Origin of the sequence: Mesorhizobium opportunistum WSM2075 (assembly GCF_000176035.2) — a bacterium.
Classification (GTDB): domain Bacteria; phylum Pseudomonadota; class Alphaproteobacteria; order Rhizobiales; family Rhizobiaceae; genus Mesorhizobium; species Mesorhizobium opportunistum.
The window spans coordinates 3,606,129-3,829,326 of record NC_015675.1 but is presented as its reverse complement, the minus strand read 5'-3'; the positions used below and the strand labels follow the sequence as shown (position 1 = coordinate 3,829,326).

The 223,198-nt window shown below is 63.7% G+C and carries 218 protein-coding genes, 2 tRNA genes, 2 other RNA genes, 3 pseudogenes and 1 riboswitch (1 of these 226 running past the window's edge); of the genes and pseudogenes, 89 read left to right on the top strand and 136 right to left on the bottom strand.

What is annotated here, in order from left to right; all coding sequences use genetic code 11:
- From MESOP_RS18420 to MESOP_RS33795, 14 genes are all read left to right on the top strand, one after another.
- On the top strand, positions 1-340 hold the 3' portion of the coding sequence (locus tag MESOP_RS18420; RefSeq protein WP_083833264.1) for a helix-turn-helix domain-containing protein. The gene continues 44 nt to the left of window position 1, outside the view; 340 of the gene's 384 nt are visible here — the last part of the coding sequence; the start codon falls outside the window, past its left edge; it ends in the stop codon at positions 338-340.
- Between the two features lie 369 nt (positions 341-709).
- Positions 710-925, top strand: coding sequence for a FitA-like ribbon-helix-helix domain-containing protein (locus tag MESOP_RS18415; protein ID WP_013894845.1), 216 nt, complete (start codon positions 710-712; stop codon positions 923-925).
- A gap of 104 nt (positions 926-1,029) precedes the next feature.
- Complete coding sequence (locus MESOP_RS18410) at positions 1,030-1,770, top strand: hypothetical protein (RefSeq protein WP_013894844.1); 741 nt, start codon at positions 1,030-1,032, stop codon at positions 1,768-1,770.
- The gene (locus tag MESOP_RS33000; protein WP_013894843.1) at positions 1,767-2,441 is read left to right on the top strand and encodes a hypothetical protein; all 675 of its coding nucleotides are present in this window, start codon (positions 1,767-1,769) and stop codon (positions 2,439-2,441) included. The genes MESOP_RS18410 and MESOP_RS33000 overlap by 4 nt, the downstream gene beginning before the upstream one ends.
- Positions 2,441-2,803: a hypothetical protein gene (locus MESOP_RS18400; RefSeq protein ID WP_013894842.1), complete on the top strand. Its 363-nt coding sequence runs from the start codon at positions 2,441-2,443 to the stop codon at positions 2,801-2,803. The genes MESOP_RS33000 and MESOP_RS18400 overlap by 1 nt, the downstream gene beginning before the upstream one ends.
- Positions 2,800-3,954: a DNA polymerase III subunit beta gene (locus MESOP_RS18395; protein ID WP_013894841.1), complete on the top strand. Its 1,155-nt coding sequence runs from the start codon at positions 2,800-2,802 to the stop codon at positions 3,952-3,954. Before MESOP_RS18400 ends, MESOP_RS18395 begins: the two co-directional genes overlap by 4 nt.
- 17 nt (positions 3,955-3,971) lie before the next feature.
- Positions 3,972-4,166, top strand: coding sequence for a hypothetical protein (locus MESOP_RS18390; protein WP_013894840.1), 195 nt, complete (start codon positions 3,972-3,974; stop codon positions 4,164-4,166).
- Between the two features lie 19 nt (positions 4,167-4,185).
- Positions 4,186-4,443, top strand: a complete 258-nt coding sequence (locus tag MESOP_RS18385) for a DUF2312 domain-containing protein (protein ID WP_013894839.1) — start codon at positions 4,186-4,188, stop codon at positions 4,441-4,443.
- Complete coding sequence (locus tag MESOP_RS18380) at positions 4,443-4,688, top strand: hypothetical protein (protein ID WP_013894838.1); 246 nt, start codon at positions 4,443-4,445, stop codon at positions 4,686-4,688. The genes MESOP_RS18385 and MESOP_RS18380 overlap by 1 nt, the downstream gene beginning before the upstream one ends.
- Positions 4,689-4,773: 85 nt before the next feature.
- Positions 4,774-5,295: a single-stranded DNA-binding protein gene (gene ssb / locus MESOP_RS18375; RefSeq protein ID WP_013894837.1), complete on the top strand. Its 522-nt coding sequence runs from the start codon at positions 4,774-4,776 to the stop codon at positions 5,293-5,295.
- Positions 5,295-5,660 carry an HNH endonuclease signature motif containing protein gene (locus MESOP_RS18370; protein WP_013894836.1) on the top strand — a complete coding sequence of 122 codons (366 nt, stop codon included), beginning with the start codon at positions 5,295-5,297 and terminating at the stop codon, positions 5,658-5,660. The genes ssb and MESOP_RS18370 overlap by 1 nt, the downstream gene beginning before the upstream one ends.
- A complete protein-coding gene (locus MESOP_RS18365) occupies positions 5,651-6,040 on the top strand; it encodes a DUF7831 domain-containing protein (RefSeq protein ID WP_013894835.1) in 390 nt (129 codons plus the stop codon). The genes MESOP_RS18370 and MESOP_RS18365 overlap by 10 nt, the downstream gene beginning before the upstream one ends.
- A 1-nt stretch (position 6,041) precedes the next feature.
- Positions 6,042-7,142, top strand: coding sequence for a DUF7666 domain-containing protein (locus MESOP_RS18360; protein WP_013894834.1), 1,101 nt, complete (start codon positions 6,042-6,044; stop codon positions 7,140-7,142).
- A 5-nt stretch (positions 7,143-7,147) separates the two neighbouring features.
- Positions 7,148-7,396 (top strand): hypothetical protein, encoded by a 249-nt coding sequence (locus MESOP_RS33795; RefSeq protein ID WP_013894833.1) that lies wholly within the window; start codon positions 7,148-7,150, stop codon positions 7,394-7,396.
- Here the strand turns inward: MESOP_RS33795 and MESOP_RS18355 are convergent.
- A complete protein-coding gene (locus MESOP_RS18355) occupies positions 7,356-8,717 on the bottom strand; it encodes a tyrosine-type recombinase/integrase (RefSeq protein ID WP_013894832.1) in 1,362 nt (453 codons plus the stop codon). The two genes, MESOP_RS33795 and MESOP_RS18355, sit on opposite strands and share 41 nt — an antisense overlap.
- Before the next feature lie 147 nt (positions 8,718-8,864).
- A tRNA-Leu gene (locus MESOP_RS18350) sits at positions 8,865-8,949 on the bottom strand.
- Positions 8,950-9,183: 234 nt separating this feature from the next.
- Between MESOP_RS18350 and lipB the strand changes: the two genes are divergently transcribed.
- Positions 9,184-9,927 carry a lipoyl(octanoyl) transferase LipB gene (gene lipB, locus MESOP_RS18345; protein WP_041164789.1) on the top strand — a complete coding sequence of 248 codons (744 nt, stop codon included), beginning with the start codon at positions 9,184-9,186 and terminating at the stop codon, positions 9,925-9,927.
- Positions 9,928-9,947: 20 nt separating this feature from the next.
- Here lipB and MESOP_RS18340 read toward each other — a convergent pair whose 3' ends face one another.
- The 6 genes from MESOP_RS18340 to mce all read right to left on the bottom strand — a co-directional run bounded on the left by MESOP_RS18340 (position 9,948) and on the right by mce (position 16,498).
- The gene (locus MESOP_RS18340; RefSeq protein ID WP_013894830.1) at positions 9,948-11,198 is read right to left on the bottom strand and encodes a peptidase M50; all 1,251 of its coding nucleotides are present in this window, start codon (positions 11,196-11,198) and stop codon (positions 9,948-9,950) included.
- Positions 11,199-11,878: 680 nt separating this feature from the next.
- Entirely contained in the window at positions 11,879-12,562 is a 684-nt protein-coding gene (locus tag MESOP_RS18330) for an ABC transporter ATP-binding protein (protein WP_174324799.1), read from the bottom strand.
- Positions 12,559-13,845, bottom strand: a complete 1,287-nt coding sequence (locus tag MESOP_RS18325) for a lipoprotein-releasing ABC transporter permease subunit (RefSeq protein ID WP_013894828.1) — start codon at positions 13,843-13,845, stop codon at positions 12,559-12,561. The genes MESOP_RS18330 and MESOP_RS18325 overlap by 4 nt, the downstream gene beginning before the upstream one ends.
- On the bottom strand, positions 13,842-15,170 hold the full coding sequence (gene proS, locus MESOP_RS18320; protein ID WP_013894827.1) for a proline--tRNA ligase: 1,329 nt from the start codon (positions 15,168-15,170) through the stop codon (positions 13,842-13,844). Before proS ends, MESOP_RS18325 begins: the two co-directional genes overlap by 4 nt.
- 642 nt (positions 15,171-15,812) lie before the next feature.
- A complete protein-coding gene (locus MESOP_RS18315; protein ID WP_010910093.1) occupies positions 15,813-16,097 on the bottom strand; it encodes a DUF1467 family protein in 285 nt (94 codons plus the stop codon).
- Positions 16,094-16,498, bottom strand: coding sequence for a methylmalonyl-CoA epimerase (gene mce, locus MESOP_RS18310; protein WP_013894826.1), 405 nt, complete (start codon positions 16,496-16,498; stop codon positions 16,094-16,096). The genes MESOP_RS18315 and mce overlap by 4 nt, the downstream gene beginning before the upstream one ends.
- Positions 16,499-16,725: 227 nt before the next feature.
- On the opposite strand from mce, the gene MESOP_RS18305 reads away from it, so the two are divergent.
- On the top strand, positions 16,726-17,520 hold the full coding sequence (locus tag MESOP_RS18305; protein ID WP_245264900.1) for an MBL fold metallo-hydrolase: 795 nt from the start codon (positions 16,726-16,728) through the stop codon (positions 17,518-17,520).
- Positions 17,521-17,529: 9 nt separating this feature from the next.
- On the opposite strand, the gene MESOP_RS18300 is transcribed toward MESOP_RS18305, so the two are convergent.
- The 18 genes from MESOP_RS18300 to MESOP_RS18215 form a co-directional block, all read right to left on the bottom strand.
- Positions 17,530-19,200, bottom strand: a complete 1,671-nt coding sequence (locus MESOP_RS18300) for a ribonuclease J (protein WP_013894824.1) — start codon at positions 19,198-19,200, stop codon at positions 17,530-17,532.
- Positions 19,201-19,294: 94 nt separating this feature from the next.
- A complete protein-coding gene (locus tag MESOP_RS18295; RefSeq protein WP_013894823.1) occupies positions 19,295-20,116 on the bottom strand; it encodes a biotin--[acetyl-CoA-carboxylase] ligase in 822 nt (273 codons plus the stop codon).
- A gap of 5 nt (positions 20,117-20,121) precedes the next feature.
- Positions 20,122-21,558, bottom strand: a complete 1,437-nt coding sequence (gene nuoN, locus MESOP_RS18290) for an NADH-quinone oxidoreductase subunit NuoN (protein ID WP_013894822.1) — start codon at positions 21,556-21,558, stop codon at positions 20,122-20,124.
- 18 nt (positions 21,559-21,576) lie between these two features.
- A complete protein-coding gene (locus MESOP_RS18285; RefSeq protein WP_013894821.1) occupies positions 21,577-23,082 on the bottom strand; it encodes an NADH-quinone oxidoreductase subunit M in 1,506 nt (501 codons plus the stop codon).
- Positions 23,082-25,055 (bottom strand): NADH-quinone oxidoreductase subunit L, encoded by a 1,974-nt coding sequence (gene nuoL, locus MESOP_RS18280; protein ID WP_013894820.1) that lies wholly within the window; start codon positions 25,053-25,055, stop codon positions 23,082-23,084. Before nuoL ends, MESOP_RS18285 begins: the two co-directional genes overlap by 1 nt.
- 10 nt (positions 25,056-25,065) lie before the next feature.
- Positions 25,066-25,374 carry an NADH-quinone oxidoreductase subunit NuoK gene (nuoK, locus tag MESOP_RS18275; RefSeq protein WP_013894819.1) on the bottom strand — a complete coding sequence of 103 codons (309 nt, stop codon included), beginning with the start codon at positions 25,372-25,374 and terminating at the stop codon, positions 25,066-25,068.
- A 1-nt stretch (position 25,375) separates the two neighbouring features.
- The gene (locus tag MESOP_RS18270; protein ID WP_013894818.1) at positions 25,376-25,996 is read right to left on the bottom strand and encodes an NADH-quinone oxidoreductase subunit J; all 621 of its coding nucleotides are present in this window, start codon (positions 25,994-25,996) and stop codon (positions 25,376-25,378) included.
- Between the two features lie 234 nt (positions 25,997-26,230).
- The gene (gene nuoI, locus MESOP_RS18265) at positions 26,231-26,722 is read right to left on the bottom strand and encodes an NADH-quinone oxidoreductase subunit NuoI (RefSeq protein ID WP_013894817.1); all 492 of its coding nucleotides are present in this window, start codon (positions 26,720-26,722) and stop codon (positions 26,231-26,233) included.
- Positions 26,710-26,982, bottom strand: a complete 273-nt coding sequence (locus tag MESOP_RS18260; RefSeq protein ID WP_013894816.1) for a hypothetical protein — start codon at positions 26,980-26,982, stop codon at positions 26,710-26,712. Before MESOP_RS18260 ends, nuoI begins: the two co-directional genes overlap by 13 nt.
- Positions 26,982-28,025, bottom strand: coding sequence for an NADH-quinone oxidoreductase subunit NuoH (gene nuoH / locus MESOP_RS18255; protein ID WP_013894815.1), 1,044 nt, complete (start codon positions 28,023-28,025; stop codon positions 26,982-26,984). The genes MESOP_RS18260 and nuoH overlap by 1 nt, the downstream gene beginning before the upstream one ends.
- 2 nt (positions 28,026-28,027) lie before the next feature.
- Positions 28,028-30,109, bottom strand: a complete 2,082-nt coding sequence (gene nuoG / locus MESOP_RS18250) for an NADH-quinone oxidoreductase subunit NuoG (RefSeq protein ID WP_013894814.1) — start codon at positions 30,107-30,109, stop codon at positions 28,028-28,030.
- Between the two features lie 73 nt (positions 30,110-30,182).
- Positions 30,183-30,872 (bottom strand): NADH-quinone oxidoreductase subunit E, encoded by a 690-nt coding sequence (locus MESOP_RS18245; protein WP_013894813.1) that lies wholly within the window; start codon positions 30,870-30,872, stop codon positions 30,183-30,185.
- 77 nt (positions 30,873-30,949) lie between these two features.
- On the bottom strand, positions 30,950-32,254 hold the full coding sequence (gene nuoF / locus MESOP_RS18240) for an NADH-quinone oxidoreductase subunit NuoF (protein ID WP_013894812.1): 1,305 nt from the start codon (positions 32,252-32,254) through the stop codon (positions 30,950-30,952).
- A 10-nt stretch (positions 32,255-32,264) separates the two neighbouring features.
- Entirely contained in the window at positions 32,265-33,545 is a 1,281-nt protein-coding gene (locus MESOP_RS18235) for an NADH-quinone oxidoreductase subunit E (protein WP_013894811.1), read from the bottom strand.
- On the bottom strand, positions 33,546-34,736 hold the full coding sequence (locus MESOP_RS18230) for an NADH-quinone oxidoreductase subunit D (protein WP_013894810.1): 1,191 nt from the start codon (positions 34,734-34,736) through the stop codon (positions 33,546-33,548).
- Positions 34,737-35,339 carry an NADH-quinone oxidoreductase subunit C gene (locus tag MESOP_RS18225; RefSeq protein ID WP_013894809.1) on the bottom strand — a complete coding sequence of 201 codons (603 nt, stop codon included), beginning with the start codon at positions 35,337-35,339 and terminating at the stop codon, positions 34,737-34,739. It abuts the gene before it with no gap.
- Between the two features lie 4 nt (positions 35,340-35,343).
- Complete coding sequence (locus MESOP_RS18220; RefSeq protein ID WP_013894808.1) at positions 35,344-35,925, bottom strand: NuoB/complex I 20 kDa subunit family protein; 582 nt, start codon at positions 35,923-35,925, stop codon at positions 35,344-35,346.
- Positions 35,916-36,281, bottom strand: coding sequence for an NADH-quinone oxidoreductase subunit A (locus MESOP_RS18215; protein WP_010910112.1), 366 nt, complete (start codon positions 36,279-36,281; stop codon positions 35,916-35,918). Before MESOP_RS18215 ends, MESOP_RS18220 begins: the two co-directional genes overlap by 10 nt.
- 333 nt (positions 36,282-36,614) lie before the next feature.
- Between MESOP_RS18215 and MESOP_RS18210 the strand changes: the two genes are divergently transcribed.
- The 8 genes from MESOP_RS18210 (at position 36,615) to MESOP_RS18175 (ending at position 46,872) form a co-directional block, all read left to right on the top strand.
- Positions 36,615-37,814, top strand: coding sequence for a winged helix-turn-helix domain-containing protein (locus MESOP_RS18210; RefSeq protein WP_013894807.1), 1,200 nt, complete (start codon positions 36,615-36,617; stop codon positions 37,812-37,814).
- 29 nt (positions 37,815-37,843) lie between these two features.
- A riboswitch (cobalamin riboswitch) is annotated at positions 37,844-38,048 on the top strand.
- A 38-nt stretch (positions 38,049-38,086) separates the two neighbouring features.
- Positions 38,087-38,515 carry a DUF1636 family protein gene (locus tag MESOP_RS18205; protein ID WP_013894806.1) on the top strand — a complete coding sequence of 143 codons (429 nt, stop codon included), beginning with the start codon at positions 38,087-38,089 and terminating at the stop codon, positions 38,513-38,515.
- Between the two features lie 2 nt (positions 38,516-38,517).
- Positions 38,518-39,570: a cobalamin biosynthesis protein CobW gene (gene cobW, locus MESOP_RS18200; protein ID WP_013894805.1), complete on the top strand. Its 1,053-nt coding sequence runs from the start codon at positions 38,518-38,520 to the stop codon at positions 39,568-39,570.
- Positions 39,571-39,586: 16 nt separating this feature from the next.
- Complete coding sequence (locus tag MESOP_RS18195; RefSeq protein ID WP_013894804.1) at positions 39,587-43,231, top strand: cobaltochelatase subunit CobN; 3,645 nt, start codon at positions 39,587-39,589, stop codon at positions 43,229-43,231.
- On the top strand, positions 43,228-44,721 hold the full coding sequence (cobG, locus tag MESOP_RS18190; protein WP_013894803.1) for a precorrin-3B synthase: 1,494 nt from the start codon (positions 43,228-43,230) through the stop codon (positions 44,719-44,721). The genes MESOP_RS18195 and cobG overlap by 4 nt, the downstream gene beginning before the upstream one ends.
- A gap of 2 nt (positions 44,722-44,723) precedes the next feature.
- Complete coding sequence (locus tag MESOP_RS18185) at positions 44,724-45,356, top strand: precorrin-8X methylmutase (RefSeq protein WP_013894802.1); 633 nt, start codon at positions 44,724-44,726, stop codon at positions 45,354-45,356.
- Positions 45,353-46,111: a precorrin-2 C(20)-methyltransferase gene (locus MESOP_RS18180; protein ID WP_013894801.1), complete on the top strand. Its 759-nt coding sequence runs from the start codon at positions 45,353-45,355 to the stop codon at positions 46,109-46,111. Before MESOP_RS18185 ends, MESOP_RS18180 begins: the two co-directional genes overlap by 4 nt.
- Positions 46,108-46,872, top strand: a complete 765-nt coding sequence (locus tag MESOP_RS18175) for a precorrin-3B C(17)-methyltransferase (protein WP_013894800.1) — start codon at positions 46,108-46,110, stop codon at positions 46,870-46,872. Before MESOP_RS18180 ends, MESOP_RS18175 begins: the two co-directional genes overlap by 4 nt.
- Here MESOP_RS18175 and MESOP_RS18170 read toward each other — a convergent pair.
- Positions 46,836-47,597: a cobalt-precorrin-6A reductase gene (locus tag MESOP_RS18170; RefSeq protein WP_013894799.1), complete on the bottom strand. Its 762-nt coding sequence runs from the start codon at positions 47,595-47,597 to the stop codon at positions 46,836-46,838. The two genes, MESOP_RS18175 and MESOP_RS18170, sit on opposite strands and share 37 nt — an antisense overlap.
- A gap of 1 nt (position 47,598) precedes the next feature.
- On the opposite strand from MESOP_RS18170, the gene MESOP_RS18165 reads away from it, so the two are divergent.
- From MESOP_RS18165 to MESOP_RS18130, 8 genes are all read left to right on the top strand, one after another.
- Positions 47,599-48,840: a bifunctional cobalt-precorrin-7 (C(5))-methyltransferase/cobalt-precorrin-6B (C(15))-methyltransferase gene (locus MESOP_RS18165; RefSeq protein WP_013894798.1), complete on the top strand. Its 1,242-nt coding sequence runs from the start codon at positions 47,599-47,601 to the stop codon at positions 48,838-48,840.
- A complete protein-coding gene (locus MESOP_RS18160) occupies positions 48,837-49,223 on the top strand; it encodes a cobalamin biosynthesis protein (RefSeq protein ID WP_013894797.1) in 387 nt (128 codons plus the stop codon). Before MESOP_RS18165 ends, MESOP_RS18160 begins: the two co-directional genes overlap by 4 nt.
- Positions 49,220-49,984 (top strand): precorrin-4 C(11)-methyltransferase, encoded by a 765-nt coding sequence (cobM, locus tag MESOP_RS18155; protein ID WP_013894796.1) that lies wholly within the window; start codon positions 49,220-49,222, stop codon positions 49,982-49,984. Before MESOP_RS18160 ends, cobM begins: the two co-directional genes overlap by 4 nt.
- On the top strand, positions 49,981-50,799 hold the full coding sequence (gene cobA, locus MESOP_RS18150; protein WP_013894795.1) for a uroporphyrinogen-III C-methyltransferase: 819 nt from the start codon (positions 49,981-49,983) through the stop codon (positions 50,797-50,799). The genes cobM and cobA overlap by 4 nt, the downstream gene beginning before the upstream one ends.
- Positions 50,796-52,109, top strand: coding sequence for a cobyrinic acid a,c-diamide synthase CobB (locus MESOP_RS18145; protein WP_013894794.1), 1,314 nt, complete (start codon positions 50,796-50,798; stop codon positions 52,107-52,109). The genes cobA and MESOP_RS18145 overlap by 4 nt, the downstream gene beginning before the upstream one ends.
- Positions 52,110-52,112: 3 nt before the next feature.
- Positions 52,113-52,889, top strand: coding sequence for an adenosylcobinamide-GDP ribazoletransferase (gene cobS / locus MESOP_RS18140; RefSeq protein ID WP_013894793.1), 777 nt, complete (start codon positions 52,113-52,115; stop codon positions 52,887-52,889).
- 39 nt (positions 52,890-52,928) lie between these two features.
- Positions 52,929-53,939, top strand: a complete 1,011-nt coding sequence (cobT, locus tag MESOP_RS18135; protein ID WP_013894792.1) for a nicotinate-nucleotide--dimethylbenzimidazole phosphoribosyltransferase — start codon at positions 52,929-52,931, stop codon at positions 53,937-53,939.
- Positions 53,940-54,027: 88 nt separating this feature from the next.
- Entirely contained in the window at positions 54,028-54,297 is a 270-nt protein-coding gene (locus MESOP_RS18130; RefSeq protein ID WP_150111210.1) for a hypothetical protein, read from the top strand.
- Positions 54,298-54,373: 76 nt separating this feature from the next.
- Here MESOP_RS18130 and MESOP_RS18125 read toward each other — a convergent pair.
- Both MESOP_RS18125 and MESOP_RS18120 read right to left on the bottom strand, forming a co-directional pair.
- Positions 54,374-54,449: transfer RNA gene (locus MESOP_RS18125), tRNA-Lys, on the bottom strand.
- A 106-nt stretch (positions 54,450-54,555) separates the two neighbouring features.
- Positions 54,556-55,464 (bottom strand): PhzF family phenazine biosynthesis protein, encoded by a 909-nt coding sequence (locus MESOP_RS18120; RefSeq protein ID WP_013894791.1) that lies wholly within the window; start codon positions 55,462-55,464, stop codon positions 54,556-54,558.
- 101 nt (positions 55,465-55,565) lie between these two features.
- Here MESOP_RS18120 and MESOP_RS18115 point away from each other — a divergent pair, with 101 nt between their 5' ends.
- The 4 genes from MESOP_RS18115 to MESOP_RS18100 all read left to right on the top strand — a co-directional run bounded on the left by MESOP_RS18115 (position 55,566) and on the right by MESOP_RS18100 (position 59,159).
- Positions 55,566-56,858: an efflux RND transporter periplasmic adaptor subunit gene (locus tag MESOP_RS18115; protein WP_013894790.1), complete on the top strand. Its 1,293-nt coding sequence runs from the start codon at positions 55,566-55,568 to the stop codon at positions 56,856-56,858.
- Positions 56,859-56,862: 4 nt separating this feature from the next.
- Positions 56,863-57,570, top strand: a complete 708-nt coding sequence (locus MESOP_RS18110; protein ID WP_013894789.1) for an ABC transporter ATP-binding protein — start codon at positions 56,863-56,865, stop codon at positions 57,568-57,570.
- Positions 57,571-58,788, top strand: a complete 1,218-nt coding sequence (locus MESOP_RS18105) for an ABC transporter permease (protein WP_013894788.1) — start codon at positions 57,571-57,573, stop codon at positions 58,786-58,788. It abuts the gene before it with no gap.
- Positions 58,789-58,916: 128 nt separating this feature from the next.
- Positions 58,917-59,159, top strand: coding sequence for a hypothetical protein (locus MESOP_RS18100; protein WP_013894787.1), 243 nt, complete (start codon positions 58,917-58,919; stop codon positions 59,157-59,159).
- Here MESOP_RS18100 and MESOP_RS18095 read toward each other — a convergent pair.
- Together MESOP_RS18095 and MESOP_RS18090 are read right to left on the bottom strand one after the other, a co-directional pair.
- The gene (locus MESOP_RS18095; RefSeq protein ID WP_013894786.1) at positions 59,156-59,872 is read right to left on the bottom strand and encodes an NUDIX hydrolase; all 717 of its coding nucleotides are present in this window, start codon (positions 59,870-59,872) and stop codon (positions 59,156-59,158) included. The two genes, MESOP_RS18100 and MESOP_RS18095, sit on opposite strands and share 4 nt — an antisense overlap.
- A gap of 20 nt (positions 59,873-59,892) precedes the next feature.
- Entirely contained in the window at positions 59,893-61,008 is a 1,116-nt protein-coding gene (locus MESOP_RS18090) for an endonuclease/exonuclease/phosphatase family protein (RefSeq protein WP_013894785.1), read from the bottom strand.
- A 188-nt stretch (positions 61,009-61,196) separates the two neighbouring features.
- On the opposite strand from MESOP_RS18090, the gene MESOP_RS18085 reads away from it, so the two are divergent.
- Complete coding sequence (locus tag MESOP_RS18085) at positions 61,197-61,751, top strand: BA14K family protein (protein WP_013894784.1); 555 nt, start codon at positions 61,197-61,199, stop codon at positions 61,749-61,751.
- An 83-nt stretch (positions 61,752-61,834) separates the two neighbouring features.
- Here the strand turns inward: MESOP_RS18085 and ilvC are convergent, their stop codons facing one another.
- The 3 genes from ilvC to MESOP_RS18070 all read right to left on the bottom strand — a co-directional run bounded on the left by ilvC (position 61,835) and on the right by MESOP_RS18070 (position 64,134).
- Positions 61,835-62,854, bottom strand: a complete 1,020-nt coding sequence (gene ilvC / locus MESOP_RS18080) for a ketol-acid reductoisomerase (RefSeq protein ID WP_013531065.1) — start codon at positions 62,852-62,854, stop codon at positions 61,835-61,837.
- An 18-nt stretch (positions 62,855-62,872) separates the two neighbouring features.
- A complete protein-coding gene (locus tag MESOP_RS18075) occupies positions 62,873-63,538 on the bottom strand; it encodes a TetR/AcrR family transcriptional regulator (RefSeq protein ID WP_425339692.1) in 666 nt (221 codons plus the stop codon).
- A 137-nt stretch (positions 63,539-63,675) separates the two neighbouring features.
- Positions 63,676-64,134 carry a MarR family winged helix-turn-helix transcriptional regulator gene (locus MESOP_RS18070; protein ID WP_013894782.1) on the bottom strand — a complete coding sequence of 153 codons (459 nt, stop codon included), beginning with the start codon at positions 64,132-64,134 and terminating at the stop codon, positions 63,676-63,678.
- 98 nt (positions 64,135-64,232) lie between these two features.
- On the opposite strand from MESOP_RS18070, the gene MESOP_RS18065 reads away from it, so the two are divergent.
- Both MESOP_RS18065 and MESOP_RS18060 read left to right on the top strand, forming a co-directional pair.
- Positions 64,233-64,997, top strand: coding sequence for a glutathione S-transferase family protein (locus MESOP_RS18065; protein WP_013894781.1), 765 nt, complete (start codon positions 64,233-64,235; stop codon positions 64,995-64,997).
- A gap of 226 nt (positions 64,998-65,223) precedes the next feature.
- Complete coding sequence (locus MESOP_RS18060; RefSeq protein ID WP_041164179.1) at positions 65,224-65,823, top strand: hypothetical protein; 600 nt, start codon at positions 65,224-65,226, stop codon at positions 65,821-65,823.
- Here MESOP_RS18060 and MESOP_RS18055 read toward each other — a convergent pair.
- Both MESOP_RS18055 and MESOP_RS18050 read right to left on the bottom strand, forming a co-directional pair.
- Positions 65,820-67,082, bottom strand: coding sequence for an FAD-dependent oxidoreductase (locus tag MESOP_RS18055; protein ID WP_013894779.1), 1,263 nt, complete (start codon positions 67,080-67,082; stop codon positions 65,820-65,822). The two genes, MESOP_RS18060 and MESOP_RS18055, sit on opposite strands and share 4 nt — an antisense overlap.
- A gap of 47 nt (positions 67,083-67,129) precedes the next feature.
- Positions 67,130-67,540 (bottom strand): winged helix-turn-helix transcriptional regulator, encoded by a 411-nt coding sequence (locus tag MESOP_RS18050; protein WP_013894778.1) that lies wholly within the window; start codon positions 67,538-67,540, stop codon positions 67,130-67,132.
- Between the two features lie 134 nt (positions 67,541-67,674).
- Here MESOP_RS18050 and MESOP_RS18045 point away from each other — a divergent pair, with 134 nt between their 5' ends.
- On the top strand, positions 67,675-68,568 hold the full coding sequence (locus tag MESOP_RS18045; protein WP_013894777.1) for an SDR family oxidoreductase: 894 nt from the start codon (positions 67,675-67,677) through the stop codon (positions 68,566-68,568).
- A 34-nt stretch (positions 68,569-68,602) separates the two neighbouring features.
- Here MESOP_RS18045 and MESOP_RS18040 read toward each other — a convergent pair whose 3' ends face one another.
- The 4 genes from MESOP_RS18040 to MESOP_RS18025 form a co-directional block, all read right to left on the bottom strand.
- Positions 68,603-69,643, bottom strand: coding sequence for an SDR family oxidoreductase (locus MESOP_RS18040; RefSeq protein ID WP_013894776.1), 1,041 nt, complete (start codon positions 69,641-69,643; stop codon positions 68,603-68,605).
- 42 nt (positions 69,644-69,685) lie between these two features.
- Complete coding sequence (locus tag MESOP_RS18035; RefSeq protein ID WP_013894775.1) at positions 69,686-71,605, bottom strand: potassium transporter Kup; 1,920 nt, start codon at positions 71,603-71,605, stop codon at positions 69,686-69,688.
- A 189-nt stretch (positions 71,606-71,794) separates the two neighbouring features.
- Positions 71,795-73,708: a potassium transporter Kup gene (locus MESOP_RS18030; RefSeq protein ID WP_013894774.1), complete on the bottom strand. Its 1,914-nt coding sequence runs from the start codon at positions 73,706-73,708 to the stop codon at positions 71,795-71,797.
- A gap of 100 nt (positions 73,709-73,808) precedes the next feature.
- On the bottom strand, positions 73,809-74,549 hold the full coding sequence (locus MESOP_RS18025; protein ID WP_013894773.1) for a pyridoxine 5'-phosphate synthase: 741 nt from the start codon (positions 74,547-74,549) through the stop codon (positions 73,809-73,811).
- Positions 74,550-74,699: 150 nt separating this feature from the next.
- Here MESOP_RS18025 and MESOP_RS18020 point away from each other — a divergent pair, with 150 nt between their 5' ends.
- Entirely contained in the window at positions 74,700-75,119 is a 420-nt protein-coding gene (locus MESOP_RS18020) for a SpoIIAA family protein (protein ID WP_013894772.1), read from the top strand.
- 2 nt (positions 75,120-75,121) lie between these two features.
- On the opposite strand, the gene MESOP_RS18015 is transcribed toward MESOP_RS18020, so the two are convergent.
- The 9 genes from MESOP_RS18015 to MESOP_RS17970 all read right to left on the bottom strand — a co-directional run bounded on the left by MESOP_RS18015 (position 75,122) and on the right by MESOP_RS17970 (position 86,400).
- On the bottom strand, positions 75,122-76,249 hold the full coding sequence (locus MESOP_RS18015; protein WP_013894771.1) for an ATP-dependent DNA helicase: 1,128 nt from the start codon (positions 76,247-76,249) through the stop codon (positions 75,122-75,124).
- A gap of 357 nt (positions 76,250-76,606) precedes the next feature.
- On the bottom strand, positions 76,607-76,966 hold the full coding sequence (locus MESOP_RS18005; protein WP_013894769.1) for a nitrile hydratase accessory protein: 360 nt from the start codon (positions 76,964-76,966) through the stop codon (positions 76,607-76,609).
- A complete protein-coding gene (gene nthB / locus MESOP_RS18000; RefSeq protein ID WP_013894768.1) occupies positions 76,953-77,612 on the bottom strand; it encodes a nitrile hydratase subunit beta in 660 nt (219 codons plus the stop codon). Before nthB ends, MESOP_RS18005 begins: the two co-directional genes overlap by 14 nt.
- A complete protein-coding gene (gene nthA, locus MESOP_RS17995) occupies positions 77,609-78,232 on the bottom strand; it encodes a nitrile hydratase subunit alpha (protein ID WP_041164178.1) in 624 nt (207 codons plus the stop codon). Before nthA ends, nthB begins: the two co-directional genes overlap by 4 nt.
- Positions 78,233-78,310: 78 nt before the next feature.
- A complete protein-coding gene (locus MESOP_RS17990; RefSeq protein ID WP_013894766.1) occupies positions 78,311-81,472 on the bottom strand; it encodes an efflux RND transporter permease subunit in 3,162 nt (1,053 codons plus the stop codon).
- Entirely contained in the window at positions 81,469-82,734 is a 1,266-nt protein-coding gene (locus tag MESOP_RS17985) for an efflux RND transporter periplasmic adaptor subunit (protein ID WP_013894765.1), read from the bottom strand. Before MESOP_RS17985 ends, MESOP_RS17990 begins: the two co-directional genes overlap by 4 nt.
- Positions 82,735-82,949: 215 nt before the next feature.
- The gene (locus tag MESOP_RS17980; RefSeq protein ID WP_013894764.1) at positions 82,950-83,546 is read right to left on the bottom strand and encodes a LysE family translocator; all 597 of its coding nucleotides are present in this window, start codon (positions 83,544-83,546) and stop codon (positions 82,950-82,952) included.
- A 443-nt stretch (positions 83,547-83,989) separates the two neighbouring features.
- The gene (gene ilvN / locus MESOP_RS17975; RefSeq protein WP_013894763.1) at positions 83,990-84,565 is read right to left on the bottom strand and encodes an acetolactate synthase small subunit; all 576 of its coding nucleotides are present in this window, start codon (positions 84,563-84,565) and stop codon (positions 83,990-83,992) included.
- An 83-nt stretch (positions 84,566-84,648) separates the two neighbouring features.
- Positions 84,649-86,400 (bottom strand): acetolactate synthase 3 large subunit, encoded by a 1,752-nt coding sequence (locus MESOP_RS17970; RefSeq protein ID WP_013894762.1) that lies wholly within the window; start codon positions 86,398-86,400, stop codon positions 84,649-84,651.
- Between the two features lie 505 nt (positions 86,401-86,905).
- Between MESOP_RS17970 and MESOP_RS17965 the strand changes: the two genes are divergently transcribed.
- On the top strand, positions 86,906-88,708 hold the full coding sequence (locus MESOP_RS17965) for an NAD(P)/FAD-dependent oxidoreductase (protein ID WP_013894761.1): 1,803 nt from the start codon (positions 86,906-86,908) through the stop codon (positions 88,706-88,708).
- Positions 88,709-88,765: 57 nt separating this feature from the next.
- Here MESOP_RS17965 and MESOP_RS17960 read toward each other — a convergent pair whose 3' ends face one another.
- Genes MESOP_RS17960 through tmpA form a run of 3 tightly spaced genes read right to left on the bottom strand, consistent with a single transcriptional unit; the run spans position 88,766 to position 90,729 of the window.
- Positions 88,766-88,963 (bottom strand): hypothetical protein, encoded by a 198-nt coding sequence (locus MESOP_RS17960; protein ID WP_013894760.1) that lies wholly within the window; start codon positions 88,961-88,963, stop codon positions 88,766-88,768.
- A 33-nt stretch (positions 88,964-88,996) separates the two neighbouring features.
- Positions 88,997-89,581 carry a (R)-1-hydroxy-2-trimethylaminoethylphosphonate oxygenase gene (tmpB, locus tag MESOP_RS17955; RefSeq protein ID WP_013894759.1) on the bottom strand — a complete coding sequence of 195 codons (585 nt, stop codon included), beginning with the start codon at positions 89,579-89,581 and terminating at the stop codon, positions 88,997-88,999.
- The gene (gene tmpA, locus MESOP_RS17950; protein ID WP_013894758.1) at positions 89,578-90,729 is read right to left on the bottom strand and encodes a 2-trimethylaminoethylphosphonate dioxygenase; all 1,152 of its coding nucleotides are present in this window, start codon (positions 90,727-90,729) and stop codon (positions 89,578-89,580) included. The genes tmpB and tmpA overlap by 4 nt, the downstream gene beginning before the upstream one ends.
- Positions 90,730-90,848: 119 nt before the next feature.
- On the opposite strand from tmpA, the gene MESOP_RS17945 reads away from it, so the two are divergent.
- Positions 90,849-91,736: a LysR family transcriptional regulator gene (locus MESOP_RS17945; RefSeq protein ID WP_013894757.1), complete on the top strand. Its 888-nt coding sequence runs from the start codon at positions 90,849-90,851 to the stop codon at positions 91,734-91,736.
- Here the strand turns inward: MESOP_RS17945 and MESOP_RS17940 are convergent, their stop codons facing one another.
- Genes MESOP_RS17940 through MESOP_RS17930 form a run of 3 tightly spaced genes read right to left on the bottom strand, consistent with a single transcriptional unit; the run spans position 91,737 to position 93,199 of the window.
- Positions 91,737-92,270, bottom strand: coding sequence for a GNAT family N-acetyltransferase (locus MESOP_RS17940; protein ID WP_013894756.1), 534 nt, complete (start codon positions 92,268-92,270; stop codon positions 91,737-91,739). It abuts the gene before it with no gap.
- Positions 92,271-92,322: 52 nt separating this feature from the next.
- A complete protein-coding gene (locus MESOP_RS17935) occupies positions 92,323-92,631 on the bottom strand; it encodes a hypothetical protein (protein WP_013894755.1) in 309 nt (102 codons plus the stop codon).
- Between the two features lie 4 nt (positions 92,632-92,635).
- Complete coding sequence (locus tag MESOP_RS17930) at positions 92,636-93,199, bottom strand: XRE family transcriptional regulator (protein ID WP_013894754.1); 564 nt, start codon at positions 93,197-93,199, stop codon at positions 92,636-92,638.
- A 166-nt stretch (positions 93,200-93,365) separates the two neighbouring features.
- Here MESOP_RS17930 and MESOP_RS17925 point away from each other — a divergent pair, with 166 nt between their 5' ends.
- Entirely contained in the window at positions 93,366-95,201 is a 1,836-nt protein-coding gene (locus MESOP_RS17925; RefSeq protein ID WP_013894752.1) for an ATP-binding protein, read from the top strand.
- A gap of 218 nt (positions 95,202-95,419) precedes the next feature.
- Here MESOP_RS17925 and MESOP_RS17920 read toward each other — a convergent pair whose 3' ends face one another.
- On the bottom strand, positions 95,420-96,211 hold the full coding sequence (locus tag MESOP_RS17920) for a GGDEF domain-containing protein (RefSeq protein ID WP_013894751.1): 792 nt from the start codon (positions 96,209-96,211) through the stop codon (positions 95,420-95,422).
- A 105-nt stretch (positions 96,212-96,316) separates the two neighbouring features.
- Positions 96,317-97,282, bottom strand: a complete 966-nt coding sequence (gene miaA, locus MESOP_RS17915; protein WP_041164177.1) for a tRNA (adenosine(37)-N6)-dimethylallyltransferase MiaA — start codon at positions 97,280-97,282, stop codon at positions 96,317-96,319.
- Between miaA and serB the strand changes: the two genes are divergently transcribed.
- Positions 97,272-98,159, top strand: coding sequence for a phosphoserine phosphatase SerB (gene serB, locus MESOP_RS17910; RefSeq protein WP_013894749.1), 888 nt, complete (start codon positions 97,272-97,274; stop codon positions 98,157-98,159). The two genes, miaA and serB, sit on opposite strands and share 11 nt — an antisense overlap.
- Entirely contained in the window at positions 98,156-98,728 is a 573-nt protein-coding gene (locus MESOP_RS17905) for a GNAT family N-acetyltransferase (RefSeq protein ID WP_013894748.1), read from the top strand. The genes serB and MESOP_RS17905 overlap by 4 nt, the downstream gene beginning before the upstream one ends.
- Before the next feature lie 29 nt (positions 98,729-98,757).
- On the opposite strand, the gene MESOP_RS17900 is transcribed toward MESOP_RS17905, so the two are convergent.
- From MESOP_RS17900 to MESOP_RS17875, 6 genes are all read right to left on the bottom strand, one after another.
- A complete protein-coding gene (locus MESOP_RS17900; protein WP_013894747.1) occupies positions 98,758-100,275 on the bottom strand; it encodes a DegQ family serine endoprotease in 1,518 nt (505 codons plus the stop codon).
- A gap of 150 nt (positions 100,276-100,425) precedes the next feature.
- Positions 100,426-100,614, bottom strand: coding sequence for a DUF2065 domain-containing protein (locus MESOP_RS17895; protein ID WP_013894746.1), 189 nt, complete (start codon positions 100,612-100,614; stop codon positions 100,426-100,428).
- Between the two features lie 7 nt (positions 100,615-100,621).
- A complete protein-coding gene (gene hflC / locus MESOP_RS17890) occupies positions 100,622-101,566 on the bottom strand; it encodes a protease modulator HflC (protein ID WP_013894745.1) in 945 nt (314 codons plus the stop codon).
- The gene (gene hflK / locus MESOP_RS17885) at positions 101,566-102,681 is read right to left on the bottom strand and encodes an FtsH protease activity modulator HflK (protein WP_013894744.1); all 1,116 of its coding nucleotides are present in this window, start codon (positions 102,679-102,681) and stop codon (positions 101,566-101,568) included. Before hflK ends, hflC begins: the two co-directional genes overlap by 1 nt.
- 168 nt (positions 102,682-102,849) lie before the next feature.
- On the bottom strand, positions 102,850-103,368 hold the full coding sequence (locus MESOP_RS17880) for a dihydrofolate reductase (protein ID WP_013894743.1): 519 nt from the start codon (positions 103,366-103,368) through the stop codon (positions 102,850-102,852).
- On the bottom strand, positions 103,368-104,384 hold the full coding sequence (locus MESOP_RS17875; RefSeq protein ID WP_013894742.1) for a DUF4424 domain-containing protein: 1,017 nt from the start codon (positions 104,382-104,384) through the stop codon (positions 103,368-103,370). The genes MESOP_RS17880 and MESOP_RS17875 overlap by 1 nt, the downstream gene beginning before the upstream one ends.
- A gap of 131 nt (positions 104,385-104,515) precedes the next feature.
- Here MESOP_RS17875 and cobF point away from each other — a divergent pair, with 131 nt between their 5' ends.
- On the top strand, positions 104,516-105,280 hold the full coding sequence (gene cobF, locus MESOP_RS17870) for a precorrin-6A synthase (deacetylating) (protein ID WP_013894741.1): 765 nt from the start codon (positions 104,516-104,518) through the stop codon (positions 105,278-105,280).
- A gap of 165 nt (positions 105,281-105,445) precedes the next feature.
- On the opposite strand, the gene MESOP_RS17865 is transcribed toward cobF, so the two are convergent.
- From MESOP_RS17865 to modA, 4 genes are all read right to left on the bottom strand, one after another.
- Positions 105,446-105,787, bottom strand: coding sequence for a winged helix-turn-helix domain-containing protein (locus MESOP_RS17865; protein WP_013894740.1), 342 nt, complete (start codon positions 105,785-105,787; stop codon positions 105,446-105,448).
- Between the two features lie 82 nt (positions 105,788-105,869).
- Positions 105,870-106,982, bottom strand: coding sequence for a molybdenum ABC transporter ATP-binding protein (gene modC / locus MESOP_RS17860; protein WP_013894739.1), 1,113 nt, complete (start codon positions 106,980-106,982; stop codon positions 105,870-105,872).
- Positions 106,979-107,683 (bottom strand): molybdate ABC transporter permease subunit, encoded by a 705-nt coding sequence (modB, locus tag MESOP_RS17855; RefSeq protein WP_013894738.1) that lies wholly within the window; start codon positions 107,681-107,683, stop codon positions 106,979-106,981. Before modB ends, modC begins: the two co-directional genes overlap by 4 nt.
- Before the next feature lie 26 nt (positions 107,684-107,709).
- A complete protein-coding gene (modA, locus tag MESOP_RS17850; RefSeq protein WP_013894737.1) occupies positions 107,710-108,504 on the bottom strand; it encodes a molybdate ABC transporter substrate-binding protein in 795 nt (264 codons plus the stop codon).
- Between the two features lie 148 nt (positions 108,505-108,652).
- Here modA and MESOP_RS17845 point away from each other — a divergent pair, with 148 nt between their 5' ends.
- The gene (locus MESOP_RS17845) at positions 108,653-108,862 is read left to right on the top strand and encodes a TOBE domain-containing protein (RefSeq protein WP_013894736.1); all 210 of its coding nucleotides are present in this window, start codon (positions 108,653-108,655) and stop codon (positions 108,860-108,862) included.
- Between the two features lie 9 nt (positions 108,863-108,871).
- Here MESOP_RS17845 and MESOP_RS17840 read toward each other — a convergent pair whose 3' ends face one another.
- Both MESOP_RS17840 and MESOP_RS17835 read right to left on the bottom strand, forming a co-directional pair.
- Positions 108,872-109,666, bottom strand: coding sequence for a thymidylate synthase (locus MESOP_RS17840; protein WP_013894735.1), 795 nt, complete (start codon positions 109,664-109,666; stop codon positions 108,872-108,874).
- Between the two features lie 356 nt (positions 109,667-110,022).
- Positions 110,023-110,334, bottom strand: a complete 312-nt coding sequence (locus tag MESOP_RS17835; protein ID WP_013894734.1) for a DUF2853 family protein — start codon at positions 110,332-110,334, stop codon at positions 110,023-110,025.
- 168 nt (positions 110,335-110,502) lie between these two features.
- On the opposite strand from MESOP_RS17835, the gene ssrA reads away from it, so the two are divergent.
- Both ssrA and MESOP_RS17830 read left to right on the top strand, forming a co-directional pair.
- Positions 110,503-110,863, top strand: a transfer-messenger RNA (tmRNA) gene (gene ssrA / locus MESOP_RS33780).
- A 109-nt stretch (positions 110,864-110,972) separates the two neighbouring features.
- Positions 110,973-111,524 (top strand): AAA family ATPase, encoded by a 552-nt coding sequence (locus tag MESOP_RS17830; RefSeq protein WP_013894733.1) that lies wholly within the window; start codon positions 110,973-110,975, stop codon positions 111,522-111,524.
- Between the two features lie 47 nt (positions 111,525-111,571).
- Here MESOP_RS17830 and MESOP_RS17825 read toward each other — a convergent pair whose 3' ends face one another.
- Positions 111,572-112,777: a multidrug effflux MFS transporter gene (locus MESOP_RS17825; protein ID WP_013894732.1), complete on the bottom strand. Its 1,206-nt coding sequence runs from the start codon at positions 112,775-112,777 to the stop codon at positions 111,572-111,574.
- Positions 112,778-112,966: 189 nt separating this feature from the next.
- Between MESOP_RS17825 and MESOP_RS17820 the strand changes: the two genes are divergently transcribed.
- The 4 genes from MESOP_RS17820 (at position 112,967) to MESOP_RS17805 (ending at position 114,797) form a co-directional block, all read left to right on the top strand.
- On the top strand, positions 112,967-113,656 hold the full coding sequence (locus MESOP_RS17820) for a TetR/AcrR family transcriptional regulator (RefSeq protein WP_013894731.1): 690 nt from the start codon (positions 112,967-112,969) through the stop codon (positions 113,654-113,656).
- Between the two features lie 147 nt (positions 113,657-113,803).
- Positions 113,804-114,343 carry an SspB family protein gene (locus MESOP_RS17815; RefSeq protein ID WP_013894730.1) on the top strand — a complete coding sequence of 180 codons (540 nt, stop codon included), beginning with the start codon at positions 113,804-113,806 and terminating at the stop codon, positions 114,341-114,343.
- Between the two features lie 16 nt (positions 114,344-114,359).
- Positions 114,360-114,554, top strand: a complete 195-nt coding sequence (locus MESOP_RS17810; protein WP_013894729.1) for a DUF4169 family protein — start codon at positions 114,360-114,362, stop codon at positions 114,552-114,554.
- Between the two features lie 24 nt (positions 114,555-114,578).
- The gene (locus MESOP_RS17805) at positions 114,579-114,797 is read left to right on the top strand and encodes a ribbon-helix-helix domain-containing protein (RefSeq protein ID WP_013894728.1); all 219 of its coding nucleotides are present in this window, start codon (positions 114,579-114,581) and stop codon (positions 114,795-114,797) included.
- Here MESOP_RS17805 and MESOP_RS17800 read toward each other — a convergent pair.
- Complete coding sequence (locus MESOP_RS17800) at positions 114,794-116,596, bottom strand: chloride channel protein (RefSeq protein WP_013894727.1); 1,803 nt, start codon at positions 116,594-116,596, stop codon at positions 114,794-114,796. The genes MESOP_RS17805 and MESOP_RS17800 overlap by 4 nt on opposite strands.
- Before the next feature lie 158 nt (positions 116,597-116,754).
- Here MESOP_RS17800 and MESOP_RS17795 point away from each other — a divergent pair, with 158 nt between their 5' ends.
- The 3 genes from MESOP_RS17795 (at position 116,755) to MESOP_RS17785 (ending at position 118,538) form a co-directional block, all read left to right on the top strand.
- Complete coding sequence (locus MESOP_RS17795; RefSeq protein WP_013894726.1) at positions 116,755-117,192, top strand: MarR family winged helix-turn-helix transcriptional regulator; 438 nt, start codon at positions 116,755-116,757, stop codon at positions 117,190-117,192.
- Between the two features lie 125 nt (positions 117,193-117,317).
- Positions 117,318-117,623: a hypothetical protein gene (locus MESOP_RS17790; protein WP_013894725.1), complete on the top strand. Its 306-nt coding sequence runs from the start codon at positions 117,318-117,320 to the stop codon at positions 117,621-117,623.
- Positions 117,624-117,650: 27 nt separating this feature from the next.
- Positions 117,651-118,538 (top strand): sigma-70 family RNA polymerase sigma factor, encoded by an 888-nt coding sequence (locus MESOP_RS17785; protein ID WP_013894724.1) that lies wholly within the window; start codon positions 117,651-117,653, stop codon positions 118,536-118,538.
- A gap of 207 nt (positions 118,539-118,745) precedes the next feature.
- On the opposite strand, the gene MESOP_RS35140 is transcribed toward MESOP_RS17785, so the two are convergent.
- From MESOP_RS35140 to MESOP_RS17765, 4 genes are all read right to left on the bottom strand, one after another.
- Positions 118,746-119,681 carry a hypothetical protein gene (locus MESOP_RS35140; protein ID WP_150111209.1) on the bottom strand — a complete coding sequence of 312 codons (936 nt, stop codon included), beginning with the start codon at positions 119,679-119,681 and terminating at the stop codon, positions 118,746-118,748.
- A gap of 84 nt (positions 119,682-119,765) precedes the next feature.
- Complete coding sequence (locus MESOP_RS35135) at positions 119,766-120,635, bottom strand: hypothetical protein (RefSeq protein ID WP_013894722.1); 870 nt, start codon at positions 120,633-120,635, stop codon at positions 119,766-119,768.
- Positions 120,593-120,721, bottom strand: a complete 129-nt coding sequence (locus MESOP_RS36775) for a DUF6471 domain-containing protein (protein ID WP_425339691.1) — start codon at positions 120,719-120,721, stop codon at positions 120,593-120,595. The genes MESOP_RS35135 and MESOP_RS36775 overlap by 43 nt, the downstream gene beginning before the upstream one ends.
- Before the next feature lie 30 nt (positions 120,722-120,751).
- Positions 120,752-124,732 (bottom strand): AsmA family protein, encoded by a 3,981-nt coding sequence (locus MESOP_RS17765; protein ID WP_013894721.1) that lies wholly within the window; start codon positions 124,730-124,732, stop codon positions 120,752-120,754.
- A gap of 133 nt (positions 124,733-124,865) precedes the next feature.
- Between MESOP_RS17765 and MESOP_RS17760 the strand changes: the two genes are divergently transcribed.
- Positions 124,866-125,852: a Dyp-type peroxidase gene (locus MESOP_RS17760; RefSeq protein ID WP_013894720.1), complete on the top strand. Its 987-nt coding sequence runs from the start codon at positions 124,866-124,868 to the stop codon at positions 125,850-125,852.
- Positions 125,853-125,904: 52 nt separating this feature from the next.
- Here MESOP_RS17760 and MESOP_RS17755 read toward each other — a convergent pair whose 3' ends face one another.
- Positions 125,905-126,273: an avidin/streptavidin family protein gene (locus tag MESOP_RS17755; protein ID WP_013894719.1), complete on the bottom strand. Its 369-nt coding sequence runs from the start codon at positions 126,271-126,273 to the stop codon at positions 125,905-125,907.
- 161 nt (positions 126,274-126,434) lie between these two features.
- Positions 126,435-127,847, bottom strand: coding sequence for an FAD-binding oxidoreductase (locus tag MESOP_RS17750; RefSeq protein WP_013894718.1), 1,413 nt, complete (start codon positions 127,845-127,847; stop codon positions 126,435-126,437).
- 102 nt (positions 127,848-127,949) lie between these two features.
- Between MESOP_RS17750 and MESOP_RS17745 the strand changes: the two genes are divergently transcribed.
- Together MESOP_RS17745 and MESOP_RS17740 are read left to right on the top strand one after the other, a co-directional pair.
- The gene (locus MESOP_RS17745; RefSeq protein ID WP_013894717.1) at positions 127,950-128,429 is read left to right on the top strand and encodes a thioesterase family protein; all 480 of its coding nucleotides are present in this window, start codon (positions 127,950-127,952) and stop codon (positions 128,427-128,429) included.
- Positions 128,430-128,673: 244 nt separating this feature from the next.
- Positions 128,674-128,871: a hypothetical protein gene (locus tag MESOP_RS17740; RefSeq protein ID WP_013894716.1), complete on the top strand. Its 198-nt coding sequence runs from the start codon at positions 128,674-128,676 to the stop codon at positions 128,869-128,871.
- Positions 128,872-129,130: 259 nt separating this feature from the next.
- Here the strand turns inward: MESOP_RS17740 and MESOP_RS17735 are convergent, their stop codons facing one another.
- The gene (locus MESOP_RS17735; RefSeq protein ID WP_041164779.1) at positions 129,131-129,610 is read right to left on the bottom strand and encodes an Lrp/AsnC family transcriptional regulator; all 480 of its coding nucleotides are present in this window, start codon (positions 129,608-129,610) and stop codon (positions 129,131-129,133) included.
- An 89-nt stretch (positions 129,611-129,699) separates the two neighbouring features.
- Between MESOP_RS17735 and MESOP_RS17730 the strand changes: the two genes are divergently transcribed.
- Entirely contained in the window at positions 129,700-130,602 is a 903-nt protein-coding gene (locus MESOP_RS17730; protein WP_041164174.1) for an EamA family transporter, read from the top strand.
- 4 nt (positions 130,603-130,606) lie between these two features.
- Here the strand turns inward: MESOP_RS17730 and MESOP_RS17725 are convergent, their stop codons facing one another.
- Positions 130,607-131,494, bottom strand: a complete 888-nt coding sequence (locus tag MESOP_RS17725) for a dienelactone hydrolase family protein (RefSeq protein ID WP_013894713.1) — start codon at positions 131,492-131,494, stop codon at positions 130,607-130,609.
- A 227-nt stretch (positions 131,495-131,721) separates the two neighbouring features.
- Between MESOP_RS17725 and MESOP_RS35675 the strand changes: the two genes are divergently transcribed.
- Together MESOP_RS35675 and MESOP_RS17720 are read left to right on the top strand one after the other, a co-directional pair.
- Positions 131,722-131,886 carry a hypothetical protein gene (locus MESOP_RS35675; RefSeq protein WP_013894712.1) on the top strand — a complete coding sequence of 55 codons (165 nt, stop codon included), beginning with the start codon at positions 131,722-131,724 and terminating at the stop codon, positions 131,884-131,886.
- 4 nt (positions 131,887-131,890) lie between these two features.
- Positions 131,891-132,328: a hypothetical protein gene (locus MESOP_RS17720; RefSeq protein ID WP_013894711.1), complete on the top strand. Its 438-nt coding sequence runs from the start codon at positions 131,891-131,893 to the stop codon at positions 132,326-132,328.
- A gap of 27 nt (positions 132,329-132,355) precedes the next feature.
- Here MESOP_RS17720 and MESOP_RS17715 read toward each other — a convergent pair whose 3' ends face one another.
- On the bottom strand, positions 132,356-134,674 hold the full coding sequence (locus MESOP_RS17715; RefSeq protein ID WP_013894710.1) for a glucose/quinate/shikimate family membrane-bound PQQ-dependent dehydrogenase: 2,319 nt from the start codon (positions 134,672-134,674) through the stop codon (positions 132,356-132,358).
- 261 nt (positions 134,675-134,935) lie between these two features.
- Here MESOP_RS17715 and MESOP_RS17710 point away from each other — a divergent pair, with 261 nt between their 5' ends.
- A complete protein-coding gene (locus MESOP_RS17710) occupies positions 134,936-137,635 on the top strand; it encodes an ATP-dependent helicase (RefSeq protein WP_013894709.1) in 2,700 nt (899 codons plus the stop codon).
- Between the two features lie 3 nt (positions 137,636-137,638).
- Here MESOP_RS17710 and MESOP_RS17705 read toward each other — a convergent pair whose 3' ends face one another.
- The 6 genes from MESOP_RS17705 to MESOP_RS17680 form a co-directional block, all read right to left on the bottom strand.
- Positions 137,639-138,970 carry a KAP family P-loop NTPase fold protein gene (locus tag MESOP_RS17705; RefSeq protein ID WP_013894708.1) on the bottom strand — a complete coding sequence of 444 codons (1,332 nt, stop codon included), beginning with the start codon at positions 138,968-138,970 and terminating at the stop codon, positions 137,639-137,641.
- 117 nt (positions 138,971-139,087) lie between these two features.
- Complete coding sequence (locus MESOP_RS17700) at positions 139,088-140,137, bottom strand: ABC transporter permease (protein WP_013894707.1); 1,050 nt, start codon at positions 140,135-140,137, stop codon at positions 139,088-139,090.
- Positions 140,134-140,931 (bottom strand): ATP-binding cassette domain-containing protein, encoded by a 798-nt coding sequence (locus tag MESOP_RS17695; RefSeq protein ID WP_013894706.1) that lies wholly within the window; start codon positions 140,929-140,931, stop codon positions 140,134-140,136. The genes MESOP_RS17700 and MESOP_RS17695 overlap by 4 nt, the downstream gene beginning before the upstream one ends.
- 87 nt (positions 140,932-141,018) lie before the next feature.
- On the bottom strand, positions 141,019-142,023 hold the full coding sequence (locus MESOP_RS17690) for a substrate-binding domain-containing protein (protein ID WP_013894705.1): 1,005 nt from the start codon (positions 142,021-142,023) through the stop codon (positions 141,019-141,021).
- A 101-nt stretch (positions 142,024-142,124) separates the two neighbouring features.
- On the bottom strand, positions 142,125-143,030 hold the full coding sequence (locus MESOP_RS17685) for a sugar phosphate isomerase/epimerase family protein (RefSeq protein ID WP_013894704.1): 906 nt from the start codon (positions 143,028-143,030) through the stop codon (positions 142,125-142,127).
- Positions 143,030-144,061: a Gfo/Idh/MocA family protein gene (locus tag MESOP_RS17680; protein ID WP_013894703.1), complete on the bottom strand. Its 1,032-nt coding sequence runs from the start codon at positions 144,059-144,061 to the stop codon at positions 143,030-143,032. The genes MESOP_RS17685 and MESOP_RS17680 overlap by 1 nt, the downstream gene beginning before the upstream one ends.
- A gap of 294 nt (positions 144,062-144,355) precedes the next feature.
- Between MESOP_RS17680 and MESOP_RS17675 the strand changes: the two genes are divergently transcribed.
- Positions 144,356-145,381, top strand: a complete 1,026-nt coding sequence (locus MESOP_RS17675) for a LacI family DNA-binding transcriptional regulator (protein WP_013894702.1) — start codon at positions 144,356-144,358, stop codon at positions 145,379-145,381.
- 18 nt (positions 145,382-145,399) lie between these two features.
- On the opposite strand, the gene MESOP_RS17670 is transcribed toward MESOP_RS17675, so the two are convergent.
- The 3 genes from MESOP_RS17670 to MESOP_RS17660 form a co-directional block, all read right to left on the bottom strand.
- Positions 145,400-145,714, bottom strand: a complete 315-nt coding sequence (locus MESOP_RS17670) for a ferritin family protein (RefSeq protein WP_013894701.1) — start codon at positions 145,712-145,714, stop codon at positions 145,400-145,402.
- Positions 145,715-145,825: 111 nt separating this feature from the next.
- The gene (locus MESOP_RS17665; protein ID WP_013894700.1) at positions 145,826-147,379 is read right to left on the bottom strand and encodes a trimethylamine methyltransferase family protein; all 1,554 of its coding nucleotides are present in this window, start codon (positions 147,377-147,379) and stop codon (positions 145,826-145,828) included.
- 12 nt (positions 147,380-147,391) lie between these two features.
- On the bottom strand, positions 147,392-149,803 hold the full coding sequence (locus tag MESOP_RS17660) for a GcvT family protein (RefSeq protein WP_013894699.1): 2,412 nt from the start codon (positions 149,801-149,803) through the stop codon (positions 147,392-147,394).
- Positions 149,804-150,101: 298 nt separating this feature from the next.
- Between MESOP_RS17660 and MESOP_RS17655 the strand changes: the two genes are divergently transcribed.
- Positions 150,102-151,592 carry an esterase-like activity of phytase family protein gene (locus tag MESOP_RS17655; RefSeq protein ID WP_013894698.1) on the top strand — a complete coding sequence of 497 codons (1,491 nt, stop codon included), beginning with the start codon at positions 150,102-150,104 and terminating at the stop codon, positions 151,590-151,592.
- Between the two features lie 88 nt (positions 151,593-151,680).
- On the opposite strand, the gene MESOP_RS17650 is transcribed toward MESOP_RS17655, so the two are convergent.
- Positions 151,681-152,472 (bottom strand): L,D-transpeptidase, encoded by a 792-nt coding sequence (locus MESOP_RS17650; protein ID WP_013894697.1) that lies wholly within the window; start codon positions 152,470-152,472, stop codon positions 151,681-151,683.
- 204 nt (positions 152,473-152,676) lie between these two features.
- Between MESOP_RS17650 and MESOP_RS17645 the strand changes: the two genes are divergently transcribed.
- Entirely contained in the window at positions 152,677-154,149 is a 1,473-nt protein-coding gene (locus MESOP_RS17645) for an MATE family efflux transporter (protein WP_013894696.1), read from the top strand.
- 18 nt (positions 154,150-154,167) lie between these two features.
- Here the strand turns inward: MESOP_RS17645 and MESOP_RS17640 are convergent, their stop codons facing one another.
- Positions 154,168-155,376: an MFS transporter gene (locus MESOP_RS17640; protein WP_013894695.1), complete on the bottom strand. Its 1,209-nt coding sequence runs from the start codon at positions 155,374-155,376 to the stop codon at positions 154,168-154,170.
- 330 nt (positions 155,377-155,706) lie between these two features.
- Positions 155,707-156,111: an SH3 domain-containing protein gene (locus MESOP_RS17635; protein WP_013894694.1), complete on the bottom strand. Its 405-nt coding sequence runs from the start codon at positions 156,109-156,111 to the stop codon at positions 155,707-155,709.
- 239 nt (positions 156,112-156,350) lie between these two features.
- On the opposite strand from MESOP_RS17635, the gene MESOP_RS17630 reads away from it, so the two are divergent.
- The gene (locus MESOP_RS17630; RefSeq protein WP_013894693.1) at positions 156,351-156,926 is read left to right on the top strand and encodes a TMEM175 family protein; all 576 of its coding nucleotides are present in this window, start codon (positions 156,351-156,353) and stop codon (positions 156,924-156,926) included.
- A gap of 241 nt (positions 156,927-157,167) precedes the next feature.
- On the opposite strand, the gene MESOP_RS17625 is transcribed toward MESOP_RS17630, so the two are convergent.
- On the bottom strand, positions 157,168-157,449 hold the full coding sequence (locus MESOP_RS17625) for a hypothetical protein (protein WP_013894692.1): 282 nt from the start codon (positions 157,447-157,449) through the stop codon (positions 157,168-157,170).
- A gap of 181 nt (positions 157,450-157,630) precedes the next feature.
- On the opposite strand from MESOP_RS17625, the gene MESOP_RS17620 reads away from it, so the two are divergent.
- Positions 157,631-158,497 carry an SDR family NAD(P)-dependent oxidoreductase gene (locus tag MESOP_RS17620; RefSeq protein WP_013894691.1) on the top strand — a complete coding sequence of 289 codons (867 nt, stop codon included), beginning with the start codon at positions 157,631-157,633 and terminating at the stop codon, positions 158,495-158,497.
- 4 nt (positions 158,498-158,501) lie between these two features.
- Here the strand turns inward: MESOP_RS17620 and MESOP_RS17615 are convergent, their stop codons facing one another.
- From MESOP_RS17615 to MESOP_RS17605, 3 genes are all read right to left on the bottom strand, one after another.
- On the bottom strand, positions 158,502-158,927 hold the full coding sequence (locus MESOP_RS17615) for a low affinity iron permease family protein (RefSeq protein ID WP_013894690.1): 426 nt from the start codon (positions 158,925-158,927) through the stop codon (positions 158,502-158,504).
- A 348-nt stretch (positions 158,928-159,275) separates the two neighbouring features.
- Positions 159,276-159,917, bottom strand: a complete 642-nt coding sequence (locus MESOP_RS17610) for a DapH/DapD/GlmU-related protein (RefSeq protein WP_013894689.1) — start codon at positions 159,915-159,917, stop codon at positions 159,276-159,278.
- Between the two features lie 73 nt (positions 159,918-159,990).
- Complete coding sequence (locus tag MESOP_RS17605; protein ID WP_013894688.1) at positions 159,991-160,506, bottom strand: CreA family protein; 516 nt, start codon at positions 160,504-160,506, stop codon at positions 159,991-159,993.
- Between the two features lie 209 nt (positions 160,507-160,715).
- On the opposite strand from MESOP_RS17605, the gene MESOP_RS17600 reads away from it, so the two are divergent.
- The 3 genes from MESOP_RS17600 to MESOP_RS17590 all read left to right on the top strand — a co-directional run bounded on the left by MESOP_RS17600 (position 160,716) and on the right by MESOP_RS17590 (position 164,228).
- On the top strand, positions 160,716-161,294 hold the full coding sequence (locus tag MESOP_RS17600) for an SCO family protein (protein ID WP_013894687.1): 579 nt from the start codon (positions 160,716-160,718) through the stop codon (positions 161,292-161,294).
- 67 nt (positions 161,295-161,361) lie between these two features.
- Complete coding sequence (locus MESOP_RS17595; protein WP_041164776.1) at positions 161,362-162,234, top strand: 50S ribosomal protein L11 methyltransferase; 873 nt, start codon at positions 161,362-161,364, stop codon at positions 162,232-162,234.
- Positions 162,235-162,383: 149 nt separating this feature from the next.
- Positions 162,384-164,228 carry an aminopeptidase P family protein gene (locus MESOP_RS17590; protein WP_013894684.1) on the top strand — a complete coding sequence of 615 codons (1,845 nt, stop codon included), beginning with the start codon at positions 162,384-162,386 and terminating at the stop codon, positions 164,226-164,228.
- A 91-nt stretch (positions 164,229-164,319) separates the two neighbouring features.
- Here the strand turns inward: MESOP_RS17590 and MESOP_RS17585 are convergent, their stop codons facing one another.
- The 23 genes from MESOP_RS17585 to mraZ form a co-directional block, all read right to left on the bottom strand.
- A complete protein-coding gene (locus MESOP_RS17585; protein WP_013894683.1) occupies positions 164,320-164,616 on the bottom strand; it encodes an AzlD family protein in 297 nt (98 codons plus the stop codon).
- The gene (locus tag MESOP_RS17580) at positions 164,613-165,341 is read right to left on the bottom strand and encodes an AzlC family ABC transporter permease (protein WP_013894682.1); all 729 of its coding nucleotides are present in this window, start codon (positions 165,339-165,341) and stop codon (positions 164,613-164,615) included. Before MESOP_RS17580 ends, MESOP_RS17585 begins: the two co-directional genes overlap by 4 nt.
- A 180-nt stretch (positions 165,342-165,521) precedes the next feature.
- Positions 165,522-166,214, bottom strand: a complete 693-nt coding sequence (locus MESOP_RS17575; protein ID WP_013894681.1) for a DUF2461 domain-containing protein — start codon at positions 166,212-166,214, stop codon at positions 165,522-165,524.
- Positions 166,214-168,418: an NAD-dependent DNA ligase LigA gene (gene ligA, locus MESOP_RS17570; RefSeq protein ID WP_013894680.1), complete on the bottom strand. Its 2,205-nt coding sequence runs from the start codon at positions 168,416-168,418 to the stop codon at positions 166,214-166,216. The genes MESOP_RS17575 and ligA overlap by 1 nt, the downstream gene beginning before the upstream one ends.
- 134 nt (positions 168,419-168,552) lie before the next feature.
- Positions 168,553-170,226, bottom strand: coding sequence for a DNA repair protein RecN (gene recN, locus MESOP_RS17565; RefSeq protein WP_013894679.1), 1,674 nt, complete (start codon positions 170,224-170,226; stop codon positions 168,553-168,555).
- 217 nt (positions 170,227-170,443) lie between these two features.
- Positions 170,444-171,313 carry an outer membrane protein assembly factor BamD gene (locus MESOP_RS17560; RefSeq protein ID WP_013894678.1) on the bottom strand — a complete coding sequence of 290 codons (870 nt, stop codon included), beginning with the start codon at positions 171,311-171,313 and terminating at the stop codon, positions 170,444-170,446.
- A gap of 252 nt (positions 171,314-171,565) precedes the next feature.
- Positions 171,566-172,516, bottom strand: coding sequence for a UDP-3-O-acyl-N-acetylglucosamine deacetylase (gene lpxC / locus MESOP_RS17555; RefSeq protein ID WP_013894677.1), 951 nt, complete (start codon positions 172,514-172,516; stop codon positions 171,566-171,568).
- 280 nt (positions 172,517-172,796) lie between these two features.
- Positions 172,797-174,485 (bottom strand): cell division protein FtsZ, encoded by a 1,689-nt coding sequence (gene ftsZ / locus MESOP_RS17550; RefSeq protein WP_013894676.1) that lies wholly within the window; start codon positions 174,483-174,485, stop codon positions 172,797-172,799.
- Between the two features lie 66 nt (positions 174,486-174,551).
- Positions 174,552-175,859: a cell division protein FtsA gene (gene ftsA / locus MESOP_RS17545; RefSeq protein WP_013894675.1), complete on the bottom strand. Its 1,308-nt coding sequence runs from the start codon at positions 175,857-175,859 to the stop codon at positions 174,552-174,554.
- The gene (locus MESOP_RS17540; protein ID WP_013894674.1) at positions 175,856-176,797 is read right to left on the bottom strand and encodes a cell division protein FtsQ/DivIB; all 942 of its coding nucleotides are present in this window, start codon (positions 176,795-176,797) and stop codon (positions 175,856-175,858) included. The genes ftsA and MESOP_RS17540 overlap by 4 nt, the downstream gene beginning before the upstream one ends.
- Positions 176,785-177,711 carry a D-alanine--D-alanine ligase gene (locus MESOP_RS17535; protein ID WP_013894673.1) on the bottom strand — a complete coding sequence of 309 codons (927 nt, stop codon included), beginning with the start codon at positions 177,709-177,711 and terminating at the stop codon, positions 176,785-176,787. The genes MESOP_RS17540 and MESOP_RS17535 overlap by 13 nt, the downstream gene beginning before the upstream one ends.
- Positions 177,712-178,014: 303 nt before the next feature.
- Positions 178,015-178,980, bottom strand: a complete 966-nt coding sequence (gene murB, locus MESOP_RS17530; protein WP_013894672.1) for a UDP-N-acetylmuramate dehydrogenase — start codon at positions 178,978-178,980, stop codon at positions 178,015-178,017.
- A complete protein-coding gene (gene murC / locus MESOP_RS17525; RefSeq protein WP_013894671.1) occupies positions 178,977-180,383 on the bottom strand; it encodes a UDP-N-acetylmuramate--L-alanine ligase in 1,407 nt (468 codons plus the stop codon). The genes murB and murC overlap by 4 nt, the downstream gene beginning before the upstream one ends.
- Entirely contained in the window at positions 180,380-181,507 is a 1,128-nt protein-coding gene (gene murG, locus MESOP_RS17520) for an undecaprenyldiphospho-muramoylpentapeptide beta-N-acetylglucosaminyltransferase (RefSeq protein WP_013894670.1), read from the bottom strand. The genes murC and murG overlap by 4 nt, the downstream gene beginning before the upstream one ends.
- Before the next feature lies 1 nt (position 181,508).
- Positions 181,509-182,660: a putative lipid II flippase FtsW gene (ftsW, locus tag MESOP_RS17515; protein ID WP_013894669.1), complete on the bottom strand. Its 1,152-nt coding sequence runs from the start codon at positions 182,658-182,660 to the stop codon at positions 181,509-181,511.
- Positions 182,660-184,060: a UDP-N-acetylmuramoyl-L-alanine--D-glutamate ligase gene (gene murD, locus MESOP_RS17510; protein ID WP_013894668.1), complete on the bottom strand. Its 1,401-nt coding sequence runs from the start codon at positions 184,058-184,060 to the stop codon at positions 182,660-182,662. The genes ftsW and murD overlap by 1 nt, the downstream gene beginning before the upstream one ends.
- Positions 184,061-184,067: 7 nt before the next feature.
- Entirely contained in the window at positions 184,068-185,150 is a 1,083-nt protein-coding gene (gene mraY / locus MESOP_RS17505; RefSeq protein ID WP_013894667.1) for a phospho-N-acetylmuramoyl-pentapeptide-transferase, read from the bottom strand.
- Positions 185,151-185,173: 23 nt separating this feature from the next.
- Positions 185,174-186,607 (bottom strand): UDP-N-acetylmuramoylalanyl-D-glutamyl-2,6-diaminopimelate--D-alanyl-D-alanine ligase, encoded by a 1,434-nt coding sequence (locus tag MESOP_RS17500; protein WP_013894666.1) that lies wholly within the window; start codon positions 186,605-186,607, stop codon positions 185,174-185,176.
- Complete coding sequence (locus MESOP_RS17495; protein WP_013894665.1) at positions 186,604-188,058, bottom strand: UDP-N-acetylmuramoyl-L-alanyl-D-glutamate--2,6-diaminopimelate ligase; 1,455 nt, start codon at positions 188,056-188,058, stop codon at positions 186,604-186,606. The genes MESOP_RS17500 and MESOP_RS17495 overlap by 4 nt, the downstream gene beginning before the upstream one ends.
- A gap of 54 nt (positions 188,059-188,112) precedes the next feature.
- Positions 188,113-189,822 (bottom strand): peptidoglycan D,D-transpeptidase FtsI family protein, encoded by a 1,710-nt coding sequence (locus tag MESOP_RS17490; protein ID WP_013894664.1) that lies wholly within the window; start codon positions 189,820-189,822, stop codon positions 188,113-188,115.
- Positions 189,819-190,214: a cell division protein FtsL gene (ftsL, locus tag MESOP_RS17485; RefSeq protein ID WP_013894663.1), complete on the bottom strand. Its 396-nt coding sequence runs from the start codon at positions 190,212-190,214 to the stop codon at positions 189,819-189,821. The genes MESOP_RS17490 and ftsL overlap by 4 nt, the downstream gene beginning before the upstream one ends.
- Before the next feature lie 4 nt (positions 190,215-190,218).
- On the bottom strand, positions 190,219-191,235 hold the full coding sequence (gene rsmH, locus MESOP_RS17480; RefSeq protein WP_013894662.1) for a 16S rRNA (cytosine(1402)-N(4))-methyltransferase RsmH: 1,017 nt from the start codon (positions 191,233-191,235) through the stop codon (positions 190,219-190,221).
- Positions 191,232-191,690: a division/cell wall cluster transcriptional repressor MraZ gene (gene mraZ, locus MESOP_RS17475; RefSeq protein WP_013894661.1), complete on the bottom strand. Its 459-nt coding sequence runs from the start codon at positions 191,688-191,690 to the stop codon at positions 191,232-191,234. Before mraZ ends, rsmH begins: the two co-directional genes overlap by 4 nt.
- Positions 191,691-192,100: 410 nt before the next feature.
- Here mraZ and MESOP_RS17470 point away from each other — a divergent pair, with 410 nt between their 5' ends.
- Complete coding sequence (locus MESOP_RS17470) at positions 192,101-193,216, top strand: cystathionine gamma-lyase (protein ID WP_013894660.1); 1,116 nt, start codon at positions 192,101-192,103, stop codon at positions 193,214-193,216.
- 95 nt (positions 193,217-193,311) lie between these two features.
- Here MESOP_RS17470 and MESOP_RS33770 read toward each other — a convergent pair.
- From MESOP_RS33770 to MESOP_RS17445, 7 genes and pseudogenes are all read right to left on the bottom strand, one after another.
- Positions 193,312-193,527: pseudogene (locus MESOP_RS33770) on the bottom strand (type II toxin-antitoxin system RelE/ParE family toxin); the annotation flags it as partial.
- On the bottom strand, positions 193,524-193,799 hold the full coding sequence (locus MESOP_RS17465; RefSeq protein ID WP_013894659.1) for a type II toxin-antitoxin system ParD family antitoxin: 276 nt from the start codon (positions 193,797-193,799) through the stop codon (positions 193,524-193,526). The pseudogene MESOP_RS33770 and the gene MESOP_RS17465, both read right to left, overlap by 4 nt.
- Positions 193,800-193,966: 167 nt before the next feature.
- Positions 193,967-194,366: RNase P RNA component class A (gene rnpB / locus MESOP_RS33145), an RNA gene on the bottom strand.
- A gap of 80 nt (positions 194,367-194,446) precedes the next feature.
- Complete coding sequence (locus MESOP_RS17460) at positions 194,447-195,166, bottom strand: lytic transglycosylase domain-containing protein (RefSeq protein ID WP_013894658.1); 720 nt, start codon at positions 195,164-195,166, stop codon at positions 194,447-194,449.
- A 212-nt stretch (positions 195,167-195,378) separates the two neighbouring features.
- A complete protein-coding gene (locus MESOP_RS17455) occupies positions 195,379-196,134 on the bottom strand; it encodes an N-acetylmuramoyl-L-alanine amidase (RefSeq protein ID WP_013894657.1) in 756 nt (251 codons plus the stop codon).
- Complete coding sequence (locus tag MESOP_RS17450; RefSeq protein ID WP_041164774.1) at positions 196,131-196,850, bottom strand: J domain-containing protein; 720 nt, start codon at positions 196,848-196,850, stop codon at positions 196,131-196,133. The genes MESOP_RS17455 and MESOP_RS17450 overlap by 4 nt, the downstream gene beginning before the upstream one ends.
- A 161-nt stretch (positions 196,851-197,011) precedes the next feature.
- Positions 197,012-197,221 (bottom strand): hypothetical protein, encoded by a 210-nt coding sequence (locus tag MESOP_RS17445; protein WP_013894655.1) that lies wholly within the window; start codon positions 197,219-197,221, stop codon positions 197,012-197,014.
- Positions 197,222-197,401: 180 nt separating this feature from the next.
- Between MESOP_RS17445 and MESOP_RS17440 the strand changes: the two genes are divergently transcribed.
- On the top strand, positions 197,402-201,151 hold the full coding sequence (locus MESOP_RS17440) for a hydantoinase B/oxoprolinase family protein (RefSeq protein WP_013894654.1): 3,750 nt from the start codon (positions 197,402-197,404) through the stop codon (positions 201,149-201,151).
- 44 nt (positions 201,152-201,195) lie between these two features.
- On the opposite strand, the gene MESOP_RS17435 is transcribed toward MESOP_RS17440, so the two are convergent.
- Positions 201,196-202,347 (bottom strand): phosphorylase family protein, encoded by a 1,152-nt coding sequence (locus tag MESOP_RS17435; protein WP_013894653.1) that lies wholly within the window; start codon positions 202,345-202,347, stop codon positions 201,196-201,198.
- 231 nt (positions 202,348-202,578) lie between these two features.
- Between MESOP_RS17435 and MESOP_RS17430 the strand changes: the two genes are divergently transcribed.
- The 5 genes and pseudogenes from MESOP_RS17430 (at position 202,579) to MESOP_RS17410 (ending at position 206,255) form a co-directional block, all read left to right on the top strand.
- Positions 202,579-203,412 carry a C1 family peptidase gene (locus MESOP_RS17430; protein ID WP_013894652.1) on the top strand — a complete coding sequence of 278 codons (834 nt, stop codon included), beginning with the start codon at positions 202,579-202,581 and terminating at the stop codon, positions 203,410-203,412.
- A 135-nt stretch (positions 203,413-203,547) separates the two neighbouring features.
- Positions 203,548-204,846, top strand: coding sequence for a BtaA family protein (locus MESOP_RS17425; RefSeq protein WP_013894651.1), 1,299 nt, complete (start codon positions 203,548-203,550; stop codon positions 204,844-204,846).
- Positions 204,843-205,526, top strand: a complete 684-nt coding sequence (locus MESOP_RS17420) for a class I SAM-dependent methyltransferase (protein ID WP_013894650.1) — start codon at positions 204,843-204,845, stop codon at positions 205,524-205,526. The genes MESOP_RS17425 and MESOP_RS17420 overlap by 4 nt, the downstream gene beginning before the upstream one ends.
- Before the next feature lie 119 nt (positions 205,527-205,645).
- Positions 205,646-205,936, top strand: a pseudogene (locus tag MESOP_RS33765) (type II toxin-antitoxin system RelE/ParE family toxin); the annotation flags it as partial.
- 10 nt (positions 205,937-205,946) lie between these two features.
- A complete protein-coding gene (locus MESOP_RS17410; protein ID WP_013894649.1) occupies positions 205,947-206,255 on the top strand; it encodes a HigA family addiction module antitoxin in 309 nt (102 codons plus the stop codon).
- A 36-nt stretch (positions 206,256-206,291) separates the two neighbouring features.
- Here the strand turns inward: MESOP_RS17410 and MESOP_RS17405 are convergent, their stop codons facing one another.
- A complete protein-coding gene (locus MESOP_RS17405) occupies positions 206,292-207,671 on the bottom strand; it encodes a serine hydrolase domain-containing protein (RefSeq protein WP_013894648.1) in 1,380 nt (459 codons plus the stop codon).
- Positions 207,672-207,929: 258 nt separating this feature from the next.
- Here MESOP_RS17405 and MESOP_RS17400 point away from each other — a divergent pair, with 258 nt between their 5' ends.
- A complete protein-coding gene (locus tag MESOP_RS17400) occupies positions 207,930-208,730 on the top strand; it encodes a glycoside hydrolase family 25 protein (RefSeq protein WP_013894647.1) in 801 nt (266 codons plus the stop codon).
- Positions 208,731-209,029: 299 nt separating this feature from the next.
- Positions 209,030-210,208, top strand: a complete 1,179-nt coding sequence (locus MESOP_RS17395) for a lytic murein transglycosylase (RefSeq protein ID WP_013894646.1) — start codon at positions 209,030-209,032, stop codon at positions 210,206-210,208.
- Between the two features lie 76 nt (positions 210,209-210,284).
- On the opposite strand, the gene MESOP_RS17390 is transcribed toward MESOP_RS17395, so the two are convergent.
- A complete protein-coding gene (locus tag MESOP_RS17390) occupies positions 210,285-211,505 on the bottom strand; it encodes an alanine racemase (RefSeq protein ID WP_013894645.1) in 1,221 nt (406 codons plus the stop codon).
- A gap of 223 nt (positions 211,506-211,728) precedes the next feature.
- Between MESOP_RS17390 and MESOP_RS17385 the strand changes: the two genes are divergently transcribed.
- On the top strand, positions 211,729-212,658 hold the full coding sequence (locus MESOP_RS17385; RefSeq protein WP_013894644.1) for a DMT family transporter: 930 nt from the start codon (positions 211,729-211,731) through the stop codon (positions 212,656-212,658).
- A 369-nt stretch (positions 212,659-213,027) separates the two neighbouring features.
- Here the strand turns inward: MESOP_RS17385 and metF are convergent, their stop codons facing one another.
- Both metF and MESOP_RS17375 read right to left on the bottom strand, forming a co-directional pair.
- Positions 213,028-213,945 carry a methylenetetrahydrofolate reductase [NAD(P)H] gene (gene metF / locus MESOP_RS17380; protein WP_013894643.1) on the bottom strand — a complete coding sequence of 306 codons (918 nt, stop codon included), beginning with the start codon at positions 213,943-213,945 and terminating at the stop codon, positions 213,028-213,030.
- Entirely contained in the window at positions 213,945-214,967 is a 1,023-nt protein-coding gene (locus MESOP_RS17375; protein WP_013894642.1) for an ArsR/SmtB family transcription factor, read from the bottom strand. The genes metF and MESOP_RS17375 overlap by 1 nt, the downstream gene beginning before the upstream one ends.
- 208 nt (positions 214,968-215,175) lie before the next feature.
- Between MESOP_RS17375 and tsaA the strand changes: the two genes are divergently transcribed.
- Positions 215,176-215,697, top strand: coding sequence for a tRNA (N6-threonylcarbamoyladenosine(37)-N6)-methyltransferase TrmO (gene tsaA, locus MESOP_RS17370; protein ID WP_049802463.1), 522 nt, complete (start codon positions 215,176-215,178; stop codon positions 215,695-215,697).
- Entirely contained in the window at positions 215,694-216,008 is a 315-nt protein-coding gene (locus MESOP_RS17365; protein WP_013894640.1) for a DUF2293 domain-containing protein, read from the top strand. Before tsaA ends, MESOP_RS17365 begins: the two co-directional genes overlap by 4 nt.
- Before the next feature lie 6 nt (positions 216,009-216,014).
- On the opposite strand, the gene MESOP_RS17360 is transcribed toward MESOP_RS17365, so the two are convergent.
- Entirely contained in the window at positions 216,015-216,524 is a 510-nt protein-coding gene (locus MESOP_RS17360) for a hypothetical protein (RefSeq protein WP_013894639.1), read from the bottom strand.
- Positions 216,525-216,673: 149 nt separating this feature from the next.
- On the opposite strand from MESOP_RS17360, the gene MESOP_RS17355 reads away from it, so the two are divergent.
- Both MESOP_RS17355 and MESOP_RS17350 read left to right on the top strand, forming a co-directional pair.
- Positions 216,674-217,636, top strand: coding sequence for a D-amino acid aminotransferase (locus MESOP_RS17355; RefSeq protein ID WP_013894638.1), 963 nt, complete (start codon positions 216,674-216,676; stop codon positions 217,634-217,636).
- A gap of 133 nt (positions 217,637-217,769) precedes the next feature.
- Complete coding sequence (locus MESOP_RS17350; protein WP_013894637.1) at positions 217,770-218,612, top strand: SDR family oxidoreductase; 843 nt, start codon at positions 217,770-217,772, stop codon at positions 218,610-218,612.
- Between the two features lie 50 nt (positions 218,613-218,662).
- Here MESOP_RS17350 and MESOP_RS17345 read toward each other — a convergent pair.
- Positions 218,663-219,280 (bottom strand): annotated as a pseudogene (locus MESOP_RS17345) (MOSC domain-containing protein).
- 4 nt (positions 219,281-219,284) lie between these two features.
- Positions 219,285-219,926 carry a TetR/AcrR family transcriptional regulator gene (locus MESOP_RS17340; protein ID WP_013894636.1) on the bottom strand — a complete coding sequence of 214 codons (642 nt, stop codon included), beginning with the start codon at positions 219,924-219,926 and terminating at the stop codon, positions 219,285-219,287.
- 126 nt (positions 219,927-220,052) lie between these two features.
- Here MESOP_RS17340 and MESOP_RS17335 point away from each other — a divergent pair, with 126 nt between their 5' ends.
- From MESOP_RS17335 to MESOP_RS17325, 3 genes are all read left to right on the top strand, one after another.
- Entirely contained in the window at positions 220,053-220,475 is a 423-nt protein-coding gene (locus MESOP_RS17335; RefSeq protein WP_013894635.1) for a hypothetical protein, read from the top strand.
- 18 nt (positions 220,476-220,493) lie between these two features.
- Complete coding sequence (locus tag MESOP_RS17330; RefSeq protein ID WP_013894634.1) at positions 220,494-220,892, top strand: VOC family protein; 399 nt, start codon at positions 220,494-220,496, stop codon at positions 220,890-220,892.
- 105 nt (positions 220,893-220,997) lie between these two features.
- A complete protein-coding gene (locus tag MESOP_RS17325) occupies positions 220,998-221,564 on the top strand; it encodes a methyltransferase family protein (RefSeq protein WP_013894633.1) in 567 nt (188 codons plus the stop codon).
- Positions 221,565-221,585: 21 nt separating this feature from the next.
- Here MESOP_RS17325 and MESOP_RS17320 read toward each other — a convergent pair whose 3' ends face one another.
- Both MESOP_RS17320 and MESOP_RS17315 read right to left on the bottom strand, forming a co-directional pair.
- Entirely contained in the window at positions 221,586-222,707 is a 1,122-nt protein-coding gene (locus tag MESOP_RS17320; RefSeq protein ID WP_013894632.1) for a beta-ketoacyl-ACP synthase III, read from the bottom strand.
- Between the two features lie 131 nt (positions 222,708-222,838).
- On the bottom strand, positions 222,839-223,174 hold the full coding sequence (locus MESOP_RS17315) for a hypothetical protein (RefSeq protein WP_013894631.1): 336 nt from the start codon (positions 223,172-223,174) through the stop codon (positions 222,839-222,841).
- Positions 223,175-223,198: the final 24 nt, after the last annotated feature.

Here is a 223,198-nt window from a genome sequence, read left to right as displayed (position 1 = left end):
CTGGAAGCAGCAGAAGCTCGCCGAGCTGCTGGAGGTCGGCCAGTCGACGGTCAACCGTTGGCTGGCGGGATCGGAACCGCGCGGCGATCGCCGCGACCGCATCAATGCGCTTTACAGCCAGGTCGTGGAAAACGGCCGCACCGACGAGCCGATTCGCGGCGAAGCGGAAATCCTGGCCGTGCTGCGCCGGATCGCCGGGCTCACGGAAACCGACATCAACGTCGCCCTGACCGTCATTTCCAACGCGATCAGGGTTAACACGGCCGGATCAGAACGATCTGATGCTGATGATCGATCTCAAAGCGCCACGCCCCGCCGTGAATCATCCTCATCGCGCTAGCGATCGAGGCGGCATCGCGCTCGATGCGCAGCGCCGGGTCCATGGGTCCACTCGCAATGGCGCGCAGCGCTTCCATCGCGTCCTCGCCGCACGTCTTGTCACGTGGCATGTAGTGGATCATTTCTGAAATCCCGAGCAGACCCGATTAGGAACAATTTCCTTCCCCCCTTGTCAACCGCGCCGATCCTCACTCGGCGTCTCATTTTGGTACAATTGTACGAATAGAACCATTCGCGCGAGCTTAACAGGATATTTCAACCTGTAACAATCTGCCTGTGAATAGCGGGGAGAACATATAGCACGCGTGGGACATTTATAGCACCGGTGGACTGATTTCCGGCGGCCGGCTTTTTGTCCATAAGGTCGGGCATGACGAGCCCTGACCGCATCACCATCCACATCCGTCTGACGGCCTCGCTGGTGAGGCAACTCAAGGTCTCGGCCGCCGAAAGCGGACGCAGCATGAACGCCGAAGTCGCGGCCAGGATCGAGCGCACGTTTTCCGCCGACGACGCCGACCGCAAGCGCGCGCTCGGCCTGCTGGCGGAAGTCATTGCCATACTCGACAAGGGCCAGCTGGACTAACCCGCCCTCTTCACGAAAAGGTTTTATCCGTTTGCGCATTTTTTCAGATTGACACTTATCCGTTTGCGCATATTATCCGCTTCATTCCAACCGATGGAGCGGCTATGCAATCCCCCGGCCCTTTCGATCCGCTGACCCCGCGTCAGGAACTGATCTCCGAACTCGAAGCACTTGGCTACGATTGCAAGCCCGGCGTCACGCAGGATTGGGCAGACTGGCGCGAGCGTCTGTCCGACACACAAATCCGTGACGTCATCGGCAACCTAAAGAAGGCGACCGCCGCGCCGATCCCCGCCAGCCTCGCCGGCAAACCGGGCCAGCGCTTTTCCGACGCCCGCCGCGTCGAGCACCCGGAGGCCGGCAGCGGGGCGAGGAATGCCCGCGCGGTCGAACTTGCCGACGCCATCCGCGAAATCGCCGGCTGCGGCGAATGCGCCACCGAAAAGGATCTGTCGGTGCTCGGCTTCTCGGTCGGCGAGATCATCGCCCATCTGACCGAAGCCAAGCTGATCCTCGCCGAAACCTTCATTCGCGAGATCGCCCCGACCGGCGACCGGCTGCAGCAGATCATCGAGAAGGCGATCGCTTCGGCGGCGCACATCATGCCGAAGACCGGCGGGCTGGACGAAGCCAGCGAGGACGCGGCGGCCGTCGAATGGCGCCGCTTCTGCCAGGCGCGCGCCGCCTTCAAGCTCGATCCCTGGTGGTCGCAATCCGAGCGCTGCCTGGCCGCGCTGAAAACCTTCCTGCGCCGCCTGCCGCTGCTCGAGCGCGAGGCCAACCGCGTCATCTACGCCATCGCCGCCGAACAGAAAGCCACCGTGCATCGGGGTGAGCACGCATGAACGAGACCCGCGACCTCATGAAAATGCCAAGCGCGTTGCGTGACGCAGACGTCTTCAAACAGACCATCACCGGACGCGCCTTTCCGTTGACCGGTTTCACCGCGCTCGACATCGATCTGCATGGCGACGTCGCCGAAGGGCTGGCGCGCATCTGCCGCTTCGGCGGCGCCGTGCCCGGCAACCCCTATTGCGTGGCGCAGCACTGCGTTGTCGGCGCCGACGCCGCGATGGAGGAAACCCGCGATGCCAACATCGCGGCCTATTTCCTGTTGCACGACGCGCATGAATATGTCTTCGGCGACATGACGACGCCGGTGGCCAAGTGGCTGGCCGTCATCGCCGACGAACTCTATGGCGGATCGGCGCACGGCATGGTCGAGACGCTGATCGCCACCGCCAAGGCCCGCCTTGACATGGCGATCTGGCGCGCCGCCGGCATGCCGCCACCGGGAAAAACCTATCGCGCGGCGATCGCCGATTTCGACCTGCGCATGCTGGCGACCGAGCAGCGGCAATTGCTGATACCGGCGCCGAAAAGCTGGGGCGCACGAATAGACGCTGCCAAGCCGATCGCCATGCGCGGCCGGCTGTCCGCATGGCCGGTGGCCAAGGCGGCGGAAGCCTATCGCGAGCGCCTGGCGACGCTCTGCCCCAACGCCAGGAGGGTGTGATGTCTCCCGAGCTTGAAGAGATCTGCGATCTCGTTGTCGAAGGAAGATGCCGCGAAGCCTACGAAAAGGCGCGCGACTATTACCCCGATATGATGTCGTGGGATGCGCGCGCCCGATTGATCGCAGCGCGTAAGGCGCCACAGGCTCGACCCTTCCCAACAGAAGCCGAGATCGATGCTCGCCACGATCGGGAGCGTTTCGGTTTAGAAGAGAACAAAGCCAAGCGCACCTTTGAGACATTGAACAGCATGTATCCCGCCGAAGGCGGCAAGCCCGACCGGGCGTCGCGCGTCGTCGCGCGCCCCGCCGGAGGGCCAGCCGCCGAAACGGCGGCGGTGCGGCCCGTGAGGCAAAACCCATGACAATCAAGTTTTCCGTCGCCGCCTTCGCCGAAGCCGCCAAGGCGATCCGCAACATCCCCGGCGGCTCGCGCAACATCGAGATCCTTGACCATGCCCGGATGGAGGTCGCCAGGAAAAAGCTGACCCTGACCATGTCGGACCTCGACATCGAGGCCTGCGCCACCATCCCCTGCGAAGGCGCATCAATCGTCGCCGCCATTCCACGCGCGGTGCTGGAGTTCTTCATCGCCCGTGACGGCGGCGGCGATGACAGCGGCACGCTCACCTTCGCCGACGACATGAAGACCGTCGTCGCCCGCCACGGCAAGGGCCGGCTGACCATGCCGATCCTGCCCGGCGCCGATTTCTTCCTGATCGGCGCCGGCACGCAGGACTGGAGCATGGCGATCCGCGCCAACGAACTGGTCGAACTTCTGCGCACCTGCGTGAGTGCGATGGACGAAACCCGCCACTTCATCCAGGGCGTGCTGCTGCACGTCGCCGCCGGCGAGGACGGTGCCAGTGCGCTACGCACCGCGGCCACCGACGGCCACCGCGTCCACACGGTCGGCGTCGAGGCGCCGGAACTGACCGGCGGCTTCGCCGAGCGCCAGGAAGGCCACCAGGGCATCACCATTCCCGACCGCACGGTCAAGGAACTGATCCGCATCTTCGACGGCGACGAAAGCGAGGTCACGCTCTCGGGTGCCAAGGGCATCGTCACCGTCGAGGGCGAGGCGATCCGCGTCACCTCGAAGCTGATCGACGCCGCCTTCGCCGACTATGCCAGGCTGTTGCAGGCGCCGGGCGCATTCCGCATATCGGTCGCCGCCAAGGCGCTCGACGCTGCGATCGGCCGGCTCTTGGTGCTGCCGCGCAAGGACGGCAAGGGGAAGGCCGAGACCGCGCGGCCGATCCGCATGACGCCGGTCGACGGCGGCCTCAAGCTGGAGATCAAGGGCAACGACGCCGACGCCGAGGACCTGATCGACTGCGAGGTCGAGGGACAGGGCGAGCCGATCGTCGTCAACTGCCGTTACATCCGCGACGCGCTGGCCGCCGCCGGTGGCACCAAGGTCACCTTCGCGCCGATCGAGGGCAACGCCATCGGCGTGCGGATGCTGCCCGACAACGACCGTTCTTCTTTTCTGCTCATGCAGATGCGTTTTTAACCCGGAAAGGAACTCCCATGACCAATGCTCAGATGGCGACCTGCTTCAACGAATGGATGCGGCGCTTCATTGAAGAACCGGAGCGGTTCGAACGCGAGTTCAAATCGGTCAACGAATTTCTTGCCGATGAAGCCGCAGGCAGAGAACCGACCTACGGCGAAACCTGCACGGTCTACATGCAGCAACTCGCCACGGAAGTACCCACCATTTAACCGACGCGAAGGAAAACAGATGTCCGACGACACCGACACTTCGCAGACCGTTGCCGCCGGCCAGCTGCGCGCTCTGATCGAACGCATCGAGCGGCTTGAGGAAGAGAAGAAGACGATCGGCGAAGACATCGGCGAGGTCTACTCGGAAGGTGGCGGCACCGGTTTCGACGTCAAGGCCATGCGCACCATCGTCGCCATGCGCCGCAAGGACCCGATGAAGCGCCAGGAGGAACAGTCGATCCTCGACCTGTACATGGCCGCGCTGGGGATGGTGTGATGCTGAACCGGGCAGACCTCGCCAGGGCGCAGACAATCCTCACCGACCGCGACGCCAGCCAGCGCGTGCGCGATCTCGTCACCACCAAGGGCATCGAACTGATGGCCGGCGACGTCAAGGACAACTGCATCGTCGTCATCTCGATCGCCTACCAGCGCCGGATCATCGCCGATCTAACAGCGTCGCTGGATCAGGAAATCGACGCCGCCAACGCAGAGCTGACCGCAATGGGAGTGGAACCATGAGCACACGCGACAATCGTGATGACGGCTGGGTTGCCGTCGCCGGCATCGTCATAGGCATCATTGCCGCATGGCTGGCGGTGCACTGATGGCCGGGTCTGTCAACAAGGTCATCCTGGTCGGCAATCTCGGCGCCGATCCCGAGATCCGCCGCAGCCAGGCCGGCGACCCGATCGTCTCGTTTCGCATGGCGACGTCGGAAAGCTGGAAGGACAAGGACAGCGGCGAGCGCAAGGAACGCACCGAATGGCATTCGGTGGTCATCTTCAACACGCAGCTCGCCGAGGTTGCCGAAAAATATCTGAAGAAGGGCATGAAGGTCTATGTCGAGGGCCAGCAGCAGACCCGCAAATGGGCCGGCCAGGACGGCATCGACCGCTACACCACCGAGACGGTGCTGAACCGCTTTCGCGGCGAGATCCAGATGATCGACAAGTTGCCGTCCAACCGCCCGCCCGGTGTCGAGGGCGCCGACGACTATGGCAGCCAGCGTTCGCGCGAGACCGACGATCGCCGCGCCGTCGAGGAACGCACCCGCCAATCTTTTGCGGACAAGACACCGCAGGCCTCGCGTGGCTCGCGCGAACTCGACGACGAGATCCCCTTCTGATGAACGCGCCGCTCTCCCGCCGCGAGGCGATCCGCGCCAGGATCATGGTCTGCGTCGAGATCGTCGACACCGGCTATGTCGACGCCTCTGGCCAGCCGTCGCCGTGCCATATCTGGACAGGGCCGGACAGTGGCAGCGGGCGCGACGGCGGCTATCCCCGCATGTCGCTCGACGGCCAGACGGTCGCCGTCCACATCGTCAACTGGACCAACGAGCACGGTTTCATCCCCGGCAAGAAGCAACTCGACCATCTCTGCCGCACCCGCCGCTGCATCCGCGACGACCACCTCGAAATGGTCACCCACAAACAGAACCAGAAACGCCGCGACCAGGCGCTGAAAACCAGGAGGCAAGCATGCCCGTAAAATACCTGTCGTGGATCACGCGCGACATGCTGCAGGCAGAGCCGCGGGCGCGCTTCGTGTTCGGCGACAACGCTGAGCGCGTCGGGCTTGGCGGCCAGGCCGCTTCCATGCGCGGCGAGCCGAACGCGATCGGCGTCGCCACGCTCTATGCGCCCGGCCACTACTACCGCGCCGATGACCCGCTGGCGCTTGCCACCGTCGTCGGCGATCTCGGCAACGTCGCGGTTGCCCTCAACCGGGGCCTGACCGTCTACGTGCCGACCGATGGGCTGGGCACCGGCCTTGCCCGTCTGCCTGAAAATGCACCCGCTCTGCATCGGTTGATCGTCGCGTTCTTCCGCGCCGCACCTGGCAAGCCCTGCCCCTGGAAGGACATCTGACATGGCTCGCACCAAGAAACCCGACATTGCCAGCACCGCCCCGATCCTCGCCTACAAGGGTTTTAACGAGGATCTCGCCTGCACGCCGCAAGGCAAGTTTTTCCAGTTCGAGAGCGGCAAGACCTACAGGCACGACGGCAAGGTCAAGGCCTGCGAGAGCGGATTTCATGCCATTACCGGTCATCCGTTGGCACTGTTCAAATATTACGCGCCGGCGGGCACGCGCATCTGCCGGGTCGAGATCTCCGGCCAGATGGACAGCGACGATGGCGGCGAAAAGACGGCCGCCGAGATCCTGACGGTCGGCAAGGAGATCGGCCTGACGCAATTGATCCTCGACGCGGCCAAATGGGTCATCGATCGCGCCAAGCCTGTCGACGGCAATTACACGGCCGCCGCCAGCGAACGCGTCGGCACCGACGATACCGGGGGCGCTGCCACCGCATCGGGAACCGGAGGCGCTGCCACCGCATCCGGTTATCAGGGCGCTGCCACATCATCTGGAGAACGGGGCGCTGCCACCGCATCGGGAGATTGGGGCGCTGCCACCGCATCCGGTTATCAGGGCGCTGCCACCGCATCTGGAGAACGGGGCGCTGCCACCGCATCGGGAGATTGGGGCGCTGCCACATCATCTGGAGAACGGGGCGCTGCCACCGCATCGGGTGCGCGGGGCGCTGCCACCGCATCGGGCGAACAGGGCGCTGCCACCGCATCGGGCGAACAGGGCGCTGCCACCGCATCTGGATGGTGGGGCGCTGCCACCGCATCCGGTTGGCAGGGCGCTGCCACCGCATCGGGTGCGCGGGGCGCTGCCACCGCATCGGGTGCGCGGGGCGCTGCCACCGCATCTGGATGGTGGGGCGCTGCCACCGCATCGGGTACGCGGGGCGCTGCCACCGCATCGGGCGAACAGGGCGCTGCCACCGCATCAGGCTTTGAAGGCAAGGTGCGCGGCAAGGACGGCTGCGCGCTGTTCCTGGTTGAGCGCTCGACCTCTGGCGAGATCCTGCACGCATGGGCCGGCATTGCCGGCCGCGATTGTATCAAGCCCGACAAGTTCTATCGCCTCGTCGATGGCAAGCCTGTCGAGGTCGAATAGGAAAAATGTCGACCCGCTCCGACAAACGCAAACCAGTGACGCTGGACGAGATCGAGGCCGGCCTCGATCTCGTGGCCAGGCGGATGGAGAAGCTTGGCTCCAGGGCCGATCTCTACCTGCCGATCTGGCGGGCGCTGGAACGGGAACGCGACAAGCGCGTCGAGAAGCACGTCATTCTCGCCGCGGCACAGGCACGCCTCGCACGATCGCCATCTACACAATCGACTGGTCGAACGGCAGCGCAATCTTCATAAGTTCCCGACGCCGCCAGTCGAGCGAGCCGCCGGAGCCGTATTTGGGGCGATCGACGGTATGGCCCATCAGCAAGCGGCGCAGCTCGTCATCGAGGCCGGCTTCCTTCATCCTGTCCTCGAACGAGTGGCGGAACGAATAGACGGTGTGCGCCTTGGTCGGCAGCAGGCTGTTGGCGCGCAGGAAATGGTTGAGCGTCGCCGACAGTTCGTTCTCTCGGTTGCGGTAGCGCGGGAAGCCGGTCTTGTGGCGTTCCGCCGCGGCAAGCGCGACGCCGACCAGCGGCACCAGGCGACGCGACGATTCGGTCTTGATCTCGCGCGGGTTGGCCGGATCCTCGCGCGGCTCGATCGAAAGATGCGGCACCTTGTTGGACAACCGGATGGCGTGCGGCTCGAGGTTGCAGATCTCGCTCGGCCGCGCCCCGGTCTCGATCAGGATCAACAGGATGCCGCGCGCCTCGTCGTTGAGCGTGGCCAGGTTTCCGGGCTTCATCATCGTGTCGCGGATCCATTCGGTCGGGATCGGCGGCCGCGAGCGCTTCTTCTTCAGCGAGAAGCCGAGGCCTTCGAACGGATTGTCGCGCCGCGCATCGCCCTGGTATTTGAAATAGGCCTCGTAGAGCACCCGCATGTTGCCGAGGTCGCGGTTGCCCGAAGAGGCCCCGGCCGTCGAGGACCCTTCCTTGGGCGCGATGCGGCCCAGCCAGTGCCGGTAGACCTTCTTGGCATGGTCGATGCCGATCTCTTCCATCGCGATGTCGCCGTTGAGCTTGATGAAGTTGTTGATGGCGCGCCGCTTGACCTTCTTCCATTGGTCCTTCTGCACCTGGCTTTTGCCGATCAGCTCGTCGGCGACGATCTCGTTGCAGTAGATGTCGAAAGCATCACTGACCTTGGTGTCCGGCACCTCGACCGCGCCGAGCAGCGGGTCGGCGATCCGGTCTTCCTGGCCGCTCGCCAGCACATGGCGGATGCGGTCCATGAGATCGTTGAAGGCTTCCGGCTCCTCGAAATAGGTAGCGCCATGGAAGGTGAAGTCGAGTGCCTCGACGCGCTTGACGGCGGCCTCGTAGCGCCGGCGGGCAGGATCGGTAACACCCTTGGTGATCAGCGAGGCCCAAAGCGCATCGTCGGCCGCCTCGAGCAGATCGCGCTTGCCGCGCGCCAAGGTACGATCATCGGTCTTGAGCGAGGCGCGCACATGCGGCGCCCGTTCGTCGAGATGGGCGATCGTCACCGGCACGCGGCGCTTGTAGTGGTAGTTTCCCTGACGGATGGTCAGGTACCTGTCGGGATCGGTCCGGGTTCGATTTCGACCCATGTACGCACCTGCAAAAAGCCTGTCGGGGCTTGGTATGTGGCGCGATTAGTGGCACAAAACAGACCATTGATGCAAGGCCGGCAAAATCGAATGCTTGATTTGTGTAATGAAATCAACGCGCTAGGTGCGAAAATCGGCCTGAAATACTGGTGCGGTCGAGAAGACTCGAACTTCCACGGGTTGCCCCACAGCGACCTCAACGCTGCGCGTCTACCAATTCCGCCACGACCGCACGTGGTAGGAGCCGGAACCGACCGGCTCGCGGCGTGTAGCAAATCGTTTCCGGCGAAACAAGTGCGCCGCGAGCAATAATCTCAAGCGATTGGCATAACGGTCCACAGGATTGGAAAACTGGGCCGGAACTGGACGTTTTGCCCGTTTGAGGCCATATGGAAGCAAATGCATGTCGCCCGGAAGTGCAAGGCGGTCTTGGGCTATGGTATGCATGGGCAAAAAGCGACACGCCATGACAGAACGCAGCCAGATCGCCACGTCATTCCTGCCCCTGCCCGGGTCAGCGCCGGTCGAATGGCGCATCGAGCCCAGCCTCACCGCCTATCCCGACGCGCTTGCCTTCATGGAGGCGCGCGCCGAGGCGATCCGCAGTGGTGCCGCCGGCGAGATGGTCTGGCTTGTCGAACACCCGCCGCTCTACACCGCCGGCACCAGTGCCCGCGTCGAGGATCTGATCGAGCCTGACCGCTTTCCGGTCTTTTCGGCAGGACGCGGCGGCGAATACACCTATCATGGGCCGGGCCAGCGGGTTGCCTATGTGATGCTCGACCTGAAGCGGCGCCGCGAGGATGTGCGCGCCTTCGTCGCGGCGCTCGAACAGTGGATCATCGGCACGCTCGCCGCCTTCAATGTGCGCGGCGAACGCCGTGAGGATCGGGTCGGCGTCTGGGTGGTGCGGCCCGATCGCCCCGCACTGCCGGACGGCTCTCCGGCCGAAGACAAGATCGCGGCCATCGGCATCCGGCTGCGGCGCTGGGTGAGCTTTCACGGCATCGCCATCAATGTCGAGCCGGAGCTGGCCCATTTCAGCGGCATCGTGCCGTGCGGTGTCCAGGACCATGGCGTCACCAGCCTCGTCGACCTCGGCCTTCCCGTTGGCATGGCCGACCTCGATCTGGCTCTGAAATCCGCCTTCGAGGACGTGTTTGGTCCGGCCATCGCCTTGCCTGTCGAAGCGGCCCGCAAGGCCGGTTGAGCCTTTCGAGTTCAGGCAGATTAAATTAGCTGCCCCGACGCCCACAACACACCGCAGCCATGGATGACGAATACCGCCAGCAGCGCTCCGGCGATGGCGAAGCGGTCGACGATGCGGATCGGCTCCAGTTCGTGACGCGGCTTTATCCCGCTGCCCACCGTCAGCAGGCTGAGGATCGAAAAGACCGCTCCCGCGACGATCAGGAACCCTGACGAGAAGCCAGCCTGCCGGCCGAGCGCCAGGAAGGCGGACAGCAGGAAGAACGAGGCCAGCGCCAGCACGATCGGCCCCGGGCAGATCTGGCGGAGCACCTGGCCGCCGTCGAACTTCCACACCGGCACCAGATTGGCGATGTTGAACAGGGCGGCACAGCCGGCCAGCGCCGCCAGCAGCGCGGCGGCGGCCTTGTGCCCCTCGCCGCCGGCAAACACGCTGGCGGCAATGACGATAGGCACCAGGAAGGCGGAGAACCCCGCCCCCATCAGCGCCACGAAGGCCACCTCGAAACGGCTGTTGTAGGGCCGGCCGCCAATGGCGATGCCGCCGAGCAGCGGGATGAAGATCATCCGCGCCTTGCGGTGGCCCATCAGGCGGAACGCCGCCATGTGGCCGAGTTCGTGCAAGGCCACGACCGACGTCAGGATCGAGGCCAGCGCCAGCCCGCCGAGGTGCAGCCCGAAGAACGGCCACAGGATCAGTGCCGACAGCACGGCGAAACCGACCTGGCTCAGCGGATGCTCGAACCAGCCGCCCTTGCGATACTGCCCGGTGACCGCCCAGCGCTGCAGCTTGGAAAGTTCGCGGCGCATGGCGAAATAACGGAACACCAGGAAGGCGACGCCACGGTAGCGGTCGGTCCGGCCGAGCGTCACCCGCGTGCCGCCGCCTTCCGAAACGAGATCCGTGGTCTCGCTATAATCCTTCCAGAACGAGCCATCGAGAGCGGTGTCCTCGATGACGCGCATCGTGAAGCTGCTGCCTTCGACGACGTCTTCGAGCTTCGACCTGCGCTCGATCGGCTTGCCGTCGCGGCCTTCCCACGACAGCATGATGCGGGCCTCGCCCTCCCCGTCCAGCGCTTGCGCCGACAGGATCTCGCCGGACCAGCCGGCATCGCTGCCGAGCGGCCACAGCGCCTGCCAGAGGCGCTGCCGGTCCATGGCGACCACGCGGCTGGACCTCACCGTGCGCAAACCGAGCGGCACGGTTATCAGGAGGAAGATCAGCCCGAGATTGCTGACCACCAGAATGGCGGTGATGATGGGCGACACCTGGACGTTGCTCCTGCCTTGGTGGAGAACCCTAACGTCGCGGCGGCAAGAAAGGCTTAACGGCGGGGCGGCCTTGCGCCCGCCGGAACTGCGGCGGCGCAAGCCGCCAAATCACATGGCTCCGATCCAGATCGCCATGGAAACGAGAAACGCACTCATGCAAACCAGCGAGACGACATCCTGAACCAGATCGGTCATAACTCTCTCCTGTTGTTGATATGTTCGCAATTTGTTCTAATTTTGTTTCAAAGTCAACGAGCAGAATCCGCCCGCGGCCGGAATCTTCGAGCGATCAAATCGGCAGGGTTAAGAAAAGGTTGACGGCGCGGCACCTATCAACAGGCACGCCAGCTTGCACTCAATCTCGGTCGAGACAATAGTGGCTAAGCTGTGCGACTACCGAGTGATGGACGTGGGGCAACACAAAGGCGCCAATCAAGCCGATCGCTGGCGAAAGCGCATGAGACAAGGCCGCCGGTGGCGCCTCTCTCGCAACTTTGTAACCTGGCTGCTCATCCTGGCGATGGTCGCGATCTCTTCCACCTTGATCGCACTGAATGCTCACTGGCGGTTCTGAGCCTGGGACTCTCGGAGAGATCGGAATCCCTGGCGACAATCTATATCCGCGGAAACTCTCGCTGGAGGTGTCCAGGTGGACTCGCCCCTGCAGCGAGGTGCCCCTAAAGCGGCACCACCTTGCCGTCGGCCAGCGTGACGCGCCTGTCCATGCGCGATGCCAGCTCGTGATTGTGGGTGGCGATCAGCGCGGCGAGGCCCGACTGCCGGACCAGCGCCTCCAGCGCCTCGAAGACGTAAGAGGCGGTAACCGGATCGAGATTGCCGGTCGGCTCGTCTGCCAACAGCACCAGCGGCGCATTGGCGACCGCGCGCGCGATGGCGACGCGCTGCTGCTCGCCGCCGGACAGCTCGGCCGGCCGGTGCGAGGCGCGCTTGCCGATCTGCATGTAGTCGAGCAGTTGCGCGGCGCGCTCGGACGCTTCCTTGCGGCTCAGCCCCTTGATCAGTTGCGGCATCATGATGTTTTCCAGCGCGGAAAACTCCGGCAGCAGATGATGGAACTGGTAGACGAAGCCGACATCGTTGCGGCGGATCGAGGTGCGTTCGTCGTCGGACAGCCGCCCGCAGGCCCGGCCGGACAGGATGACGTCACCGGCGTCGGGGCGTTCCAGCAGGCCCGCCGTGTGCAGCAGCGTCGACTTGCCGGTGCCCGACGGCGCCACCAGCGCCACCATCTCGCCGCGCCGCAGCGCAAAATCGGCGCCGTTCAGGATGGTGAGCTTGCGCGGCCCCTGGACATAGTGCCGCTCGACGCTCTTCAGCTCGATAATGACCTCGGCCACTATTCGTACCTCAAGGCTTCGACCGGATCGAGGCGAGCCGCCCGCCATGCCGGAAACACGGTCGCCAGGAAGGACAGGCCAAGCGCCATGATGATGACATAGGTCGTCTCGCGCGGGTCCATCTTTGCCGGCAGCTGGCTGAGGAAGTAGAGTTCCGGGTTGAACAGCACCTTGCCGGTCATCCAGGAGAAGAACTGGCGGATCGATTCGATATTGGTGCAGATGACGACGCCGAGCAGAACGCCGGCAAGCGTGCCGGTGACACCGATCGCAGCCCCTGTCATCAGGAAGATGCGCAGGATGGCGCCGCGCGAGGCGCCCATGGTGCGCAGGATGGCGATGTCGTGCCCCTTGTCCTTCACCAGCATGATCAGGCCGGAAATGATGTTGAGGGCCGCCACCAGCACGATCAGCGTCAGGATCATGAACATGACGTTGCGCTCGACCTGCAGGGCGGAAAAGAAGGTCTCGTTGCGCTGGCGCCAGTCGACCATGTCGATCGGCCGCTGCGCCGCCTCTTCCACCTTCGGTTTCAGCGCGTCGACATCGTCGGGATTGTCGACATAGATCTCGATCGTCTGCGCGCGTCCGTCCATGTTGAAATAGAGCTGTGCCTCGGAGAACGGCATGTAGACGATGGAGGTATCATATTCCGACATGCCGACTTCGAAGATCGCCGAAATCTTGTAACCCTTCATGCGCGGCGTCGTGCCGATCGGCGTCACGTCGCCATCGGGCGAGATCAGCGTGATGGTGTCGCCCAGCGTCAGGCCGAGATTCTCGGCCATGCGCTTGCCGATGGCGACGCCCTCGCCGCTGTCGAAATCGGCGAGCGAACCCTGCTTGATGTTGTTGGCGACGATGGCGATCTTGCCGAGATCCTCAGCGCGTATGCCACGCACCAGCGCACCGGTGCCGCCACCGACATTGCCTTGCGCCAGCACCTGGCCGTCGATCAGCGGGATGGCGTATTTGACGCCGGGCACGCCGTTGATGCGGCCGGCGACCTGGGCGTAATCCTCGAGCGGCGAATCGATTGGCTGCACGATCAGATGGCCGTTGACGCCGAGAATCCGCGTCAACAGCTCGGCGCGGAACCCGTTCATCACGGCCATCACCACGATCAGCGTCGCGACGCCCAGCATGATGCCGAGGAAGGAGATCGAGGCGATGACCGAGATCACCGTCTCCTTGCGCCGCGAACGCAGGTAGCGCCATGCGACCGTGCGTTCGAAGATGGAAAAGGGACCGGCGCCCGCCGATCTTGCCGCGGCCGCCTCGCTCATGCGGCGGCACCGAAGCGTTTTTTCGCCTCAGCGATCGGCAGCGTCTCGCGCTCGCCGGTCTTGCGATTCTTGATTTCGACCTCGCCAGCGGCGACGCCACGCGGCCCGACGATCACCTGCCAGGGCAGGCCGATCAGGTCGGCGGTGGCGAACTTGCCGCCCGGCCGCTGGTCGGTGTCGTCGTAGAGCACATCCTTGCCGGCATCGGCAAAGGCGGCATAGAGCTCGTCGCAGACGCGGTCGCAGTCGGCGTCGCCCACCTTCATGTTGATCACGCCGATGTCGAACGGCGCCACGGCTTCCGGCCAGATGATGCCGTTCTCGTCGTGGCTGGCTTCGATGATCGCAGCGACCAGCCGTGACGGGCCGATGCCGTAGGAACCGCCGGAGACGAAATGATCCTTGCCGTCGGGGCCGGTCACCTTGGCGCCCATGGGCTTGGAATATTTGTCGCCGAAATGGAAGATATGGCCGACCTCGATGCCCCGCGCCGAGACACGGTCGGCTTCGCCGAGCTTGTCCCACGCCGCTTGGTCATGCATCTCGTCGGTGGCGGCGTAAGGCGTCGTCCACGTCTTGACGATGTCGGCGATCTCGCCGTCATTGGCAAAGTCGGTGTTTTCGCCGGGCACCTGAAGCGACAGATAATCGCGATCGCAATAGACCTGGCTCTCGCCGGTGTCGGCCAGGATGATGAATTCGTGGCTGAGATCGCCGCCGATCGGCCCGGTATCGGCCCGCATCGGGATAGCTTGCAGGCCCATGCGCGTGAAGGTCCTGAGATAGGACACGAACATCCTGTTGTAAGCCGCTTTGGCGCCCTCGAAATCGAGGTCGAAGGAATAGGCGTCCTTCATCAGGAATTCGCGCGAGCGCATGACGCCGAAGCGCGGCCTCACCTCGTCACGAAACTTCCACTGGATGTGGTAGAGATTGAGCGGCAGGTCCTTGTAGGACTTGACGTAGGCGCGGACGATTTCGGTGACCACTTCCTCATTGGTCGGACCGTAGAGCATGTCGCGGTCCTGCCGGTCCTTGATGCGCAGCATCTCCTTGCCGTAGTCGTCGTAGCGGCCGCTTTCGCGCCACAAATCGGCCGACTGGATGGTCGGCATCAGGATTTCCAGCGCACCGGCGCGATTCTGCTCCTCACGGATGATCTGGCAGACCTTGTCCAGCACCCGCTTGCCGAGCGGCAGCCAGGAAAAACTGCCCTGCCCCTGCTGGCGGATCATGCCGGCACGCAGCATCAGCCGGTGCGAGACGATCTCGGCCTCGCGCGGATTTTCTTTGAGGATAGGCAGGAAATAGCGCGACAAACGCATGGACTGGTCCGTGAATGAGAACGGCCGCACCAGAATCGGCGCGACGCAGGTTTGCTTGCCCCGGCTTCATAGCCATTTCATGGCGGAATGGAAACCCGGCCATAGCCGCACATCAACGCCTTCCGGCCCGGAATCCCTTGGTTCCCGGGTCAGGCCGCGCTGGCAATCGAGCGCGCTGAACCACTTCGGATTTGGCCTCCAATTCTTTGCGCGCGTCAATGCAGAACATGCCGTAAAGGCTCCCTTGGACACTGCTGGTCGTTTCGAAAGCAAAGCATGCCATACTATTGTGCAGTGCAGCACGAGAATGCCTGTTTCGAGGCAAAATTCTTCGTGACATTTTCATTCGGCTTAGGCTAATGTCCCGCGATAACCGAGAGGGCGGAGACAAATCTGCTCTCCTACGCGGTCAAAGTCTTGGGAGGATGCGATCTAGGCGCGGTTACTCGCTGCCGCCGGAAACCGGAAACAGATCGGACGCGTTTAATTGCAAGGCCTCGTGCCTTGCATTTTTTTTGTGCAATCACCTGGTTAGCGCGGCGAGTTGCCAGCTTACATGACCTAGCGTCAGCGCGGGGCGTGGTGGCATTTCAAGCCCATCCGTACCGCTCCGATGTCGGCTAAGCAGCCTTGCCGGGCGATCTACTTCGCTGGGGTCTGGCCGAAATCCGGCACGATGTGCGGGATGTCGTTAAGGCTGTATCCCAGCCCGTGCGTCAGGCCATAGAAAATGCCCATCAGGATCGCCGTGGCGATGGTCGTGCGGATCACGGCGCGCAGCATATGCGGCCCGCGCGGCGCGCTCGGCACGGTGCCCAGCGTCACGTCGTGATCATCGTCCTGCGTCCTCACGCTGAACGGCAGCACAGCGAACAGCACCACCCACCAGGTCGCGAAAAACAGCGCGGTGAACGAAACCCAGCTCATGATTGCTCCAGTTCGATCAGCGCGCCGAAGAAATCCTTCGGGTGCAGGAACAGCACCGGCTTGCCATGCGCACCCAGCTTCGGGTTGCCGTCGCCGAGCACACGGGCGCCGGCGGCCTTGAGCTGGTCACGCGCGGCCAGGATATCGTCGACCTCGTAGCAGAGATGATGCATGCCCCCGGACGGATTCTTCGCCAGGAACGCGGCGATCGGCGAGCCCTCGCCAAGCGGCTCCAGCAATTCGATCTTAGTGTTGCCGACATTGACGAACACCACGGTAACGCCATGCTCCGGCAGCGCCTGCGGCTCGCTCACTGCGGCGCCAAGCGTATTGCGGTAAGCAGCAATTGCCGCCGCCAGATCCGGCACCGCGAGCGCGACATGGTTCAGTCGTCCGAGCATGTGCGAGCGATCACTCCTCTTTCCAGTGACTGCGTCATACGTCAAATCGACCGATATCAATAGCCATTCACGAGGCGCGCACTGTCGCACTTCGATGATCATTCTTCCAAATCACGATCGAGGCTGTTCCGATCGCCAGCCGCAAAGTACAAACGGCAATGTCCGATATCCGCCCTGCCCGCGCCCGCATCTTTCCTTTCGATCTTGGGTCATTCAAAGTTGCCGCCTTGCTCGATGCCGTCGATGTCCGCGACAACCTCGCATCGGCCTTCGCAGCTGGACAACCGCCAGGCGCGGCGCTCGAACTCGCGGCCTCGAACTTCATCGACCAGGACCGATACGAACATTGTTTCATCCCGACGCTCGTCGACACCGGTTTCGAAAAGATCCTTTTCGACACCGGATGCGGAGACGAAGACAGTTCACTCCTCGACTGTTTGCAAGACCTTGGGCTCGGGGCGGATGACATTGATGTGGTGGTCATCACGCACGGCCACCCGGATCATATCGGCGGGCTCGTCAGGAATGGCGAACCCGTTTTCCGTCGAGCACGCTATGTGTTCGGCGCGGCCGAATTCGCTTTCTGGACCGAGGCAACAGCGGTCCGCGAGGCCAGATTGGCCAACCGTGATCTGTTCAGGCAGATTTGCACCGGGCTGGCCGACCAGACAACATTCATAGCACCCGGAGATGAGGTGCTGCCCGGCGTCACTGCAATCGACGCCGCCGGTCACTCCCCCGGCCTCCTGGCATTTCTCGTCGAAAGCGGCGGCCAGCGATTGCTGATCTGGTCGGACGCCTTCCTGCACTATGTCGTGTCTGTCCAGCAGCCGGATTGGCATGCCGATTTCGATGATGACAAGCAACAGGCGGTCGAGACGCGCAAGCGGCTGCTGAAGATGGCCGCGGAGCAGCGCCTGCTGGTCGCTGGCCACCACATGCCATTTCCAGGCCTGGGTTACATCGAATCGGCGAACGGTTCTTTTCGCTGGCTTCCGGTCAGCTATCAGCTCAACGTGTAGCTGCCATTTTCACCTTGTGACGAACACCGTCACCAGCGGCTTCTTGCCCCAGGCCTCGTTGGCGGCGCCGCGCACCGCGCGCCGTACCGCCTCCTGCACCAGGTCGAGGTCCTTTCGGCGCTGGCGGGGGATCGAGTCCACCGCGCCGACGGCCGCATCGATCATCAGGTCTTCCAGCGTCTCGCCACGCGCATCGGCCTCGGCGACGCCGATGGCGACCAGGTCGGGATCGCCGGCCAGTTCATATTTGTCGTCGAGCACGACATTGACCGCGACATGGCCGGCAAAGGACAATTTGCGCCGATCGCGAATGCCCATCGCCTGGTCGGTGCCGATCAAATTGCCGTCCTTGTAGATGCGGCCGAACGGCACCTGGTCGATGATCGTGGCGGGACCGGGAGCGAGCCGCAGCATGTCGCCGTCGCGCACCTGCGCCACCTGGCCGATGCCGGAGGTCGACATCAGCGATCCCTGCGCCACCAGATGCGCGGCCTCGCCATGCACGGGAACGCCGATCTGCGGGCGCACCCATTCATACATCTTGCGCAGTTCGCTGCGGCGGGGATGGCCCGAGACATGCACCAGCGCGTCGCCGTCCTCGATGATCTTGATGCCGAGATCGATGAGGCGGTTCTTGATCTCGAGGATCGCCTTCTCGTTGCCGGGAATGGTGCGCGAGGAAAACACCACCGTGTCGCCCGCCGTTAGCGATACCGATTTCATCTCGTCGCGTGACAGCTTGGCAAGGGCTGCCAGCGGCTCGCCCTGGCTGCCGGTGCAGATGATGACGAGGTTTTCGCGCGGGATGAAGCCGAAATCCTCCTCGGCAATGAACTCCGGCAGGCCGTCCATGTAGCCGAGCTCGCCGGCCACATCGATGACGCGCTTCAGCGAGCGGCCGAGCACCAGGCACTGACGGCCGGCATCGCGTGCTGCCCTGGCGATGGAGACGATGCGCCCGACATTGGAGGAGAACGTGGTGACGGCGACGCGGCCCTTGGCGGCCTGGATGACGCCCTTGAGGCCCTCGCCCACCGCGACTTCCGAAGGCGACTCGCCTTCACGCAGCGCATTGGTCGAATCGCAGATCAGCGCCAGCACGCCCTTGTCGCCATAGGCACGGAAGCGCGCTTCGTCGGTCTTCGGGCCGATCGTCGGTTCCGGGTCGATCTTCCAGTCGCCGGTGTGGATGACGGTGCCGGCCGGCGAGGTGATCGCCAGCGACATCGGCTCGGGAATCGAGTGTGCCACCGGAATGGCCTCGATCTCAAACGGGCCGACGGTGAACTTCTCGCCCGCCCGGTAGATCGTCAGCGGGATCTTCGGTGCACCCTGTTCGCCTTGCCGCTTGGCTTCCAGCAGCCCGGCGCTGAACGGCGTCATCCATACCGGCGCCTTCAGCTTCGGCCAGGTGTCGAGCAGCGCGCCGTAATGGTCCTCATGCGCATGGGTGATGATGATACCGCGCAGGTTGGCGAGGTTCTCCTCGATGAAGCGGGTGTCCGGCAAAATCAGGTCGACGCCCGGATGCGCCGCATCGGGAAAGGTGACGCCGACATCGATGATGATCCATTCGCGCGCGCTCGGCGGGCCATAGCCGTAGAGGGCGAAGTTCATGCCGATCTCGCCAACGCCGCCGAGCGGCACGAAGACGAGTTCGGCGTTTTCCGCTTTCGCCATGATTTTTCCCTTCCTGGCCCTCAGGCCAAGCCGTTGAAGCAATTCCAGGAAAAGTGTGTAACGGCTTTCCCACCGGAATTGCGTAAAAACAAAACTATACCCGCGCGGATGCGACCGCGCCGAAATGCACATCGCCGGCGGCGATCGTCAAAACAGACCCGTCATCGTCGCGGATCACGAAACGGCAGTCCTCGTCAATGGTCTCGAACACGCCACGCACCACATTACCGTCAATTCTGACAGCAACCTCACCGCCAAGGCCCGCCGCGCGTGCCAGCCAGCGCCGCCGGATGGCGGCAAGGCCGCGCCCTTCATCCCAAAGCCGGGCATTCTCGCTCCAGGCATCCGACAGCGCCAGGAACAGCGTTTCGGCATCGCATGCCGCGCCCAATGCGTGAAGCGATGTCGCGGGATACGGCAAATCCTGCGGATGCGCCACAACATTGACGCCGATGCCAACCGCGACCGCGAAACGCCCGCCGTCCAACACAGCGGATTCCAGCAGGATGCCGGCAAGCTTGGCGCCGGAGGCCAGCACATCGTTCGGCCATTTCAGCTCGAAACGGTTTTGGCCCTGGCTGGCGCCGTCGAGGCCGATGGCGATGCGGCCCTTCGGCACCACGGCGTCGAGCGCATCGGCCAGCGCCAGACCGGCGACGAAGCCGAGTGTCGCGGCAAGGCGAAGTTCTCCGCCGGTGAGGACGAGCAATGTCGCGGCCAGATTGCCTTCCGGCGTCGCCCAGACGCGGCCACGCCGTCCGCGACCGCTTTCCTGCTTCTTGGAAACGACCCACAGCCTGCCCGGATCGCCTGCCCGGGCATGATCAAGCGCCAACGCGTTGGTGGAGCCGACGCTGTCATGCGCCTCGAGCCGGAACCCTTCCGACGCCGAGGTTGGAGCCAGCCGAAATGCCATGCCGTCTAGAAGAACGTCTTGGCGGCGGCTTCGGCATAGGTGCCGATCGGCCCGCCGATCAGCACGTAGAACAGCACGAAGGCACCGCAGACGCCGAGCACGACGCGCAATTCCGTGGCCATCGGCACGAAACCGCCGACGGGTTCGTCGAACCACATGATCTTGATGATGCGCAGATAGTAATAGGCGCCCACCACCGAGGCCAGCACGCCGATGATCGCCAGCGCATAGAGGTTGGCGTTGATGGCGGCGAGGAAGACATACCACTTCCCCCAGAAGCCGGCGAGCGGCGGGATGCCGGCCAGCGAGAACATCAGGATGGTCAGGATCGTCGCCATGATCGGATTGGTCGACGACAGGCCGGCCAGGTCGCTGATCTGCTCGACATTGCCTTCCTTGCGCCGCATGGCGAGGATGAAGGCAAAGGTGCCGAGCGTCATCACCAGGTAGATCAGCATGTAGATGGCGACCCCGCGCACGCCGGCCTGGCTGTTGGCGGCAAGGCCGACCAGCGCGTAACCCATATGGCCGATCGAGGAATAGGCCATCAGCCGCTTGATGTTGGTCTGGCCGATGGCGGCAAAGGCGCCGAGCGCCATGGAGGCGATCGAGATGAAGACGATGATCTGCTGCCAGTCGGCGGCGATCGGCTTGAACGCGCCCATGGTGACGCGCACGATCAGCGCCATCGCCGCCATTTTCGGCGCTGCCGCGAGGAAGGCCGTCACCGGCGTCGGCGCACCCTCATAGACGTCCGGCGTCCACATGTGGAACGGCACCGCCGAGATCTTGAAGGCAAGGCCGGCCAGCACGAAGACGAGCCCGACGACGAGGCCGAGCTGGCGCTCGCCGCCGCCGAGTGCGGTCGCGATCTCCTGGAAGCCGGTGTTGCCGGTGTAGCCGTAGACCAGCGAGATGCCATAGAGCAGCATGCCCGACGACAGCGCGCCCAGCACGAAGTACTTCAGGCCGGCCTCGGTCGAACGCAGATTGTCGCGGTTGATCGCCGCCAGCACGTAGATCGCCAGCGACTGCAGTTCGAGGCCGAGATAGAGCCCGATCATGCCGTTGGCCGAGATCATCAGCATCATGCCCAGCGTGCAAAGCAGGATCAGCACCGGATATTCGAACTTGTCGAAACGCTCCGCCTTGGCAAAGCGCATCGACATCACCAGCGTCACAGCCGAGCCGACCAGCGCCAGCACCTTCATGAAGCGGGCGAAGGAATCCTGGACGAAGGCGTTGCCGTAGGCGCTGCCCTGCCCCGTGGAAAAGATCAGCCAGGCGCCGGATATCACCAGCACGGCGACGGCAAGGCCGGTCACCGTGTTGGCGGTGTTGGCGCGCGAATACGCCCCGACCATCAGCAGCGCGAGCGCGCCGATGGCAAGGATCAGCTCGGGCGTCGAGAGCGATAGGCTGGAGAGAAGGTCCGGCGTCATGGTTCGCAAAACCTCTGGTCAGTTCGCCGCCGCGGTCTGCGCGGCGCCGATGGATGCGGTGACATTGGTGACGAGCGACTTGACCGATTGGGCCGTCGCGTCGAAGACGGGAGCGGGATAGACGCCGAAGAAGATGACCAGCACCACCAACGGGTAGATGATGGCCTTCTCGCGCGGCGACAGGTCGAGCAGCCCCTTCAGGCTATCCTTGGTCAGCGCGCCGAAGATCACCCGGCGGTAGAGCCAGAGCGCGTAGGCGGCCGACAGGATGACGCCGGTGGCGGCGAAGAACGCGACCCAGGTGTTGACCCGGAACACGCCCAGCATGGTCAGGAACTCGCCGACGAAGCCTGACGTGCCGGGCAGGCCGACATTGGCCATGGTGAAGACCATGAATACGGTGGCGTATTTCGGCATGTTGTTGACGAGGCCGCCATAGGCATCGATTTCGCGTGTGTGCATGCGGTCGTAGATGACGCCGACGCATAGGAACAGCGCGCCCGAAACGAGGCCGTGGCTGAGCATCTGGAAGATCGCGCCCTGCACGCCTTCCTGGTTCATGGCGAAGATGCCCATGGTGACGAAGCCCATATGGGCGACCGACGAATAGGCGATCAGCTTCTTCATGTCCTCCTGCATCAGCGCCACCAGCGAGGTGTAGATGATGGCGACGACGGAGAGCGTGAACACCAGCGGCGCGAACATCTCGGACGCCAGCGGGAACATCGGCAGCGAGAAGCGCAGGAAACCGTACCCGCCCATCTTCAGGAGGATGGCAGCCAGGATGACCGAGCCGGCCGTCGGCGCCTCGACGTGCGCGTCCGGCAGCCAGGTGTGCACCGGCCACATCGGCATCTTCACCGCGAAGGAGGCGAAGAAGGCGAGCCATAGCCAGATCTGCATGTTGGCCGGGAAGCTGTGCGTCAGAAGGGTCGGAATGTCGGTCGTGCCGGACTGGTAGAACATCGCCATGATGGCGAGCAGCATCAGCACCGAGCCGGCCAGCGTGTAGAGGAAGAACTTGAACGAGGCATAGACGCGCCGCTTGCCGCCCCAGACGCCGATGATGATGAACATCGGGATCAGGCCGGCTTCGAAGAAGACGTAGAACAGCACGATGTCCAGCGCGCAGAACACGCCGATCATCAGCGTCTCGAGCAGCAGGAAGGCGACCATGTAGGCCTTGACGCGCTTCTCGATCGATTCCCAGGACGCCAGGATGCAGAGCGGCATCAGGAACGTCGTCAGGATGACGAACAGCATGGAAATGCCGTCGACGCCCATATGGTAGGAGATGCCGGAGTCGAGCCAGGCGGCCTTCTCGACGAATTGGAAGCCGGCCTGCGAATTGTCGAAGCCGGTCCAGATGAACAGCGAGATGATGAACGTGAACGTCGTCGTCAACAGCGCGATGGCGCGGATGTTGCGACGTGCGTTCTCGCTGTCATCATTGATGAACAGGATTAGCAGCACACCAACCAGCGGCAGGAAGGTGACCAGCGAGAGGATTGGCCAGGCGGTCATCAGAGCATCATCCAGGTGACGAATGCGGCAACGCCGATCAGCATGGCGAAGGCATAGTGATAGAGGTAGCCGGTCTGCAGCTTGACGACGCGGTTGGTGACGTCGACGACGCGCGCCGAAATGCCATCCGGCCCAAGCCCGTCGATGATGGTGCCATCGCCAGTCTTCCACAGGAAGGAACCAAGGCGCTTGGCCGGCCGCACGAACAGGAAGTCGTAGAGCTCGTCGAAGTACCACTTGTTGAGCAGGAAGGCGTAGAGCCCGCGATGCTGGGCGGCCAGATTGACGGGCATTTCCGGCGAGCGAATGTAGAATTTCCAGGCCAGCGCCAGCCCGACCAGCATGGCGATGAAGGGCGACAGCTCGACCCACAGCGGCAGCTCATGGATCTCGTGCAGGATGTGGTTGTCCGGCAGCGTGAACAGCGACGCCTTCCAGAACTCGGCATAGCCTTCGCCGATGAAGGAATTGTGGAAGATGATACCGGCAAACAGCGCGCCGGCGGCCAGGATGAACAGCGGCACCAGCATCACCGGCGGCGATTCATGGACATGGTGCATCACCTCGTGGCTTGCCCGCGGCTTGCCGTGGAAGGTCATGAAGATCAGCCGCCAGGAGTAGAAGGAGGTGAAGCCGGCGGCGATGACCAGCAGCACGAAGGCAAGGCCGGCGACCGAATTGTGGCTGGCAAAGGCGGTCTCGATGATGGCGTCCTTGGAGAAGAAGCCGGCGGTGCCGATGACGGTCACCGGGATGCCGACGCCGGTCAGCGCCAGCGTGCCGATCACCATCATCCAGTAGGTGGCCGGGATCAGCTTTCTCAAGCCACCCATCTTGCGCATGTCCTGCTCGTCGGAGACGGCATGAATGACCGAGCCCGAGCCGAGGAACAGCAGCGCCTTGAAGAAGGCATGCGTGAACAGGTGGAAGATTGCCGCCCCATAGGCCCCGACGCCGAGCGCCACGAACATGTAGCCGAGCTGCGAACAGGTCGAATAGGCGATGACCCGCTTGATGTCGTTCTGGACCAGACCGACGGTCGCCGCGAAGAAGGCGGTGAAGGCGCCGATGAAGGTCACCACCGTCAGCGCCGAATGCGACAGCTCGAACAGCGGCGACAGCCGCGCCAGCATGAACACGCCGGCCGTCACCATGGTGGCGGCATGGATCAGCGCCGAGACCGGAGTCGGGCCTTCCATGGCGTCCGGCAGCCAGGTGTGCAGCGGCACTTGCGCCGACTTGCCCATGGCGCCCATGAACAGGAGCAGGCAGACGACGGTCATCGCCGCCTGCTTGTCGAGCGCATGGCCGAGGAAGGTGAGCACGGCCGCTCCTTGCGGCGCGCCTTCAGCGGGGACGAAGGTCGCCGCATTGGCGAAGATGGTGCCAAGGTTGACCGAGCCGAACAGTACGAACACGCCGAAGATGCCGAGCGCGAAGCCGAAATCGCCGACGCGGTTGACGACGAAGGCCTTGATGGCGGCGGCATTGGCCGACGGCTTCTTGTACCAGAAGCCGATCAGCAGGTAGGACGCCAGACCCACGCCTTCCCAGCCGAAGAACATCTGCACGAGATTGTCGGCGGTCACCAGCATCAGCATGGCGAAGGTGAACAGCGACAGGTAAGCGAAGAAGCGCGGCCTATTCGGATCGTGGTGCATGTAGCCGATCGAATAGATGTGAACCAGCGCCGAGACGGTGTTGACCACCACCAGCATCACCACCGTCAGCGTATCGATGCGCAGCGCCCAGGATACGTCGAGGCCTCCGGACTGGATCCAGTGCAGCACCGGCACGGTGAACACCTCGCCATGGCCGAAGCCGACGCTGAAGAAGGCAACCCACGACAGCAGGGCCGAAATCACCAGGAAGCCGGAGGTGATGTATTCGGACGCCTTGGCGCCGAGCGACGTGCCGAACAGGCCGACGATCAGGAAGCCGAGCAGTGGAAGGAAGACGATGGCCTGATACATGGTGGTTCCGTCAACCCTTCATCATGTTCACGTCTTCGACCGCGATCGAGCCGCGGTTGCGGAAGAAGACGACGAGAATAGCAAGTCCGATGGCGGCTTCCGCCGCTGCGACCGTCAGCACGAACAGCGCGAACACCTGGCCGACCAGATCGCCGAGCGCCGCCGAAAAGGCGACGAAGTTGATGTTGACCGCAAGCAGGATCAGCTCGACCGACATCAGGATGACGATGATGTTGCGGCGGTTCAGGAAGATGCCGAACACGCCGAGCGTGAACAGGATCGCCGATACGGTCAGATAATGTGCGATGCCGACGACCATTTCAGACTCCTTCGCCCGACTTGACCTTGCGGATTTCCATGCCGGTCGCCGGCGTGCGGCCGACCTGGGCTGCGATCGACTGCCGCTTGACCCCTTCCTTGTGGCGCAGCGTCAGCACGATGGCGCCGATCATGGCAACCAGCAGGATGAGGCCCGAAATCTGGAAGTAGTAGAGGTAGTCGGTGTAGAGGATGTCGCCGAGCGCGGCCGTGTTCGAACGCGCCGCGAGATCGGGAATCGGCTTGGCGACCGTCGAGGCGAGTTGCGGCGCGAAGGTGTAGCCGCCCAACACCACGATCAGTTCCGCTGCCAGGATCAGCCCCACCAGCGCGCCGATCGGCGCGTATTGCAAGGCGCCTTCCTTCATCTCGGCGAAGTCGACGTCGAGCATCATGACGACGAACAGGAACAGCACCATCACCGCGCCGACATAGACGACGAGCAGGATCATTGCCAGGAACTCGGCGCCGGTCAGCATGAAGAGGCCGGCGGCGTTGAAGAAGGTCAGGATCAGGAACAGCACCGAATGCACGGGGTTGCGCGACGAAATGACCATGAACGCCGATGCCACCGCGACAAAGGCGAAGAGGTAGAAAAAGGCCGCCTCTAGTCCACTCAGCATTGGGGATCCCCCGGGTTCCTATCCGAAACAGGACAACCGTCCTGTTCGATTTTTGCCGCCGCCTCCGGCCGCAAGTTTCATTGTGTCCTATCGCATGTTCCGATCGGGTTGAAAGGCCCGATCGACAGAAACATGCGACACTCTTTTAATCCGGAGGATGATCTGGTCCGAAAAATCCGCAACTTTTCGGGATCATCCTTTGACGAGGCCCCTCGCCCCGCCCAAGCGTCGATATCAGCGGTAGGGCGAGTCCAGCGAGATGTTGCGCGCCAGTTCGCGCTCCCACCGGTCGCCATTCGCCAACAGCCTGTCCTTGTCGTAGTAGAGTTCCTCGCGCGTCTCCGTCGCGAATTCGAAATTCGGCCCCTCGACGATGGCGTCGACCGGGCAGGCTTCCTGGCAAAAGCCGCAATAGATGCACTTCACCATGTCGATGTCGTAACGCACGGTGCGGCGCGTGCCGTCATTGCGGCGCGGGCCGGCCTCGATGGTGATCGCCTGCGCCGGGCAGATCGCCTCGCACAGCTTGCAGGCGATGCAGCGTTCCTCGCCATTGGGATAGCGGCGCAAGGCATGCTCGCCCCGGAAGCGCGGGCTCACCGGCCCCTTCTCGTGCGGATAGTTGATCGTCTCCTTCGGCGCGAAGAACTGGCGCATCGACAGGAAAAAGGCGCTGACGAAATCCTGCAGCAGCAGCGATTTTGCGGCTTGAGTTAGTGCACCCATTCGCCACTCCCAAAGAAATACAGCGCAAGAAAGGCGCCTAAGAGGCCATACAAAACAACACCTAAATGCGGATAGTCTGCCAAGCTGAGGTTACGCAGCAGAACCTCGCGCATCTGCCTTTCCCCGACGGAAAGAGGCACACCATTCCATTTGGTATGCTTGGAGAAGTTCGGCGAGGATGGCGGGGCCTTGCGTAACCCAAGCCACGCCAGCAGAACACCCAAAGCGGCCCCAACTGCCAGGATCGCGAAATTAGACATCACGCCATCCCCGTGAACTTGAGGAAGGCGGCGACGATCACGACCATCGCGAGCGAAATCGGCAGGAACACCTTCCAGCCCAATCGCATCAGCTGGTCGTAGCGGTAGCGCGGCACGAAGGCCTTGACCATGGAGATGCCGAAGAACACGAAACAGACCTTCAGCACAAACCAGATGACGCCGGGCACCCAGGTGAAGGGCGCGAAGTCGAAGGGCGGCAGCCAGCCGCCGAGGAACAGGATGGTGGCCAGCGCGCACATCAGCACGATCGCGACATATTCGCCGAGGAAGAACAGCAGGAACGGCGTCGACGAATACTCGACCATGTGGCCGGCGACCAACTCCGATTCGGCTTCGACCAGGTCGAAGGGCGGACGGTTCGTCTCGGCCAGCGCCGAGATGAAGAAGATGATGAACATCGGGAACAGCGCCAGCCAGTTCCAGTCGAGGAAGGTGTTGGGCAGGCCAAGCCGGGTGCCAATTCCGCCCTGCTGCGACAGCACGATATCGCTGAGGTTGAGCGAACCGGCGGTGAGCAGCACCGTGACGATGACGAAGCCGATCGAGACTTCGTAGGACACCATCTGCGCCGCCGAACGCAGCGCGCCGAGGAACGGATATTTCGAGTTGGACGCCCAGCCGCCCATGATCACGCCGTAGACCTCGAGCGAGGAGATGGCGAAGACATAGAGGATGCCGACATTGACGTTGGCGATCGCCCAGCCCTGGCTGACGGGAATGACCGCCCAGGCCGAGATCGCCAGCACGGCGGAAACCAGCGGCGCCAGCAGGAACACGCCCTTGTTGGCCCCTGACGGGATGACCGGTTCCTTGAAGACGAACTTCAACAGGTCGGCGAAGGCCTGCAGCGTGCCCCAGGGGCCGACGACGTTCGGCCCGCGACGCAACTGCACCGCTGCCCAGATCTTGCGGTCGGCATAGAGGATGTAGGCGACGAAGATCAGCAGCACGACGATCAGCACCACTGATTTCAGCAGGATCAGCAGCGCCGGCAGCACGTAGAAGGAGAAGAAGGTGTCCATGCTTATTCCGCCGCCTGCTTGAAGCCGCTCTTGGCCAGTGCCGAGCATTCCGCCATCACGGCGGACGCCCGCGCGATCGGGTTGGTCAGGTAGAAATCCTTGACCGGCGAGGTGAAGGTGCCCTTGTTCAGCCGCCCGCCGAGCTTCGCCACCCCGGCGATATCCTCGGCATTGCCGGCCGCGACCTGGTCGATGCGGGCCAGATGCGGGTATTCGCCATAGAGCTTGGCGCGCAGTTGCGGCAGCGAATCGAACGGCAACTTCTTGCCCAGCACGTCCGACAGCGCCCGCAGGATCGCCCAGTCCTCGCGCGCATCGCCCGGCGCGAAGCCGGCGCGGTTGGTCTGCTGCACGCGCCCTTCCGTGTTGACATAGGTGCCCGACTTTTCGGTGTAGGCGGCCGCCGGCAGGATGACATTGGCGCGGTGCGCGCCGGCATCGCCATGCGTGCCGATATAGACGACGAAGGCGCCGCCGGTCTTGCCCATGTCGATCTCGTCGGCGCCGAGCAGGAACAGCACGTCTGTTTCGCCCAGCATGCCGGCGACGTTCTTGCCGCCCTCGCCCGGCACGAAGCCGAGATCCAGGCCGCCAACGCGCCCAGCCGCATTGTGCAGCACGGCAAAGCCGTTCCAGTCCGCCCGTGCGGCGTTCACCGCAGCGGCGAGCTTGGCCGCCTGGCCGAGCACGGCAGCACCGTCCGCGCGTGCCAATGCGCCCTGGCCGATGATGATCAGTGGGTGCGTGGCCTTCTTCAGCGTCTGGAAGAACTTGCCATTGCCGTCGGCCAGATCCTTGAGCGAATCCGGTCCGGCGCCCAACAATTCGTACTCGTAGCGGGTGTCGCCGACATCGCCGATGACGCCGACCGGCAGATTGCCGACCCGCCAGCGCTTGCGTATGCGGGCGTTGAGCACCGAGGCCTCGAAGCGCGGATTGGCGCCGATGATCAGCACCGCGTCGGCCTGCTCGATGCCTTCGATGGTCGGGTTGAAGATGTAGCTGGCGCGGCCGAGCGCCGGGTCGAGCGCGGCGCCATCCTGGCGGCAATCGGTGTTCCTGGAGCCGAGCGAAGCCATCAGCAGCTTCAGCGCGTAGATTTCCTCGACCGCGGCCAGATCGCCCGCGATGGCGCCGATCTTCTCGGGCGTCGTCTTCGACACCGCGTCCTTGATAGCGGCGAACGCGTCGGCCCAGCTTGCCGGAACCAGCTTTCCGTCTTTTCGCACATAGGGCCGGTCGAGACGCTGCGTGCGCAGGCCGTCCCAGATGAAGCGGGTCTTGTCGGAGATCCACTCCTCGTTCACCTGCTCGTTAACGCGCGGCAGGATGCGCATCACCTCGCGGCCACGGCTATCGACGCGGATCGCCGAGCCGACGGCATCCATGACGTCGATGGATTCGGTCTTGGTCAGCTCCCACGGCCGCGCCTGGAAGGCGAACGGCTTGGACGTCAGCGCGCCGACGGGGCAGAGGTCGATGACATTGCCCTGAAGCTCCGAGGTCATCGCGCTTTCGAGATAGGTGGTGATCTCGGCATCCTCGCCACGGCCGATCAGGCCGAGTTCGGAAATGCCGGCGACTTCGGTGGTGAAGCGGACGCAGCGCGTGCAGTGGATGCAGCGGTTCATCACCGTCTTGACCAGCGGGCCGATATATTTGTCTTCGACCGCGCGTTTGTTCTCGTGATAGCGCGAGGAATCGACGCCGAAGGCCATCGCCTGGTCCTGCAGGTCGCATTCGCCGCCCTGGTCGCAGATCGGGCAGTCGAGCGGATGGTTGATCAGCAGGAACTCCATCACGCCTTCCCGGGCCTTCTTGACCATCGGCGTGTTGGTAAAGATCTCCGGCGGCTCGCCATTGGGGCCGGGGCGCAGGTCGCGCACGCCCATGGCGCAGGAGGCCTGCGGCTTGGGCGGCCCGCCCTTGACCTCGATCAGGCACATACGGCAGTTGCCAGCGATCGACAGCCGCTCGTGGAAGCAGAAGCGCGGCACTTCCGCGCCCGCGTCTTCCGCCGCCTGCAGCAGCGTATAGTGGTCGGGTACAGTGATCTCTTTCCCGTCGACCTTGAGCTTTGCCATTCGCCTCAAACCCCTGCGGATTTCCCGCAATCCAATTTCCCGGGCGCGACAGACGCAGCGCCCGACATTTCATTCACTTCTTCGCGGACAGCGCAGTTGCCTGGGCAGTCCAATCGTCACGGCCGATGCGGCCGTTGAACGACAGATAGTCGTCGACCCAGGCGATCTCCTGCGGGGACCAGGCCGCGATCTGGGCATACGTCCAGATGCCGAGCCCGTTCAGAACTTTCTCGAGCTTCGGCCCGATGCCCGGTATCGCTTTCAAGTCCGACGGCTTCGCCGGCTTGTCCATGGCCTTGGGCTGGCGGAAATCCTCGGGCAACAATGCGTCGGGGACGTCGCCCGTTGCCGGGCCGGCACTGGCCACCGGCGCCGTGGTGGCGGCTTCCTTGGCGGCAATGTCGGTGACTTCCTGCGCGAAGGACTGCGCCTCGGCAATCATGGTCTTCGCCGTCGCCCGCGCCTTGGTGGACGAAGAGTTCGCGTCCTCGAATTCTTCGACGCGCGTCTCGAAATCCTCGATCAGCGGCTGCATCAGGCGTTGCGATGCCTCGGCGGCTCCCGAAAGCGCGCCCAGCCAGACGCCGAACGCGTGGTTGGCGAGCCCGAGGCTCAAGGCCGACATCGCAGCGGCACCCGCGACAGGATGCGCGAAAAGGTTGACGGCGCTGGCCATCTCCTTCGGCATCATCCTGGTCAGGTCCTGGTTCATCTTCTCGATCTGGTCCAAATTGGGCATCAATGGGTACGAATACGGCGCCATAGAAAGTTCTCCTGGTCGTTTCTTCGTTCGCCCCGCCCCGTTCGTCTCGTCCCGGGCTTTCGCCCGCGGTCACAAATTTATTCCGCAGCCACCATCACCGGCTCAGCCCGGTGCGCGTTGCGGGAAAACTCGTCGATGCGCCGCTCCACCTCGCCGCGGAAATGCCGCATCAGGCCCTGGATCGGCCATGCCGCCGCGTCGCCCAGTGCGCAGATCGTGTGGCCCTCGACCTGCTTGGTGACGTCGAGCAGCATATCGATCTCGCGCTTCTGCGCCTCGCCGCGCACCAGCCGCTCCATCACCCGCCACATCCAGCCGGTGCCTTCGCGGCACGGCGTGCACTGGCCGCAGCTCTCATGCTTGTAGAAATAGGACAACCGCGCGATCGCCTTCACCACATCGGTCGACTTGTCCATGACGATGACGGCCGCCGTGCCGAGACCGGACTTCAGGTCGCGCAGCGCGTCGAAATCCATCGGCGTGTCGATGATCTGCTCGGCCGGCACCAGCGGCACCGAGGCGCCGCCCGGGATGACCGCCAAGAGATTGTCCCAGCCGCCGCGAATACCGCCGCAATGCGTCTCGATCAGTTCGCGGAACGGGATCGACATCGCCTCTTCGACAGTGCACGGATTGTTGACGTGGCCTGAGATGCAGAACAGCTTGGTGCCGACATTGTTGGGCCGGCCGAAGGACGAGAACCAGGCCGCGCCGCGGCGCAGGATGGTCGGCGCCACCGCGATCGACTCGACATTGTTGACGGTCGTCGGACAACCATAAAGTCCGACATTGGCGGGGAATGGCGGCTTCAGCCTGGGCTGGCCCTTCTTGCCTTCGAGGCTTTCGAGGAGTGCTGTCTCCTCGCCGCATATATAGGCGCCGGCGCCGTGATGCATGTAGATGTCGAAATCGTAACCGGACGTGTTGTTCTTGCCGATCAGCTTGGCCTCATAGGCCTCGTCGATGGCGCGCTGCAGCGCCTCGCGCTCGCGGATGAACTCGCCGCGCACATAGATGTAGGCGGCGACCGCCCCCATGGCGAAGCCGGCGATGAAGGAGCCCTCGACCAGCGTGTGCGGATCGTTGCGCAAGATGTCTCGGTCCTTGCAGGTGCCGGGTTCGGATTCGTCGGCATTGACGACGAGGTAGCTCGGCCGGCCGTCGCTCTGCTTGGGCATGAACGACCATTTCAAGCCGGTCGGGAAGCCGGCGCCGCCACGGCCGCGCAGGCCCGACGCCTTCATCTCGTTGACGATCCACTCGCGCCCCTTGGCGATGATGCCGGGCGTGTTGTCCCAGGCGCCGCGCGCCATCGCGCCGGCCAGCGACTTGTCGAACAGGCCGTAGATGTTGTTGAAGATGCGGTCTTTGTCCTGAAGCATTTTTCGTCCCTCAGACCGGCTTCTTGCCGAAAACGCGGATGTATTCGGCGACACCGCCCTTGGCGAGCGCCTTGGCCTGCTTGACCCAGTCGTCGCGGTCGATGCGACCTTGGAAGGAAAGATAGCCGTCGACCCACTCGCGCTCGGCCTTCTTCCACGACGCGACCTGCGCGAAGGTGAAGATGCCCAGCGTATGCAGGATGCCTTCGATCTTGGGGCCGACGCCGGAGATCAGCTTGAGATCGTCGACCGCGGCCGGCCTGTCGATGCCGGCCGGACGGTTCTTGTCCTCAAGCGATGGTTTTGCCGGTTTTGCCACGGGCACCTTGGCCTCCGGCGCCTTGAAGGCGGAGGCCGGCTCGGCCTTGGCGATCGGCCCGCTGCGCTGCTTGGAAACCTTCTCGACCTCGGGGGCCGCCTTGTTCGCATTGACGGCCGAATGCCGCGGCGCCGAAACGCTCGCCGCCTTCTCCGCCGCCGGCGCCACCTTGGCCTTCGAGGGTGTCTTCAACGCCGGGCTGGTCTCGGGCGCATCGGTCTTCGGCTTGCTGGCATTGGACGGCGCGACAGGGGCGGTGGCGGGTGCCGGAACCGACGCCGCGATGATCGCGTCGGGCGCCGCCTTGGCGGCCTTGGCTGCTTCCCTGGCTTCCCGGTCGCGGGTCGACTTGAGGATCGCCTTTTCGTTCTTCAGCGTGGTGAGGCCGGTGGCCGGTTCCGAGCCGGTGCGGCCGTTCTGCGGCCCCGGCGCCACCGAGGCGCCCTTGCCCGCGTCATAGAGGTCGATGATTTCGGCCAGCCGTTCCGGCGTCAAATCCTCGAACGTGTCTTTGAAGACCATGACCATCGGTGCGTTGACGCAGGCGCCGAGGCACTCGACCTCCTCCCACGACAAGGTGCCCTTGTCGTTGGTGTGGAACTGGTCGTGATGGATTTTCGAGCGGCAGACATCCATCAGCGCTTCCGAGCCGCGCAGCATGCAGGGCGTGGTGCCGCAGACCTGGATGTGCGCGCGCGTGCCAACGGGATTGAGCTGGTATTGCGTGTAGAAGGTCGCGACCTCGAGACCGCGGATACGCGGCATGCCGAGCATGTCCGAAATCGTCTCGATCGCCGCCTTGGTGACCCAGCCTTCCTGCTCCTGCGCTATCATCAGAAGCGGGATGATCGCCGACTGCTCGCGGCCCTTCGGGTATTTCTTGATCCATTGCTTCGCTACGGCCGCATTCGCCCGGTTGAAGGCGAAGGAGGCTGGCTGGACGCTGGCTTCTGCGAGACGGCGGACTGACATTTAGCGATCGACCTCACCAAACACGATGTCGAGGGAGCCAAGAACGGCGGTGACGTCGGCCAGCATGTGGCCGCGGCACAGGAAATCCATGGCCTGCAGATGCGCGAAGCCGGGCGCGCGCAGCTTGCAGCGATAGGGCTTGTTGGTGCCGTCGGAGACCAGGTAGACGCCGAACTCGCCCTTCGGCGCCTCGACGGCCGCATAGACTTCGCCGGCCGGCACGCGATAGCCCTCGGTGTAGAGCTTGAAGTGGTGGATGAGCGCTTCCATCGAGCGCTTCATCGCCTGGCGCTTCGGCGGCACCACCTTGCCGTCGAGGTTCGACACCGGTCCGGTGCTTTCCTTGCCGAGCAGGAGATCGACACACTGGCGCATGATCTTCGCGGACTGCCGCATCTCTTCCATGCGCACCAGGTAACGGTCGAAACAGTCGCCGTTCTTGCCGATCGGAATGTCGAAATCCATTTCCGAATAGCATTCGTAGGGCTGCGACTTGCGCAGGTCCCAAGGCGAGCCCGAGCCGCGCACCATGACGCCCGAAAAACCCCAGGCCCAGGCATCGGCCAGCGAAACAATGCCGATATCGACATTGCGCTGCTTGAAGATGCGGTTGCCGGTCAGCAGCTTGTCGAGATCGTCAAGCGACTTCAGGAACGGGTCGATCCACTTGCCGATATCCTCGACCAGCTGGCGCGGCAGGTCCTGGTGGACGCCGCCGGGACGGAAATAGGCGGCATGCATGCGCGAGCCGGAAGCGCGCTCATAGAACACCATCAGCTTTTCGCGCTCGACGAAGCCCCACAGCGGCGGCGTCAGCGCGCCGACGTCCATGGCCTGCGTCGTCACATTGAGGATATGCGACATGATGCGGCCGATTTCGCAGTAGAGCACGCGGATCAACTGGCCGCGCCTCGGCACTTCGATGCCAAGCAGGCGCTCGGCGGCCAGCGCAAAGGCATGCTCCTGGTTCATCGGCGCGCAATAATCGAGCCGGTCGAGATAAGGCACCGCCTGCAGATAGGTCTTGGCCTCGATCAGCTTTTCCGTGCCGCGATGCAGGAGCCCGATATGCGGATCGACGCGATCGACGACTTCGCCGTCGAGTTCGAGAACAAGGCGCAAAACGCCGTGCGCCGCAGGGTGTTGCGGTCCAAAGTTGATGTTGAAATTGCGGACGGAGGTTTCAGCCATTTACTGCTTTGCCTTCTCGTCACCCGGCAGCACGTAGTCCGTACCTTCCCACGGGGACAAAAAATCGAAATTGCGGAATTCTTGCTTGAGCTCGACCGGCTCGTAGATGACGCGCTTGGCTTCGTCGTCGTAACGCACTTCGACAAAACCGGTCAGCGGGAAATCCTTGCGCAGCGGATGGCCTTCGAAGCCGTAGTCGGTCAACAGGCGGCGCAGATCGGGATGGCCCGAGAACAGCACGCCATAGAGATCGTAGGTCTCGCGCTCGAACCAGTCGGCACCAGGAAAGACGCCGGTGATCGACGGCACCATCGTCTCCTCGTCGGCCTGCACCTTGACGCGGATGCGCACATTCTGCCTCGGCGACAATAGATGATAGACGACGTCGAAGCGCTTGGCCCGCGACGGATAATCGGCACCGCAGACATCGATGATAGAAATGAACTGGCAGCGTGCGTCGTCGCGAAGGAAGGTTACCACCTCGACCAGGTTTTGCGGCTCGACGTGAACGGTAAGCTCGCCATAGGCAAGCACCGCGTCACTGAAGCGGCCAGGCAGCTTCTCGCCGAGATAGGTCGACAGTTCGCTAAGGGATGCGGCCATGGATTTACCGTTCGATCGTGCCGGTGCGGCGGATCTTCTTCTGCAGCAGAAGAATGCCGTAGAGCAGGGCTTCGGCGCTCGGCGGGCAGCCGGGCACATAGATGTCCACCGGCACGACACGGTCGCAGCCGCGCACCACCGAATAGGAATAGTGGTAGTAGCCGCCGCCATTGGCGCACGAGCCCATCGATATGACGTAGCGTGGCTCCGGCATCTGGTCGTAGACCTTGCGCAGCGCCGGCGCCATCTTGTTGGTCAGCGTGCCGGCGACGATCATGATGTCGGACTGGCGCGGCGACGCGCGCGGCGCGACGCCGAACCGCTCCGAGTCATAACGCGGCATCGAGGTATGGATCATCTCGACCGCGCAGCACGCCAGACCGAAGGTCATGAACATCAGCGAGCCGCTGCGCGCCCAGGTGATCAGCGCCTCGGTCGAGGTGACCAGGAAACCCTTGTCGGCAAGCTCGTTGTTGATTTCGAGGAAGAAGGGATCGTCCTGTCCCACCGGCTTGCCGGTGTTGGGATCGATGATACCCTTGGGCTTCGGCGCGACGAGGGTGCCTGAACTGTCGTTCAATCCCATTCCAGCGCTCCTTTTTTCCATTCATAGGCAAAGCCGATGGTCAGCACTGCCAAAAACACCATCATCGACCAGAAACCGAGCATGCCGATCTTCGAGAAGGACACCGCCCAGGGAAACAGGAAGGCCACTTCCAGGTCGAAGATGATGAACAGGATCGACACCAGGTAGAAGCGGATGTCGAATTTCATGCGGGCGTCGTCGAACGAGTTGAAACCGCACTCGTAGGCGGAAAGCTTTTCGGGATCGGGGTTGCGGTACGCCACCAGGAACGGTGCGGCCAGCAGCGCCAGGCCGACGACCAGCGCCACGCCGATGAACAGGACGATGGGCAGGTACGAACTGAGAAGTGCGTTCATGCAGCGGCTTTCCGTTGGCGCCAATCCATTTTGATTACAGCACCGGACCTTAATGCGGAAGCGTGACAGTTTAACCGCTGAACCGTTTTAAGGGGCCTATGCTGCAACGCGGCGAGGGTTAGCGCAGCACTTCCAGCGAAGCAAGTCAAACCTTGTTCAAAAGGCGGTGCTGGACGGCATATACGGAGAAACTGGTCCGATACGCTCCTGTTTGATTTCCTTCGCTTTCTACTCCACTTTTCTCTCCTGACATGGATGCCGCCAAAACCCTGCTAGCATGGGCAGGAATCACCCATCAAACGACGGTCATCGAGTTACAAGAGTCGCATCCGAATGAAGGAAAAGATCTCGCTTGCCACCGCCCGGCGCGTCGCGCTCGCCGCTCAGGGTTTTCTCGACCCCCGCCCCAATGGCACGCCCGACCGCCGTCATTTCGCCCGCGTTCTGTCGCGTACCGGCCTGCTGCAGATCGATTCCGTAAGCGCGGTGGTGCGCGCGCATTACATGCCGCTCTATTCGCGCCTTGGCCCCTACCCGCTCGCTCTGCTCGACAACGCCGCCGTCACCCGCAAGCGCACGGTGTTCGAATACTGGGCGCACGAGGCCTCCTTCCTGCCGGTGGAGACCTGGCCGCTGATGCGCTGGCGCATGCAGCGCGCCGAGCAAGGCAAAGAGATGTATCTGGGGCTGGCCAAATGGGGCCGCGAGCACGCCGCCTATATAGAAGAGATCTACCGCGAGGTCGTCGCGCGCGGCCCGATCGCTGCTTCCGCGCTCGAAGGCCAGAAAGGCTCGGGCGGCTGGTGGGGCTGGAGCCACGCCAAGCATGCCTTCGAATGGCTGTTCTGGGCCGGGCGCATCACGACGGCGCACCGCCGCGGGTTCGAGCGCTTCTATGACCTGCCCGAGCGCGTGCTGCCGCAGGCGGTTCTCGACCTGCCCGTACCGGCCGCCGAGGACGCGCACCGCGAATTGCTGCGCATCTCCGCCCGCGCTCATGGCGTGGCGACATCAGGCGATTTGCGAGACTATTTCCGTTTGTCCCCCGCCGACATGAAGGGCCGCCTGGAGGAATTGGTCGAACTCGGTGAGCTGCTGCCGGTGCGCGTCGAAGGCTGGGATAAGCCCGCTTACCTGCACAAGGATGCCCGTCTGCCCAGGAAAATCGACGCCCGTGCCTTGCTGGCCCCGTTCGATCCTGTGGTCTTCGAACGCTCGCGCTCGGAACGGCTGTTCGATTTTCACTACCGCATCGAGATCTACACGCCGGCCGAAAAGCGCCAATATGGCTACTACGTCCTACCCTTCCTGCTCGGCGACAGGATCGTGGCGCGCGTCGACCTCAAGGCCGATCGGCCGGCGAGTGTGCTACGCGTCCACGCGGCCTATGCCGAGCCCAAGGCGCCAGCGGAAACCGCCGCCCAGCTTTTCGAGGAATTGAAGCAAATGCAGGGCTGGCTCGGGCTTGAGCGCATGGAAGTGACGCCCGCTGGCGACCTCGGACAGTCACTTGCCGACATCGCCATGTCGTAGGCCCGCGTTGACAGTCCTGCCCGCAACAGCCTAAATCCGCTCCAGACGGTCTCTTCTCTTCAATGAGAGGGGCTAAGAGGGAATGCGGTGCGGGATGAAAATCTCAAATCCGCGGCTGTCCCCGCAACTGTAAGCGACGAGCCAAGGCCGAAAGCCACTGGGAGTTCCCGGGAAGGCGGCTAACCAAGGCGATGACCCGCGAGCCAGGAGACCTGCCGTCTGCGACAACATAATCCGATCGCCCGGCGGGTTTCCGGGCAAGGAGCCGGTTTTTGGACCAGAACAGCAGTTTTTCGGCTGGCACAGCGGACAATTCGTCCGTCGACGGCGATGCCTTGGCCGGCGTCACCGTCGTCGTCTGCGCCTCGTGCCGTGACGAAACCGGCTCCGACGCCCATCCCCGCGCCGGCGAACTGCTGGCTGAGGATACGCGCAACGCCGCCTCGGGCGAAGATATCCGCGTCCGCACCGTCGAATGCCTCGGCAATTGCAAGCGCCGCCTCAGCGCCGCGATCCTCCGCGACGGCTGCTGGAGCTATGTCTTCGGCGATCTGACCACGGCTAGCGGCGCCGACCTTGTCACCGGCGCAAAGCTCTTCGCCACTTCCACCGACGGCCTCATCCCATGGCGTGGCCGGCCCGATAGCCTCAAGCGCGGCCTCGTTGCCCGCATCCCTCCTCTCGACATGCTGAAGGACTGACCATGACCGCTCCAGATTCGTCCGCCAACCTTTCCCGCGTTCCCTGCACCGTCGTCACCGGCTTTCTCGGCGCCGGCAAGACGACGCTGGTCCGCCATCTCCTGGAAAACGCCGGCGGCAAACGCATTGCCATCATCGTCAATGAGTTCGGCGACATCGGCATCGACGGCGAGATATTGAAGGGCTGCGGCATCGACACCTGCCCGGAGGAAAACATCGTCGAACTGGCCAATGGCTGCATCTGCTGCACCGTGGCCGACGATTTCGTGCCGGCGCTCGACCAAATCCTGGCGCTGTCGCCGAAGGTCGACCACATCCTGATCGAGACCTCGGGCCTCGCTCTGCCCAAGCCGCTGGTCCAGGCGTTTCAGTGGCCGACGGTGAAAAGCCGCGTCACGGTCGACGGCGTGATCGCCGTGGTCGATGGCCCGGCGCTGGCCGAAGGCCGCGTCGCCAACGACATGGACGCGCTGCAGGCGCAGCGCGCTCAGGATGAGAGCCTCGACCATGACGACCCGGTTGAGGAAGTGTTCGAGGACCAGATCGCCTGCGCCGACCTGATCATCCTGTCGAAGAGCGACCTGATGGACGCCGCAGGCTCAGCCCGCGCCAACGCCATCATCAACGAACACTCCGCCCGCGCCGTGAAGATCGTGCCGACCTCGCACGGCAAGGTCGATCCCTCCGTGCTGCTCGGCCTCGGCCTCGCCGTCGAGGATGACATCGAGAACCGCAAATCCCATCATGACGGCGCGTTCGACCACGAGCATGACGACTTCGACACCTTCATCGTCGACATTCCCTCGATCGCCAATCCCGACGAGCTGGCAAAACGCGTCGCCAACGCCGCCGAGCAGGAAAACGTGCTGCGCGTCAAAGGCTTCGTCGAGGTCGGCGGCAAGCCGATGCGGCTCTTGCTGCAGGCGGTCGGCCCGCGCGTCAATCATTACTATGACCGCGCCTGGACGGCCGAGGACGATCGTCGTTCGCGCCTCGTCGTCATCGGTCTCAAGGGGCTGAACCGCCCGGCCATCGAACGCATACTCGCCGGCTGATCTCGGACAGGCCGCGATGCACATCCTCACCACGACTTCCGCCTCGCTCGACGATCTCGCCGAGCCGGTCGACCTGCGGCAGACGCCGGCGGATATCGTGGCGCTGTCCTTCACCGACAGCGATCTGGCTGGACTGGCAGCGGCGTGGAAGGCCGACGCCGGCCGCTTGCCCTCGATGCGGCTCGCCGCACTGCGCGACCTGCGTCATCCCATGTCCGTCGACCTCTGGGTCGACAGCGTCGCCCGCCATGCCAAGATCATCCTCGTGCGCATCCTCGGCGGCCACGACTGGTGGCGCTACGGCTGCGACCAGCTCGCCGCGACCGCCCGCGCGCACGGCATAAAACTGGCGCTGCTGCCGGGTGAGAGCCACGACGAGGATCTCCGCCTCATCGAAGCCTCAACGCTGCCGCGCGAGGAGTTGGATAGCCTGCTCAGCTATTTCCGCGAGGGCGGCCCGGCCAATATGAGTGCGCTGGTGCGGAGGCTGGCGGGGCTGGCTGGGCAGGATGTGACGACTGTCGAACCGGTCGAAGTTCCAAAAGCCGGCTACTATGAGCCAAGTCGCGGCGTCGTCCCCCTCCCCCACGAGGGGAGGGTCCGGCCGCAGGCCGGGGGTGGGGTCCTCTCCGAAGCGCGCCGACTCAAGGAAACGTCGCCCCCGGTCGTACCGACCCCACCCGGCCCTGCGGGCCACCCTCCGCTCGAGGGGGAGGGAAACGCCACGCCAGTCATTCCCATCCTCTTCTACCGCTCGATGCTGCTAGCCGCCGATGTCGCGCCGATCGATGCCCTTTTCGAAGCACTCACCCAACGCGGCATAACCCCCGTCCCGATCTTCGTCTCCAGCCTCAAGGACCCGGCATCCCTGGCCTTCGTGGAAACCGCGCTTGCCACGCTGAAACCCGCCGCCATCATCACCGCGACCGCCTTTGCCTCCGGCGCCGAACCCGGCGTCGAAACCCTGTTCGACCGCGCCGGCGTGCCCGTCTTCCAAGTCATCGTCGCCACCACCCGCCACGACGTCTGGGAAAACAACCAGCGTGGCCTGGCACCCGCCGACCTCGCCATGCATGTCGTGCTGCCCGAACTCGACGGCCGCATCCTGGCCGGCGCCATTTCCTTCAAGGGCGAGAGCGAGACCGATCCGGCACTTGGTCATCACGCTTTCGCCAATCGGCCGGAACCGGATCGCGTCGCCCAAGTCGCGGACCGCATTGCGGCTTTCATCAAGCTGCAGGAAACGCCCCGCACGATGCGCAAGCTGGCTATCCTCATCCCGGACTACCCAAGCGCCCCCGGCCGCACCGGCTATGCCGTTGGCCTCGACGTGCCGTCCAGCGTGCTGGCCATGCTGCACGACCTGAAGAAGCAGGGTTATGGGGTTGAGGGGATTCCTGAGACGCCGCGCGAGTTGCTGGGTTTGCTGGAGCGGGGCGATAGTGGGTTAGGGTTAGAGGAGTATCTGGACTTCTCGAAGAGCCTGCCAACAGCGGCAATTGCCGCGGTAGAGGCTGCATGGGGAAAACCCGAAGGGAGAGGCTTGCGTGAGGCACCCCCCTCTGTCCTGCCGGACATCTCCCCCTCTAGGGGGGAGATTGCGCTCCCATCTCCGCCTTCGCCAATCTCCGATCTTGTAAAGGGAGAGCCGGCGACTAAACTGCCAATCTCCCCCCTTGCGGGGGAGATGTCCGGCAGGACAGAGGGGGGTGTTCAAGCTCCGACCTCGACCCACTTCCCCTTCCGTGCCGCCACCTTCGGCAACATCACCGTAGCCCTCGCCCCCGATCGCGGTCGCTCCGCCGACCGCCGCGCCGACTATCACGATCCGACGCTCCCGCCCCGCCATGCGCTCCTCGCCTTTGGCCTCTGGCTGCGCAAGTCGCTCGGCGTCCATGCCCTTATCCATGTCGGCGCCCATGGCACGCTGGAATGGCTGCCGGGCAAAACCGTCGCGCTTTCGGAAAACTGCTTTCCCGAGATCGTCACCGGTCCGCTGCCCGTCATCTATCCCTTCATCGTCTCCAACCCCGGCGAGGCAGCGCAGGCCAAGCGGCGCATCGCCGCCGTCACGCTTGGCCATCTGCCGCCGCCGCTGACCGGTGCCGGGCTCGACGAAAACCAGCACAAGCTCGAACGGCTGGTCGACGAATACGCCCAGGCCGATGGCCTCGACCGCCGCCGCCGCGATCGTCTGGCCAAGCTGATCGTCGACACCGCACAGAAAACCGGCCTCGCCTCGGAAGCTGGCGTCGCCAGGACCGATGCGCCCGACGAGGCGCTGCGCCGCATCGACGCCTGGCTTTGCGATCTCAAGGATTTCGCCATCAAGGACGGGTTGCATGTCTATGGCCGTGCGGCCGAGGACGAGCCCGACGCCATGCGCCGCCAAAGTGCGGAGAGTGAGAGGACGGCGCTGCTCGCGGCGCTCGATGGCCGCCACATTAAGGCCGGTCCGGCCGGCGCGCCGGCGCGGGGCCGCTCCGACGTGCTGCCCACCGGCCGCAACCTGTTCACGTCCGACCCGCGCACCATGCCGACGCCGACCGCCTATGATCTGGGCAAGGCGGCGGCGGAAGAAGTGGTGCGCGGCTACATGCAGTCGCATGGCGACTGGCCGCGCTCGCTGGTCATCGACCTCTGGGGCTCGGCCTCGTTGCGCACCGGCGGCGAAGAGATTGCGCAAGGTCTGGCGTTGATGGGCTGCCGCCCGCAATGGGATGCTGCCACCGGCCGCATCACCGGCATCGAAGTGCTGCCGCCGGCCACTCTCGGCAGGCCACGCGTCGACGTCACCTGGCGCATATCGGGCCTGTTCCGCGACATGTTCCCGACCCAGATCGCGCTGATCGACGCCGCCGCCAACGCCGTCGCCGCCCGCGACGAGGAGGATGCGGAAAACCCGCTCGCCGCCAAAACCCGCGCGGACGGCAAGATCAGCCCGCGCATCTTCGGCACCTCGCCCGGCACCTACGGCGCCGGCGTGGAGGATCTGCTGTCGAGCGGCGAGTGGAGCGCGCGCGAGGAGATCGGCCGCGCCTATCTCGACGCCACCTCGCATGCCTATGGCGGCGCCGATGGCGAAGGCGTCTCCGCCCCCGGCGCTTTCGAGGGCCGTATCGCCGAGGCCGACCTTCTCGTCCACACCGGCGACGACCCCGGCCGCGACATCCTCGAAGGTTCGGCCGACGTCGCCTTCATCGGCGGCTTTTCGGCCGCACTCGCGGCGCTCGGCAGGAATGCCGACGTTATCGTGCTCGACACCACGGATCCGCAAAAGCCGAAGCCACGCTCGGTCGGTGAGGCGGTGGCCCGTGTCGTGCGTGCCCGCGCCGTCAATGCGCGTTTCATCGCCGGCCAGATGCGGCACGGCCCGCGCGGCGCCTCCGAATTCGCCGAGACGGTCGACCGGCTGGTCGGCTTTGCCGAGACCACCCATGCCATACCAAGCGCGCTGATCGAGGCCGTGCACGACGCCTATGTCGGCGACGCCGAAGTTCGCGCCTTCATCCTGCGCGAAAACCCGGCCGCCGCGAAAGTCATTGCCGAGCGTTTTCTCTCGGCGCGCCGGCGTGGCCTCTGGCATCCCCTGCGCAACTCCATCGACGACGACCTCGCCGCCCTGATTGCCGAGGCGGAAGCACTCGAGGTGGCGGCATGAACGCCTTCACGCGCCGTGGCGCCTGCCCGGCTCTGTCGGCGCCGATGCTGACCGGCGACGGGCTATTGGTGCGGCTCAACCCGGTTGCCGGAGGCCTGTCGCCGGAGCTGTTGATCGCCCTGGCCGAATCCGCCCTGCGGCACGGCAACGGCATCATGGAGGTGACCGCGCGCGGCAGCCTGCAAATACGCGGGCTAACAGCGGACAGCGCCGCGCTGCTGGCAGCAGAGGTCGATGCGCTGGGCATTGCGGTGCGCACAGGCGTGCCGGTCGAGACGGGACCGCTGGCGGGCATCGACCCGCAGGAGATTGCCGATCCGCGGCCTATGGCTGAGCGGATCAGGGTGGCGGTCGATGAGGCTGGGTTGACGCAACGGCTGGGGCCGAAGGTTTCGGTCATCGTGGACGGCGGCGGGCAGCTGTCGATGGATGCAGTGACAGCTGATGTGCGGCTGAAGGCGGTGCGAGCCGACAACGACATCGTTTGGAGCGTATCGATTGCGGGCGACGGCCGAAACGCGAAGGTATTGGCAAAGGTCGATGCAAATGCTGCGAGAGACATTGCCGTCGCTGCGCTGAGAATGGTCGCCGAGAAAGGCCGTGAGGCTCACACACGGGATTTGTCGGATCGACAGTTGGTGTCTCTGGCAGGTTGGCTATGCTTGACAAGTTTGCGCGAGGCGCCCCCCTCTGTCCTGCCGGACATCTCCCCCTCAAGGGGGGAGATTGGCAGTTCGGGCGCCGGCTTTTCCTTAACAAGACCGGAGATTGGCGAAACCATCGGTGACAGCGTAATCTCCCCCCTTGAGGGGGAGATGTCCGGCAGGACAGAGGGGGGCGCCTCGCGCAAACCTATCGGCCTTTTCCCTTTGGCCGGCGACACTTTCACCCTCGGCATAGCCCTCCCCTACGGCAGCATGCCGGCGGACAAAATCATCGCCCTCGCCCAAAGCGCCCTCGCCCTCGGCACCATCGAAATCCGCCTCGCCCCAGGCCGCGCTTTGCTCTTCCTCGGCCAGCCACCGGCCGCCAACCAGCCCCTTCAAGACACAGCCGCCGCCCTCGGCTTCGTCACCTCCCCCACCGACCCGCGCACGCGCATCGCGGCTTGCGCCGGCACCCCGGCCTGTGCTTCCGGCCGCATCGCCACGCGCGACATAGCCGGGACGATCGCCGCCGAAAACGCCGACATCCTCGACTTCACGCTGCACATTTCCGGCTGCGCCAAGGGCTGCGCGCATCCCGGCCCGGCGGCGCTGACGATCGTCGGCGGCGAAAATGGAGCCGGACTTGTCGTGAACGCGACGGCAAAGGCCCTTCCTGCCGGGTACAGGCCGGGCTATGACGCCGCGCGTGGTTTCAGTCGCGTCGCCGCAGTGATCCGCAGCGCACGATATCCGGGCGAAACAGCCGCCGCTTGCCTGACAAGGCTCGGGCCGGCCGGCATCGCCGAGGCTTACCGACAGGCCCAAACCAAAAAACGGAAATGAACATGGCCGCCTACGACTACATTCACGACGGCACGGCGATCTACGAGCGCTCCTTCGCCATCATTCGCGCCGAGGCCGACCTTTCTCGCTTCTCGGAAGCCGAGGCCGATGTCGCAATCCGCATGATCCATGCTTGCGGCCAGGTCGAGGCATCAAGCCATTTCGTTTTCTCCCCTGATTTCGTTGCCGCCGCCCGCACCGCTTTGGCGGCCGGCGCGCCGATCTACTGCGACGCGGAGATGGTCTCGCATGGCGTCACCCGCGCCCGGCTGCCGGCCGGCAACGAGGTGATCTGCACATTGCGCGACCCGCGGACGCACGACATCGCCAGGGAAATCGGCAACACCCGTTCGGCCGCGGCAATAGACCTGTGGGGCGAGCGCATGGCAGGCTCCGTCGTCGCCATCGGCAACGCGCCGACCGCGCTGTTCTATCTCCTGGAGAAACTGCGCGACGGCGCCCCGAAGCCTGCGGCCATCATCGGCATGCCGGTTGGCTTCGTCGGTGCCGCCGAATCCAAGGATGCGCTGGCCGAGAATTCCTATGGCGTGCCCTACGCCATCGTGCGCGGCCGGCTCGGCGGCAGCGCCATGACCGCCGCCGCGCTCAATTCATTGGCGAGGCCCGGCCTGTGAACGCCATCGCAAAAGGCCGTCTTGTCGGCGTCGGCACAGGTCCCGGCGACCCCGAGCTGTTGACGCTGAAAGCCGCGCGGGCCTTGGCCGAGGCCGATGTGGTGGCCTATTTCGCCAAGCGCGGCAACAACAGCAACGCGCGCGCCATCGTTGAAACGCGCTTCCGTCCGGACATGACGGAACTGCCCCTGCTCTATCCCGTGACCACCGAGATCGACAAGGACCACGACGACTACCGGTCGCAGATCACGACTTTCTACGAAGAGTCCGCCGAGGCGGTCGCCAGGCACCTCGAAGCCGGCAGGATGGTTGCCGTGCTGTCCGAAGGCGACCCGCTGTTCTACGGCTCCTACATGCACCTGCATGTGCGCCTCGCCCATCGCTTCCCGACCGAAGTCATTCCCGGTATCACCGCCATGTCCGGCTGCTGGTCGCAGACCGGTGTTCCGATCGTCCAGGGCGATGACGTGCTGACCGTGCTGCCCGGCACGATGAGCGAATTCGAGCTGAGCCGCCGGCTCGCCGACACCGATGCCGCCGTGATCATGAAGGTCGGCCGCAACCTGCCCAAGATCAGGCGCGCGCTGGAGGCGACCGGCAAGCTGACGCGCGCCGTCTATGTCGAGCGTGGCACCATGGCCGGCAGCGTTTCGATGAGGCTTGCCGACAAACAGGATGACAAGGCGCCCTATTTCGCCATCGTGCTGGTGGCCGGCTGGTCCGGCCGGCCCGGTGCGCTGGGAGCGCAATCATGAGCGGCCGCCTCACCGTCATCGGCCTCGGCCCCGGCAATGCCGACCAGGTCACGCCGGAAGCCAGCCGTGCTGTGGCGCAGGCGAAATTCTTCTATGGCTACAAGCCCTATCTCGACCGATTGGAGCTTCGCCCCGACCAGACCCGCGTCGCCTCCGACAATCGCGAGGAACTCGCCCGCTCCAAGGATGCCCTGATCAAGGCCGCGGAAGGCCATGACGTCGCCGTGGTCTCTGGCGGCGACCCCGGCGTGTTCGCCATGGCGGCCGCCGTCTGCGAGGCGATCGAAGCCGGCCCAGCCGAATGGCGCGCCGTCGATATCGCGGTCGTTCCCGGCATCACCGCGATGCTGGCGGTCGCCGCCCGCATCGGCGCACCACTTGGCCATGATTTCTGCGCCATCTCGCTGTCCGACAATCTGAAGCCATGGGAATTGATCGAGCTGCGCCTATTGGCAGCCGCCGGCGCGGGCTTCGTCATCGCGCTCTACAACCCGATCAGCAAGGCGCGCCCCTGGCAGCTTGGCCGCGCCTTCGAGTGCCTGACCGCCATCCTGCCCGGCACCACGCCGGTCATTTTCGGCCGCGCCGCCGGCCGCCCGGACGAGCGCATCGAGGTCTATCTGCTGGCCGATGTCGAGGCTGAGAAGGCCGACATGGCGACCTGCATCATCATCGGCTCTCAGGAAACCCGGATCATCAAGCGCGGCGACAAGCCGGCGCTGGTCTACACGCCGCGTTCGGCAGCGGGCCCGACAAAATGATCGATCATCGCGGCCAGCACTTCGACGGTTTCCGCCGAGGGAACATCCGGCAGATCAGGCCTTTGGACCATGACCACGTCGACGCCCAGCGCCCGCGCCGCGGCGATCTTGCCGTAGCTGGCCGCGCCGCCGCTGTTCTTGGACACGACAATTTCGATACGATGCGTTTCGAGCAGGGCGCGTTCGTCGTCCTCCCGGAACGGTCCTCGCGCCAGCAGATAGGTCGCATCTGGCACAGCCAGCTTCGGTTCGACCGGATCGACGCTGCGAATGAGATAATGGTGCTGGGGCGCGGCGTCGAAGGCACCGGCCTCTTGCCGGCCCAGCGCCAGGAACACGCGGCGCGGCGCCGCTCCCAGCGCTTGCACGGCATCATCGACCGTATCGACCAGCGTCCAGCGGTCGCCTTCTACCGGTTCCCAGCCTGGGCGGCGCAAGGCGAGGATCGGCACGCCGGCCATGCGCGCCGCCTGCGCGGCGTTAGCGGAGATTCGCGCCGCGTAGGGATGCGTGGCGTCGATCAGCAGATCGGTGCGCGTCTCCCTGAGATAAGCGGCCAGCCCGTCGGCGCCGCCAAATCCTCCGCTTCGCACCGGCACCCCTTGCGCCACCGGGCTTTCGGTGCGGCCGGCCAGCGACAGCGTGACCGAAGCGCGCGCGGCCAGCTTCCCGGCGAGTTGCCGGGCCTCCGTCGTGCCGCCGAGGATCAGAATGCGGTGGGTCATCATGCCTGTTGAGGGTCCGCGCGGCGCCAAGCTCAACGCGAGGTGGCTCACCATCGTCGGCATCGGCGAGGACGGTTTAGCGGGTCTCGGCGACGAGGCCAAGCAGCGGATTGCCGGGGCGGAAATCATCTTCGGCGGCAAGCGGCATCTGGCGCTGGTCGCTTCCTTCGCCAAGGGCGAACCCCGTCCCTGGCCGGTTCCTTTCGATCCGGAGATGCGCGATGTGCTGGCGCTTGCCGGCAGAAACGTCTGCGTGCTCGCCTCCGGCGATCCCTTTTTCCATGGAGTCGGCGCCACCCTCGCCCGCAAGGTCAAAGCGCGTGAGATGCATGTCATCCCCGCTCCGTCAGCCGTTTCGCTGGCAGCCGCGCGCCTTGGCTGGGCGCTGCAGGAGATCGAGACCGTCTCGCTGCATGGCCACTCGATCGACCTGATCCGCCCCATGCTGCAACCCAACGCGCGCATTCTGGCGCTGACATCCGATGGCGACGCACCGGCCGCAATTGCGCACCTGCTCACCGAACTCGATTTTGGCGCCTCGCGGCTGACGGTTTTGGAGGCGCTGGGCGGTCCGAAGGAGACCCAGCGCTCCGCCCGCGCCGATGCCTTCGACATCGAAAACATCAATCCACTCAACGTTTTGGCTATCGAAATTGATTCGAGCCCGCAAGCCCGCGTGCTGCCGCTCACGGTTGGCCTTGCCGATCATTTGTTCGACCATGACGGCCAGATCACCAAGCGCGAAATCCGCGCCATCACCCTGTCGGCGCTGGCGCCAAGGCGCGGCGAACTGCTGTGGGACATCGGCGCCGGTTCGGGCTCCATCGGCATCGAATGGATGCTCGCCCACCCCCTGATGCGCACGATTGCCATCGAAGCCGACCCCATCCGCGCCACTCGCATCGGCAACAACGCCGCTGCCTGCGGCGTTCCCGGCCTCGTCGTGGTGGAAGGCAGCGCGCCCAGGGCGCTTGCCAAACTGGACACGCCCGACGCCATCTTCATCGGTGGCGGCGGCAGCGACTCCGGCGTGTTGGCCGCCGCCATCAAGGCGCTGCGCCCCGGCGGCCGGCTCGTCGCCAATGCGGTGACATTGGAGATGGAGACCCTGCTTCTCGCCCAGCACATAAAACTGGGCGGCGATCTCACGCGCATCGCCATTTCGCGCGCTTCGCCGGTCGGCTCGATGCAGGCCTGGCGGCCGGCCATGCCGGTGACCCAATGGAGCTGGGTAAAACCATGATGGTCGCGGGCATCGGCAGCCGAAAAGGCGTGAACGTTGAAGACGTGCTTGCGGCGATCGAAACCGCTCTCGAAGCGCATGGGCTGGCGACGACGGCGCTTTCCGCACTGGCGACCGCCACGCTCAAACAGGATGAGGATGCGATCGCCGCTGCCGGCCGCGCGCTGAACCTACCGGTCATCATCGTCGATGACACAGCGCTTCAGGCCGTATCGACGGACACGCTCAGCCATTCCGATCTCTCGCAAGAGCTGGCCGGCACGCCATCGGTTTCCGAAGCATCGGCCCTTGCGGTGGCCGGCAAAGGCGCCAGGCTGCTCGGCCCCCGCACGGTGCTTGGCCCCGTCACCTGCGCCATCGCCATCAGCGGAGACGCGCCATGACCGTTCATTTCATCGGCGCCGGTCCGGGCGCCGCCGATCTCATCACGCTGCGCGGTGCCAAACTGTTGGCAAGCTGCCCGGTCTGCCTCCATGCCGGCTCGATCGTCGCGCCCGAATTGCTGCAGCACTGCGCGCCGGGTACAAAGCTGATCGACACCGCGCCGATGTCGCTCGACGAGATCGAAGCCGCCTACCTCGATGCCCACAGAGCCGGCCACGACGTCGCCCGCCTGCATTCCGGCGACCTGTCGGTGTGGAGCGCCGTCGCCGAGCAGATCCGCCGGCTGGAAAAGCACGGCATCCCTTACACGCTGACGCCGGGCGTCCCGTCCTTCGCCGCCGCAGCGGCCGCGCTGCGCCGCGAGCTGACCATTCCCGAGGTCGCGCAGAGCCTGGTGCTGACCCGCATCTCCGGCCGCGCCTCAAGGATGCCATCAGGTGAAACGCTGGCCGGCTTCGGCCGCACCGGCGCCACGCTGGCCATTCATCTGGCCATCCACGCCATCGACCGCGTCGTCGCCGAGCTGACGCCGCACTATGGCGGTGATTGCCCGGTAGCGATCGTCTTCCGCGCCTCATGGCCGGATGAGCGAGTGCTGACGGGAACGCTGGAAACGATCGAGGCACAGCTTGCGGCCGATCCGATGGAGCGCACTGCGATCATCTTCGTTGGCCGCTCGCTTGCAGCGGAAGGGTTTGGCGAGAGTTCTCTTTATGACGCCCATTACCAGCGGCGTTTTCGCGGACGGGACGGATTGTGAGCGGCAACAGCAAAAACAAGGGCGGCAACGCCACGCTCGAACAGGCCTTGTCGCGGCTGAACTTCAAGCCGCGCCCGCTCGATCCGGGCCATGTCTGGCTGGCCGGCGCCGGCCCCGGAGATCCCGGCTGCCTGACCTTGGAAGTGCTGGCGGCACTGGCCGAAGCGGATGCGCTGGTCTACGACGCTCTTGTCTCGCCTGATGTCGTCGCGGTTGCCGAAAATGCCGAGCTGTTCTTTGCCGGCAAGCGCGGCGGAAGACCGTCGATGAAGCAGGACGACATCACCGCGCTGCTGGTGCGGCTGGCCCGCGAAGGCCGTCGCGTCATCAGGCTGAAGGGCGGCGATCCCTATATTTTCGGTCGCGGCGGTGAAGAAGCCCTGGCACTCGCCCGTGAAGGCATTCCCTTCCGCGTCCTGCCCGGCCTGACATCGGGCCTCAGCGCACTAACCGCTACCGGCATCCCGGCCACCATGCGAGGCATCAACAAGGCTGTGATCCTGGCGACCGGCCACGCCGCCGGCACCGATGACGATATCGACTGGGCGGCAATCGCCCGCACCGGCCAGCCTGTCGTCGTCTATATGGGCATGGCCAATCTGCCCCTGATCGCAGCGGCACTGCTCGATGGCGGGCTGGCGCCGTCGACACCGGCGGCGGTGATCGTCGCCGCCACCACGCCGCAGGAGCGAACCGTCGTCGCCACGCTCGCCACCATCGCCGAGCAAGCAGCCGCCGCGGGGCTCGCCTCGCCGGCGCTGATCGTCGTCGGCGGCATCGTCGCCATGCGCGCGGCACTGGCGGGCGGGGCATGACGGCACGGGCCATCATCATCGGTGCGCCGCGCTCCGGCTCCGGCAAGACCAGCGTCACCATCGGCATCCTGCGCGCGCTCACCCGGCGTGGGCTCAAAGTGCGCGGCGCCAAATCCGGCCCTGACTACATCGATCCCGGCTTTCACACCGCCGCCACCGGCCTGTCCGGCGTCAACCTCGACAGCTGGGCGATGCCGCCGTCGCTGCTCAACGCGCTCGCCGCGCAAGCCGCCGACGATGCCGATTTCGTCATCCTCGAAAGCGCCATGGGCCTGTTCGACGGCATTCCGGCCGCGCCGGGCCGCACCGGCTCGGCGGCGGATCTTGCCCGGCTCTACGGCCTGCCGGTGCTGCTGGTGCTCGACGTGTCCGGTCAATCGACCACGGCGGCGGCCGTCGCCAAGGGGTTCGCCACCTACGATCCCGACGTGCGCATGGCCGGCGTCGTGCTCAACCGGCTGGGCAGCGAGCGTCACCGGCGGCTGTCCGGCGACGCCATCGAGGCGATCGGCCTGCCCGTCGTCGGCGCCATCCTGCGCGATCCCACGCTCAATCTACCAGAACGCCATCTCGGCCTCGTCCAGGCCGGTGAGTATGATGACTTGATGGCGCATCTCGACCGACTGGCCGACATGGCGGAGAAATCGCTCGACCTCGACGCCGTGATGAGGCTGGCAACGCCCCTCGCCCCGGCAACCGGCGGCTTTGAAGACGCGCTGCAGCCGCCCGGCCAACGCATCGCGCTGGCGGAAGATGCCGCCTTCACCTTCCTCTATCCGCATGTGGTGGCCTACTGGCGCAAGGCCGGCGCCGAGATCGTCCCGTTCTCGCCGCTTGCCGATGAAGCGCCTGACGAGAGCTGCGATGTCTGTTGGCTGCCCGGCGGCTATCCCGAACTCCATGCCGGTCGCCTGGCAGCAGCGGAGACCTTCAAGACAGGGATAACCCGCTTCGCTGCAACAAAGCCCATCCATGGCGAGTGCGGCGGCTTCATGGTGCTCGGCGAGGCGATCGAGGATGCCTCGGGCCAAACGCATCGCATGCTTGGCCTGCTCGGTCATTCCACCAGCTTCGCCAAACGCAAGATGAACCTCGGCTATCGCGAGGCGCGGCTGCGTGCGGATTGTCCGTTGGGCTCACAGGGAGCGCTGATCCGGGGCCACGAATTCCATTATGCGCAGATGACTGCCACCGGCAATGACGAGCCGCTGGCCGACCTCGCCGATGGCCAGGGCAATCCGATCGGCGCTTCGGGCTATCGGCGCGGCCATGTCAGTGGCAGCTTCTTCCATGCCATTGCGAGGGGTTAGGCCATGAAGCTCCCCAACTTGACCTTCTCGCCCCGGCAAATCCCCGGCGACATCGCGCTCTGCCTGGTCTTCTTCACCAGGCTGCCGCTGCCCGTGTTCGATTTTCGCGGCCGCGGCCTTGCCGCCGCGATCTGGGCGGCGCCCGTCGCCGGCGTCGTCGTCGGCCTGATCGGCGCGATCGTCTTTGCCACGGCGGAACGGTTTGGCCTTGCCATGGGCCCGGCGGCGGCGCTTGCGCTGGTTGCAACCGTGGTCACCACCGGCTGCCTGCATGAAGACGGGCTGTCCGATGTCGCCGACGGTTTTGGCGGCGGCAAGTCGCGCGGCCGCAAACTCGAGATCATGCGCGACAGTCGCATCGGCGCTTACGGCGCCATGGCGCTGGCCCTGTCACTGCTGATCCGCTGGAGCGCACTCTCCGAACTCGTCGACCCGACACAGGCGCTCTTCGCCCTCATTGCCGCGCACACGGCCTCGCGCGGCGTGCTCGGCGCCTTCATGCACATCTTGCCCCCGGCCCGCGACGACGGCCTTTCGGCCGGCGCCGGCACCGTCTCGCGGGAAACGGCAATCGCCGGCGCCGTGCTCGGCGCCATCCCGCTCTTCCTGCTCGGGATCGGCGGCGCCATCGCCGCGCTGATCCTGCTCGGCCTGCTGTTTGCCGCCTTCCACGCCCTTTGCCTCAACCAGATCGATGGCCAGACCGGCGACACCATCGGCGCCCTGCAGCAGGTGAGCGAAATCGCGGTGCTGCTCGTCGCTTCCGTCGCCCTCTCTTGATTTCCCTTGGCTTGATTCCCTTTTGGAGATTTTTCCCCCATGTCCTTCAAATCCCTCGATGAACTGCGCGCGGCCTGCCGCGACCTGCCCGCCGGCAGCGATGCGGCCGCCGATGCGGTCGCCCGCCGCCAGGACACGCTGACCAAGCCCCAGGGCAGCCTCGGCCGGCTCGAAACCATCGCCGCATGGCTGGCGCGCTGGCAGGGCCGCGACATGCCGAGGCTCGACCGGGTGAAAGTCTTCGTTTTCGCTGGCAATCATGGCGTTACCGCGCAGGGTGTGTCGGCCTACCCTTCGGAAGTCACCGTGCAGATGGTGGCGAATTTCGCCGGCGGCGGTGCCGCCATCAACCAGCTTGCCCGCATTGCCGGCGCCGAACTCGATGTCATCCCGCTCGACCTCGACCATCCGACCGGCGATTTCACGCAAGTGCCGGCCCTGGACGAGGAAGCGTTCCTGGCCGCCGTCTCGGCCGGCCATGACGCGGTGACGAAGGATTTGGACCTCATCTGCTTCGGCGAGATGGGGATCGGCAACACCACGCCGGCCGCCGCCATTTCAGCCGCCCTGTTCGGCGGCGGTGCCGAAAAATGGACCGGGCGCGGCACCGGCGTCGACGATGCCGGCCTGAAGCGCAAGGTGGTCGCCATCGAGGCCGGCCTGAAGCGTCACGCCGCCGCCCTTGCCGATCCGCTGAGCGTGGCCGCAACGCTCGGCGGGCGCGAACTCGCAGCCATCTTCGGCGCCACGCTGGCCGCCCGGCATCTCGGCATACCAGTGCTGCTCGACGGCTTCGTCTGCACCGCCGCAGCGGCCCCGCTGGCAAGGCTGCATCCGACAGGCCTCGCCCACACGATCGCCGCCCACGTCTCGGCCGAATCAGGCCATCGTGGTCTGCTCGAAGCGCTCGGCCTGCCGCCGCTGCTCGATCTCGGCATGCGGCTCGGCGAAGGCTCCGGCGCCTGCCTCGCCGTCAACATCGTCCGCTCGGCATTGGAGTGCCATGCCAGGATGGCGAGCTTTGCCGAGGCTGGTGTGTCGGAGAAGTAATCAGGGGATTTCCGGTGGGTGCGGCCGACAGGGCTGCCCCACAGGACGGCAGCTTTCGTTCCAGGCGATTCTCCAATAGAGTTTTAGGATGAAAAAGCTACATCCAGTCGCTGCTGCTGCAACCATCGCTGCAATGTGTGCTGGTGTGCTTTGGCGCAGCGGATACTCCACCTACGGCCCAATCGACACCGGGATTCTTGTTCTTTTCCTGATTTTCTTCTGGTGGCTCATCAGCGATTTTTCAGGAGGAAAGGCCGGCAGTGACGTCGGCGAACATCAAAGCGTGAACGGTGGCATCGCTTTTCGATTCGGCAGGTTTCTGGGCCGCGTTTTTGGGCGCGGCAATAATCGCCTTTGAACGCCGATGGCTCACCTTGGATGAGCCGCATCGGTTTCCCGCTTTCAGGGTCTTTCCACCAAGTCTTCTAGGAATTTGGTGGGTGCGCACAGGATTGAACTGTGGACCCGCTGATTAAGAGTCAGCTGCTCTACCAACTGAGCTACGCACCCACTCGGCCGGCAAAAACCGGCGTTGGCGGGCATATAGCCGCCACCATCCGTCATGTCCAGCCCTGCCGGAGTCATTTCCCGACAAATCGCTTTCAGCCCATCGCAATCAGACGAAAAGCTTGCCTTCCGCCACCTTGACCGCGTTGCCGCCGATGCGCGCGGAGGTCAGTTTTCCGCCTTGCACGGTCAGTTCGAGGCGGATGCGCGACGGCCGGCCCATCTCCAGCCCCTGCTCGATCCACAGCTGCGAGATGCCATCCGTCGGACCGTCGAAATGCATGATGGCGCCGGCGAAGGCGGCCGCAGCCGAGCCGGTCGCCGGATCTTCATAGGAGGGCGTACCGGGCACGATCATGCGCACGTGGAACGCGCTTTCATGGTTCACCGTCTCGCGGCAGTAGACATAGGGGCTGGCGAAGGCCCAGTCGCTCTTGCGCGGCGCCAGTTCCGACCACGCCTGGTTGTCCAGCCGGATGCGGCCCGCCGCTTCGAGATTGGCGACCGGGATGGTCACATAGGGCACGCCCGCCGACCAGAACGCGACGCGGTGATTCTCGAAGCCGATCTCATGCGGCGTCAGGCCAAGGGCGGCACCGATCGCCTCCGGATCGGCCTCGAGTTTCAGCGGCTCAGGCAGTTTCGCGAGGTCGAACTCGGCGAAGGTCTGGCCATCGTGCCTGCTGACGGCGCAGCGCACCGGGCCGATGTTTTCCTCCAGCACGAAGATGCCGGCCCCGCCCTCGCCGGCAAGTTCGGCCAGCGCGATTGCCGACCCCACGGTCGGGTGGCCGGCGAACGGCATTTCATAGTCCGGCGTGAAGATACGGATGCGGTTTTTATGCTTGGGATTGTCCGGCGGCAGCACAAAGACCGATTCGGACAGGTTGAACTCGCGCGCGATGGCCTGCATCGCCGCCGTGTCCAGACCTTTGCAATCCAACACCACGGCCAGCGGATTGCCGGCCAGTCGCTCGGTCGTGAACACATCGTAAAGCAAGTAATTCCGGGTTTGCATTCCTGCCTCAATCCAAACATGGGCGAAATTTAATTTGATATTTGAACCATCAAGCCTGATCTGTACGCAGACAGGGACATTGCGCTTCATAGGGGTCCGGCGTGGACCAGATTGTCAATCTGCCAAAGACGGAATCGGATTCCGCCATCGAGACCGCGCTCGGGCTCGACCGACAAGGTCTGCGCAAGACGCGCCGGCGTGGCTGGCTCTATGCGTTGCTGACCCTGATCGCACTTGCCGCCGGTCTTGGCCTCTACCAATGGTATGCCGGCACGCCGGCCAAGATCGACTACACCACCGTCCCGGCCGCCAAGGCCGACCTCACTGTCCAGGTGTCCGCCACCGGCACGCTGCAGCCGCTCACCCAGGTCGACATTTCCAGCCAGCTCTCCGGCATCATACGCTCGGTTTCGGTCAACGAGAACCAGCAAGTGAAGAAGGGCGACGTGCTTGCGGCTCTCGATACCGCCAAGCTGCAGGTCCAGATCGAACGGGCTGAAGCGGCCGCCAAGGCGGCGGCGGCCAATGTCGAGGACGCCAGGGTAACGCTTGCCGAGAATGAAAGCGCGCTGGTGCGTGCGGCGGCCTTGACCAAGCGCGGCATGGCGACAGACCAGTCGCTCGAGGCGGCGACCGCGACGCGCGACCGCTCCAAGGCGGCGCTCGACAGCGCCGAGGCCAATCTCGCCATCGCCAATGCCGATCTGAAATCGCAGCAGACCGACCTTGCCAACAGCACCATCTACGCGCCGATCGACGGCATCGTGCTGACGCGCTCGGTCGATCCGGGCCAGACGGTCGCCTCCTCGCTGCAGGCGCCGGTGCTGTTCATCATCGCCGCTGATTTGAGGAACATGGAGCTGGTGGCGGCGGTCGACGAAGCCGACATCGGTGCCGTCAAGCCGGGCCAGCATGCGCGCTTCACGGTCGACGCCTTTCCGGACCGGCCGTTCGATGCCGAGATCCGCGACATCTCCTATGCCTCGATCACCACCGACGGCGTCGTCACTTACAATGCGCGGCTCGAGGTCGACAACAACGAGCTTTTGCTGCGCCCCGGCATGACCGCCACGGTTTCGGTCGTCACCCGCCAGGCCAAGGATGTGCTCACCGTGCCCGCCGGCGCCTTCCGCTACCGTCCGACGCAGCAAGCCGCGCGGCCCTGGAGTTTCAGCGACCTGTTCACCGGCCGCATTGGCCGCCCAGGCGGCAATCGCCAGCGCCAGGCAGCGACGGCCCCCACCGATGGCTCGCGCACGCTCTACGTGCTGGAGAACGGCCGGCCGCATCCCGTCAACGTGAAGATCGGCTCGACCGATGGCGAACTGACCGAGATCACCTCCGGCCTGGAGGAAGGCGCGCAGGTCATCACCGCCTCGCAGCAGCGGAGCTGAGGCCGTGGCCGCCGGTGCTGCCCTCATCACCTTCGACAAGGTCTGGAAGAGCTATGGCCAGGGTGAGGCCAAGGTGCATGCGCTGGCCGGTGTCGATCTCGCGATCCGCAGCAGTGAATTCGTCGCCATCATGGGACCGTCCGGTTCGGGCAAGTCGACGGCGATGAACATCATCGGCTGCCTCGACACGCCGACCGCCGGAACCTATTCGTTCATGGGCGTCGACGCCGGCCGGCTCGACCGCAACCGCCGCGCCATGCTGCGCAACCTCTATGTCGGCTTCGTTTTCCAGGGCTACAATCTGCTGGCGCGAACCACCGCGGCCGAAAACGTCGAACTGCCGCTGATCTATCGCGGCGTGGCCGCCCGTGAGCGCCGCGACCTCGCCATGCAGGCGCTGGCCGAGGTCGGCCTCGTCGGCCGCGAGCATCACACGCCGGCCGAACTGTCGGGCGGCCAGCAGCAGCGCGTGGCGATCGCGCGCGCCATCGTCACCAGGCCGACGCTGCTTGTCGCCGACGAGCCGACCGGCAACCTCGACACCGCCCGCACGCACGAAATCATGGAGTTGCTGACGCGGCTGAACAAGGATCTTGGCCTGACCATCGCCATGGTCACCCACGAAGCCGATGTCGCAGAATATGCCGAGCGCACCATCCGCTTCCTCGATGGGCATGTCGCCTCAGACACCATGAATCTGGAGACGGCGTAAATGATCTGGGAAACCGTCCGCCTCTCGCTGCGCTCGATCCGCCGCAATGTGCTGCGCTCGTTCCTGACGCTGCTCGGCATCGTTATCGGCGTCGCCGCCGTCATTGCCATGCTGACCATCGGCTCAGGCACCACGCAGAAGGTCAAGGCTGACATCTCCAAGCTCGGCAGCAATTTGCTGGTCGTTCGCGCCGGGCGGCCCGCCGGTCCCGGCGCCCCCGGCGGGCTCGACCAGGCGGTGCGGCCGCTGGCCGAGAAGGACGTGGCGGCGCTTGTGGCGCATCTCAGCGGCGCTCGCGCCATCTCGCCGGCCTCGCAGAAACAGGTGCGCGTCATCTTCGGCACCGAGAGCCTGACCTCCGGCGTCACCGGGACCGACAGCGCCTATCTCGACGCACGCGACTGGAAGCTGGTGTCAGGCCGGCCGTTCAGCGATTCCGAAACCCGTTCCGGCACCGGCGTCTGCCTGATCGGCGAGACGGTGCGCCAGCAATTCTTCGGCGCCGGCGATCCCGAAGGCGAGATCATCCGCGTCAACCGAACCTCCTGCAAGATCATCGGCCTGCTCGAACCCAAGGGCTATACCGGCTTCGGCCAGGACCAGGACAATGTCGTGCTGATGCCGCTGCATGCCTACCAGCGCCGCATCGCCGGCAACCGCGATATCGACAACATCTACATCGCCGCCGACGACCGCACGCCGACCACGGAATTGCAGCCGCGCGTCGAGGACATTTTGCGCGACGCACGCCGCATCACACCCGACCGCGAGAGCGATTTCGGCATCCGCGACATGACCCAGATCGCCGACGCCATGGCCAGCGCCACCACCACCATGACCGGCATGCTGGGTGCGGTGGCCGGCGTCAGCCTTTTGGTCGGCGGCATCGGCATCATGAACATCATGCTGGTCTCGGTCACCGAACGCACCCGCGAGATCGGCATCAGGCTCGCCATCGGCGCGCATGAAAAGCACATCCTCATCCAGTTCCTGGTCGAGGCGACGGTGCTGTCGCTGCTCGGCGGCATCATCGGCATCCTGATCGGCCTGGCGTTGGCCGGCCTCGCCTCGGCGACGCTGACCATCCCCTTCGCGCCAAGCCCGGCGGTCATCCTGCTCGCCGTCGGCTTTTCGGCGCTGATCGGCATGGTGTTCGGCTTCTTCCCGGCCCTGCGCGGCGCCAGGCTCGACCCGATCGACGCGCTCCGGCACGAATAGGCAATCCCAATCGGAAAACGTGTCCGGCGCTTCGATCTGGTTTTTTTGCACAACCTTCGACGTTTCCCCCTCTCCCGCCAGGCGGCTCGCAATGTTAGGCCATGGCATCCTTGGTTGAGGAATGACGCATGAGCAAGAAGTCACGACTGATCCTGGTGATGGTCATCATCGAAGCCGCCCTGGCCGGCATCTGGTGGTATCTCGCCCGCTACGGCATGGCCAATCCCGATCGCGTCACCTCGGATTTCCAGGCAGTCGTCGGCCAGACCATGGGCATGGCGATGGGCGGCTTGCTGGGTATCGGCTTTATCTTGTTCTTCGTCGCAGCCAAAAACGATCGCAAGGCGGCGCAGGGCAAGACGCGCCCTTAACTTTCGCCGGAAAAATGCCACTCGATCAGCGGCTTCATGTGCGGCGACAGCCCCTCCGGCAGGTCGGCGGCATGTCGGATGATGACCGGCGCCTCGATCTCCGGATCGGTCTCGCTGGCGACGAAGGCTGAGATTCGCCGCGCGATCTCATCGGCCGGTGCCGTCACGTGATAGCGGCGGAAGATCACCGTGCCGCTTGCCGTCGAAAGGGCATGATAACGCACGCCGCGCCTGGCAGCCGACAGGTCGAGACCGGTTTCCTCGCGCACCTCGCGCATCATGTTGAAATCGACGTCGACCAGACCTTCGCGAAAGTCGATCGGCTCGAACGATCCGGCGGCAAAATAGACGCGGCCTGCGCTGACCGTGCGTAAACCCATGCGGATTGCCACCAGCGCATTGTCGCCGGCCACCAGCATGGCATGGGCGTACGCATGCTCCGCGCCGGAATTCTCGCGCTGCTTACGCCAAAGCATGAAGGTGGAGTAGTCGATCGCATGACAGCGGCCGACGAGCCGGTTGTCGCGCCAGGCAAGTTGCGACAAAAGCACGACCGTGCCGTCGAACAGCGCCGGATTGGCCGCGATCTCGCGCTGCCAGTTCTCGGCGATCGCGTCAGCGTTTTCCAACGCGAAAGGGTGCGGGCCGGGATCGAGCCGGACCTCGACGGCATCGACCGGCAGGATGACATTGCGCGGTAGATCGAAACGCATGCGTTCAGGCCCGATCCTGCTCACCGGACAATATCCAGCGTGATCGCCACGGGGCAATGGTCGGATGCCTTCGGCCGGTCCCAGCCGGCGCGCGGGAAACGCTCGACTTCCTGGCCCGCGGGAAAGATCGTGCGCCAGGGCTGGCCGTTGCGGATGATGTCGGGAACGGCGGTGGCATTCTTCGCCGCCAGCCCCTTCGAAAGCAGGATATAGTCAAGCTGGCAGAGATGCCGCTCCTCGGGGCCGCGTGTGTGGTAGAAGGTCCAGCGGTTCATTTCCGGCCGCCGTTCGACGATGTTTTCACTGAAGCCGCCCGCCGTCAGCACGTCGATGCAGGACTGGGCCTCGTCGACCACCTCGAAACGGTAGCCGTCGAATTCATCGCCGGCGATCTTCACGCGCTGGCGGTAATCGTTCATGTCGCCGCAGATCGCCCACCGCTTGTCGGCGGCATGATCCACGCCGAAACGCTGCTCTATGATCCGGCGCACCGCTTGCGCCTCGGCGATCCGCACCGGCATCGTCGCCTCGCGCCCGTCGAGGCCGTTGCGCGGCGAACCCATCGACTTGAAGTGCACGAGATAGAGCGTCAGCGGCACGCCGCCCACGGTGATATCGATTTCCAGGCAGTCACGCCGGAAGACGCGTTCATTGGCCTGATTGCCGAGGGCCGCCAGTTCCGGCGTATACAGCCCGAACTGCTCGTAGGTGACATGGGCATAGCTGGTCATGCGCACGAATTCGATCGGCTGGCCCTGCGCGGTCTCGTTGCGCATCATGATGGCGACATCGATGCCGCGCGAATCATTGCCCGACGTGGTGTATTTCTGGCGGTAGCCCTGCCCCACCATCTTGAACAGATAGCCGTATTCGAAGGCCTTCAGCGCCTCGATGTTGTCGACCTCCTGCATGCAGATCACATCGGCACGGGTGGCGGCGATCGCCAGCGCCGTGAGCTGGCGCATGTCGTCGGACTGGGCGATCGCCCGGGCCTGCTCCAGCATCTTGTATTCGGCCTCGCTCTGGATATCGAACAGCGCCAGCGTCCGGTCCTCGTTGAGCTGATTGCGATAACCGGAAAAATCGAACCTGTTCATCAGGTTCTCGACATTGAAGGTGGCAAGGCGCAGCGACATGCTCCGACCTTTGCCCGCAAGTGCGCCAGAAAACAAGATCGCAGGGACCACAAGCGGAGATCGATTGGTCCTGCGTTGTTCGCGTCATGGTTGACGGAACCTTTCCGTTCATCCGCCGTTCAGATGCAAACATCCACAGTAGGCCCATTCCAGGGTAGGCGTGGGGCCTGTGTCTCTTGGAGAGTGCAATGAATTCGCTCTTTTCTTCCACCATGAAATCCGGGCTGATAGCGCTCGGAATTGTCTCCGGCGTCACGGCGCCGTCCGCTGCCGGTCCGATCCTTCAGCCGAACCTGTCGGTTCCCGCCAGCACGGCAGCACCTGCGGTCACTCCGGTGCGCGACAGCTGGGCAGGCGGCAACAACCGCTCTTTCAACAACGACTGGAGATGGCGCCGGTCGGGCCACTGGAATGGAAACCGGCACTGGAACGGGGGCAATTGGAACGGCGGCGGCAATTGGCGCTGGCGTCACGGCCGCCGCCACTATCACGGCGGCTATTATGACGACGGCGCCGCCGCGGTCCTGGGCCTCGGCTTGGGGCTCGGCCTTGGCAGTATGTACAACAACTACAACAACTACGATTATTATAGGCCGGCGCCGCGCCGCTACTACCGTGCGGGACGGCTTTCGAACGCCCATGTGCAATGGTGTTACAACAGGTACCGGTCGTATCGCGCCTGGGACAATACGTTCCAGCCCTACAACGGCCCCCGCCAGCAATGCTATTCGCCTTATAGCTGAGGTGAGGCTGGAACGATCAGGAAATGAAAACGGCGCCAGGTGGCGCCGTTTTTGGTCCGTTGCTCGTCGAACGTAGATTTCGCTCAGTTCTTGGCTTTGTCGACCAGCTTGTTCTTGGAGATCCACGGCATCATGGCGCGCAGCTTGGCGCCGACTTCCTCGATCTGGTGGCTGTCGTTGTTGCGGCGGATGCCCTTGAAGCGCGACATGCCGGCGCGGTATTCCTGCATCCATTCCGAGGTGAACTTGCCGGTCTGGATGTCCTTCAGCACGCGCTTCATCTCGGCCTTGGTCTCAGCGGTGATGATGCGCGGGCCCGAAACATACTCGCCCCATTCGGCGGTGTTCGAGATCGAGTAGTTCATGTTGGCGATGCCGCCTTCATAGATCAGGTCGACGATCAGCTTGACCTCGTGCAGGCACTCGAAATAGGCCATTTCAGGCGCGTAGCCGGCTTCCACCAGCGTCTCGAAACCGGCGCGGATCAGTTCGACCAGGCCGCCGCACAGCACCACCTGCTCGCCGAACAGATCGGTCTCGCATTCCTCGCGGAAATTGGTCTCGATGATGCCCGAACGGCCGCCGCCGACGCCGCAGGCGTAGGAGAGCGCGAGATCGAGCGCGTTGCCCGAAGCGTCCTGGTTGACGGCGACCAGGCACGGCACGCCGCCGCCCTTCTGGTATTCGCCGCGCACGGTATGGCCGGGGCCCTTCGGCGCGATCATGACGACGTCGACCGTCGACTTCGGCTCGATCAGGCCGAAATGCACGTTGAGGCCATGCGCGAAGGCGATCGCGGCACCGTCGCGGATGTTCGGCGCGATCTCGTTCTTGTAGATGTCGGCCTGCAATTCGTCGGGCGTCGCCATCATCATCAGGTCGGCCCATTTGGCGGCGTCCGCCACGCTCATCACCTTGAGCCCGTCGGCCTCGACCTTCTTGGCGGTCGCCGAGCCGGCCTTGAGGCCGATGGCAATCTCCTTGGCGCCGGAATCCTTGAGGTTGAGCGCATGCGCCCTGCCCTGGCTGCCATAGCCGATGATGGCGACCTTCTTGCCCTTGATCAGGTTGAGATCGGCATCACGATCGTAATAGACGCGCATTTTTACTTCCTTCCCGTTTTATGAATCAGAGGCCTCGCGGCCCGGTTTTGCTCCGAAAAGAGCGAGAAACTGCTGCGTCGCCCGGACGGCATCGCCGCCGATCGTCGCCTCAGTCAATTCCAGCCGGTCGCCGAGCAAGAGACGGATCTGCACGTCACGGGCGACCAGCCCGAAAAAGGTACGAAACGCCGTCTCGGCATCCGCGAAATCCAGAAGCCCTGCCTGGCGGCCTGCCTCCAGCACCGGCTTCAGCCGCTTGGCCAGCGCGAAGCGGCCATTGTCCAGCACGACGGCGCCAAGGTTGTCCTTGCCTGACCCGGCATGGCTGACCGCCACCCGGTTGAGCGCTATCGAGGTATCGCTCGAAATCACTTTCAGCCAGTCGGAAGCGAAACGCTCGAGGCTTGCCGCCAGCGAGGTAAGATCGAGCCCCCTGCCATCGACCGGCGCTACCCGCACCTTGGACGCTTGCCACTGCACGGTCGCCGTCAACAACCCGTCGCGGTCGCCAAACCATTTGTAGAGCGTCTCCTTGGAACAGCTTGCCCGTCTGGCCACGGCGGTCATGGTCAGTTGATCGCCCTCCTCGACCAACAGCCGCAATGCCGCATCCAGAACGGCCTTCTGCCGCTCCGTCAGCGTCTCGCTGGTGTCGATGTCGGCGTTTGCTAGCAACACGATCATTCCCAAACGGCAAGGCTGGTCGCCAATCCGGCAGCCGTACCGTACGTTACGGTTCGGCATATTGCGCAATCCGGTCCTCGGCGCAAGGGGGACAAAGAAAAAACTGCAAGTCCCTGCGATGCCACGCATCGCATATGTTAGTCTCCGGCAGGCGGATGACGCAGCCGTCCAAGCAGTGCCGACAGCGCGTTCAACTCATCCGCGCGGAGTTTGGCGCCAACCAGTTCCGCGATCGACCGGCCATAGACGGCCCACATCCGCCGGCGCATCTCCAGCCCTTTGGCCGTGATGCGGATCGTCTGGCCGCGGCCGTCATCGGCCACGGGCAGTTTCTCGACCAGCCGGTCCGCTTCGAGCCGCGCCAGCAGCCGCGAGATGTTGTATTGCGCAAAAAGGGTGCGCTCGATCAACTGAAACGGCCGCAAGCCACCCTCGCCCGCCTCGGCGAGTTCATGCAGCACATCGTACCAGTCGAGCGATGGCAGCCCGCCTTGCTTCAGCGCGTCTTCGGCACTCTCCACCAGCTGGCGCGAAACGCGCATCAGGCGAGCCCATGCCTTGATGGCTTCCGGCGAAGGCGTGGTGTTCTCGGTCATGACCCACACTAGGCGATAGATGCAGATGCATCAAGCTTGACGATCGATGCACACGCATCTACATAGATGCAATTGCATCAATTCTGAAAGACAAATCCATGAAGCATGACAAACTCATTCTCGTCAGCCACCCTCTCTGTCCTTACGTCCAGCGCGCGGCGATCTCGCTGACCGAAAAAGGCGTGCCGTTCGAGCGCATCGACATCGACCTCGCCGAAAAGCCGCACTGGTTCAACGCGATCTCGCCGCTCGGCAAGGTTCCGTTGCTGCGCGTGCCGCGGAACGGCGAGGAAACGGTAATCTTCGAGTCGGCTGTCATTCTCGAATTCCTCGAAGAGACACAGGCCAATCCCCTTCACCCCACCGACCCCTATGCCCGCGCCCGGCATCGTGCCTGGATCGAATTCGGCTCGGCCATCCTCAACGCCATCGGCCGCTTCTATTCGGCACCCACCGAGGCCGGCTTCCTTGCCGAGACCAGCACGCTGTCGGCCATGTTTGGCCGTCTTGAAGACGAACTGGCGGACGAAGCCCGGCAGGGTGGGCCATGCTTTGCGGGCGACTGTTTCTCGCTCGTCGATGCGGTCCATGGCCCCGTTTTCCGATATCTCGACGCCTTCGACCGGATCGGCGATTTCGGCATCCTGGACGGCAAGCCACGCGTCCAGGCCTGGCGAAAGGCATTGAGCCAACGCCCCTCCATCAGGGACGCCGTTGCACCGGATTATCCGCAGCGTCTGGATGCCTTCCTGCGGGCGAAGGGCTCATTTCTGTCGAGCCTCATGCACCGAAACAATCCGGCAAGCGCTTCGGCCCGTCCGATACGCCTGAACGATCGACCACTGTGCCAGCCACATTTATGAGCGGACTCGTAGCATTTGAAAAACCACGAGACGAAAACATTCATCAATTTCGCTCTATGAAGACGATCATTGACCCAAGCGAAGCTGGAACTCGTCAATGGGACCATCTCCCGATAGGGGCGACGTTATCCTCATTCCGGGGATACCGACGTTTCGAAAATCCGTTGTCCCGCCATTGTCGGTTCGGCTTCCGATCGAAGCCCACTGTAGCCGGAGCAAACACCTGATGGTGGGTGCTTTCTGGGTGCTTTGCGCCTTTGCGATGTTGGCGCTTGCGCTGACATTCTTTGTCGATGACCCGAAAAGCCAACACTCTCTCGTCGTGAAGGCAGTGATGGTCCTCTTTCAGCTGTTTGGGCTCTACTGGGCTCCATTCTTCTCAGCGGCCGCGCTATTGGCTTTCCTTGACGCCCGGCTTGTAAAGCCAGCCTTGATTGTCAGGCCGGACCGGTTGATCGACAACCGGTCCGGCTTATCGGTCGAGTGGGTTGATGTCTTAAGCGCGCGGCCGATAACGACCAGGGCCGGCTACTGGGGAGTGACCCTACGAATGCGTGATTCAGCGTTGTTGCCGAAATCCATTCGACTTGGCTATCCGTTGTTGCGCAGGCGCAGAGGCGAGGTTCACCTGCAATGCAATTTGCTGAGCTTGCCATCACATCAGATCGCCAATGCGATATTTACACTTGCGCAACACGGCGGAGCCCAACTTTTGCCCCCGCGTCCCGCGCTCACCTGGAATTCGCCTCCACCGACAGTGCCACAACAATGGAACAGCGATGAAGCAACGCAACGATCCGGTGCTCAGCTAAAAACAGGCGGCTAGCGCCTGATTTCCGCCCATCGCGCTTCGGTCAGCCCGATCCGCTTGAACGGATCGATCGCCGTGCCGGCCACCATCGACGCCAGGAACTGCGGCGCCGGCGGGATTTTCGCGATGGTCGCCACCAGCCGGTCACGGATGAACGGCAGCGCCACGGAATCCGATTGGTAGAACGGCGTGAACGCCAGCGACAGCGCCTGGAAGACACGCACATGCCAGCGCCGCGCCCTGGCATAGGCTTCGAGGGCTGCCTCGACATTGTCGGTCTGTACCAGCGCATGGCTGAGCGCCGCCGCATCGAGCAGCGCCATGTTGGCCCCTTGTCCGAGCTGCGGGCTGGTCGAATGCGCGGCATCGCCGATGATCGCCAGCCGCCGGCCAACCGGAAGCTTCATCGTGTGGTGGCCGTAGCGGGCCAGCGACAGCTGGTCGAAACCGTCGATCTGGCTGGTGTACGCCCGGCTTTGCGGCCACAGCCGGACCACCCTCTCCTTCCAGGCGTCCAGGCCCTGAGCACGCACCGCGTCGGCATCATCAGGCTTCAGGCTCCAGAAGAAGGCCGCCATCTTTTCAGCACCCGGTTCCGGCCGGCCGATCGGCAGCACGCCGATCATCACGCTTGCCCTGTCGTAGCGCTGCGAAAGCGCGTGCTCGTCGAAGCCCTCGTCGCGCCAGCCGAGCGATGCCCAGAACGCGCCATAGGTGAGCGGCCGCGGCGCGCCTCCACTATCAGCGCATTGCCGCAGTTTCGAGCGCGAGCCGCTGGCGTCGACGATCAGCTCGAACGGCCCTGCCCTTCGTCCGTTGCCACAGACCAGCGTCGCCCGTTCGCCGGCCTCCACGGCCTCGATCTCGACGTCGGTCTCGATAGCGATGGCCTCGCGCCGGGCGGCGCGGAAAAGCACGCCGAACAGGGCAGCCCGGTGCACCGCCAGGCCGAAACGGCTGCCGCGCTGCGCGTCGTAGCGGACATCGAGCACGGTGCGGCCGGTCGAGGCGTCGGCGCCATGCAGCCGGTCGATGCGGGCGCCGAGCGCCAGTATGTCGTCGAGCAGGCCGAGATCGGCCAACACGGTCAACCCGGTCGGCTGCAGGATCAGCCCGGAGCCGACCGGTTTCGGTTCCTCGAAGCGCTCGAAGACGGTGACCCTGTGCCCGGCGCGCTTGAGATAGAGCGCCATGGCGAGCCCCGCCGGGCCGGCGCCTGCAATTGCGATATCGTAGGAAATGCCGGTGCCCCCAAGCCGATCTGGCCGGGACAATCCTTCAGCGGCCGGATGAAATCAAGTCGCGGCGGCTCTTCGGCTGTTCAGCCTTGGGCGGCATCAAAATCAGCACGGGCCTCGCGCACCGCATCATGGTTGCGTTCGGCCCACAGGATCAATTGATGAAAGGCGCCGAACATCGAGCGCCCGAGATCGGTCAGGCTATATTCGACGCTCGGTGGCTTGGTCGGAAACACCTCGCGATGCACATAGCCATCCCGCTGGAGATCGTACAGGGTCTGGGTCAGCATGCGCTGCGAAATGTCGGGCACAAGGCGCCGCAACTCGCCGAAGCGATAGGGTTGTTCAGCCAATGCCATCATCAGCAGCGATCTCCATTTGCCGCTGACGCCCTGGATGACATCACGAACCGGACAATTGGCAATATTGCCGCCGCCGCTGATCGCTTTGTATATCTCCATCTTGGATTTCAGATTGATGACCTTGCCGTCCATGGCTGGTTCCCTGCGCGTGCCTACCTCCCAAAAAACTGCCTTCTTTACGGCACCGGGTCAATTCCTATTTTAGTGCTGGTCTCTTTCTGAGACTACCACTCGACCGCCGTTGCGGCACAATGTCAGGATCTCCCATGACCGAAACCCTCCTCGTTACAGGCGCCTCCGGCCAGCTTGGCCGCGGCGTCATCAACTTTCTCTTGGACACGCACAAAGTTCTGCCGGCAAACATTATCGCCACCACACGCAATCCAGAAAGCGTTGCCGATCTGGCGGCGCGCGGGGTCGTCGTCAGGGCCGCCGACTTCAACGACGCGGCCTCGCTGGAAACCGCGTTCAAGGGCGCCGACAAGGTGCTGATCATTTCGACCGGCGATCTCGATCTCAAAAGCGGCAGGCGCCTGAAGCAGCACGAAAATGCCGTCGCCGCGGCCAAAAACGCCGGCATTTCGCATTTGTTCTACACCTCGATGCCCAATCCGGAGCCGGTATCGCCGGTCCTGTTTGCCGATGACCACTACAGCACCGAGCAGGCGATCAAGGCGAGCGGCATCCCCTACACGATCTTCCGCAACGGCTGGTACCAGGAGAACCTGTTCCTGGCATTGCCGCACGCGATCGCCTCGGGACGCTGGTATACATCCGCCGGCGAAGGCCGCATCGCCCACGGCGCACGCGACGACATGGCGGCGGCGATCGCCGCAGGCCTTGTTTCCAGCACGACCGACAGCAAGACCTACACCTTGACCGGTCCGCATGCCTATACCACGGCCGAGATCGCGGCTCTGGTAAGCGAGGTCACCGGCAAGCCGCTGGAAGTCATTCAGGTTCCGGATGAGGCGCTGGCCGAAGGTGTGAAGGCGGCCGGCGTTCCCGAGGATTTCGCTGACGTCGTCGTGTCCTTCGACGTCAACACCCGCTCCGGCCGCATCGCCATGGTGACCGACGCGATCGAGGCGCTTTCCGGTAGGACGCCGAAGACCTTGAAGCAATTCCTCGAGGCCAACAAAGCCGCGTTGGCTGGCTGAAAGCAGCGCGGCGGCAGGTCTTTCTCCCGCCGCGTTACTTCGAACTCTTAAGCAGGCCGAGCCGGATCAGGCTTTCTCCGGTGGCGGCCAGTGCGTCTTCGCGCGATCGTGGCGCCCAGCCGAGCATGCGCACCGCCTTGGCGCCGGTGGCATTCTTGACCTTGCCCAATTCCGTCACCAGCTGCGCGGCTTCCGGGTTGAACAGGCCGACGATCCGCACCAGCCAATCGGGAAGCCGCCGCGTGGAAACGCGCGACGCTGCGCCGCCGAGCCGCGTTTTCAAGGTCTGCGCGATTTCCCGCACGGTCATGAAATCGCCCGATACCGCCAGGAAGCGCTCGCCGCGCGCGGCGGGATCGATCATCGCGCGCACATGCAGGTCCGCCACGTCACGTGCGTCGACGACGCCGAAGGAGACGCGCGGCAACCCGGGCATCGCACCGTCCATCATGCGCTGGACAAATTCCGTGGAGGTCGAATGGTCAGCCCCGAGCACCGGGCCGAAGATGCCGACCGGATTGACGACCGCCAGCTCCAGTCCGCCACCCTCGGCGGCGATAAAATCCCAGGCGGCGCGCTCGGCAAACGTCTTCGACTTGACATAGGCGCTGACCTTGCCGGTCGGATCGGTCCAGCTCTCCTCCGTGAACGGCCGCCCGTCGGGTGGCATCTTGCCATAGCCGATGGCGGCGAAGGACGAGGTCAGCACGACGCGTTTCACACCAGCGTCCCGTGCCGCCCGCAACACGTGCAGCGCGCCTTCGCGAGCCGGAACGATCAGGTCATCCTCGTGCTTCGGCACGCCGGGCGGGAATGGCGAGGCGACATGAAGCACATAGTCGCAGCCGGCGACCGCTTGCGGCCAGCCCGCATCGATCATGAGGTCGGCGATGGCAAAGGAGAGGCTGCCGCCCGGGTCGGCGCCACCGGCCTTGAGCATGGCCAGGACGTCGGCCTGCCGCTTGGCGGAGCGCACGGTCGTGCGCACGCGGTAGTCCGCCTTCAAGAGTGCGAGGATACAGTGGGCGCCGAGGAAGCCAGACCCGCCGGTGACAAGCACCAATTCGCCGCTCATCCCCAACCTCCCCCATCCATCAGGCCGAGGCGACTGAGCTCGTCAGATCGCCACCTGCGTGCCGATTTCTACCACACGTCCGGTCGGGATCTGGAAATATTCGGTCGCATCGGCCGCCGTGCGTGCCAGGCCGATGAACAGCCGGTCCTGCCACACCGGCATGCCGGAATTGGGCGAGGCCTTGAGCGAACGGCGCGACAGGAAGAACGACGTCGTCATGATGTCGAACTTCCAGCCCTGCTTGCGGCAGATCGCCAGCGCGCGCGGGATGTTGGGCTGCTCCATGTAGCCGAAGGTCAGCGTCACCCGCATGAACAGCTCGTTGACCGTCTCCATCTTGACGCGGTCGCTGTCTGGCACCACCGGCTGCGGCGCGGTCACCACCGAAAGGATGACATTCTGCTCATGCAGCACCTTGTAGTGCTTCAGGCTGTGCATCAGCGCGGTTGGCGCGCTGAGTGGATCGCTGGTCAGGAACACCGCGGTGCCGGACACCAGCTGCGGCTTCTTCTTCAACAAATTGCCGGCGAGGAAATCGAGCGGGATTTCGTTGCGGCGGGTCTTGTCGAACAGATAGCGGCTGCCGCGCACCCATGTCCACATGCCCAGCACGATTGTGAAAGCAACCGCCAGCGAAGCCCAGCCGCCCTCGAACACCTTGACGATGTTGGAGGCGAAGAAGCCGATGTCGATAAAGGCAAACAGCGCCGTCAGGCTGATCGCAACCCAGAGCCGCCATTTCCAGATGCGGGTCATGACGACATAGAGCAGCACCGTCGTCACCAGCATGTTGCCGGTCACCGAGATGCCATAGGCCGAGGCAAGCTTGCTGGATTCGCCGAAGCCGACCACCAGCATCATCACCACCAGCGCCAGCAACAGGTTGACGCGCGGCATGTAGATCTGGCCGGACTGTCTTTCCGATGTATGCAGGATTTCGAGCCGCGGCAGCATGTTGAGCTGCACCGCCTGCCGGGTCAGCGAGAAGGCACCCGAAATCACCGCCTGGCTGGCGATGACCGTCGCCGCTGTCGCCAGCACGACCATGGGAATAAGAGCCCAACCCTCGTTCATCTCGAAGAACGGATGGCCGACGACGCCGTTCTTGGCCAGCACGAAAGCGCCCTGCCCGGCATAGTTGAGCAGCAGGCAGGGAAACACGATCGACAGCCAGGCGAGCACGATCGGCTTGCGGCCGAAATGGCCGAGATCGGCGTAGAGCGCCTCGGCACCGGTGACGGCAAGGAAGATCGCGCCGACGGTAACGAAAGCGACATCGGGCGAATGGATCAGGAACGCAACGATGTAGTGGGGGCTGATCGCCCACAGGATTTCCGGATCGGCGACGATGTGGTTGAGGCCCGAAAGGCCGATCGCCAGGAACCATACCGCCGTCACCGGACCGAAGACCAGTCCGACACCGCCCGTACCGAAACGTTGCACCGCGAACAAAATGGCGAGAATGACCAGTGTCAGCGGCACGACATAGGGTTGGAACGTGGGAGTGACGACATTCATGCCCTCGACCGCCGACAGCACCGAAATCGCCGGCGTGATGACCGCGTCGCCGAAAAACAGCGAGGCGCCGACGATGCCGACGCCCAGGATTACCGCCGAGCGTTTCGGGAAACTGCCGCGCGCCAATGCCATCAGCGACAGCACGCCGCCCTCACCGCGATTGTCGGCACGCAGCACGAACATGATGTATTTGATGGTGACGATGATCGTCAGCGACCAGATGATCAGCGACAGCACACCGAGAATATCGCCGCGTTGGGCAACGCTGCCGTGGGACGATGCCACCAGCGCCTCGCGAAAGGCGTAGATCGGGCTGGTGCCGATATCCCCATAGACCACACCAAGAGCACCCAGCATCAGCACCTTGGTGCTATGCTGTTCGATCTCCGGATGGCTCGACTGTTCGACGGGTTCTGCCTCACTACCAGCATTGGTAAGGGCCATGGGACGACACTCCGATAAGCGCGCGGTGCTCTACGCTTGCTGCAATGCAATATCAAGTGCCGTCACGTGATGGCTCCCATGCCGGCAACGCTAGGCTCCTTGGGAAATGGCCTGTAATCCAATGGGTCGCGGGCTGAATTCGTGGCTTCGGGAGCATGGCGAGCGCCCATAAGACCTGCCGTATCAGCCTTAGATAGCGACTTGCGTGCCGATTTCCACGACGCGTCCGGTCGGGATCTGGAAATATTCGGTCGCATCGGCCGCCGTGCGTGCCAGGCCGATGAACAGCCGGTCCTGCCACACCGGCATGCCGGAGTTGGGCGAGGCCTTGAGCGAGCGCCGCGACAGGAAGAACGACGTCGTCATGATGTCGAACTTCCAGCCCTGCTTGCGGCAGATCGCCAGGGCGCGCGGGATGTTGGGCTGCTCCATGTAGCCGAAGGTCAGCGTCACCCGCATGAAGAGCTCGTTGACCGTCTCCATCTTGACGCGGTCGCTGTCTGGCACCACCGGCTGCGGCGCGGTCACCACCGACAGGATGACGTTCTGCTCATGCAGCACCTTGTAATGCTTCAGGCTGTGCATCAGCGCGGTCGGCGCGCTCAATGGATCGCTGGTCAGGAACACCGCGGTGCCGGACACCAGCTGCGGCTTCTTCTTCAACAAATTGCCGGCGAGGAAATCGAGCGGGATCTCGTTGCGGCGGGTCTTGTCGAACAGATAGCGGCTGCCGCGTATCCAGGTCCACATGATCAGCCCCATCAGGCAGGCAACCGTGATCGATACCCAACCGCCTTCGAATATCTTCACGATGTTTGCCAGGAAGAAGCCGCTGTCGATGACGCCGAACAGCAAGGTCAGCGCCAGGGCGCCTGCCAGCCGCCATTTCCAAAGCTTGCGCATCACCACGAACAGCAGGATCGTTGTCATCAGCATTTCGCCGGTGACCGAGATGCCATAGGCGGAAGCCAGGGAGCTCGAGCTGCCGAAACCGACGACCAGCAGCATCACCCCCAAAGCGATGAGCAGGTTGACGCGCGGCATGTAGATCTGGCCGAGTTGCATTTCGGACGTATGCTGCACCTCGATGCGTGGCAGAAGGTTGAGCTGCACCGCCTGGCGGGTCAGCGAAAAGGCACCCGAGATGACTGCCTGGCTGGCGATGACGGTCGCGGCCGTCGCCAGTCCCACCATCGGCATCAGCGCCCAGTCGGGCAGCATCTGGAAGAATGGATTGGTCGGCCTCCCGTCATTGGCCAGCACAAAGGCGCCCTGCCCGAAATAGTTGAGCAGCAGGCATGGAAAAACCACGGAAAACCAAGCCAACACGATAGGCTTGCGTCCAAAATGGCCGAGATCGACATAGAGCGCCTCGGCCCCGGTCACCGCCAGGAACACAGCGCCGACGGTGACGAAGGCGGCCGTGGGTGTGCTGGCGAGATAGACGACCGCGTAATAGGGATTGATGGCCAGCAGGATCGACGGGTCGTCCGTCAGATGATAGAGCCCCGCGACGCCGATGGCCAGGAACCACAGCGCGGTCACCGGCCCGAACACCGCCGCCACCTTGCCCGTGCCGAAGCGTTGCACCGAGAACAGCACGGCCAGGATGATCAGCGTGATCGGCACGACGTAAGCATCCAGTGTCGGGGTCACCACCCTGAGGCCTTCGACCGCCGACAGCACGGAAATGGCCGGCGTTATGATCGAATCGCCGAAAAACAACGCTGCGCCGCAAAGGCCGATCGCCAGGATGAGCCGCGTGCCCTTGGGATAGGCGCTGCGCGCCAGCGACATCAGCGACAGCGTGCCGCCCTCGCCCTTGTTGTCGGCACGAAGCACGAAGGCGACATATTTTATGGTCACGATGATCGTCAGCGCCCAGACGATCAGCGACAGCACGCCAAGCACGTGAACGCGCGTATCGATACCGGGCGAAGCGTGAAGCGCCTCGCGGAAGGCGTAGATCGGGCTGGTGCCGATATCACCATAGACGACGCCGAGCGCACCCAGCATCAGAACCTTGGTGCTTTGCTTTTCGGCCCCCGAATGGCTCGATTGCTCGACGGTTTCGGCCTCGCTAACGCGACTGGCAAGGTCCATGGACCACTCCCCGACAAGCGCGCGGCGCTTCATGCATGCTGCGATGCGATGTCAATCGCACGCTATGGCTGCCATACCTGCAAAGCGACGCTCTCCACCCCTACCAGCCGCAGGCTCTGAGAAACCGACCCACCGTGCCGGCCATGCCATACTCCAACGCATCGGCTGTCAACCCATGTCCGATCGACACTTCGGCCAATGCCGGAATGCGCCTTGCCAGAGCAGGCAGATTGTCCACTGTCAGATCGTGCCCGGCATTGACCTGAAGCCCGGCAGCGAATGCTGCATCGGCGGTTTTTCCAAGTCTTTCCAGCTCCTTAGCGGCCTTTTCGGAATCGGAATGGTAGCTGCCATAGGGGCCGGTATAGAGTTCGATCCGATCGGCGCCGGTGTCGCGCGCCGCCGTCACACCGGCAGGATCGGCATCGGAAAACAATGATACCCTGAAACCGCTCTTCTTCAGACGCCTGACGACCGGTATCAGGAAAGCCGAGTCGGCGGCAAAGTTCCAGCCATGATCGGAAGTTGCCTGTGCCGGGTCATCGGGAACCAGCGTCACCTGTTCGGGCTGATGTTTTTCCACAAGCGACAGGAAATCCACGCTCGGGTAGCCCTCGATGTTGAACTCGGCTTGCGGAAACTCATCGTCGATCAGCGCCCTGATCTCGGGCAGGTCGGAATGCCTTGTGTGACGTTCGTCGGGACGTGGGTGGACCGTCAGCCCGTGCGCCCCGGCGGCAAGGGCAAGGCGGCCGACACCGATCACGCTTGGCCATGGCAGGTCGCGCCGGTTGCGCAGCATGGCGATGGCGTTGAGGTTGACGGAAAGCTTTGCGGGCATGGGCTGGCGTCCGTGAGATCAGGCGGTTGGCGCGCGCCGTTCAGCCGCGGCGCGCTTGAGACCGGGCATCTATAGCGCCTTTGACGGGAACAGATAGGGGGTTTCCGGTGTTCCAGAAGACCGCTATTTCCGCCAAAGGAGGCTCCGCCCGTGAATTTCCTGCAATCCGTGCCGGCGATCCGTCGCATCGACACCGATCGCGACGACCTGTTCGCAATCGATGTGGTCGGGCATGTCGCGGCGGCCGATGCGGAAAACCTGTTCGGCCTGCTGGAAGCGGCGTACGCGCTCCACCAGCGAATCGACGTGGCCGTGCGCATGGTCGATCACGACGGCGTCGATTGGACCGACATCTCCGACGAAACCCTCAAGCAGGGTGCCGTCCACGCACTGGAGCACATAGGCCGTTGCGCGGCAATCGGCACACCCGACTGGACGGCGGACGCACGACACGCCTTGCCCGCTTCCTCCCCCATCGAATTCAGGCATTTCAAGGCCGAGGACGAAGCCGACGCCTGGGAATGGCTCGGGGTCCAGCGGGTCGGTGCGCGAGAAAAGCCATCGTCGTAACGCTACCTGACGATGGTCAGCCGCTCGGCGGCCCGGGTAATCGCGGTATAAAGCCAGCGCTGGCGCGTTTCCTTGAAGGCCCAGCTTTCATCGAACAGCACGATCTCGTTCCACTGCGAACCCTGCGCCTTGTGCACGGTCAGCGCGTAGCCGTAGTCGAAATCGTCGAAGCGCTTCTTCTGCTGCCAGGGGATTTCGGCATCCGGATCCTCGAATGCCGCCTTGAGCAGCTTGATCTTGGCGACGCCGCGGTCCGGATCGTCCTCTTCGGGCGAAACCAGAAGGTTGATGCCGGGCTTCACCGTCTCGCGCGACGAGGTCATCACCTTCCACAGCGAACCGTTGAGCAGCCCCTTGGCGGGATCGTTGCGCAGGCAGACCAGCTTGTCGCCGGCCTGTGGATAGTCGGCATTGAAGCCCTTGAGCTCGCGCAGGCGCTGGTTGTAGCGGCGGCGCGTGCGGTTGGTGCCGACCAGCACCTGGTCCGCCCTGAGCACCAGCTCCTGGTTGACGTCTTCCTTGCCGATCACCTGCGCGGTGCCGTAGTCGCCGCGCATGAATTCGCGCCCCTCGCGCACGTCGAGCGCCAGCCGCAGGATCGGATTGTCGCGCGCCTGCCGGTGAATTTCGGTGAGCAGGAAATCCGGCTCGTGGTCGGTGAAGAAGCCGCCGCCCGAGATCGGTGGCAACTGGCCGGGGTCGCCCAGCACCAGGATCGGCGTGCCGAAACTCATCAGGTCGCGGCCGAGCTGCTCGTCGACCATCGAGCATTCGTCGATGACGACCAGCTTGGCGCGCGAGATCGGGCTCTGCCGGTTGAGCGAGAAGGTCGGCGACATCGAGGTCTTGCCGGTGACCTCGTCCTCAACCGATTCCTCGCCCTTGGGCCGGTAGATCAGCGAATGGATGGTACGGGCATTGACCGCCCCTTTGGAGCGCAGCACCTGCGCCGCCTTACCGGTGAAGGCGGCGAACTGCACCTGGCCGTCGACATGCTCGGCGAAATAGCGCGCCAGCGTCGTCTTGCCGGTGCCGGCATAGCCGAACAGACGGAACAGCTGCGGCCGGCCCTCTTTGAGCCAGCGGGCAACCGCTTGCAGCGCCTCGTCCTGTTGGGGTGAAAATTCCATCTGATCGTGTGACCGGATTCGCAGGGGAAAGACAAGATAGCCGCCATCGATACACTCGGATGCAAGCTATCAGGCCCCATCCAGAACGTAAAGGGAACAAACATAGACGAGCCGGGCAGTCGGCTTAGATAAGAACAAACCGTCAGCGCTGCCCCTCACCTGCCTGCCGGCATCCTCTCCCCGTATAATGACGGGGAGAAGGACGCTGTCATCGCCTGCTTCGCCAATCGCCAGCGTCGCAGGGAACGCCGGCATTGCGGCTAGCTCCTTCTCCCCGTCACTATACGGGGAGAAGTGCCCGGCAGGGCGATGAGGGGCAGCGCAAACGCCGCAAGGACTTCATCCTTTGTCGAAAGACTAACCGACTTGTCCGGGATCGTTCTCCAGCAGGATCGGCTTGCCGTGTGGGGTGGCATGGGCGGCACGCTCCCAGGCTTGCGCCATCGCGTCGACATCCGCCCTGGCGGCCAACCCCTTCGACGCAAGGAGGCTTTCCAGTGCTGCCAGCCAATGTTCGTAATAATCGTGGCCGTCAGCCGCGGCGTCCGGCTTCTTCACCTGCGCCGACAGGGCATCCGCCCACTCGTTCCACGAGAACAGGCCCTTGTCGTGCAGCGCAACCGTCAAGGCGAAGGCCTCGGCCTGCCAGGGCTCTGCAAACACCGGGGCATCGACCCCCGGCGGCAAATCGGCAGCGGTACCTTCAGGCCGGCTCAAGATAGCTCTCCCAGGCGTCGATCGACACGGTCAGCGTCGGGTCGGCGCCCTCGCCCCAGATCTCCGTGCCATCGAAAACCACCGTGTAGACCCATTGCGGGTTCTCGCCTTGCCCGTGCGCGTTGGTGTCGGGAAAGACGAAGCCGTCGCGCACCGCCTCGATCGTGCCCCGTCTGCCGCGCGCATAGCGCGGCAGCCTGGTATGGCCGGTCGGGTTGAAATTCTTCGTCCGCACGGCGTCGCCGGCCCTGAAGCGCGGCGCCGTCTCGACCGGCCGGTTGCAAGGACTGCCCTTGGCCAGCACCGCCGGAACGTTTTCCGCCTTCAGCACCCGTTTCGGGGTCGCCGCCGCATCGATCGCCTCGCCCGCCTTGAGATCGCGTTCGCTGACGAAACCATGCCGCTTGAGCAAGGTCTCCAGCGCCTTGATCCAGATCTGGTAATAGCTGGAGCCATAATAGTCGGCCGGATGCAGCGATTCCCGCGCGTGCCGGCTTTCGTCGATGTTCCAGGCGCCCATGGCGCCGGCCGTCAGCGTCACGCCGAGCGCGCGCCGCTCCCAGTCGGCATGGAAATAGGGTTCATCTTTTTCAGGGGCCACGGACCCGAACCCCATCTGTCCGCCGAGATCCTGGGGGCCGTTCATGCCGGCTCCCCCGTATGTTCCGGTTCTCTGGCCAGCGCCGTGCCGATCATGGCATCGCGGCTTACCAGATCGGCCAGTTGCTCCTCGCTCCAGCCCTCGGTGCCCTGCGGCCGTTGCGGCACGATGAGATAGCGCAGCTCCGCGGTCGAATCCCAGACGCGGATATTCTTGTCCGCCGGCAGCGTCAGCCCGAATTCCTCGAGCACGCCGCGCGGGTCGATGACGGCGCGTGAACGATAGGGCGGCGCCTTGTACCAGACAGGCGGCAGCCCGAGCACCGACCACGGATAGCAGGAGCACAGCGTGCAGACGACGAGATTGTGCGTGTCATCGGTGTTGAACACCGCCTGCATGTGCTCGCCCTGCCGGCCGGTGTAGCTGAGCGATTCGATGGCCGCCGTCGCGTCGCGCCTCAGCCAGTCGGCATAGGCAGGATCGCTCCAGGCTTTCGCCACCACCCTGGCGCCGTTGCGCGGACCGATCTTGGTCTCGTAGGTATCGACGATGACGTCGATCGCGGCCGGATCGATCAGCCCCTTGCGGGTCAGGATGGTCTCCAGCGCGCGCACCCGGGCGGCAAACGGATCGAGTTCGTTGTCGTGGTCATGATCGTGGGACATTGCCACAAACTATGGCTCCGATCCGCCGGCCGCAAGCATGACGGCTTGGGCCAGCTTTATCCGGACCGCATCAAGCCGTTACTCGGCGGCCGTTTTCTGCGGCTCGCCCTGAATGTCGTCGTTGGTACCGAACAATGACGGCTGATCGCCTTCTTCGACCAGGTGCAACTCCGCCTTGCGCTTCGGCATCAGCCCGACCAGCCAGCCCGAGAAATTCTCCATGTAGACATAGATCACCGGCGTCACGAACAGGGTCAGCGCCTGCGAGGCGAGCAGGCCGCCGACGACCGCAACACCCAGCGGCTGCCGCAGCTCGGCGCTGGCGCCGGTGCCGAGCGCGATCGGGAAGGTGCCCATAAGTGCTGCCAGCGTCGTCATCATGATCGGCCTGAAACGCATCAGGCACGCCTTGTGGATGGAATCGGTGGCCGACATGCCTTCTCGTCGCAGTTCGAGCGCGACATCGACCATCATGATGCCGTTCTTCTTGACGATGCCGATTAGCATCAGGATGCCGATCACCGCGATGACGGACAGATCCATGCCGGCGAAGCGCAGTGCCACGACGGCACCAAGCACCGCCGACGGCAGGCCGGTCAGAATGGTGAGCGGGTGGATGAAGCTCTCATAGAGGATGCCGAGCACGATGTAGATGGTCAGGATCGCGCCGCCGATCAGCAGGCCCTGGTTGGCAAGCGAATCCTGGAAGGTCTTGGCCGTGCCGGCAAAGGACGTCGAGATCGCCGTCGGCATGCCGATCTGCTCCTTCAGCGCGCTGATGCGGGCCGTACTGTCGCCGAGCGCCACGCCTTGCGGCAAATTGTAGGAGATGGTCACCGCCGGAAGCTGGCCGAGCTGGTTGACCGTCAGGGCGCCGGCCGTGCGGTCGACGCGCGCGAAGGCGCCGAGCGGAACCAGGCTGCCGCTCGCCGTCCGCATCTGGATGGCGAGCATCCGCTCGGGTGACCATTCGATCTTGGGATCGAGCTCGGTGATGACCTCATAGCTGTCGGCCGAGCCGAAGATCGTCGACACCTGGTCGGTGCCGAACCCGCCATAGAGAGCGGTGCGCAGCGTGTCGGTGTCGATGCCGAGCTGGGCGGCCTTGTCGCGATCCACCACCAGCGATGCCTGCAGCGCATTGTTCTGCAAATCGCTGGTGACGTCGGTGAAGGTCGCATGATCGGCCGCCATCGCGTCATTGAGTTTCTGTGCCCAGATATCGGTCTGGCCGGTGTCCAGCCCCTGAACCACGAGCTGGTAGGCGCTGGCCGACGAGCGCGAACCCAGTCTCAGGTTCTGCACCGGCTGCATGTAGGTCTCGATGCCCGCCACGCCGGCCAGTTGCTTGCGCAGATCCGAAAGCACCTTCTCGATATCGGGACGCTGGTCCTTGCCCTTGAGCTGGACGAAGAGCTGCCCCTGGTTGAGCGCATTGTTGCCGCTGCCCGCCGACCACGCGACATGGTCGACATAGGGCGAATGCGAGAACACGCTGGCCACCTGCCCCTGCAGCTTGGCCATGGCGTCGAACGAGATGTCCTGGCGCGCGATGGTCGTCACCGAGATCTGGCCGATATCCTCCTGCGGGAAGAAGCCCTTCGGCGATACCTGGATCAGCCACACCGACGCCGCCGCGGTGCCGATGAAGACGAGGAACACCAGGAAGGTGTGCCGCAGGCAGAAGCTGAGGACGCGGTCGTAGCCGCGCGTGATGAAATCGCGCTTGTGGCCCGCACCGTGTGCTTCGCGGTCGGCCTTGGTCACCGACAGCAGCCGCGAGCAAAGCATCGGCGTCAGCGTCAGCGAGACGAACATCGACGCCAGGATGGCGACCGTCACCACGACGGCGAACTCGTTGAAGATGCGCCCGATCACCCCGCCCATCAGAAGCACAGGTATGAACACGGCGACCAGCGAGATCGAGATCGAGATGATGGTGAAGCCGATTTCGCGCGCGCCCTTCAGCGACGCATCGAAGGCAGACAACCCGTCCTCTTCCATATGGCGGAAGATGTTTTCGAGCATCACGATGGCGTCGTCGACGACGAGGCCGACAGCGAGCGTCAGGCCCATCAGCGAGATGTTGTCGATGGAAAAGCCGAACAGGAACATCGCGCCGAGCGTCGCGATTAGCGAGATCGGCACCGCCACGGCCGGAATGATGGTCGCCGTCACCCGGCGCAGGAACACGAAGATCACCATCACCACCAGCGCGATGGTCAAAAGCAGCGTGAACTGCACGTCGTCGACGGCCTGGCGGATCGAGGTCGAGCGGTCGTTGAGCAGCTTGATCTGGGCCGCGGCCGGCATCTGGTCCTGGAAGGACGGCAGCATCGCCTTGACCTTGTCGACGACGTCGACCGTGTTGGCGTCGGGCTGGCGCTGGACGGCCATGATGATCGCGCGGGTACCGTCATACCAACTCGCCGTCGTCGTGGTCTGCACGGAATTGACGACGCGGGTCACCTCGCCCAGCCGCACCGGGTGGCCGTTCTTGGTGGCGATGATGAGGTTGGAGAAGCCGGCGGCGTCGGTCAACTGGGTGTTGGCGGTGATGGTCAGCTGCTGCTTGTTGTTCTGCAGCACGCCGAGCGGCGTGTTGCTGTTGGCGGACGCGACCGCCGCCTGCAGCTGATCGATCGAGATGCCGCGGGCGGCAAGCGCGGTCGGGTCGATCTGGATGCGCACCGCGTATTTCTGCTGGCCGAAGATCGAGACCTGCGCCACCCCGTCGATGGTCGACAGCGACGGCGAGATGACGTTTTCGGCGAAGGCATCGAGGTCGGTCAGCGGAACCGTGTCGCTGACCAGCGACATCAAAAGGATCGGCGCGTCGGCCGGATTGACCTTGCGATAGCTCGGCGGCGACGTCATCTGCGGCGGCAATGATTTCTGCGTGCGCGCGATCGCCGCCTGCACGTCGGCCGCCGCCGCGTCGATATCGCGGTTGAGCACGAACTGGATGGCGATCGAAGTCTGACCAAGCGAGTTCGTGGTCGAAATCGAATCGATGCCGGCGATGGTCGCGAACTGCTTGATCAGCGGCGTCGCCACCGACGTCGCCATGGTTTCCGGCGAGGCGCCGGGCAGCGAGGCCGAGACGTTGACCACCGGGAATTCGGCGCTGGGCAGTGCGGCCACCGGCAGGAATTTGTAGGCGAACAGTCCGCCCAGCACGAGAGCGAACGACATCAGGAGCGTGGCCACGGGCCTGCGAATGCAGAATTCGGAGATCATTGGGCCGCCCCGCCGGCATTGGTCGCCTCGGCCACCTTGGGCGCTGCAGTAGTGGCGCCCTCATGCACGGCGGCGCCGTTCTTCAATCTTGTCTGACCTTCGGTGACCACTTTCTCGCCGGCTTTCACTCCCTGGCTGATGGCGCTGTTCTCGCCTTCGGTCAGCGCCACTTGCACCGGCCGCATCTCGACGGTGTTGTCGGGTTTGACCACATAGACGAACGGCCCCTTCTGGCTCGGCTGCACCGCGACCGTGGGAACCGAGGTCATCCGCGGCATGACGCCGGCGTCGAGGACGACATTCACATATTGGCCCGGCCACAGCGAGAGATCGGCGTTCGGTATGCTGGCTCTCGTGGCGATGGTGCCGGAAGCCGTGTCGACGCTGGAATCGACGAAATCGAGCGTACCCTTGCCGATCGGCGTCGGGTCGCCGTCCTGGGTCAGCGTCACCGCCCCTTGCTGCGGATTGGCCAGCGCCTTGTGCAGCAGCGCAAGGTTGCTTTCCGGCAGGTTGAAGTTCACCTGCAGCGGGTCCATCTGGGTGATGGTCACCAACGGTGTCGCCGTGCTGCTGTTGCCATTGCTGACGGTGACAAGATCGCCGACGGCGACATTGACGGCACCCAGCCTGCCGGCGATCGGCGCCGTGATCGTGGCAAAGCCAAGCTGGACGTTGTCGGCATCGATCGTCGCTTTGTCGGCATCGACGGTCGCCGCCGCGGCCTTCTGCGCGGCAACCGCCTGGTCATAGGTTTGCTGCGTGCCGGCCTGCTTGGCGACGAGATCCTTGGCGCGCTGAAGATCGGAATTCGAGCTGGCGAGCAGGGCCTGGTCCTTGGCGAGCGTCGCCTGGTCCTTGGCGAGCTGCGCCTTCAGCGCACGGTCATCGAGCGATAACAGAAGATCGCCGGCCTTCACCATCTGCCCGTCCTTGACGTCGATGGAGACGATCTGGCTGGACACCCGCGCGTTGATATTGACCACCGCCGGAGAGGAGACGAAGCCGATGGCATAGCGCCGGATCGGGAAGTCGGCCGTCGTCGCCGTCGCCGAGACGATCGAGGCCGAACGCGCACCATTGCCGCCAGCCGCCTGCTTGCCGCCTCCCTGAGTGTCCCGGGCCTGCTTGTCCGATGCAGCCGCGACCTGCTTTGCGCCGATCAACTGTTGAGCCCGGCTCAGTGCGTCGGGAGACAGATAGAGCCAGGCAGCACCCGCGCAGGCGACCGCCAGCAAAGAAAGAATGACTTTTCCACGCATCGACAAAAGGCCCTCTCTGTCCGACACGCCATAGCCAGGTGGTCGTATTCTAGCGCAACTCACGGCTCACTGCCGCGATTTCGCCGAATAGATAGGACACGCCTTTGTCGGAAAAGGGCCAAAACACGGCATTACGAAGATTTAATGTGCACTGCACAATGGATGTGCACCCGGCATGGCCGCTGGCCGAAGCTACGACGAGCCCCGAGGAAGTCCTATTTCAACATCGGCCAAAGCGTCGCCGCCAGCAGCACGCCCATGCCGATGTTGAACCATTTCAGCCGTACCGGATCCGACAGGAAACCGCGCAGCGCCGTGCCGAATCCCGCCCATACCGAGACGCTCGGCAGGTTGACGATGGTGAAGGCCACCGAGATCAGCGCCACCGACAGGAAAGGGTGCTCCGGATTGCTGTAGACGGCCATGGCGGTGATCGCCATCACCCAGGCCTTGGGATTGACCCACTGGAACGCCGCCGCATCGATGAAGCGCATCGGTCGCCCGCTTGCCTCGCCCTTGCCTGCGAACGAGCGCGACATGGCGATCTTCCAGGCGAGGTAGAGCAGATAGGCGGCGCCGGCGATCTTCAACGCCGTATGCAGCGCCGGAAACGCCGTCAGCACGGCACCAAGGCCAAGGCCGACGGCAAGCAGCAGCACCAGGAAACCGATGCTGATGCCAAGCATATGCGGCACGCTCCTGACCAGGCCGAAATTCACACCTGAAGCCAGCAGCATCAGATTGTTCGGCCCCGGCGTGATCGAGGTCACGAAGGCGTAGACCAAAAGTGCGAGGAATGCGTCGAGGGTCATGACGGCTCACAAAGGTCAGTAATGCTGACTAAATCGACCGGGCGCCGGACGCAACTTCATTCGATTGGTCCAATGCCCCCGCCGCGATCCGACGGCTGATTTCCCGGGCACGCCCGACCGGATAAATTCGGGCGATCAGTCTCGACGACGGCTATACTTCAGCCACCAAAGAAACCAACTGAAGACGACGATGCATCCGGCATGGAAGAAGATTCCATCCCAGAATCTCGTTGGATTGTCTGCATGGGCGACCCATTCGTCCGACAGGGACAGTCATCGTCACCCAGGCATGGGCAAGCACCCAAATCGAGAATGCGATCATGGCGTACATCATCACATGTATCGCCAGTTCTTGTCGCGGGGTCACGCGCCACCAATTCTCAAACGTCTTTCGGACTGCCTTGTCCTAACGTGAATGCAGAATCTGAACGTCGTATGAATTCTTACATACCCTGCGGGCCGCGGTTCATCGCCGCCACGCCGGTGCGGCAGATCTCGACGAGGCCGAGCGGCTTCATGATGGCGATGAACTGGTCGAGCTTGGAACCCTTGCCGGTGATCTCGAAGATGAAATGCTCGGTGTTGGCGTCGATGACCGAGGCGCGGAAAGCGTCGGCCAGCCGCAACGCCTCGACGCGGGCCTCGCCGGTGCCGGCGACCTTGACCAGCGCAAGTTCCCGCTCCAGCGGCCGCTCCTGGCCGAACTCGTGCGAACGCACGGTCAAGTCGACGACCCGGTGCACCGGAACGATGCGCTCGAGTTGATGCTTGATCTGCTCCAGCACATGCGGCGTGCCGCGGGTCACGATGGTGATCCGCGACAGGTGCTTTTCATGTTCGGTCTCGGAGACGGTCAGGCTCTCGATGTTGTAGCCGCGCCCGGAAAACAGCCCGATGACCCGGGCAAGCACGCCCGGCTCGTTGTCGACCAGCACGGAAAGCGTGTGGTTTTCCGGCCTTTCCGTCTCCTTGGCGATGAAGTAGGCGGAGCCGGTCGGTTGAAGATGCTGTGCGTTCATGACATGAATCTCGATTTCAAACTCTTGATCTAACTATCTGTTTCCGCACGGCTTCTCGCGACAGCCCTGCCTGGCTTCGCGGTTTAGACCAGTTCCCTGCCCTTGGCGTCGATGGCGTTGGCCACGGCCTCGTCCGTCGCCTCGTCCGGCAGCAGCATCTCGTTGTGCGCCTTGCCCGACGGGATCATCGGGAAGCAGTTGGCGAGCGTCGCCACGCGGCAGTCGAACAGCACCGGCTTCCTGACCGAAATCATCTCCTTGATCGCGTCGTCCAGCTCGTCGGGCTTTTCGCAGCGGATGCCGTGGCCGCCATAGGCTTCCGCCAGCTTGACGAAGTCCGGCATCGCCTCGGTGTAGGAATGCGACAGCCGGTTGCCGTGCAGCAGCTGCTGCCACTGGCGCACCATGCCCATGTACTGGTTGTTGAGGATGAAGATCTTGATCGGAGCATCGTGCTGCACCGCCGCGCTCATCTCCTGCATCGTCATCTGCACCGAGGCGTCGCCGGCGATGTCGACGACCAGCGCATCGGGATGCGCGATCTGCACGCCGAGTGCTGCCGGCAGGCCGTAGCCCATCGTGCCCAGCCCACCCGACGTCATCCAGCGGTTCGGCTTCTCGAAATGATAATGCTGCGCTGCCCACATCTGGTGCTGGCCGACCTCGGTGGTGATGTAGGTGTCCATGTCCTTGGTCAGTTCGTAGAGCCGCTGGATGGCGTATTGCGGCATGATGACCTCATGGTTCATCTTGTAGGCGAGTGAATCGCGACCGCGCCATTTGGCGATCTGCTCCCACCAGGGATAGAGCGCCTTCTTGTCGGCCTTGGCGGTCGCCCGCCACAGCCGCACCATGTCCTCCAGCACCCGGCCGACATCGCCGATGATAGGCACTTCGGTGTGCACGTTCTTGTTGATGGACGACGGGTCGATGTCGATGTGGATCTTGCGCGAGTTCGGCGAGAACGCTGTCAGCCGGCCGGTGATCCGGTCGTCGAAGCGCGCGCCGATGCAGATCATCACGTCGCAGTCATGCATCGCCATGTTGGCTTCGTAGGTGCCGTGCATGCCGAGCATCCCCAGCCAGTTCTTGCCCGACGCCGGATAGGCGCCGAGCCCCATCAGCGTCGAGGTGATCGGGAAGCCGGTGAGATCGACCAGTTCGCGCAAGAGATGGCTCGCCTCCGGGCCGGAATTGATGACGCCGCCGCCCGAGTAGATGATCGGCTTCTTCGCGGTCGCCATCAGCTCGACCGCCGCCTTGATCTTCTCCAGATCGCCCTGGACCTTGGGCTGGTAGCTGGTGCGGGGCGCGATCTGCGGCGGGACATAAAATCCCTTGGCGAACTGCACGTCCTTCGGAATGTCGACGACCACCGGGCCGGGACGGCCGGTCGTGGCGACATGGAAGGCCTCGTGGATGGTCGCCGCGAGTTCGTTGACGTCCTTCACCAGCCAGTTGTGCTTGGTGCAGGGGCGCGTGATGCCGACCGTATCGCATTCCTGGAACGCGTCGGAGCCGATGAGCGACGTCGGCACCTGCCCGGTCAGGCAGACCAGCGGGATCGAATCCATCAAAGCGTCCTGCAGCGGCGTCACCGCATTGGTGGCGCCGGGGCCGGAGGTCACCAGCATGACGCCGGCCTTGCCGGTCGAGCGCGCATAGCCTTCGGCCGCGTGGCCCGCACCCTGCTCGTGCCGCACCAGAATGTGCTCGACCTCGTCCTGCTGGAAGATCTCGTCGTAGATCGGGAGAACCGCGCCGCCGGGATAACCGAAGACATGCTTGACGCCATTGTCCTTCAGCGCCTGCACCACCATTTCGGCGCCCGTCATTTCGGCTCTTGGCATTTCGCGCCGTTCACTTTGTCCGTTGCTCATCGGTTTGGTCCCGTACTGTCGCCCTTTGGGCGTTGCCATCTGGCTGCTGCTGGTCGTTTAGTCGTGTTTTAGGCAATAAAAAAGGCCCCCGAGGGAGCCTGTGTGTTGCGCATGGGAGGTTTTCGCCCGGCGGTTACACCGCCTTGCCCACGCGCCTTCCTACGAGAATGAGTGCCTTTTTCATGATGGCGGACACTAAGGGCGGGCAAGGCAGGCTGTCAACGGCAAAAATCGCTGCGCCGATGAAGCCGCTTCCCAATTTGAAAAATACCCGTCACGATTTCGCGACGGACACGGCGTCAAACCGGCTTGGCAGCATGTTTTCCGGATAAGTCCTTGAAGCCACGCGAAACTATGGTGGGGCGTGACGAAGGCTATTCTCATTGCCAATACTTGATTGTCCGGCTTTGCAAGTCGGGAGGAGCACCCATGACGGCCTGGATTTCACGGAGGAAAACTTATGCTCGACAAGGCCCCAAACAAGAAACTGTCCGACCTGCTCGACCAGTTCGGCGCCGCCCTCGCCGCCAATGACATCGAGAAGGCGGTCGGCTGTTTTCAGGAGGACTGCTACTGGCGCGACCTCGTCACCTTCACCTGGAACATCAAGACCATGGAAGGCAAGGACCAGGTCCGCGACATGCTGAAGAGCCAGTTGTCGAAGACCAAGCCGTCACACTTTGCCATCGCCTGGGGTGAGGACGCGACCGAGAGCGACGGGCTGATCGAAGGCTGGATCAGTTTCGAGACCGAAGCGGCGCGCGGCTTTGGCCATGTCAGGCTGAAGGACGGCAAGATCTGGACGCTGCTGACCACCATGGTCGAATTGAAAGGCCATGAGGAACCGGCGGGCTTTGCGCGGCCGATGGGCGCCAGGCATGGCTCGGGCAAGAACCGCCCGACATGGAAGGAAGAACGCGAGAGAGAGGCGGCCGAACTCGGCTTCAAGACGCAGCCCTACACGGTCATCATCGGGGGCGGCCAGGGCGGCATCGCGCTCGGCGCGCGGCTGCGGCAGCTCGGCGTGCCGGCCATCATCATCGAGAAGAACGAGCGCGCCGGCGACAGTTGGCGCAAGCGCTACAAGTCGCTCTGCCTGCACGATCCGGTCTGGTACGACCATCTGCCCTATATCGATTTCCCGAAGAACTGGCCGGTCTTCTCGCCCAAGGACAAGATCGGCGACTGGCTGGAAATGTACACCAAGGTCATGGAGCTGAACTACTGGTCCTCGACCGAGGCCAAGAGCGCCTCCTATGACGAGGAGAAGAAGGAATGGACCGTCGTCGTCCACCGCGACGGCAAGGACATCACCCTGAAACCCAAGCAGCTGGTGCTGGCCACCGGACAGTCGGGCAAGGCCAATCTGCCGAAATTCAAGGGAATGGAGAATTTCAAGGGCGACCAGCATCACTCCTCGAAGCATCCCGGCCCCGATGCCTATGCCGGCAAGAAGGCCGTTGTCATCGGCTCCAACAATTCCGCCCACGACATCGCCGCCGCGCTTTGGGAAGCCGGCGCCGACGTCACCATGGTTCAGCGATCGAGCACCCATATCTCGAGATCCGACACGCTGATGGAAATCGGCCTGGGCTCCCTCTATTCGGAACAGGCGGTTCAGAATGGCATCACCACGGCCAAGGCCGATCTCATCTTTGCCTCCCTGCCCTACAAGATCCTGCATGAATTCCAGATCCCGGCCTATGCCGAGATGAAGAAACGCGACGCGGCGTTCTACAAGGGGCTGGAAAAGGCCGGTTTCATGCTCGACTGGGGCGACGACGAGTCCGGCCTATTCATGAAATACCTCAGGCGCGGCTCCGGCTATTATATCGACGTCGGCGCCTCCCAGCTGGTCATCGACGGTTCGATCAGGCTGAAGAGCGGCGTCGACGTCGAAGAGATCAAGCAGCATTCGGTTCTGCTCAGCGACGGGTCGGAACTGCCTGCCGACCTTATCGTCTATGCCACCGGCTACGGCTCGATGAACGGCTGGGCCGCCGACCTGATATCGCGCGAAACCGCCGACAAGGTCGGCAAGTGCTGGGGCCTCGGCTCGAACACCACCAAGGATCCTGGCCCTTGGGAAGGCGAGTTGCGCAACATGTGGAAGCCGACGCAACAGGAAGCGCTGTGGTTCCACGGCGGCAATCTGCACCAGTCGCGCCACTATTCGCAGTTCCTGTCGCTGCAGTTGAAAGCCAGGCATGCCGGGCTGCCGACGCCGGTCTACGGACTTCAGCAGGTGCACCACAAAGGCTAACGACACACCAGCCTTCTTGAATCTCCGCGTGGCATGTTCGCCGCGCGGGCCTTCGTTTCAGTCCCGCAGCATCACGCCGCCCGCCTTGGCCCAGCGCTCGATGACCTTGCGCTCGTCGGACAAGGCGTGGCGGGCCGGCCGGGCCGCCCCCGCGATCGATCGGTGATGCGGTGGGGCGCCCGAGCCAGTCAGGCGCTCGCGGCAATTCTCCGGCCGGTATGGGGCCGCCGTATTGTCGCGTCGAAGCAGAAACACATGGGCCGTCTCCTCTCCCGGTGACTGATTTCGTCAGGCGCGGTTGGCGAAGTCGCGAACCACCCGCTGCAGCAACGGCACATAATCGCGAAACGCCCGCGTCTTCATGTCGGCGACCTTGCCGCCCTCGTCCCAGATGCGAACCCGAACGGCGTCCTCATGGAACGGGTTCTTGCGGAACTCGGCCACCTCGTCCGCGTTCATCGGCCCGCCTTGCAGCGAGAGCGTGTGAACCGAAGCCGGCGACAGCTTGGAGAAATAGGTCGGGTCGGTGGCGCAGAGATAGCGCTTGGCCGCGACATGCAGCCTCACGCATTCGACGATGACAGGCGGAAAGAACGGCGCCAGCACCTCGCCGCCGGCTTCGTCATGGTGCTTGTCCTCGACATCCTCGGGCGAGTAGGTGCCGAACTCGCTGGTATAGTGGCCGATGTCGTGCAGCAGTGCGGCCGCCACCAACACCTCGGGCGCACCGTCCTGCTCCGCCAGCCATGCCCCCTGCAGCATGTGCTCGGACATCGTCACCGGCTCGCCCAGATAGGATTCCGCACCCCGGCGCTCGAAAATGTCGGCGATGAATTCGACGATGTTGTCCGCGTTCAAATCCTGGCCGCTCATTCCGCAGCCTCCTTGAAACCTTGTTCGATCGCGGCGAGCGTCGACAACAGGCCATCCTTGTCGGCGTAGCACCCTTGCAGCCAGCGCTTGCCGGTGCCCGAAAACGCCTTGCGGGCATGCATGACGCGGGTGTTGTCGACGATGAAGGCCTGGCCGGGCTCGAGCTTGAAGGTGACTTCGAAGGACGGATCCTCGATCAGCTCGGCGAACCGGCGATAGGCGGCGTAGTAGGCGTCCATGTCGGCGAAGGGCACGTCAACGGTCGGCGCCAAAGAACGGTTGTTGAAGCGGATGCAGATCAGTTCGCCATCGGGACCGAGCTCGATCATCGGACGCTTGGCCTGCAGCCGCACGCCCGATGAGCCGGAATATTCGAAACGCGCCGGGCATGAACTCAACAGGCGGAAGCCTTCCGGGTTCTCGGCCTGCAAGGCAGCCGCGACGGCAAAACCGTCGACAACGCTCGATTCGCCGCCCTCCACCGTATTCTCGATGCAGGACAGGATCTGCAGCGTCGGCACCGGATCGCGATAGGGGTTGTCGGTGTGTGCCTGGAGGCCGAGATTGGTGTAGGCAAGATTGTTCGGATTGACCTCGGCGCGCACCTCGAACCAGCGGCCGTAATTGGTTTCCCTGATGTAGCCGAACAGGTCGGACACTTTGCAGAGGGCTCCGGATTCGGCCGGCAGGCCATCCATCACCGCAAAGCCATAGGTCCTCACCGCCGAAAGCCATTCCCTCAGGACACCGCGGCCGTGACTGGCTGCCGGGTAGCTGGTGCGCGGCAGCGAATTCTGCATCGTCGCTTTCGTCCAGCGCTGGATGATATCGCCCGTCCAGCCCGGCTGGCGAAGCTCATCGCGGTCATAGGCGTTGGCACTCAGCCATTGCACGGGAAAGCTGACCGTTTTTCCTTCCGGCACGAAGCTGACCTCCAGCATGCCAGCCTTGATCGCCGCCGCGCCAATTCTCGTCTCGGCCGGAATGTCGAGGATGGTGATGAGGCGCTGGCCGTTGCCGGCGCTGCGAGTCCTGTCGTCGAGCGCGTTGTCGCGCAGCCAGATGGCGTGAAAGCGGGTGCGTCTCCCGTCCTTCCAGCCAAGTTCGATGGTTCTGCCTTCGTCGCCAACCAGCGCGTGGGTGAGCATGGAAATCGTCCCTGTCCGCTACACCCCACGGCCCGATCCGCAGGGTTTCGATTGCATGTTCGCCCCACGAAAGGCATAATTCAAATTATCATTTTTTGGCCAAAGGCCATAGATAGCTAATGCCTCGAAAAACCATTCCCACCCTGCCGCCGCTCGACTGGCTGCGCAGTTTCGAGGCCGCCGCGCGGCTGTCGAATTTCACGGCGGCGGCCGCCGAACTCGGCCTCACCCAGGCAGCCGTCAGCCAGCACATCCGGTTTCTGGAGGAGCGGCTGAAGACCCGGCTGTTCTCGCGGTTGGCGCGAGGCGTCGCGCTGTCGCCGGAAGGCGCCGCCTACCTGCCCCACATCCAGTCGGCCTTCGCTACCATCTCCAGCAGCACGACGGAGCTGTTCGAGCCGCGCGCCGTCCAGACCGTCTCGATCCGGGTGCCGATCTCCTTCGCCTTGCTGGTGCTGGTTCCGGCACTTCCCGATCTCGCCCAGGCACTGCCGCGCATCCAGCTCGATCTTGTGACGATCCACCGCCCGACCGACTACGATCTGCCGGGGTCGGTGCTGGACATCCGCTTCGGCAACGGCGCCTTTCCCGGGCGCGAGGCCGACAGGCTGACTGCCGAGCGGCTGGTGCCAGTGGCGGCTCCAGCCTTGGCTGCCGATGCCGACTGGACATCCCTGCCGCTGCTTCTGGTCGCCGGCGCACGCGAAATGTGGGCGGAATGGTTCGCGGCGGCCGGATTGGCTGGCCACCTCCTGCGATCGCACCGCTTCGACAGTTTCGTCGCCGCCATGGAAGCGGCGAGCGCCGGTGCCGGCGTGCTTTTGGGGTCGCGCCCTCTGATCGATGCGGCGCTCGACAGCGGCACGCTGGTCAGGCTCTCGGATTTCGAGCTTTCCAGCAGCTCGGGGCATTTCCTGACCAAGGCATCGACCGCACAGCTCACCAGCGCCGAGCAGGATTTCCGCACCTGGCTGCTGGGGCGCCTCTCCGGTGTGGCCTCGGCCTGACTATACCCCTACCCGTGTGCCGATACGCTTCCAGTAGATCAGCGTGCCGGTCAGGCCGCCATGCGGTTTCAGCGCATAGTCCGGGATTTCGCCGGCCAGGGTGAAACCAAGCCTCTCGTAGAGGCCCGAAGCGCCCTCCTCCGTCGCCGTATCCAGAACCAGCAGCGTGCGCCCCTTCTCGACGGCGAGACGCTCCGCGGCCCGCATCAGGCGCGTCCCGACACCCCTGCCCCGGTGTTCGACCGATGTCATCAGCTTGGCGATCTCGGCCCGGTGCGGCTGGTTGGGTGGGCAGTCGAGCAGCAGGGTGACGGTGCCGACCAGGGCCTTGCCGTCCCAGGCGCCAAGCACCGCCCTTTCCCCTTTTGCCGCCGCTGCCAGCGATCTTTCCCAGAATGCGGTTGCCGCTTCCGGTGCCAGCGGATGCATGAAGCTGACCGATCCGCCGGCGGCAACCGTTTCGACCAGCAGGTCGGCCAGCATCGCCAGCGTGTCCGGACGTGCGCCGAGGGCTTCGATTTCGATGGAATTCATGCCTTCGATATCCTTTGGAAGCAGTGAAATGAGTGAAGCAAGCTTGCCCCGGTCAGCCCAGTTGGCGTACACGACGCCGTTTGCGCGCGGCCTTGATGGCGCTGATGCGGTCGGTGTCTTCTTGCCCGAGATGACGCCCGCGCTCCAGGATCTCGAGCGTGTATTCCTCATAGGTCAGGCCCAGCCGCTCGGCCTTGTCCATGCGCATCAACATGACATCACGGCTCGGCGCCTTCCATGCCTTGGCATGGGCGGCCTGCCAGGCGAGGAAGATGTAGGGGTCGCTCTTGCCCCATGGCGGTCCCTTGTAGTCATCGAGAGGCGGCCCCCCATTGTGGGAGCGCTTTGGCCGTCTTGCCATGATCTCAGCCCCTGACCAGCGCGACGAGATAGTCGGCGCCCGGCTCCAGCGCATGGAAGGTGCAGTCCGACGGCGCTCCGAGCGCCAGGCAGTCGCCGGGCTCGAGCCTGTGTGCCACATCGCCCTCGATGAATTCCAGCCGCCCGGAAATCAGCCATATCTGCTGTTTGATGAAGGCGTAGGACGCGGCCGGAAAACTGACCTTGGCGCCCGCCGGCAGATGCACCTTGATCAGTTCGAGCGGCATGTCGCAGGCCGGCGAAAGATGCCGCCTGACATAGCCGGTATCGGGATCGCGCCACACCGGCTGGTCGCCCTCGCGCAGCAGCCCGCCGCCCTGCAATTCCGCCCGCGCGATCAAGGTCGACAGCGTCATGCCGAAAGCCGCGGCGATCCGCACCAGAAGAGCCGCGGTCGGGCTGGTCTTGCCGCGCTCGATCGTGCTCAACATCGCCTTGGAAACCCCGGATCGCTCGGCAAGCTCCGCCAGCGACCAATCGCGCATGATCCTCTCGGCGTGTATGCGCCTGCCGATGGTGGAGGAGATGTTGTTCGCTATATCATCCATTCGTCTAGTATAGCGAAATTCCAAGATTGGAGACAAGATGGGAGAAGAGCCATCCCGCGACAATTTTAGCTGGCTCTTTAATCCTCTCTACACCATCCGACCTCACCCGACCTTAACCCCGTTCCTGTAGGGTCGATGCTCCAGGGAAATGGGGATTGTCCTGTCCATGTTTGTCGAACGCGAAGCTTCCGTCGGAGAACCGACATCGCAGGAGCGCCGCCACGCGGAGCAGAACGACAGGCGCATCCTTGGCAATGTCGTGCAATGCGACGGCGCCCGCGCCACCATCAGCGCCTTTGCCGACGAAGTCGACGGCGCGGTCACCGGCCTGTGGACGGTCGGCAAGATGATCTCGATCAACCTGGGCACGACGCGCACCGTTGGTCTCGTCTATGCGATCGGCAAGTCGGACCGCGCCTGGAACAATGAAGGCCAGAACGCCATCGAGGTCAGCATCGAGTTGATCGGCGAAGTGCGTGACGGCGCCGAGCCCGGCGCCAAGCCGATCTTCGACCGCGGCATCACCACCTATCCGCATATCGGCGCCGTCGCGCACCGCATCCGCAGCCGGGATCTGCAAGCGGTCTACGATCTGGCCGGCCGCCATTCCATCACCATCGGCTCGCTGTCGCAGGACGAGACGATCGCCGCCAACATCGCCATCGACGACACGCTGGCGCGCCATTTCGCCATCGTCGGCACCACCGGCGTCGGCAAATCCACCGCCGTCTCGCTCCTGCTGCGCAAATCGATCGCGGCGCGGCCGGATCTGCGCATCCTGATTCTCGACCCGCACAACGAGTTCGCGGCATCGCTGCCCGAATATTGTGTCAGGGTCGATTCCAAGACGCTCGACCTGCCGTTCTGGATGTTCAAGCTGGAGGAGTTCGCCGAGGTGCTGTTTCGCGGGCGCGAAACGGTGCCGGAGGAGATCGACGCCTTGCGCGACCTCATTCCGCTCGCCAAGAACCTCTACCGCAACCCGAATTCGGGCGCGTACCTCAGGCGCGGTAACGACGCGCTGACCGCCGATACGCCGATACCCTACCGCATCGCGGACCTGCTCAAGCAGATCGACGAGCGCATGGGCATGCTCGAAAGCAAGAACGAGCGCCCGACGCTCAAATCGTTGAAGACCCGCATCGAATCGGCGGCCGCCGATCCGCGCTACCGCTTCATGTTCAGTTCGCGCCTGATCGAGGACACCATCCACGAGACGATCGGCAACATCTTCCGCGTGCCGCATCACGGCCGGCCGGTGACCTGCTTCGAGATGGCCGGCATGCCCTCCGAAGTGGTCAATTCCGTCTGTTCGGTGCTGGCGCGCCTGGCCTTCGACCTTGCTTTGTGGAGCGAAGGCAAGCTGCAGCTCCTGCTGCTGTGCGAAGAGGCGCATCGCTACATGCCGGCTGATGCCCGCCTCGGCTTCGCGCCGACCCGGCACGCGCTGTCGCGTATCGCCAAGGAAGGCCGCAAATACGGCTGCTATCTCGGCGTCGTCACCCAGCGTCCGGGCGAACTCGACCCGACCATCCTGTCGCAGTGCTCGACCTTCTTCGCCATGCGTCTCGCCAACGAGCAGGACCAGGCGATCATCCGTTCGGCAATCGCCGACTCGTCCGCCTCCACACTCGCCTTCCTGTCGTCCATGGGCCAGCGCGAAGCCATCGCCTTCGGCGAAGGCGTGGCGACGACCATGCGGCTGAAGTTCGAAAGACTGCCCGCCGAGTTGCTTCCCGGTGCATCGAAGCGAGAGCAGCAGGAAGCAGCGAAACTAAACGACGACGTCGATCTGGTGGCGATCGTCGAGCGGCTGCGCAACGTGCCGAAGCCGCAGCCGCAGGGCATGCCGTTCGCCGAAGTGGTCGATTCCGGAAGGCAGGCAGGCGATCCCGACTACCGCAAGCCGCCGGCCACCACCCGCGTCCAATCGGACGACGATTTCGACATGCGCTACGGCCTCAAGCCCGCCACCTTCGGCCTGCGCCCGCAGAACGATTGAACCTGGCGTCAAGCCCATCCGCCGATAGCTCGAAGTATCTGCGTCAAACATCCAAGAGCCGTTGACCAGCTTGGGCAAATCCCGTCAGGGAATTCGTCAGGCTGAGTCGATTGATGTCGAATTCGAGAACCGGAGCGGAGCGGACATTGAGTCCGTGAGCACCGGAAGCGCAGAAGTCGGCATCAAACGGCCGGCCTCACGAATTCAGTGATGGGATTTTAGGCGCAGACGCGGTTGCGGCCTTGCCTCTTCGCCTCATAGAGCTGGCGGTCGGCGCGGCGATAGAAATCTTCCGCCGTTTCCTGCCTGTCCCAGACGGCAAGGCCGACGCTGGTCGTGATCTTGAGCCGGACATTGCCTGTCAGCACGGACATGTTGGCGATCGCCTTGCGGATGCGCTCGGCAAACTTGCCCAGAAGCTCCGCATCCATGTTGGGCGTAACCACGGCAAACTCCTCGCCGCCCAGCCGCGCCACCACGTCGTGATAGCGCGTCATGTCCTTCAGGCAACTGGCCACCGCCCTCAGCACCTCGTCGCCGACGTCGTGGCCGTGTGTGTCGTTGACCTGCTTGAAATGATCGAGGTCGAGGATCATCAGCCCGACCGGCTTTTCGATGCGCCTGAACTCTTCGAGATATTCCTTCAGCGCGTCGTCGAAATAACGCCGGTTCTGCATACCGGTCAGGCTGTCGGTCAGGGCCGCGTGCTCGAGCGTTTCGGAGCGCGCGCTGAGCGAAACCGTCATGGCGCGCAGCTTGCCTTCCTCCGTCGCCTGTTTGCGGATCAGCGGGTAGATGAAGAAGATGCCGAAAAACAGTGCGGTCGCAAGCAGCACGCCTGTCGCGAACAAAAGCTTGTTGAGGTAGATGACCTTGTCCAGGCCCGAAGCCGTATGGAGTTCCGTGGCGAAGGATTGCAGTTGTCCATAGGCATGCAGCGTCACCAGGCCCGCGGCCAGGATCACGAAGATAAAGACGAAAAATGCTGATTCCGCCTTATGGAAACGCATCTGCTCCCCGATGGAAAAGTGCCCATCGACTTTATGGCACGGACCGACTTACGGAGCGTTAACTTGGACAACCTCGGCGGGAACTCTTTCCTTGGGGTCAACTTTTCAGGTTGTATTGGCAACAAGTGCTTGGATCGTGGTTTCGAGATCGTCACCAGGGCGCAATCTTTGCCATTCCGGCCCCAGTTGATGCCGGAACCAGGTCGCCTGCCGCTTGGCATATTGCCGCGTCGCGATCTTGGCGCGTTCGATCGCCTCGGGAAAACTGGATTGCCCGGCCATCGCGCCCTGCAGCTCACGAACGCCGATCGCCTTCATCGCCGGCAGGTCCGGATCGAGATGAAGAGCCGCAAGTTGCCTGACTTCCTCCAGCGCGCCCTTGTCCAGCATCTGGTCGAAACGCCTTTCGATGCGATCGACCAGCACAGCCCGGTCCGGCTCGATGACCCGGAAATGCGCCGTCTGCCTGTCGATGAGCGGCCGGCCGCGCTCGGCCTGCCATTCCAGGATCGATCGGCCGGATGCATCGAGCACTTCGAGCGCGCGCACGATGCGTTGGCTGTCGGTGGGCTTCAATTGCATGGCGGTTCTCGAATCCTCGCGCAGCAGGATGCCATGCAGCTTGACCGATCCCTGTTCCTTCAGTTCGTAGCGCCAGCGGTCGCGCACCTGCTGGGGAATGTCGGGCATTTCCGAAATGCCCTCGGCCAGCGCGCGAAAGTAAAGCCCGGTGCCGCCGACGAAGATCGGCCGTCGCGAGAGCGCGCCGTCGTCGATCAGCTTCGTCACGTCGCGCAGCCATGCTCCCGTCGAGTAGGCGGTGCCGGGATGGACGTGCCCATAGAGAAAATGCGGCGCTCGTGCGAGGTCGGCCGCTCCCGGCCTGGCGGTCAGCACGTCGAGAACCGAATAGCCTTGCATGGAATCGGTGTTGACGATGACGCCGCCCGTGCGTTCTGCCAAGTCGAGCGCCAGTGCCGACTTGCCGCTGGCGGTCGGCCCGGCTATCAGGATCGCGTTCTTCACGCGGCCTTCGCCCGCACCCGCGCCGGAATTCTCGATGCCGCTCATTGCCACGCTTGTTTCCCGTCCCGCTGACCGCGCTCTGTCGCCGTCGCTTGCGAATATGGCCTCACGGTCGGTGGGCGCAAGCGCCGTCGTCTGGCTGGCCGAAGGGATTGCCTGCGATCTTGCCCTGCCGCAAGAAGCCGACGCCGCCGAAACCACCGCCGTCCTGCGCGCCGCACTGGCCGCGGAGCCGGTCGATGTGATCGTCCAGCAGGCTGACGCAAGGCGAAAGAAGATCCTCATCGCCGACATGGATTCGACCATGATCGACCAGGAATGCATCGACGAACTGGCCGACGAGATCGGCATCAAGGATCGTGTTGCCGTCATCACGGCGCGGTCGATGAATGGCGAGATCGCTTTCGAACCGGCGCTGCGCGAACGCGTGGCGCTGCTGAAGGGCCTCGAAGCCGCCGTGGTCGACCGCATCGTCACCAACCGGCTGACATTGGCCTCAGGCGGCCGCGCCCTGGTTCAGACCATGCGCGCCAACGGCGCCTGGACGGCGCTCGTGTCTGGCGGCTTCGAAGTCTTCACCACGCGCATCGCGGCCATGCTTGGGTTCCAGGAGAACCGAGCCAACCGCTTGCTTGAACAGGACGGATGCTTCACCGGGCTGGTCGGCGAGCCGATCCTTGGCCGCGCCGCCAAGGCCGATGCGCTGCTCGAAATCACCGCCCGCCTCGGCTTGACACCGGCTGATGCGATCGCCGTCGGCGACGGTGCCAACGATCTCGACATGATCCGCCTGGCCGGCACCGGTGTCGCGCTCCATGCCAAGCCGACCGTGGCGGCCCAGGCCAAGATTCGCATCGACCATGGCGACCTGACCGCATTGCTCTATCTGCAGGGCTATCGCCAGGAAGAATTCGTGCAATGAAACCATTGCGAACCGAGCGCCTGATCCTGCGCAACTGGGAAGACCGCGACCGCGACCTGTTCCACCGCATCAACTCCGACGAACGGGTCATGGAGTTCTTCCCGTTCCGCCGCGACCGCGCCCAGGCGGACGCCAAGATGGATGAATTCCGCGCCTGGATCGCTGAGGATGGTTACGGTTTCGCGGCAGCCGAAATTGTCGCCACGGGCGAGTGCATCGGCTTTGTCGGCCTCCTCGACACCGATCATGTGCCGTCCCTGCCGGCCGGCACCGTCGAGATCGGCTGGCGGCTGGCGCCTGACTTCTGGGGCAAGGGCTACGTCACCGAGGCAGCCGAGGCGTGGCTAGCCTACGGCTTCGAGACGCTTGGCCTCGATGAAATCGTGTCATTCGCCGTCGCGGCCAACCGCCGCTCCACGGCCGTCATGGAACGTCTCGGCATGACAGCCGATCCATCAGCCGACTTCGATCATCCCAACATTCCCGACAGCCACCCCGCACTCAAGCGGCATGTGCTCTACCGGCTTTCGCGCAAGGACTGGCAAGCAAGAAAAAAGGCGGCCGGTTAGCCGCCTTTTTGAATCGCCGGATTGAAATCTCAATCCATCCGGATCGTCACGAAGCGCAACTCGCCGGTCTTCGACGCCAGCATCAGCAGCGCGTTCTTGCGCCCCTGTTCCTTAAGGGCACCGATCCGGTCCATGACGTCCTTGGGCGTGGCAACCGATTCCTGGGCGATCTCGGTGATCACCTCGCCGGGCTGGATGCCGCGCTCCGAAGCGGCCGAATCCTTGGCGACATCGGTGATGACGACGCCCGACACATCGGCCGCGATGCTGAACTTCTTGCGCGTCTCGTCATTGAGTTCGCCGACGGTCATGCCGAGCACGGAGGCCGTCGAGACGGCCGGAGCCTTGTCGCCCTTGTCCTGATCGGTATTGCCGCCTTCTTCGGCGTTGGCGGCCTTCTCGCCATCCTCGAGCCGGCCGAGCGTCACCTTCACGGTCTGCTCGACGCCCTTACGCACGATCAGCACGTCGACCGCCTTGCCGACCGGGCTTTCGGCGACCACGCGCGGCAGGTCGCGCATTTCATGGATATCCTTGCCGTCGAACTTGAGGATGACGTCGCCGGCCTGGATGGTGCCGTTGTCGACAGGACCGCCCTTGATGACGCCGGCGACCAGCGCGCCCTTGGCGGTCGCCATGCCGAGGCTCTCGGCGATATCGTCCGTCACCGGCTGGATGCGCACGCCGAGCCAGCCGCGCCGTGTCTCGCCATACTGGCGCAGCTGTTCGACAACGCCCGAGGCGAGCTGCGAGGGGATTGAGAAGCCGATACCGATCGAGCCGCCGGACGGCGAAATGATCGCCGTGTTGATGCCGATGACCTCGCCGGCGCTGTTGAACAGCGGGCCGCCGGAATTGCCGCGGTTGATCGCGGCGTCGGTCTGGATGAAATCGTCATAGGGGCCGGAATTGATGTCGCGGTTGCGGGCCGAGACGATGCCGACGGTGACGGTGCCGCCGAGGCCGAACGGATTGCCGATCGCCATCACCCAGTCGCCGACGCGCATCTTGGTGGAATCGCCGAACTTCACCGCCGTCAGCTTGTGGCCTTTCGGATCGACCTTCAGCACCGCGACATCCGTCTTGGTGTCGGTGCCGACCAGCGTCGCCTTCAACGTGATGCCGTCGGAGAAATTGACCTCGATGTCGTCGGCATCGGCGATCACATGATTGTTGGTGACGACGATGCCCTGTTCGGCGTCGATAACGAAACCGGACCCCAGCGACTGCACTTTCTGCGCGCCATTGTCCTTGTCGCCGCCCCGGTTCTTGAAGAAATCGTCGAAGAAGTCCTGGAAGGGCGAGCCCTCGGGCAGCTGCGGCATCGGCACCGCGCCCGGACCTTCCGTGCCCTTCACCGTCTGCGAGGTCGAGATGTTGACCACCGCGCCGAGCAGTCCTTGCGCAAGGTCCGCCACCGAGGCCGGCCCGTCGGCGGCCAATGTCGGGGTCACGAAGGACGGGACAGCAACGGCGCCGACGAGAAGCGCCGCCGCGCCAGCGATGAACGTCCGCCGTGCCGCGCGCAAGAGGAGTGTGGATGTCATCGAGAAGCCTCCCGGTATGTCTGAAAAAGAAAGCGCAATGGCGAAGATACCGCGTTGCGCCATCTTGGCAAAAAATACGGCACGTTTGCGGCTATGACTATCGGCAGAGGATAAATCCTCCATTATTCCAGAGACGAAAGCCGGCCGCTCTCATCCGCCGCGCACCAGCCAGACGATGCCGACACCGATGGCGATCGCCACCAGGCCGCCGATCCGCAAGGCATTTTCCGGCATGGACAGCACCTCGCCCGCGAGCTTCCTCGCAAAGCCGGGGAAGCCGCCATAGACCAGGCCCTCTATGACAAGGACCAGGCCTATCGCCGCGAAGAAATCCTGCACCGGCCCGTTACTGGCCGGTACTGGGTTGTGTCGCCGGCGCGGCGGGCGCCGGTGCCGGGTTTGCCGGCCCTTCCTTGCCGTCGGGATTGCGGAAGAAGCGGAAGAACTCGGAGCTCGGCGACAGCACCATCGTCGTCCCGGTGTTGTCCAGCGCGGTGCCATAGGCATTCATCGACCGGTAGAAATCGAAGAAAGCCGGGTCGCGCTGGTAAGCTCCCGCGAAGGTGGCGCTGCGCTGGGCTTCGCCCTCGCCGCGCAGGATCTCGGACTCCTTCTGCGCTTCGGCCACGATCTCGACGACTTCACGATCGGCGCGTGCCGTGATGCGTTGTGCCGCTTCGTTGCCGCGTGCCCGTAGCCTGGCGGCCTCGGCCAGCCGTTCCGCCTTCATGCGATCGTAGGTCTGCTGTGAAACCTCGGCCGTCAGGTCGGTACGGCGGATGCGGACATCCTCGATCTGCAGGCCAAGCGACGTGGCGTCGGGCCGGAGCTGATCGCGCACTTCGCGCATCATCACCGCACGCTGTTCCGAAAGCGCGGCCTCGAAGTCGCGCAGACCGTAGACGCGGCGCAAGGCAGCGTCGAGACGCGTCCTGAGCCGCGCTTCCGCCAGTTCGATCTGGCCGGACACGGCGGCACGGAAGACGCGCGGATCCGAGATGCGATAGGCGATGAAGGCATCGACTTCGTAGAACTTGCCGCCCGACACCTGGACGCGGATGTTGTCCAGGTCGAAGCGCAGCACCCTGTTCTCGATCAGCTGCACCGTGTCGGCGTCGAAGAACGAGAACGGCGCCTTGAAATAGATGCCGGGTTCGCTCTTGACGTCGACGATCTCGCCGAACCTCAACACCAGCGCCTGCTGGCGGGCATTGACCACGAAGACAGAAGAATAGATCAGGAACAGGATGACCGCCGCGATGGCGACGACGATGGGAAGACGGTTGGCCATCACTGGGTCCCTCCCGTGTTCGCGGCAGGCGCGGCCGGTGCCGGCGGCTTGGGCTGCAGTGCGGGCAGCGGCAGATAGGGCACGACACCTTGTCCGTTGCCCTGCTCGACGATGACCTTGCTCGAGTCCTTCAGAACCCTCTCCATGGTTTCCAGATAAAGCCGTTTGCGCGTGACATCGGGCGCTTTGACATATTCGTCGTAGACCGAGATGAAGCGCTGGGCCTCACCTTCGGCTTCCTGCACCACGCGGTTCTTGTAGGCGGCCGCGTCTTCGCGAACCTGTGCCGCTTCGCCGCGCGCCTGCCCAAGCTTCTGGTTGGAATACTGATTGGCCTGCTCGACGAACTTGTCCTCGTCCTGCTCGGCACGCTGCACCTCGTCGAAGGCGTCGGCCACTTCACGTGGCGGTGCCGCATCCTCTATCGAGACGGCGTTGACGTTGAGACCGGCCTTGTAGCCGTCCAGCGTCGTCTGGATGATTTCGCGCACCGACGCCGCTATGCCCTGGCGGTCATCGCGGAAGATGTCCTGTGCCGGCCTGCGGCCCACGGCTTCGCGCATGGCGCTTTCGGCGACCTGCCGCAGCATGCCGTCCGGGTCGGAGACGTCGAACAGATAGGCCCGGGGATCGGACACCTGATAGGCCACCGAAAACTGCACGTTGACGATATTCTGGTCGCCCGAAAGCATCAGGCCGTTGCCGCTGGTGTTGCCGCCGCCAATGTCGACGAGCTGCTCGGAAATCTTTGCAGTCTCGACGGTCTCAAGCGGCCACCAATGGAAATGCAGGCCGGGCTGCGAGAGTTCGGCCTTCGGCTTGCCGAAGCGCAGTTCGACCGCGACTTCGTCCGGTTGCACGGTATAGACCGCCTGGAACGCCCATAGAACGACCAGTACAGCGGCGATCAGCCCGAACACGGCCGGACTGGCGCCGCCACCGCCGGGCAGCGCGCGCCGCAGCCTGTCCTGGCCGCGGCGAATGATGTCTTCGAGGTCGGGAGGCGAACCCTGCGGGCCGCTCGGTCCCTTTGGCCCCTGCCCCCAGGGTCCCTGATTGTTGCCGCCGCCGCCCCACGGGCCGCCGCCTCCGCCACTCTTGTCGTTCCAGGGCATGAATGTCCTTTCGCTTGGAATTCCCTCAAGCGCCGGAGTTACGGCGCAAATCCAGTGTTGTTCTTCTATAGGGTCGCCACGGCACGCTTTCAACGCGATGCGCCGCCGACTTCGTCCGATTTGGACCGGTCGCGACCCTTTGTCGTCTTTCAATGCCCTTTTTGTCTATCAATGTATCTCGCGGCGGCGCTCGTAAACCGAATAGCGCGTCGCGTGGCTGTCCTTCTCCCCGGCGGGAACCTCCTGCGCACTCACCATAAGCCAGGATTTCGGGTCGATCGGTGGAAAATGCGCGTCGCCGTCGACGGCGGCCAGAACATGAGTGACGTGCAGCCGGTCGGCCAGCGGCAGTGCCTGGGCATAGATCTCGCCGCCGCCGATGACGCAGACCTCGTCCACGCCCGTCATGCAGCGTCCGCGCACATTCGCCAGCTGGATCGCGGCCTCCAGCGTATGCGCCACCTCGACGCCCTCGGCGCGCCAGGCCTTGTCGCGCGTGACGACGATGTTGAGCCTGCCCGGCAGCGGCCGGCCGATGCCCTCATAGGTCTTGCGGCCCATGATGATGGGCTTGCCCATCGTGTCGGCCTTGAACCGCTTGAGATCGGTGGAGAGCCGCCAGGGCAGCCCGCCGTCCCGGCCGATCACGCCATTCTCGGCGATGGCAACGTAGATCGCGACATGCATCAGTTCGCGTCCCCGCCGCTGCTGTCCGACGGTTCAAGCAAGAGGATGTCGATGTCGTGCTCGGGATAGAAATCGTCAGCGGTCATCTCGAAGCTCGTCGGCCCAACCTTTTTGACATTGTCGCCGCAGAACGAGACCAGCGCCTTCGGGTTGCCCTTGTCGATGGTCAGCTTGAACTTGCCGATGGTGCCCGCCGCCCAGTTGCCGCCCGTGGTCAGGATATAGGCGATGCGGCTTTCATAATATTTCGGGTAGCCGTCGGGGCTGTCCTTCGCAGCCTTCCGCACCGCTTTTTCGAACGTGTCGTCCATGCAGTAGCGGGTTTTGTAGGCCGCATATGCGCCCTGGAACTGGCCCTCGTTGAAAAAACTGACCGAAGAGGTGCCGCCGACGCTCGGTTTGTAGCGGTGCGCGACATGAACGTCCTTGTTGGCGGGAAAGGTCGAGCGCCACCAATAGGTCGAGCGCAGCTGCCAGAACGGCGCATAGCTGGACTTCATGCCGCTCCCGTCATCGGCGGTATCCTCGATGATGATGCCGCGATTGACCCAGTCGTCGGCCACCGCTTGCGGCAGCTTCGCCAGGGCCGCCTTGGCCGCGTCGCCGAACGGATTGAACGGCACGTTCTGCGCCTTCAAATCGGCGCTGATATCGATGCCGAGCGCGAACACCTTCTGCTCGAGCTGCGGCTTTGCCGCGACACCGTCGATCGTCACCTCGAAGCCAAGGAAGTTGTCGCTCTGGTTCTCGGGAATGGCCGGCATCTCTTCGGGATTGCCGGAAATGTCGGGCATCGGGAAGGCGACGATCGCATCGACATCCTTGTCGGTGTTGTTGTGGAAGACGTAGTCGACCGTCACCTTTTCGGGCGAGATGAACAGATCCTCGCTTTGCATCGCCACGGCGTCGCTGCGCGACAGGATCAGGCCGCCGGTGCCGAGTTCGGCCACTGAATCATTGGCAAAGGCTGGCACGGTCGAGAAGACCAGCACCGCGCTCAGCATATATCGCAACATGAAAGCTCCCTCGGCGAGAATGTCGCGATGACCCTAGCCGTTTCAACGTGGCGTTTCAAAGCCCTTCCATATCCGATGACCGCGCCACGATGTCTGGACTAACAGGCTCCGATCGGGCAGGAGTTCGCTTCATGCGCACGCTTCTCGTCATCGGCATCGGAGCCGGCAATGCAGACCACATGACCGTGCAGGCCATAACCGGCCTGAACCGGGCGGACGTCCTGTTTATTCCCGACAAGGGCGCGAAGAAAAACGACCTTGCCGACCTGCGGCGCGGGATCTGCGACCGCTTCGTCACCAACCCGAAGTCGCGCCGCGTCGAGTTCGACGTGCCGGTGCGCGCCGAGCCGGCGCCATCCTACCGCTCGACCGTCGACGACTGGCACGAAGCCATAGCCGCCATCTACGAGGGCCTGATCCGCGGCGAGATCGCCGAGGACGGCTGCGGCGCCTTCCTGATCTGGGGCGATCCCACGCTCTACGACAGCGCCTTGCGCATCCTCGAGCGCGTGCGGCTGAGGGGCAATGTCGCCTTCGAACTGGAAGTCATCCCCGGCATCACCGCCATCCAGGCGCTGGCGGCCAGCCACAAAATGGCGCTGAACCGCATTGGCGATTCCATCCTGGTCACCACCGGCCGCAGGCTTACCGAAGAGGGCCTGGCCGAAAATGCCGGCAGCACCGTCGTCATGCTCGACGGCAAATGTGCCTTCAACACGCTGGCCGACCAGGATGTCACCATCCATTGGGGCGCCTATCTCGGCACACCCGATGAGATCCTCATTTCAGGCCGCCTGGGTGACGTCGGCGCCAGGATCGAACAAACCCGCGAGGAAGCCCGCCGGCAAAAGGGCTGGATCATGGATACGTATCTGCTGCGCAAGCCGGGCGAATAGGAAGGCAGTAGGGCAGTAGGTGAAGGATTTTTTGTGCTGGAAAACAGCTACGAATTACCTCCCTACTGCCCTACTGCCCTACTGCCCTACTGCCCTACTGCCCTACTGCCCTACTGCCCTACTGCCCTACTGCCCTACTGCCCTACTGCCCTACTGCCCTACTACCTACCCAGCATCGATCTCCGCCTGCAGTGCCTCCATATGCGTCGCTGCCGCCGTGGCCGCCGCGCGCTCGATGGCGCGGAAACGGCTGACCACCGCCAGGCCGACCGCCGTCAGTTGCGCGCCGCCGCCCTTGCGGCCGCCGGTCTGCGCCGAAACCAGCGGCTTGCCGAACACGCGGTTCATGTCCTCGACCAGGTCCCAGGCATGCTTGTAGGACATCTCCATGCCGCGCGCGGCGGCCGAAATCGAGCCGAAGGAGGCGATCTGCTCCAGCAGCTCGATCTTGCCCGGCCCAATTCGCCCGTCCGGATCGAGATTTATCCGCAAGCTCAACGACGGCATCTTTGCTCCTCCGCGATTACCCCAAGCCTTGCCTTGGTGATACCGCTATTCCAAATCAACATAGCGCCGATCGCCGCGCCTGTCAGCCATCGACCTCGAACGGCAAACCGGCGCTGGTGTTGGCCCGATCGAAGCTCACCGTCTTGACCACCGCGAAAACCTTGCCGCCCAGCCGCAGCTTCAGCGCCTGCCGCGACTGCTCGGTGATGCGGGCAAGCACCGTTGCGCCATTGCAGTCGATGCCGACCTCGACCGCCGGCCCCTCGCCCGGGCTGATCGCCACGATCGTTCCGGGCAGGATGTTGAGCGCGCTGAGGCCCTTGGGTTGTTCGGTGGCGATCATGACGTCGCGGGCGCGGATGCGGATGCGCACCGGAGCTCCTGCCGTCACGGCCAGTCGCGGCACGCGGATCTCGCCGGCGGCCGAGCCGAGCACGGTCATGCCGAAAGCCTCGTCATGGCGCAGCACCTTCGTGTCGAGCACGGCGCCGCCCTCGCCGCGCTCTTCCGCGGGCAGCAGGTCGAGCCTTTGCATGACGGCCTCGGTCGGGCCGCTGGCAACGACCTTGCCTTGCGCCAGCGTCACCACATCGCTGGCCAGCCGCGCCACTTCGACGATCGAATGGCTGACATAGACGATTGGAATCTTCGTCTCGTCGCGCAGCCGCTCGATATAGGGCAGGATCTCGGCCTTGCGCGCCTCGTCCAGCGAAGCCAGCGGCTCATCCATGAGCAGCAGCCTGGGGCTGGCCAGCAGCGCCCGGCCGATCGCCACGCGCTGTCTCTCGCCGCCCGACAGCTTTGCCGGCCGCCTGTCCAGAAGCGGAGCGATGCCGAGCAGGTCGACAACCGCTTCCATGTCGGCGTAGCGCTCGCCAGCCGGCGTGAACCAGCGGCCATAGCGCAGATTGCCGGCCACGCTCATATGCGGAAACAGCCGCGCATCCTGGAACACCATGCCGATGCGGCGCCCGTGCCTCGGCACGAAAATGCCGGCATCCGTGTCGACCAGCACGCGGCCGTCGACCTCGATGCGCCCCTTGCCGGGCCGGATCAGGCCGGCGATCATGTTGATCAGCGTCGTCTTGCCCGAACCGGACGGGCCGAACAGCGCCGTCAGCCGCCCGGCGCTCTCGAAGCGGGCGTCGATGGCGAAATCGCCGAGCCGGTGGCCGATGTCGACGAGGACGCTCATTCGATATCCATCCGCCGGCCGACGCGCCGCGCCAGCACTTCCGAGGCGACGAGCGCCGCCATCGAGATAACGATCGAGATCAGCGTCAGCCGCAGCGCTCCCTCATCGCCGCCGGGCACCTGCGTGAAGGTGTAGATCGCTGAAGGCAGCGTCTGTGTCTCGTTGGGGATGTTGGAGACGAAGGTGATCGTCGCGCCGAACTCGCCCATCGCCTTGGCGAAGGAAAGGATCGCGCCGGCGATCAGCCCGGGCAGGATCAGCGGCAGCGTGATGGTGGCGAACACCCACAACGGATTGGCGCCGAGCGTCCCTGCCGCCGCCTCGATTCTGCTGTCCACCGCTTGGATCGACAGACGGATCGCCCGCACCATCAGGGGAAAGCCCATGACGCCGCAAGCAAGAGCCGCACCCGTCCAGCGGAAGGAGAAAACAATGCCGAAATGCTCGGCTAGGAAGGCGCCGGCCGGCCCGCGTTTGCCGAAAGTCAAAAGCAGCAGATAGCCTGTCACCACTGGCGGCAGGATCAGCGGCAGGTGCACCAGCCCGTTGAGCAGCGTCTTGCCCCAGAATTCTCCCCGCGCAAGCACAAGCGCGATCAATATGCCGGGCGGCAGGCTGGCGAGCATCGCCACCGTCGCCACCTTGATCGACAGCCGGACCGCATTCCATTCGTCGGGAGTGAGGTCCAGCAGCCAGTTCATATTGCGATTTCAGGGCCTTTTCAGAGTCAGTTGCTCGGCGTGAGCACGGTGAAGCCCTGCTCCTTGAAAAGCGCGCCGGCTTTGGCGGATTGCAGGCATTTCAGGAAGGCCGTCGTATCCTTGTCCTTCGAATCGGCGGTCTGGGCAACCGGATAGATGATCGGCGGATGCGAATCCTCCGGGAAGGTACCGACCACCTTGACGCCCTTTTCGGCATGCGCGTCGGTGGCATAGACGATGCCGAAAGCCGCTTCGCCCGTCGAAACCAGCTTCAGCGCCGCACGCACATTCTCGGCCTGCGCCACCTTGCCCTCGACCGAAGACCAGACACCGAGCGATTCCAGCGCCGCCTTGCCGTATTTGCCGGCCGGCACCGCCTTGACGTCACCCATGGCGAGCTTGCCGTCGCCAACCAGCCTGGCGAAGCCAAACCCCTTCTCGATCTTGGTTTTAGCAGTCGAATCCTTCGGCGCCACCAGCACGATCTCGTTGCCGAGCAGCTTCAATTCGGTGTCGGGCTTGATCAGCTTCTTGTCGGAGAGATATTTCATCCAGTCGAGGTCGGCCGAGATGAAGACATCGGCCGGCGCCCCGCCCTCGATCTGCTTGGCCAGCGCCGAGCTTGCGGCATAAGAGACGGTCGCGGCCTCGCCGACATCGGCCTCGCAGGCCTTGTTCACCGCGTCGAGCGCGTCCTTGAGGCTGGCGGCCGCAAACACCACGACCTTGTCTTCCGCGTGCGCTATTGGCACCGCCGCCATCAACGCCGCCGCGAAACCGCCAATGGCGATCGCCCGCAACCCCAGACCTTTGCGCTTCATCGAAACTCTCCCTGGTTTGAAATCCGTGCGGCTCAAGGCCTGACAACCGATATATCCGCATGAATATAACAAGGGAAGGCCCGACATCCTTCCCGATATCGATTGTTCTGGTAAAACGGGCAAAGAAAAGACTTGGAAAGGACCTTCGATGAAGATCAGCGCTCGCAATATCCTCAAGGGAACCATCACCGAGATCGCCAAAGGCGCCACCACCTCGCACGTCAGGATCGACATCGGCGGCGGCGCCATCGTCACCGCCTCGATCACCAACGAGGCCGTTACCGACCTGAAGCTCGAAAAAGGCAAGCAGGCCTACGCCGTGGTCAAGGCCTCGGACGTGATGGTCGGAGTAGATTGAAGCCGCGGTTCAGACCGCGATGGGCGCCTTGATCGACGCGTCGGCGACGTAGTTTTCCAGCCGGAAATCCTCGAAGCGGAAGGCGAACAGGTCCTTCACCTCCGGGTTGATCCACATTGTCGGCAGCGCCCTCGGCGTGCGCCGCAACTGCTCGCGCGCCTGCTCGAAATGGTTGGAGTAGAGATGCGCGTCACCCAGCGTGTGGACGAAATCACCCGGCTTCAGCCCGGTCACCTGCGCCACCATCAGCGTCAGCAAGGCATAGGAAGCGATGTTGAAGGGAACACCGAGGAAGATGTCGGCGGAGCGCTGATAGAGTTGGCAGGAAAGCCGGCCCTCGGACACGTAGAACTGGAACATGCAGTGGCACGGCGGCAGCGCCATGGCCTCGACCTCGGCCGGATTCCAGGCTGAGACGATCAGTCGCCGCGATTGAGGATTGCGGCGTATCTCCTTCAAAAGATTCGCGATCTGGTCGATCGAGCCGCCATGGCCGTCCGGCCAGGAGCGCCATTGCTTGCCATAGACCGGACCGAGGTCGCCATTCTCGTCGGCCCATTCGTCCCAGATGGAAACGCCGTTGTCAGTCAGGTATTTGATATTGGTGTCGCCGGCCAGGAACCACAGCAGTTCATGGATGATCGACTTCAGGTGCAGCTTCTTGGTGGTGGTGACCGGGAAGCCGCGCGCCAAATCGAAACGCATCTGGTAGCCGAAGACGGAACGCGTGCCGGTGCCCGTGCGGTCGCCGCGATCGGCGCCGTTTTCCAGCACATGCTGCAAGAGGTCGAGATACTGGCGCATCGGTTCCGGCTCGATTCGAGTGTGCAGGCATTATAGCTGCCGGACAGCCCGTCGAACACAGCAAAACGACGGGCGTCGCTTGCACCACCATTCTTCCCAGCGTTTGTGCCGCCCCTCATTGCCCTGCCGGGCATTTCTCCCCGTATAGTGACGGGGAGAAAGGTGCTGGCCGCAACGCTGGCGCCCTACTTACAACGCTCGAGATTGGCGAAAACGTCAAAGACAGCGCCCTTCTCCCCGTCACTATACGGGGAGAAGATGGCGGCAGCCAGATGAGGGGCGGCGCTGACGCCTGGTGAAGTGAAGGTCAACCTGAACCGACTGCCCAGCCCCGCGTCAGCCAGTTGGTGCGATCGTCAGAGCGAGCCGAGCTTGCCCAGATCCTTGGCCACCAGATAGTAGAAGGTCACGCGGCTCTTGGTGTTGTCCGCGTGCATCGCCGTGCAGGTCTTCTGGATCGCGGCGTCGGCTTTCGCGGCATCGCTGACGCCGAGTTTCTTGGCGACCCAGCTCTCCCGGACGCGTTCGAGTTCCTTCGGGTCCGTGCAGGACACCAGCGAGGAATCGCGGTTTCTCAGCGCGATGCCAAGGTGCTTGACGATCTTTTCGACCGCGGCGGCGTTTGCCGCGGTGTCATACTTCTTCACATCCGCAAGATAGTCGGCCATCAAAATTCCCCTCGTCGGCGCCACCGATCCGATCGATGAGGGCTGTGGCGCGCTTCGCAATCTGTGCGCTTGGTCGATAACTCCTCACCGCGGCAAAGCTTCGGTTGAGACCGTGCCCAAGTCAACCCTCGGGCGTCGCGATTTGACACACCGACAAAGCACCATTGCGCCCTTTCATTTCTGGCGGCAGCCCCCTATATTCGGTTTGTCGGCTTGACCGACTATGGCGATAAATGGGCGATGAAATAAGCCGTTCGGACCCGGGGGCGGTACCCGGCGCCTCCACCAAAAGCCGCTGTTCAGGACAGAGCGGTTTTTGCTGGGGGCGAAATAGGATCGACGAAGGTGTAAAGATCGTACTTTTGCCCGGCATTGTACCACCGTCATCGGGCTAAACTTATAGTTGCCAACGACAACTATGCGGAAGCACGTCTCGCTGCTTAATGCAGTGCGATAGCTTCAAATCAAGCCCTAGGGGTTCGCACTTCTAGGCGGGGTTCGGAGGTACCTGGCAACAGAAACCTCCACTTCTCCCCTCTCGACATACGACACGCGCAACGGCAAGTCCGCGCCGGCCCTTGTACGGCCCGCGTGACCCGAGCCGTGGCGCCAGGTGCCTCTCTCCCATAGGCAAAAAAATGCAAAACGATTCGGATCGATTCTTCGTGCTGACCGGCGGTCCCGGTTCCGGCAAGACCACCCTGATCGAAGCCTTACGTCAGGCAGGCTATGCGACATCCATCGAGGCCGGGCGTGGCATCATCCGCGACCAGTCGGCCATCGGTGGATCCGCCCTGCCCTGGCACGATCGCGCCCTGTTCGCCGAACTGATGCTGTCATGGGAGATGCGCTCGTATCGGCACGCGATCGAACAGAAGGGGCCGGTCTTCTTCGATCGCGGCGTGCCCGACACGCTTGGCTATCTCCGGCTGATCGGCTTGCCGGTGCCAGAGCACGTCAGCGCCGCCACCAAGCACTTCCGCTACAGCCCGCGCGTCTTCGTCGCCCCGCCTTGGCCGGAAATCTTCGCGCAGGATGAAGAGCGCAAGCAGACGCTCGACGAGGCCGAGCGCACCTATCATGCGCTGGTCGGCGTCTACGGGGAATTGGGTTATGAACTGGTTCCGCTGCCCCTGGCGCCAGTCGAAGCGCGGCTGCGCTTCGTATTGACCGAGACAGAATTGGTATGAAAAAAGGCCGGGAAAACCCGGCCTTTTCATGTGCTTGCGAGCAGTGCCTATTCGGCCGGCGCTTCGACCGCCTCACGCGAGCGGCCGAGCGTGATCTTGGCTAGCGTGAAGGAAATCACGGCGCACAGCGTGATGCCGGCGACCATCGGCAGCGGCGTGCCGTCGAAGAACACGCCGGCGACGCCCATGGCCAGCGCGCCGATGGCGAAGTGGAGCGTGCCCATCAGCGCCGACGCCGTGCCGGCGATCTCGCCATGCTCTTCCATGGCCAGCACCGACGTGGTCGGGATGACCAGGCCGAGGAAGCCGTAACCGACGAACAGCAGTGCCGCCATCACGTCGAGCCGGTCGACGCCGGTCGCCATCACCGCGAACAGCACCACCATCGTCGTCGCATAGCCGGTCACCGCGACACGCACCACGCGCCGCAGCCCGAACCGCTCGGCCAGCAATCCCGTCAGCTGCGACATGCCGATGAAGGCCACCGCGTTGATCGAGAAGAACACGCTGTAGACCGAAGGCGACAGCCCGTAATGGTCGATCAGGATGAAGGACGAGCTCGACAGGTAGACGAAGAAGCTCGCAATGCCGAAGCCTGCGATCGCCACCAGGCCAAGGAAGTTGCGGTCACCCATCAGGAAGCGGTAGCCGGCAAGCGCGGTTCCGAAGGAGGAACCGACGCGTTCCTCCGCCGGCCGCGTCTCCTTGAGCGAGGTCGCGAGCAGGATCGTGGCAAGGGCTGCGGCGCCGGTCACCGTCCAGAACACGGCGCGCCAGCCGAAACTCTCGATGATCTGGCTGCCGGTCAGCGGCGCCAGGATCGGCGACACCGAAAACACCAGCATCAACAGCGACATTAGCTTGGCGGCCTCATTGCCCGTATGCAGGTCGCGCACGATGGCGCGCGGCACGGCCATGCCGGCGCTGGCGCCAAGCCCCTGCAGGAAGCGGAAGGCGATCAGCCACTCGATGGTCGGCGCCATGGCCGAGCCGATACCGCCGACCATGAACAGCGCAAGCCCGCCATAGAGCGGCAGCTTGCGGCCGACCATGTCGGAGATCGGCCCGACGACGATCTGGCCGAAGCCCATCGACAGGAAAAAGATCAGCAGGCTCATCTGCACGGCGGCCGTGCTGGCATGCAGATCCTCGCCGATCGACGGCAGGGCCGGAAGATACATGTCGATCGCGAACGGGCCGATGGCGGACAACAGGCCGAGCACGACCGCGATGCGGAGGAATTTGGGACTCATGATATTGGCTTCTTTCGAATCTGGTTGCCGCCGCCAGGCGACGTCTAACCCTAGGACGTTCCATCCCACGGGATTCCGACTCTCCGAGAGCGAATTCCTTTCGCCTCCCAGGAGTGAAATCCCTTTGTATCGTGTCCACAAATTTAGACACTCTTGTCTAAATCGTCAATCACCTCTATATAGGTTTTCATGAGACTGGGCGTTTCTCCTGACACTTTCCCGCCACGCGGCCATGAGGCCAAGCGCATATCGATCGTCGATGCCGCTGCGGGCGTGTTTTGCCGCGAGGGTTTCGCCGGCGCCAATATCGACCTGATCTCCGCCGAGGCCGGCGTATCGCGTCAAACCGTCTACAACCACCATGGCGACAAGGAAAAGCTGTTCATGGCGGTGGTGCGCGACCTCACCGAGCGCTGCAACGCCGGTATTTTTGCCACCATTGCCACCTTTCCCGACCAGCCCGGCGATCTCGAAGCGGACCTGATCGGCTTTGCCGTGCGACTGAACCAGAATTGCATCTGCAACCGCGACGGAAAATTCCTGCGCAAGCTGATCCAGACCGAAGGCGAGCGCTACCCGGAACTTTTCGCCGAGTGGCGCGAACAGGGACCGGGCCGGACATGGCCGGCGATTGCTGCCCGCTTCGCCCGCCTTGCCTATGGCGGATACCTCACGATCGAGGATCCCGACGTGGCGGCGCGCCAGTTCCTTGGCCTTGTCAACGCCGAACTGCAGACAACGTTCATGCTTGGCGGCACGCCGGGCGAAGACGAGGTTGTGCAATCGGCAACGAATGGCGTGCGCACCTTCCTGCGCGCTTTCGGCAAGCGCCCTTCCCCGACCGGCGTCAAGAAGCACGCTGCGCTGGCTAACGCCTGACATTTTGGGATTGCCGCGAAGCCGGCTTGCCGATCAAATCGTTCGCAATAACTCTGGCTTCGGCGCGGCGGCGGTCTATATGCGGTTTACGCCGCGCTCAAGCTTGATTACAGCTATGCGGACGATTCAACGGAACCCGACCACCACATGGCCGACGACCATATCCGCTACGACATTCTGGCCCAGGAGGCGTTGCGCGGCGTCATGCGCAAGGTCCTGGCCGAGGTCGCGCGCACCGGCCTCCCCGGCAACCATCATTTCTTCATCACCTTCCTGACCGGCGCGCCCGGCGTGCGCGTGTCGTCGCGCCTGCGCGAGCGGTATCCCGAGCAGATGACCATCGTCATCCAGTTCCAGTATTGGGACCTGAAGGTGACCGACACTGGTTTCGAGGTTGGCCTGTCCTTCTCCGATGTGCCGGAGAAGCTCGAAATTCCGTTCTCCGCCGTGCGCGGCTTCTACGATCCATCGGTCAACTTCGAGCTCGAATTCGACGTCAAGACCGAAGGTGCGGCGACCGAGGAACTGGAAGACCAGGCCACGCCCGAACCGCTGACCATAGTCTCCGAGAAAAAGACCAAGGCCGAGAAGAAGGCTGCCGCCGAGCCGGAGAAGAAGCCGGCCGCGGGCGACGCCGCCGCCAAAGGCGCCGAAGTGGTTTCGCTCGACGCTTTCCGCAAGAAATAAGCCCACGGTTCGCGCCATGGCCGACATCGTCAACCTACGCCAGGCTCGCAAGCAGAGGGCGCGGGACGAGAAGCTGCGCGTCGCCGAACAGAACCGGGCGCTGCACGGCCGTTCCAAGGCGGACAAGCAGCGCGACCGGCTGATCGCCGACAAGGCCGACAAATTCGTCGCCGGCCATCGCCTCGAGCCGTCCGACAGCGACGACCAATGAGCGTCCGGCCATGAGCGTCCGACCGTGAGCGTCGTCGAAAAGCGCTCCGTGACCATTCGCGGCCATCGCACCAGCTATTCCCTCGAAAAGCCCTTCTATGACGATCTCGTCGCCATCGCCGCGGCCAGGAAGCTGACGCTTGCCGCTCTCGTCGCCGAAGTCGACGAGACGCGGCCGCGCGACACCAACCTGTCCTCGGCGCTGAGGCTGCATGTCCTGGAATGGGCGAAGCGCGGCGCCTAGCCTTCCTCCACAGCGTCCGCCTTTTGCCTGCGCCTGCCGCCGAAGCCAAGCAAGGTCGAACGCTCACGCTCTTCCGCCTGTTTGCGAGACCGCACGCGCATCAGATCCTTCCAGCCGACATAGCCCACCAGTTGCAGGCCTTCGCGGGTGACGACCGGCAGATGCGACACGTTGGCGGTCAGCAGCTTGTCGGAGAGGCCTTCCAGATACTCGTCCGGATAGGCCAGCGTCACCTTGCTCCCGGCCAGCAACGCGCCGAGCGTCGTGGTGCGGTGGGTTCCGGCGCGCCGCCAGCGCAGGATCGCCGGCGGATCGATGAGGCCGAGCACATGCCCGTTCTCGTCGATCACCGGGAAGCTCGGATGCCGCGTTTCCGGTGCGGTCAGGAAGGCCGCAGCGCCATGCAGCGTCATCGTCGCCGGTACGCTCTCGACCTGCGTGGTCATCACCTCGCGCACCCTGGTCAGTGCAAAGGGATCGACGCGATATTCGCGCACCAGATGGTGCCCTCGCCTCGCGATCTTCTCGGTCAGGATCGAACGCTTCATCAGGAGCACGGTGACGGCGTGCGCCGCCGCACAAGCCGCGATCAGCGGCACCAGCACATGGGTGTTGCCGGTCAACTCGACAGCGAAGAAAGTGGCTGTCAGCGGCGCCCGCATCGTGCCGCCCATGGTGGCAGCCATCGCCAGCAGTGCCCAGAAGCCCGGATCCGCCGCCGGCAGGAAACCGGCGAGCACCGCCCCCATCGCCCCGCCCATGATCAACAGCGGCGCCAGCACGCCCCCGGACGTTCCCGAACCGAGCGCCACTGACCAGATGATGGCCTTGACCACCAGCAGGAGGAGTGCGGCGGTGGCAAGCGTGTGGCCGTTCAGCATGTCCGAAATGTTGTCATAGCCGACGCCGAGTGCCCGCGGCTCGATCAACCCGCCGATGCCGACCACCAGGCCGCCGATCATCGGCCACCACATCCAGTGGATGGGCAGTTTCTGGAAGGCGTCCTCGCAGGCATAGACCATCTGCGTCAAAAGCCCCGACAACAGGCCGGCGCAGATGCCGACCAGAACCCAGCCGCCAAGCCCGGTGAACGAGACCGCCATGCCGCCCTCGAACGGGAAGATCGGCCCGGGCAGATGCAGCAGGGTGCGCTCGACCTCGGCGATGATTGCCGCGACTGCGACGGGAATGAAGCTGCGCGGCGTCCATTCGAAAAGCAGCAGTTCGACCGCCAGCATGATGGCGGCGATCGGCGTGCCGAACACGGTCGTCATGCCGGCCGCGGCGCCCGCCACCAGCAGCGTCTTGCGTTCATTGTCGCTGACCGGCAGCATCTGCGCGATCAGCGAGCCGATCGCGCCGCCCGTCATGATGATCGGGCCTTCGGCGCCGAACGGACCGCCGGAGCCGATCGAGATCGCCGACGACAGCGGCTTCAGGATCGCCACCTTGGCGTCGAGTTTCGAGCGCCCGAGCAGGATCGCCTCGATCGCTTCGGGAATGCCGTGGCCGCGGATCTTCTCGCTGCCGTAGCGCGCCATCAGGCCGATGATCAGTGCGCCGACAACCGGAACGAGGACGGCGGCAAGCCCAAGCGGCGTATCCTGCAGCTTCAGGTCGGCAAGCGAGAACTGGCCGAAATAGGCAATGTTGGTGGCAAGCCTGATCAGCTTCAACAGCACGATGCCGGCAAACAGCCCCGCTGTCGCCACCACGACGGCGATGGCGGCAACCAGCAGCACTCTGGCATCGGTCGTAAAATCCCTGAGATGGTCGGGATTGGGTTGATGGGTCTTCATGATGGTTTTGCTTCCTGGCACCGGGCCGTATCTCGCACGCGCGGCACGGTCGAAGCGGCCAGCCGGCTTTGTCGGCTGGCTATGTATCGTAACACGATATAAATATTCAAGCGGGTTCTGCTCGAAATCCGTTTGAGCTTTCGCCGGAAACCGAACAAATGTCCGATATGACGCAGCCTAGGAAATCACGCCCCGCCATCAGACAGTCCGACTACCAGCGGCTGTCCGAGTTTCGCTACCTGATCCGCCGCTTCCTTGAATTCAGCCAGATCCAGGCCGAAGACGCCGGCCTGACGCCGCGCCAGCACCAGGCGCTGCTGGCGATCAAGGGTTTTCCGGGCGGCGGACCGGTGACGGTCGGCGACTTGGCGGAGCGCCTGCGCATCCGCCACCACAGCGCCGTCGAACTGGTCAACCGCCTCGGCGAGGCGGGGCTGGTCGTACGCGACCAGGACAAGGACGACCATCGCCGCGTGCTGCTGCGGCTGACCGAGCGCGCCGACGATCGTCTGGCCGAGCTGTCGGCGGTTCATCTCGACGAACTCTCGCGCATAGAGCCCATGTTGCGGCGCCTGCTCGATCGGGACGGCGAGTGATGCTCGAACGTCTTGCGCGGACGGCGCCTATATTTTCACGACGCCCCGCATCCTTTGGCCTCTCCGCAACGTCTCGGCAGTGAGAGCCCGAAAGGGGCGCGGTACAATCCAGAGGAAGGCCAGAGATGAAACGCCATCTGATACGCTACAAGACGAAACCGGAACGGGCCGACGAGAACGAGCGGTTGGTCAAGGCCGTTTTCCAGGAGTTGCACGACAAATCGCCGAACGGCGTTCGCTATATGACATTGCGCTCCGGCGACGGTACATTCGTCCATCTGGTCGAGACGCAAACCGATGCCCATGCCGACATCATCACCGGACTGGCCGCATTTGAGGCATTTCAAAACGGCATCCGGGATCGTTGCAGCGAACGTCCGCAGCGCGACGAGATGACCGTGGTGGGCAGTTACCGGATGCTGGATGCGTAACCGAGGACGTCGCAGGATGGGAGACGCATGACCATTCCCGTTGCTGACCGGCACAGCGCGCTTTTCGAGCGCCTGTCTGGGGAGCTGCGCCCCAAGCTGCACCGTTACTGCGCCCGCATGACGGGCTCGGTCATCGACGGCGAGGACGTGCTGCAGGAGGCGCTGGCCAAGGCATTCCAGGCCTTGGCCGATGCCGGGCCGATCGCCAACCCGGAAGGGTGGCTGTTTCGCATCGCCCACAACACGGCGCTCGATTTCCTGCGCCGCCGCGCTCGTGAAAAGGTCCATTCCGATGAGGATCCGGACATGATCGTCGACCCGGCAAACCCTACCGTTGACCGTCAGGCCGCTTCTGCCGCGCTGCACACCTTCATGCGCCTTCCCGTGGCGCAGCGAAGCAGCGTCATCATGATGGATGTTCTCGGCTATTCGCTGCAGGAGATCAGCGCCACGCTCGATGCCAGCGTCCCGGCGATCAAGGCCGCGCTGCATCGCGGCCGGGGCCGGTTGCGCGAACTCGCTGACGAACAGGACGACCGCCCTGTTCCGAGATTGAGCGCTGCGGAACGTCTGCTGCTCGATGCCTACATCGATCGCTTCAACGCCCGCGATTTCGACGCGGTGCGCGACATGCTGGCCGATGAAGTCCGGCTCGAACTGGTGGCCAAGACGCGGTTGAACGGCCGCAAGGAAGTCGGCACCTATTTCAGCAACTATTCCCGGGTGCAGGACTGGTGCTTCGTGCCCGGCTTCGTCGAAGACAGGCCGGCAATCCTCGTCCGCGACGCCAACGACCCGGGCGCACGACCCACCTATTTCATCTTGCTGGCCTGGCAGGACGGCAAGCTTGCCGCCATCCGCGACTTCCGCCACGCCCGCTATGCCGCGGACGGCGCCGAACTGCTGGTTCTTTAAACGATTCCGGTGGGAGGATACTGCCCTACTGCCCTACTGCCCTACTGCCCTACTGCCCTACTGCCCTACTGCCCTACTGCCCTACTGCCCTACTGCCCTACTGCCCTACTGCGGTCTTATGTAGCAAACGCACCAAACCCGGACGACGGGAGGAGACCGTGAGCTAGGCGGCGCGCCGTGTGGGCGCGAGCGGCAAGGGCCGCCATCTTAGTCGGCATCGTTGCCGTGTTCATGATAGCGGGCGATGCTCGGATCGATAGACCATTCTCCGGTTATGAATCGGCCGGTGTTGCCAACACTCATGACCGGGCTTTCGGCGCTTTCGCAATTGTAACGATGGCAGAAGCGCGTAGCGCGAGGTTGATTGAAACCATCGTCATAGAACACAGCACCCCAAACATATGCGTACCGACGCGGTTCAATAGTTGCCGCGATTTCCGACGTCGCGATCACTCCGTAGCTCCCCTTGCCGATTTCTCCACTGGGGACGAGTGCGCCCGATGCCTTCGAGGAACTCGAGTCTGTTGCGGGCGTAACCCAGTCGCGATCCTCGCTAATTGTGAGGCGCACAAAGGTACGCACATTCTGTGCGATGGATTGTCCAACGTTCCTTATGAGAATGTGCCCAATCACGTTGCGGCGCTTTTTGAGTGGGTTGATGCCGTTCGGGATCACGTTCAGATAGGCGCGAAGCTCAAGTTTGGAAGTATTCTCGGCTTGGGCGAGCGCTTGGTTGGCGGCGATGGCGCCCGCTTCGGTATGGATGGCGGCGTCTCTGGCAAACTTAGCGGCAGCTACAGCGGCAGCGAACGTGAAGAACCCCAAGACAGCCCCAATAGTGGTCCAGTTAGCCGACTGTTGGGCGGCGTCGGCAGCCTTCCATTGGGCGCACAGATCGGAGCTGCGATTGTCTTGTCCGGGCTCGCAGGGTGGATTGGAATTTCCGGGTTTGTCGGCGTTCTCGACTGGAGGCTGACTTACCGGTGGCGGACTGGGCGCGGTCTGTTGGTGTTGTTCGGGCTTTGTCTGTTCATCCTGCCCGCCCTGCTTTACTGGGTCGGCAGCGACGAGTTGTGGAACTAGCGCCATGAACAGCGCAAAGAAAAGAACCCGCACCGCAATCCCCCCAGAATGCACAAGCATCCATCTTGCGGGAGAACTGGCGACTCCACAACCTGAAGGATTCCTGCGGTGATCGTGCGGGCGGTATGGCCCGCCATCGTAGGTCTAGTCGGCCTCGTTACCCTCCATGTAGTCGTGCATGTTGTCGGTCTTGGTGGAGTCGTATTCGCCATAGAAGAACTTAAGGAACTTCGTCCGCCGCTTCTTCCCGAAGCAATCTCGGTACTCGACGACGCCGTATACATAGATGGCGGCTGTTTTCGTGCGAATTCGTTCCATCTCCCAAGCGTGGATTGGGAGTTCGCGGCGATGTCGAAATGTGGCGTGGAAACCCGGCCCCCTCACACCCTGTCCCTTCGGCAAATCGTCAGGGGCATTGGGGAATTCCACCCTCTTTGGGTAAGCCTCCACCCAGATGTGGATCCAGCTTCTGACATCGAAAGCGGGCGTTTGGCCAAAGTTTTGTATGCGGACATGCGCGGTGGGATCATTGTCAGCGGCAAGCTCCAAGGTGCAGTTAGCCGGCAAGACGTAGGCGCGCAGTTGGCGTTCGGCGGTTTCGCGAGAGATGGAATTGGATTCTCTAGAAACTGCGAGAGTCCAGATAATTGCTCCGGCGCCTACGAGCCCCAGCATTATCGATACCTCAGTCAGAAACACCATGACTTGCGAAGCGTCCGCAGCGCTCTTTTGCGCCCGGCGGTCCTGCTCTTGGTAATATTTGGGATCGTCTGGATTTTCGCGAGCTTCAAGCTTGCGGATGTCGTCGCCAGTTGTCTGCCCAAAAGGCTCGACATAGCCGTGATCTCGCTGACCCTTGTTCAGATTGCCTTGGTGGCGTTCGGGGGGACCATATGGGTTATCAGCAACTAGGTACCCATTCATGAAGGCCAGCGAAGTCATATAGACGAGCGCCAGCCCAAGTCCTGCAATCAGTCCAAGTGCAAGGTGGGAGAACCAATCGCCTTTAGGCATTGAAGCAACAACGCTGCTGAAAACTTGCCCCTCGCAAGTTTGTTGCGAATGTTTACCTCTTTTTCCTCGACTCCAATAGCATCCAATTTTGGGTGGGTTTGCTACATAAGACTGCCCTACTCCAACGACTTCAACAGATTGTCGATCGTGAACGGATTGGCCATTGGTTTCGCTGGCGGATTGTCGTTGGCCTGCGGCTGCGGCGCACGCTCGACCTTGGGCGCAGGTTCCGCGGCTTTCCGTTCGGCCTCCTGCCTTGCCTTTTCCTGCGAGGCGATGCGCTTTGCCTCTTCCGCCTTCTGGCGCTCCTGTTCCGCCTGGGCCTTGGCCGCCTCGTCGGCGGCCTGCTGCTCGGCCGCGGCCTTGGCGTCGGCATCCGCCTTTGCCTTGGCGTCGGCATCCGCCTTGGCTTTCGCTTCGGCGTCGGCTTTCGCCTTCGCATCCGCTTCAGCCTTGGCATCCGCTTCAGCCTGGGCCTTGGCGTCGGCCTCCGCTTTCGCCTTGGCGTCCGCCTCGGCTTTCAGCCGCGCCGCTTCCTCCTGTTGGCGAAGTTCCTCGGCGGCCTTGTCGCGCGCATCCTGGAGTGCAGCGTAGTAGCGCACCTCGCGCCGCAGCCGCTGTTTCTCCAGCAGCGCCGCCTGCATCGCCTCGACGCGCTGCTGCTCCTTTTCCAGCGCCCGCTGGGTCAGGAACTGCGCCAGCGGCTCGCTGTCGAACTGCCGTTTGATGGCGCCGAGCGGGCCTTCGGCGGTGAAATTCATGACCGGCTCGGAACCGACCAGGGCCTCGTCGCCGGGCTTGTAGGTGATCGCGCCCCTGGCCGACACCGTGCTGGCGTTGAGATCGGCCGTGATATCGGCGGACAGGGTCGCCGCCGGATTTTCAAAACTGATCGGCGGCGCCCGCAGCGTGCCGCCGGCAACCGTGAAAGCAATCTCGGCATCCCCGGCGGCAAAGCTGCCGCCGGCGGCGATGTCAGGCGCGAAGCCGGCGGTCTTGGCTGCGTCGATGTCGCGCCCGATCGCATCGGCCTTGGCAAGCAAAGCGCTGAACGCATCGGGGTTGACGCCGGCGATCTGCAACCCCTTGAGCGTCGCCGTGCCGGAACCCGACAAAGCGGCGACCATCGCATCGACCGACTTGCCGCTGGTCGACAGCGCCGCCGAGAAATCGCTTTTGCCGCTGATGCCGGCATCCGGCAGCACGGTCCCCAAATCGGATCCGGCCAGTTTCATCTGGCCGCTGAAAAGCCCGGTGCCGTCATTGTTCTTCAATTCGAACAGGCCGGTCAGCACCCCGCCCAGGAGCTTGGCATTGAGATCGGAAACGCGGATGCCTTCCTGGTCGAGCTTGAGCGAAAAGCCAGCGTCGTAAGCGGTGGCGAACGAGCCGGCGGCGAGTGCCGCTGTCGTCAGGTCGAGGTCGGCGGTGAACGGCAGGCTGGATTTCTGGCTGAAGGGCGCATCCGGCCAGGCGCCGCGCTTGTCGTCGGCCCCGTTCTTGTCAGCCCCGCCCTTGTCAGCAAGAAAGGCGGAATCGCCGAACAGCGCCACCGCCATCGGATCGAGGTCGAGTTCGTCGAGTGCCAGCGCGCCGGCCAGATGCGGCACGCCGTCCTTGACATCGACATTGACGTCGCCGGACACCGCAGCCTCGTTGATGGCGCCGCTGAGATTGTCGAGCACCAGCAGGCCGTTGCCGTAGTCGCCCTGCGCCGCGAGCGATGCCGACATGCCGGCGCCCATGCCCGGCAGGCCGATGCCCGATGTCATCAGCCAGGGTTCGATGTCGGCGGCGTCGAGGCTGAGCTTGCCCTTGGCGGTGGGCCCTTGCGGCGTGTCCGCCACGGTTCCCTCGAAGCCGGCCTTGAAGTCGTTGCCGGTGAGGCTGAAATTTGTCGCCAGGCCGCCACTGAGCGTGCCTTTGGCCTGGATATCGGTGCTGGCCTCGCCCAGCATGCCGAGCGGCAGCGCCGGCAGGCCGTAAAGCGCCAGGAGAGCGGTGGCGTCGGGATTTTTGGCGTTGAAGGTCAGCGTTACCGGCGCGTCGAGAAGATCGTCCATCGCCCCCTTCCCCGACAGCGAGGCCGAAAACGCCGAGCCGCCGGCCCTGCCCTGCCCGCTCACCGCCAGGCCCGTCGTGCCATCGCCATTGTCGGCGGCACTCGCCACGAGGTCGACGCGGGCATCCTGGAACAGGTCGGGATAGGCGGCCGCACGGCTTGCCAGGCCCTTCAGCACTGTACTGTCCGGGTAATGCTGCGCGGCGACGTCGATCAGCGGCTTCAGGTCGACGGCGACCACGGAAGCGTCCAGCTTGCCGGTCGGGCTCGCCGGGAAATCCTTGATCCGGCCCGTGGTGCTGATCGAGGCGCCGGCCAGCCCGCCCACCGACAGCCGGTCGATTTCGAGCAAGCCCTCGCGCAGCCTCAGCGCCGTGTCGACTGTGTCGGCGGTCAGCCCGCCGGCGCTGACCGGCCCGGCCTTGATCTGGAAATCGAGATCGCGGTCGGCGAAGCGGTTGGCGCCCTTGTCGCTGACGAAGATCGAGGCGAACGCCGCCAGCCCGTCGACATCGAGCTCGCCGCCCTGGAGCCGCATCAGCACCGAGGGCCTGGCGTCGTCGGGCTGGCTGGAATCGATGCGTCCGGAAAACTTCGCCTTGCCCAGGATCAGTTCGAGGTCGCTGAAGGATTGATGGTTTCCCGAGAGATCGACCTTGGCCTTGAAGCCGGCGGCCGGCAGGCGGCGGATCGCCTCGTCGACATCCTTCGACAACCAGGCGGCGAAGCCCGAGGGCTGCGCCACCGCAAGCAGCAACGAGCCGGTGAAGCCGAAATGGCTCTGCACGTTGAGCACCAGCATGCCATCGGCTTCCAGCGTGGTGCGGCCCGGCAGTGTCGCGGCAAGCGACTTTATCTTCCAGCCATCTTCGACCGGCTCGGCGGAAAGATGCACATCGCGCACCGTCGTGTCCCCGGCGACCACCGCCGGCAGCTTGACCTCGACGGTGCCGGGAATGGTCGGCTTCGGCAGATCGAGCAGCGCCTGCTCCAGCCCGGCAATGCGCTGATCGAGCGTCAGGCCGGTGCCGGCCTGAGCGCCCACGGCCTCGTCGAACTGCACCTGCGCGCCATTGGCCTCGATGGCGAAGCTCGGCTTCTGGCCGAGGTCGACCGAGGCCTTGCCGTCGGCGGTATAGGGATTGTCCAGCGGCCCCGTCTCGAAACGGAATTCGTCGACGCCGAGCTTCTGATGGTCGAGCGAGAACTTGCCGTTCAGCCGAAAGCCCGGATCGGGCTTGCCGGTCGAGACCTTCACCGTCTCGCCATCGGTGCCGCGCAGCTCGGCGCTGTTCTTGTCGGCACCGGAAATCTTGAACTGGCCTGAGTAGACGGCGGCGCCGTTGACGATGCCAGCATTGCCGTCTGTTTCGATCACCAGCGGATAGGCATCGGGGTCGGCCTTCAGGCGAATGCGCATTTGCCCGGAGGGTTCGGCCTTGCCGGTCGACGCAGCGACCGTGGTGCGCAAGCCGTCCAGCCGCAACGTGCCGTCCAGGCGCCATGGACCGGCCAGCGACTTGGCTGAAATGGTCGAATTGATTTCGGAAAAGATGTGACTGCGCCCGCCGGCAGCATGGCGCAACTCGATCTGCCCTTCGGTCACCGTCAGCTTCTCGATCGAGATCTGGCTGGGGTTGAAGGGCGAGGACGGGCGCATGGCCCAGTCGACCGTGCCATCCCTGGCGATGTCGATGGTCGCCTTCGGCCGCACCAGCCGCATGTCGAAGATCAGCACCTCTCCGCGCAGGAAGGGCGCGAGTTCGGCATCCATCGAAAACGTCTCGACGGTCATGGCGGGCTCGCCGTTGGGACCACCGGCGACGGCGACGTTGGAGAAGGTCACCGAGGGGAACGGCAACAGCCTTGCCGTGGCGTCGCCCTGCACGGTCACCTTGCGGCCGAGGATGGCGCTCGCCTCACGTTCGAAATCGGTGCGGTAGCCGGTCCAGTCGATAAAATACGGCACCACCAGCGCCGCACACAGCACCAGCACGAACAGGCCACCGAAGATCACGAACAGGCGTGCGAGCATCAGCTCCGAACAGGTTGATTGAATTTCCGCCGCACTCTACCCGCATCCGCGTGTCGATAAAGAGGCAATTCTTCGAGTGTTGCGTCCTGTCGGACGATCTGAAACAAATCCTGGAAATAGCGGAGATTTTCGGATGTCAGGCAAGAACTGGGATCGCGTGCCGATCGATGCGCAAAGCGTCGATGCCCCGCTTTCGCAGTCGGCGATTTTTCTGGTCGTCACCGTCGCCGATGAACCGCCGGCTCTCGCCAGGATTTGTTCCGCGCTCGGCGACCTTGACGACCTGGTCAAGAATGTCGGGTTCCGCGACCTCGGCGGCCGCCTGTCCTGCATCGCCGGCATCGGCCGCGCCCTCTGGGATCGCCTCAGCCCCGATCGGCGGCCGCTGGAGCTGAAACCATTCGCGCCGATCAAGGGCGCGGTCCATTCCGCCCCGTCGACACCGGGCGACCTGCTCTTCCACATCCGCGCCGAACGATCAGACATGTGCTTCGAGTTCGAGCGTATCCTGCTCGACAGGCTTGGCCCTGGTGTGACCGTCGTCGACGAAGTCACGGGCTTTCGCTATTTCGACGCCCGCGACCTGCTCGGTTTCGTCGACGGCACGGCCAACCCTACCGGCCTCGACCTGCCCGCCTCGGCACTGGTCGGCGACGAGGATGCCGGCTTTGCCGGCGGCAGCTATGTCGTCGTCCAGAAATACCTGCACGATCTCCAGGCCTGGGCGCGCATTCCAACGCCCGAGCAGGAGGCGATCATCGGCCGCACCAAGATCGACAACATCGAAATCGACGATGACGACGCGCCGCGCAAGTCCCACAAGTCGCTGGCCACCATCGAGGATGCCGACGGCAACGAGTACGATATATTGCGCGACAACATGCCGTTCGGCAGGCCGGGGCAGAACGAGTTCGGCACCTACTTCATCGGCTATTCCCGGTATCTCTGGGTCACCGAAAAGATGCTGCAGCGCATGTATCTCGGCGACCCGCCGGGCGCCTACGACCGGTTGCTCGATGTCTCCACGCCGCACACGGGCACGACCTTCTTCGCCCCGACACGACCCATGCTGCAGGCCCTTGTCCAGGACGCGCAGGAGCAGCCTGCGGCCGCACGCTAGCGCTCCGGATTCGGCGACCAGCGGGGCCAAATGGCTTCCCCTGCCATCGGGACTAGCCTCTTTGGAACGTGTCCGCGCTGGTCGACATCGAACGCCACCAATTCAGTTTTTCGATTTTCGCGGGTTGGCCCTCGCCGTTGGCCTTTATCGCCGCATCCGAGACGACAAACCACAACGTCTCCATCTTTCCCTCCCGAAGAAGGCCGGTATAGGAAACGACCGCATCCCCGACCGCCGTTTTCCCGCCGCCGGCAAAACTGATGCAGTCGCCGCGGTGGACGCCCAAAATCGGAATTTCCTGGCCATGGAATCCGCTATCCGGCAGCGCGGTTCGAAACGATCCCGATATACGATTGTCCGCATCATCGGTGATCTCGACAATGGAACCGTATTGATTCTTCCAGACGCCTTTCCAGTCCATGGGAGGCCGCTCCGCTTTGACGATATCCGTTGGTTGCCGCAACGGGAAAGCCGGGAATCGGTTCCGAAGGTGCGGGCGGTTCCATTGTGCGCCCGATCTCGGCTCGAAGCGTGGTTCGGTCAAAGACAAAGCCGCATGCGAACCTTGCGTCGAAGGACTGGCTAGTCTCGCGGCAATATCTTGCCCGGATTCATGATGTTTTGTGGGTCAAGCGCCTGCTTGATGGTGCGCATGATATCGACGCCGTGGCCGAGTTCGTGGCGCAGGAAGCCGATCTTGCCCTGACCGATGCCATGCTCGCCAGTGCAGGTGCCATCCATGGCGATCGCCCGCATGTTAAGCCGCGAGACGAATTTTTCCGACAGCTCGATCTCCTTGGGGTCGTTGACGTCCATCAGCACCAGCACGTGGAAATTGCCGTCGCCGGCATGGCCGACGATCGGCGCGATCAGCCCCATCTCGGCGATATCGGCTTCCGTTTCGGTGACGCATTCGGCAAAGCGCGAGATCGGCACGCAGACATCTGTCGACAGGCCCTTGGCGCCCGGCCGCAATGTCAGCGACGACCAGTAGGCGTCGTGCCTGGCCTTCCACAATTTGGTCCGCTCCTCGGCGACGCTGGTCCACAGGAACGGTCCGCCGCCATTTTCCTCCGCGATCATGCCGAAGGTCTCGGCCTGCTCGGCGACGCCGGCATCGCTGCCGTGGAATTCGACGAACAGGCATGGGCTCTCGGGATAATCGAGCTTTGAATAAGTCTTCATCGCCCGCATCTGCAGCGCATTGACCAGTTCGATGCGAGCCACCGGGATGCCCATCTGGATCGTCGCGATGACGGCGTTGCAGGCCGACTCGACGCTCGGAAACGGACAGACGCCACCCGAGATCGCCTGCGGAATGCCTTGCAGCCTCAGTGTCAGAGAGGTGATGATGCCGAGCGTGCCTTCCGAGCCGACCAAGAGCCGCGTCAAATCATAGCCGGCAGAACTTTTCTTCGCCCTTTTGCCGGTCGTCACCGTCTCGCCGTCGGCCATGACGGCGGTCAGCGACAGCACGTTCTCGCGCATCGTTCCATAGCGCACGGCGTTGGTGCCGGACGCCCGCGTCGCCGCCATGCCGCCGAGCGAGGCATTGGCGCCCGGATCGATCGGAAAGAACAGGCCGGTGTCGCGCAGATGCCGGTTGAGATCCTCGCGTGTCACCCCGGGCTCGACCGTGCAGTCGAGATCCTGCGGATTGACCGAAAGAATCCGGTTCATGCGCGACGTATCGACCGAGATACCACCGCCCGGTGCATTGGTGTGGCCCTCCAGCGACGAACCGACGCCGAAGGCGATCACCGGCACGCGGTGAGCCGCGCAGGCGCGCACGATCTCCTGCACCTCGGCCGCCGTCTCCGGAAAAGCGACGCCATCGGGCGCCTGCGTCGGGATGTAAGTGGTGGTGTGCGCGTGCTGCGAGCGGATGGCCTCGCCGGTCTGGAAGCGCTCGCCGAGCCGCTGCTTGAGGATGCCGAGCACCGCCGCGATGCCTTCCTCGTTGCGTTCGACGGGATTGAGGTCGCTCAGAGCCATGAATTCCTCCGCGAATGGACCAGTGTCCACGCTTGTTATGCGATTATGGATGCGTAGTCTCCGTAGCCACGCTCTGTCCAGCGCCAGAACAAGGAAGTTTCCATGTCCATCCCCGCCCCGTTCGTCTCCAGGCCCATGGACATCGAAAAAGACTGGATCGACTACAACGGCCATCTCAACATGGCCTACTACAACGTGCTGTTCGACCGCAGCTCGGACGAGGCCTTCGAGGCGATGGGCATGGGGCTGGACTATGTGAAAGAGCGGCGGCTCACCATCTACACCGCCGAAGTCCATGTCTGCTACGTGCAGGAGCTGCATCTGGACCATAAGGTCCAGGTCTCCTTCCAGCTGATCGACCATGACGAGAAGCGGCTGAGAGCCTATCAGGAAATCCGCCATGTCGACGGCTGGCTCGCCGCCACCTCCGAGACCTTGTCACTGCATGTCGACATGTCGGGGCCGAAGGTCGCGCCCTTCCCCGCCGATGTGCTGGCCAAGGTCGAAGCCATGCGTTCAGCCCATTCGGTGCTGCCGATGCCGGAGCGTGCCGGCCGCTCGATCGGGATCAAGCGCAAATAGGGCGAGCTGACACTGTCACCGCGTCCAGCGAATTGGGCATCAAAGCCACACCGGCAGCTCAAAATGGAAGAACCTGCAAATCGGCTGGCGCCGGTTCTTGAAGCAGCCTCGCCACGGCGTTAACCTTACCGAGGTTTTAACGGGAACAAGCCAATTGGGCCGTTGAACGACTCAGCGGAGCGGCAGAAAAGGTCCGCACGGGTTGTTATACGGGCGGCGGGCGGAGCCGGTTCGAGGAACGTGCATGAAAACCGACATCAAGGTCGAGGTAGACAGGCTGGCCGCCGATCCGCGCATCACCGACTATGATTTCTGGCGTTCGCTCAAGAACGTCGACAACGAGATCTTCCATATCGCCAACAACAACGAACCGATCCCGTTCGACATGATCCGCTGGCGCAGCATTCTGAAGCGCGCCCGCCTGAAGCGCGGGCATGCTTAGCACCGATGGGTAGGCATCCCGGCTACCATTTTCGATAGGTCAGTGCTGCCCCTCATCGCCCTGCCGGGCACTTCTCCCCGTATAGTGACGGGGAGAAGGACGCTGTCACCGGCAGCTTCGCCAATCACCAGCATTGCAGAACAAGCGCCGACATTGCGGCCAGCCCCTTCTCCCCGTCACTATACGGGGAGAAGATGCCGGCAGGCAGATGAGGGGCGGCGCAACCCATCAACAAGCATCTCTCGAATTGCGCCCCGGTCTACGCCGATCTTTTGATCGCAGCCAGCGGCGAGCGCGCCACCACCGGCGACGACTGGATGATGGCCGTGTTGGTCATCGCGTAGGGGATGATCCGGTCGATCACCCGTTCCAGCTCCGTTACCGAGCCGACATGCGCGAGCGCAATGAAACAGTCCTCCCCGGTCACCCGGTCGCATTGCGCGATCTCCGGTAGCTCGCGGATGATGTCGGCCACCACGGACAATTGCCCCGGCACCGGCCGGATCCGCAGCCACGCCGACAGCTTCAGGCCAAGGGCGGCGGGATTGATCCTGACGCAATAGGCTTCGATCACGCCGTTCTCCTGCAGCCGCTTGATCCGCTCCGCGACACTCGGTGCCGACAGGCCGACCGCGCGCGCCAGCTCCGCCGTGCTGGCGCGCGCATCCTTTTCCAGCAGGCGCAGGATCTTCATGTCCGCGGCATCGAGATCGATGTTTTCGGTTCGAAGGCGTTTCACGGAAAAATCCTTGCTTCCGGTAAGGAACATGCCAGACAGGCCGGTCGCTCCCCATGTGATTAGGAAAAACCGCCTGCGATACTGATCCGATGAACGATCGAACGCAAGCGCCTGCTGCCAGCCCTGCCCTCGGCGGCCCCATGCTCCTGGCGGCAAAACTGCCGCCGCATGTCTGGTTCGGCGTCAGCGCCGTCTTCCACTATCTGGGCCCGGCTTTCGCGGTGCTGCTTTTCCCGCATGTCGGCGTGCTCGGCATGGCGTGGCTGCGCATCGCCACCGCCGCGCTGATCTTCGCACCGCTGACGCGCCCGTGGCGGACCTTCGCCCGCGCCGATCCCCAAACCCGGCTGCTGTTGCTGGCCTTCGGCGCTTGCTTGGCAGTGATGAACTGCGCGTTCTACCTGGCGCTCGACCGGTTGCCGATCTCGCTGGTGGCAGCGATCGAATTCGTCGGCACAATCGGCGTCGCGCTGGTCGGCCTCAGGAGCGTCCGCAACCTGGCCGCCCTGACGATAGCCGTCACCGGCACCTTGCTGCTGATCGACGTGAAGTGGTCCAGCGATCCGCTCGGGCTGTTCTGGGCCTTCCTCAACGGCGCGCTCTTTGTCGGCTACATCGTGCTCGGCCACCGCGTCGCCCGCGCCGGCGCCGGTGACGGCATAGCGGGCCTGGGAGCAGCCATGGCAGTCGCCTTCTTGGTCGTGCTTCCGATCGGCTTTACCGACGCGCTGCCCGCCTTCTTCTCGCCGCCGCTGCTCATCGCCGCCATCGGCGTCGGCATCTGTTCCTCGGTCATTCCCTACATCTGCGATCAGCTCGCCATGTCGCGGCTGCCGCGTTCGAGCTTTGCGCTGATGCTGTCGCTGCTCCCGGTCACGGCAACGCTGATCGGCGTCATCGTGCTGCGCCAGATACCCGGCTTCAGCGATTGTGTTGGCATCGCGCTGGTGGTCGCCGGCGTCGCCTTCCACAAGCCGGCGAGGACGGATTAGACACCTACGCCAGTTTCTCCTTCAAAAAAGCGATCGTCCGGCCCCAGGCGAGATCGGCCGCCTTCTTGTCGTAGCGCGCCGCTGAGGTGTCGTTGTTGAAGGCATGGTTGGCGCCTTCATAGACATAGACCTTGTATTCGACATGGGCGGCATCCAGTTCCTTCTTGAAAGCGTCGATGCCGGCATTGGTGCGATCGTCGAGCCCGGCATAGTGCAGCAGCAATGCCGCCTTGATCTTCGACACGTCCGCGGCCTTCGGCTGCATGCCGTAATAGGCGACGCTGGCGGCAAGGTCGGGGGCATTGACGGCCAGCATGTTGGCGGTGCCGCCGCCCCAGCAGAAGCCGATGGCGCCGACCTTGCCGTTGCCGTCCTTGTCGGCCTTGAGGAAGGCGACGGTGGCAACGCCGTTGGCGACGGCCTGTGCCGGGTCGAGCGTGGTGAACATGTCGCGCGCCTTGTCCTCGTCGGCGGGCGTGCCGCCGAGCGGCGACAGGAAATCGGGCGCCAGCGCCACGAACCCTTCCAGCGCCACGCGCCGGGCAACGTCGCGGATATGCGGGTTGAGCCCCCTGTTTTCATGGATGACGATGACGGTGCCGACCTTGCCTGTCTGGTTTGCCGGTCTGACCAGATAGCCCTTCATCTCGCCGCCGCTGCCGGGATAGGTGATGTCCTCGCCTTTCACGCGGGCATCGTTTTCGGCAACGATCGCCGCCTGGGCGGAGTTCGCGGCCAAAAGCGGCGCGATCGCGGCCGCCGCCGCACCCGACCCGGCAAGCCTGCTCAGTTGTTCCATGAAGCGGCGGCGGTCGAGCGTCAGATGCGTGTATTCGTCATAGGCGTCGATCATCGCCTGGGTGATCACGGGTGTGGTGGTGACGTCGGTCATGGCGCACTCCTCCGGGCTGGACTGTCCCTGCCGTCCGCAAGATAGGGGCCAGCCTCTCATCGTCCAGTCACGGGACAGTGACATCGGTCCGCCCAGCGATCGGCGCCCAGACGACGGATCTCATCTCTCATCACGTTTTTGTCATCATCGACAATCTTGATGGCGCTGCCACAATAGTAGGGGAAACTGGCTGATCGGCCGCCCGATGGCGCGGCCTGGAGGAAACGATGACCATGCCGATCCTTGCAACCGCCTTCATGATTGCCGCCGCCATACCGGCGATGCGCGCGACAATTGTCGCGGCGAGCCGCGAGTCCATGGTCAAGAAGTCGACGGTCAAGGTTCGCAGCCAGCGCTATCCGGCAAACACGAAAAACCCAAGGTTGAGGTGAAGTCATGGACGTACAGGACATCGTGAACACCGTTTCGCAGAAGGCGGGTCTCGACCAGGCAACGACGGAAAAAGTCGTCGGCACCATTTTCTCGGTGCTCGAGCACGAAGCGGAAGGCACCAGCGCTTCGTCCTTCTTCGCCAAGATCCCGGGCGCCGATGCGCTGGCGCAGAAATATGATGTCATGGCCGCCGCCCCTGCCGGCGGCGGTGGCGGCTTCCTGTCGTCGCTGCAGGGCGCCCTTGGCGGCGTCCTCGGCGAAAAGGCCGGCGCGCTGGTCAACGGCCTCGCCGCGCTCAAGGCATCCGGCCTCGACATGGCGCAAATCCAGAAGGCCGGCGAAACGCTGGTCCAGCAGGCCGAAGCCGCCGCTGGCCCCGATTTGACCAACCAGGTGCTCGGCTCGGTGCCCAGCCTGAAGGGCCATTTGGGGCTCGGCTAGCACCAACGATTTGGTGTTGCCCGCCGCCTACTTCGGCAGCGCGTAGGCCATTACGTAATCCCCGGGCTTGGTGCCGACCGAGCCGTGGCCGCCGGCGACGATGACCACGAACTGGCGCCCGTCCGCCACCGTATAGGTCATCGGCGTCGATTGCCCGCCGGCCGGCAGCCGTGCCTGCCAGAGCTGCTTGCCCGATGTCAAATCATAGGCGCGCAGATAATCGTCGACCGCAGCACCCAGGAAGGCGACGCCGCCGGCGGTGATCATCGGCCCGCCAATGCCGGGCACCCCGACCTTCAGCGGCAGCGGCAGTGGCGTCATGTCGTAGACGGTGCCGTTGCGGTGCTTGTAGGCGATCGCGCCGGTCCTGAGATCGACGCCGGCGACATAGCCCCAGGGCGGCGCCTGGCAGGGAATGCCGAGCGGCGACAGGAACGGTCCCATCACCACCGCATAGGGAGCGCCGTCATTGCGGTTCAGCCCCTGCTCGCTGCCCTTGGTGTCGTCGCCCGGCGCCGGCACGTCCGCGCGCGGAACGAGTCTCGACGTGAAGGCGAGATAGGTCGGCATGCCGAACATCACCTGCCGCACCGGATCGACCGCCACGCCGCCCCAGTTGAAGGTGCCGAAATTACCGGGATAGACCAGCGATCCCTGCAGCGAGGGCGGCGTGTAGCGGCCTTCATAGCGCAATTTGTGGAAAGCGATCCGGCAGGCCAGCTGGTCGAACATGGTGATGCCCCACATGTCGGCATCGGTCAGCGGCTTCGGGTTGAAGGAGAGGTCCGACGCCGGCTGGGTCGGCGATGTGTGGTCGCCTTCGATGGCGCCGCCTGGCGCCGGCACTTCCTTGACCGCGATCACCGGCTCACCGCTGCGCCGGTCGAGCACATAGAGATCGCCCTGCTTGGTCGGCCCGACCAGGGCCGGCACGATCGAGCCGTCGGCCTTGGTGATGTCGATCAGGGTCGGCTGCGCCGGCACGTCCATGTCCCACAGGTCGTGATGTACGGTCTGCCGCACCCATTTCAACTGTCCGGTGTTGAGGTCGAGCGCGGTGATCGAGGAGGAGAACTTCTCGACATTGTCGCTGCGGCCCATGCCGAGTTGGTCCGGCGTCTGGTTGCCGAGCGGCACATAGAGCAGGCCGAGCTTCTCGTCGGCGCTCGGCGTCGACCACATGTTGGGCGAGTTGGCGGTGTAGGTCTGGCCGGGCGCCAGCGGCGTCGTCTGGTCCGGATTGCCGGAATCCCAGTTCCACAGCAATTTGCCGGTGGCGGCATCATAGGCGCGGATGACGCCGGACGGCTCCTGCGTCGAATAATTGTCGTTGACCGCGCCGCCGACGATGATCTTGCCGCCCGCGATCAGCGGCGCCGAAGTCGAGTAATAATAGCCCGACTTCGGGTACGGCATCCCTGTCAGAAGGTTGAGCGTGCCGCCCTCGGCGAAGGCGGGGCAGACCTGCCCGTTGGCGGCGTCGAGCGCGATCAGCCGCGCATCCGAGGTCGGCAGGTAGACGCGCGTGGCGCAGGGTTGCCCGGCAGCGCCTGCGGCATCGGCATAATAGGATACGCCACGGCAGGTCTGGTGCTGGCGATCCTTGTCGAGCTTGATCTTGGGATCGTAGCGCCATTTTTCCTTGCCGGTCGCCGCATCGACCGCGATGGCAAAATTGTGCGGCGTGCAGATGTAGAGCGTGTCGCCGACTTTCAGCGGCGTGACCTGATAGGTGGTCTCGCCAACATCGTCAGGCCCCTTTACGTCGCCGGTCCGGTAGGTCCAGGCTGGCTTCAGGTTGGCGACATTGTCCGGCGTGATCTGGTCGAGCGGGGAATAGCGCTGGCCGAATTGCGTGCGGCCGTAATAGTGCCACTCGCCGGCCGGCACATCGCCGCCAAGATTGGCGTTGGGGGTCACCTTATCGGTGTCGAGCGCGCCGGCGATGTCCTTGGGGTCCGTGGTCATCGAATAGCCGGCCACCGCCAGCGACGCCAGCACCGCCAGGATCAGCGGTGCGCGCCCGTCGGGACCGGCAAGCCCCCGCCTCGCCCACGGCGTCAGCAGCCACAGCGCCACCAGCACGATGATGCCGCCGCGCGGGCCGAGTTCCCACCAGTCGAAGCCGATTTCCCAGACCGCCCAGGCCAGCGTGCCGATCACGATCGCCGCATAGAGCCACAGTGCCGTGGAGCGGCGCCGGTAGAGCAGCCAAGCGGCGATCAGGAAGGCGAGACCGGCGATGATGTAATACCAACTGCCGCCCAGCGAAGCCAACCAGATGCCGCCGGCGCCAAGCGCCAGGCCAAGCAGAAAAAGAACGAGGGAGGTGATGGTGACAGCCAAGATGATACTCCTTCGACTGTTCGCGCTGCGGCGCGGCCATGGGCAACCCGGCATTGCGTTGCCGCCCGGAACACAACTTTCCTCCGCCCGCCCCGCCTGTCAAGCTTGAGCCATGCGGCGTGATAGGGGCTGTCTCCCCTGCTGCAAACGCTGGGCAGGCCGATCGTCCGCTGGCTAGGCGGCCGGATAAGCCACTTTACCGGGAACAAAACGTAGACACTTCTGGTCTTTCCCTCCCGAATCACTACATTCGGGGGGAAGATGTCCGGCTTTTCCGAAGACATGCCCTTTTTCGACGAACCCAATGCGCGGCCCACGGCCCCGTCGGGCATTGCCGCGCGCGCCATGGCCGCCCGCGGCGGCCAGAACAACGCGCCCGACTATCTCAAGGGTTTGAATCCCGAACAGCGGCTGGCGGTGGAAACCACCGAAGGCCCGGTTCTGGTGCTGGCCGGCGCCGGCACCGGCAAGACCCGCGTGCTGACCACCCGCATCGCCCACATCCTCGCCACCGGCAAAGCCTTCCCGTCGCAGATCCTTGCGGTGACCTTCACCAACAAGGCCGCGCGCGAGATGAAGCAGCGCATCGGCATCCTGATCGGCGAAGGCAATGTCGAGGGCATGCCGTGGCTCGGCACCTTCCACTCGATCGGCGTGAAACTGCTGCGCCGCCACGCCGAGCTTGCCGGCCTGAGATCCGACTTCACCATCCTCGACACCGACGACGTCGTGCGGCTGATCAAGCAGCTGATCCAGGCCGAGGGTCTGGACGACAAGCGCTGGCCGGCCAAGCAGTTCGCCCAGATGATCGACGGCTGGAAGAACAAGGGCCAAGGTCCGGCCGACATCGCCGAGGGCGACGCGCGCAGCTTTGCCAACGGCAAGGGCCGTGAGCTCTACAAGGCCTACCAGGAACGCCTGCAGACGCTGAACGCCTGCGATTTCGGCGATCTTCTGTGCCATCCGATCCGCATCTTCCGCGCCAATCCGGACGTGCTGAAGGACTACCACAGGCGCTTCAAATACATCCTCGTCGACGAATACCAGGACACCAACACCGCCCAGTACATGTGGCTGCGGCTCTTGGCGCAGCGGCCGCAATCCTCCCCCCTCGAGGGGGAGGTGCCCGCGAAGCGGGCGGAGGGGGTCGCCCCAGAAGGCACCGCTGCAGCGTCGCGCACTGCCGCGAGGACCCCACCCGACCGGGCTTCGCCCGGCCACCCTCCCCTCAAGGGGGAGGGAAATCCGCGTCCGGCCACCGTCAACATCTGCTGCGTCGGCGACGACGATCAATCGATCTATGGCTGGCGCGGCGCCGAGGTCGACAACATCCTGCGCTTCGACAAGGATTTTCCCGGCGCCACCATCATCAGGCTGGAGCGCAACTACCGCTCCACCGCGCACATCCTGGGCGCTGCCTCCCATCTCATCGCCTACAATGAGGGCCGCTTCGGCAAGACGCTGTTCACCGATCGCAACGATCCCGAGGACGGCAAGGTCAACGTCCACGCCGCCTGGGATTCCGAGGAGGAAGCGCGTGCCATCGGCGAGACCATCGAGGCCTACCAGCGCCAGAAGCACAATCTGAACGACATGGCGATCCTTGTCCGCGCGTCCTTCCAGATGCGCGCTTTCGAGGATCGCTTCATCACGCTCGGCCTCAACTACCGCGTCATCGGCGGTCCGCGTTTCTACGAGCGCATGGAAATCCGCGACGCGCTGGCCTTCTTCCGCGTCGTCGCCAACGGCGGCGACGACCTCGCCTTCGAGCGCATCGTCAACGTGCCCAAGCGCGGGCTGGGTGAAGCCACCATCCGCCAGATCCACGACACGGCGCGGGCGCTGCGCATCCCGATGCTGGAGGCTGCCGCCAACCTCGCCGAAAGCGACGAGCTGAAGCCGAAACCGCGCGCCGCGCTGCGCGAGGTCGCCGCCAATTTCGAACGCTGGCAGAAGGCGCTGGAAACCACGCCGCATACCGAACTCGCCGAGACAATTCTCGAAGAGAGCGGCTACACCGACATGTGGAAGAACGACCGCTCGGCCGAAGCCCCCGGCCGGCTTGAGAACCTCAAGGAACTGGTCCGCTCGATGGAGGAGTACGAGTCGCTGCGCTCCTTCCTCGAACATGTCGCGCTGGTCATGGATGCCGAGCAGAATGCCGGGCTCGACGCCGTCTCGATCATGACGCTGCATTCGGCCAAGGGCCTCGAATTCGAGACCGTCTTCCTGCCCGGCTGGGAGGAAGGCCTGTTCCCGCACCAGCGCGCGCTCGACGAAGGCGGCCGTTCAGGGCTGGAGGAAGAGCGGCGGCTGGCCTATGTCGGGCTGACGCGGGCCAAGAAGAACCTGCATATCTGGTTCGTCTCCAACCGCCTCATCCACGGCCTCTGGCAATCGACCATCCCGTCGCGCTTCCTCGAGGAACTGCCGAACTCCCATGTCGAGGTCGCCGAAGCCGGCAATTCCTATGGCGGCTACGGCAATCCCTATGGCGGCGGCTCGTTCGCATCGGGCCGTGGCGGCGGCCAGGGACCAGGAAGACAGAACCCGTACGGCGCCTCGCGCTTCGACAATGTCGGTGCCAACACCGAAAAATCCGGCGCCTTCTCAAACACCTATTCGACGCCGGGCTGGCAGCGCGCGCAGGCCAACCGCACCGAGGCGACCGACCGCAACTGGGGCACGCGCTCCGGCCATCAGGTCGAGCGCATCGGCTATGGCGAGACCGACAGTGGCTACGGCGCCGGCCGCACCTCGATCAAGGGCCGTACCATCGACGGCGAACTGGTCGCCAAATCCGTCTCCGACACGCCATCCGCCTTCAGCGTCGGCGACCGCGTCTTCCATCAGAAATTCGGCAACGGCAACATTGCGGCCATCGAAGGCAACAAGCTGACCATCGACTTCGACAAGGCCGGCCAGAAACGCGTTCTGGACGGGTTCGTCGCGGCGGTGTGAAGTTCAAGTCGGGAATGCAAATCGTTCTACAATATTATTGGCCAGAAAACGAACTACATCCTCTCTTTCGATATTATAGTAAAACGAACTGTCTCGAAACCCGCTAACATCCATCCCTTTTAATTCTTCAGTGGATGACAAAAAATACCTCCAGTTGAGAGAATACCAATCTAGTTTATTATTCCTTTTATCTAAATCATCTGAAAATCGATAGAAATTCTTTACATCTAGATAGTTCAAGGTCCCCGTTTTTGCCTTAGCAAACAACATCGGAGACGAAAGTTTCAAATCACAAAGTATGTGTATTAATGCCGGATGGCGGATAGTTTTCTTGTTCGTAAAAGCCAGACACAGCCCAAACAGTGTGCAAAGACGCTCGATTCGACGGAGAGAATATTCCCCTCGCTCCCAAACAAGTGAAATAAATTCCGCGAACCCGTCCTTCAAACGGCCGGATTCATCATCATCGGGCATTGCTTTGAGAACATCTAGGACAAATCTCTTTAGAAGCCGATCTTTCTCTCTTTTTTCGAATTGTGGAAATGTGACTCTGAAATGAACAAATTTCTCAAGATACAAACTCGCGTCTATCTCGGATCCATACATTTTTCTGGTCGCTGCCGAGAGCTGATCGAGCTGGCAAACGAGCAAAAAGTGAACGTTCTTGACTGAGAATAAGTGCTTTATCGTCTCCAGAACCGACAAAGCATATGTCGGCCTACATCTATCAAGTTCATCTACAATAAATATAAGAGGCTTGTCGCTGTCACCTGTCGACATTAGAGTCGAAAGGGTCTGACGAAAGACTTCGAATGCTCTTTGCTCCGTTTTTGCACTTTCTAATCGACTATCAATAATTTTGTCGAGTTCAGCCTCGATTTCTTTACCCACTTCATTGGCTACGTCTTCATTTGCGTCTTCGAAATCAGAAGCTCGAACAACACCGGCTGTAAGCCCACGAATAGCACCCTTTATAGCAACCAGTCCAACAATCTTCGCTACGTCTTTTGCTTTTGCCTTAAGTTCCTTTTTCTCTTTTGGCCTTATTCCCGTTTCTTCGATAATCTGCGAAGCAAGCGAAACAAAGACGTCTGGGTCATAGTCGTGTTTAAACGCATCAAAATAGACAACCTTGAATTTCTGATCTCTCGCTCTGCTAGCCAAACGTCTTGCAAAGACTGTTTTTCCTGATCCCCATGGCTCATCGAGCGCGACAACTAGTGGATCATCACTGAGATCGAAAACCTTCAGGAGCCCATCACCAAACAAGTCGCGGCCAAAAATATCCTCACTGGCTGCAACTGCTTGCTCGACATCTGGCGCAAGTATTTTCATCGAACGTTCCCCAAAGCAGGAACGTTCTAGCATATCGAGTGGCTGCTCTAAACTGGCCCGAAGCAATCCACTAGTTCTTTTGCTAACGCCGCAGCGATGTAGGGTCGGCAGCGCCCCTCACCGATACCTTGCCTGGTTCCACTTGTGCCCCAGCAGCGACAGGATGATGATCAGGCCGTTGAAGAACTGCACGTAGAAGCCGCTCAGGCCCGCCGCCACGACGCCGGTCTGGATGAACGACACGGTCACCGCGCCGATGGCTCCACCGGCGACCGTGCCGATGCCGCCCCAGGTCGGGGTGCCGCCGACGAATACCGAGGCCAGCACCGGCAGCAGGTAGCCGTCGCCGGCGGTCGGCCACCAGGTGAAATTGATCATCACCGAAAACGTTCCGGCGATCGCGGCACCTATGCCGACGAAGACGAACACCTTCACCCGCACCCATTTGACGTCGATGCCCATCTGCTTGGCGCTGTCGGGATTGTCGCCGATCACCTTGACCTGCGCGCCGAAGCGGTGGCGGTTGTAGAGCATTGCCGACAGCACGACGAAAGCGATGGCCCAGAAGATCTGCACCGGGATGCCGTAGACCTGGCTGGAGAAGATCTTGTAGGCTGAGGTGTCGGCAAGGCCGGTCAGCGCCATCGACCTGCCCTCGTTGATGATCTGGATCAGGCCGCGCAGCAGGAAGTTCATGCCGAGCGTGGCGATCAGCGACGATAGCCCGCCATAGACGACCAGTGACCCGACGAGGAAGCCGAGCAGCACGCCGGTGACCAATGCCGCCGCAATGCCAAGGAACGGATCGTAGCCGGCCTGCACCACCAGCGCGAACACCCAGGAAGCAAAACCCATCGTCGCCGGAAACGACAGGTCGATCTCACCGCAGGTGACGACGAAGACCAGCGGCACCACCACGAACAGCGCGACGGGGAGCGTCGTGAGCACGGAGCTGTAGAGATACCAGGTGGTGAACACGGTCGGGTTGGCGATCATGAACACCGCCATCATGACGATGAACACGGCGAGCGTGCCGAGCGAAGCACGGTTGTCGATGACGAAGCCGCGCAGCCAGTGATCGGACGGATGCCGCCATTCCTTGCCAACCGTGTCGACGCTTGAACCGCTGAAGGGGCTTTGCAGATCGGGTTCCATGGCCTTGCTCATCGCGCTCTCTGCTCCGTTTCGCCGCCATCGTGCAGTCCGGGCAGTCCGCCCGGATGCGCCACGTCTTCCATGAAATTGATGAGCTCCTCGGCCGACTTGACCTGGCTGCGGTCAGTGGTCAGCGCCACCTTGCCCCGGTCCAGCACCACGAAGCGGTCGGCAATGTCGAAGACATGATGGATGTTGTGGCCGATGAACAGGATCGAGCGGCCGCTCGCCCGCACCTGGCGCACGAAATGGAAGACCTTGGCGGTCTCGGTCAGCGACAGCGCCGTCGTCGGCTCGTCGAGGATGATCAGCTCCGCCTGCTTGTAGATGGCGCGCGCGATCGCCACGCCCTGGCGTTCGCCGCCCGAAAGCTGGCCGACGATCGAATGCGGCGTGAACACCTTCGAGGTGAAGCCGATGTCGCGCATCAGCCGGCTCGCCTCCTCGATCTCCTTGTTAACCCTGAGAAAGCCCATGAAGCCGGTGAGTTCGCGGCCCATGAAGATGTTGCGCACGATGGTCTGCTGCACCGCCAGCGCCCGGTCCTGGAACACCGTCTCGATGCCGGCGTCGCGCGAGCGCGCCGCGCTCCATCCGCTCACCGGCTGGCCGCGCACCAGTATGTCGCCGCTGGTCGGGCTGACGACGCCGGACAGGATCTTGATCAGCGTCGATTTGCCGGCGCCATTGTCGCCGATCAGGCCGACCACCTCGCCGCGGTCGACGCTGAGATCGACCCCGCCCAGCGCATAGACCTGGCCATAGGACTTCTTGATGTCGCGCAGTTCGATGATGCGTTCGGCCATCGGATCCTCGCTTTTCATTGTCGCTTGCCGGCCTCGTCGCCGGCGGTCCTGCCGGCCGGGCTGAGCCCGGCCGGCAGCCTTGGGAGGTCAGCGCAGCGCCTGCTTGGCGAGCTCTGAGACGATCTCGTAGTTCTGCGGCGTGACGAAGCCGGCGCCGGTGTCGACATTCATCGGCGCCAGACCCAGCACCACTTGCTGGCAGAGGCTGAGGATCGGCAGATAGCCCTGCATGAACGGCTGCTGGTCGGCCGTCAGTTGCACCCAGCCGCCCTTGAAGGCCTCGACGATCTGCGGGCTGGTGTCGAAGCCGAAATTGAAGATGTCTCCGGGCTTCCTGCCCGCCGACTGCATATAAGTCGGCACGTTGCCGAGCATCTGTCCGCCGGGATAGCCGACCGCCTTGACGCCGGGATTGTTGAGGAGTGCCGCGGTGATCACCGGGATCGCCAGATTCGGATCGGCTGCCCACTCGGTCGCGGAGTTGATTTGAACGACATCGATGCCGGCCTCTTTCAGAGCGGCGACTGTTCCACGCTCGCGTGCGCCGCGACTCTCATTCTCGAACGGGCCGATCATGATCGCCTTGTCGCCGGCTTTCAGCCCCGCCAGCTTGAACGCCTCGGCGCCGAGCGCGCGTCCCTGCTGTTCCTGCTGGGCGCCGACATAGCCGCCGCCGAACGCCGCCGTCACCGTCGGCACCGGTACGTTCTGGTACATCATCTTGATGCCGTCCTTGTGCGCCTGTTCGGCCAGCGGCATGATCGCCGCGTCACCAGGATGGCCCATCATGGCGATGCCGCCGGGCTTGACCGCGACCGCCTCGCGCAATTGCTGCACCATCTTTTCGACGTCCCAGCCCGAGAAGATGTAATCGACCTTCGGCCCGAGATCGGCCGCCGCTTGCTTGGCGCCGTTGTAGACGATGGTGCCGAAGGCGTCGCCCTCGGCGCCGCCGACGAAGAAGCGGATGTGGACGTCCTTGCACCATTGCGCGTCGAGCGCGTGGGCCGGCAGTGTCGAGATGGCGGCGGCGAGCGCCGTGGCGGCTGCCGCGACGGTCAGGCGAAGTGTCGTTCTTTTGGCGATGCTCATGCAAGTTCCTCCCTTTTTGTCCTCGCAAGCGCGAGGGTTTTCGACATTTGCTTCGGCAATGCGCCGCACTTGGCTGGCCGGCTCCTCCCGCCGGCTTTTCCTCACATCGGGTTCGGCAGGTAGCTGGGCCCTCCCCGGCATTGCTTTAAATACTCCAGCGCCCGCGCCTGCCCGGTGATCTCCAGGTCGCCGCGATAGACCGGGTCGTGCCAGCCCTCGATGTCGATGGCGCCCTTGTATCCGGCGAGCCGCAATTCGCTGATCACGCGCGTCCAGTCGCTGTCGCCGAAGCCTGGCGTGCGCATCTGCACGAAGGGCAGCCGGCCGAACACGCCATGCTCGCGGATGACGTCCCAGCGCACCGTCGCGTCCTTGCCGTGGACATGGAAGATGCGTGGCGCCCATTTGCGGATCTGCGGTATCGGATCGATCAGGTACACAAGCTGGTGGCAGGGTTCCCATTCCAGCCCGAGATTGTCGTCAGGCAATTCGTTGAACATCAGCTCCCAGGCATCCGGATTGTGGGCGATGTTCCAGTCACCGGCGGCCCAGTTGCCGTCCATGGCGCAGTTCTCGAAAGCGATGCGCACGCCCTTGTCGGCGGCACGTTTTGCAAGCGGCCCCCACACCTCGCGGAAGCGCGGCAGGCTGTCGGTCAGCTTCTTGCCCCGAATGCGCCCGGTGAAGCCGCTGACCGTCGAAGCGCCGAACAGATGCGCGTTGTCGATCACCGTTTCCCACGCCTCGAGCACGCCGCGATCGACCTCCCCGCTCTCCAGCGGATTGCCGAACACGCCGAGCGTGGACACGCTGACATCGGCGTCGCCGATCGCCTCGCGGATCTGCCCGGCCAGCCGCGGCAAATCCTTGCCGCCAAGCGTCTGCCAGAAGAAGGGCTGGATGCTCTCGAAGCCGAGCGGCAGGATCTGCCTGATATAGGCAGCCGGATCGTCGAGATTGGCCCGCACCATGGTGCCGATCCGGATGTCGAGAAGCGGGTTGGGCATCACTGTGCTTCCTCTGCGATGGCGACGCGCCGACCAGTCTCGGCGCTTTCGATGGCGCCGAAAACCATGGCCAGGCTCTTGATGTTGTCGGCACCATGCGTCTCCGGCTCGGTGCCGGTCTCGATGGCGTGCATGAAATCCCTGATGATGCCGAGATGGCCGCCGATGCGGTCGGCGGGATCGAGCGGCGGAACCTCGACCGGCTCGGTCTTGTCCAGCAGCCCATCACGGCCCGGGACCACCATTTCAGCCTTCAGCACATCGTGGCCATCCCAGATGAGGCTGCCGCGTTCGGCGACGATGCGCCAGCTGCCCTCCCAGCTGGTGCGGAAACCGGCGGCGCACCAGGAGCCGGCATAGGTGAAGACCTTGCCGCCGCCGAGGTCGAAGACGGCGCTGGCCGACGAGCCCTGCCGGTACCAGGAATTGGCCGGCTCCCATTCCTGGCAATGGACGCCGGCCGGCTCGCCGGCGACCATGTAGCGGGCCGCGTCGAATGTGTGGATCGCCATGTCGAGCAGCAGCACATGCGCCATCTCCTCGCGAAAGCCGCCGAAATGCGGCCCGATGAAGAAGTCGGCATGGATGCTGGTCGGATTGCCGATGGCGCCCGACTGAAGAAACCGCCGGATGCGCCTGACATTGGCGACGTAACGGCGGTTCTGCACGACGGCGTGAACGCGTCCTGCCTGTTTGGCTGCCTCGATGATGGCGCGGGCGTTCTGCGGACTGTCGGCCAGCGGCTTCTCGGTCAAGAGATGGCAATTATGCGCAAAGGCGGCAAAAGCGACATCGCGCCGGGCTGCGGGGACAACGACATCGAACACCGCATCAGGCTTTGTCTGCTCGAGCACCGCGTCGAGGCTGGTGCCGATGACGGCGCTGGTGAGATCGTATTCGCCCGCCCTCGCCTTCGCCCGTTCGGCGTCGAGGTCGACAAGCCCGACAATGGCAAGCCCGTCGATCTGCCTCGCGGCATCGAGCCACTGTCTGCTCATCGCACCACAGCCGACGAGGACGGCTTTCATCATTCGGCATTCCTCCCGTCCGGCCCCTCCAGGCCGAATGTCACGGCGTCCACGGCATCACCGTAAACGTTTTTCCGTAAACGTTTACGAGAACACACCCGATAGCGTAGAATGTCAATCGGCTGCTTCTCAAAAACCATACGGAAGCCTTGGCCTGAACGGCAGCCGGTGCTAGAGCAGTTCAGCCTTTCAACAAACGGCGAACTGCTCTAACTCTTTGTTTTGACGCAATTCCGGGCGGAAAACCGCTTCGCACTTTTCCTGGAATTGCGCCGGCCAAGGCGGGGGAATTGTCCTTTGGCATCCAGCATTCATGACCTTGCCCGTCACCTGAACATTTCGATCGGCACCGTGTCGCGGGCGCTGAACGGCCGTGCCGATGTCAATGCCGACACACGCCAGCGCGTGCTCGAAGCCGCCAAGAAGCTGAATTATTCCCCGAACCAGTCGGGCCGGAGTCTGCGGCAAGGCGCCACCCATTCGATCGCCTTCATGCTGCAGCCGCATCCGGGCGACCAGCAATATGGCGAACCCTTCTTCATCCCGTTCCTGATCGGACTGCAGGCGAAGCTCGCCGAGCATGGCCTCGATCTGATGGTCGTCATGGGTGAGCCCGGCCAATATCAGCAGGAGCGGTTGCGCCGCGTGGTTGAGACGCGCTTGGTCGATGCGGTCGTGTTGGCCAATACACGAAGGGAAGACGATCGGATTGATTATCTCAGCAAGGCAGGCTTTCCCTTCGTCACGCTTGGCCGAAGTCAGTCCGGTGGCGACACCTATCCTTCTCTCGATATTGATTTCGAGAGGGCGGGTGATGAAGCCGTCGACCGCCTGGTGGCGCGTGGACACCGGCGCATTGCCGCCATCCGCCCTTCACTTGATCTCAACTTCGGCTACCTGTTTCTCGACGGCTACCGCAAGGCGCTGAAGCGGCACGGCATCGAGATCGACCCCGACCTGATCGCCGACGGCTTCATCAACGAGGCCGGCGGCTACCAGGTGACGCCGCAAGTCATGCGCTCCAAGGACCCACCGACGGCCATCATCTTCAACAATGACGCGATGGCGCTTGGCGGCTGCAAGGCGCTGGCCGAGATGGGAATCAAGCCGGGCCATGACATGGCCGTGATCGTCATCGTCGACACGCCGCTCTGCCGCTACTTCTCGCCGACGCTGACCGCCTTCCGTCCGGCACTGGAGGCAATGGGCCGGCGGCTGGCGGAAATGCTGCTGGCCTCGCTCCCCGCCTTCGCCGGCCCCGAAGGCCCGCGCATCATCCGTGAGGTCTGGCCGCTGGAGCTGATCGCGCGCGACAGCGATTGATGGAGACGAAGAAGGTGCTCAGTCCACCTTCTTCTCGCCCTTCTCGCCGGCCTCGACGATATCGCCCGTGGTGAACAGGATTTCCTTCAGTTCCGCCCGCCAATCCGTCTTCTGGCGCAGCAGGAATTCCAGGTCCATGCCGAAATGCTTGAACTCCTCGCCTTGCGCGTTCTTCATGATGGCGCGAGCCTGCGGATCTTTCTCCACCGACATGCGCTGTTCGTACCAGGAGATCGCTTCCGCCTCCTCGATCAGCGAGGTGATCATGCGGGCAAAGGTCCGCACCTTCTGCGACAGTTCCTCAGGCGGTTCGTGATACTGATCGAAACCCATGGTGTCGGTCCTCCCCTCAAAATGGCTCGCCGGTGCCGATGGGCACCGGCCGCAAACCATGAATGCGCGGAAGGCACTGCAAGTTCCGGATCACAACCGGGACGATCGGCCTTATGACACGGGCGGCGCCCCGCCTTCTTCGGTGCGCCGGGCGATGAACTCGTCGAGCACGCCGGCCGTGGCGGCGGCCGAAGCCGGCGGCTCGAAATCGGCAAGGATGCGCCGCCAAATGCCGGTGGCGCGTTCGCTCGCGGTCTTCGATCCGCCTTGCGTCCAATTGCCGAAATTCGACCAGTCCGCCACCAGCGGTTCGTAGAAGGCGGTGCGGTAGCGCGCCATCGTGTGGCCGGCCGAGAAGAAATGGCCGCCCGGCTGCACTTCGGCGATCGCCTCGAAGCCGATGGAATCGTCGTCGCCGGGCGTCGCGGCGCAGAGTTCGGCGACCGTCTGCAACGCCTCGACATCGGTGACCAGTTTCTCCAGTGAAACGCTCAAGCCGCCTTCCAGCCAGCCGGCGGCATGGATGCAGACCGTGGCGCCGGCCAGAACCGAGCCCCACAATGCGAATTGCGTCTCATGCGCGGCCTGCGCATCCGAGATGTTGGCCGCGCTGCCGCCGCCGGACCGCCACGGCAGGCCGATGAAGCGCGCCAGTTGACCGGCGCCCAGCGTTGCCTTGACATGTTCGGGCGTGCCGAAGGCCGGCGCTCCGGATTTCATGTCGACGTTGGAGGAGAAGGAGCCATAGACGACCGGCGCGCCGGGCCGCACGATCTGCGCCAGCGTCAGCCCGGCCAGTGCTTCGGCATGCTGTAGCGTCAGCGCGCCGGCAACGGTTATCGGCGCCATGGCGCCCGCCAGGCAGAACGGCGTGATGATAGAGACCTGCCCCGCATTGGCGAAATCGATGATGCCTTGCGCCATCGGTATGTCGAGCTGACGCGGCGAGTTGGTGTTGATGACGGTATAGCACCAGGCGTCCGAACGGAATGCCTCCTCCGAAAGGCCGCGCGCCAGCCGCAGCATCTCGAAACCGTCCTCGACTTGCGGCGTGCCGCGAGCGAACACGAAGGGAAACTTGTCGGACAGCGTCAGCTGTGCACGATTGACGGCATAGTGGCGAAACCGGTTGTCGACATCCTGCGGCTCGACGCAGGGACCGAGCATATGCAGGACATCGAAATGCTGCACCAGCTTGATGAACTCCTCGAAGGCGGCGAGCGTGCCTGGCCGCCGGCCCCGCTCGAGATCGGTGACATTGGGCGCCCCGCTTCCGGCAAGAAACGTCATCGACCCGAGTTCGAGCGTCAGATCGCGGGAAGGATCGCCGCCACGGGCATGGATCGACCTCGGCGCCGAGGCCAGCGCCGCCGCCACCATGTCGCGGCCGATGCGCACCATGTCGGTATCCGGGTCGACCAGGGCGCCGGCGCGGGCGAGAACCTCGCGTGCCTGCGGCAGCAGCACCTTGATGCCGAGTTCTTCCAGCACGCGCAGCGCCGTGTCGTGGATCGAGGCGACCTGGTCGTCCGAAAAGATCGGCTGCGGCAGGAACGGGTTCTTCAGTGACCGGTAATTGGGCCGGCGACTGCTTTCGCTGCCGGCCTCGCCCGTGCGTCCGCGCCTGCGCTCGCGCCTAGCCTCACGTGCCGCCTCATCGATCATCGGAAATCCTCCTCATTGCCGCATTGCCTTGCCTTCAGGGTCGTAAGGCGAAGCCGCGATAACCCGCGCCGGCCGCTCGACGCCGACAATGTGCACCGAAAGCGCCGTCCCCTCCTCGGCAGAATCGTCGTCCACCAACGCCAGCGCGACGCTCTTGCCGATCGTGTAGCCAAATCCGCCCGACGTGACGAAGCCGACGCGCCGACCGTCGCGCCAGACAGGCTCGAAGCCGCTGGCGTCGGCGTCGAGCGCATCGATCTCCAGCGTCACGATCCGTTGAGACGTGCCCGTCTGTCGCTCCCTCAGCGCCGCCTCGCGGCCGATGAAATCGCCCTTGTCGAAGGCGATGAAGCGGTCGAGCCCGGTCTGGCGAGGCGCGTAGCCCTGCGTGAATTCGCGCGACCAGATGCCGAAGCTTTTCTCCAGCCTGAGCGCATTGAGCGCGTAGTAGCCGATCTCCGCCAGGCCGAGACCTTCGCCTGCGGCAAGCAGCGTCTCGCGTAGCGTGGCATGCATGGCCACCGGGCAGCTGATTTCGAAGCCCAGCTCGCCGGCGATGGAAAGGCGGGCAACCCGCGCCCGCACCATGCCGATATCGAATGCCCCGCAGGCCATGAACGGCAGTGCCGCGGCGGACACGTCCTGGTGCGTTGTGCGTTCCAGGATTTTGCGCGCGTTCGGCCCGGTCAGCAGGAACCCGCTCATCGCGTCGGAAAGATCGGTGACCGTGACGCCGTCGGCCGCGTGGCTCTCGAACCAGCGCATGTGGAATTCCCTGAGATAGTAGGAGCCCATCAGCCAATAATCGCCGCCGTCCCAGTTGATCACCGTGAGGTCGCCTTTCAACCGCCCGTCTGGACCCAGCATCGGCGCGAGCCGCGCCTGTCCCGGTTTCGGCAGCTTGCAGGCGAGCAGCCGGTCGAGCCATGCCTGGGCGCCTGGCCCCGACACCGCGTAGCGCGAATAGGCCGAGATATCGACGAGGCCGGCGGCCCGCCGCACCTGCAGCGCTTCATCGCCGACGATGTCGAAGGCGTTGGAGCGCTTGAGCGTGGTGTTCTCGCGAAAACCCATCGGCGCGAAATAGGCCGGGATTTCCAGCCCCCAGGAAGCCGTCCATTCGCAGCCCGCGGCACTCATGCCGTCATAGGCGCCGGGTCGCTTCAAGGGTCTGCCCGCGGGCAGCCGCTCATTGGGGAAGGTCATGACGAAACGGCGCGAATAGAACTGGCGCGTCGTCTGTCTGAGATATTCGCGGTTGGCGGCGAAGGCGCCGTAGCGGGCGATGTCCATGCCGAAAATATCCGCCTGCGGCTCGCCGAAAATCATCCATTCGGCCAGCGACTTGCCGACGCCGCCGCCCTGGCTGAAGCCGGCCATGACGCCGCAGGCGACCCAATAATTCTTGAGACCGCGCACCGGCCCGACGATCGGATTGCCATCCGGCGTGAAGGTGAAGGCGCCATTGACCCATTTGCGGATGCCGGCCGTCGCCAGGCACGGAAAGCGCTCATGCGCCTTGGCGAGTTCCGGGCTGATGCGGTCGATGTCTTCCGGGATGAGCTCGATGCCGTAGTCCCACGGCGCCCCATCCATGTTCCAGTGCTTCGGGTTCTGCTCGTAGACACCGAGCAGCACGCCCTTGCGCTCCTGGCGCAGGTAGGAAAAGCCGTCGAGATCGACGGCGATGCCGATTTCCCGGTCCAGCGCCGCGATCTCCGGAATGTCCTCGGTGACGAAATAGTGATGCTCCATAGGCGTCACCGGCAGGTCGACGCCGGCCATCCGGCCGAGCTGCTTTGCCCACAACCCGCCGGCATTGACAACATGCTCGGCAACGATGGTGCCCTGCTCGGTAACGACGTCCCAGTGGCCGTCGGCGCGCGACATTAGCTCGATGACCCGGTTGCGCAGGATGATTTCGGCACCACGCTTCTTCGCCGCGCCAGCATAGGCATGGGTGGTGCCGTAGGGGTCGAGATGGCCTTCGTTGGAATCATGCAGGCCGCCGAGCACGCCGGAGACATCGACGATCGGGCAGAGTTCTCTGATCTCTTGCGGGCTCACCAGCCGGGCGGTCTCGATGCCGACTGACTGGAACACCGCCCAGGCCGATTTCAGCCACTCCCAGCGCTGGGGATCGCTGACGATGTTGACGCCGCCGGTCATGTGCAGGCCGATGTCCTGGCCGGATTCGGCCTCGATCTCGCGGTAGAGGTTGATGGTGTAGTCCTGCAACGCCGCGACATTGGGATCGGCGTTGAGCGCGTGGAAGCCGGCCGCCGCATGCCAGGTCGAACCGGCGGTCAATTCGGCACGCTCGATCAGCGCCACATCCGACCAGCCGAACCGCGTCAGATGGTAGAGCACCGAGGCGCCGACCACGCCACCTCCGATGACGACTGCGCGGTAGTGCGACTTCAAGGCTTCCCTCCCCTGTTCGAGGCCGGCACCATAGACGCACTAGACATATGTGTCCAGTCCGCGCCATCGACTTGCCGCACTGGGCGAAACTCCGCGTGGCAAAGCGCCATCGATTGGGTCACGCGAATGCGCTTCTTTGCTGGTGCACAAACAAGCCGGCGGACACACACCGCCTGTCACGCAAGCATCATGTTCACGCCGTAGATCGCTTTCGGGGAGACGCTCGCGGCATCATCGAGGTGACGCCTCCTTCAGCTTTCGGCCGCTCCGGCACGCTTCGTCACAAAGAGGATTGTCCATGAAACACCTGCACCGAACCGCGTCGCTTGGCGTCGCGCTGGCCTTGTTCACCGCCTTGACGCCGGCGCTCGCCGACGGCACCGCGACCGTCGGCGGCCTCGTCAACAAGGGCCCCGTCAACAAGGGCCTCGTCGGCGTCGGCCGCATCCCGGCCGCCCAGCGCGACAAGTTCGGCGAAACCTTCGGCTCGGGCTCCGGCATGTCGATCGACACATCGGGCTGGACGCATGACGCTGCCGGCTACAAGGGCTCGCTCTGGCTGCTGCCGGACCGCGGCTACAATGTCGCCGGCACCACCGACTATCGCCCGCGCCTCAATACGATCGGCATCGAGTTTAACCCCGTCGCGCCGGGCGCCGCCCCAGCTACCGGCCAGGAACAGACCGGCGTCAAGGCGACGCTCGCCGACAGCATGCTGCTCACCGACGACAAGGGTGCCGACGCCACCGGCCTCGATCCGCTGTCGGACGTGCGCGCCGCCGCCGGCGACTTGCCGATGCTGCCCGCCGCCACCAACGGCAAGCTCGCCCTCGACAACGAAGCGATCGTGCGACTGCCCGACGGCTCGATGTTCATCTCCGACGAATATGGCCCCAACATCTACCGTTTCTCCGCGCAAGGCCGCCTGATGTCGGCGACCCAGCCGCCGGCTGCCCTGGTGCCGATGCGCAAGGGGACACCGAACTTCTCCTCCGACAATCCCGGCCCCGGTGCCGCCGAGCCCGATCCCAAGGATCCGGAAACCGGCCGCCAGAACAACCAGGGCCTCGAAGGCATGGCGATGACGCCGGACGGCAAGTTCCTGATCGCCGTGCTGCAGTCGGCGACCCGGCAGGATGGCGGCGATTCCGCTTCGACCCGGCAGAACACCCGCGCGCTGATCTATGACGCCTCCGACCTCGCCCATCTGAAACTGGCACATGAGTATGTCGTGCCGCTGCCGGTGTTCAAGGATGCCAAGGGCAAGACCAAGGTCGCCGCGCAAAGCGAGATCGTGGCGTTGTCGGACACATCCTTCCTGATGTTGGCGCGCGACAGCGGCAACGGCCAGGGCCTGAAGGGTGATACCTCGCTCTACCGCGAAATCAGCATCGTCGACGTCTCCGCCGCCACCGACATCGCCGGCGCGGATTTCGACAAGGACAAGCCGGTAGCGCCAAAGGGCGTGCTCGATCCATCGGTGACGCCGGCCAAGCTGACGCCGTTCATCGACATCAACGACAATGCTCAGCTCGGCCGCTTCGGCCTGCACAACGGCGCGCCGAACGATCACGACAACCTCTCGGAAAAATGGGAAGCAATGTCGCTGGCAAGCGTGCTCGATCCGAAGCTGCCGGACGACTATTTCCTGTTCGTCGCCAATGACAACGACTTCCTGGCCCAGGATGGTTTCCAGGTCGGCGCTCCCTACAAGACCGACGACGGCGCCGATGTCGACACCATGTTCCTGGTCTATCAGGTGACGCTGCCCGGCCTCGCCAAGAAGTAGCGACACCCATGCAGGCGGGCGCGCCTGACGCGCCCGCTTGACCTGCCACCATCGAATGATCGAGCCCTGCTACAGACCGTGAAGGCGCCTACTTCAACATCTCCGCATCCTTCGGCACGCCAGCATCGATCGGCTCGGCCGTCCTAGTCGACACGGCCATGATCTTGCCGGCGGCCGACAAATTGGGACGCACGAAGACCTGGGCAGGACCGTTGACGCGGCTGTAGAGGTCGATGATGTCCTGGTTCATGAAGCGCACGCAGCCGGACGACGCGTTCTTGCCGATGGAATCCCACTCCGGCGTGCCGTGCAGCCGGTACATCGTGTCCTTGCCGTCACGGAACAGATAGAGGGCGCGGGCGCCGAGCGGGCTCTTCGGGCCGGGCGGCATGCCGTCCTTGTATTTCGCCAGTTCCGGCCGGCGCTGGATCATTTCCGGCGGCGGCGTCCACACCGGCCACTTCTTCCTCGCCTGGACCACGGCGCTGCCGGTCCAGCCGAAACCCGCCTTGCCGAGGCTGACACCGTAGCGGACGGCCTTGCCGCCATCTTGTACCAGATAGAGGAAGTGCTCTGACGTATCGACGACGATCGTGCCGGGCTTTTCGCCGGTCGGGTCGGCCACGACCTGGCGCACGAACTTCGGGTCGAGCTTGGTGACCGGGATTGCCGGCAGTTGATAGCCCTCGTCGGTGCGCGCCGCGTACATGCTCGCGGCGTCACCGAAAGCCGCATCGGGCGGCGCGGCGGCCACCGGCGGCGGTGGCGCGACATCCGTCGTGGAGCACGCCGAAAGGGCCATCGCGGCCGCGCCCAAAGCGGACGCACTCAGAAAGGCACGCCGGTTCAGGCGCTCGGAAAACAGCGGAATATCGGACATGAACCCCCCAGCTCAACCGCAAGATCCAACAGGAACGCGGCCCCATCAGGATCAGTATCCCATTCCGGAAGCTTTGAGAACACGATTAGATCAAGGCGCGCCAGAAGACCCGATGCCAATCTTTTCCGGCACCGCATCGACCTGTCCCGCTGAATCGGCAATGATGGGGACCGGATCCAAATACCACTTCCCGAGTTGCCAGCCATGGACGAAAAAAAGCCCACGCGCCGGCGCACCGCCGACCTGACCAGCGGCCCGATCCCGCGCACGCTGCTGTTGTTCGCCCTGCCGGTGCTCGGCTCCAACGTTCTGCAGTCGCTCAACGGGTCGATCAACGCCGTCTGGGTCGGCCGTTTCCTGGGTGAATCGGCGCTGACCGCCACCTCCAATGCCAACCTCGTCCTCTTCCTGATCCTCGGCACCGTGTTCGGCATCGGCATGGCGGCGACCATCCTGGTGGCGCAGTCGGTCGGCGCCCGCGACCTGCCGGAGGCGCGCCGCATCGTCGGCACCAGCGCCACCTTCTTTTTCCTCGTCTCGATCATCTTCGCCGTCTGCGGCTGGATCTGGGTCGACGCCATCCTCAACACGCTCGGCACCCCGGCCGACGCCTTGCCGTTGGCGCGTTCCTACCTGCGCATCATCTTCGTCGCCGTGCCGATGATGAACCTTCTGTCCTTCGTCATGACCGTGCTGCGTGGCGCCGGTGACTCGCGCACGCCCTTCATCTTCATGGCGCTCGCGGTCGTCCTCGACATCATCCTCAACCCGCTGCTCATCCGCGGCATCGGGCCGTTTCCCGAACTCGGCATCGCCGGATCGGCCACGTCCACCCTGATCGGCCAAACGGTGAGCGTCATCGCCATCCTCGTCGTGCTCTATGTACGCAAGCATCCGTTGCGGCTGGCCGGCGCCAACCTCGCCCTGCTGCGGCCAGACCCAGCCTTGCTGCGCATCGTCGTCTTCAAGGGCGTGCCGATGGGCCTGCAGATGATCGTCATCTCGGCGGCGGCGCTGACGGTGATGGGCATCGTCAATTCCTACGGTTCGCAGGTTGCCGCCGCCTACGGCATCGCCGCGCAATTGTGGACCTATATCCAGATGCCAGCGCTCGCCATCGGTGCCGCGGTCTCCTCCATGGCGGCGCAGAATGTCGGTGCCGGCCGCTGGGACCGGATCGGCCGCGTCGCTGCCTCCGGCGTCGGCTTCAACCTCGTCCTGACCGGCGCCCTCGTCGCGCTGCTGTGGTTCTTCGACCGCTCGATCCTCAGCCTGTTCCTGAGCAGCGACAGCGCGGCGATCGACATCGCCGCCCACATCAACAGTGTCGCGTCGTGGTCGTTCGTCCTGTTCGGCATCACCATCGTGCTGTTCGCCACGGTGCGAGCCACGGGCGCGGTGATGCCGCCGCTGATCATCCTGGTGATCTCGGTGCTGGTCGTGCGCACCGGCTTCGCCTATTTCATGCGCGGTGTGCTCGGCGAGGAAGCGCTGTGGTGGAGTTTCCCGGCCGGCTCGATCACCTCGTTGGTGCTGGCCGCGGCCTACTACCGCTTCGGTGGCTGGCGCACCTTGCACATGATTGAGAACAGGCCGGCTGCCGGCGAGCCGCCGGACACCGGGCTTGGCGTGCCGCGCGGACGAGCGAACATGGCGCCGGAAACGCCGAACGGTTGAGGCCGACCCGGCCTCGTCTCAACGCCTGGTTTTCAGCCCGAAGCCCAGCGCCACCACCGCGAATAGGATAATCATGGCGGCGAATGCCAGGCTTGCGGCGATCGGACTGGCATAGGTCGACACGATCCCGATTCCGATGACCGGCAAGGCGTTGCCGACGAAGCAGCAGACGAAGAAGCTGGACACAACCTCGGCGCGGCGATCATCCGGCGCGATCTCGTTCACCACCTGCAGGCCGCCGCGATAGCCAAGCGCCGCCACGACGCCGCAGCAGGCGGTGGCCGCGATCATCAGCACCATCGATGCCACCATCTGTGCCGCCACCACCAGCAGGACGCTGGGGACCATCAGGGCAAGCGCGGCCAACATGACCTTGCTGCTCTGCACCTGCTTCAGCACCACGATGCTGACCGCGGCGACGATCGCCAGTTCGAAGAACAGCGCGCCGGCGACGGCGTGGTTGGTTTCCTGCAGCTGCTGCGCCAGAATGCTGGGAGCGAGGGCGGCATAGAAACCGACCAGCGCCATCGCGCCGAAGCCGGTCACCGCCGGCGCAACGAAGCGCGCGCGTATTTCCTGCGGGATGGAAAGTTGCGGCCGCATGGAAATCTGATTGACGCCACCGGGCTTCGCGATCGTTTCAGGGGTGCGCCAGACCAGGATCGTCACCATCACGAGTGCCACCAGAAAGACGATGAAGACCAGCCGCAACGGCCAGGGCTCATATTGTGCCAGCAGTCCCGAAACGAGCGCGCCGAATCCGAGGCCGAGGAAATTGGTGCTGGTGGCAATGACGCTGGCGCGCGACTTGTCGGCATTGGGGAGAAGCTCGGCAATCCACGCGGTCCCTGTCCCTGCGCCAATGCCTATGCCAAGCCCGCTCAGGATGCGCGCTATGTCGAGCGAGAGAACATTTTCGGCGAACAGGAAGACAAGCCCGCTGACGATGGCGACGCCCATCGCCGCCAGGGCCGCTGGCCGGCGCCCGACAACGTCCGATGCGCCGCCGAACACCAGCAAGGCGGCGAGATTGCCGACGACATAGACCGCATAGATCAGCGTCAGCGTGATCTGCGAAAAACCGAATTGCTGCTTGTAGATGATATAAAGCGGTGTCAGTGCCGTGCTGCCGGCAAACAGCACGGCAATCATGGCGGCGACAGTCGGAATGGCAAGAGCATCGCCACGAGCCGCTTCTTGCGTATGCGCCAAATCGCGAAATGTCATGGCCAACCTCCCTTCCAGCCTCGGGATCGCGATCTTAACGCGTCGTCATTCCCGACGTTCCGGCCGGCTGGCAGGCTCCTGACACCACGGTGAACTGAGAGCAATTCCAGGAAAAGTGTGAAGCGGTTTCCCAGGGAAAGCGCATTGGCGCTTCCCTTGGCAATTGCGTCAAAACAAAAACCAGAGCCTCAACGGGAAAGCCGCCGACTGAAGAAGGCTCGGATCGAGGCCGGCGGCCTCGATCCATCACGTATCAGCCGCGGCCATCCTATTTGCAGGAAAGTTGGGGCATTTGCAGGAAAGTTGGGCCTATTTGCAGGAAAGTTGGGCCTATTTGCAGGGGAAGCCGGGCGCGATCTTGCATTTGCCGGGGCGCGGCCTGTGCGGCGGGCGATGATGCGGAGGACGGTGCGGCCGGTGGTTCCAGTGCGGCGGCCGATGCGGCGGGCGCACGATGATGACCGGCGGACGAACGACATGGGCCCGCGAGAGATAGCCGGAACTGGCCCAGCCGCTGACACCGCCGCCATGGATTCTGCACCAGCCAGGCTCGCAGCCGGTGACATTCACCCTGAAGCCGGCCGGCAGGGTTCCGACCCTTGCGTAGCTTGCCCCCGGTCCACTGCGGACGTTGAGGTTGGTGGTGGTGTGGGCGCCATAGGCGAAGGCCGCGGCGGATGTACCGAAGACCGCGGCCAGTACGGTCGCGATCGCAAGCAGAAATCGAAATCTCATCAATCCCTCCATTCGTTCCCCGTCCGGTCGACTGCGTTGGCGCGAGGCGTCACAGGGGAGAGCCAGCGGTGGGAAAAGTCAACAACTGGCCAGCGCCAATCATGGCGATCGGCGGCTCCGGTGCCACGGTTTCCACCGACATAGTTGAGGAATTTCCCAAGCCCCGTTTATGGGCCCGGCAACATAAGCTAACAATTTACTTTCTTTCGACAATTCGTTGCGGCCAAAAGGGTGGAATCATGGGCAAAGGCAGGGTCGAGGCATTCACCGACGGCGTGGTGGCCATCATCATCACCATCATGGTGCTGGAACTGAAAGTGCCGCATGGCGAGGATTTTTCCGCCCTGGCACCGTTGTGGCCGATCTTCTTCTGCTACGTACTGTCGTTCATCAACGTCGGCATCTACTGGAACAATCTGCACAACATGTTCCATACCGTGCAGCGCGTCGATGGCAGCGTGCTGTGGGCCAATCTCAACCTGCTGTTCTGGCTGTCCCTGATGCCGGCAACGACCGCCTTCATGGGCGAGAACCACTTTGCGCCGGTGCCGGTCGCCGTCTATGGCGCCGATCTCGCACTCTGCGCCATTGCCTATACGATCCTGGCCGCAGCGCTGCACCGCCTGCACGGCAACGAGACCGCCTTTGCCAAGGCGCTGGGCCACGATCGCAAGGGAAAGATCTCGCTCGCCGTCTATATCGCGGCCATCGTGCTGACCTTCGTCAGTCAGTGGATCGGCGTAGCGCTCTATGTGCTGGTCGCCTTGGTCTGGCTGGTGCCGGATACGCGTTTCGCGCGGATGATCGAAAAGTAGACCTTCCCGGAATTGCTCTTTGTCTGACGCAATTCCGGACGGAAAACCGCCTCACACTTTTCCTGGAATTGCTCTCTGTCTGACGCAATTCCGGACGGAAAACCGCCTCACACTTTTCCTGGAATTGCTCTTTGTCTGACGCAATTCCGGACGGAAAACCGCCTCACACTTTTCCTGGAATTGCTCTTTGTCTGACGCAATTCCGGACGGAAAACCGCTTCACACTTTTCCTGGAATTGCTCTATCTGCGCATCGCTTTCAGCTTTTCCGCCACCGAAGCGGCCAGATCGGCATAGCGCTCCTCCAGCCGCTCCGCCGCCTTGATGATCGAGAAATCATGGCCGAACTTTTCCAACGCCATGCGCAGTTTCTCGACGAACTCGGCCTGTTTCTCCAGCGCGGAAAACAGCGTCTTCACCTGCGCTTCGCTGATATCGGGATTGGCCAGCATCTGCGGCACCTCGCGTCCCATCTGGTCGCCGGTGGCGGTCTGTTCCTTCAAAATTGCAACCCAATCCGTCAATCGAAAAATCTCCATTTGTCCCGACAAAAGTCTCCTTTTGCTCCGGCAAAAATTCCTTTTTGCCGAGGCAGCATGCGCAGCCTCGACCGGCATGGTCAACCCGAGCACACGCTGACGGAGGCTTGCGCAAGCCCGTTGCGGCGCTAAGTTCGGCGCCATCGAAAGAAGGAACCCATCACCGATGATCCCCGACGCCGAAATCCAGACCGCTCTGCCCGCGCTTGCGCCGGGCAACACCGCCGTCATCACCGGCGCCGCCAGCGGCATTGGTCTGGCAGCGGCAAAGCGGCTTGCGCTGATGGGCATGAAGATCGTGCTTGCCGACATTGGTGGCGCGCGTCTTGACGATGCCTCCCGGGCGGTCTCCGCCATTGCCGGCGACGTCGCCGTGCTGGCCGTTGCCGCCGACGTCTCGAAGGCCGATGAGGTCGATCGTCTCGCCGACCGGGCATTCGGCGCCTTTGGCGATGTTTCGCTGCTGATGAACAACGCCGGCGTCGGCGACAATCCCGGCAAACCCTGGGAGAACCGCGAAGAGTGGAAGCGGCTCCTCGACATCAATTTCTGGGGCGTCGTGCACGGCGTCGAGGCCTTCGCACCGCGCATGCTGGCGTCTGCCAGGCCGGGGCTGATCGTCAACACCGGCTCCAAGCAAGGCATCACGACGCCGCCCGGCAACCTTGCCTACAACGTCTCCAAGGCCGGCGTGAAGACCTTCACCGAGGGCCTGGCGCACGCCTTGCGCAACGAGCCTGGCGCACGCCTGTCGGCGCATCTGCTGATCCCCGGTTTCACCTACACCGGCCTCACCGAAGGCGCGACGGAAAAGCCGGCCGGGGCCTGGACCGGCGAACAAGTCATCGATTTCATGCTGGAATCGCTGGTCAGGGGCGACTTCTACATCCTGTGCCCGGACAATGACGTGGCGCGCCCGCTGGATGAAAAGCGCATGGCCTGGGCGGTCGGTGACATCATCGAAAACCGCCCGGCCCTGTCGCGTTGGCACCCCGACCACAAGGATGCTTTCGCGGCCTTCATAAAAGGCTGACCCGTCAAGCGGCCTGCTTCTTCGTCCCGCGCTTTTGCGCCACGGCCTTCTTCCCGGCCGTGGCGGCAATCTTCTGGTCATGCCGCCGTGCCGCCCGTTCGCATTTGGCGCGAATTTCCTCGACCTCGGACTCCGTCAGGTGCTCGATGCCAATGAAATGATTGTGGGCACGGCTCACCCGGATCAGTTCGTCGAGCTTGGCCTGAATTGCCGCGCCGTCACGGTTCTGGGTGTTCTGGATCAGAAACACCATCAGGAAGGTGATGATGGTCGTGCCTGTGTTGATCACCAATTGCCAGGTGTCCGAGAAACCGAAGTAGGGTCCGGTTACAGCCCAGACGACGACGATCAGGCAGCAGACGGAAAATGTCAGCGGCAGGCCGGTTACATGGGCGACCCAGTTGGCGATCTTGGTGAAATGCTTTTCCATGTGTCGGATCCCTCGATGGCTGCCGCGATGAGAAACATCCGGCGGCCGTTTCGGGTTCCAACCGGGCGACAAATGCGTCAGGCGCAATTGAATACACGCAAAGCGCGCATGTGAGGGAAAACACGCCTTATCGGGTTAAATGTCATGGTGACCGTGCAGGCAAAAGTGCCTGTTCCTTCCGCTTCACGGCGGTTTACCTCCAGCCCCTTCCGCCGCGCCACCCCCGCATGGCGGAAGGGGTTTCAGTCCGGAGAGCGCGGAAATGGCAGCTTGCTTCGCGCCACCTCAGCCTGCGGATTGCCTCGCTCAACGGAGCGCGGAACTTCGAGACAACGGCAGGATGCCGGCCTAAAAGGCCTGGTTTTCCCAGCGATCGAGGAACGCCTCGATCGGCATCGCCTGGATGTCGGGAACCGCCCGGGCGAGTTTCTCGACCGGCCAATCCCACCAGGCAAGAGCCTCGATCCGTGCCGCGACGGCGGCGGAAAAGCGTGCCCTGAGCGGCTTCGCCGGCATGCCGGCAACGATGGTGTAGGACGGCACATCATGGGTCACCACCGCATTGGCGCCGACGACGGCGCCGTTGCCGATGGTGATGCCGGGCATGATCACCGCGCCGTGGCCGATCCAGACATCATGGCCGATGGTCACGGCTTTCGACTGCCGCCGGTCGCGGAAGGCGGCGTCGACGCCCAGCCAGCGGAAATACTCGTTCGGCCGATAGCTGACCTTGTGCTGGGTCAGTCGCTCGATCGGATGCTCCAGCGCGTTGATGCGGCTGTTGGCGGCGATCGAGCAGAATTTGCCGATGGTGGTGTAGATAGCCTCCGAATGGCGCTCGAAATAGGAGAAGTCGCCGACATTGACTTCCCGCAGCACCACCCGTTCGCCGATCGCGGCATAGCGGCCGAGCTTGCACGCCTTCAATTCCGCGGTCGGATGGATGCGCGGCTCGGAGTCCTTCAGCACGAGATCTTGGGAACGGTCCATGAGGGCGGCTTTACGTCAGAGCAACCACGCCCGCAAGCCGCGAACAATTGTCCGTCAGGCCAATCGCGCGAATCTATTTCGGCTTGCCTTTGCTCCACACCACGTTCTGGCCGTAGAGCGGCACTGTCGTGACCGACATCTTGGCCGAGCCGTTCTGCACCTGACGCGAATGCGAGAGATAGATCAACGTATCGTTGGCCTTGTCATAGATGCGGTTCACCACCTGCTTCTTCCAGATCAGGCTGATGCCTTGCTTGAAAACCTCCTCGCCGCCCTCGCCCATGTCGATGTCGCCGATGGTGATCGGTCCGGTCTGGCGGCAGGAGATCGAGGAATCGGAGGGATCCTCGAACCAGTTGCCCTTGTGCAGGCGGTCGATGATGCTGCGGTCGAAATAGGAGACGTGGCAGGTCACGCCCTCTACTTTCGGATCCTTGATCGCCTCGACGATGATGTCGTTGCCGACCCAGTCGACACCAACCTTGCCGACTTCCTCGGCGACGGCAGCGCCGGTGCCAAGCACGACGCACGCGGCCAACGCGCCGATCAGTTTTCGCCCAATCCGTCCGCGCCCAATCAGTTCGAGCAAGTGGAGCCTCCTGCGGTTCGAGTTGCCGGTCTCAGGTGGGGCGAGGACCAATATATTGCAAGGTGCGATCAAAACGCCGGGCGCTGCCACGGCCGGTTGCGTCAACGCGGCATCTTTGCGTGTACCCGGTCGAACCGCTAAGACTGTCGGCCGAACAAGGGAGCGTGGCTTCGGCCGGCACCCGATGAAGTTACAGACGGACTATTCTGATGATGCGTTCTATCCTGGTCGGCATTCTCGTCCTCATGGCGGCCGGCATCGGCTGGCTGACTTTCGACTGGTATCGCGGCCACTATGGCGGCGAACCCTTCGGCGCCCCCTTCACCCTGGTCGACCAGAAGGGCGCGCCGATCACCGAGGCCGCGTTCCGGGGCCAGCCCAGCGTCGTCTTCTTCGGCTTCACCCATTGTCCGGAAGTCTGCCCGACCACGCTGTTCGAACTCGCCGGCTGGCTGAAGACGCTCGGCGACGACGGCAAGAACCTGCATGCCTATTTCGTCTCCGTCGATCCCGAGCGCGACACGCCGGCGGTGATGAATGCCTATGTCAGCAATTTCTCCGACCGCATCATCGGCATCTCCGGCGATCCGGACAAGGTCCACGCCATGGCCAAGTCGTTCGGCATCTACTGGAAGAAGGTCGATACCGGCGACGGCGACTACACGATGGACCACACCGCCTCGGTACTGCTGCTCAACGGCAAGGGCGATTTCGCCGGCACGATCGCCTACGGCGAAAGTGCAAGCACCGCTGTTGAAAAACTGAAGCGCCTCGCGGCTAAGGGCTAGAGCTTGATCCCGAAAAGTGGAAGCCGGTTTTTCGGACAACATCACGCTCAAAGAGAAACTTAACCTGATGACCCAGACACGGCTCCATTTCACCACCGGCAAGGTCGAGGCCGAGCGCATTTTCGCGGCCCTTGAGATGGCCTTCGAGGATGAAGGCCTGCCGATCGCGGTGCTGGAGGTCGACGAAGACAAGGACATCCACGAAGTCTCGCTCTATGCCGACGGTGACGTCGACGCGATTGAGGCGCGGATGAAGGACATTCTCGCCGGCCTCACCCTGTCGAAGCCCGTCGAGCGCGAGGCGCTGCCCGACATCGACTGGGTGGCGCGTTCGCTGGATGGGTTGAAGCCGGTGCGCGCCGGGCGTTTCTTCGTCCATGGCGCGCATGACCGCAGGAAACGCCACAGCGGCGAACTCGCCATCGAGATCGAGGCCGGCCTCGCCTTCGGCACCGGCCACCACGGCACCACCTCGGGCTGCCTCGAAATGCTGGAACGGGTGGTGCGGCGCGAACACCCGCGCAATGCGCTCGACCTCGGCACCGGCAGCGCCGTGCTGGCGATAGCCGTCGCCAAGCTGGCGCATATCCCGGTGCTGGCCACCGACATCGATCCGGTGGCGGTGAAGGTCGCCGCCGCCAATGCGCGGCTCAACCACGTCAAGGCCCTCGTCGAAACGGTGACCGCGCCGGGCTTTCACCACCCGATCTTCGGCAGGCGCGCGCCCTTCGATCTCATCATCGCCAACATATTGGCGCGGCCGCTGATGCGGCTGGCACCGCAAATGGCCGGGCACATCGCGCTTGGCGGCTCGATCGTGCTGTCAGGCATTCTCGAGCGCCAGCGCGACGCGGTCATCTCGGCCTATGTCGGCCAGAATTTTCGCCACGTGCGCACGCTGCACCGCGAAGGCTGGGTGACCATCCACCTCAAGCACTGAGGCACGCTCTTCGCGCGGCCGCTGGACCAAGCCCACTCGGGTTGTCAGCCGGTTGTCAGCCAGGCGAGGCTGTAGCAGTTTGCGGCGCTGGAAATCGATTCCGATTTCCCAAGCCATAAGCTACGCTCGCGCGTGCAAGGAGGCCCATCATGTTCCAGACCTTCGATTCCGCGGGTGACCCGGCAGTCGGCAAGCCGCGCGTGGCGCTGCTGCGCCAATGGCTGAGTGGAAATGGCCTCGACGGCTTCATCGTTCCGCGCGCCGACGAGCATCAGGGCGAATATGTCGCCGATCGCTCGGCGCGGCTGAAATGGCTGACCGGCTTCAGCGGCTCGGCCGGTGTCGCCATCGTCCTGCGCGACCGCGCCTTCATCTTTGTCGACGGGCGCTACACGCTGCAGGTGCGCAGCGAGGTCGATCTCGACATCTTCTCGGTCGAAAGCCTGGTCGACAACCCGCCCCCGGTCTGGCTCAAGGACAATATCGGCAAGGGCGCGCGGCTGGGCTTCGATCCGTGGCTGCACACGGTCGGTGAGGTCAAGGCGCTGCAGGCCGCTGCCGACAAGATCGGCGCCGTGCTGGTGCCGCTGACCAAGAACCCGATCGACATCATCTGGAAGGATCAACCCGCGGCACCGGTGGCACCCGTCGAGTTGCACCCGATCGGCTTTGCCGGCGAACTTGCCAAGGACAAGCTGGCGCGGCTGGCGGCGGCGATCGGCAAGGACGGCGCCACTCATGCAGTGCTGACCGACCCCTCCTCCATCGCCTGGGCCTTCAACATCCGCGGCGGTGACGTGCCGCACACGCCGCTGGCGCTTGGCTTCGCCATCCTCGCTGCCGACGGATCGCACAAGCTGTTCATGGACAAGCGCAAGTTCTCGCGCCAGGTCGCCGCCTATCTGACCCAGCTCGCTGATTTGCACGAGCCCGACGAATTCGAAGCCGCCATCGTGGCGCTTGCCAAGGGCGGCGCCAAGATCGCGCTCGACCCGGTGCTGGCGGCCGAGAGGCTGCGCATGCTGGTCGAGGACAATGGCGGCACCGTGGTTGCCGCGCCCGACCCGGCCCGCATCCCGCGCGCCACCAAGAACCAGGCCGAGATCAACGGGTCGCGCGCCGCGCATCGCCGTGACGGCGCGGCGGTGGCGAAACTGCTGTGCTGGCTGGAGCGCCAGAAACCCGGCTCCCTCGACGAGATCGCGGTCGTCACCCGGCTGGAGGAAACGCGCCGGCAGACCGGCGAGGAAACCCAGATGCCGCTGCGCGACGTCTCCTTCGACACCATTTCCGGCGCCGGGCCGAACGGCGCCATCATGCATTACCGCGTGTCGCGTGCCACCAACCGCAAGCTCAAGGCCGGCGAGCTGTTCCTGCTCGATTCCGGCGCGCAATATCAGGACGGCACCACCGACATCACCCGCACCGTACCCATCGGCCAGCCGACCGAGGAAATGCGAGAACGCTTCACGCTGGTGCTGAAAGGCATGATCGGCATTTCCACGCTGCGCTTCCCCGCCGGCACGCGCGGCTCGGAGATCGACGCCGTCGCCCGTATGGCGCTGTGGAAGCACGGCTGCGACTTCGCCCATGGCACCGGACATGGCGTCGGCTCATATCTCGCCGTGCACGAAGGCCCGCAGCGCATCGCCCGCACCGGCACCGAGAAACTGCTCGAAGGCATGATGCTTTCGAACGAACCCGGCTACTACAAGGAAGGCTCCTACGGCATTCGCATCGAGAACCTGATCCTGGTGACGCCAGCGGCAGAAATCGAGGGCGGCGACATCGCCATGCACGGCTTCGAGACGCTGACGCTGGCGCCGATCGATACCCGTTTGGTGCGCAGCGATCTCCTGACGCGCGATGAATTGCACTGGCTCGACACCTACCATGCCCGCGTGCTGGCCGAGATCGGCCCGATGCTCGACGGCGAAACGCTGGCCTGGCTGGAAAAGGCAACCGCGCCATTGCCGCACGACGCCAAGATTTGAGATGAGCTACTTTCTCCCCGTTTACGGGGAGAAATGCCCGGCAGGACAATGAAGGGCGGCGCGGACGTTTGAAACGTTCGCGCCGGCAAAATCACCCCACAAACTGCCGCGCCAAAATCAGCATCGCCGCCCCCGCCAGAAACATCGCCATCAGCCCGCCGCGCAGCGAAACCACTGCCGTGACCACCAATGCCGCCCATTCCGCCGGTCCGGCGTTCAACAGTTCCGGTGCCACCAGTGTCGTCAGCACCGCCGCGGGCACGGCATTGAGGCCCGCCTCGACGCGCGGATGGATGTTGTCGAAGCGGGAGATGACCAGATGCCCGCCGATGCGCGTCAGATAGGTCGCGATCGCGGCGGCGATGATGATCCAGAACGTCGTGCTCATGGCCTTGTCTCCACGCCGCTATGGTGCGGCGGCAGGATGACGGCGAGCAGCACGCCGGCAATGGCGCCGATGGAGACGTGCCAGGGCGAGCCGACCGTCTTGTAGGCGATGATCGAGGCGGCGGCGCTTGCGATCACCACCGGCAGCCACAGCGGCCGCTTGCGGAAGCCCATCACCAGGCCGAGAAAATAGATCGGCAGCAGGAAATCGATGCCCAGCGCATGCGTATCGGGGATCAGCTTGCCGAACATCGCGCCGAGCGCGCTTTCGATCACCCAGAACACGTAGACGGGCAGGCCCAGTCCCAGATACCAGGCAAAACCAACCGTCTGTCCGGATTGCGCTCTCGCCTCGGCCACCGCGAATTGCGGGTCGGTGAGGATGAAATAGCCAAGCGCCTGCTGGACGACAGGCCAGTGCGCGATGCGCCGGCCGATGCCGGCGGAATAGAGCACGTGGCGGAAATTGACGGCAAAGATCGACAGCACGATCAGCCACGGCGCGACGTGCTGGCCGAACAGCTGGATGCCGACCATCTGGCTGGCGCCACCATAAACCAGTGCGCTCATCAGGAAGGCTTCGAAGACCGAGAAGCCATTGTCGACGGCAAGCGCCCCGAATAGGACAGCGAACGGCGCCGACGCCACCACGACGGGCATGGATAGCCGCACGCCCTGCCAGAAATCGCTTCGATCGCCGTCCTGCGAAATCACGTCCGTCGCCATAAACCACTCCTGATGCATGTCACCCAAAAGTGCGCAGCGGTTTTGGGATTACGACATGCACAACAACCATGCACAACAACAAGGAGTGGCGGTATGTAGGTGGCATGCCCGGCCTTGTCACACGAATTCGCTTGAGCCGAACGATCAGCGGAAATGATCGTGGCGGCGCTCGAGTAACGCTTAATCCTTCACGGTTTTGCCCTCGATAGCCCTGCCCCAATCGAGCAGCGGCTTGGCGCGCAAGGTGAAATCGACGAGCTCCTCGACCAGTTCCGGCCCGTGAATGCCGGCCGGATCGATCACGTGGCGAACGACGAAATGCCGGTTGCGAATGGCTGCGGCAAGGTCTTTGTCGATGACGTGTTCGAAGCCGCGCGGCGTGCGTTTCATGGCGCCTTCGGCATCGAGTTCGAGGCCATTCTTGTTCAACGCCTTCACCATGGCGCGAAACCTCTCGGGCCATGTCTCGATGGAACGGCGTATCGCCAGCAGCAGTGCGGCCTCCGGCTGCCACCAGGCGACGCCGGCGAAGCAACCCTCCAACCCGATATGCACATAGAACACACCTTGTTCCATCTTGGTGCCGTCCGGCGAAAGGATGGCCGACAGGTGGCGGTTGTAGGGTCGCTTATCCTTGGCGAAGCGCACGTCGCGATTGATGCGAAACAGCGACTTCTTGCGGTCGCCGCGCAAACCCAACCCCGCCGCTGCAAAACGCAGCGTCAGCGTGTCGACGAGATCGCCCAGTGGATCGCGCAATTCCGTTTCGAACAGGTCGCGGTTCTCCAAAAACCATTCCCGGCTCTGGTGGAAATCCAGCGCCTTCAGGAACGGAATGGCCTTTTGACCGAACCCTTTGAAGGTGCTTTCCATCAGGACTTGCCGACCCGCTGCAGCCAGGTGTCCTCGTCGATGACCTCGACGCCGAGTTCGCTGGCGAGCTTGAGCTTCGAGCCCGCACCAGGCCCCGCCACCAGCAGGTCGGTCTTCGCCGAAACCGAGCCGGCGACCTTGGCGCCGAGACGCTCGGCCATCGCCTTGGCTTCGGAGCGGGTCATCTTCTCCAGCGTGCCGGTGAACACGATCGTCTTGCCGGCGACCTCGCTGTCGGCCGAGACGGTGACGATGTACGGCTTCGGCTTGACCTGCTCGAGCAGCTTCTCAAGGACGTCGTCATTGCGCTGATTGCCGAAGAAATCGCGCAGCGCATCGATCACCGTGTCGCCGATGCCGTTGATCGACGGGAACACGGTGTGCGGATCTTCCGCCGCGGCCGTCTCCTTGCCGACGCGGATCAATTCCTCGATGGTCGAGAAGGTGCGGGCGAGCAAAGCCGCCGTCGTCTCGCCGATATGGCGGATGCCCAATGCGAAGATGAAGCGGTCGAGTTCCGGTTCGCGGCGCGAATCGATGGCTGCGAAGAGCTTGTCCAGGCCTTCATAGTTGCGGTCCTCGACGCTGCGGACATTCTTGCGCGTCTTGCCGGATGCCGCCTCGCGCTGCCTGGCCTGCTCCTCGCGCCGCTCGGCCAGCGCCTTGGTGACGGCTGGCCGGCGATCCCTGAGCGTGAAGATATCGGCGGCCGTCTTGATCAACCCGGCATTGAAGAAGGTATCGATGTTTTCCGCGCCAAGGCCTTCGATGTCCAAGGCGCCGCGCGAGACGAAATGGCGCAATCGTTCCACGGCTTGCGCGGCACAGATCAGTTCGCCCGTGCAGCGTCGCCGCGAATCCTCCTTGCCGGTCTTCTCGTTGATTTCGCGCGTCGCCGGCGAACCGCAAACCGGGCAGGTGTGCGGGAACTCGTAAGGGGTAGCGTCGGCCGGACGCTTGTCGATGACGACGCTGACGATCTGCGGAATGACGTCCCCGGCGCGCTGGATCACCACCGTGTCGCCGATGCGCACGTCGATGCCGTCGCGGATCGGCTGGCCGTTGCTGTCGAAACCCTTGATGTAATCCTCATTGTGCAGCGTGACGTTCTCGACCACCACGCCGCCGACCGTCACCGGTGCCAGACGCGCCACCGGCGCCAACGTGCCGGTGCGGCCGACCTGGATGTCGATCTTCTGCACGGTCGTCATTGCCTGTTCGGCGGGGAATTTGTGCGCGATAGCCCAGCGCGGTTCGCCGGTGACGAATCCCCACCGGCGCTGCAGTTCCAGCTGGTCGACCTTGTAGACGACGCCGTCGATGTCGTAGCCCAGCGAGGAGCGCTGCTCTTCGATCCGGTGATAGTGCGCGACCAGTTCCTCGACCGACTTCGCCCGCACCATCAAGGGGCTGATCTTGAACCCCCAATCGGCGAATTTCTGCACGGCACCGTACTGGGTCGGTGCCGGATCTTCCGTCGTGTAGCCCCAGGCGTAGGCGAAGAATTTGAGGTTACGGCTGGCGGTGACGGAGGCGTCCTTCTGGCGCAGCGAGCCGGCAGCCGTGTTGCGCGGATTGACGTAGTCCTGGCCGCCGGCCGCCGCCGAGCGTGCCTTCAGCGCCTCGAACTCGGCATAGGTCATGTAGACCTCGCCGCGTATCTCGATGATTTCCGGCCAGCCCGAGCCTTTCAGCTTCGCGGGAATGTCGGCGATGGTCCTCAGATTGGCGGTGATGTCCTCACCTACCGTACCGTTGCCACGCGTGGCGCCTTGCACGAATACGCCTTTCTCGTAGCGCAGCGATGCCGACAGTCCGTCGATCTTCGGCTCGGCGGTGAAGGCGATGTCGAGGTCCTTGTCGCGGTCGAAGAACCGCCGGCCGCGCTCGATGAAATCGGTGACGTCCTCGTCGGTATAGGCCTTGGCCAAGCTGAGCATCGGCACCGCGTGGCGCACCTTAGCGAAGCCTTCCGCCGGCGCGGCCCCGACCCTGAGCGACGGCGAATCCTCGCGTACAAGGCCGGGAAAGCGCTCCTCGATGGCCAGGTTGCGACGCCGCAGCGCGTCATATTCGGCGTCCGTGATCGTTGGTGCGTCTTCCGTGTGATAACGCCGGTCATGCTCGGCGATCTCCTCCGCCAGCCGCTGAAGCTCGGCTTCGGCCTCGCTTTCGCTGAGCGAATCGACAGGTTTTTCGGCCATGTTTTTCGTCCCCGAACGATGCCGCGTCACAATAGAACATGATCCCGAAAAGTGGGAACCGGTTTTCGGAAAAGATCATTCCTGACCAGCAGGATGGAGCCATATCCTGACTCGATCCATCACGCCGGATATTCCTATGCCGCGTTTGTGTTTTCGCGCAACAACCGCTCGGCGGCGGCGCGTGCCTCATCGGTGATCGTGGCGCCGGCCAGCATGCGGGCGATCTCTTCCTGCCGCGCCGTCCTGTCCATCTCGGCAATGCCGGTCGCCACGCGATCGGTGCCTCCCGATTTGGAGATCAGGAAATGCGTCGCCGCGCGCGCCGCCACCTGCGGCGCATGGGTGACCGAGAGCACCTGCACGCGCTTCGACAGCCGCGCCAGCCTTTGGCCGATGGCGTCCGCCACGGCGCCGCCCACGCCGGTGTCGATTTCGTCGAAAACCAGCGTCGGCGCCGAGCCACGGTCAGCCAGCGCCACCTTCAGCGCCAGCAGGAAGCGCGACAGCTCGCCACCGGAAGCCACCTTCATCATCGGGCCGGGCCGCGTGCCGGGGTTGGTGCGCACCCAGAACTCGATCTGGTCGATGCCCTCTTCCATGCGGGTCTCGGCCTCGCTCTTCATCTCGACAATGAAGGCGGCGCGTTCGAGCTTCAGCGCCGGCAGTTCGGCCATGACGGCCATGGTCAGGCCGATCGCCGCCGCGTGGCGCAGCGAGGAAAGCTGTGCGGCGGCGATGTCATAGGCCTCGCATGCGGCAGCGGCCTGCTTTTCCAGCCCGTGCAGGCGTTCCTCGCCGGCATCGAGATCGGCAAGATCGGCAACCATCGTGTCGCGCAACTGCGCCAGGTCGTCGACGGCGACGCTGTGCTTGCGTGACGCGGCACGCAGCGAAAACAGACGCTCCTCCGCCTTTTCCAGCCGCTGCGGGTCATATTCGGTGGCCCGCAATGCGGCCTCGACGCCAGACTGCGCCGCATCGAGCGACAGCATCGCCTCGTCCAGCGACTTGACGACGTCCTCGAGCAGGCCGGGCGCCTCCGTCGCCTTGCGTTGCAGCCGCCTCAGCAGGCTGGCCAGTTGCGGCAAGGGCGATGACGGGCCGGACAGCACGTCCTGCGCGTCATGGATCTCGGATGCGATCTTCTCGGCGCGCATCATGTGGGCGCGCAGTTCGGCAAGTTCCGTTTCCTCGCCGGGCTGGGGATCGAGCTTGGTCAGTTCGGCGACCGCCGCGCGCAGATAGTCGGCCTCGCGCGCCGCCGCCGCCACCTTGGCGCGGTGGCGCGTAAGTTCCTGCTCGCAGGCGCGCCAGTGCCGCCATGCCTCACCGGTCGAGCGGACGGCGCCGAGATGGCCTCCGAAAGCATCGAGCACGTCGCGATGGGCACCGGGATCGACCAGGGCCCGTTCATCGTGCTGGCCGTGGATCTCGACCAGCGCGTGGCCGACATCGCGCATCAATGTCACGCTGGATGGCTGGTCGTTGACGAACACCCGGGTGCGGCCATCCGCCGTCTGCACGCGGCGCAGGATGATGTCGCCGTCATCCTCGATGGCATTTTCGGCAAGCAGCGCACGCACCGGATGGTTGCGCGGCACATCGAACACGGCGATGACCTGGCCTTGCGCCGCGCCATGGCGCACCAGCGAAGCATCGCCGCGCGCGCCGAGCGCCAGCGACAAAGCATCGAGCAGGATGGATTTGCCGGCACCGGTTTCGCCGGTCAGCACGGAAAGACCGGGCTGGAAGTCGATATCCAGCTTCTCGATCAGGACGATATCGCGGATCGACAGTCTGGCAAGCATCAGAACCCGGACCTCAAGCAATTCCAGGAAAAGTGCGTAGCGGTTTTCCCACGGGAATTGCGTAGAACAAAAAGTTAGGACGGCTCAGCGCTTCAATCAAACCACCGAACCGCTGTGGAGCGGCACGCGACCCGGTTGGAGTCGCAGCGCCGCACTATCTTTTTGTTTCAGCGTCGGATCAATCCAAAAACGCGTGCTTCGGTCCGAGGCCTGGCGGTCAGGCGCCGGTGATCAGTTTTCCGGCCTTGGATATCCACGATCCGGCATTCTCGCGCGGTGCAAGCCCGTTGCTCTGCAGCAGCTTGTAGGAATCCTTGTACCATGGGCTGTCGGGATAGTTGGTGCCGAGCACCGCGGCGGCCGTCTGGGCCTCCGAGGTCAACCCCATCGCGTAATAGCTTTCCGTGAGACGAGCGAGTGCTTCCTCGACATGGCGCGTATTGGAATAGTTCTCCACCACGGTGCGGAAGCGCTTGACGGCGGCGATGTATTCGCGGCGCTCCAGATAATAGCGGCCGATCTGCATTTCCTTGCCGGCGAGCTGGTCGTTGGCGAAGCGGATCTTCTCCTTGGCGTCGTCGACATATTCCGAAGTCGGCCAGCGCGTAACCAGATCCTGCATCGTCTGCAAGGTCTGGCGTGCTTCCTTCTGATCCTGCGTCACGTCCTTGATCTGGCGGTAGTAGCTCAGGCCGATGATGTACTGCGCATAGGGCGCGTCATCGGTGGACGGGTAAAGCGCCAGATAGCGCTTGGCCGACGAGATCGCTTCGTCGTAGCTGCCCTTGCGATAGTCGGCGAAGGCGCCCATCACCATCGATTTGCGGGCCCATTCCGAATAAGGATGCTGGCGGTCGACGGCGTCGAATTTCTTGCTCGCCTCGTCCAGGCGGCCGGCATTCAGATTGGCGAGGCCCTGGTTGTAGAGAACGTCGGCCGGCTCGGTCTGGTCGACATAGGTCGACAGGTCGATGTCTTTCTCGGACGACATGCAAGCCGACAGAAAGAGCGATGGAACAACCACCGAAAGCGCCAGGAAAACAGACCGCAGCGGCGCTTTCGATTGACCGACTCGCTTGAAAAACATGATTGGATTGCGCCCTTTCGGCGTTATTTTAATGCCTCTTGCATGCTGTTGTCCCAAAACTGGTCCCCACTTTTGAGCGACATGCACTAATCGACGGCAGCAGCCATAGACCATAACCGCCTTGCCCGGCAACGCTATGTCCAGCCAATCGCACATTTTTGTGGCGGCCGGACCGAGTCGGAGTATCGCTGCGATTTCGCCGGCGGATGGTGCATTCATGCAACACTCACCGTCCCGAAAACGTCGAGGAATTCAGATCATCCAGGGTGCGTAGAGCGGCGCATTGACGGCGTTCATCTCGGCGGCGCGGCCGCGCTCGCGACGCGTCGTCTCGACGATTTCGAAAGCCGTGCGGTCTGACAGCAGCCGCCGCAGCGCCGCGGCGTTCAGCCTGTGGCCGCCGCGATAGGAGCGGAAACAGCCGATGAAGCGGGCGCCGGCCAGCGCCAGGTCGCCCATGGCGTCCAGCGTCTTGTGGCGCACGAATTCGTTGGGGAAGCGCAAGCCGCCCATATTGATGACGCGGTTGTCGTCACCGATCACCAGCGAATTCTCAAGCGAGGATCCCAGCGCATAGCCGGCCGCCCACAGCCGCTCGACATCCTTCATGAAGCCGAAGGTGCGGGCCCGCGCGATGTCACGGCGGAAAATGTCTGCATTGAGGTCGGAAGCGAAGAGTTGGCGTCCGATCGCCGGGCTTTCGAAGTCGATCTCGACCTCGAAACGGGTGCCATCATAAGGCCTGAACTCCGCCCAGGAAGCACCGTTCTCGATGCGGACCGGCTTGACGACCCTGATGTAGCGTCGCTTGACCGGCAAGGTCTCGACGCCCGCCTGGTCGATGGCTTCCACGAACGCCATGGCGCTGCCGTCGAGGATGGGAACCTCGTGACCGTCGATCTCGATGAGGACATTGTCGATGCCGAGGCCTAACAAAGCGGCCATGATGTGCTCGACGGTGGCGATATGCTCGCCTGCCGGATCGCCAAGCATGGTGCACAGGTCGGTGGCGCCGATCTCGGAAAACAGGGCGCGGAACTCACGGCCCTGCCCTTTCTCGCTGACAAGCTGGAACACGATGCCGGTATCGGCATCCGCGGGCAGGAAACTGACGGAAACTTCTTTGCCGCTGTGAACGCCGGTGCCCGTAAGCGACGCGCGCGCCTTCACTGTCGTCTGGTAGTCGTGCAAGACAATCCCCATAAGCCCGTAATGCCTAGGTCCGCTTCTCCAGCCCGAGGGCGCGGCTCTTGTTAGATCGGCTGGCAGGGCGACTTCCCCCGAAATCCCGGCAGACCGACTGTGGTAGGCAGCGAAGATAGTGTCCCGGCAGGGAGACTCCAAATCACGGTTTCTTACTCTTTGTAACCGCGAATAGGAATTCAAATGACGTCATAAGTCGTTGTTTTTGCAACATTTTAAACGTTAACAGGCAAGCAATTTCTTGCTTGCCTGTTAACAATTGTTACAGCCTGTTAACCGCTCAGTTGGCCTGGCGGCGCAGGAACGCCGGAATCTCCAGCTGATCGTCGTCCTGAGTCGCCCGCGTCTGCGGCGTCAGGCGGCCCTGGTCGTCCAGCTGGCCGCGGCGCGGCGCATAGAGCTGGGCGTCCTGGCTGGCGAGACGGCGCACTTCCGGTGCCGCCTGGCGCAGCTTGGGCTCGCGCGGTTGCGCCGGCTGCAGCCGTGCGGGCTCCTCCTCGCGGCGGGTCAGGCCGTTGGTCAGGCGCTTCAACAGGCCCATCGGCCCGCTGTTGTTCTCATGGTCGGCCGGGCGGCTCTTGGCATCCACCTCGGCCTTCACGACCGGCGGAAAATCCTCGACGCGCGGCATGCGCTGCGGCGCCATCGCCACAGGCTGCTGCACCTCACGCAGCATTTCGCGCGGCTGCGGAGCCGGCTGCACCATCTGCTGGACCACCGGCTGTGCCATTGGCTGCGGCTGTGCCGGCGGCGCCTGGAAGATCTTGCTCTGCGGGCGGAAATCGTCCGCATGGGCGACAGGAGCCGGGCGAGCCTGCGCCATGGCCGCGGCGTTTGCCTCGGCGAGCTGGATGGCTTCGGCGACCGGGTCCGCGGCGCGCGGCTCGTATGCGGTCTGCTGGACCGGCGCCGGGCGGCTTTCCACCGCTGCCACCGCCGGACGGGCGGCCGGCTTCTGCGGTGCGGTGCGGATCGCGATCGGCGCGGCGGCGATTTCAGCCGCCGACTTGTCGATGCCGGTGGCGACCACCGAGACACGGATGACGCCTTCGAGTTCTTCGTCGAAGGTGGCGCCCAGGATGATGTTGGCGTCCTGGTCGACTTCCTCGCGGATACGGGTCGCCGCTTCGTCGACCTCGAACAGGGTGAGGTCGCGACCGCCGGTGATCGAGATCAGCAGGCCCTTGGCGCCCCTCATCGACGTCTCGTCGAGCAGCGGGTTGGCGATCGCTGCCTCGGCGGCGGCCATTGCACGGCCCTCGCCCGAAGCTTCGCCGGTGCCCATCATGGCTTTGCCCATTTCGCGCATCACCGAACGCACGTCGGCGAAGTCGAGGTTGATCAGGCCTTCCTTGACCATCAGGTCGGTGATGCAGGCAACACCGGAATAGAGCACCTGGTCGGCCATGGCGAAGGCGTCGGCGAAGGTGGTCTTGTCATTGGCCAGCCGGAACAGGTTCTGGTTGGGGATGACGATCAGGGTGTCGACGCATTTCTGCAGTTCCTCGATGCCGAGGTCGGCCGTCTTCATGCGGCGCTGGCCTTCGAAATGGAACGGCTTGGTGACGACGCCGACGGTGAGGATGCCTCTTTCGCGGGCGGCCCGCGCCACGACCGGAGCAGCACCGGTACCCGTGCCGCCGCCCATGCCCGCGGTAACGAAGCACATATGGGTGTTGGACAGGTGATCGATGATCTCGTCGATGCACTCTTCGGCCGCCGCACGGCCGACTTCAGGCTGCGAGCCGGCGCCGAGACCCTCGGTGACATGCGCGCCAAGCTGGATCAGCCGATCGGCCTTCGACATGGTCAGCGCCTGGGCGTCGGTGTTGGCGACAACGAACTCGACACCGCGCAGACCGGCGGTGATCATGTTGTTGACGGCATTGCCGCCGCCGCCGCCGACGCCGAACACGGTGATGCGGGGCTTAAGCTCGGTGATGTCCGGCTTCTGCAGATTGATGGTCATTGTCTCCGTCCTTTGCCTTTCACGCCGCGTCGCCGCCGCGGCCGCCTATGGGGCTGTCCCCGTCAATTAGAAACTGTCTCTCAACCACTGACTCATGCGATGCAGTTTTCCGCCCGTCCCGGTCATCCTGAGACCGGAAATTCCTTTCGCCGGATGGCTCTCGAAGCTCGCCATCTGCGGATAGATCAAAAGCCCGACGGCGGCCGAGAAGGCTGGCCCCTTCGCCGCCTCGGGCAGGCCCGCCACGCCGAGCGGGCGGCCGATGCGCACATTGCGCCCCAGGATGCGACGCGCCGCTTCCGGCAGGCCGGCGAGCTGGCTGGCGCCGCCGGTCAAGACGACGCGTTTGCCCACCGCATTGCCGTAGCCGGACTTGTTCAGCCGGTCGCGCAGCAGTTCGAGCGTTTCGTCGATGCGGGCGCGCACGATGCGCGTCATCACCGAACGCGGTATCTGCAGCGGCACGTCGCCATCGTCGCCGATCGGCTGGATCGAGACCAGGTCGCGGTCGTCGGCACTGCCCGGCAGCGCCGAGCCGTGCATCACCTTCAGCCGTTCGGCGGCATCGAGCGAGGTCGAGAGCCCCTTGGCCATATCGAGCGTGACATGGTTGCCGCCGATGGCGATGGCGTCGCCATGGACGAACTTGCCTTCCGAAAACACCGAGATTGTCGTCGTGCCGCCGCCCATGTCGATGCAGGCAGCACCCAGCTCCAGCTCGTCGTCGACAAGTGCCGCCAGCCCGCTGGCATAGGGTGTCGCCACCATGCGCTCGACCGACAAATGCGAGCGGTTGATGGAGAGTTCCAGATTGCGCATCGGGGCGGCGTCACCGGTCAGCACATGCATGTCGACGCCAAGCGCGTCGCCGACCATGCCGCGCGGGTCGCGCACGCCGCGCTCGGCGTCCAGTGAGAAGCCGACGGGCAGCGAATGGATCACCTCGCGCTCGGCCTTGAGCGCCTGTTTGGCGCCGGCGCCGAGCACGCGCTTGATGTCGGCTTCGTCGGCCTCGTGGCCGCCAAGATTGATGGTCGCGGCGAAAGCTTCGCTCTTCAGCCGCCCGGCGGTCATGTTGACGATGAGCGAATCGACCGTCAGCCCCGCCATGCGCTCGGCGGCATCGACCGACAGCCGGATGGCATGCTCGGCCCGGTCGAGATCGACGACCACGCCAGACTTCACGCCTTGCGATTTCTGATGGCCGATGCCGATCACCTGGATCCGGTGCGAGCGGCCGCGCAACAGCTTGCCGTCGTCGCACGGCTTCAGCTTCGCCACCATGCAGCAGACCTTGTTCGAGCCGACATCCAGCACCGTCAAGGTGCCGGAACGGCGCGACGAGGCATCGCCATGACCGCCAAGCCAGCTCATATCTTCGTCTCCGGCTTGCGCTTGAGGGTTTTCGGTTTCTCGTTGAGTGCGGCCTCGCGCTGCGTCACCGCCTCGGGCGTCAGCTGCACGACCAGCCGATCGGTCAGGCGCATGTCGACGGCGGCGATGTCGCGTGACAATAGCCCCTTGTCGTGGTCCATCTTGACGAGCTCGGCGAGCGCCTGGTCCTCGTCATCCTCGGGCAACTTGACGGTGATGCCGTTGTCCAGCTTCAGGTCCCAGCGCCGCTCACCGACACGGATGTAGCCTTTCACGCGGGAAGCAAGGTCCGGATATTTTTCGATCTTGGCCAGGAAGTCCGGCGCCTTGGCCGGCGCACCGGTCCCGATCAGCAACGGCAGCAGCACCTGCTTGCCGCCCGAGAACGGCGCGATGACGGCGCCATCCTTCTCGATGACCGACAGAGCATCGCCCTGTTGCCAGAGCGCGAACGCCTCGCGCTCCCCGACGCGCACTTCCAGCGTGTGCGGATAGACCTTGCGCACCGCCGCGACCTCGATCCACGGCAGGCCCGAGATACGCTCGCGCGCGGCCTCCGCGTCGAAGCCGATCAGCGAAGTCCAGCCGTCGAGTTCGAGCCTGTCGAGAATATCGATCTCCGAGGTCTGGCGGTTGCCGACCACCTTGACCTGATCGACGGCAAAGCCGGTACGGGCGGTAATGCTCTGGATAATGCCGTCGGCATGTCCGCCAAGATAGGCGCCATAGGCGCCACTCGAAGCGAGCAGCACGGCGGACATCACCGCGGCTGAGAAACGCGGCGCCTGGAACTCCCCGTCACCCAGGCGCGCCAGGATGCGCACCGGGCGGCGAAGCATGCGCGGCAGGACGAAATGGTCGAACGAAAGCGACAGGCCAAGCAGCGACGGCCCGGCCGCGCCCTTCCCTTTGCCTTGTCCCCATTTCAACGCAGACACGAAGCGTCCTCCACCATCCAACTCAACAGATCGCCAAACGAGTGCCCGGCATGGGCAGCGATTTCAGGCACCAAGGACGTCGGTGTCATGCCCGGTTGGGTATTGACCTCGAGCCATACAACCTCGCCATTTTCGGAGTGACGATCGTCATAACGGAAGTCCGACCGGGAAACGCCCCGACAGCCGATCACTTGGTGAGCCTTGAGCGCCAGTGTTTGTATTTTTTGGTAAATATTCGGTGAAACTTTTGCGGGGCATTCGTGCTTTGATCCGCCAGCGACATATTTTGAATCATAGTCGTAGAAGGAATGGCCGGTCGGGATGATCTCGCAGACCCCGAGCGCGACATCGCCCATCACCGCACAGGTCAGCTCCCGGCCGTGGATGTAGCGCTCGACCATGACGGTATCGCCATATTTCCACTCGGACGAACCGATGACCTGCGGCGGATGCGACTGGCCCTCGCTGACGATGACGACACCGAAGCTCGAGCCCTCGCTGACCGGTTTGACCACATAGGGCGGCTTCATCGGATGCTTGTCCTGGATGGCGAAGCGGCTGGTGACCTTCGATTCGGCGACAGGCGTGCCGACCGATTTGGCAACTCGCTTGGCCTGCTCCTTGTTCATGGCCAACGCCGAGGCGAGCACGCCCGAATGGGTGTAGGGAATGGCGAGATATTCGAGGATGCCCTGGATTGTGCCATCCTCGCCGAACGGACCATGCAGCGCATTGAAAGCGACATCGGGCTTGAGTTCGGCGAGCACCGAGCCGACATCGCGCCCGACATCGACACGCGTGACCTGGTAGCCTTCTTTCTCGAGCTCATCGGCGCAAGCCTTTCCCGAGGACAGGGACACGGGCCGCTCGGACGAGAAACCTCCCAGCAGTACGGCCACATGCTTGCTCTTCATTCCCCGTCATCCCCTCTCACGGCGGACCAAAACCAGGATTTCCGCAACATTGAGTCCGAGTCTCCCGGCAGGTTGCCCCCCCCAGACGGAAAACGCGGGTAACGCGTCGAACGACTCAAATCAGGAAACGCTTTCGAGCAGAGAATCAGAGAGTTGATTCACTGGCAAGTGCTTATGATTCCGAGAGATTCACTTTCTGAGAAAATGGCTGCGAAAACCGTGTCGGTGAGTCCTGGGAGCAACGGTTTTGCGCGTTCCGGGAACGCCGTTGAAGTTCATGCATCACATGAACTTCAACGGCGGCTACAGGAGCTGACCGAGAAACTCCTGCACGGCATGCCCGGAGCGGAAATTGCCGATGCGCTTGATCTCCCAGTGCAGGCGGATGCCCGAATGTTCGAGCACGCGGGCACGCACCGTCTCGCCGAGATATTCGAGATCGTAACCGGTCGCAGTGCCAGTGTTGATCATGAAGTTGCAGTGCATCGGCGACATCTGTGCACCGCCGATCATCAGGCCGCGGCAGCCTGCCTTGTCGATCTCCTTCCAGGCCGACGTGCCTTCCGGATTCTTGAAGGTGGAGCCGCCGGTCTTTTCGCGGATCGGCTGCACGGTCTCGCGGTGGTTCTGGACTGCATCCATCGCCGCCTTGATCACCGCCTTCTCCTCGGCAAAGCCTTCGAACACCGCCGAAGTGAAGATCAGCCCGGACGGGGCTCCGGAATGGCGATAGGCATAGCCCATCTCGGCATTGCTCAACGTCAGGAGATTGCCCTTGCGGTCGAGCGCCCGCACCTCGACAACGCGCTCGCGTGTCTCGACACCATTGGCACCGGCATTCATCCTCAGCGCCCCGCCAATGGCGCCTGGGATGCCGTGGTAGAAATGGAAGCCGCCAATGCCTGCCTCGAGCGCCACCGCGGCCACCCGCTTGTCGGGCGTGGCCGCGCCGGCCTTGATCCTGATCGGCGAAATGACTTCGGCCTCGCCAAAGCCCTTGGCTGAAAGCCGGATGACAAAGCCGGGAATGCCGCCGTCGCGGACCAGCAGGTTCGAACCGACGCCGACGATGGTCATCGGCACCTCTTCGGGAACCGCCTTGAGGAAAGCGGCCAGGTCTTCCTCGTCGGCCGGCTGGAACAGCGCCTCGGCAAGGCCGCCGGCCCGGAACCAGGTGATCTTGTCCATCTCGGCATTCGGCGTGATGCGGCCGCGCAGGCCGGCAAGCCGGTCGCCAAGTCTGTCGATCAAGGCCTGGCCGTGCATCATGAAACAGTCCCGCCGAGCTCCTTGGGCAGCGCATAGGCCCATTGGGTGATGTTGCCGGCGCCGAGGAAGACGACGAAATCGCCAGGTTTGGCCAGATCGCGGATAACCGGCGCGATCGCCGCCGGCCCCTCTATGTAGCGGGCATCGCGATGGCCGCCGGCACGGATGCGAGACACCAGCTCGTCTGACGTGACACCGTCGATCGGCTCTTCGCCGGCAGCGTAGACCGGGGCGACCATCACCGTGTCGGCATCGTTGAAGCAGGCCGAGAACTCGTTGAACAGATCATGCAGCCGGGTGAAGCGGTGCGGCTGGGCAATGGCGATGACGCGGCCCTTGGTCGCGCTGCGCGCCGCCTTCAGCACCGCAGCGATTTCGACGGGATGGTGGCCATAATCGTCGAACACATCGACGCCGTTCCACGAGCCGGTATGGGTGAAGCGCCGCTTGACGCCGGCGAAGGACGACAGGCCCTTCTTGATCGCCTCGGCCGACAGGCCAAGTTCGTGCGCGACCGCGATCGCGGCGGTGGCGTTGGAGACGTTGTGACGGCCGGGCATCGGCAGCCGCAGGTCCGATATCGCTGTCTGGCCGCCGGTCTTGCGGTTGCGGATCACCACGTCGAATTCCGAAATGGCGCCGGCCATGCGGTGGTTGGTGAAGCGCACGTCGGCCTGCGCGTTCTCGCCATAGGTGATGACGCGGCGGTCCTCGATCCTGCTGACCAGAGCCTGTACTTCAGGGTGGTCGGTACACATCACGCCAAAACCGTAGAACGGCACGTTCTCGACGAACTGGCGGAACGCCTCGCGCACCTTGTCGAAGCTGCCATAGTGATCGAGATGCTCGGGGTCGATGTTGGTGACCACGGCGATCTCTGCCGGCAATTTGAGGAAAGTGCCGTCGCTTTCGTCGGCCTCGACCACCATCCACTCGCCGTCACCCATGCGGGCATTGGTGCCATAGGCGTTGATGATGCCGCCATTGATGACGGTCGGGTCGAGCCCGCCGGCTTCAAGCAAGGTCGCGACCATCGAGGTCGTCGTCGTCTTGCCATGCGTGCCGCCGATCGCCACCGCCTGGCGGAAGCGCATCAGTTCGGCCAGCATCTCGGCACGGCGCACGATCGGCAGCAGCTTTTCGCGCGCGGCCTTCAGCTCCGGATTGGATTTCTTGATCGCTGTCGAAACGACCACCACCTCGGCCTCGCCGAGATTCTCGGCCTTGTGGCCGACGAAGCATTCGATGCCCTTGTCGCGCAGCCGTTGCACATTGGCGCTGTCGGCCTGGTCGGACCCTTGCACCTTGTAGCCGAGATTGTGCAGCACTTCGGCGATGCCGCTCATGCCGATGCCGCCAATACCGATGAAATGCACAAGGCCGATGGTCTGCGGCATCTTCATGCGTGCGTCCCCTTCCTGAAATCCGAGACGGTTTTTTCGGACGCAATAGCCTCTGTGAGATCGGCGAGCAACCGTGCCGCGTCCGGTCTGCCGGCCGATTTCGCGCCCGCAGCCATCGCGGCAAGCCGCTCGGGATTGTCCATCAGCCCACCAATCAGCGCCGCGATGCGCTCCGGCGACAGCGAGGATTGCGGGTGCACCTCGCCGCCTCCGGCAGCGGCAAGGGCCGCCGCGTTCGCCGCCTGGTCATGGTCGAGCGCGTAGGGATAAGGCACCAGCAGCGCCGGCCGGCCGATGACGGCGATCTCCGAAACGGTCGATGCGCCGGAGCGCGAGATCACCAGATGCGCCGTCGCCATGCGTGCCGCCATGTCGGTGAAGAAGGGCGAGACCTCGACGGCGACGCCAAGAGCGGCATAGGCCGCCTTCACCCGCGCCACATCGTCCGCGCGAGCCTGCTGTGTGATCACAAGCCGCTTGCGCTGCGCATCCGAAAGCAGCGCGACGGCCCCCGGCATGGCGTCGGAAAAGAACTGCGCACCCTGGCTGCCGCCGAACACCAGGAGGCGGAACGGCTGTTCGCCGGCCGATGCCGCATAAGGCGTCCTGGCCGCTTCCAGCACGGCCGGCCGGACCGGATTGCCTGTCGTCACCGTCTTGGCGCCCACGGCAGTCGTATCCTGCGGCAGGAAGCCGCCGGCGATCGCGTCCACGCGGCCGGCCAGCGCCCGGTTGGCGCGCCCCATCACAGCGTTCTGTTCATGGATCAGCGTCGGCACCTTGCGCCGGGTCGCCGCATAGAGCGGCGGCAAGGTCGGATAGCCGCCGAAGCCGACGACCGCATCCGGCTTGATCCTGGCGATGACAGCGGACGCCTGGCGCACGCCGCGCCAGATTTTCCAGAAGGCGCCGAGCATGGCAATGGGGTTCTTCGAACCCATCGTCGCCGACTGGATGGGATGGATGGCGGCGGCCGGGAAATGGCCGGCAAACCGCTCGGCGCGGTCGTCGGTCGCCAGATGCACCGACCAGCCGCGCTCGTTCAGCTCATGCGCCAGCGCCTCGGCCGGAAACAGGTGTCCGCCGGTTCCGCCCGCCGCAAGAAGGATGACGCCTCTCGCCATGTCACTCCGCCGGCATCGCGCGCTGCGGCAGCGTAAAGCCCATTTGCTTGCGCTTTTCCGGCCGCTTGCGCGTCAGCGCCAGCACCATGCCCATCGAGATGGCGATGGCGATCTGCGAGGAGCCGCCATAGGAGATGAAGGGCAATGTCATGCCCTTGGCCGGCACCAGTTGCAGGTTGACGCACATGTTGATGACCGCCTGCAGGCCGAACACGGTGACCAGGCCGCCGACCGCATAACGGGTGAAATCGTCATGTTCCTTGAGCGCCGTGTTGAGGCCGCGCAGCACGATGAAGGCGAAGATCGACATGATGAAGAAGCACATGATCAGCCCGAATTCCTCGCCCGCGACCGAGAACACGAAGTCGGCATGGCTGTCCGGAATGACCCGCTTGACGGTGCCCTCGCCCGGCCCGACGCCGAACCAGCCGCCGTTGATCAGGGCGTCGCGTCCCATGTCGACCTGGAACGTATCGCCTTCGCCGGTGAGGAACTTGTCGATGCGCAAGGCAACGTGCGGGAACACCGTATAGGCGGCGAAGACGCCGCCTACGCCGGCCGCGCCCAGCACGATGATCCACAGCCATGGCAGCCCCGCCATGAAGAACATGATGCCCCAGGTGCCGGTCGTCAACATGGTCTGGCCGAGATCCGGCTGCGCCACCAGCAGCGACACGACCAGCACTAGGAGCAGCATGGCGAACAGATTGCCGGGAATGTCGGGCTGGCGCTTGTGTTCGGCGAACAGCCAGGCGCACATGATGACGAAGGCCGGCTTGAGGAATTCCGACGGCTGGATCGACAGGCCGGCAATCGACACCCAGCGCCGCGCGCCCTTCACCTCGATGCCGATGTAGAGCACCGCCACCATCAGCACCAGCATCAGGCATAGCATGATCAGTGCCATGCGACGGATCTGCCGGGAATCGAGGAAGGACACGGCCAGCATCACGCCGAGCGCCGGCACGGTGAAGATGATCTGCCTGGTGGCGAAGTGGAAGCTGTCGAGACCGATCCGTTCGGCCACCGCCGGGCTGGCGGCGAAGGACAAGACGATGCCGAGCCCCATCAGCGACAGGAATGCCGCCAGGAACCAGCGATCGATCGTCCACCACCAGGTTGCAACCGGGCTTTTGTCGAGACGGCTCTGCATTATCGTGCCCCTCCGATGGGTTTCACGCCCTCGATAGCATTCGCAGCTTGCCTGAAGGCTTCGCCGCGGACTTCGAAATTCTTGAACTGGTCGAAACTGGCGCAGGCCGGCGACAACAGCACCACCGCCTCGCCGCTGTCGTCCCTGGCCGCATCACGCGCGGCGTGTTCGACGGCTGCGGCCAGCGTGCCCGATATCTCATAGGGCACCGCCTCGCCCAGCGTCGCCGAGAAGGCGGGCGCCGCCTCGCCGATCAGGTAGGCCTTGGCGATGCGCGGAAAGAAGCCGCGCAGCGGCTCGATGCCGCCTTCCTTGGGCAGCCCGCCGGCGATCCAGTAGATGCGGTTGAAGCTCGACAGGGCGGGCGCCGCCGCATCGGCATTGGTCGCCTTGGAATCGTTGATGAACAGCACATGGTCCTTGCGGCCGACCTGCTCCATGCGATGCGCGAGGCCTGGGAAGCTTTCCAGCCCCGACTGGATCTCGCCAAGCTCCAGCCCGACCCGGAGGCACGCGGCGACCGCGGCAAGCGCGTTCTGCGCATTGTGCTGGCCGCGCAGCGAACCGATGCCTTCGAGGAAGGCGACCCGGCTGTAGCGGCCGTGCACGGCTTCCATCAAATTGCTGCCGTCGGCGAAATAGCCGTCGGTCAAAGGCAGCCGCTTGGAGATGCGGATGACCTGCCGCCCTGCCCGTTCCAGCCGTTCGGCGATCTGCGCGCACCAGGAATCGTCGATGCCGATGATCGCCGTCTCGCTGCCCGCCACCAGCCGCTCCTTGATCGAGGCGTAGTGCTGCATGGTGCCGTGGCGGTCGAGATGGTCGGGCGTCAGGTTGAGCAGGATGCCGGCCGTCGGGTTGATCGAGGGTGCAAGGTCGATCTGGTAGGACGAGCATTCCACGACATAGTGGCGATCGGGCTTCGGCGGATCGAGCGTCATCACCGCGCGGCCGATATTGCCGCCCATCTGCGTGTCGCGGCCCGCCGATTTGAGAATATGCGCCGTCAGTGCGGTCGTCGTCGACTTGCCGTTGGTGCCCGTTATCCCGATGAAGGGAGCTGCCGGCGCACTGAGCGTGCGTTCGCGGCAGAACAGTTCGATGTCGCCGATCACCTCGACACCGGCGCCGCGCGCCAGCTCCACCGTCCAATGCGGCTTGGGATGTGTCAGCGGCACGCCCGGCGACAGCACGAAGGCCGAGAATTTCGCCCAGTCGGCGCCGCGCAGATCGGCGGTTTCAATGCCGGTGGCGGCCGCCTTGGCGACACTGTCGGGATTGTCGTCCCAGGCCAGCACCTCCGCGCCACCCTCGATCAATGCCCGCGCGGTCGCGATCCCCGAGCCACCGAGCCCGAAGAGCGAAACGCGCTTGCCTGCGAAAGATGCGGCGGGGATCAAGGGGTTCCTACCTGAGCTTGAGGGTGGAGAGGCCGACCAGCGCCAGGATGACGGCGATGATCCAGAAACGGATCACCACCTGGCTTTCGGTCCAGCCGAGCTTTTCGAAGTGATGGTGGATCGGCGCCATCAGGAACACCCGCTTGCCGGTCATCTTGAAGTAGCCGACCTGGATGATGACCGACAGGATTTCCACGACAAACAGCCCGCCGACGATGACCAGCACGATCTCGTGCTTGGTGGCGACGGCGACGGTGCCGATCAGGCCACCCATGGCCAGCGAGCCGGTATCGCCCATGAAGATCGCCGCCGGCGGCGCGTTGAACCAGAGGAAGCCGAGGCCGGCGCCGATGACGGCGCCAAGCACGACCGCCAGTTCGCCGGTGCCCGGCACGAAATGGATCTGCAGATATTCGGCGAACACCGCGTTGCCGGAGAGATAGGCAATGACGCCGAACGACGCCGCCGCGATCATGATCGGCACGATCGCAAGTCCGTCGAGGCCGTCGGTCAGGTTCACCGCGTTGCCGGCGCCGACGATGACGAAGCAGGAGAACGGAATGAAGAACCAGCCGAGGTTGATGATGAATTCCTTGGCGAAGGGGAACGTCAGCGACGACGAGAACGGCGCCTGGCCGTTGTGCATGATCGCCCAGGCGGCGATGCCGGCGATGACGAATTCAAGCGCCAGCCTTGCCTTGCCGGAAAAGCCGAGATGCGACTGCTTGGTCACCTTCAGATAGTCGTCGTAGAAGCCGATCGAGCCGAAGCCGAGCGTCACCAAAAGCACCACCCAGACATAGATGCTCGACAGGTTCGCCCACAGCAGCGACGAGCCGATGATGCCGGACAGGATCATCAGGCCGCCCATGGTCGGCGTGCCGGCCTTCTTGAAATGCGTCTGCGGCCCGTCGGCGCGGATCGGCTGGCCCTTGCCCTGGCGCAGCCTGAGTGAATTGATGATCGTCGGCCCGAAGATGAAGACGATCAGCGCCGATGTGATCAGCGCGCCGCCGGTACGGAAGGTGATGTAACGGAAGACATTGAAGACCGAGATCTTGTCCGCAAAATCGACGAGCAGTGTGAACATGCGCTTTCGTCCCCCGACTTGGTCTAGGTCTGTTTGCTGGTTGTGGATTCCGCCGGGAATTTGCCCAGCAGCGCATCGACCAGTTTTGCGAAACCGATGCCCTTCGACGATTTGATCATCACCACGTCGCCTGGCTTAAGCGCGGCAAGCAGCACCGGCTTCAGCTCCGCGGCGCCGGCGCGGTATTCCGTCTGGATCTCGGCCGGAAGCGCTTCCGCCAGCGCTTTCATTTCCGGGCCACCGAGAAAGACGGTCTGCGTGCCGGTACCGACGATGAGGTCGGCAAGTGCGGCATGCAGCTTGGCCGAATGGTCACCGAGCTCCAGCATGTCGCCGAGCACGGCAATGCGACGACCCTCGCCCGCCACCGGCGTCGTGTTGAGCAACGCCATCGCGGCGGCCATCGATGCCGGATTGGCATTGTAGCTCTCGTCGATCAGCGTGATCGGGCCACCGGGATGGCGCAGCACGTGGCGCTTGCCGCGCCCGCGCTCGGCGGAGAGATCGGCCAGCGCCAGCACCACTTTGTCGAGGTCAGCGCTGACCAGATGCGCCGCGCCCAGCACGGCCAGCACGTTCTGCACCATATGACGGCCGGGCGCGCCGATACGGGCGATCATATCATGACCGCCGATCCTGGCGGCGATGTCGGAATGGTCGGCGTGGAGTTCGCACTTGGTGAGCTTGAAGGTCGAGCGCGCATTCTCGCCGAAACCGTAGACATGCTCGACACCAGCGGCATGCGCCATCTTGTCCAGAAGCTTGAAGCGCGCGTCGTCGCGGTTGAGGATGGCGGCGCCATCCGGTTCGATGCCTTCGAAAATCTCGGCCTTGGCCTTGGCGATCTCGTCGAGGTTGCGGAAGAAGCCGAGATGCGCCGCCGCGATCATGGTGACGATGGCGACATGCGGCCGCACCATTTTGACCAGCGGCCGGATCTCGTCGGGATGGTTCATGCCGATCTCGAACACGGCGTAATCGCAATCCACGGGCATGCGCGCCAAGGTCAGCGGCACGCCCCAATGGTTGTTGAAGGACTGCGCCGAGGCATGCACCTTGCCCACCGCCGACAGCACGTGGCGCAGCGCCTCCTTGGTGGTGGTCTTGCCGGCCGACCCGGTCACCGCGATGATTTTTGCCTGCGAACGGGCTCGTGCGGCAACACCGAGCTTTTCCAATGCGACCAGCACGTCCTCGACGACGACAATCGGCGCCGTCAGCCGGCCGAGCGACGGCAGCTTGCCTTCCGCCACCACCAATACGCCGGCGCCGGCCTTGATCGCAGCGGTGGCGAAGTCGTGCCCGTCCATTGCCTCGCCCTTGATGGCGAAGAAGGCATCGCCGGGCTGCAGGCTGCGGCTGTCGATCGAAATGCCCGATATGCCTTCCGGCATCGGACCGAGCGGCCGCCCGTCCATGGCGGTAACCAGCGCTTCGGAAGTCCACAAGAGGTTCATGCAGCACGCTCCCGCAGCGCGGCGCGGACTTCCTCATGATCGGAGAAATGCAGCGTCTCGGAGCCGATCGTCTGGCCCTCCTCATGACCCTTGCCGGCCACGATCAGCGTGTCGCCGGCATCAAGCATCGCGACCGCATCGTGGATCGCCTTGCGCCGGTCGCCGATCTCGATGGCTCCAGGCGCCGCAGCCATGATGGCGGCGCGGATCGTCTCGGGCACTTCCGAACGCGGATTGTCGTCGGTGACGATGACGACATCGGCGAGCCGGGTCGCGATCTCGCCCATGATCGGCCTTTTTCCCCGGTCGCGGTCGCCGCCGCAGCCGAACACGACCATGACGCGGCCCGTGGTGAACGGCCGCACCGAGGTCAGCACGTTTTCCAGCGCATCGGGCTTGTGGGCATAATCGACATAAACGGGCGCGCCATTGGCGGTGGTCCCGACGAGGTCGAGCCGGCCCGGCGCGCCCTTCAATTTCTCCAACGACATCAAAGCCTTGGCAGTTGGTATTCCCGTGGAAATGGCAAGCCCCGCGGACACAAGCGCGTTCGAAATCTGGAAATCGCCGGCCAGCGGCAGGTCGATTTCATAAAGCACACCGTTGGCCTCGACCTCGGCGCGCTGGCGATGACGCTCATGCTCGACCCGTTTCAGCCTAAGGAAATCGCCATGGCGGCCGACGGTCAGCACCTCGAGCCCGGCGGCCCGCGCGGCCTGGATTGTCGGCGCCGACCACGGATCGTCGGCAAAGATGACCGCCGGCGCGCCCTTCGGCAGCAGCGTGTCGAACAGGCGCAGTTTGGCGCGGTGATAATCCTCGACCGTTGGATGGTAATCCATGTGGTCGCGGCCAAGATTGGTGAAGCCGCCGGCCGCGAGCTTGACGCCGTCGAGGCGGCGCTGGTCGAGCCCGTGGCTGGAAGCCTCCATCGAGGCGTGGGTAACGCCGGCGTCGGCCAATTCCTTGAGCAACTGGTGCAGGGCGACCGGATCGGGCGTCGTCAGAGAACCATATTCGTTGCGGCCCGGCGCCACCACGCCGGTGGTGCCGATCGAGGCGGCGGCGTAGCCCGCCTGCTCCCAGATCTGCCTCGTGAAGGCGGCGACCGACGTCTTGCCGCTGGTGCCTGTCACCGCGACCATGGTTTGCGGCTGGTTGCCGAAAAAGCGGGCGGCTCCCAGCGCCAGCGCCAGGCGCGGATCGTCGACCGCCAGCACTGGAATCGGATGCCCGCCAACGGTGCTGCCCTTGGCTGTTACGATCGCCACGGCACCGCGCCTGGCGGCATCGGCGGCATAGGCCGAGCCGTCGGCTTTGCTTCCCGCAAGCGCGAAGAAGATGACGCCGGGTTTAACCTGCCGGGAATCCGACGAGATGCCGGTAACCTCCAGATCGGCGGAAGCTGTTCCTTCGACTGGCAGGATACCGTCTAGATCTCTGAGCTTCATCGAGTTCCGTTCACCGCAACAAAATAGCGCGCAGTTACCGGCGCGCCCCAAGAATCACTGATAGGACACCAGCGTTGCACCATTTTCATGGCTGAAATCTGGCTTCACGCCAAGCATGGCCGCTGAACGCCTGATGATATTGCCGGCTATAACCCCAGCATTCGCGGCCGCGACGTCGGTCATCCCGGGCTTTTCGGGGTGCGGGGCGTCGGCAATCGTAAACACCAGGTATTGCGGATCGTCCATCGGGAAGGCGGCGACGAAGGTGTTGAAATTCAAATCCTTAGAATAGCGGCCGTTGATCACCTTCTCGGCCGTTCCGGTCTTGCCGCCGACCCGGTAGCCGGGGACCCTGGCGTTTCTGGCCGAGCCCTTCTCGGCGTTGAGCGTATAGAGGTAGCGCATGCCTTCGACGGTTTTGTCGCTAACCACTTTCTTGGCCGTCGCCATCGCTTCCTGCTCGCTGCGGACCAGGAACGTCGGTTCCATCAAGTAGCCACCATTCATCAGCGCCGCGCAGCCGACAGCCGCTTGCAGCGGTGTCGTCGACACGCCATGGCCAAAGGCGATGGTGAACGAATTGACCTGTTTCCAGACCTTCGGTTCCGTCGGGCGGGCGACTTCCGGCAGTTCGGTCTGCATCTTGTCCAGGATGCCAAGACGATGCAGGAATTCCCGGTGCCCCGCGATACCGACCAGTTCGGCCTCTCGGGCCGACCCGATGTTGGACGAATAGAGGAACACCTCCGGCAACGACAGCACACGGTTCTTGCCGTGGAAATCGTGAATGGCCTGATGCCCGACCCGGATTGGATGCGAAGCGTCGAAGCGGCTCGCCATCGTCGCCTTGCCGGAATCGAGCGCCATGGCCGAGGTGAAGCTCTTGAAGGTCGAGCCCATTTCATAGAGGCCCGCCGACATCCGGTTCAGCCGGTCCTTTTCCTGTGCATTGTAGGGATTATTCGGATCGAAATCCGGCACCGAAGCCATGGCCACCACTTCGCCGGTCTTGACGTTGAGCACGACGGCGCCGGCGCCCAGGGCGCGATAGCGTTCCAGGCCAGCGGCGATCTCGTCGCGCACCACATGCTGGATGCGCAGATCGATCGAAAGCTTGACCGGCTTGAGATCCTTGGCCACCGCCAAGCCCGACGCCTGCAGGTCGCTCAGGCCCTGCTCGTCGATATATTTCTCCATGCCGGAGATGCCCTGGTTGTCGATGTTGGTCAGGCCGACAATGTAGGACGAGGTTTCGCCGCTCGGATAAAAGCGGCGCTTCTCCGTGCGGAAGCCGAAGCCGGGAATGCCGAGCTGCATGATGTCGGCCTGCTGCTTGGGCGTCAGCTGGCGCTGCAGCCAGACGAAGCCGGCGCCGCTCTTGAGCTTGTGGTAGGTCTGCTCATAGTCGATCTCGGGCAGCACGGTCGACAGCTTCTCGATCGCCTCGTCGGCATCGACGATGCGGCGCGGCTCTGCGAACAGCGACGCCGTCTTGATGTCGGTCGCCAGCACTTCGCCATTGCGGTCGACAATGTCGGGCCGCGAGGCGGTGACCCGGCTCTGCGGGCCGCCCGACAGGTCGGGCGTCTGGAAGCCGAGATAGACCAGCCGCCCCGAAATGACCGAGAAGATGCCGAAGAACACCGCCATCGTCATCACAATACGCGCCTTGCCCTTGCCGCCGGTCGCCTTGCGGGCGCCATCGACGACGATGGACCCGTCCTCAACCGTCCTGGCCCGGCGCTTCAGCAGTTTGCCGATCATTGGGCGATGCCTCCGGTCACGACGGGATCCTTGTCGCCAGGGGGCGCCTTGTCGGAATTGTCGGCCATGCCGCCCTGGCGGCCGTTCAGTATGTCCTGGATGTCCAGGGCCTTGGCCGGCAAGTCGCTCAGGCCCACGATCTGGCGCGCGCTGACCGGCTCGAGCGCGAGCTGCGCCTTGTAGAGTTCGGCGAGCTTCTGCAGCCGCGACGGCTGGGTGAGCAGGCTCCAGTCGGCCTTGAGCAGGTCGATCGTCTCCTCCTCGTAGCGTATCTGGGTATGGATTTTCTGCACCGCCGCCAGTTGGTCCTCGGCCTCGCGCTTGATCTTGTAGGTCAGGGCCGCCGCCGAAACCATGACGGCGATCAGGACAATGTCGCTGGTACGGAACACGTGCTTACCTCTCCCCCGGACGATCGACACCGGGAAGCTTTGGAAGGCCGAAAATCGAAAAATCGCCGGGGCGCGCCGGCGCCTCGGTGCGGATCGCGGCGCGCAGCCTCGCCGAGCGGGCGCGCGGATTGGCCGCGATCTCCGCGTCACCAGGCGTCACGCCGCCGCCATCCTTGCGGAAGGTGGCGCTGCGCGCCTGCGCCTCGGGCAAGTGGCGCGAACCGCTCGCGGTATCGGCGCGGTCGGCTATGAAGCGCTTGACGATACGGTCTTCCAGCGAATGGAACGTCACCACGACGAGGCGTCCGCCCGGCTTCAGCGCGCGTTCGGCGGCGAACAGGGCCTTGGCCAGCTCGCCAAGCTCGTCATTGACGAAGATGCGCAGCGCCTGGAAGACGCGGGTGGCCGGATGGATCTTGTCCTTCGGCGCGCGCCCGATATGCGTCTCGATGGCGTCGGCGAGTTCCAGCGTGCGTTCGAATGGCCGCTTTTCGCGGCGCGCCTCGATCATGCGGGCGATACGCCCGGCGTGACGCTCCTCGCCGAGAAAGCCGAAGATGCGGGCAAGGTCGCCCGGCTTGAAGCTGTTGACGACATCGGCGGCGCTGAGGCCCGCCTGCGCCATGCGCATGTCGAGCGGCCCGTCATTGCGGAACGAGAAGCCGCGCTCCGCCTGGTCGAGCTGCATGGAGGACACGCCGATGTCGAGCACGACGCCATCAACGCTTTCGGCATGCTCGTCCAGGGTCGAGAACGGCGCCTGCACCAGCCTCAGCCTGCCGCCCGATTGCGCCTCGAGATCGCGTCCGGCGGCGATCGCGTCCGGGTCGCGATCGATGGCCACCACCGAGGCCCCCGTAGCCAGGATGGCTTTGGTGTAGCCGCCGGCGCCGAACGTGCCGTCGATGATGATGTCGCCTTCCGCCGGCGCCAGTGCCTCGAGCACTTCGCCAAGGAGGACCGGAATGTGGCGGGCCGGTCCGCCAACGGCGTGGATGTCATCGCCGTGGCCCGCCGTCATTCCGGCCGCTCCCCAGGCTTCGTCCCCTGCCGAAGCTGCAAAAGCCGGGCCCGCGCCTGCGCGCCATAGGCAGCAAGCCGTCCCGGCTCCCAGATCTGAAAGAAATTGCCGCGGCCGACAAAAGTCACCTCCGCCGAGATGCCGGTGTGCTCGCGAATGAAATCGGTCATGGTGATGCGGCCATCCTGGTCGAGTTTCAGGAATGCGCCATCGCCATGGCAGAAGAAGGACATGTCGTCCGCCGTCTGCAGGAAGGGATTCTCGAGCGCGATGCGCTGCTCGTACCGATCGAGCAGGTCGAGCCCACCGACATCCATCGCCGGCAGATCCAGGCAACGCAGCGCGTAGAGTTCCGAATAGCCGCGCTTCTGCACGACGGCGCGGAAATGCGCCGGAACGGACACCCGTCCCTTCGCATCGATCCTGCTCACCGTGTTCGACAGAAACCGGTCCATCACGCGTTACAGCCGCTTGCGCCGCCGCACCCCTCTTTATCGTGTCGCACGCGCCGCCGCAGCGCGTTCCCTGCCTCGCACCCACCTCGTTTACGCGGGCAAAAACCGGCAAACGCGCAGCCGCCGCGGCTGCCCGATTGGCGTACGCTTTACCCTGACGCGGAACGAAGGCTTGAGTATCGAAATGGGATATCATGGGGCACTATGGGCGTCAACGGGAATAGGCTTCACAAACACGCGCATCGCGACCGATGAGGGCAGCCGTTCCGGCACGTCTCGTCTTTATGGATCATTAAGCCTAACGAAGCGTTTAGAGCGCTTGGCCCAACCGGAGGCGGCTTGCTGGGGCGCGTTGCCGGGCATAGCGTTTGCTCGCGTCCGACCGGTCACCAGGAGGGTTTTGAGAATCGATGCCTGAATCAGCGAACACACGCGCTGCAGCACTTCCCCATCTGCGCAACAGCGGACTTGCCAAAGGCGACCCGATCCCGCTGCCGCTGACCATGGCCGCGATCTACCATGCGCCTGGCGATGCCACCGGCTACGATCAATATGGCCGCTTCAGCAATCCGACCTGGGACGCGGTCGAACACATGCTGGCGCATCTGGAAGACGCGCCCTGCGTGGCCTTCCCTTCCGGAATGGGCGCGATCTCGGCCGTGTTCTTCGGACTGCTCAAGACTGGCGACCGTATCCTGCTGCCGTCGGACGGCTATCACACGACAAGGGCACTGGCCGATCGTTTCCTGAAGCCTTTCGGCGTCAGCTACGATGTCCGCCCGACCTCGACGTTCCTCGATGGCGGCTTCGATGGCTACCGGCTTGCTTTCGTCGAAACCCCGGCCAATCCGGGACTGGATATCTGCGACATAGCGGCCGTTGCCGCGGCGGTTCACAAAGCAGGTGCGCTGCTGGCGATCGACAACACGACGATGACGCCGTTCGGCCAGCGCCCGCTCGACCACGGCGCCGATATCGTCGTCGCCGCCGACACCAAGGCGCCGAACGGCCATTCCGACGTGCTGTTCGGCCACGTCGCCAGCCGCAACGCCGACATCATCGCCGCCGTGACCGGCTGGCGCGAAATTTCAGGCAGCATTCCCGGACCGTTCGAAGCCTGGCTGGTGCACCGTGGCCTGGAGACACTCGATGTGCGCTTCGACCGCATGTGCACCTCAGCGGAAGTGATCGCGCGGCGACTGCAGGGTCACCGGGCGATCAGCGGCCTGCGCTTTCCCGGACTGGAGAGCGATCCGTCGCATAATCTTGCCCGCGCCCAGATGGAGCGCTTCGGCTTTCTCATCTCGTTCGAGCTCGCTTCGGAGGATAAGGCTGAGGATTTCATCAACAATTGCGACCTGATGCAGGCAGCGACATCCTTCGGCGGCGTCCACACCTCGGCCGAGCGGCGCTTGAAGCGAGGCGATGCGGTTGCGCCTGGCTTCGTACGCCTCTCGGTCGGATGTGAACCGGTGGAAGAACTCTGGAAAGCAATCGAGATGTCGCTGGACGGGATCAGAGGCTGACAGGATCGATCACGACCGAGATCGTCGGCTTCGATGTCGCGATGGCCGTGCAGCACGCGAAGAATTTCGATCGCTTCGCCACCGACGCGATACAGGGTGAGATAATCGCCGACCACCAGATGACGGATGCCGGGCGCAATATCGTCGCGTGGCGCACCTGAGAGGGGAAAGATGGCCAGTTGCTGCCATCGCGCTTCGATGCGATCGAGGAGCCGATCGGCTGCAGCCTCGCTGTCCTGGGCAATATGCAGCCAGATCGCGATCAGATCGTCTTCAACGCGTGCATTCCGGACGATGGACAACAGATTCATGCTGCGTCGTCAGATCGCAACCGTCTCCGCGCCTCGGCTTTGATTTCATCCATCGATGCAAATCGACCAGGCCCGCTATCGGTCCCTTCCTGCACCAGCTTGCGCAGTTCCTCGACCGTATAGCCGAGCAGATCGCGGCGGTCCTTCCATTGCCGCAGCGCATCGCGGATCACTTCGCTCGCCGAAGCATATTCGCCGGCGGCAACCACATCGTCCACCGCTTGGGCCAGTTCCGGCGACAGCGTGATGCTGCGTTTATCGACATGTCCCATGATAGACTCCCGATGCCTTGCGTCGATCCCACGGTACGACTAAATCGTACCAGCTTCAAGCAAATGGCTTGGTGTCGATCCAGCCGGCAAAGCCGCACCAACTTGAATCGGCAGGCGCGCTGGAGGGCGCAACCTGCTGATCTCAAAGGTTTTCTTTTCGAAGGAAAACTGCCAGCCGGCCTGTAAGCCGGGTTTTGTATGGCCCTCGCCCCTTGCGGGACGAGAACGTGGCGGCCATTCATCTTGGGCGCCTGTTGCCATGCGCCTCACGCAACCTACCCGGACGGTGAGCCGGAAACAGCCCTCGAGGGTTTCCCCTCGCACCGCCCCTATTCGGTCTTGCTCCCGGTGGGGTTTACCGTGCCGCTCCTGTTGCCAGTCGCGCGGTGGGCTCTTACCCCACCCTTTCACCCTTACCACGGTGAAACCGTGGCGGTTTGCTTTCTGTGGCACTTTCCCTGGGGTCGCCCCCGCCGGCCATTAACCGGCACCGTGTCTCCATGGAGCCCGGACTTTCCTCACCCGCGGCCTTTCGGCGTTTGCGAGTGCGGCCGCCCGGCCAGCTGGCAAGGCGTATAAAGGGGTTCAGCCCAGAAAACGCAACCGAAAAAGCCGGTTGCGGCCAGCTCTTCTTACGCCAGCTCTTCTCAGGCAGGCGCACCAACAGCAGCCAACTGCACCTTGACCTTGCTGCAATAGGCGGCCGAAACGGGGTTCATCCGTGTCGCGCCATGGCCGGCATTGTATTTCAGGATCGTGCCGCAGGTCGTGCCGCCGCCGAGATCCCGCGCCATGGCGAGATACTTCATGCCGTATTTGATGTTGGTGTCGGGATCGAAGAGGCCCTTGGCCGAACCGTTGTAGCCCATCATCCGCGCCGTCGCCGGCTTGATCTGCATCAGGCCGATCTCGCCGGCACCGCCGACCATGTTCGGCCGGTAATTGCTCTCGATCTTGATGACGGCATTAGCCAGCGACACCGGGACGCCGTAGCTCGCCGCATAGCGGGTGACGATCGCGGAATACTGGCCGCTGCTGGTCACCGCTGCCATCGACGCGGCTGCATTCCCGAGGCCGATCGATGCCGTTGTTGTCATGTCGACGGTCTTGCGGCCGCGCTTGGTGTGCTTTTTGGCGGTGGATTTCTTCGCCTTGGTCCAACTTGCCTTTTCCACTTTAGCGGAAGCCTGCTTCTTCGCCGTCTTCACACTCCTGCTGCTTTTGGCCGAAATGGCCTTGCCTTTGGCGGTTGCCACTACGAGCCCTTGATCGGCCCGTGGGCTTAACGGCGCGGCATTGGCCGCACCAAAGGCAAAAGTCATTACGCCGGCAGCAAGAGCTGCCGTTACAACGGTCAATTTCTGCATGTGATCCTGTTCTGTTTGGACCACGCGAAGATCATCGCGTGGCACGCCTTGATTAATATCGGAACATCCGGGGGGATAGACGCCCGACAAACTGTACGAATTGCCCTTTGAAGTCCGAATTGGCGCCAATGAAGGCGGGGCAAGTCACTTTAAGTGACAGTTTGTAACCTGAAAGGCGCAAAGGATTACTTGGGCAGGGCCTTGACCCTGGGTCAGCGGCTCATGGAGGCAAGCAGTTTTTGCAGCGTACGCATCGTCGAGCCGTCGGCCAGCCCGTCAACCAGGCGTGGTCGGAAATGCCGTTGGAAAGCCTCGACGACAATCCGTGTCTGATGATCGAAAACGCCCGATATCTCGACGCCATAGCCATAAAGCGCCAGCATCGACTGCAGCGCCTCGACATCGGCGCCGCGGGCACCGGGTCCCAATGTGGCCCCTCGCCTCACCGGCGCGGCCGGTACGAGATGGCCGACACCGGCCTCGAACAGCGCGCCCCACGGAAACTTCTCGCCTGGATCGACTTTGCGCCCGGGCGCCACGTCCGAATGCGCCAGCACCCGCGTGGCTGGGATCGCATGCCGCGCGGCAATGCCTTTGCACAGGCCGATCACCGCATCGATCTGGCGCCGGGGAAATCCGCGATAACCCAGCGAATGTCCCGGATTGACGATCTCGATGCCGATCGAACAGGAGTTGATGTCGCTGCGTCCGAACCAGGAACTCTTGCCGGCGTGCCAGGCGCGGTCGCTTTCCCTGACCATCTGCACGATATGGCCATTCTCATGCACGAGATAATGCGACGAGACTTCGCTCTCCGGGTCGCACAGCCACGCCTCCGCCCCGGCACCCGTCGCCATGCCGGTATAGTGCAGCACGATCATGTCGGGTTTCAGCGTGTCGCGCCTTGGCCCGAAATTCGGCGACACCCTGACCTCGGCGCGCGGCTCGTCGGGCAGGAAGCCGCTCATACGTGCCGCAGGCCTCGCTCGATCATCTCATAGGCGGCGTTGATCGCCGCGACCCTGGTCGTCGCGATCTTGATGAATTCCTGCGGCAGGCCGCGCGCGATCAGCCGGTCCGGATGATTGTCGGAAACCAGCTTGCGGTACCGCTTCCTGACCTCCTCGAACGGCTTGCCGCGCTCGATGCCGAGCACGACATAGGGGTCGCCAGCGCCAAGATTGACGTGCCGCGCCAGGATGGCCTCGTAATGTGCCTCGTCGATGCGGAAAATCTCCGCGATCCGATGCAGGAAGGTGCCTTCATGCTCATGCACCAAGCCGTCGGCCTTGGCGATGTGGAACAGGCCGTCGAGTATGTCTTCCAGCATCACGCAGTTGGAATGCCCAGAGCCGCACATCTGCGCCATCCGTTCGGCATAGGTCTCGAATCCGGCCACGTCGCGCTGCGCCAGATCGAACAGCCGCGCCACATTGCGCGTCTCCTTCGGCGGGACTTCGAAGATTTCCTGGAAAGCGCGCACTTCGTCCTGGGTGACGATGCCGTCGGCCTTGGCCATCTTGGCCGAAAGCGCAATCATGGCCACCGAGAAGGCGACGCGGCGGCGCAGGTCCGCGTCGCCGGAGAACACCGTGCGTACTGCCTCGACGACGTCGGCGACGCCCGACGTCGCTGAGGATGAAACCCGTGTTATGAATTCGCCAAGGCGGTCCCAAATCGACATGGCCAGCTTCATAGAGCCAACCGGTCCCCGCTATCAAGCCAATAACGGCCACTGTCCGAGGTCCGTGAAGAGAGGCGCCTCGTCGGTTTCGACGATCGACTCCACGAGAAAAGGCCGGCATGACGCCGGCCTTTTCTCCCAAGACACTTACTGCTTACAAGCTACTGCGCGGGCGCAGGAGCAGGCGTTGCCGGAGCCGGCTCGGCAGGCTTGGTCGAATTATCGGCCGGGGCCGCGGGCTTCATCGGCTCGGAAGCCGGCGGATTGGTGCTCTGCGTGGTGGTGTTGTCTGTGCCTGTGCCGCTGTCGCTGCAGGCCGCGACGCCCAGCAGGGCAAGCGCGGATACGGACGCAAGAATGAGCTTTTTCATAACATCTCTCCTTCAACACACGTTCACGTTGCAGTGAACGGTCGAAGGGAAAATGCATCACATCGCCATGAGTTTCGTAACGTTGCGTTTCCGCGTGTAACATCAACGGGATGCGTTGCCGCCGATGCCATGGCGCATTAACAACAAAGCTGGAAACGAAAAATGCCGGAGACAGCCGCCATGGCCGCGAAATGGGACTTCTGGATCGACCGCGGCGGCACATTCACCGATGTCGTCGGCCGAGATCCGCAAGGGGGGCTGCATCCGCGCAAGCTCCTTTCGGAGAATCCGGAAGCCTATGCCGATGCCGCCATCCAGGGCATCCGTGACCTGCTCGGGCTTGAACCTGGCGCCGCGGTTCCGCCCGGCCGGATCGGCGACATCAAGATGGGCACCACGGTGGCTACCAATGCGCTTCTGGAGCGCAAGGGCGACCGCGTGCTCCTGCTCATCACCAAGGGGTTTCGCGATGCGCTCAGGATCGCCTACCAGGCGCGTCCGGACATCTTCGCCAAGGAAATCATCCTTCCCGAACAGCTTTATGAGCGCGTCATCGAGATCAACGAGCGCGTGCTGGCCGATGGCTGCGTCGAACGGCTGCTCGACATCGCCGCTTGCCGGCCGGCGATCGAACAGGCCAGGGCCGACGGCATCGATGCCGTAGCCATCGTCTTCATGCATGCCTGGAAATATCCCGATCACGAGAAGGCGGTGGCAAAAGTCTGCCGCAAGCTTGGTTTCAGCCAGGTCTCGGTCAGCCACGAGGTTTCGCCGCTGATCAAGCTGGTGGGCCGCGGCGACACAACCGTGGTCGACGCCTATCTGTCGCCCATCCTGTCGAGGTATGTCCAGAAGGTGGCGGGAGAACTGGGTGCGGCGGGAGAGACTGACCAATCCCCCCGCCTGATGTTCATGATGTCTTCTGGCGGTCTCACCGCCGCCAACATGTTCCAGGGCAAGGACGCGCTGCTGTCGGGTCCGGCCGGCGGCGTCGTCGGCATGGTCGAGACAGCGAAATCCGCCGGTTTCGACAAGGTCATCGGCTTCGATATGGGCGGCACATCAACCGATGTCGCCCACTATGATGGCGAGTATGAACGCGCCTTCGACACCGAAGTCGCCGGCGTGCGGGTCCGCGCCCCGATGATGCGCATCCACACCGTCGCCGCCGGCGGCGGTTCGATCCTGCATTACGAGGCCGGCCGCTTTCGTGCCGGCCCGGACTCAGCCGGCGCCAATCCCGGCCCCGCCGCCTACCGGCGTGGCGGGCCGCTCGCCGTCACCGACGCCAACGTCATGCTGGGCAAGCTGCAGCCCGATTTCTTCCCGGCGATCTTCGGCCCCGACCAGGACCAGCCGCTCGACGTCGAGGCCGTGCGCGCGAAATTCAGCGCACTTGCCGCCGAGATCGGTGACGGCCGCTCGCCCGAGGCGGTCGCGGAAGGCTTCATCACCATCGCCGTCGAGAACATGGCCAACGCCATCAAGAAGATCTCGGTGCAGCGCGGCTACGATGTCACCGAATATCTGCTCAACTGCTTTGGCGGCGCAGGCGGCCAGCACGCATGCCTGGTTGCCGACGCGCTCGGCATGGAGGCGGTGCTGATCCACCCCTTCTCCGGCCTGCTTTCGGCCTATGGCATCGGCCTGGCGTCCGTCTTTGCCTCGCGCCAGCAGGCGCTGCTCAAGCCGCTTGCGGAGGAGTCCCGAACCGAGATTGGTAGCCTCATTGCCAATTTGAGAAACACCGTCATTGCCGAACTCGCTGCGCAAGGCATCGCCGAGAACGCGGTTGCCGCCAGGCCGGTGCTGCACATTCGCTACGACGGCACCGACACGACGCTGCCGGTGAATTTCGAAAGTGACTCGATTTTCCAGGCGAAGCGCGACTTCGAGATCGCCCACAAGGCGCAATTCGGTTTCGTCTATGACGACAAGCCGATGATCGTCGAGACAGTCGGCGTCGAGGGCACCGACACCGGCGGCGGAGGCCGCGACGAAAGTGATTCAGAAACCGAGGATCTCGCCTTAAGCCCTTCGCAGAGCCGCGAAATCTTCACCGAGGGAGAATGGCGTCCATCCGGCATTTTCCGCCGCGAGGCGCTGAAGCCGGGCAACAGGATTGCCGGTCCCGCTCTGATCATCGAGCCGAACCAGACCATCGTCATCGAGCCGGGCTGGCAGGCCGAGATCACCGCCAGGAACCATGTGCTGTTGCGCCGCATCGAAAGAAAGCGCCGTCAGGCAGCGCTCGGCACCGAAGCCGACCCGGTCATGCTGGAGGTCTTCAACAACCTCTTCATGTCGATCGCCGAGCAGATGGGGGTCACGCTGCAGAACACCGCCTACTCCGTCAACATCAAGGAAAGGCTGGATTTTTCCTGCGCCGTCTTCGACCACACCGGTGCGCTGGTCGCCAACGCGCCGCACATGCCGGTGCACCTCGGCTCGATGGATCGTTCGGTCGAGACCATCATCCGGCTGAACTCCGGCGACATCCACCCCGGCGACGTCTTTGCCTTGAACGCCCCTTACAATGGCGGCACGCATCTGCCTGACATCACCGTGGTGACGCCGGTATTTTCCCTACCCCTTGAGGGGAGGGTGGCCGCGCAGCGGCCGGGTGGGGTCCTCTCAGAAGGCACCGCAAGAACGTCGAGCACTGCCTCGGCGACCCCCTCCGCCGCCTTCGGCGGCACCTCCCCCTCAAGGGGGGAGGAAATCCTCTTCTACGTTGCCTCGCGCGGCCACCACGCCGATATCGGCGGCACAGCGCCCGGATCGATGACGCCGCTCGCCACCACGGTCGACGAGGAAGGCGTCTTGTTCGACAATTTCCGCATCGTCGACCGCGGAAAGTTCCGCGAGACGGAATTGCAGACGCTGCTCACCGACCACCGCTATCCGGCCCGCAACCCGCACCAGAACATAGCCGACCTCAAGGCGCAGATCGCCGCCAACGAGAAAGGCGTCGCTGAACTGCGCAAGATGGTCGCGCATTTCGGCCTCGATGTCGTCGAGGCCTATATGGGTCATGTCCAGGACAACGCCGCCGAAAGCGTGCGCCGCGTGCTGGAACGGCTGCCCGGCACGTCGCGATACGAATACCCGACCGACACCGGCCAGATCATCAAGGTGAAGATATCGGTCGACCGGCAAAAACGCGAGGCGACAGTCGACTTCACCGGCACGTCACCGGTCATGAAGAACAACTTCAACGCACCCGAGCCTGTCGCCCGCGCGGCGGTGCTTTATGCCTTCCGTGTCATGGTCGAGGACATGATCCCGATGAATGCCGGGTGCCTGCGGCCAATCAACATCATCATTCCCGATGGCTGCATGCTGAAGCCCGCCTACCCCGCCGCCGTCGTCGCCGGCAATGTCGAGACCTCGCAGCATGTCACCAACGCGCTGTTCGGCGCCATGGGCGCGATGGCCAATGCGCAGGGCACGATGAACAATTTGACCTTCGGCAACAAGCAGTACCAGTATTACGAGACGATCTGCTCCGGCTCGCCGGCCGGCCAGATGAACTCCGGCCGCGGCTTTGCCGGCACCTCCGGCGTCCACACCCACATGACCAATTCACGGCTCACCGATCCGGAAGTGCTGGAACTGCGCTTTCCCGTGGTGCTGGAGGATTTCCACATCCGCGAAGGCTCTGGCGGCACGGGCAAATGGAGCGCCGGCGACGGCACCAAACGCACCATCCGCTTCCTCGAGAAGATGGAATGCGCGATCCTGTCCTCGCACCGCAACCGTCCTCCTCAAGGGCTGGACGGCGGCGGCGATGGCGAGGTCGGTTCGACCAAGGTGCGTCGCAAGGACGGTCGCGTCGACACGTTGAAGGCCTGTGATCAGACGGTGCTTGAGGCCGGCGAGGCCGTCATCCTGACGACACCGACGCCGGGTGGGTTTGGCAAGGGCTGAGTCCGTTAATCGGGCCCACCTTTCCCCACCGCTTTCATCGCCGTCTATTCGGCGACGATGCTGGCCCAGCAGGTGACCGCGCTGCAGATCGAACTCCACCGTCCGAAACCTTTGTAGATTTGCGCGGCCATAGTGGCTTGTTGTTTGAGCGTCAAACCGTCCGCCTTGATCTGAGGGTCGGAAACATTCCGGATCGCGAGCCAGCGCGGCGCCGCGGGGCCCATTTCCGAAGCGACCAATCCAAGGATGGCGTCACCCATTTCCGAAACAGCTCCAAGGCCCTGGAGGTGGTAATGATTATCGGAGGTGTCAAAGCCAAAGAAATCGGTCGTGACCACGCACGATCTCAGCGCGCTTGGCGCGGCAACAAAAATCTTGGGCACCCGGGTGTTGTCTTGCGGCAGCTGCGATGCGTTGGTTTTGAACAGCTGCCGTGCCTTGGCGAAGTATTTGGTATCGGCAACAGCGCTTGCATAATGAAGGCCCGCAAACGGCTCCTTCTTGAATTTGGCAAGACAATCGAAGCGAACCAGCGCACTCACCACGACATCACCGACCTCGAATTGCTTACCGATACCGCCCGCAGTTCCGGTCGTGATCACCAGCTTGGGTGCGACTTCTTCGATGATCTGCCGCCAGACTTCGATATTCGGTACCTTCGGACCGTCTTGTGACATATGGGAATCGGACTTAAAAACCACGACGGATTTCCCGCCGATGGTTGTCATCCAATAGGCCCCGAGACGCTTGGCTTGAAGGGCTGGGCACCCAGGCCGCATGTTCTTGGAAATTTCCGCAAATCGATGAGTATAGGAAAGATAGTCGTCGCGGCTGTCCTTGCCCGGGGTAAGTACCCGGCTCAAGGCGTGGCCTTCATCGACGGTCCAGGTCACCACCAGGACATCCGCTTTGGGCAAAGGACCGCCGCTGCTACCGCCTGCGTTGCCGGCTGTCTGCGGAGCCAACCCTTGCGGCCATGGAATGTCCTTGTATCGGGATAGGCCGGTGGATTTTGTAAACGCAAGAAATTGCAGCCCCGACGAAGATTCAGAGTCGAACTCTATGATCTCTCGCTGAAAATCCTCTGTACCCTTCGACTTCGCGATAGATGGAACAGCGAAAGTTGTCGCTGGCGGTGGATCACGGAGTGGATCGAATCCAAGATTTCTCTGAACCCAAGAACGGTCAGCGATCATGACATTTATCCCCTCTTGAAATAAGGATGCATCTATGAAGAAAAATGACAAATCACAAGCAAGTGATCGCCTCTATAGGACCATTAAGGCGCGCCAATATTTTATTGTAAATAATGATTATTTCTATCACATAGCCACATTAACATACCACCGCAGGCAACCCGTTACTATAGAAGTAAATATCGTTTCGATGTAGCGTATTATTTTGAACGGCAGGAGGGGGAGATTTCCATGGCCAAGAACGTCACGTCAACTACGGCTCCGACAGAAAGAAAAATCAGTGGCCTCGGGTGGGTAAGGGATCTTCCAGATCCGAGAGATCAACTATACAGCGCCCCACTCCCTGTATTGAAGGCACTTCCAGCAGCAGTGGACCTCAAGCCAGAGTTTCCGATCTATGATCAGGGCCGCATTGGATCCTGTACAGCCAACGCGCTGGCCGGTGCGGTGCAGTTTGACCGATTGAAGAGCAAGCAGATGCCCGATTTCGTGCCGTCGCGACTCTTTATCTACTACAACGAGCGCAAGATCGAAGGCCATGTCGCAAATGACGCGGGAGCGCAGATCAGGGACGGGATAAGAACCCTGCAAAAACAGGGAGCCTGCCCGGAAGCGGAATGGCCATACGACGACACGCCCGCCGCTTACGACGGCGGCCCTTTTCCCAAGAATTCAAAGCCGGCGACCCAGCCCAAGAAGGCTTGCTATGACGACGCCAGCAAGTATGTCATTACCAGCTATCAACGGCTGACCCCAATCCTCAATCAGCTGAGAGGTTGCCTTGCGGCAGGATATCCGTTTGTCTTCGGATTCACCGTATTTGACAGCTGGTATTCTCAAAATCCCAGGCCGGCGACCATTCCCCTGCCCGGCGCGAACGATAGCGCAATCGGTGGCCATGCCGTGATGTGTGTCGGATACGACAATGCAACCAGCCTTTTCAAAATCAGAAATTCCTGGGGAGCCAATGTCGGCAAGAAGGGCTACTTCTTCATGCCATATGCTTATCTGACCGATGGAAGCATGGCTTCCGATTTCTGGGTAATTAACGCTGTAAAAGCGTAGTTATCCCCCCGACGCTGCCCATAGAGCGCAAAGGGCTTTATCTCAACGAGATAACGGGGCCTGCGCCGCGTCGGCTTCGCCTCTCATCGGATTTGAAGGCCTGAACCCCCGTCAACCGACTGTCACCGGCCTGTCATGACCCTGGGTTACCCGCTTGCGGCAAAGCAAATGGGGAATCACTTGGCCATGACGGACGTCTCCTCGGATCTGGTTTTTCGCCGCGGCAAGGAAGTTGGAAAGGCCGTCTACCAGAACCGCCCGCTTTCGAAAGCCGGCATTTCCGAGCGGCTGTTCGCCTTCCTGTTTTCCGGCCTCGTCTATCCGCAGATCTGGGAAGACCCCGATGTCGACATGGAGGCCATGCAGCTTGGCCAAGGCCACCGCGTCGTCACCATCGCCTCGGGCGGCTGCAACATTCTGGCCTACCTCACCCGCTCGCCGGCAAGGGTCGACGCCGTCGACCTCAACGCTGCCCACATCGCGCTGAACCGCATGAAGCTGGAGGCGGTGCGTCGTCTGCCCTCGCAAGGCGATCTGTTCCGCTTCTTCGGCGCCGCCGACACCCGCCACAATTCGGAAGCCTACGACCGCTTCATCGCGCCGCATCTTGACCCCGTCAGCCGTCACTATTGGGAGCGCCGCAACTGGCGCGGCATCAGGCGCATCGGCGTTTTCGACCGCAACTTCTACCAGACCGGCCTGCTCGGCCTGTTCATCGCCATGGGACACCGCACGGCGAAATTCTTCGGCGTCGACCCAGCGGGCATCATGCAGGCCCGCAACATCGGCGAACAGCGCCGCTTCTTCAACGAGGAACTGGCGCCGGTCTTCGACAGGAAGCTTCTGAAATGGGCGACCTCGCGCAAGGCCTCGCTGTTCGGCCTCGGCATTCCGCCGGCGCAGTACGATTCCCTGATCACCTCCGGCGACGGCACAATGGCCAGCGTGCTGAAGGCCCGGCTGGAAAAACTCGCCTGCGATTTTCCCTTGGAAAACAATTATTTCGCCTGGCAGGCTTTCGCCCGCCGCTATCCCGAGCCCGGCGAAGCCGCCCTGCCCGCCTATCTGGAAAAGCATAACTACGACACCATCCGCGGCAACATCGATCGCGTCGCCATCCACCATGCCAATCTGATCGAGTTCCTGGCCGGCAAGGATGCCGGCACCGTCGACCGCTTCATCCTGCTCGACGCCCAGGACTGGATGACCGACGACCAGCTCAATGCACTGTGGTCGGAAATCACCCGCACCGCCTCCACCGGCGCCCGCGTCATCTTCCGCACCGCCGCCGAGCCCAGCCTGTTGCCGGGCCGCGTCTCCACTTCGTTGCTCGACCAATGGGACTACCAGAACGAGGCATCGCGCGACTTCTCGGCCCGCGACCGCTCGGCCATCTATGGCGGCTTCCACCTCTATGTGAAGCGTCCGGCATGAGCACGACGGAACTGCCGGCCAGCCCCGAATTCAAGGCCAACCATGCCGAACTGATGGACGGCGTCTACCGCTGGCAGCGCCACATCTACGACCTGACCCGCAAATATTACCTGCTCGGCCGCGATCGGCTGATCGCGGGGCTGGATGTTCCAGCAGGCGGCAGCGTGCTGGAACTCGGCTGCGGCACCGGCCGCAACATCATTCTGGCCGCCCGTCGCTATCCCGACGCCCGCTTCTTCGGCCTCGACATCTCATCCGAAATGCTGGAGACGGCCGGCAAGGCGATCGACCGCGAAGGCCTGTCCAACCGCGTCACGCTGGCAAGAGGCGACGCCACCGATTTCGATGCCGGCGCGCTCTTCGAAACCGAACGCTTCGACCGCGTCTTCGTGTCCTATTCGCTGTCGATGATCCCCGGCTGGGAGAAGACGGTGTCGGCGGCACTTGCAGCGCTTGCTCCGACAGGCTCACTGCATATTGTCGACTTCGGCCAGCAGGAAGGCCTGCCCGGCTGGTTCCGGACGTTGCTGCGCGGCTGGCTCAGAAAATTCCACGTCACGCCACGTGAGTCGTTGCGCGAGGTGCTGGAATCGCAATCCCGGCGAACCGATGCAAGCTTCCATTTTCGCACCCTTTATCGCGGCTATGCCTGGCTGGCTGTGATCAAGATCGCCATTTGAAAAATAACAGCCATCGGGATCAATCCCCTCAGTGAGACGATAGCTACCGCGCCCAGCAAGATAGATTGCCTGATGACCCAAGGAGTGGTACATTATCTCCATGCTGCTGGAAGCATGTGATGATCGTCGGCTTTAGGGACGGATGGCTGCGGGCTTTTTTCGTAGAAGATACCCACTCCCGCAATATTCCGTCCGACCTCGAAAGCCGCTTGTTCCGCAAGCTCCAGATGATTGACGACGCGATGGTCGATCAGGATTTGCGTGTGCCACCCAGCAATCATTTCGAGAAGTTGCGCGGCAATCTCGAAGGCTTCCATTCCATCCGCGTCAACAAGCAATGGCGGCTGGTCTTCCGCTGGGATGGCGGCCGCGGTGAGGCGTCGGACATCTATTTCGACGACCACGGTTATGAGGTGAGACATGTTGATGACTGCACGCAAGCCGGCAACGGTTGGCGAAATTCTCTCGGAAGAATTCATGCAGCCGCTTGGCCTGACACAGGCAGCTTTGGCCGACGCGATGGGCGTTCAACGCAAGCATGTGAACGAATTGTGCAACGACCGCCGCAGTGTGACGGCGGCGACTGCGCTCATTTTGGCGCGGGTGTTTGGCAACAGTCCGGACTTCTGGTTGAACGTCCAACGCCGCAGCGATCTTTGGGCGGTTATGAATTCGCCCGACGAGCGCGCGCGTGTCGATCGCGCCAAGCCTTTGGCGACGGCTGCATAGACAGGACTTTGAGGCGACCGGCGGCCCCGCCGCGTTCTAATGCAATGCCTTCACCAGCGCTCCCACCATCGTCCGCGGGCGGTAGCCGAGCTTGGCAGGCGTCAGGCCGAGCCGTACCACCACCAACTGCTCGGACGGGATGATGGTGACGGTCTGCCCGTCATGACCTTGCATCCAGTAAGTGTCCTTGGGCAGGCCCGCTGCGACACCAGCGCCAGGCTTCTCCTCGTCGCCGGGTGCTTCGATCCACAACTGGCCCTTGCCGTAGACATTGGACGCCGGTGCTGGTTCGCGCATCCAGTCGACGAAGCCGGCCGGCAGGATCTGGTTACCGTTCCAGACGCCGCCCTGCAGCAGGAACTGGCCGAAGCGCGCCCAGTCATGCGCGGTGGCGTAGAGATAGGACGAGCCGACGAATGTGCCCTGCTCATCGGTTTCGAGCACCGCACTGTGCATGCCGAGCGGCTCGAACAGCGCGCTGCGCGGCAGTGTCAGCGCCTTGGCCTTGTCGCCGATCGCGTCCTGCCAGAGCCGCGACAGCATCACCGCCGTGCCGCTCGAATAGGAAAACACCTTGCCGACTTCGTCAGTCAGCGGCTTGGATTCGGCAAAGCTTGCCATGTCGGGTTCGAGATAGAGCATGCGCGTGACATCGGCGACGTCGCCGTAATCCTCGTTGAATTCCAGCCCGCTCGACATCGCCATCATGTCGGCAAGGCTGATCGCGGCGCGGCCATCTGTCTTCCACGGCGCGAACAGGCCCTTGTTGTCGATGGTCATCTTGCCGTCCTTGATCAGCGTGCCGATGATGGCGGCATTCACCGTCTTGGTCATCGACCAGCCGAGCAGTGGCGTCTTGGCCGAAAACCCGTCGCCGTAGCGTTCGGCGACGACGCGGCCGTTCTTGACCACCACGATCGCCCGCATGCCGGCGCCGGTCAGCGCCGCATCGTCGAGCAGCTTGCTAAGCACTGGATCCTGTGAAGCGTCGACCCGCTCGCCCTCCGGCCACAGCGTGTCCCGGCTGGTCGCGGCGGGCTCGACATGGACGGCCGTGCGCCGCGCCTTGCCGACATCGCCGTCCGGAACGGAGGCGCAGCCCAGCCCGTCGCGGGCGACGGCGACGCTCTTGCCGAGGAAGCCGAGCAAACCAGCGGAAACGGTACCGCGGTTCTTGTCGACCGAAACCCGCATCAGCCGCAGCAGTGGGTGGCCCGGCGCCTGCACGTCGACGGCAAGCACCTCGTTGGGGTCGCGCCCGGCTATGAAGACATTGGAGCAGACGATCTTGGCCGAATAGCCCGAGCCGACGCGGATCAATTCCGGCGGCGCGATATAAAGCCAGGCAAACAAAGCGGCGACCGCCAGCACGATCAGGCCAAGCAGCCATTTGACGATCTTGACGACGATCCGCATCTTTTCGGTCCCTGCTCTTCAGCTGCCCGGTCACTTCCGGCTCGATTTATGTCATCGATTTGCCGCCATTGCTTCGGCAAAATCGAGGTTCTTGTCGAGCGCCATCAACCTGTTATCAACCATGATCGGCGATCACTGGAGAATCAGGAGATGCTGTGGGGCGATCTCCTGAGGGCTGACACGTGCCGACCAAGGCACTGAGGTCACCCCGCAACAACAACCCATCAGCGACCGGCTGAATCCGGCTTGGAAGTTGTGATGCGCCGTCTTGCGGCTCTTTTCATGCTGACGCTGCTAGGCGCCTGCTCGACCGTGGACGATCTGTCGCCGCTGTCGCCGTCCGCGCCCGGCAGTGCGACGGTCGCCGTACGCGCGCCGCGCTTCGGCGATTCCAAGCCGCATGAATGGGACAGCGGGGCGCCGTGGAATTATGCCGTTCATGGCACCGACGTCTCCAAGTACCAGGCCTCGGTCGACTGGCCGGCAGCCAGGGCGAGCGGCATTTCCTTCGCCTTCATCAAGGCGACCGAGGGCGGCGACCGCTTCGACGAATATTTCAACGAGCATTGGGCGCGCACCAGAGCCGCGGGCATCCCACGCGCGGCCTATCATTTCTTCTACTTCTGCACGCCGGCGGCCGTCCAGGCGCGCTGGTTCATCCAGAATGTCCCCGTCGACCGCTCCTCGATGCCGCCGGTCCTTGACATGGAATGGAACCCGAAATCGCCGACCTGCAGGCTGCGCCCGGACGCGGCCACGGTGCGCGCGGAGATGAGCACCTTCCTCGAAATCGTCGAGCGGCACTACGGCAAGAAGCCGATCATCTACACCTCGGTCGATTTCTTCGACGACAACGAACTGTCGACCTTCCGCGGCTATCCCTACTGGCTGCGCTCCGTCGCCGGCCATCCGCGCGAGAAGTACGGCAGCCACCCCTTCACCTTCTGGCAGTATACCGGCACAGGCATCGTTCCCGGCATGACCGGCAAGTCCGACATCAATGTGTTCAACGGCAGCGAGGCCGCCTGGAACAAGTGGCTGCGGCAGAACACCCGTTGATATCAGGTTCAACGGCAGCAACGCCTTGGATCAAATCACTCCAGTAGAGTTTCCGTTGAACCGGGTTCAACGGCAGCAACGCCTTGGATCAAATCACTCCGGCGGAGTTGCCGTTGAACCGGGTTCAACGGCAACGAACCACCTTCTATAACGGGCTGCGGCAGAAGAACCGTTGACACCGGGCCTGCCGCCTGCTTTTCGACACAGCCAGCGGTAATGAGTGCAACCGCCGGTAATTCAGGGCGTTGGGCTTACCGGCAAGCCACCACATTACCCCTCTTCGTTTCGAAAGGAAGCCGATGCGACTGCGTTCTCAAGCCCTCGCGGCGCTGTTCCTGTGCGCCATGGCCTTGCCGGCGGTGGCGCAGGAATGCGGCGGCGACTTCGAAACCTGGAAGCAGGGCGTCGCGGCCGAGGCCAAGGCGGCAGGCGTCGGCCCTGTCGGCCTAGATGCGCTTGAAGACGCCAACTTCGACGAGAGAGCGCTGGCGCGCGACCGCGCCCAGGGCGTCTTCACCCAGACCTTCGTTCAATTCTCAAACCGCATGATCTCGGCCTACCGGCTGAAGCAAGGTGCGGCGAACATGAAGAAGTACGCCGATATCTTCGCCCGCGCCGACCAGCAGTTCGGCGTCCAGGCGCCGGTCATCACCGCTTTCTGGGCGCTGGAGACCGACTTCGGCGCCGTGCAGGGCGATTTCCACACGTTGAGCGCGCTGGTCACGCTGTCGCATGATTGCCGCCGCCCGCAACTGTTCCGGCAGCAACTCGTGCCGCTGCTGGAGCTGATCGATCGCGGCGTATTGCCGGCCGATGTCACCGGCGCCTGGGCCGGCGAGATCGGCCAGACCCAAATCCTGCCTTCGGACTATCTGGCCCGCGGCGTCGACGGCGATGGCGACGGCAAGATCGACCTGCGCGGCAGCGTGCCCGACGTGATCATGACCACGGCCAACAAGGTGCTGTCGCGCGGCTGGAAGCGCGACGAGCCCTGGATCCAGGAAGTGCGCGTGCCCGACGAGATGCCGTGGGACCAGACCGGGCGCACCAACAAATTGCCGCTGACACAGTGGGCGCAGTGGGGCATCACCAATCCCGACGGCTCGCCGCTCGTCGACAAGGGTCTCAAGGCTGGCCTCGCTTTGCCCATGGGCCGCAAGGGCCCGGCCTTCCTCACCTACGACAATTTCGACGTCTATCTCGAATGGAACCAGTCCTTCACCTATGCGCTGACCGCGGCCAACCTCGCGGCAAGGCTCGACGGCGCACAGCCGCTTGATCCGCGCAGTCCCGAACCAGGCCTCGACAACAACCAGATGAAGGCACTGCAAACCAAGCTCGAAGCCAGGGGCTACGATGTCGGCACGGTCGACGGCATCCTCGGCACCAACACCCGCGAAGCCGTCCGCAAGGAGCAGATGCGGCTGGGATTGCCCGTGGACGGCTGGCCGACACCCGAGCTTTTGGGAAAGTTGTGAATGGCGAGTAGCGAGTAGCGAGTAGCGAGTAGCGAGGAAGATAATGCCCTATTCGCTACTCACTATTCCCTATTCGCTAATCCGCCATCGTCTCCAAACTGGCAAAGCCCTGCGGCGCGTCGCCCTCATCGAACGGCGTCGCCACCTCGACGAAGGTGTCGGGATAGAACCCGTTGAAGCGGGTCCTTAGCGACAGCGAGTACGCGCCGATATGGCCGATCTCGATCCAGTCGCCGGTGTCGACGGTTTCCGGCAGCCAAAACGGCCTGGACAGGATGTCGACGGAATCGCAGGTCGCGCCGCAGACCTTGAACGGCACGATGTTCTTTTCCTCGCCATTGCGCGAACGGATCGCCGGATCGGGAATGAAACGGGCCGGCAGCGTGATCTTGCCGGTCCATGAATCAGACAGCGACGCCCAGATGCCGTCATTGATGTAGAGCCGCTTGCCCTTGCGCAACAGCACCCGCACGATCAGCGACAGGCAGCGCGCCACGATCACCCTGCCCGGCTCGGCCACCAATGGAATCTGGTCGAACTGGTACTCCTTCAGGTCGCCGGAAAGCCGCGACATGATCTGGCCGAGCGACGGCATCTCGATCTGCTTGCGGTTGGGATCGTGGCCGTATTCAGCGGGAAAACCGCCGCCGACATCCAGCCCGGCAATATCGAAGGTCAGCCGGTTGCGCACCCAGTCCGCCGAGGCCAGCGCCCGCTCATAGGTGTCGGGATCCTCGATCTGGCTGCCGACATGGAAGCAAAGCCCAACCTTGTAGCCGGTGCGGTTCAGCCGCTCGGCGAGCTCGACTGCATAAGCCGGTCCAGCGCCGAACTTCTTCGACAGCTCGTAGGCGGCCGATCCTTTCGTCTGGATGCGCACGAACACGCTGATCGCACCCGGATCGATATCGAGCGCCCGCACAACGCGCGTCAGCTTGGTGATCTCGTCCTCGTGGTCGAGCGAGATGACGCGGATGGCGTATTTCTCGAGCGCCAGCTTGATGTCCGACTGCGCCTTGACCGGGTGCATGTAGAGCATCTCGGCATCGGGCGAGACGGCGCGGACGGCGGAAAACTCGCCCGGCGATGCAACGTCGAAAGCAGTGACACCGGCCTCGACCAGGGTCTTCAGCACGATCTGCTCGCCATTGGTCTTGACCGCATAGGCGGTCTTGCCGGGAAACATGCCCATGAACTGCCTGGCGTCGGCCTTGAGCACCTGCGGGCGGAAGCAATAGACCGGATCGTCCGGGCGAAGTGCCAGGGCCGCCTCGCGGGCATTCTCGAATCGCTGCATTGACGAATCCTCGACTTCGGCCTGCGCACAATTAATCCAAGCTAGCGGCCAATGAAAACAATTCTGTGTCTCGTGCGCCCGGCGCAGCGACTCTAGTTTTGGGGCAGCGTTTGCCATCGATCAGGTTTCGGGTGGCCCTTGCCGCCGAACCCGATATGCCATCTGCCTGACCGGTCGGGATTCAGACCGGCATTTCAGCCCGTCTTGGGGGAGGATGATTCACATGGCAATGGCCGCGACAGCACCGCCACGCGGACCGATGACGCTAGCCGACTGGGGGCAATTGCTGCTGCTCGGTGCGATCTGGGGCGGCTCGTTCTTCTTCGCCCGCATAGCGGTGGCGGAACTTCACCCGCTGGTGCTGGTGCTGTTTCGCGTCGCCATCGCCGCGATCGCGCTGCAGCTTTATCTCGGCCTGCGCGGCCCCTCCTTTCGCCTCGCCCTACCCCACGCCGGCCTGTTCTTCCTGCTGGCCTTCACCAACAACGTCGTCCCCTTCTCGCTGATCTTTGCCGGCCAGACGAAACTTGGCGCCGGTGTCGCCTCGGTGCTCAATGCCACCACGCCGTTCTGGACGCTGATCCTCGCCAATGCGCTGACATCGGACGAGAAGCTCTCCTGGAACAAGCTTGCCGGCATTGCGCTTGGCGTCGCCGGCACCGCGGTGATGATCGGACCAGGCCTGCTCGCCGGGCTCGGCGGCCCGGTCTGGGCCAAATTCGCGCTGATCGGGGCTTCGCTGTCCTATGGCGTCGCCCTGATGGTCGCACGCCGCTTCAAGGGCGTGCCTTCACCGGTCATCGCCACCGGACAGATGACCGCCTCGACCATCATCATGATCCCGATCGTGCTCTTCGCCCATGGCCCGGCCGGCCTGTTCTCGGCCTCGCCGCCGGTATGGACAGCCGTCTTTGCGCTGGCGCTGCTGTCCACCGCCTTCGCCTACATCCTCTATTTCAACCTCGTCGCCTCGGCCGGGGCCACCAACGCCTCGCTGGTCACGCTCGTCGTGCCGGCCAGCGCCATGCTGCTCGGTTTCATGTTCCTCGGGGAACGGCTCGAACTGTTCGAGATCGGCGGCGTGGTGTTGATCGGGCTTGGCCTTGTCACCATCGATGGGCGGCTATTTGTCAAAAGGGTAGCGCTGCCATGACACAGCAACGACACGCCGTCGCCACAATTTATTCACAGACCTGCAGCGGGTTTTTGCGCAGGAGTTTCAAAGCCTAACGGCAAACCGGGGTCGCAAATTCCACAATTACGTCGCAATGCAGCACATTTTCCGCTTGCCTGTGGCACAAATGAACCTAGACTCCCACTCATAGCTCTTTAAGAGGAGGCTATGTCATGGGACTTACGAGGCCAATCAACGCATTGATGATCTGTGCTGCGTTTGCTTTCATCGGCGCCCTCATTATGGGCGTCCTTCCCTGAACCCGCCAAACCGGGGAAGACCAGCACCAAATAGTCCAGACAATTCGAAAGGCCGGGTTTTTACCCGGCCTTTTGCTATTCAGCGTGCCTATGCCGCGGCCGACCCCGCCACCTCGGCCTCATGCGAACGGATGCCGATCATGTGGCAGATCGCGAACACCAGGTCGGCCCGGTTCATGGTGTAGAAATGGAAGTCGCCCACCCCGCGCTCGACCAGGTCCAGCACCTGTTCGGCGGCCACGGCTGACGCCACCAGCGCATGCGTCTGCGGGTCGTTCTGCAGGCCGTCGAAGCGCTCGGCCAGCCATGCCGGCACCAGCGCACCGCAGCGCGCCGAAAAATTAGCGACCTGGGTGAAATTGTGCACCGGCAAGATCCCGGGAACGATCGGGATGTAGATGCCGGCGCGGCGCGCGCGCTCGACATAGCGTTCGTAGAGATCGTTGTCGAAGAAGAACTGGGTGATCGCCCGCGTCGCGCCATTGTCGACCTTGCGCTTCAGCATGTCGATGTCGGTGGCAAAGTCAGGGCTTTCCGGATGCTTTTCCGGATAGGCCGAGACCGAGATGTCGAAGTCGCCGGCGCTCTTCAGCGCCCCGACCAGCTCAGCCCCGTTGGCATAGCCGTCCGCATGCGGACGGTAAGCCGTGCCGACGCCCGCGGCCGGATCGCCGCGCAAGGCGACGAAGCGCTTCACGCCCATGTCGGCGAATTCCTGGATGACCGCATCGACCTCATGGCGGGCGGCATCCACGCAGGTCATGTGCGCAGCCGGCGTCAGGCTCGTTTCCTGCAGGATGCGGCTGATGGTGCGCGCGGTCCGCTCACGCGTCGAGCCGCCGGCGCCATAGGTCACCGAGACGAACTTCGGCTTCAGCGGCTCCAGCCGCGTGACCGTGTCCCAGAGCCTTGCCTCCATCTCGTCGGACTTCGGCGGGAAGAATTCGAACGAAACCCGGACCTTGTCGCCAATGTCGGGGCGGCGGGAAAAACGGAACTGGTTCATCAGGCGATTTCCCCTATCGAGGTCACTTTGGTCTGCTGACTGTCATTGGCGGGATCGGCGATCAGCAGGCGCCGGTCGCGGCCAAGCCAGAGTTTTACCGTGAGCCTGGCCTCGTTGCCGCCGCGCGGCTCGAACTCCTGGGCGTCCTCGAGGTCGAGGCCGGCCTCGGCAAACCACTCGCCGATCTGCCGGTCGGAGAAGCCGAGCCGCATGTGGGCATGCTCTTCGCGCAGGAACTCCAGCGTGTGCGGTGCAAAGTCGACGATGACCAGCCGGCCAGCGGGCCGCAACAGCCGCGCCGCCTCGTGGATGGCGCGGGCCGGATCGTCGAGATAATGCAGCACCTGATGGATGGTGACGAGATCGAAGGCGTCGCGCTCGACCGGCGGCGAAAAGATGTCACCCTGCCGCACCTGCGCATTCGAAACGCCGGCCTTGTCGAGATTGGCGCGCGCCACCGTCAGCATCTCGCGCGACATGTCGATGCCGATGCCGCGCCGGTAGAGCGGCGAGAAGATTTCGAGCAGCCGCCCGGTGCCGGTGCCGAGATCGAGCATCGACTGGAACGGCCGCCTGCCGACCAGCTTCAGCATGGCAGCCTCGACTGCGCGGTCCGGCACGTGCAGCGAGCGGATATGGTCCCAGCTCGCCGCGTTCACCGAGAAATACTCGGTGGCGCGATCCTGCCGCTTGCGCTTGACCGAGGCCAGCCGCTCCAGATCGCGCTCGACTTGCGGATCGGCGCCGCGAATGCCCGACACCAGACCCATGACGAAATCACGCGCGGAATCCGCATCCGACAGGCGAAAGAAGGCCCACGAGCCTTCCTGGTAGCGGCCGATCAGCCCTGCCTCCAGCAACAGCTTCAGGTGCCGGGAGACACGCGGCTGCGACTGGCCGAGAATTTCGGTAAGATCGGAAACCGTGAGGTCGCCGCGCGACAACAATGCCAGTATGCGCAGGCGGCTGGATTCGGCCGCCGCCTTCAATGTGTCCACCATGGTGTCGAGTGAAACGTGCATCAGCGTATTCTTTTCAGCTATTCACTTTGAAAAAGATATAAACATATGTTTATGTCGATTTTCAAAACCTTGCAAGCGCTATGTCGCTTCCGGACAAGAAAATGCCGCATGCGTGATTTCCTGGCGCATATCGCCCAAAAGTGCGCAACGGTTTTGGGGCGATTACATGCACCAGCAAGAGATGGGTAGAATGACCGGACCGCGTGAGATGTTCGAGACACGAGAAGGCGAGCGGAGGCTGGACCATGATCCGGCAGCAATGCCGCCCGATGCCGGCGTCGTCTTCATCGGCCGCATCACCTCGCCATGGACGACGCGGGAAAGCTGCCCGAAGAACATGCGCGCTGCGCGTGAGACCGGACAGCCCGCCATGCTCACCATCGATGCGCCTTATCGCGAAGGCCTGCGCGGCCTGGAGCGGGCCAGCCACGTCGTCATCCTGTCCTGGCTGCATCACGCGCCGCGGAATCTGATTGTGCAGAAACCGCGCCATGCGGCTGAAGCCAAAGGCGTATTCGGCCTGCGCTCCCCTGCCCGCCCGAATCCGGTCGGCCTGCATGTGGCGCGGCTCGTGGGACTCGACATCGCCACTGGGCGTATCGATCTCGACGCCATCGATGTGCTCGACGACACGCCGGTCATCGACATCAAGCCTTACTTCGCCTCGACCGATGCCATTGCCGAGGCGACCGTTGAGGGACGCGAGGAACCCAATCGGAGTCAGCGATGACCGCGCCGACAGGCCGCCGCCGCGCCATCGCCAAGGCGCTGACAGCGCTTCTGCCGCTGGCGCCGTACGCCGACATGGAGAAGATCCGCACGGATGCCGGCTCGGTGCATATGAAAACCTTGCCGCCGTCGATCGCGGTGTGGCTGGCCGCGATTGCCCATATCCGCCATATGCACACCGATTACGAAAAACTGCTGACCGACGGCTATGACCGCGACTCGGCGCGTTTTTTCGTCATCGAACAGACCAACGTGGTGCTAACCCGCTGGCGCGCCACCCGCCTGCTCGATGCCGACGACGAGGACGAATGAGACCGGCTATTGGCGCGTCAGCACGGCGACGGCATTGTATGGTCGGCCATCGGCGTGGCCGACCCATGTCCAGGACAGTTTTGCCTTGAAAAACCGGACGGTGATATCGCCGCCGTCGATGCACTTGTCCTGACCGTAGGTGATGCTCTCGTGGAACTCCGCCGAGCCGTCATCCCTGGAGGTTTGAGACAATGATCCGCCGCAGCCGAGCGAGGGATAGTCGATCGACCCGCTGCCATCGCCAATCCTCATGGCGATCGACCAGTCGGCGCCGGCGTCGCCCGCCGGACTCTGGTGGCCGTTGCCGACCCAGGTGCCGGTCAGCGTCGGCGCCGGCATGCTCGCCGCGCAAGGCAGGTTCTGGAAGATCGGCGTCAGTTCGCTGCCCGTCTTCTCACAGCGATAGGTCTGGCCGCCTTGGCAAAGTTCGCCGCCCTCTTTCACGCACTGCGCGCTGGCTTCGCCGGCTGCGGCGAAAATCGACAAAGCCGCGACAACGATCTCGAGCCTGCCCATTTTCCCGCTCCATCTCAGCACCGCGACTATAAGGCAATTCCAGCCTGATGTATCGGCCACGAGGACGAACAGCGTCGGGCGCCTGGCTCTATGCCTTCTGTCCGGGGCCGATAGCCTGCGGATTCCGCCTTGCGCGACAGGAGGCCCCGATGAGCCAGACGACGGCAATAGAGAATTCGAAGCCGCTGCCCGCGGTCAGCGAGCATCACGTTGACCCGCATTCCTATCCCGACGGCATCGCCTTTCTCGACGGCCAATATCTGCCGATGTCGCAAGCCAAGGTATCGGTGCTGGACTGGGGGTTCCTGCATTCCGACGCCACCTACGACACGGTGCATGTATGGGACGGTCGCTTCTTCCGCCTTGACCTGCATCTTGACCGTTTCTTCGGCGGGCTGGAAAAACTGCGCATGACGATACCCTTCGACCGCGACGGCGTAGCCGAGATCCTGCACGATTGCGTGGCCTTGTCGGGCCATCGCGCCGCCTATGTCGAAATGCTGTGCACGCGCGGCGCCTCGCCGAGCTTCAGCCGCGACCCGCGCCAGGCGATCAACCGCTTCATGGCGTTCGCCGTGCCGTTCGGCTCCGTCGCCAATGCCGAGCAGTTGCGGCGCGGCCTGCGCGTCGCCATCAGCGACAAGGTGCGCATTCCGCCGGTCTCGATCGACCCGGCGATCAAGAATTACCACTGGCTCGACCTGGTGCGCGGCCTCTACGATGCCTATGACCGCGGCGCCGAGACCGCATTGGTTCTCGACTTCAACGGCAACGTCGCCGAAGGCCCGGGCTTCAACGTCTTCTGCGTCAAGGAAGGCAAATTGTCGACGCCGGCCATCGGCGTGCTGCCGGGCATCACAAGGCGCACCGTGTTCGATCTCTGTGCCGAGTCAGGCCTTGCCGTGACGGCCGCCGATGTCAGTGTCGCCGCGCTGCGCGAAGCCGACGAGGTCTTCATCACCTCGACCGCAGGCGGCATCATGCCGGTGACGGAGATCGACGGCGCTGTGATCTCCGACGGCAAGGTCGGGCCGGTCACCAGCCGGCTGATGGCGCTCTATTGGCAAAAGCACGACGATCCGGCGTGGTCGAGTGCGGTGAATTATCGCTGACGCCAGACATCTCATTCAAAAAAGTTTCCCCCTCGCCTCTGGAAAATCGCGGGATAGGCCGTATATGCCCGAAAGCGGAGAAGCCTCCGCTTTCACCCGAAAATTGCGCCCGCAGGGGCAAGGATTCCACATCATGACAAACAAGGTTTGGTTCATCACCGGATCGTCGAAGGGCTTTGGCCGCGTCTGGGCCGAGGCCGCGTTGGCGCGTGGCGACCGCGTTGCCGCAACGGCCCGCGATGCCGGCACGCTCGCCGATCTCGTCGAGAAATATGGCGACAACATCGCCGCGATAAAGCTCGATGTCACCGACAAGAAAGCCGTCGATGCCGCGATTGCCGAAGCGCACAGGCGCTTTGGCCGGCTTGACGTCGTCATCAACAACGCCGGCTACGGCCATTTCGGCGCCATCGAGGAAGTCAGCGAGCAGGAAGCCCGCGACCAGATCGAAACCAACGTGTTCGGCGCGCTCTGGGTCACGCAGGCCGCACTGCCGATCATGCGGGCGCAGCGGTCGGGCCACATCATCCAGATCTCGTCGATCGGCGGCGTCAACGCCTTTGCCTCGCTCGGCCTCTACCACGCCTCGAAATGGGCACTGGAAGCCTTCAGCCAGTCGCTGAGCATCGAGGTCGCGGAATTCGGCATCCATGTCACGCTGGTCGAGCCGGGTGGTTTTTCCACCGACTGGGCCGGCCCGTCGGCCAAGGTCTCCCAGGCGATCGAAGCCTATGCGCCTGTCCGCGCCAAGATGGCCGAGCGCCGCGCCAACTCGGTCGCCGGCGATCCCGAGGCGACAGGCCCGGCGATGCTGGCCATCGTCGACGCCGCCGAGCCGCCGCTCAGGGTATTCTTCGGCGACGGCGGCCTGCCGATGATCCGCCAGGAATACGCCAACCGCCTCGCCACCTGGGAAAAGTGGGATGAGGTTTCCATCATGGCGCAAGGCGCCAAGAAGAACCGCAAGGCTGCCTGACAGGGCCTCGGCTGCGCGGCCAAGGGCTGCGCAGCCGCACCGTTCCCGATCTAGGTGGGATAGATCCACTGCTCCGGCACCCGCGCCGAAATCTCTTCGCCGGCCCTGATCGTCCCGGGCTTTTCCACCCAGGCGACCACGCCGCGCAGGCGCTTGGCCGCCTTCGGGAACAACAGCGCACCGGCTTCGATGTCGGCCATCCCGGCATGTTCGGCGATCGACCGGCCGGCGATGCGGCACGGTCCGTTCTGTGCGTCGACCTTGAGGGTCACGCCGCCCTTGAAGAACAGCAGCGTGCCGGCCGGCAGCATCGACAGATGCGGCACGCCTTCGATCACCAGATTGGCGCCGATCTATTCCGGCTTGATCTGGGCCAATCCCATCCGTTCGGCGACGATGGCGAGTTCGTCCACGGCCACGATCGACAGCTGCCGTTCGTTGCGCATTTCGGTGCCGCGTGGATACCAAGGCTCGCGGCCGCCCGAGCGTCGCGTCGCGCCTGCGTGGAAATCACCCGATATGCCGTCGAAGCCCAGCCGCAACTCCTCCACCGGACGCATCTCGAAATGATCTGACGGCGCGACATAGAGAGCGGCCGCGTGTGCGGAGAGCTTCTTTGCCGGGATGATTTCGACCGGCTTTTCGGCCTCGGGGAAGAGATCCAGCATGGCTTCAGTCCTTGGATGACACGCCCTGGTTTTGCCCTTCGGCCGGCAGAGCCGCAAGAGCGGTTTGGGCCAAAATACGCAACTCTTCGACCGACGCGCCATCCCGCGCCTGGATCGACATGCCGTTCATGACACCGGCGAGGTATTTGGCAAAGCCCTCGACCGAGAGAGCTTCAGGAAAGTCGCCCATCGCCCTGCCCTTGGCCAATCGTTCCGCGATCGCCGCTTCGCTCGCCTTGCGATAGGCCTTGAGTTCATCCGCAATGGCTTGCGCCTGCGGCGAGGCCGCCAACGCACCGCTGACGAACAGGCATCCGCCGGGTTTGCCGGGCCTGGAATAGGCCTCCGCCGCGCCGAGCAGCAACCGCCGGATCGCCTCCCGCGTCGGCACCGGCGCGCTCAGCGCATCCAGCGCAAAGCCGATCTCGGTCTGGTGGTAGCGCGTCAGCGCCTTGCGGAACAAGGTCTCCTTGTCGGTGAAGGCGTTGTAAATCTGCGGCGGCGTCAGCCCCATCGCCTCGCGCAGCATGGCCAGCGACGTCGCCTCATAGCCATGCTCCCAGAACAGGTGCATCGCCGCATCCAGTGCCCGATCGGCATTGAACGCACGCGGCCTGCCGCCGCGCGGCTTTTCCAAATTATCCATAGCGATCGATACGAAACCTGTTGACTGGCCTCCGACGCATAGCGTACCAATCGATACGAAACATGGCAAGCCGGGAAGACAATCCGACCGGCAAGGCCGTGCAACCCGAGGACGAGGAGAGCCCGAATGCCAATCACCGTGACCGCTCCCGAAGGCGTACTGACCCCGGCCGGAGAGCGCCAAATCCTGCCACGCCTCAGCGCCGCCCTCATCGAAGCCTCCGGTGCCACCGGCAATTCCTTCTTCACCGCGATCGTCGGCGGCACGGTCCACATTTTGCCGCCTCACCACATCTATGCCGGTGGTGCCAATCGGCCGGTCGTCATGGTCGAGCTGAAATTGCCGAACATCGGCCTTGGCTCGGTCGAAGCCCGCAAGGACTTCATCTCCGCCGCCGCCGCGATTGTCGCCGAGTTCTGCGTGCCGGACCACAGACCTGAAAACACCTGGATCAACATCGTCAACGCGCCCGACGGCGGCTGGGGCATTGGTGACAGGCAATATTCAGGCGACGCGCTCATCGCAGCCGCCACCGCAGCGGCGCATTGACCTGGCAGGAGCGACAAGATGCGGCTCTCCCCTTCGCTGTTCTTCACCACCGGCTGCGAATCGGCATTGGCCTTCTACGAACAATGCGGTCTTGGCCGGGGGACGATCCTGCTGCGCTGGGGCGACAACGACATGCCGGTGCGGACCGAAGCGATGCGCGGAAAAATTCTGCATGCGCGGTTTGAAGGTCCGGGTGTCCTGTTCCATGCCTCCGACAATGACGATGCGGAGCCGATGAAGGGCTCCGCAATGATGCTGGAGTTCGATGATCTGGCCGTCATGCGGGAGCTGTTCGCCCGCATGGCCGTAGGCGGACGGATCACCGTGCCCCTGGCAAGGCAATACTGGGGAACCTTTTTCGGCATGCTGGTCGACGCCTTTGGCGTGCAGTGGATGTTCAGCTGTTCGGGCGAATGAGGCCGAGGATCACGATCTTCTTACTGGAAATGGAACCAGCGCCGCATTGCTGCCGCGCCGAGCCGGCCTCATGGTAACGTCCAGATAAATTGACGGAGGTTCGTGATGCGCCCCGGCACGGCAATCGCGCTGCTTTGGTTGATCTGGGCGGTATCGTGGGCCGCTGCGGCGCTCTGGGCCGCCCCGGCAATGAAGCGCGCCGGCTTTCAGGCGGAGGCGCCGTACCGCGCCGTGCTGATATTCGGCACAATCCTGCTGTTCATTCCGGCGCATAACTATGTCGGCCGTTTTCGCCTGTGGTTTCCCAACCTCGCCATGGCCTGGACCTGCGTCGCGCTGATCGCCATCGGCCTCGCCTTCTCATGGTGGGCGCGGCTGCACCTTGGCCGGCTGTGGTCGGGAACGGTCACCGCCAAGGCTGAGCACCGCGTCATCGACACCGGGCCTTACGGCCTCGTTCGCCACCCGATCTACACCGGACTGCTCCTGGGAATCCTGGCTACCATGGCGACGAAAGGCACCGTCTGGGGCGTCGTCGGCGCCATCCTTTTGACCATCGGCATCGTCATGAAGGCCAAGCTCGAGGAGCGTTTCCTGCGCACAGAACTCGGAACCGCCTATGACGATTACGCCGGGCGAGTGCCGATGCTGGTGCCCTTCGCACCAGCCTGACGCGGCGGAGCGCCCTGGACGTCAGAGCATCCTGATCAGCGCACCGCCGATCGAATAGCCCGCGCCAAACGCGCAGATCAGGCCGAAATCGCCGGGCTTCATGTCGGCATGGTTCTCCGACAGCGCCACGATGGCGCCGGCGCCCGCCGTATTGCCCAGGCGCTCCAGCACCATCGGCGCACGATCGTGATCGACATCGTGGCCGAACGAAAGTTTCAGGATCATCGCGTTCATGCGCGCATTGGCCTGGTGCAGCCAGAAGCGCCTGATCGCCTGCGGCGTCAGCCCGTGCTCGGCCAGGAATTCGACGATGAACTTTTGCCCGGCGACGGTGACTTCCTTGAACACCTTGTTGCCGACCTGCTTGATCAAATTGCCTTCCAGGTTGATCATGTAGGGATCGTCCTGGGCGGTGCGGGTGTGATAGCCCAGATTGGTGCGGATGTTGTTCGACATTTGCGTCCAGATGCGGGTGTCGAGCACCTCGAAGCGTCCCGGCCGCTTCTCGCCTTGGGCAAGCCCCTCCACCACCATCGACACCGAGGCGTCGCCGAAGATGAAGTGCGTCTGCCGGTCGCGGAAATTGAGATGGCCGGTGATGATTTCCGGCGTGGTCACCAGAATGCGCTTGTGCGCGCCCGAGCGCACCAGATTGACGGCCATGTGAAGCGCCGCCGCGGCGGACGAACAGCCAAGCCCCATGTCGAAGCCGGCGCCCTTCGTACCCAGGGCCTCCTGCATTTCGATGGCGATCGCCGGATAGGGCCGCTGGTGATGCGAGGCCGAACAGATGATCAGGTCGATGTCGGATGGCTGCAGCCCGGCATGGTCGAGTGCCTTCCTGGCCGAGGCGATGCCGAACTCGGCCTCCAGCGACAGCGCATCGTCCGGACGTGCCGGAATGCGCGGCGTCATACGGGTCGGATCGAGAATGCCTTCGCGCTCGATCACATGACGGGAGCGCACGCCGGAGGCATGGACGATGAAATCGCTGTCGGACTTCTGCAGCAAGGTCTCGCCGGTGCGCTCGCGCCGCGCGTTCTCCGTGTCGACCCAGCTGTTGAAGCTCTCGACCAGCTCTTCATTCGTGATGACGGCTTCAGGGATTTCAGCGCCGATGCCGCTGATGATGACGCGATGCATATTTCAGTCCGTCCCATCCGCAGGCGTTGCGGCTTCATGTGGGCGCCGAAGCGCTTCGGCGCAACCCTTTTCTCATCAGGCGGGTTTACGCCGGCTTAAACCAAAGGTTTACGCCGGCGTAAACCAGGGTTTCACCAGGCGCAGAGCTTGGTGTTGGTCTGCGGGTTGTTCCAGCACGCACCGTCATCGCGGCTGCGCACATACTGTCCCGGCAACGGCACGTTGCGGCGGCCGAGATTGACATAGCCATAGGCAAAGCCCGGCCCGTCGATCTCCAGCACATAGGTCGGATAGCCCGGCGCCGAGATGCGGAAACTGCCCGCATCGTCGATCGCCCTGTAGCTGCATGGAAAATAGCCGTCATCGCTGGTGAAGCAGCGCGCCCGCTTGGCTTCCGCCGAAACCGAGAACGCCAGCAGCGCCGCCGCGCACACGCCAGCACCGTAAAGCACTTTCATCAACGTCATCATTCACCCCCTGCCACGCGGGCA

Coding starts and splice junctions, on each gene's coding strand:
- MESOP_RS18415 (WP_013894845.1), top strand. CDS start 710: ATGACGAGCCCTGACCGCATCACCATCCACATCCGTCTGACGGCCTCG.
- MESOP_RS18410 (WP_013894844.1), top strand. CDS start 1,030: ATGCAATCCCCCGGCCCTTTCGATCCGCTGACCCCGCGTCAGGAACTG.
- MESOP_RS33000 (WP_013894843.1), top strand. CDS start 1,767: ATGAACGAGACCCGCGACCTCATGAAAATGCCAAGCGCGTTGCGTGAC.
- MESOP_RS18400 (WP_013894842.1), top strand. CDS start 2,441: ATGTCTCCCGAGCTTGAAGAGATCTGCGATCTCGTTGTCGAAGGAAGA.
- MESOP_RS18395 (WP_013894841.1), top strand. CDS start 2,800: ATGACAATCAAGTTTTCCGTCGCCGCCTTCGCCGAAGCCGCCAAGGCG.
- MESOP_RS18390 (WP_013894840.1), top strand. CDS start 3,972: ATGACCAATGCTCAGATGGCGACCTGCTTCAACGAATGGATGCGGCGC.
- MESOP_RS18385 (WP_013894839.1), top strand. CDS start 4,186: ATGTCCGACGACACCGACACTTCGCAGACCGTTGCCGCCGGCCAGCTG.
- MESOP_RS18380 (WP_013894838.1), top strand. CDS start 4,443: ATGCTGAACCGGGCAGACCTCGCCAGGGCGCAGACAATCCTCACCGAC.
- ssb (WP_013894837.1), top strand. CDS start 4,774: ATGGCCGGGTCTGTCAACAAGGTCATCCTGGTCGGCAATCTCGGCGCC.
- MESOP_RS18370 (WP_013894836.1), top strand. CDS start 5,295: ATGAACGCGCCGCTCTCCCGCCGCGAGGCGATCCGCGCCAGGATCATG.
- MESOP_RS18365 (WP_013894835.1), top strand. CDS start 5,651: ATGCCCGTAAAATACCTGTCGTGGATCACGCGCGACATGCTGCAGGCA.
- MESOP_RS18360 (WP_013894834.1), top strand. CDS start 6,042: ATGGCTCGCACCAAGAAACCCGACATTGCCAGCACCGCCCCGATCCTC.
- MESOP_RS33795 (WP_013894833.1), top strand. CDS start 7,148: ATGTCGACCCGCTCCGACAAACGCAAACCAGTGACGCTGGACGAGATC.
- MESOP_RS18355 (WP_013894832.1), bottom strand. CDS start 8,717: ATGGGTCGAAATCGAACCCGGACCGATCCCGACAGGTACCTGACCATC.
- lipB (WP_041164789.1), top strand. CDS start 9,184: ATGACAGAACGCAGCCAGATCGCCACGTCATTCCTGCCCCTGCCCGGG.
- MESOP_RS18325 (WP_013894828.1), bottom strand. CDS start 13,845: ATGAGCGAGGCGGCCGCGGCAAGATCGGCGGGCGCCGGTCCCTTTTCC.
- proS (WP_013894827.1), bottom strand. CDS start 15,170: ATGCGTTTGTCGCGCTATTTCCTGCCTATCCTCAAAGAAAATCCGCGC.
- MESOP_RS18315 (WP_010910093.1), bottom strand. CDS start 16,097: ATGAGCTGGGTTTCGTTCACCGCGCTGTTTTTCGCGACCTGGTGGGTG.
- mce (WP_013894826.1), bottom strand. CDS start 16,498: ATGCTCGGACGACTGAACCATGTCGCGCTCGCGGTGCCGGATCTGGCG.
- MESOP_RS18300 (WP_013894824.1), bottom strand. CDS start 19,200: ATGGCGAAAGCGGAAAACGCCGAACTCGTCTTCGTGCCGCTCGGCGGC.
- MESOP_RS18295 (WP_013894823.1), bottom strand. CDS start 20,116: ATGGCATTTCGGCTGGCTCCAACCTCGGCGTCGGAAGGGTTCCGGCTC.
- nuoN (WP_013894822.1), bottom strand. CDS start 21,558: ATGACGCCGGACCTTCTCTCCAGCCTATCGCTCTCGACGCCCGAGCTG.
- MESOP_RS18285 (WP_013894821.1), bottom strand. CDS start 23,082: ATGACCGCCTGGCCAATCCTCTCGCTGGTCACCTTCCTGCCGCTGGTT.
- nuoL (WP_013894820.1), bottom strand. CDS start 25,055: ATGTATCAGGCCATCGTCTTCCTTCCACTGCTCGGCTTCCTGATCGTC.
- nuoK (WP_013894819.1), bottom strand. CDS start 25,374: ATGGTCGTCGGCATCGCACATTATCTGACCGTATCGGCGATCCTGTTC.
- MESOP_RS18270 (WP_013894818.1), bottom strand. CDS start 25,996: ATGCTGAGTGGACTAGAGGCGGCCTTTTTCTACCTCTTCGCCTTTGTC.
- nuoI (WP_013894817.1), bottom strand. CDS start 26,722: ATGGGTGCACTAACTCAAGCCGCAAAATCGCTGCTGCTGCAGGATTTC.
- MESOP_RS18260 (WP_013894816.1), bottom strand. CDS start 26,982: ATGTCTAATTTCGCGATCCTGGCAGTTGGGGCCGCTTTGGGTGTTCTG.
- nuoH (WP_013894815.1), bottom strand. CDS start 28,025: ATGGACACCTTCTTCTCCTTCTACGTGCTGCCGGCGCTGCTGATCCTG.
- nuoG (WP_013894814.1), bottom strand. CDS start 30,109: ATGGCAAAGCTCAAGGTCGACGGGAAAGAGATCACTGTACCCGACCAC.
- MESOP_RS18245 (WP_013894813.1), bottom strand. CDS start 30,872: ATGGCGCCGTATTCGTACCCATTGATGCCCAATTTGGACCAGATCGAG.
- nuoF (WP_013894812.1), bottom strand. CDS start 32,254: ATGCTTCAGGACAAAGACCGCATCTTCAACAACATCTACGGCCTGTTC.
- MESOP_RS18235 (WP_013894811.1), bottom strand. CDS start 33,545: ATGTCAGTCCGCCGTCTCGCAGAAGCCAGCGTCCAGCCAGCCTCCTTC.
- MESOP_RS18230 (WP_013894810.1), bottom strand. CDS start 34,736: ATGGCTGAAACCTCCGTCCGCAATTTCAACATCAACTTTGGACCGCAA.
- MESOP_RS18225 (WP_013894809.1), bottom strand. CDS start 35,339: ATGGCCGCATCCCTTAGCGAACTGTCGACCTATCTCGGCGAGAAGCTG.
- MESOP_RS18220 (WP_013894808.1), bottom strand. CDS start 35,925: ATGGGATTGAACGACAGTTCAGGCACCCTCGTCGCGCCGAAGCCCAAG.
- MESOP_RS18215 (WP_010910112.1), bottom strand. CDS start 36,281: ATGAACGCACTTCTCAGTTCGTACCTGCCCATCGTCCTGTTCATCGGC.
- MESOP_RS18210 (WP_013894807.1), top strand. CDS start 36,615: ATGAAGGAAAAGATCTCGCTTGCCACCGCCCGGCGCGTCGCGCTCGCC.
- cobW (WP_013894805.1), top strand. CDS start 38,518: ATGACCGCTCCAGATTCGTCCGCCAACCTTTCCCGCGTTCCCTGCACC.
- MESOP_RS18195 (WP_013894804.1), top strand. CDS start 39,587: ATGCACATCCTCACCACGACTTCCGCCTCGCTCGACGATCTCGCCGAG.
- cobG (WP_013894803.1), top strand. CDS start 43,228: ATGAACGCCTTCACGCGCCGTGGCGCCTGCCCGGCTCTGTCGGCGCCG.
- MESOP_RS18185 (WP_013894802.1), top strand. CDS start 44,724: ATGGCCGCCTACGACTACATTCACGACGGCACGGCGATCTACGAGCGC.
- MESOP_RS18175 (WP_013894800.1), top strand. CDS start 46,108: ATGAGCGGCCGCCTCACCGTCATCGGCCTCGGCCCCGGCAATGCCGAC.
- MESOP_RS18170 (WP_013894799.1), bottom strand. CDS start 47,597: ATGACCCACCGCATTCTGATCCTCGGCGGCACGACGGAGGCCCGGCAA.
- MESOP_RS18165 (WP_013894798.1), top strand. CDS start 47,599: ATGCCTGTTGAGGGTCCGCGCGGCGCCAAGCTCAACGCGAGGTGGCTC.
- MESOP_RS18160 (WP_013894797.1), top strand. CDS start 48,837: ATGATGGTCGCGGGCATCGGCAGCCGAAAAGGCGTGAACGTTGAAGAC.
- cobM (WP_013894796.1), top strand. CDS start 49,220: ATGACCGTTCATTTCATCGGCGCCGGTCCGGGCGCCGCCGATCTCATC.
- MESOP_RS18145 (WP_013894794.1), top strand. CDS start 50,796: ATGACGGCACGGGCCATCATCATCGGTGCGCCGCGCTCCGGCTCCGGC.
- cobS (WP_013894793.1), top strand. CDS start 52,113: ATGAAGCTCCCCAACTTGACCTTCTCGCCCCGGCAAATCCCCGGCGAC.
- cobT (WP_013894792.1), top strand. CDS start 52,929: ATGTCCTTCAAATCCCTCGATGAACTGCGCGCGGCCTGCCGCGACCTG.
- MESOP_RS18130 (WP_150111210.1), top strand. CDS start 54,028: ATGAAAAAGCTACATCCAGTCGCTGCTGCTGCAACCATCGCTGCAATG.
- MESOP_RS18120 (WP_013894791.1), bottom strand. CDS start 55,464: ATGCAAACCCGGAATTACTTGCTTTACGATGTGTTCACGACCGAGCGA.
- MESOP_RS18105 (WP_013894788.1), top strand. CDS start 57,571: ATGATCTGGGAAACCGTCCGCCTCTCGCTGCGCTCGATCCGCCGCAAT.
- MESOP_RS18100 (WP_013894787.1), top strand. CDS start 58,917: ATGAGCAAGAAGTCACGACTGATCCTGGTGATGGTCATCATCGAAGCC.
- MESOP_RS18095 (WP_013894786.1), bottom strand. CDS start 59,872: ATGCGTTTCGATCTACCGCGCAATGTCATCCTGCCGGTCGATGCCGTC.
- MESOP_RS18090 (WP_013894785.1), bottom strand. CDS start 61,008: ATGTCGCTGCGCCTTGCCACCTTCAATGTCGAGAACCTGATGAACAGG.
- MESOP_RS18085 (WP_013894784.1), top strand. CDS start 61,197: ATGAATTCGCTCTTTTCTTCCACCATGAAATCCGGGCTGATAGCGCTC.
- ilvC (WP_013531065.1), bottom strand. CDS start 62,854: ATGCGCGTCTATTACGATCGTGATGCCGATCTCAACCTGATCAAGGGC.
- MESOP_RS18075 (WP_425339692.1), bottom strand. CDS start 63,538: ATGATCGTGTTGCTAGCAAACGCCGACATCGACACCAGCGAGACGCTG.
- MESOP_RS18070 (WP_013894782.1), bottom strand. CDS start 64,134: ATGACCGAGAACACCACGCCTTCGCCGGAAGCCATCAAGGCATGGGCT.
- MESOP_RS18065 (WP_013894781.1), top strand. CDS start 64,233: ATGAAGCATGACAAACTCATTCTCGTCAGCCACCCTCTCTGTCCTTAC.
- MESOP_RS18060 (WP_041164179.1), top strand. CDS start 65,224: ATGGTGGGTGCTTTCTGGGTGCTTTGCGCCTTTGCGATGTTGGCGCTT.
- MESOP_RS18050 (WP_013894778.1), bottom strand. CDS start 67,540: ATGGACGGCAAGGTCATCAATCTGAAATCCAAGATGGAGATATACAAA.
- MESOP_RS18045 (WP_013894777.1), top strand. CDS start 67,675: ATGACCGAAACCCTCCTCGTTACAGGCGCCTCCGGCCAGCTTGGCCGC.
- MESOP_RS18040 (WP_013894776.1), bottom strand. CDS start 69,643: ATGAGCGGCGAATTGGTGCTTGTCACCGGCGGGTCTGGCTTCCTCGGC.
- MESOP_RS18035 (WP_013894775.1), bottom strand. CDS start 71,605: ATGGCCCTTACCAATGCTGGTAGTGAGGCAGAACCCGTCGAACAGTCG.
- MESOP_RS18030 (WP_013894774.1), bottom strand. CDS start 73,708: ATGGACCTTGCCAGTCGCGTTAGCGAGGCCGAAACCGTCGAGCAATCG.
- MESOP_RS18025 (WP_013894773.1), bottom strand. CDS start 74,549: ATGCCCGCAAAGCTTTCCGTCAACCTCAACGCCATCGCCATGCTGCGC.
- MESOP_RS18015 (WP_013894771.1), bottom strand. CDS start 76,249: ATGGAATTTTCACCCCAACAGGACGAGGCGCTGCAAGCGGTTGCCCGC.
- nthB (WP_013894768.1), bottom strand. CDS start 77,612: ATGAACGGCCCCCAGGATCTCGGCGGACAGATGGGGTTCGGGTCCGTG.
- nthA (WP_041164178.1), bottom strand. CDS start 78,232: ATGTCCCACGATCATGACCACGACAACGAACTCGATCCGTTTGCCGCC.
- MESOP_RS17990 (WP_013894766.1), bottom strand. CDS start 81,472: ATGATCTCCGAATTCTGCATTCGCAGGCCCGTGGCCACGCTCCTGATG.
- MESOP_RS17985 (WP_013894765.1), bottom strand. CDS start 82,734: ATGCGTGGAAAAGTCATTCTTTCTTTGCTGGCGGTCGCCTGCGCGGGT.
- MESOP_RS17980 (WP_013894764.1), bottom strand. CDS start 83,546: ATGACCCTCGACGCATTCCTCGCACTTTTGGTCTACGCCTTCGTGACC.
- ilvN (WP_013894763.1), bottom strand. CDS start 84,565: ATGAACGCACAGCATCTTCAACCGACCGGCTCCGCCTACTTCATCGCC.
- MESOP_RS17970 (WP_013894762.1), bottom strand. CDS start 86,400: ATGACGGGCGCCGAAATGGTGGTGCAGGCGCTGAAGGACAATGGCGTC.
- MESOP_RS17965 (WP_013894761.1), top strand. CDS start 86,906: ATGCTCGACAAGGCCCCAAACAAGAAACTGTCCGACCTGCTCGACCAG.
- tmpB (WP_013894759.1), bottom strand. CDS start 89,581: ATGAGCGGCCAGGATTTGAACGCGGACAACATCGTCGAATTCATCGCC.
- tmpA (WP_013894758.1), bottom strand. CDS start 90,729: ATGCTCACCCACGCGCTGGTTGGCGACGAAGGCAGAACCATCGAACTT.
- MESOP_RS17945 (WP_013894757.1), top strand. CDS start 90,849: ATGCCTCGAAAAACCATTCCCACCCTGCCGCCGCTCGACTGGCTGCGC.
- MESOP_RS17940 (WP_013894756.1), bottom strand. CDS start 92,270: ATGAATTCCATCGAAATCGAAGCCCTCGGCGCACGTCCGGACACGCTG.
- MESOP_RS17935 (WP_013894755.1), bottom strand. CDS start 92,631: ATGGCAAGACGGCCAAAGCGCTCCCACAATGGGGGGCCGCCTCTCGAT.
- MESOP_RS17930 (WP_013894754.1), bottom strand. CDS start 93,199: ATGGATGATATAGCGAACAACATCTCCTCCACCATCGGCAGGCGCATA.
- MESOP_RS17925 (WP_013894752.1), top strand. CDS start 93,366: ATGTTTGTCGAACGCGAAGCTTCCGTCGGAGAACCGACATCGCAGGAG.
- MESOP_RS17920 (WP_013894751.1), bottom strand. CDS start 96,211: ATGCGTTTCCATAAGGCGGAATCAGCATTTTTCGTCTTTATCTTCGTG.
- serB (WP_013894749.1), top strand. CDS start 97,272: ATGCCGCTCATTGCCACGCTTGTTTCCCGTCCCGCTGACCGCGCTCTG.
- miaA (WP_041164177.1), bottom strand. CDS start 97,282: ATGAGCGGCATCGAGAATTCCGGCGCGGGTGCGGGCGAAGGCCGCGTG.
- MESOP_RS17905 (WP_013894748.1), top strand. CDS start 98,156: ATGAAACCATTGCGAACCGAGCGCCTGATCCTGCGCAACTGGGAAGAC.
- MESOP_RS17900 (WP_013894747.1), bottom strand. CDS start 100,275: ATGACATCCACACTCCTCTTGCGCGCGGCACGGCGGACGTTCATCGCT.
- hflC (WP_013894745.1), bottom strand. CDS start 101,566: ATGGCCAACCGTCTTCCCATCGTCGTCGCCATCGCGGCGGTCATCCTG.
- hflK (WP_013894744.1), bottom strand. CDS start 102,681: ATGCCCTGGAACGACAAGAGTGGCGGAGGCGGCGGCCCGTGGGGCGGC.
- MESOP_RS17880 (WP_013894743.1), bottom strand. CDS start 103,368: ATGCATGTCGCGATCTACGTTGCCATCGCCGAGAATGGCGTGATCGGC.
- MESOP_RS17875 (WP_013894742.1), bottom strand. CDS start 104,384: ATGTTGCGATATATGCTGAGCGCGGTGCTGGTCTTCTCGACCGTGCCA.
- cobF (WP_013894741.1), top strand. CDS start 104,516: ATGCGCACGCTTCTCGTCATCGGCATCGGAGCCGGCAATGCAGACCAC.
- MESOP_RS17865 (WP_013894740.1), bottom strand. CDS start 105,787: ATGCCGTCGTTGAGCTTGCGGATAAATCTCGATCCGGACGGGCGAATT.
- modC (WP_013894739.1), bottom strand. CDS start 106,982: ATGAGCGTCCTCGTCGACATCGGCCACCGGCTCGGCGATTTCGCCATC.
- modB (WP_013894738.1), bottom strand. CDS start 107,683: ATGAACTGGCTGCTGGACCTCACTCCCGACGAATGGAATGCGGTCCGG.
- modA (WP_013894737.1), bottom strand. CDS start 108,504: ATGAAGCGCAAAGGTCTGGGGTTGCGGGCGATCGCCATTGGCGGTTTC.
- MESOP_RS17845 (WP_013894736.1), top strand. CDS start 108,653: ATGAAGATCAGCGCTCGCAATATCCTCAAGGGAACCATCACCGAGATC.
- MESOP_RS17840 (WP_013894735.1), bottom strand. CDS start 109,666: ATGCGCCAGTATCTCGACCTCTTGCAGCATGTGCTGGAAAACGGCGCC.
- MESOP_RS17835 (WP_013894734.1), bottom strand. CDS start 110,334: ATGGCCGACTATCTTGCGGATGTGAAGAAGTATGACACCGCGGCAAAC.
- MESOP_RS17830 (WP_013894733.1), top strand. CDS start 110,973: ATGCAAAACGATTCGGATCGATTCTTCGTGCTGACCGGCGGTCCCGGT.
- MESOP_RS17825 (WP_013894732.1), bottom strand. CDS start 112,777: ATGAGTCCCAAATTCCTCCGCATCGCGGTCGTGCTCGGCCTGTTGTCC.
- MESOP_RS17820 (WP_013894731.1), top strand. CDS start 112,967: ATGAGACTGGGCGTTTCTCCTGACACTTTCCCGCCACGCGGCCATGAG.
- MESOP_RS17815 (WP_013894730.1), top strand. CDS start 113,804: ATGGCCGACGACCATATCCGCTACGACATTCTGGCCCAGGAGGCGTTG.
- MESOP_RS17810 (WP_013894729.1), top strand. CDS start 114,360: ATGGCCGACATCGTCAACCTACGCCAGGCTCGCAAGCAGAGGGCGCGG.
- MESOP_RS17800 (WP_013894727.1), bottom strand. CDS start 116,596: ATGAAGACCCATCAACCCAATCCCGACCATCTCAGGGATTTTACGACC.
- MESOP_RS17795 (WP_013894726.1), top strand. CDS start 116,755: ATGTCCGATATGACGCAGCCTAGGAAATCACGCCCCGCCATCAGACAG.
- MESOP_RS17790 (WP_013894725.1), top strand. CDS start 117,318: ATGAAACGCCATCTGATACGCTACAAGACGAAACCGGAACGGGCCGAC.
- MESOP_RS17785 (WP_013894724.1), top strand. CDS start 117,651: ATGACCATTCCCGTTGCTGACCGGCACAGCGCGCTTTTCGAGCGCCTG.
- MESOP_RS35140 (WP_150111209.1), bottom strand. CDS start 119,681: ATGCTTGTGCATTCTGGGGGGATTGCGGTGCGGGTTCTTTTCTTTGCG.
- MESOP_RS35135 (WP_013894722.1), bottom strand. CDS start 120,635: ATGCCTAAAGGCGATTGGTTCTCCCACCTTGCACTTGGACTGATTGCA.
- MESOP_RS17765 (WP_013894721.1), bottom strand. CDS start 124,732: ATGCTCGCACGCCTGTTCGTGATCTTCGGTGGCCTGTTCGTGCTGGTG.
- MESOP_RS17760 (WP_013894720.1), top strand. CDS start 124,866: ATGTCAGGCAAGAACTGGGATCGCGTGCCGATCGATGCGCAAAGCGTC.
- MESOP_RS17755 (WP_013894719.1), bottom strand. CDS start 126,273: ATGGACTGGAAAGGCGTCTGGAAGAATCAATACGGTTCCATTGTCGAG.
- MESOP_RS17750 (WP_013894718.1), bottom strand. CDS start 127,847: ATGGCTCTGAGCGACCTCAATCCCGTCGAACGCAACGAGGAAGGCATC.
- MESOP_RS17745 (WP_013894717.1), top strand. CDS start 127,950: ATGTCCATCCCCGCCCCGTTCGTCTCCAGGCCCATGGACATCGAAAAA.
- MESOP_RS17740 (WP_013894716.1), top strand. CDS start 128,674: ATGAAAACCGACATCAAGGTCGAGGTAGACAGGCTGGCCGCCGATCCG.
- MESOP_RS17730 (WP_041164174.1), top strand. CDS start 129,700: ATGAACGATCGAACGCAAGCGCCTGCTGCCAGCCCTGCCCTCGGCGGC.
- MESOP_RS17725 (WP_013894713.1), bottom strand. CDS start 131,494: ATGACCGACGTCACCACCACACCCGTGATCACCCAGGCGATGATCGAC.
- MESOP_RS35675 (WP_013894712.1), top strand. CDS start 131,722: ATGACCATGCCGATCCTTGCAACCGCCTTCATGATTGCCGCCGCCATA.
- MESOP_RS17720 (WP_013894711.1), top strand. CDS start 131,891: ATGGACGTACAGGACATCGTGAACACCGTTTCGCAGAAGGCGGGTCTC.
- MESOP_RS17710 (WP_013894709.1), top strand. CDS start 134,936: ATGTCCGGCTTTTCCGAAGACATGCCCTTTTTCGACGAACCCAATGCG.
- MESOP_RS17705 (WP_013894708.1), bottom strand. CDS start 138,970: ATGAAAATACTTGCGCCAGATGTCGAGCAAGCAGTTGCAGCCAGTGAG.
- MESOP_RS17700 (WP_013894707.1), bottom strand. CDS start 140,137: ATGAGCAAGGCCATGGAACCCGATCTGCAAAGCCCCTTCAGCGGTTCA.
- MESOP_RS17695 (WP_013894706.1), bottom strand. CDS start 140,931: ATGGCCGAACGCATCATCGAACTGCGCGACATCAAGAAGTCCTATGGC.
- MESOP_RS17690 (WP_013894705.1), bottom strand. CDS start 142,023: ATGAGCATCGCCAAAAGAACGACACTTCGCCTGACCGTCGCGGCAGCC.
- MESOP_RS17685 (WP_013894704.1), bottom strand. CDS start 143,030: ATGCCCAACCCGCTTCTCGACATCCGGATCGGCACCATGGTGCGGGCC.
- MESOP_RS17680 (WP_013894703.1), bottom strand. CDS start 144,061: ATGATGAAAGCCGTCCTCGTCGGCTGTGGTGCGATGAGCAGACAGTGG.
- MESOP_RS17670 (WP_013894701.1), bottom strand. CDS start 145,714: ATGGGTTTCGATCAGTATCACGAACCGCCTGAGGAACTGTCGCAGAAG.
- MESOP_RS17665 (WP_013894700.1), bottom strand. CDS start 147,379: ATGATCGATGAGGCGGCACGTGAGGCTAGGCGCGAGCGCAGGCGCGGA.
- MESOP_RS17655 (WP_013894698.1), top strand. CDS start 150,102: ATGAAACACCTGCACCGAACCGCGTCGCTTGGCGTCGCGCTGGCCTTG.
- MESOP_RS17650 (WP_013894697.1), bottom strand. CDS start 152,472: ATGTCCGATATTCCGCTGTTTTCCGAGCGCCTGAACCGGCGTGCCTTT.
- MESOP_RS17645 (WP_013894696.1), top strand. CDS start 152,677: ATGGACGAAAAAAAGCCCACGCGCCGGCGCACCGCCGACCTGACCAGC.
- MESOP_RS17640 (WP_013894695.1), bottom strand. CDS start 155,376: ATGACATTTCGCGATTTGGCGCATACGCAAGAAGCGGCTCGTGGCGAT.
- MESOP_RS17635 (WP_013894694.1), bottom strand. CDS start 156,111: ATGAGATTTCGATTTCTGCTTGCGATCGCGACCGTACTGGCCGCGGTC.
- MESOP_RS17630 (WP_013894693.1), top strand. CDS start 156,351: ATGGGCAAAGGCAGGGTCGAGGCATTCACCGACGGCGTGGTGGCCATC.
- MESOP_RS17620 (WP_013894691.1), top strand. CDS start 157,631: ATGATCCCCGACGCCGAAATCCAGACCGCTCTGCCCGCGCTTGCGCCG.
- MESOP_RS17615 (WP_013894690.1), bottom strand. CDS start 158,927: ATGGAAAAGCATTTCACCAAGATCGCCAACTGGGTCGCCCATGTAACC.
- MESOP_RS17610 (WP_013894689.1), bottom strand. CDS start 159,917: ATGGACCGTTCCCAAGATCTCGTGCTGAAGGACTCCGAGCCGCGCATC.
- MESOP_RS17600 (WP_013894687.1), top strand. CDS start 160,716: ATGATGCGTTCTATCCTGGTCGGCATTCTCGTCCTCATGGCGGCCGGC.
- MESOP_RS17595 (WP_041164776.1), top strand. CDS start 161,362: ATGACCCAGACACGGCTCCATTTCACCACCGGCAAGGTCGAGGCCGAG.
- MESOP_RS17590 (WP_013894684.1), top strand. CDS start 162,384: ATGTTCCAGACCTTCGATTCCGCGGGTGACCCGGCAGTCGGCAAGCCG.
- MESOP_RS17585 (WP_013894683.1), bottom strand. CDS start 164,616: ATGAGCACGACGTTCTGGATCATCATCGCCGCCGCGATCGCGACCTAT.
- MESOP_RS17580 (WP_013894682.1), bottom strand. CDS start 165,341: ATGGCGACGGACGTGATTTCGCAGGACGGCGATCGAAGCGATTTCTGG.
- MESOP_RS17575 (WP_013894681.1), bottom strand. CDS start 166,214: ATGGAAAGCACCTTCAAAGGGTTCGGTCAAAAGGCCATTCCGTTCCTG.
- ligA (WP_013894680.1), bottom strand. CDS start 168,418: ATGGCCGAAAAACCTGTCGATTCGCTCAGCGAAAGCGAGGCCGAAGCC.
- recN (WP_013894679.1), bottom strand. CDS start 170,226: ATGCTTGCCAGACTGTCGATCCGCGATATCGTCCTGATCGAGAAGCTG.
- MESOP_RS17560 (WP_013894678.1), bottom strand. CDS start 171,313: ATGTTTTTCAAGCGAGTCGGTCAATCGAAAGCGCCGCTGCGGTCTGTT.
- lpxC (WP_013894677.1), bottom strand. CDS start 172,516: ATGGGGATTGTCTTGCACGACTACCAGACGACAGTGAAGGCGCGCGCG.
- ftsZ (WP_013894676.1), bottom strand. CDS start 174,485: ATGACCATCAATCTGCAGAAGCCGGACATCACCGAGCTTAAGCCCCGC.
- ftsA (WP_013894675.1), bottom strand. CDS start 175,859: ATGAGCTGGCTTGGCGGTCATGGCGATGCCTCGTCGCGCCGTTCCGGC.
- MESOP_RS17535 (WP_013894673.1), bottom strand. CDS start 177,711: ATGAAGAGCAAGCATGTGGCCGTACTGCTGGGAGGTTTCTCGTCCGAG.
- murB (WP_013894672.1), bottom strand. CDS start 178,980: ATGATGCACGGCCAGGCCTTGATCGACAGACTTGGCGACCGGCTTGCC.
- murC (WP_013894671.1), bottom strand. CDS start 180,383: ATGAAGATGCCGCAGACCATCGGCCTTGTGCATTTCATCGGTATTGGC.
- murG (WP_013894670.1), bottom strand. CDS start 181,507: ATGGCGAGAGGCGTCATCCTTCTTGCGGCGGGCGGAACCGGCGGACAC.
- ftsW (WP_013894669.1), bottom strand. CDS start 182,660: ATGCAGAGCCGTCTCGACAAAAGCCCGGTTGCAACCTGGTGGTGGACG.
- mraY (WP_013894667.1), bottom strand. CDS start 185,150: ATGTTCACACTGCTCGTCGATTTTGCGGACAAGATCTCGGTCTTCAAT.
- MESOP_RS17500 (WP_013894666.1), bottom strand. CDS start 186,607: ATGAACCTCTTGTGGACTTCCGAAGCGCTGGTTACCGCCATGGACGGG.
- MESOP_RS17495 (WP_013894665.1), bottom strand. CDS start 188,058: ATGAAGCTCAGAGATCTAGACGGTATCCTGCCAGTCGAAGGAACAGCT.
- MESOP_RS17490 (WP_013894664.1), bottom strand. CDS start 189,822: ATGATCGGCAAACTGCTGAAGCGCCGGGCCAGGACGGTTGAGGACGGG.
- rsmH (WP_013894662.1), bottom strand. CDS start 191,235: ATGACGGCGGGCCACGGCGATGACATCCACGCCGTTGGCGGACCGGCC.
- mraZ (WP_013894661.1), bottom strand. CDS start 191,690: ATGGACCGGTTTCTGTCGAACACGGTGAGCAGGATCGATGCGAAGGGA.
- MESOP_RS17470 (WP_013894660.1), top strand. CDS start 192,101: ATGCCTGAATCAGCGAACACACGCGCTGCAGCACTTCCCCATCTGCGC.
- MESOP_RS17465 (WP_013894659.1), bottom strand. CDS start 193,799: ATGGGACATGTCGATAAACGCAGCATCACGCTGTCGCCGGAACTGGCC.
- MESOP_RS17460 (WP_013894658.1), bottom strand. CDS start 195,166: ATGCAGAAATTGACCGTTGTAACGGCAGCTCTTGCTGCCGGCGTAATG.
- MESOP_RS17455 (WP_013894657.1), bottom strand. CDS start 196,134: ATGAGCGGCTTCCTGCCCGACGAGCCGCGCGCCGAGGTCAGGGTGTCG.
- MESOP_RS17450 (WP_041164774.1), bottom strand. CDS start 196,850: ATGTCGATTTGGGACCGCCTTGGCGAATTCATAACACGGGTTTCATCC.
- MESOP_RS17445 (WP_013894655.1), bottom strand. CDS start 197,221: ATGAAAAAGCTCATTCTTGCGTCCGTATCCGCGCTTGCCCTGCTGGGC.
- MESOP_RS17440 (WP_013894654.1), top strand. CDS start 197,402: ATGGCCGCGAAATGGGACTTCTGGATCGACCGCGGCGGCACATTCACC.
- MESOP_RS17435 (WP_013894653.1), bottom strand. CDS start 202,347: ATGATCGCTGACCGTTCTTGGGTTCAGAGAAATCTTGGATTCGATCCA.
- MESOP_RS17430 (WP_013894652.1), top strand. CDS start 202,579: ATGGCCAAGAACGTCACGTCAACTACGGCTCCGACAGAAAGAAAAATC.
- MESOP_RS17425 (WP_013894651.1), top strand. CDS start 203,548: ATGACCCTGGGTTACCCGCTTGCGGCAAAGCAAATGGGGAATCACTTG.
- MESOP_RS17420 (WP_013894650.1), top strand. CDS start 204,843: ATGAGCACGACGGAACTGCCGGCCAGCCCCGAATTCAAGGCCAACCAT.
- MESOP_RS17410 (WP_013894649.1), top strand. CDS start 205,947: ATGTTGATGACTGCACGCAAGCCGGCAACGGTTGGCGAAATTCTCTCG.
- MESOP_RS17405 (WP_013894648.1), bottom strand. CDS start 207,671: ATGCGGATCGTCGTCAAGATCGTCAAATGGCTGCTTGGCCTGATCGTG.
- MESOP_RS17400 (WP_013894647.1), top strand. CDS start 207,930: ATGCGCCGTCTTGCGGCTCTTTTCATGCTGACGCTGCTAGGCGCCTGC.
- MESOP_RS17395 (WP_013894646.1), top strand. CDS start 209,030: ATGCGACTGCGTTCTCAAGCCCTCGCGGCGCTGTTCCTGTGCGCCATG.
- MESOP_RS17390 (WP_013894645.1), bottom strand. CDS start 211,505: ATGCAGCGATTCGAGAATGCCCGCGAGGCGGCCCTGGCACTTCGCCCG.
- MESOP_RS17385 (WP_013894644.1), top strand. CDS start 211,729: ATGGCAATGGCCGCGACAGCACCGCCACGCGGACCGATGACGCTAGCC.
- metF (WP_013894643.1), bottom strand. CDS start 213,945: ATGAACCAGTTCCGTTTTTCCCGCCGCCCCGACATTGGCGACAAGGTC.
- MESOP_RS17375 (WP_013894642.1), bottom strand. CDS start 214,967: ATGCACGTTTCACTCGACACCATGGTGGACACATTGAAGGCGGCGGCC.
- tsaA (WP_049802463.1), top strand. CDS start 215,176: ATGTTCGAGACACGAGAAGGCGAGCGGAGGCTGGACCATGATCCGGCA.
- MESOP_RS17365 (WP_013894640.1), top strand. CDS start 215,694: ATGACCGCGCCGACAGGCCGCCGCCGCGCCATCGCCAAGGCGCTGACA.
- MESOP_RS17360 (WP_013894639.1), bottom strand. CDS start 216,524: ATGGGCAGGCTCGAGATCGTTGTCGCGGCTTTGTCGATTTTCGCCGCA.
- MESOP_RS17355 (WP_013894638.1), top strand. CDS start 216,674: ATGAGCCAGACGACGGCAATAGAGAATTCGAAGCCGCTGCCCGCGGTC.
- MESOP_RS17350 (WP_013894637.1), top strand. CDS start 217,770: ATGACAAACAAGGTTTGGTTCATCACCGGATCGTCGAAGGGCTTTGGC.
- MESOP_RS17340 (WP_013894636.1), bottom strand. CDS start 219,926: ATGGATAATTTGGAAAAGCCGCGCGGCGGCAGGCCGCGTGCGTTCAAT.
- MESOP_RS17335 (WP_013894635.1), top strand. CDS start 220,053: ATGCCAATCACCGTGACCGCTCCCGAAGGCGTACTGACCCCGGCCGGA.
- MESOP_RS17330 (WP_013894634.1), top strand. CDS start 220,494: ATGCGGCTCTCCCCTTCGCTGTTCTTCACCACCGGCTGCGAATCGGCA.
- MESOP_RS17325 (WP_013894633.1), top strand. CDS start 220,998: ATGCGCCCCGGCACGGCAATCGCGCTGCTTTGGTTGATCTGGGCGGTA.
- MESOP_RS17320 (WP_013894632.1), bottom strand. CDS start 222,707: ATGCATCGCGTCATCATCAGCGGCATCGGCGCTGAAATCCCTGAAGCC.
- MESOP_RS17315 (WP_013894631.1), bottom strand. CDS start 223,174: ATGACGTTGATGAAAGTGCTTTACGGTGCTGGCGTGTGCGCGGCGGCG.